This is a genomic window from Pediococcus inopinatus (genome assembly GCF_002982135.1).
In the GTDB taxonomy this organism is placed as follows: domain Bacteria; phylum Bacillota; class Bacilli; order Lactobacillales; family Lactobacillaceae; genus Pediococcus; species Pediococcus inopinatus.
Map to the genome: position 1 here is coordinate 632374 of NZ_CP019981.1, position 230686 is coordinate 863059.

219 protein-coding genes, 1 tRNA gene, 1 other RNA gene, 1 pseudogene and 3 other annotated features (1 of these 225 cut by a window edge) are annotated in these 230686 nt (G+C 38.0%); of the genes and pseudogenes, 151 read left to right on the forward strand and 71 right to left on the reverse strand.

What is annotated here, in order from left to right; all coding sequences use genetic code 11:
* Nucleotides 1–240 precede the first annotated feature (240 nt).
* The 9 genes from PI20285_RS03275 (at nucleotide 241) to PI20285_RS03315 (ending at nucleotide 11468) form a co-directional block, all read left to right on the forward strand.
* Nucleotides 241–903: an EAL domain-containing protein gene (locus PI20285_RS03275; protein ID WP_236698815.1), complete on the forward strand. Its 663-nt coding sequence runs from the start codon at nucleotides 241–243 to the stop codon at nucleotides 901–903.
* Between the two features lie 363 nt (nucleotides 904–1266).
* The gene (locus tag PI20285_RS03280) at nucleotides 1267–2388 is read left to right on the forward strand and encodes an aminotransferase (RefSeq protein WP_057772428.1); all 1122 of its coding nucleotides are present in this window, start codon (nucleotides 1267–1269) and stop codon (nucleotides 2386–2388) included.
* Nucleotides 2389–2501: 113 nt separating this feature from the next.
* Nucleotides 2502–3200 carry a Crp/Fnr family transcriptional regulator gene (locus tag PI20285_RS03285; RefSeq protein ID WP_082623226.1) on the forward strand — a complete coding sequence of 233 codons (699 nt, stop codon included), beginning with the start codon at nucleotides 2502–2504 and terminating at the stop codon, nucleotides 3198–3200.
* Between the two features lie 66 nt (nucleotides 3201–3266).
* The gene (locus tag PI20285_RS03290; RefSeq protein ID WP_057772432.1) at nucleotides 3267–3731 is read left to right on the forward strand and encodes an arginine repressor; all 465 of its coding nucleotides are present in this window, start codon (nucleotides 3267–3269) and stop codon (nucleotides 3729–3731) included.
* A 158-nt stretch (nucleotides 3732–3889) separates the two neighbouring features.
* Entirely contained in the window at nucleotides 3890–6043 is a 2154-nt protein-coding gene (locus PI20285_RS03295; RefSeq protein ID WP_057772434.1) for a PBP1A family penicillin-binding protein, read from the forward strand.
* Nucleotides 6044–6123: 80 nt separating this feature from the next.
* Nucleotides 6124–6468: a YlbF/YmcA family competence regulator gene (locus PI20285_RS03300; RefSeq protein ID WP_057772436.1), complete on the forward strand. Its 345-nt coding sequence runs from the start codon at nucleotides 6124–6126 to the stop codon at nucleotides 6466–6468.
* 101 nt (nucleotides 6469–6569) lie between these two features.
* Nucleotides 6570–7799 carry a metallophosphoesterase family protein gene (locus tag PI20285_RS03305; RefSeq protein ID WP_057772438.1) on the forward strand — a complete coding sequence of 410 codons (1230 nt, stop codon included), beginning with the start codon at nucleotides 6570–6572 and terminating at the stop codon, nucleotides 7797–7799.
* Complete coding sequence (locus tag PI20285_RS03310) at nucleotides 7777–10443, forward strand: ATP-binding protein (RefSeq protein WP_158694969.1); 2667 nt, start codon at nucleotides 7777–7779, stop codon at nucleotides 10441–10443. Before PI20285_RS03305 ends, PI20285_RS03310 begins: the two co-directional genes overlap by 23 nt.
* 401 nt (nucleotides 10444–10844) lie before the next feature.
* Complete coding sequence (locus PI20285_RS03315; protein ID WP_406827448.1) at nucleotides 10845–11468, forward strand: HD domain-containing protein; 624 nt, start codon at nucleotides 10845–10847, stop codon at nucleotides 11466–11468.
* Between the two features lie 68 nt (nucleotides 11469–11536).
* Here PI20285_RS03315 and PI20285_RS03320 read toward each other — a convergent pair whose 3' ends face one another.
* The 3 genes from PI20285_RS03320 to PI20285_RS03330 all read right to left on the reverse strand — a co-directional run bounded on the left by PI20285_RS03320 (nucleotide 11537) and on the right by PI20285_RS03330 (nucleotide 13342).
* A complete protein-coding gene (locus PI20285_RS03320; RefSeq protein WP_057772444.1) occupies nucleotides 11537–12421 on the reverse strand; it encodes a peptidylprolyl isomerase PrsA in 885 nt (294 codons plus the stop codon).
* A gap of 121 nt (nucleotides 12422–12542) precedes the next feature.
* On the reverse strand, nucleotides 12543–12896 hold the full coding sequence (locus PI20285_RS03325; RefSeq protein ID WP_057772446.1) for a hypothetical protein: 354 nt from the start codon (nucleotides 12894–12896) through the stop codon (nucleotides 12543–12545).
* A 2-nt stretch (nucleotides 12897–12898) separates the two neighbouring features.
* Nucleotides 12899–13342: an HIT family protein gene (locus tag PI20285_RS03330; RefSeq protein ID WP_057772448.1), complete on the reverse strand. Its 444-nt coding sequence runs from the start codon at nucleotides 13340–13342 to the stop codon at nucleotides 12899–12901.
* Between the two features lie 143 nt (nucleotides 13343–13485).
* On the opposite strand from PI20285_RS03330, the gene PI20285_RS03335 reads away from it, so the two are divergent.
* From PI20285_RS03335 to trmB, 3 genes are all read left to right on the forward strand, one after another.
* Nucleotides 13486–14226 (forward strand): ABC transporter ATP-binding protein, encoded by a 741-nt coding sequence (locus PI20285_RS03335; RefSeq protein ID WP_057772450.1) that lies wholly within the window; start codon nucleotides 13486–13488, stop codon nucleotides 14224–14226.
* Nucleotides 14219–15436: an ABC transporter permease gene (locus PI20285_RS03340; protein WP_057772451.1), complete on the forward strand. Its 1218-nt coding sequence runs from the start codon at nucleotides 14219–14221 to the stop codon at nucleotides 15434–15436. The genes PI20285_RS03335 and PI20285_RS03340 overlap by 8 nt, the downstream gene beginning before the upstream one ends.
* Nucleotides 15437–15504: 68 nt before the next feature.
* A complete protein-coding gene (gene trmB, locus PI20285_RS03345) occupies nucleotides 15505–16143 on the forward strand; it encodes a tRNA (guanosine(46)-N7)-methyltransferase TrmB (RefSeq protein ID WP_057772454.1) in 639 nt (212 codons plus the stop codon).
* Here trmB and PI20285_RS03350 read toward each other — a convergent pair.
* Complete coding sequence (locus PI20285_RS03350) at nucleotides 16140–16463, reverse strand: PepSY domain-containing protein (RefSeq protein WP_057772456.1); 324 nt, start codon at nucleotides 16461–16463, stop codon at nucleotides 16140–16142. The two genes, trmB and PI20285_RS03350, sit on opposite strands and share 4 nt — an antisense overlap.
* Before the next feature lie 97 nt (nucleotides 16464–16560).
* Here PI20285_RS03350 and ytpR point away from each other — a divergent pair, with 97 nt between their 5' ends.
* The 14 genes from ytpR to rplT all read left to right on the forward strand — a co-directional run bounded on the left by ytpR (nucleotide 16561) and on the right by rplT (nucleotide 32234).
* Complete coding sequence (gene ytpR / locus PI20285_RS03355) at nucleotides 16561–17217, forward strand: YtpR family tRNA-binding protein (protein ID WP_057772458.1); 657 nt, start codon at nucleotides 16561–16563, stop codon at nucleotides 17215–17217.
* A gap of 18 nt (nucleotides 17218–17235) precedes the next feature.
* Nucleotides 17236–19221 carry a DNA translocase FtsK gene (locus PI20285_RS03360; RefSeq protein ID WP_057772459.1) on the forward strand — a complete coding sequence of 662 codons (1986 nt, stop codon included), beginning with the start codon at nucleotides 17236–17238 and terminating at the stop codon, nucleotides 19219–19221.
* A gap of 67 nt (nucleotides 19222–19288) precedes the next feature.
* On the forward strand, nucleotides 19289–20620 hold the full coding sequence (murC, locus tag PI20285_RS03365; protein WP_057772462.1) for a UDP-N-acetylmuramate--L-alanine ligase: 1332 nt from the start codon (nucleotides 19289–19291) through the stop codon (nucleotides 20618–20620).
* A gap of 138 nt (nucleotides 20621–20758) precedes the next feature.
* Entirely contained in the window at nucleotides 20759–21463 is a 705-nt protein-coding gene (locus PI20285_RS03370; RefSeq protein WP_057772464.1) for a Bax inhibitor-1/YccA family protein, read from the forward strand.
* 159 nt (nucleotides 21464–21622) lie between these two features.
* On the forward strand, nucleotides 21623–24286 hold the full coding sequence (gene polA, locus PI20285_RS03375; RefSeq protein WP_057772466.1) for a DNA polymerase I: 2664 nt from the start codon (nucleotides 21623–21625) through the stop codon (nucleotides 24284–24286).
* 23 nt (nucleotides 24287–24309) lie between these two features.
* Nucleotides 24310–25149, forward strand: coding sequence for a bifunctional DNA-formamidopyrimidine glycosylase/DNA-(apurinic or apyrimidinic site) lyase (mutM, locus tag PI20285_RS03380; protein ID WP_057772467.1), 840 nt, complete (start codon nucleotides 24310–24312; stop codon nucleotides 25147–25149).
* A complete protein-coding gene (coaE, locus tag PI20285_RS03385) occupies nucleotides 25149–25745 on the forward strand; it encodes a dephospho-CoA kinase (protein ID WP_057772469.1) in 597 nt (198 codons plus the stop codon). Before mutM ends, coaE begins: the two co-directional genes overlap by 1 nt.
* Before the next feature lie 20 nt (nucleotides 25746–25765).
* Nucleotides 25766–26269 carry a transcriptional regulator NrdR gene (gene nrdR / locus PI20285_RS03390; protein WP_057772471.1) on the forward strand — a complete coding sequence of 168 codons (504 nt, stop codon included), beginning with the start codon at nucleotides 25766–25768 and terminating at the stop codon, nucleotides 26267–26269.
* On the forward strand, nucleotides 26269–27672 hold the full coding sequence (locus PI20285_RS03395) for a replication initiation and membrane attachment family protein (protein WP_057772472.1): 1404 nt from the start codon (nucleotides 26269–26271) through the stop codon (nucleotides 27670–27672). Before nrdR ends, PI20285_RS03395 begins: the two co-directional genes overlap by 1 nt.
* A gap of 2 nt (nucleotides 27673–27674) precedes the next feature.
* Nucleotides 27675–28601 (forward strand): primosomal protein DnaI, encoded by a 927-nt coding sequence (gene dnaI / locus PI20285_RS03400; RefSeq protein WP_057772474.1) that lies wholly within the window; start codon nucleotides 27675–27677, stop codon nucleotides 28599–28601.
* 312 nt (nucleotides 28602–28913) lie between these two features.
* The gene (thrS, locus tag PI20285_RS03405; protein ID WP_057772477.1) at nucleotides 28914–30887 is read left to right on the forward strand and encodes a threonine--tRNA ligase; all 1974 of its coding nucleotides are present in this window, start codon (nucleotides 28914–28916) and stop codon (nucleotides 30885–30887) included.
* A gap of 45 nt (nucleotides 30888–30932) precedes the next feature.
* Nucleotides 30933–31054, forward strand: a sequence feature (ribosomal protein L20 leader region).
* Between the two features lie 44 nt (nucleotides 31055–31098).
* Nucleotides 31099–31599 carry a translation initiation factor IF-3 gene (gene infC / locus PI20285_RS03410; protein WP_057772478.1) on the forward strand — a complete coding sequence of 167 codons (501 nt, stop codon included), beginning with the start codon at nucleotides 31099–31101 and terminating at the stop codon, nucleotides 31597–31599.
* Between the two features lie 19 nt (nucleotides 31600–31618).
* Nucleotides 31619–31822 carry a 50S ribosomal protein L35 gene (rpmI, locus tag PI20285_RS03415; protein WP_057772480.1) on the forward strand — a complete coding sequence of 68 codons (204 nt, stop codon included), beginning with the start codon at nucleotides 31619–31621 and terminating at the stop codon, nucleotides 31820–31822.
* A 55-nt stretch (nucleotides 31823–31877) separates the two neighbouring features.
* Nucleotides 31878–32234 carry a 50S ribosomal protein L20 gene (gene rplT, locus PI20285_RS03420; RefSeq protein WP_057772482.1) on the forward strand — a complete coding sequence of 119 codons (357 nt, stop codon included), beginning with the start codon at nucleotides 31878–31880 and terminating at the stop codon, nucleotides 32232–32234.
* 111 nt (nucleotides 32235–32345) lie between these two features.
* On the opposite strand, the gene PI20285_RS03425 is transcribed toward rplT, so the two are convergent.
* Nucleotides 32346–33293: an NADP-dependent oxidoreductase gene (locus PI20285_RS03425; RefSeq protein ID WP_057772484.1), complete on the reverse strand. Its 948-nt coding sequence runs from the start codon at nucleotides 33291–33293 to the stop codon at nucleotides 32346–32348.
* A gap of 215 nt (nucleotides 33294–33508) precedes the next feature.
* On the opposite strand from PI20285_RS03425, the gene PI20285_RS03430 reads away from it, so the two are divergent.
* The 13 genes from PI20285_RS03430 to PI20285_RS03490 all read left to right on the forward strand — a co-directional run bounded on the left by PI20285_RS03430 (nucleotide 33509) and on the right by PI20285_RS03490 (nucleotide 43807).
* Nucleotides 33509–34036, forward strand: a complete 528-nt coding sequence (locus PI20285_RS03430; RefSeq protein WP_057772485.1) for a YqeG family HAD IIIA-type phosphatase — start codon at nucleotides 33509–33511, stop codon at nucleotides 34034–34036.
* Nucleotides 34037–35149, forward strand: a complete 1113-nt coding sequence (yqeH, locus tag PI20285_RS03435) for a ribosome biogenesis GTPase YqeH (protein WP_057772487.1) — start codon at nucleotides 34037–34039, stop codon at nucleotides 35147–35149.
* A gap of 17 nt (nucleotides 35150–35166) precedes the next feature.
* Nucleotides 35167–35478, forward strand: coding sequence for a YhbY family RNA-binding protein (locus tag PI20285_RS03440; RefSeq protein ID WP_057772488.1), 312 nt, complete (start codon nucleotides 35167–35169; stop codon nucleotides 35476–35478).
* 26 nt (nucleotides 35479–35504) lie between these two features.
* Entirely contained in the window at nucleotides 35505–36140 is a 636-nt protein-coding gene (locus PI20285_RS03445) for a nicotinate-nucleotide adenylyltransferase (protein WP_057772490.1), read from the forward strand.
* Nucleotides 36127–36732 (forward strand): bis(5'-nucleosyl)-tetraphosphatase (symmetrical) YqeK, encoded by a 606-nt coding sequence (gene yqeK / locus PI20285_RS03450; RefSeq protein WP_057772492.1) that lies wholly within the window; start codon nucleotides 36127–36129, stop codon nucleotides 36730–36732. The genes PI20285_RS03445 and yqeK overlap by 14 nt, the downstream gene beginning before the upstream one ends.
* Nucleotides 36733–36743: 11 nt before the next feature.
* Nucleotides 36744–37103 (forward strand): ribosome silencing factor, encoded by a 360-nt coding sequence (rsfS, locus tag PI20285_RS03455; protein ID WP_057772494.1) that lies wholly within the window; start codon nucleotides 36744–36746, stop codon nucleotides 37101–37103.
* Nucleotides 37100–37834 carry a class I SAM-dependent DNA methyltransferase gene (locus PI20285_RS03460; protein ID WP_057772496.1) on the forward strand — a complete coding sequence of 245 codons (735 nt, stop codon included), beginning with the start codon at nucleotides 37100–37102 and terminating at the stop codon, nucleotides 37832–37834. Before rsfS ends, PI20285_RS03460 begins: the two co-directional genes overlap by 4 nt.
* 8 nt (nucleotides 37835–37842) lie before the next feature.
* Entirely contained in the window at nucleotides 37843–38964 is a 1122-nt protein-coding gene (locus tag PI20285_RS03465) for a nucleotidyltransferase (RefSeq protein WP_057772498.1), read from the forward strand.
* A gap of 74 nt (nucleotides 38965–39038) precedes the next feature.
* Nucleotides 39039–39584, forward strand: coding sequence for a YceD family protein (locus tag PI20285_RS03470; protein ID WP_057772500.1), 546 nt, complete (start codon nucleotides 39039–39041; stop codon nucleotides 39582–39584).
* 61 nt (nucleotides 39585–39645) lie between these two features.
* Nucleotides 39646–39828: a 50S ribosomal protein L32 gene (gene rpmF, locus PI20285_RS03475; protein WP_057772501.1), complete on the forward strand. Its 183-nt coding sequence runs from the start codon at nucleotides 39646–39648 to the stop codon at nucleotides 39826–39828.
* 145 nt (nucleotides 39829–39973) lie between these two features.
* Nucleotides 39974–41392 (forward strand): NADP-dependent phosphogluconate dehydrogenase, encoded by a 1419-nt coding sequence (gene gndA, locus PI20285_RS03480; protein ID WP_057772502.1) that lies wholly within the window; start codon nucleotides 39974–39976, stop codon nucleotides 41390–41392.
* A gap of 202 nt (nucleotides 41393–41594) precedes the next feature.
* Nucleotides 41595–42281 carry a response regulator transcription factor gene (locus tag PI20285_RS03485; protein ID WP_046871247.1) on the forward strand — a complete coding sequence of 229 codons (687 nt, stop codon included), beginning with the start codon at nucleotides 41595–41597 and terminating at the stop codon, nucleotides 42279–42281.
* Between the two features lie 152 nt (nucleotides 42282–42433).
* Complete coding sequence (locus tag PI20285_RS03490; RefSeq protein WP_245080626.1) at nucleotides 42434–43807, forward strand: HAMP domain-containing sensor histidine kinase; 1374 nt, start codon at nucleotides 42434–42436, stop codon at nucleotides 43805–43807.
* Nucleotides 43808–43859: 52 nt separating this feature from the next.
* On the opposite strand, the gene yidC is transcribed toward PI20285_RS03490, so the two are convergent.
* Both yidC and PI20285_RS03500 read right to left on the reverse strand, forming a co-directional pair.
* Nucleotides 43860–44798, reverse strand: coding sequence for a membrane protein insertase YidC (yidC, locus tag PI20285_RS03495; protein ID WP_057772504.1), 939 nt, complete (start codon nucleotides 44796–44798; stop codon nucleotides 43860–43862).
* 73 nt (nucleotides 44799–44871) lie between these two features.
* A complete protein-coding gene (locus tag PI20285_RS03500; protein ID WP_057772506.1) occupies nucleotides 44872–45144 on the reverse strand; it encodes an acylphosphatase in 273 nt (90 codons plus the stop codon).
* Nucleotides 45145–45313: 169 nt separating this feature from the next.
* Between PI20285_RS03500 and PI20285_RS03505 the strand changes: the two genes are divergently transcribed.
* From PI20285_RS03505 to greA, 8 genes are all read left to right on the forward strand, one after another.
* Nucleotides 45314–46090 carry a TrmH family RNA methyltransferase gene (locus PI20285_RS03505; RefSeq protein ID WP_057772507.1) on the forward strand — a complete coding sequence of 259 codons (777 nt, stop codon included), beginning with the start codon at nucleotides 45314–45316 and terminating at the stop codon, nucleotides 46088–46090.
* A 123-nt stretch (nucleotides 46091–46213) separates the two neighbouring features.
* Nucleotides 46214–46714 carry an HD domain-containing protein gene (locus tag PI20285_RS03510; protein WP_057772509.1) on the forward strand — a complete coding sequence of 167 codons (501 nt, stop codon included), beginning with the start codon at nucleotides 46214–46216 and terminating at the stop codon, nucleotides 46712–46714.
* Between the two features lie 30 nt (nucleotides 46715–46744).
* Nucleotides 46745–47095 carry a winged helix-turn-helix transcriptional regulator gene (locus PI20285_RS03515; protein ID WP_057772511.1) on the forward strand — a complete coding sequence of 117 codons (351 nt, stop codon included), beginning with the start codon at nucleotides 46745–46747 and terminating at the stop codon, nucleotides 47093–47095.
* 45 nt (nucleotides 47096–47140) lie between these two features.
* Nucleotides 47141–47350 (forward strand) — a binding site (T-box leader).
* A 51-nt stretch (nucleotides 47351–47401) separates the two neighbouring features.
* Entirely contained in the window at nucleotides 47402–48448 is a 1047-nt protein-coding gene (gene pheS / locus PI20285_RS03520) for a phenylalanine--tRNA ligase subunit alpha (protein ID WP_057772513.1), read from the forward strand.
* A gap of 8 nt (nucleotides 48449–48456) precedes the next feature.
* Complete coding sequence (gene pheT, locus PI20285_RS03525; RefSeq protein WP_057772515.1) at nucleotides 48457–50880, forward strand: phenylalanine--tRNA ligase subunit beta; 2424 nt, start codon at nucleotides 48457–48459, stop codon at nucleotides 50878–50880.
* A 97-nt stretch (nucleotides 50881–50977) separates the two neighbouring features.
* Nucleotides 50978–52099 carry an endolytic transglycosylase MltG gene (gene mltG, locus PI20285_RS03530; RefSeq protein WP_057772517.1) on the forward strand — a complete coding sequence of 374 codons (1122 nt, stop codon included), beginning with the start codon at nucleotides 50978–50980 and terminating at the stop codon, nucleotides 52097–52099.
* A gap of 17 nt (nucleotides 52100–52116) precedes the next feature.
* Nucleotides 52117–52776: a uridine kinase gene (gene udk, locus PI20285_RS03535; protein ID WP_057772519.1), complete on the forward strand. Its 660-nt coding sequence runs from the start codon at nucleotides 52117–52119 to the stop codon at nucleotides 52774–52776.
* A 77-nt stretch (nucleotides 52777–52853) separates the two neighbouring features.
* On the forward strand, nucleotides 52854–53339 hold the full coding sequence (greA, locus tag PI20285_RS03540) for a transcription elongation factor GreA (RefSeq protein ID WP_057772521.1): 486 nt from the start codon (nucleotides 52854–52856) through the stop codon (nucleotides 53337–53339).
* 52 nt (nucleotides 53340–53391) lie between these two features.
* Here the strand turns inward: greA and PI20285_RS03545 are convergent, their stop codons facing one another.
* Nucleotides 53392–56049 (reverse strand): YfhO family protein, encoded by a 2658-nt coding sequence (locus PI20285_RS03545; protein ID WP_269084001.1) that lies wholly within the window; start codon nucleotides 56047–56049, stop codon nucleotides 53392–53394.
* Nucleotides 56050–56181: 132 nt separating this feature from the next.
* Between PI20285_RS03545 and PI20285_RS03550 the strand changes: the two genes are divergently transcribed.
* From PI20285_RS03550 to PI20285_RS03580, 7 genes are all read left to right on the forward strand, one after another.
* Complete coding sequence (locus tag PI20285_RS03550) at nucleotides 56182–58236, forward strand: penicillin-binding transpeptidase domain-containing protein (protein WP_236698817.1); 2055 nt, start codon at nucleotides 56182–56184, stop codon at nucleotides 58234–58236.
* A 110-nt stretch (nucleotides 58237–58346) separates the two neighbouring features.
* On the forward strand, nucleotides 58347–58496 hold the full coding sequence (rpmG, locus tag PI20285_RS03555) for a 50S ribosomal protein L33 (protein ID WP_082623231.1): 150 nt from the start codon (nucleotides 58347–58349) through the stop codon (nucleotides 58494–58496).
* Nucleotides 58497–58579: 83 nt separating this feature from the next.
* Nucleotides 58580–59134: a 5-formyltetrahydrofolate cyclo-ligase gene (locus PI20285_RS03560; protein ID WP_236698818.1), complete on the forward strand. Its 555-nt coding sequence runs from the start codon at nucleotides 58580–58582 to the stop codon at nucleotides 59132–59134.
* 2 nt (nucleotides 59135–59136) lie between these two features.
* Nucleotides 59137–59817 (forward strand): rhomboid family intramembrane serine protease, encoded by a 681-nt coding sequence (locus PI20285_RS03565; RefSeq protein WP_057772527.1) that lies wholly within the window; start codon nucleotides 59137–59139, stop codon nucleotides 59815–59817.
* Between the two features lie 60 nt (nucleotides 59818–59877).
* Nucleotides 59878–60099: a YqgQ family protein gene (locus PI20285_RS03570; protein ID WP_057772529.1), complete on the forward strand. Its 222-nt coding sequence runs from the start codon at nucleotides 59878–59880 to the stop codon at nucleotides 60097–60099.
* A gap of 18 nt (nucleotides 60100–60117) precedes the next feature.
* Nucleotides 60118–61080 carry an ROK family glucokinase gene (locus tag PI20285_RS03575; RefSeq protein ID WP_057772531.1) on the forward strand — a complete coding sequence of 321 codons (963 nt, stop codon included), beginning with the start codon at nucleotides 60118–60120 and terminating at the stop codon, nucleotides 61078–61080.
* 120 nt (nucleotides 61081–61200) lie between these two features.
* Nucleotides 61201–61614: a rhodanese-like domain-containing protein gene (locus PI20285_RS03580; RefSeq protein WP_057772533.1), complete on the forward strand. Its 414-nt coding sequence runs from the start codon at nucleotides 61201–61203 to the stop codon at nucleotides 61612–61614.
* A gap of 138 nt (nucleotides 61615–61752) precedes the next feature.
* Here PI20285_RS03580 and PI20285_RS03585 read toward each other — a convergent pair whose 3' ends face one another.
* Nucleotides 61753–61929, reverse strand: a complete 177-nt coding sequence (locus tag PI20285_RS03585; protein ID WP_082623232.1) for a DUF3042 family protein — start codon at nucleotides 61927–61929, stop codon at nucleotides 61753–61755.
* A 91-nt stretch (nucleotides 61930–62020) separates the two neighbouring features.
* Here PI20285_RS03585 and PI20285_RS03590 point away from each other — a divergent pair, with 91 nt between their 5' ends.
* The 8 genes from PI20285_RS03590 to PI20285_RS03625 all read left to right on the forward strand — a co-directional run bounded on the left by PI20285_RS03590 (nucleotide 62021) and on the right by PI20285_RS03625 (nucleotide 69403).
* Entirely contained in the window at nucleotides 62021–62755 is a 735-nt protein-coding gene (locus tag PI20285_RS03590; protein WP_057772535.1) for a glycerophosphodiester phosphodiesterase, read from the forward strand.
* Nucleotide 62756: 1 nt separating this feature from the next.
* Entirely contained in the window at nucleotides 62757–63680 is a 924-nt protein-coding gene (gene miaA, locus PI20285_RS03595; protein ID WP_057772538.1) for a tRNA (adenosine(37)-N6)-dimethylallyltransferase MiaA, read from the forward strand.
* A 5-nt stretch (nucleotides 63681–63685) separates the two neighbouring features.
* Nucleotides 63686–64939, forward strand: a complete 1254-nt coding sequence (locus PI20285_RS03600; protein WP_057772539.1) for a methionine gamma-lyase family protein — start codon at nucleotides 63686–63688, stop codon at nucleotides 64937–64939.
* A gap of 96 nt (nucleotides 64940–65035) precedes the next feature.
* Nucleotides 65036–65410, forward strand: a complete 375-nt coding sequence (locus PI20285_RS03605) for a MerR family transcriptional regulator (protein WP_057772542.1) — start codon at nucleotides 65036–65038, stop codon at nucleotides 65408–65410.
* 35 nt (nucleotides 65411–65445) lie between these two features.
* Complete coding sequence (gene glnA / locus PI20285_RS03610; protein ID WP_057772544.1) at nucleotides 65446–66789, forward strand: type I glutamate--ammonia ligase; 1344 nt, start codon at nucleotides 65446–65448, stop codon at nucleotides 66787–66789.
* 244 nt (nucleotides 66790–67033) lie between these two features.
* Nucleotides 67034–67912: a hypothetical protein gene (locus tag PI20285_RS03615; RefSeq protein ID WP_057772546.1), complete on the forward strand. Its 879-nt coding sequence runs from the start codon at nucleotides 67034–67036 to the stop codon at nucleotides 67910–67912.
* On the forward strand, nucleotides 67905–68846 hold the full coding sequence (locus tag PI20285_RS03620; protein ID WP_057772548.1) for an alpha/beta hydrolase family protein: 942 nt from the start codon (nucleotides 67905–67907) through the stop codon (nucleotides 68844–68846). The genes PI20285_RS03615 and PI20285_RS03620 overlap by 8 nt, the downstream gene beginning before the upstream one ends.
* Nucleotides 68847–68860: 14 nt before the next feature.
* Entirely contained in the window at nucleotides 68861–69403 is a 543-nt protein-coding gene (locus PI20285_RS03625; protein ID WP_057772550.1) for a dUTP diphosphatase, read from the forward strand.
* 384 nt (nucleotides 69404–69787) lie between these two features.
* On the opposite strand, the gene PI20285_RS03630 is transcribed toward PI20285_RS03625, so the two are convergent.
* The gene (locus PI20285_RS03630) at nucleotides 69788–70300 is read right to left on the reverse strand and encodes a hypothetical protein (RefSeq protein ID WP_057772552.1); all 513 of its coding nucleotides are present in this window, start codon (nucleotides 70298–70300) and stop codon (nucleotides 69788–69790) included.
* A 190-nt stretch (nucleotides 70301–70490) separates the two neighbouring features.
* On the opposite strand from PI20285_RS03630, the gene PI20285_RS03635 reads away from it, so the two are divergent.
* The 32 genes from PI20285_RS03635 (at nucleotide 70491) to PI20285_RS03790 (ending at nucleotide 98169) form a co-directional block, all read left to right on the forward strand.
* A tRNA-Arg gene (locus PI20285_RS03635) sits at nucleotides 70491–70564 on the forward strand.
* A gap of 279 nt (nucleotides 70565–70843) precedes the next feature.
* Entirely contained in the window at nucleotides 70844–72397 is a 1554-nt protein-coding gene (locus tag PI20285_RS03640) for a ClC family H(+)/Cl(-) exchange transporter (RefSeq protein WP_057772554.1), read from the forward strand.
* Nucleotides 72398–72414: 17 nt separating this feature from the next.
* The gene (locus PI20285_RS03645; RefSeq protein WP_063697360.1) at nucleotides 72415–72876 is read left to right on the forward strand and encodes a GNAT family N-acetyltransferase; all 462 of its coding nucleotides are present in this window, start codon (nucleotides 72415–72417) and stop codon (nucleotides 72874–72876) included.
* Nucleotides 72877–72977: 101 nt separating this feature from the next.
* Nucleotides 72978–73604 (forward strand): TetR/AcrR family transcriptional regulator, encoded by a 627-nt coding sequence (locus PI20285_RS03650; RefSeq protein WP_057772558.1) that lies wholly within the window; start codon nucleotides 72978–72980, stop codon nucleotides 73602–73604.
* Nucleotides 73605–73663: 59 nt separating this feature from the next.
* Nucleotides 73664–73739: a sequence feature (ribosomal protein L21 leader region), on the forward strand.
* A 13-nt stretch (nucleotides 73740–73752) separates the two neighbouring features.
* The gene (gene rplU, locus PI20285_RS03655) at nucleotides 73753–74061 is read left to right on the forward strand and encodes a 50S ribosomal protein L21 (RefSeq protein ID WP_057772560.1); all 309 of its coding nucleotides are present in this window, start codon (nucleotides 73753–73755) and stop codon (nucleotides 74059–74061) included.
* Nucleotides 74062–74076: 15 nt separating this feature from the next.
* Complete coding sequence (locus tag PI20285_RS03660) at nucleotides 74077–74415, forward strand: ribosomal-processing cysteine protease Prp (protein WP_057772562.1); 339 nt, start codon at nucleotides 74077–74079, stop codon at nucleotides 74413–74415.
* 20 nt (nucleotides 74416–74435) lie between these two features.
* A complete protein-coding gene (gene rpmA / locus PI20285_RS03665; RefSeq protein ID WP_057772564.1) occupies nucleotides 74436–74723 on the forward strand; it encodes a 50S ribosomal protein L27 in 288 nt (95 codons plus the stop codon).
* 155 nt (nucleotides 74724–74878) lie between these two features.
* Nucleotides 74879–75436 (forward strand): elongation factor P, encoded by a 558-nt coding sequence (gene efp / locus PI20285_RS03670; protein WP_057772566.1) that lies wholly within the window; start codon nucleotides 74879–74881, stop codon nucleotides 75434–75436.
* A gap of 19 nt (nucleotides 75437–75455) precedes the next feature.
* Complete coding sequence (locus PI20285_RS03675; protein WP_057772568.1) at nucleotides 75456–75887, forward strand: Asp23/Gls24 family envelope stress response protein; 432 nt, start codon at nucleotides 75456–75458, stop codon at nucleotides 75885–75887.
* Nucleotides 75884–76288, forward strand: a complete 405-nt coding sequence (nusB, locus tag PI20285_RS03680; RefSeq protein ID WP_057772570.1) for a transcription antitermination factor NusB — start codon at nucleotides 75884–75886, stop codon at nucleotides 76286–76288. The genes PI20285_RS03675 and nusB overlap by 4 nt, the downstream gene beginning before the upstream one ends.
* Nucleotides 76289–76384: 96 nt before the next feature.
* The gene (gene folD, locus PI20285_RS03685; protein WP_057772572.1) at nucleotides 76385–77248 is read left to right on the forward strand and encodes a bifunctional methylenetetrahydrofolate dehydrogenase/methenyltetrahydrofolate cyclohydrolase FolD; all 864 of its coding nucleotides are present in this window, start codon (nucleotides 76385–76387) and stop codon (nucleotides 77246–77248) included.
* Complete coding sequence (gene xseA / locus PI20285_RS03690) at nucleotides 77241–78593, forward strand: exodeoxyribonuclease VII large subunit (RefSeq protein WP_057772574.1); 1353 nt, start codon at nucleotides 77241–77243, stop codon at nucleotides 78591–78593. The genes folD and xseA overlap by 8 nt, the downstream gene beginning before the upstream one ends.
* Entirely contained in the window at nucleotides 78586–78837 is a 252-nt protein-coding gene (locus tag PI20285_RS03695) for an exodeoxyribonuclease VII small subunit (protein ID WP_057772576.1), read from the forward strand. The genes xseA and PI20285_RS03695 overlap by 8 nt, the downstream gene beginning before the upstream one ends.
* Nucleotides 78830–79732: a polyprenyl synthetase family protein gene (locus PI20285_RS03700; RefSeq protein WP_057772579.1), complete on the forward strand. Its 903-nt coding sequence runs from the start codon at nucleotides 78830–78832 to the stop codon at nucleotides 79730–79732. Before PI20285_RS03695 ends, PI20285_RS03700 begins: the two co-directional genes overlap by 8 nt.
* A complete protein-coding gene (locus tag PI20285_RS03705) occupies nucleotides 79729–80556 on the forward strand; it encodes a TlyA family RNA methyltransferase (protein ID WP_057772581.1) in 828 nt (275 codons plus the stop codon). Before PI20285_RS03700 ends, PI20285_RS03705 begins: the two co-directional genes overlap by 4 nt.
* A 16-nt stretch (nucleotides 80557–80572) precedes the next feature.
* Nucleotides 80573–81028, forward strand: a complete 456-nt coding sequence (locus PI20285_RS03710) for an arginine repressor (RefSeq protein WP_057772583.1) — start codon at nucleotides 80573–80575, stop codon at nucleotides 81026–81028.
* Nucleotides 81029–81063: 35 nt separating this feature from the next.
* Nucleotides 81064–82749: a DNA repair protein RecN gene (gene recN, locus PI20285_RS03715; RefSeq protein WP_057772584.1), complete on the forward strand. Its 1686-nt coding sequence runs from the start codon at nucleotides 81064–81066 to the stop codon at nucleotides 82747–82749.
* A 149-nt stretch (nucleotides 82750–82898) separates the two neighbouring features.
* Complete coding sequence (locus PI20285_RS03720; protein WP_057772619.1) at nucleotides 82899–84074, forward strand: betaine/proline/choline family ABC transporter ATP-binding protein; 1176 nt, start codon at nucleotides 82899–82901, stop codon at nucleotides 84072–84074.
* On the forward strand, nucleotides 84071–84706 hold the full coding sequence (locus PI20285_RS03725; RefSeq protein ID WP_057772586.1) for an ABC transporter permease: 636 nt from the start codon (nucleotides 84071–84073) through the stop codon (nucleotides 84704–84706). The genes PI20285_RS03720 and PI20285_RS03725 overlap by 4 nt, the downstream gene beginning before the upstream one ends.
* A 13-nt stretch (nucleotides 84707–84719) precedes the next feature.
* Entirely contained in the window at nucleotides 84720–85655 is a 936-nt protein-coding gene (locus PI20285_RS03730; RefSeq protein WP_057772588.1) for an osmoprotectant ABC transporter substrate-binding protein, read from the forward strand.
* 2 nt (nucleotides 85656–85657) lie between these two features.
* Nucleotides 85658–86329 (forward strand): ABC transporter permease, encoded by a 672-nt coding sequence (locus tag PI20285_RS03735; protein WP_057772591.1) that lies wholly within the window; start codon nucleotides 85658–85660, stop codon nucleotides 86327–86329.
* A gap of 508 nt (nucleotides 86330–86837) precedes the next feature.
* On the forward strand, nucleotides 86838–87452 hold the full coding sequence (gene gmk / locus PI20285_RS03740; protein ID WP_057772592.1) for a guanylate kinase: 615 nt from the start codon (nucleotides 86838–86840) through the stop codon (nucleotides 87450–87452).
* Between the two features lies 1 nt (nucleotide 87453).
* The gene (gene rpoZ / locus PI20285_RS03745) at nucleotides 87454–87663 is read left to right on the forward strand and encodes a DNA-directed RNA polymerase subunit omega (protein WP_057772594.1); all 210 of its coding nucleotides are present in this window, start codon (nucleotides 87454–87456) and stop codon (nucleotides 87661–87663) included.
* Between the two features lie 68 nt (nucleotides 87664–87731).
* The gene (coaBC, locus tag PI20285_RS03750; protein ID WP_082623233.1) at nucleotides 87732–88952 is read left to right on the forward strand and encodes a bifunctional phosphopantothenoylcysteine decarboxylase/phosphopantothenate--cysteine ligase CoaBC; all 1221 of its coding nucleotides are present in this window, start codon (nucleotides 87732–87734) and stop codon (nucleotides 88950–88952) included.
* Between the two features lie 13 nt (nucleotides 88953–88965).
* Nucleotides 88966–91380, forward strand: a complete 2415-nt coding sequence (gene priA / locus PI20285_RS03755; protein ID WP_057772599.1) for a primosomal protein N' — start codon at nucleotides 88966–88968, stop codon at nucleotides 91378–91380.
* A gap of 15 nt (nucleotides 91381–91395) precedes the next feature.
* On the forward strand, nucleotides 91396–92346 hold the full coding sequence (gene fmt, locus PI20285_RS03760; protein ID WP_057772601.1) for a methionyl-tRNA formyltransferase: 951 nt from the start codon (nucleotides 91396–91398) through the stop codon (nucleotides 92344–92346).
* Nucleotides 92343–93680 (forward strand): 16S rRNA (cytosine(967)-C(5))-methyltransferase RsmB, encoded by a 1338-nt coding sequence (gene rsmB / locus PI20285_RS03765; protein WP_057772602.1) that lies wholly within the window; start codon nucleotides 92343–92345, stop codon nucleotides 93678–93680. Before fmt ends, rsmB begins: the two co-directional genes overlap by 4 nt.
* Before the next feature lie 6 nt (nucleotides 93681–93686).
* Nucleotides 93687–94430 carry a Stp1/IreP family PP2C-type Ser/Thr phosphatase gene (locus tag PI20285_RS03770; RefSeq protein WP_057772604.1) on the forward strand — a complete coding sequence of 248 codons (744 nt, stop codon included), beginning with the start codon at nucleotides 93687–93689 and terminating at the stop codon, nucleotides 94428–94430.
* Nucleotides 94431–95918, forward strand: coding sequence for a Stk1 family PASTA domain-containing Ser/Thr kinase (pknB, locus tag PI20285_RS03775; protein ID WP_057772606.1), 1488 nt, complete (start codon nucleotides 94431–94433; stop codon nucleotides 95916–95918).
* A gap of 21 nt (nucleotides 95919–95939) precedes the next feature.
* Nucleotides 95940–96857, forward strand: a complete 918-nt coding sequence (rsgA, locus tag PI20285_RS03780; protein WP_057772608.1) for a ribosome small subunit-dependent GTPase A — start codon at nucleotides 95940–95942, stop codon at nucleotides 96855–96857.
* A gap of 2 nt (nucleotides 96858–96859) precedes the next feature.
* Nucleotides 96860–97516, forward strand: coding sequence for a ribulose-phosphate 3-epimerase (gene rpe / locus PI20285_RS03785; RefSeq protein ID WP_057772610.1), 657 nt, complete (start codon nucleotides 96860–96862; stop codon nucleotides 97514–97516).
* Entirely contained in the window at nucleotides 97516–98169 is a 654-nt protein-coding gene (locus PI20285_RS03790; RefSeq protein WP_105782185.1) for a thiamine diphosphokinase, read from the forward strand. Before rpe ends, PI20285_RS03790 begins: the two co-directional genes overlap by 1 nt.
* A 45-nt stretch (nucleotides 98170–98214) precedes the next feature.
* Here PI20285_RS03790 and rpmB read toward each other — a convergent pair whose 3' ends face one another.
* Complete coding sequence (rpmB, locus tag PI20285_RS03795; protein WP_046870836.1) at nucleotides 98215–98400, reverse strand: 50S ribosomal protein L28; 186 nt, start codon at nucleotides 98398–98400, stop codon at nucleotides 98215–98217.
* A gap of 345 nt (nucleotides 98401–98745) precedes the next feature.
* On the opposite strand from rpmB, the gene PI20285_RS03800 reads away from it, so the two are divergent.
* The 15 genes from PI20285_RS03800 (at nucleotide 98746) to PI20285_RS03870 (ending at nucleotide 117676) form a co-directional block, all read left to right on the forward strand.
* On the forward strand, nucleotides 98746–100173 hold the full coding sequence (locus PI20285_RS03800) for an ISNCY family transposase (RefSeq protein WP_158694970.1): 1428 nt from the start codon (nucleotides 98746–98748) through the stop codon (nucleotides 100171–100173).
* Between the two features lie 245 nt (nucleotides 100174–100418).
* Nucleotides 100419–100781 (forward strand): Asp23/Gls24 family envelope stress response protein, encoded by a 363-nt coding sequence (locus tag PI20285_RS03805; RefSeq protein WP_057772889.1) that lies wholly within the window; start codon nucleotides 100419–100421, stop codon nucleotides 100779–100781.
* Nucleotides 100782–100814: 33 nt separating this feature from the next.
* Nucleotides 100815–102494, forward strand: a complete 1680-nt coding sequence (locus PI20285_RS03810) for a DAK2 domain-containing protein (protein ID WP_420892106.1) — start codon at nucleotides 100815–100817, stop codon at nucleotides 102492–102494.
* Nucleotides 102495–102553: 59 nt separating this feature from the next.
* On the forward strand, nucleotides 102554–104611 hold the full coding sequence (recG, locus tag PI20285_RS03815) for an ATP-dependent DNA helicase RecG (protein ID WP_057772891.1): 2058 nt from the start codon (nucleotides 102554–102556) through the stop codon (nucleotides 104609–104611).
* A 25-nt stretch (nucleotides 104612–104636) separates the two neighbouring features.
* Nucleotides 104637–105653 (forward strand): phosphate acyltransferase PlsX, encoded by a 1017-nt coding sequence (plsX, locus tag PI20285_RS03820; protein ID WP_057772893.1) that lies wholly within the window; start codon nucleotides 104637–104639, stop codon nucleotides 105651–105653.
* A 71-nt stretch (nucleotides 105654–105724) separates the two neighbouring features.
* Entirely contained in the window at nucleotides 105725–105973 is a 249-nt protein-coding gene (gene acpP / locus PI20285_RS03825) for an acyl carrier protein (protein ID WP_057772895.1), read from the forward strand.
* Between the two features lie 125 nt (nucleotides 105974–106098).
* Nucleotides 106099–106800 carry a ribonuclease III gene (gene rnc / locus PI20285_RS03830; protein ID WP_057772897.1) on the forward strand — a complete coding sequence of 234 codons (702 nt, stop codon included), beginning with the start codon at nucleotides 106099–106101 and terminating at the stop codon, nucleotides 106798–106800.
* A 17-nt stretch (nucleotides 106801–106817) separates the two neighbouring features.
* The gene (smc, locus tag PI20285_RS03835) at nucleotides 106818–110387 is read left to right on the forward strand and encodes a chromosome segregation protein SMC (RefSeq protein ID WP_057772899.1); all 3570 of its coding nucleotides are present in this window, start codon (nucleotides 106818–106820) and stop codon (nucleotides 110385–110387) included.
* Complete coding sequence (gene ftsY, locus PI20285_RS03840) at nucleotides 110384–111529, forward strand: signal recognition particle-docking protein FtsY (RefSeq protein ID WP_082623247.1); 1146 nt, start codon at nucleotides 110384–110386, stop codon at nucleotides 111527–111529. Before smc ends, ftsY begins: the two co-directional genes overlap by 4 nt.
* A gap of 15 nt (nucleotides 111530–111544) precedes the next feature.
* On the forward strand, nucleotides 111545–111886 hold the full coding sequence (locus tag PI20285_RS03845; RefSeq protein ID WP_057772901.1) for a putative DNA-binding protein: 342 nt from the start codon (nucleotides 111545–111547) through the stop codon (nucleotides 111884–111886).
* Between the two features lie 17 nt (nucleotides 111887–111903).
* On the forward strand, nucleotides 111904–113337 hold the full coding sequence (gene ffh / locus PI20285_RS03850; RefSeq protein WP_057772903.1) for a signal recognition particle protein: 1434 nt from the start codon (nucleotides 111904–111906) through the stop codon (nucleotides 113335–113337).
* Nucleotides 113338–113633: 296 nt separating this feature from the next.
* Nucleotides 113634–114308 (forward strand): DUF969 domain-containing protein, encoded by a 675-nt coding sequence (locus PI20285_RS03855; RefSeq protein ID WP_057772905.1) that lies wholly within the window; start codon nucleotides 113634–113636, stop codon nucleotides 114306–114308.
* On the forward strand, nucleotides 114301–115224 hold the full coding sequence (locus tag PI20285_RS03860) for a DUF979 domain-containing protein (protein ID WP_057772907.1): 924 nt from the start codon (nucleotides 114301–114303) through the stop codon (nucleotides 115222–115224). The genes PI20285_RS03855 and PI20285_RS03860 overlap by 8 nt, the downstream gene beginning before the upstream one ends.
* Before the next feature lie 17 nt (nucleotides 115225–115241).
* Entirely contained in the window at nucleotides 115242–115889 is a 648-nt protein-coding gene (pcp, locus tag PI20285_RS03865) for a pyroglutamyl-peptidase I (protein WP_057772909.1), read from the forward strand.
* Nucleotides 115890–116089: 200 nt separating this feature from the next.
* Nucleotides 116090–117676: an alpha-L-rhamnosidase-related protein gene (locus PI20285_RS03870; RefSeq protein WP_057772911.1), complete on the forward strand. Its 1587-nt coding sequence runs from the start codon at nucleotides 116090–116092 to the stop codon at nucleotides 117674–117676.
* A gap of 74 nt (nucleotides 117677–117750) precedes the next feature.
* Here the strand turns inward: PI20285_RS03870 and PI20285_RS03875 are convergent, their stop codons facing one another.
* Together PI20285_RS03875 and PI20285_RS03880 are read right to left on the reverse strand one after the other, a co-directional pair.
* Complete coding sequence (locus tag PI20285_RS03875) at nucleotides 117751–118848, reverse strand: acyltransferase (RefSeq protein WP_057772913.1); 1098 nt, start codon at nucleotides 118846–118848, stop codon at nucleotides 117751–117753.
* A gap of 97 nt (nucleotides 118849–118945) precedes the next feature.
* Entirely contained in the window at nucleotides 118946–119815 is an 870-nt protein-coding gene (locus tag PI20285_RS03880; RefSeq protein WP_057772915.1) for a LysR family transcriptional regulator, read from the reverse strand.
* 130 nt (nucleotides 119816–119945) lie between these two features.
* Here PI20285_RS03880 and PI20285_RS03885 point away from each other — a divergent pair, with 130 nt between their 5' ends.
* From PI20285_RS03885 to PI20285_RS03935, 11 genes are all read left to right on the forward strand, one after another.
* Nucleotides 119946–120857 (forward strand): ACP S-malonyltransferase, encoded by a 912-nt coding sequence (locus tag PI20285_RS03885; protein ID WP_057772917.1) that lies wholly within the window; start codon nucleotides 119946–119948, stop codon nucleotides 120855–120857.
* 82 nt (nucleotides 120858–120939) lie between these two features.
* Nucleotides 120940–122583 carry a malonate decarboxylase subunit alpha gene (gene mdcA / locus PI20285_RS03890; protein ID WP_057772919.1) on the forward strand — a complete coding sequence of 548 codons (1644 nt, stop codon included), beginning with the start codon at nucleotides 120940–120942 and terminating at the stop codon, nucleotides 122581–122583.
* A 20-nt stretch (nucleotides 122584–122603) separates the two neighbouring features.
* The gene (locus PI20285_RS03895; RefSeq protein WP_057772921.1) at nucleotides 122604–123410 is read left to right on the forward strand and encodes a triphosphoribosyl-dephospho-CoA synthase; all 807 of its coding nucleotides are present in this window, start codon (nucleotides 122604–122606) and stop codon (nucleotides 123408–123410) included.
* Nucleotides 123411–123421: 11 nt separating this feature from the next.
* Nucleotides 123422–123721, forward strand: a complete 300-nt coding sequence (locus PI20285_RS03900) for a malonate decarboxylase subunit delta (RefSeq protein WP_057772923.1) — start codon at nucleotides 123422–123424, stop codon at nucleotides 123719–123721.
* Nucleotides 123711–125378, forward strand: coding sequence for a biotin-independent malonate decarboxylase subunit beta (gene mdcD, locus PI20285_RS03905; RefSeq protein WP_057772925.1), 1668 nt, complete (start codon nucleotides 123711–123713; stop codon nucleotides 125376–125378). Before PI20285_RS03900 ends, mdcD begins: the two co-directional genes overlap by 11 nt.
* A 2-nt stretch (nucleotides 125379–125380) precedes the next feature.
* Complete coding sequence (locus tag PI20285_RS03910; protein WP_057772927.1) at nucleotides 125381–126016, forward strand: malonate decarboxylase holo-ACP synthase; 636 nt, start codon at nucleotides 125381–125383, stop codon at nucleotides 126014–126016.
* A 61-nt stretch (nucleotides 126017–126077) separates the two neighbouring features.
* Nucleotides 126078–126908: an alpha/beta fold hydrolase gene (locus PI20285_RS03915; protein WP_057772930.1), complete on the forward strand. Its 831-nt coding sequence runs from the start codon at nucleotides 126078–126080 to the stop codon at nucleotides 126906–126908.
* Between the two features lie 213 nt (nucleotides 126909–127121).
* Nucleotides 127122–128114 (forward strand): exonuclease domain-containing protein, encoded by a 993-nt coding sequence (locus tag PI20285_RS03920; RefSeq protein ID WP_057772932.1) that lies wholly within the window; start codon nucleotides 127122–127124, stop codon nucleotides 128112–128114.
* Between the two features lie 31 nt (nucleotides 128115–128145).
* Nucleotides 128146–129144: a WYL domain-containing protein gene (locus tag PI20285_RS03925; protein WP_057772934.1), complete on the forward strand. Its 999-nt coding sequence runs from the start codon at nucleotides 128146–128148 to the stop codon at nucleotides 129142–129144.
* Nucleotides 129145–129201: 57 nt separating this feature from the next.
* Nucleotides 129202–129828, forward strand: coding sequence for a hypothetical protein (locus tag PI20285_RS03930; RefSeq protein WP_057772936.1), 627 nt, complete (start codon nucleotides 129202–129204; stop codon nucleotides 129826–129828).
* Between the two features lie 290 nt (nucleotides 129829–130118).
* Nucleotides 130119–131963, forward strand: a complete 1845-nt coding sequence (locus tag PI20285_RS03935; protein ID WP_057772938.1) for a GGDEF domain-containing protein — start codon at nucleotides 130119–130121, stop codon at nucleotides 131961–131963.
* A 62-nt stretch (nucleotides 131964–132025) separates the two neighbouring features.
* Here PI20285_RS03935 and PI20285_RS03940 read toward each other — a convergent pair whose 3' ends face one another.
* Nucleotides 132026–132706: an EAL domain-containing protein gene (locus PI20285_RS03940; RefSeq protein ID WP_057772939.1), complete on the reverse strand. Its 681-nt coding sequence runs from the start codon at nucleotides 132704–132706 to the stop codon at nucleotides 132026–132028.
* A gap of 267 nt (nucleotides 132707–132973) precedes the next feature.
* On the opposite strand from PI20285_RS03940, the gene PI20285_RS03945 reads away from it, so the two are divergent.
* The 6 genes from PI20285_RS03945 (at nucleotide 132974) to rplS (ending at nucleotide 136301) form a co-directional block, all read left to right on the forward strand.
* Nucleotides 132974–133840 carry a zinc ribbon domain-containing protein gene (locus PI20285_RS03945; RefSeq protein ID WP_057772940.1) on the forward strand — a complete coding sequence of 289 codons (867 nt, stop codon included), beginning with the start codon at nucleotides 132974–132976 and terminating at the stop codon, nucleotides 133838–133840.
* 118 nt (nucleotides 133841–133958) lie between these two features.
* Complete coding sequence (gene rpsP, locus PI20285_RS03950) at nucleotides 133959–134231, forward strand: 30S ribosomal protein S16 (RefSeq protein ID WP_057772943.1); 273 nt, start codon at nucleotides 133959–133961, stop codon at nucleotides 134229–134231.
* A gap of 15 nt (nucleotides 134232–134246) precedes the next feature.
* Nucleotides 134247–134504: a KH domain-containing protein gene (locus tag PI20285_RS03955; RefSeq protein WP_057772944.1), complete on the forward strand. Its 258-nt coding sequence runs from the start codon at nucleotides 134247–134249 to the stop codon at nucleotides 134502–134504.
* 50 nt (nucleotides 134505–134554) lie between these two features.
* On the forward strand, nucleotides 134555–135076 hold the full coding sequence (gene rimM / locus PI20285_RS03960) for a ribosome maturation factor RimM (RefSeq protein WP_057772946.1): 522 nt from the start codon (nucleotides 134555–134557) through the stop codon (nucleotides 135074–135076).
* A complete protein-coding gene (gene trmD, locus PI20285_RS03965) occupies nucleotides 135073–135828 on the forward strand; it encodes a tRNA (guanosine(37)-N1)-methyltransferase TrmD (RefSeq protein ID WP_057772948.1) in 756 nt (251 codons plus the stop codon). Before rimM ends, trmD begins: the two co-directional genes overlap by 4 nt.
* A 125-nt stretch (nucleotides 135829–135953) precedes the next feature.
* Nucleotides 135954–136301 carry a 50S ribosomal protein L19 gene (rplS, locus tag PI20285_RS03970; protein WP_057772950.1) on the forward strand — a complete coding sequence of 116 codons (348 nt, stop codon included), beginning with the start codon at nucleotides 135954–135956 and terminating at the stop codon, nucleotides 136299–136301.
* Between the two features lie 117 nt (nucleotides 136302–136418).
* Here the strand turns inward: rplS and yjeM are convergent, their stop codons facing one another.
* On the reverse strand, nucleotides 136419–137912 hold the full coding sequence (yjeM, locus tag PI20285_RS03975) for a glutamate/gamma-aminobutyrate family transporter YjeM (RefSeq protein WP_057772951.1): 1494 nt from the start codon (nucleotides 137910–137912) through the stop codon (nucleotides 136419–136421).
* Nucleotides 137913–137935: 23 nt separating this feature from the next.
* Complete coding sequence (locus PI20285_RS03980; protein ID WP_057772953.1) at nucleotides 137936–139366, reverse strand: C69 family dipeptidase; 1431 nt, start codon at nucleotides 139364–139366, stop codon at nucleotides 137936–137938.
* 99 nt (nucleotides 139367–139465) lie between these two features.
* Here PI20285_RS03980 and PI20285_RS03985 point away from each other — a divergent pair, with 99 nt between their 5' ends.
* Nucleotides 139466–139672, forward strand: coding sequence for a 2-hydroxymuconate tautomerase (locus PI20285_RS03985; protein WP_269084002.1), 207 nt, complete (start codon nucleotides 139466–139468; stop codon nucleotides 139670–139672).
* Nucleotides 139673–139729: 57 nt separating this feature from the next.
* Here the strand turns inward: PI20285_RS03985 and PI20285_RS03990 are convergent, their stop codons facing one another.
* Nucleotides 139730–140542, reverse strand: coding sequence for a Cof-type HAD-IIB family hydrolase (locus PI20285_RS03990; RefSeq protein ID WP_057772957.1), 813 nt, complete (start codon nucleotides 140540–140542; stop codon nucleotides 139730–139732).
* 102 nt (nucleotides 140543–140644) lie between these two features.
* Here PI20285_RS03990 and PI20285_RS03995 point away from each other — a divergent pair, with 102 nt between their 5' ends.
* Nucleotides 140645–142000: an RsmF rRNA methyltransferase first C-terminal domain-containing protein gene (locus PI20285_RS03995; protein WP_057773007.1), complete on the forward strand. Its 1356-nt coding sequence runs from the start codon at nucleotides 140645–140647 to the stop codon at nucleotides 141998–142000.
* Between the two features lie 51 nt (nucleotides 142001–142051).
* Here the strand turns inward: PI20285_RS03995 and fni are convergent, their stop codons facing one another.
* The 4 genes from fni to mvk are packed head-to-tail and all read right to left on the reverse strand — an operon-like array spanning nucleotide 142052 to nucleotide 146137.
* A complete protein-coding gene (gene fni / locus PI20285_RS04000; protein WP_057772958.1) occupies nucleotides 142052–143092 on the reverse strand; it encodes a type 2 isopentenyl-diphosphate Delta-isomerase in 1041 nt (346 codons plus the stop codon).
* 12 nt (nucleotides 143093–143104) lie between these two features.
* Nucleotides 143105–144181 carry a phosphomevalonate kinase gene (locus PI20285_RS04005; RefSeq protein WP_057773009.1) on the reverse strand — a complete coding sequence of 359 codons (1077 nt, stop codon included), beginning with the start codon at nucleotides 144179–144181 and terminating at the stop codon, nucleotides 143105–143107.
* A gap of 40 nt (nucleotides 144182–144221) precedes the next feature.
* Nucleotides 144222–145187 carry a diphosphomevalonate decarboxylase gene (gene mvaD, locus PI20285_RS04010; RefSeq protein ID WP_057772960.1) on the reverse strand — a complete coding sequence of 322 codons (966 nt, stop codon included), beginning with the start codon at nucleotides 145185–145187 and terminating at the stop codon, nucleotides 144222–144224.
* On the reverse strand, nucleotides 145187–146137 hold the full coding sequence (mvk, locus tag PI20285_RS04015) for a mevalonate kinase (protein WP_057772961.1): 951 nt from the start codon (nucleotides 146135–146137) through the stop codon (nucleotides 145187–145189). The genes mvaD and mvk overlap by 1 nt, the downstream gene beginning before the upstream one ends.
* Before the next feature lie 320 nt (nucleotides 146138–146457).
* Between mvk and PI20285_RS04020 the strand changes: the two genes are divergently transcribed.
* The 4 genes from PI20285_RS04020 to PI20285_RS04035 all read left to right on the forward strand — a co-directional run bounded on the left by PI20285_RS04020 (nucleotide 146458) and on the right by PI20285_RS04035 (nucleotide 151967).
* Nucleotides 146458–149331: a helicase C-terminal domain-containing protein gene (locus tag PI20285_RS04020; RefSeq protein WP_057772963.1), complete on the forward strand. Its 2874-nt coding sequence runs from the start codon at nucleotides 146458–146460 to the stop codon at nucleotides 149329–149331.
* Between the two features lie 64 nt (nucleotides 149332–149395).
* A complete protein-coding gene (locus tag PI20285_RS04025) occupies nucleotides 149396–149890 on the forward strand; it encodes a cell wall elongation regulator TseB-like domain-containing protein (RefSeq protein ID WP_057772966.1) in 495 nt (164 codons plus the stop codon).
* A gap of 28 nt (nucleotides 149891–149918) precedes the next feature.
* Nucleotides 149919–151220 carry an asparagine--tRNA ligase gene (gene asnS, locus PI20285_RS04030; protein WP_057772968.1) on the forward strand — a complete coding sequence of 434 codons (1302 nt, stop codon included), beginning with the start codon at nucleotides 149919–149921 and terminating at the stop codon, nucleotides 151218–151220.
* A gap of 21 nt (nucleotides 151221–151241) precedes the next feature.
* A complete protein-coding gene (locus tag PI20285_RS04035; RefSeq protein WP_057772970.1) occupies nucleotides 151242–151967 on the forward strand; it encodes a DnaD domain protein in 726 nt (241 codons plus the stop codon).
* 71 nt (nucleotides 151968–152038) lie between these two features.
* On the opposite strand, the gene PI20285_RS04040 is transcribed toward PI20285_RS04035, so the two are convergent.
* Together PI20285_RS04040 and recU are read right to left on the reverse strand one after the other, a co-directional pair.
* On the reverse strand, nucleotides 152039–154315 hold the full coding sequence (locus PI20285_RS04040) for a PBP1A family penicillin-binding protein (protein WP_057772972.1): 2277 nt from the start codon (nucleotides 154313–154315) through the stop codon (nucleotides 152039–152041).
* Nucleotides 154305–154940: a Holliday junction resolvase RecU gene (gene recU, locus PI20285_RS04045; RefSeq protein ID WP_057772974.1), complete on the reverse strand. Its 636-nt coding sequence runs from the start codon at nucleotides 154938–154940 to the stop codon at nucleotides 154305–154307. The genes PI20285_RS04040 and recU overlap by 11 nt, the downstream gene beginning before the upstream one ends.
* Nucleotides 154941–155027: 87 nt before the next feature.
* On the opposite strand from recU, the gene PI20285_RS04050 reads away from it, so the two are divergent.
* The 12 genes from PI20285_RS04050 to PI20285_RS04105 all read left to right on the forward strand — a co-directional run bounded on the left by PI20285_RS04050 (nucleotide 155028) and on the right by PI20285_RS04105 (nucleotide 166414).
* Complete coding sequence (locus PI20285_RS04050; protein WP_057772976.1) at nucleotides 155028–155597, forward strand: SLOG family protein; 570 nt, start codon at nucleotides 155028–155030, stop codon at nucleotides 155595–155597.
* A gap of 59 nt (nucleotides 155598–155656) precedes the next feature.
* On the forward strand, nucleotides 155657–155998 hold the full coding sequence (gpsB, locus tag PI20285_RS04055; protein WP_057772978.1) for a cell division regulator GpsB: 342 nt from the start codon (nucleotides 155657–155659) through the stop codon (nucleotides 155996–155998).
* A 12-nt stretch (nucleotides 155999–156010) separates the two neighbouring features.
* Nucleotides 156011–156385, forward strand: an RNA gene (gene rnpB, locus PI20285_RS04060) — RNase P RNA component class B.
* Nucleotides 156386–156465: 80 nt separating this feature from the next.
* Nucleotides 156466–157623 (forward strand): THUMP domain-containing class I SAM-dependent RNA methyltransferase, encoded by a 1158-nt coding sequence (locus tag PI20285_RS04065; protein WP_057772980.1) that lies wholly within the window; start codon nucleotides 156466–156468, stop codon nucleotides 157621–157623.
* Nucleotides 157610–158728 (forward strand): NAD(P)/FAD-dependent oxidoreductase, encoded by a 1119-nt coding sequence (locus PI20285_RS04070; RefSeq protein WP_158694971.1) that lies wholly within the window; start codon nucleotides 157610–157612, stop codon nucleotides 158726–158728. Before PI20285_RS04065 ends, PI20285_RS04070 begins: the two co-directional genes overlap by 14 nt.
* 8 nt (nucleotides 158729–158736) lie before the next feature.
* Entirely contained in the window at nucleotides 158737–159141 is a 405-nt protein-coding gene (locus PI20285_RS04075; RefSeq protein ID WP_063697565.1) for an EbsA family protein, read from the forward strand.
* Nucleotides 159142–159145: 4 nt separating this feature from the next.
* Nucleotides 159146–160804, forward strand: a complete 1659-nt coding sequence (locus tag PI20285_RS04080; RefSeq protein WP_057772986.1) for a formate--tetrahydrofolate ligase — start codon at nucleotides 159146–159148, stop codon at nucleotides 160802–160804.
* The gene (lspA, locus tag PI20285_RS04085) at nucleotides 160804–161280 is read left to right on the forward strand and encodes a signal peptidase II (RefSeq protein ID WP_057772988.1); all 477 of its coding nucleotides are present in this window, start codon (nucleotides 160804–160806) and stop codon (nucleotides 161278–161280) included. Before PI20285_RS04080 ends, lspA begins: the two co-directional genes overlap by 1 nt.
* Nucleotide 161281: 1 nt before the next feature.
* Complete coding sequence (locus PI20285_RS04090) at nucleotides 161282–162193, forward strand: RluA family pseudouridine synthase (RefSeq protein ID WP_057772990.1); 912 nt, start codon at nucleotides 161282–161284, stop codon at nucleotides 162191–162193.
* Nucleotides 162194–162317: 124 nt separating this feature from the next.
* Nucleotides 162318–162854, forward strand: coding sequence for a bifunctional pyr operon transcriptional regulator/uracil phosphoribosyltransferase PyrR (gene pyrR / locus PI20285_RS04095; RefSeq protein WP_057772992.1), 537 nt, complete (start codon nucleotides 162318–162320; stop codon nucleotides 162852–162854).
* A gap of 19 nt (nucleotides 162855–162873) precedes the next feature.
* Nucleotides 162874–163956, forward strand: a complete 1083-nt coding sequence (locus PI20285_RS04100) for a carbamoyl phosphate synthase small subunit (protein ID WP_057772994.1) — start codon at nucleotides 162874–162876, stop codon at nucleotides 163954–163956.
* A 1-nt stretch (nucleotide 163957) separates the two neighbouring features.
* On the forward strand, nucleotides 163958–166414 hold the full coding sequence (locus PI20285_RS04105; RefSeq protein ID WP_057772996.1) for an ATP-binding protein: 2457 nt from the start codon (nucleotides 163958–163960) through the stop codon (nucleotides 166412–166414).
* Nucleotides 166415–166454: 40 nt separating this feature from the next.
* On the opposite strand, the gene PI20285_RS04110 is transcribed toward PI20285_RS04105, so the two are convergent.
* The gene (locus PI20285_RS04110; RefSeq protein ID WP_057772997.1) at nucleotides 166455–168149 is read right to left on the reverse strand and encodes an NFACT RNA binding domain-containing protein; all 1695 of its coding nucleotides are present in this window, start codon (nucleotides 168147–168149) and stop codon (nucleotides 166455–166457) included.
* 193 nt (nucleotides 168150–168342) lie between these two features.
* On the opposite strand from PI20285_RS04110, the gene PI20285_RS04115 reads away from it, so the two are divergent.
* Together PI20285_RS04115 and rnjA are read left to right on the forward strand one after the other, a co-directional pair.
* A complete protein-coding gene (locus PI20285_RS04115) occupies nucleotides 168343–169206 on the forward strand; it encodes a DegV family protein (RefSeq protein ID WP_057772999.1) in 864 nt (287 codons plus the stop codon).
* A gap of 235 nt (nucleotides 169207–169441) precedes the next feature.
* Nucleotides 169442–171127 (forward strand): ribonuclease J1, encoded by a 1686-nt coding sequence (gene rnjA / locus PI20285_RS04120; RefSeq protein ID WP_057773001.1) that lies wholly within the window; start codon nucleotides 169442–169444, stop codon nucleotides 171125–171127.
* Between the two features lie 138 nt (nucleotides 171128–171265).
* On the opposite strand, the gene PI20285_RS04125 is transcribed toward rnjA, so the two are convergent.
* Nucleotides 171266–172339, reverse strand: a complete 1074-nt coding sequence (locus PI20285_RS04125) for an IS30 family transposase (RefSeq protein WP_105782158.1) — start codon at nucleotides 172337–172339, stop codon at nucleotides 171266–171268.
* A gap of 263 nt (nucleotides 172340–172602) precedes the next feature.
* On the opposite strand from PI20285_RS04125, the gene PI20285_RS04130 reads away from it, so the two are divergent.
* Both PI20285_RS04130 and PI20285_RS04135 read left to right on the forward strand, forming a co-directional pair.
* Complete coding sequence (locus tag PI20285_RS04130; RefSeq protein ID WP_057775595.1) at nucleotides 172603–173718, forward strand: hypothetical protein; 1116 nt, start codon at nucleotides 172603–172605, stop codon at nucleotides 173716–173718.
* 692 nt (nucleotides 173719–174410) lie between these two features.
* Complete coding sequence (locus PI20285_RS04135; protein ID WP_245080578.1) at nucleotides 174411–175700, forward strand: ISL3 family transposase; 1290 nt, start codon at nucleotides 174411–174413, stop codon at nucleotides 175698–175700.
* 164 nt (nucleotides 175701–175864) lie between these two features.
* On the opposite strand, the gene PI20285_RS04140 is transcribed toward PI20285_RS04135, so the two are convergent.
* From PI20285_RS04140 to parE, 4 genes are all read right to left on the reverse strand, one after another.
* The gene (locus PI20285_RS04140) at nucleotides 175865–176791 is read right to left on the reverse strand and encodes a manganese-dependent inorganic pyrophosphatase (protein ID WP_057772203.1); all 927 of its coding nucleotides are present in this window, start codon (nucleotides 176789–176791) and stop codon (nucleotides 175865–175867) included.
* 41 nt (nucleotides 176792–176832) lie between these two features.
* Nucleotides 176833–177798, reverse strand: a complete 966-nt coding sequence (locus PI20285_RS04145) for a LysR family transcriptional regulator (RefSeq protein WP_057772200.1) — start codon at nucleotides 177796–177798, stop codon at nucleotides 176833–176835.
* A 131-nt stretch (nucleotides 177799–177929) separates the two neighbouring features.
* The gene (parC, locus tag PI20285_RS04150) at nucleotides 177930–180398 is read right to left on the reverse strand and encodes a DNA topoisomerase IV subunit A (RefSeq protein WP_057772199.1); all 2469 of its coding nucleotides are present in this window, start codon (nucleotides 180396–180398) and stop codon (nucleotides 177930–177932) included.
* 16 nt (nucleotides 180399–180414) lie between these two features.
* A complete protein-coding gene (gene parE, locus PI20285_RS04155; protein WP_057772197.1) occupies nucleotides 180415–182418 on the reverse strand; it encodes a DNA topoisomerase IV subunit B in 2004 nt (667 codons plus the stop codon).
* 178 nt (nucleotides 182419–182596) lie between these two features.
* Here parE and plsY point away from each other — a divergent pair, with 178 nt between their 5' ends.
* On the forward strand, nucleotides 182597–183193 hold the full coding sequence (gene plsY, locus PI20285_RS04160; RefSeq protein WP_082623219.1) for a glycerol-3-phosphate 1-O-acyltransferase PlsY: 597 nt from the start codon (nucleotides 182597–182599) through the stop codon (nucleotides 183191–183193).
* A gap of 67 nt (nucleotides 183194–183260) precedes the next feature.
* Here plsY and PI20285_RS04165 read toward each other — a convergent pair whose 3' ends face one another.
* From PI20285_RS04165 to PI20285_RS04240, 16 genes and pseudogenes are all read right to left on the reverse strand, one after another.
* Complete coding sequence (locus tag PI20285_RS04165) at nucleotides 183261–184139, reverse strand: aldose 1-epimerase family protein (RefSeq protein ID WP_057772193.1); 879 nt, start codon at nucleotides 184137–184139, stop codon at nucleotides 183261–183263.
* 19 nt (nucleotides 184140–184158) lie between these two features.
* Entirely contained in the window at nucleotides 184159–185580 is a 1422-nt protein-coding gene (gene hslU / locus PI20285_RS04170) for an ATP-dependent protease ATPase subunit HslU (RefSeq protein ID WP_057772191.1), read from the reverse strand.
* Between the two features lie 75 nt (nucleotides 185581–185655).
* The gene (gene xerC / locus PI20285_RS04175; protein ID WP_057772189.1) at nucleotides 185656–186564 is read right to left on the reverse strand and encodes a tyrosine recombinase XerC; all 909 of its coding nucleotides are present in this window, start codon (nucleotides 186562–186564) and stop codon (nucleotides 185656–185658) included.
* An 89-nt stretch (nucleotides 186565–186653) separates the two neighbouring features.
* Nucleotides 186654–188744: a type I DNA topoisomerase gene (topA, locus tag PI20285_RS04180; protein WP_057772187.1), complete on the reverse strand. Its 2091-nt coding sequence runs from the start codon at nucleotides 188742–188744 to the stop codon at nucleotides 186654–186656.
* Nucleotides 188745–188830: 86 nt separating this feature from the next.
* Nucleotides 188831–189700 carry a DNA-processing protein DprA gene (gene dprA / locus PI20285_RS04185; RefSeq protein WP_057772186.1) on the reverse strand — a complete coding sequence of 290 codons (870 nt, stop codon included), beginning with the start codon at nucleotides 189698–189700 and terminating at the stop codon, nucleotides 188831–188833.
* Nucleotides 189701–189733: 33 nt separating this feature from the next.
* Nucleotides 189734–190510 (reverse strand): ribonuclease HII, encoded by a 777-nt coding sequence (locus tag PI20285_RS04190; protein ID WP_057772184.1) that lies wholly within the window; start codon nucleotides 190508–190510, stop codon nucleotides 189734–189736.
* Complete coding sequence (gene ylqF / locus PI20285_RS04195; protein WP_057772182.1) at nucleotides 190488–191357, reverse strand: ribosome biogenesis GTPase YlqF; 870 nt, start codon at nucleotides 191355–191357, stop codon at nucleotides 190488–190490. The genes PI20285_RS04190 and ylqF overlap by 23 nt, the downstream gene beginning before the upstream one ends.
* A 23-nt stretch (nucleotides 191358–191380) precedes the next feature.
* The gene (locus tag PI20285_RS04200; RefSeq protein ID WP_057772181.1) at nucleotides 191381–192805 is read right to left on the reverse strand and encodes a S41 family peptidase; all 1425 of its coding nucleotides are present in this window, start codon (nucleotides 192803–192805) and stop codon (nucleotides 191381–191383) included.
* A 10-nt stretch (nucleotides 192806–192815) separates the two neighbouring features.
* Complete coding sequence (locus PI20285_RS04205) at nucleotides 192816–193046, reverse strand: YozE family protein (RefSeq protein ID WP_057772179.1); 231 nt, start codon at nucleotides 193044–193046, stop codon at nucleotides 192816–192818.
* Between the two features lie 10 nt (nucleotides 193047–193056).
* Entirely contained in the window at nucleotides 193057–193662 is a 606-nt protein-coding gene (locus PI20285_RS04210) for a YpmS family protein (protein WP_057772177.1), read from the reverse strand.
* Between the two features lie 9 nt (nucleotides 193663–193671).
* Complete coding sequence (locus PI20285_RS04215; RefSeq protein WP_057772175.1) at nucleotides 193672–194610, reverse strand: SGNH/GDSL hydrolase family protein; 939 nt, start codon at nucleotides 194608–194610, stop codon at nucleotides 193672–193674.
* Between the two features lie 106 nt (nucleotides 194611–194716).
* Nucleotides 194717–195562, reverse strand: coding sequence for a DegV family protein (locus PI20285_RS04220; RefSeq protein WP_057772174.1), 846 nt, complete (start codon nucleotides 195560–195562; stop codon nucleotides 194717–194719).
* 69 nt (nucleotides 195563–195631) lie between these two features.
* The gene (locus PI20285_RS04225; protein ID WP_057772172.1) at nucleotides 195632–196147 is read right to left on the reverse strand and encodes a dihydrofolate reductase; all 516 of its coding nucleotides are present in this window, start codon (nucleotides 196145–196147) and stop codon (nucleotides 195632–195634) included.
* A 17-nt stretch (nucleotides 196148–196164) separates the two neighbouring features.
* Nucleotides 196165–197115: a thymidylate synthase gene (locus tag PI20285_RS04230; RefSeq protein ID WP_057772170.1), complete on the reverse strand. Its 951-nt coding sequence runs from the start codon at nucleotides 197113–197115 to the stop codon at nucleotides 196165–196167.
* Nucleotides 197116–197133: 18 nt separating this feature from the next.
* Nucleotides 197134–199035, reverse strand: a pseudogene (locus tag PI20285_RS04235) (ABC-F family ATP-binding cassette domain-containing protein).
* A 6-nt stretch (nucleotides 199036–199041) separates the two neighbouring features.
* Nucleotides 199042–200265, reverse strand: coding sequence for a CCA tRNA nucleotidyltransferase (locus tag PI20285_RS04240; protein WP_057772169.1), 1224 nt, complete (start codon nucleotides 200263–200265; stop codon nucleotides 199042–199044).
* Nucleotides 200266–200409: 144 nt separating this feature from the next.
* Here PI20285_RS04240 and PI20285_RS04245 point away from each other — a divergent pair, with 144 nt between their 5' ends.
* Nucleotides 200410–201285, forward strand: a complete 876-nt coding sequence (locus tag PI20285_RS04245; RefSeq protein ID WP_057772167.1) for a YitT family protein — start codon at nucleotides 200410–200412, stop codon at nucleotides 201283–201285.
* A gap of 63 nt (nucleotides 201286–201348) precedes the next feature.
* On the opposite strand, the gene PI20285_RS04250 is transcribed toward PI20285_RS04245, so the two are convergent.
* The 20 genes from PI20285_RS04250 to dnaE form a co-directional block, all read right to left on the reverse strand.
* Nucleotides 201349–201825 (reverse strand): nucleoside 2-deoxyribosyltransferase, encoded by a 477-nt coding sequence (locus PI20285_RS04250; RefSeq protein WP_057772165.1) that lies wholly within the window; start codon nucleotides 201823–201825, stop codon nucleotides 201349–201351.
* Between the two features lie 20 nt (nucleotides 201826–201845).
* Nucleotides 201846–202265: a GNAT family N-acetyltransferase gene (locus PI20285_RS04255; protein WP_057772164.1), complete on the reverse strand. Its 420-nt coding sequence runs from the start codon at nucleotides 202263–202265 to the stop codon at nucleotides 201846–201848.
* Nucleotides 202266–202335: 70 nt separating this feature from the next.
* Nucleotides 202336–203604 (reverse strand): tetratricopeptide repeat protein, encoded by a 1269-nt coding sequence (locus PI20285_RS04260; protein WP_057772162.1) that lies wholly within the window; start codon nucleotides 203602–203604, stop codon nucleotides 202336–202338.
* A gap of 110 nt (nucleotides 203605–203714) precedes the next feature.
* A complete protein-coding gene (locus PI20285_RS04265; RefSeq protein ID WP_046871107.1) occupies nucleotides 203715–203990 on the reverse strand; it encodes an HU family DNA-binding protein in 276 nt (91 codons plus the stop codon).
* Nucleotides 203991–204198: 208 nt separating this feature from the next.
* The gene (der, locus tag PI20285_RS04270; RefSeq protein ID WP_057772160.1) at nucleotides 204199–205509 is read right to left on the reverse strand and encodes a ribosome biogenesis GTPase Der; all 1311 of its coding nucleotides are present in this window, start codon (nucleotides 205507–205509) and stop codon (nucleotides 204199–204201) included.
* A 72-nt stretch (nucleotides 205510–205581) separates the two neighbouring features.
* Nucleotides 205582–206841, reverse strand: a complete 1260-nt coding sequence (gene rpsA, locus PI20285_RS04275) for a 30S ribosomal protein S1 (RefSeq protein ID WP_057772158.1) — start codon at nucleotides 206839–206841, stop codon at nucleotides 205582–205584.
* An 83-nt stretch (nucleotides 206842–206924) separates the two neighbouring features.
* Nucleotides 206925–207602 carry a (d)CMP kinase gene (cmk, locus tag PI20285_RS04280; protein ID WP_057772156.1) on the reverse strand — a complete coding sequence of 226 codons (678 nt, stop codon included), beginning with the start codon at nucleotides 207600–207602 and terminating at the stop codon, nucleotides 206925–206927.
* Between the two features lie 24 nt (nucleotides 207603–207626).
* On the reverse strand, nucleotides 207627–208253 hold the full coding sequence (locus tag PI20285_RS04285) for a LysM peptidoglycan-binding domain-containing protein (protein ID WP_057772154.1): 627 nt from the start codon (nucleotides 208251–208253) through the stop codon (nucleotides 207627–207629).
* 60 nt (nucleotides 208254–208313) lie between these two features.
* Complete coding sequence (locus tag PI20285_RS04290) at nucleotides 208314–209780, reverse strand: RecQ family ATP-dependent DNA helicase (protein WP_057772151.1); 1467 nt, start codon at nucleotides 209778–209780, stop codon at nucleotides 208314–208316.
* On the reverse strand, nucleotides 209770–210834 hold the full coding sequence (locus PI20285_RS04295; RefSeq protein WP_057772149.1) for a helix-turn-helix domain-containing protein: 1065 nt from the start codon (nucleotides 210832–210834) through the stop codon (nucleotides 209770–209772). The genes PI20285_RS04290 and PI20285_RS04295 overlap by 11 nt, the downstream gene beginning before the upstream one ends.
* Before the next feature lie 5 nt (nucleotides 210835–210839).
* Complete coding sequence (locus PI20285_RS04300) at nucleotides 210840–211556, reverse strand: pseudouridine synthase (RefSeq protein ID WP_057772147.1); 717 nt, start codon at nucleotides 211554–211556, stop codon at nucleotides 210840–210842.
* A 1-nt stretch (nucleotide 211557) separates the two neighbouring features.
* On the reverse strand, nucleotides 211558–212148 hold the full coding sequence (gene scpB, locus PI20285_RS04305) for an SMC-Scp complex subunit ScpB (RefSeq protein ID WP_057772145.1): 591 nt from the start codon (nucleotides 212146–212148) through the stop codon (nucleotides 211558–211560).
* On the reverse strand, nucleotides 212138–212902 hold the full coding sequence (locus PI20285_RS04310; RefSeq protein ID WP_057772143.1) for a segregation and condensation protein A: 765 nt from the start codon (nucleotides 212900–212902) through the stop codon (nucleotides 212138–212140). Before PI20285_RS04310 ends, scpB begins: the two co-directional genes overlap by 11 nt.
* Nucleotides 212892–213263, reverse strand: coding sequence for a hypothetical protein (locus tag PI20285_RS04315; RefSeq protein ID WP_057772141.1), 372 nt, complete (start codon nucleotides 213261–213263; stop codon nucleotides 212892–212894). The genes PI20285_RS04310 and PI20285_RS04315 overlap by 11 nt, the downstream gene beginning before the upstream one ends.
* Nucleotides 213264–213357: 94 nt before the next feature.
* On the reverse strand, nucleotides 213358–214245 hold the full coding sequence (gene xerD, locus PI20285_RS04320) for a site-specific tyrosine recombinase XerD (RefSeq protein ID WP_057772139.1): 888 nt from the start codon (nucleotides 214243–214245) through the stop codon (nucleotides 213358–213360).
* Nucleotides 214246–214257: 12 nt separating this feature from the next.
* Nucleotides 214258–215130, reverse strand: coding sequence for a CvfB family protein (locus PI20285_RS04325; RefSeq protein WP_057772137.1), 873 nt, complete (start codon nucleotides 215128–215130; stop codon nucleotides 214258–214260).
* Nucleotides 215131–215156: 26 nt separating this feature from the next.
* Complete coding sequence (locus PI20285_RS04330) at nucleotides 215157–215612, reverse strand: DUF441 domain-containing protein (RefSeq protein ID WP_057772135.1); 456 nt, start codon at nucleotides 215610–215612, stop codon at nucleotides 215157–215159.
* 95 nt (nucleotides 215613–215707) lie between these two features.
* Nucleotides 215708–217471, reverse strand: a complete 1764-nt coding sequence (pyk, locus tag PI20285_RS04335) for a pyruvate kinase (protein WP_057772133.1) — start codon at nucleotides 217469–217471, stop codon at nucleotides 215708–215710.
* A gap of 81 nt (nucleotides 217472–217552) precedes the next feature.
* Nucleotides 217553–218524, reverse strand: a complete 972-nt coding sequence (gene pfkA / locus PI20285_RS04340) for a 6-phosphofructokinase (RefSeq protein ID WP_057772131.1) — start codon at nucleotides 218522–218524, stop codon at nucleotides 217553–217555.
* A 110-nt stretch (nucleotides 218525–218634) separates the two neighbouring features.
* Nucleotides 218635–221994, reverse strand: coding sequence for a DNA polymerase III subunit alpha (gene dnaE, locus PI20285_RS04345; RefSeq protein ID WP_057772129.1), 3360 nt, complete (start codon nucleotides 221992–221994; stop codon nucleotides 218635–218637).
* Between the two features lie 137 nt (nucleotides 221995–222131).
* Between dnaE and PI20285_RS04350 the strand changes: the two genes are divergently transcribed.
* Nucleotides 222132–222314, forward strand: coding sequence for a YjzD family protein (locus tag PI20285_RS04350; protein ID WP_057772127.1), 183 nt, complete (start codon nucleotides 222132–222134; stop codon nucleotides 222312–222314).
* Between the two features lie 53 nt (nucleotides 222315–222367).
* Here PI20285_RS04350 and clpB read toward each other — a convergent pair whose 3' ends face one another.
* The 6 genes from clpB to glyS form a co-directional block, all read right to left on the reverse strand.
* Nucleotides 222368–224983, reverse strand: coding sequence for an ATP-dependent chaperone ClpB (clpB, locus tag PI20285_RS04355; protein WP_057772125.1), 2616 nt, complete (start codon nucleotides 224981–224983; stop codon nucleotides 222368–222370).
* 35 nt (nucleotides 224984–225018) lie between these two features.
* Complete coding sequence (locus PI20285_RS04360) at nucleotides 225019–225825, reverse strand: Nif3-like dinuclear metal center hexameric protein (protein ID WP_105782189.1); 807 nt, start codon at nucleotides 225823–225825, stop codon at nucleotides 225019–225021.
* Complete coding sequence (locus PI20285_RS04365; RefSeq protein WP_057772121.1) at nucleotides 225815–226519, reverse strand: tRNA (adenine(22)-N(1))-methyltransferase; 705 nt, start codon at nucleotides 226517–226519, stop codon at nucleotides 225815–225817. The genes PI20285_RS04360 and PI20285_RS04365 overlap by 11 nt, the downstream gene beginning before the upstream one ends.
* Before the next feature lie 138 nt (nucleotides 226520–226657).
* Nucleotides 226658–227899, reverse strand: coding sequence for an RNA polymerase sigma factor RpoD (rpoD, locus tag PI20285_RS04370; protein WP_105782190.1), 1242 nt, complete (start codon nucleotides 227897–227899; stop codon nucleotides 226658–226660).
* Nucleotides 227900–227922: 23 nt separating this feature from the next.
* The gene (gene dnaG, locus PI20285_RS04375; RefSeq protein ID WP_057772119.1) at nucleotides 227923–229749 is read right to left on the reverse strand and encodes a DNA primase; all 1827 of its coding nucleotides are present in this window, start codon (nucleotides 229747–229749) and stop codon (nucleotides 227923–227925) included.
* A gap of 203 nt (nucleotides 229750–229952) precedes the next feature.
* Nucleotides 229953–230686 carry the 3' portion of a glycine--tRNA ligase subunit beta gene (gene glyS / locus PI20285_RS04380; RefSeq protein ID WP_057772118.1) on the reverse strand. It continues 1345 nt past the right edge of the window, so the window shows 734 of its 2079 coding nt (coding positions 1346–2079); the start codon falls outside the window, past its right edge — the gene reads right to left on this strand; it ends in the stop codon at nucleotides 229953–229955.

Consider the following 230686-nt stretch of genomic DNA (forward strand, 5'->3'; position numbering starts at 1 on the left):
TAGGAATTACTGTGTGGGATACAAATAAGCAGCTTATTACGCTATAATAGTAATTGCACGTCTTTAAAGTTAAGGGGCGTAATTTAACTGTCAGGAAGAAAAACAACTGTGACTAAGTTGTTCGGACTATTTGAAGCGAGTTACCAAGATGAAAACTCGTAATTTGATTTTTACTGTAAATTTAATTTTAATTTTAAGTTGATGGATTAGGTTAGAAGACAAATACGAAGGTGGTAAAAAATGGAAAATAAAAAATATCGTTTATTACGTCAAGCTTGCTATGATCTTGAATATGGCATGGTGGATGGCTATGAATTATTACTCCGCGAATTGGTGAATGATGAATGGCAAGTGCCAACCAATTTTAGTTTATTAAGTCCAGATTTTTTCGCAGAACTTGTAAGTGAAGCAATGGAACACTTGCCTTCCAAATCTCGAATTATGGTTAATTTAGATCATGAACAATTTGTGGATCGAAAGATGCTGGATGCACTAATTAAAGTTCATAACCAGATGCCAGATTACACACTAACGATAGAATTAACTGAACGGGCTAACACAAAAATGATTATGGATGTGGAGTTACTCAGATCTGCAATGTATGCAACAAGCAATGGTTTGAAGCTTAGCCTTGATGATGTTGGGACAGGTGTTAATCAGTTTGAAATGTTAAAGCCTATCTTGCCTTTTGTGAGTGAGCTAAAATTTGCTTTGCAAAATTTTAAAGCAGAATTAAAGCAAGCCTACAACAAACTCTACTTCTGGCAGCAACTAGCAAACTTTCAAGGAAAAAAGTTTGTGCTAGAAGGTATTGAAACAGAAGAGGATTTAGTAGTTGCACAACAACTAGCTGTGGGATATGGTCAAGGCTTCTATTACGATCGACCACAACAATTTTATTAAAGGTAATTTAGGGGGATTCGTTTTAAAACGAGTCTTTTTTATTTGTTAAAAATCTGGTCTTAAAAGTAGATTTCTAATTGAGAATTTTTGATGATATACTAATTAAGACTAGAAAAATTATAGTATTTTTTTGAATGGACTAGATATAAATGCGGCAAAAAATATAGGAAAGATATTCAAGATAATAGTATAAAAGAATATAAAAATTGAGAGAATGCTTTTTTAACGTTGAAATTACCCATGCAAAATGGGAAAGGTTACACATTTTGCATGGGTAAAAAGGACATCATGTAAATTGTAAGCTTGGTATAATATTTCTGTTGAGAATGTATTGAGCCGAAGTTCATCCGGGAGGGATAAATTATGGAAATTAAAGGTTTTGGGGTTGAAGAATGGCTAAACGAAAATGAAAAAGCGGCTCGGCTCGATATCTCACAAAGTACAATTAAGTCACTAACATTGGGGGAGTTACTAAAGTTTGATAGCCAGGACCCAACCGAACAAATCACAAAATATCTAGATACAAAATTAAATTACGGGTGGATTGAAGGATCCCCTGAATTTAAACAATTAGTTGCTGAACTTTATGCTAACGTTGATAGTCAAAATATTCTACAAACAAATGGTGCCACAGGTGGAAACTTCCTAGTACTATTTAGTTTGTTAAATCCAGGTGATCAGATTATTTCCTTATATCCAAGTTACCAGCAGCTTTACGATATTCCGAAGTCATTAGGTGTAAAGGTTGATAACTGGGATATTCAAGAAGATCTTGATTGGCAACCAGATATTGAACAATTGAAGCAACTTATTTCTCCGAAAACAAAAATGATTTGTTTGAATAATGCACAAAATCCCACGGGCAGCCTCCTCAAAGAGTCATTACTAAAGCAAGTTGTGACGTTGGCAAGAGAAGTGGGTGCATATGTATTGGCAGATGAGGTTTATCAGCCGGTAGATAAAGTTGATCAGTTTATGTCGGTGGCAGATCTTTATGAACGAGGAATTTCTGTGAATAGTCTGTCTAAGACTTATTCAGTACCTGGATTACGAATTGGTTGGGTAGCAACACAATCGTCGAAATTAGCCGATATCTTCCGAAAATATCGAGATTATACCATGATTTCTGGGGGAGTTGTTAATGACACATTAGCTTGTGTTGCTTTAAGAAACCGCCGAGAAATTCTTTTACGAAATGAGAAGATTGTGAAGCGTAATCATGAAATTCTACGTAAATGGGTTGATTCTCAGGAAAAAGTTGACATTATTATGCCTGAACAGGTTTCAACAGCCTGCATTAAGCTTAATATCGAGATGGATGATGAGACTTTTTGTCGGAATTTATTAGATGAAACCGGTGTTTTATTAGTTCCGGGGAATCGATTTGATATGCCGGGCCATGCTCGAGTTGGATATTGCACGGATACGGACACTCTGAAAAAAGGATTAGAAGAATTAGCTGGCTTTTTGAAAGCATGTCAATAATTTACGGATTTTGATAGTAAAACTACAGAGTAAAGTATCAATTCTACTACTTTGCTTTCATAATAATTTCTGGGATAATGGAAAACATTATAATTTGATAGTGAAAGAGGTTAATGATGACTGATCCCAGAAATAAAGGTAATTATGAAAGGTATCTATCACAGACTCATGAGTGTAAAGTGCTTAGTAAACCAGAGCTTGCCGAAGTGTTAAAAAATATGCAATTTAAACAAGTGCAGAAAGGTCAACACCTGATTGATCAGTATGATGTGCGTAATTATACTTTCTTTTTAAAGAAGGGATTCTTCAAAACGGAGTCAGTTAATAGCTACTGCGGTTCCTCTTTTATGTCGTTTCTTTGTCCTGAAATGGTGTTTCCATTAAGAGGAATGGATACGGACCGTTCTTATTATTACACGGCTACTGCGCTAACGGATGCGGAAGTAGTATACATTCCAAGAAGTCTATTTGATAAACTTAGATATTCAAATCACCAATTTTCATTAAAAATAACGAAGCAAATGGATGATGTAATAGCAGAAACCGAGACCTTTCTTCAACGAACTTCTAATTCCTCTGCAAAAGGAAAAATTGAGCAAGCTTTGCGGTCGATAAATGAGCAATTTGGTTCAGATGATAATTTAAAGGATGGTCGCCAAATTCCATTTCCAATTACAATTAAAGAACTTTCGCACTTTTGTGGAGTTAATCGCAAAACAACCAGTTTAGTTATCAGAGAGCTGGTAAGGGCTGAAAAAATTAGTTATACCGACAAGTATTTATTTTTTCTGGATTTTACGTTTGAAACTTAACGACTTGTTTTGCTATTTTGATGTTTGGTATACTTAGGATAGTTAACACGGAAGTGAAGTGTAAGAATGAAGAAAAGTGAACGGCAAAAGATTATAGCAGATCTTATTTCTAATCAATTAGTAGCCAAACAAGATGATCTTATGGACTTGCTGAAGACCCGTGGCGTTGTTGCTACCCAAGCTACGATTTCACGTGATATGCGTGAAATGCATATTGTTAAGTCAGCGGATAGTCAAGGTGTTCAACGTTATATGATTTTTCAGTCTTCTACTGAAGATCCAACTAGCTTACTTTTTCGTACCTTTAAACAAACGGCATTGCAAATTGATCAAATTCAATTTGTAAATATTATAAAAACTGCGTCAAATGATGGTAATCGTTTGGCGGCCGTCTTTGATGATACAAAAATGCCGGAAGTGGTTGGTACCTTAGCGGGATTTGATACAATTGTAGTTTTTAGCCCTAATCAAGAATTAGCTGCTCAGTTGAATCAACGATTATCAAAATATTTACCTGATGAAGGAAAATAAATTTAATGGAGCAAGGACTGATAACTCAGTTTTTGCTCTATTTTAATTGATTTTCTGAGGTAAGTTTTTAAAGGTGTTTTAAGGCTTGTGCCGGATGTAAAGTCTGTGATGGTAAGTGTGATACAATACAGCTATCATTAATAAAAACGGAGATTCTTATGCAAACAAATAAATTTTTCTCTTCGCTAAAGTCGGGATTAAAACAAATTGGACATTTTTTAGCTCCTTATTGGCGTCGATTACACGCATTTTTAAAACGATATTGGAAAAGGTTTCAATTGACGCGCTGGTTAATTGTTGCGTTTTTGACTTTTTTTCTTATTATGAGTGGCTATTTAACTTATCAGGCTAAGACGGCTGATGTAGGTAATCTTAAAAATGCGTTGGAAAAAACAACTGTTGTTTATGATTCAAAAAATAACAAAGCAGGGTCCTTATATTCTCAAAAAGGAACGTGGGTTGGCCTGAGCAAGATATCAGTGAATGTTCAAAATGCCGTAATTTCTACGGAGGATCGTAATTTTTACAAAGAATATGGATTTTCTGTAAAGGGAATTGGACGAGCCGCGTTACTATATGCTGTAAACAAAGTGATGCATCGCAATTATATTAGTGGTGGAGGAAGTACGCTGACCCAACAACTTGTTAAAAATGCGCTCTTGTCACAACAACAGACTTTTACACGAAAGGCCAAGGAACTTTTCCTCTCAATTGAGGTAGAAAATTTATATACTAAATCAGAAATTCTGGAAATGTATTTAAATAATGCGTACTTTGGTAATGGCGTTTGGGGGATTCAGGATGCTGCAAAGCGTTACTTTGGTGTTTCTGCAAGTGAGTTAACAGTTCCTCAAGGAGCAGTTTTGGCAGGAATTTTAAAATCCCCAAGTGCGTACAATCCGGATGATCATCCAGCAGCCTCTAAGCAACGTCGGAACGTTGTCCTAGAATTAATGGGTGAAAATAATAAATTGTCCGATTCTCAGGTAAAAGCCTACCAAAACACAAAACTTACGACCTATAACGGTTATACGAATACGAGTGATTACAAATATCCTTATTATTTTGATGCAGTTATCAGCGAGGCAATCAGTCGTTATGGATTAACGGAATCTGACATCATGAATCATGGATATAAAATTTATACTTACTTGAATCAATCTGATCAAACGAGTATGCAAACCCAGTTTAAGAATTCAAGTTATTTTCCGAATAACGCCTCTGATGGAACCAAGGTTCAAGCTGCTTCAATTGCTATTAATCCGAAAACGGGTGGGGTTGCAGCTGTTGTTGGTGGACGTGGTAAGCATGTTTTCCGAGGCTTTAATCGGGCCACACAGATTAAACGGCAACCTGGATCAACTTTAAAACCAATTGTTGCTTATGCGCCGGCTTTGAGTAGCGGTTATTCTTATGATTCTACTTTGCAGGATAAATTAAAATCGTATGGAACAAATAAATATCGTCCTGCAAATTATAATGAGCAATATGATGGCACCATTCCTATGTACAAAGCACTAGCTGAAAGTCGTAACGCACCAGCTGTTTGGTTGTTAAACAAAATTGGCGTTTCAAAAGGCTATGATTCTGCTAAGAATTTTGGCTTGAATTTGAACAAAAGCGATAAAAATTTAGCACTTGCATTAGGCGGATTGACGACGGGAATTTCACCTTATCAATTGGCTAGCGCGTATACGGCTTTTGCTAACAATGGTGAATTAGCCCAAACTGGATTCATCCGAAAGATTGTGGACTCCTCAGGTAAAACAATTGTGAACAATAAAACTCAGAAAAAACGGGTTATCTCTAAGAAAGTAGCTAAAGAAATGACCAGTATGATGATTGGAGTGTATAGTGACTCTTACGGGACTGGGGTAAGTGCCAAGCCCGCAAATTACACAATTGCTGGAAAGACTGGAAGTACAGAGGTTGACGGAGCTTCAAGTAGTGATGCAACTGGCGATGAATGGATGGTTGGTTATACGCCTGACATGGTAGTTGCTACTTGGGAAGGTTTCGATGATACGACCAAAACTAATCATTTGGAAAATCTAAGTGGTGTAGGGTTGGGCTCACTATTTAAGTCTGAAATGGAAAGTATTTTGCCGAATACTGCTGGTACTGAATTTGGCACTAGCAATGCTTCTAGTTTGGCAGCTGCCGAAAATTCTGGATCAGGTTCATCCAATTTATGGGATTCTATCAAAAATGGCACTTCTAGTGCAGAAAAGAACTTTTCTAAGGGTACAGATTCAGTTAAGGAAAAAGCCAACGAGTGGTTAGACAAGGCAAAAAGCTTTATTGGGCAATAAACTTGGCTAAATGCAAGGATCAAACGAGGCTGGGTATGATACAATAGCAATATAAAAGTAAAACATCTAGGAGGAAGACAATGGCTGTTAATATTTATGATACCGCGAACCAGATGGAAGAAGAGCTCCGGGAAACAACTGAATATAAGAGTTTAGTTGCAGCATATGCAGAGATGAAAAAAGATCAGAAAGCATATGACCTTTTCAAGGATTTTCAAGAGGTGCAAGTAAATTTACAGCAGAAGCAAATGAATGGTGAAGAGCTAAGTGACGACGAGATGGCTCATGCACGTGAAATTGCTTCTCAAGTTGGCGACGTTGATGTGATTAAGAATTTGATGGATAAGGAACGTGGATTAAATCAACTTTTGAATGATATTAATCAAATTATTACCAAACCAGTTCAAAATTTATACCACGATTAAAAATTGAAAATTTAAAAAAAGCGTATTTTAAATACGAACAGGGTTAGTGCAAATTAATGATTTGTTCTTACCCTTTTTTTATGAAGTGAGGAAGTATTTTTATGAAATTTATTCATGCAGCGGATATCCATTTAGACAGTCCGTTTCGAGGATTACGTAAAGCACCAGATCAAATTTGGGAGAAAATCCATAATTCTACCTATGCAGCGTTTATAAATATGGTTAACACAGCAATTGAAGAAAACGTAGATTTTGTTTTAATTGTGGGTGACCTTTATGACCGGGTTCAACATAGTATTCAGGCTGATTTGTTTATGAATGAGCAGTTGGAGCGCTTGAATCAAAAACAGATTCCGGTTTATTTAAGTTATGGAAATCACGATTATTTAAATGAAAACACAGAAATTATTCATTATCCAGATAACGTTTATGTATTTTCTGCTCAACCTGAAGTACAACAGTTGACCTTACATGACGGTACAACGGTTACGATTGTAGGCTTCAGTTATGATAAACAGGCTGTTCAGGAAGATATGGTGGCTAAATTTCCGGACAGAAATCAATCTGATTTTGAAATTGGAACGGTTCATGGAAGTATGGATAGTTTGAATGCACCAGAGGCAAATTATGCCCCATTTTCTAAGAGTGAATTATTAGGCCTACATTATGATTATTGGGCACTAGGGCATATTCACAAACGGCAAATTCTAAATGAAGAGCCGGCAATAATTTATTCAGGAAATTTACAAGGTAGACATAAAAATGAGGCAGGTAAAAAAGGTTTTTATTTGGTCACAAGTGAAGGGCATGAATTAAAGCCTAAATTTGTGCAGGCTTCGGTCGTTAATTGGCAGCCGATGAAGGTTCAAGCGGATTCGGAAGAGACTTTTGACCAGTTAGTCGCAAAAATCCTGGATCAAATTGTGGACTTAAAGGACGAAAAACCAAATTTTATCAATGTTAAAATTGAAAACATTCAAGAATTGACGAGCTCGGTGTTGTCGCGAATTGAAGACGATAGTTTATTAGAAGTTGTTCAACAAGCCCTATTGAGTAAAAGCATGCATTGGGTTTATGAAATCACACCGGTGCCGACACAAAAAACATTTAAACTGAATGCAATTGACGATGAATTTTGGAAAGAAAGTCAGAAAAAAGTTTTTACTGGTGAAAACATTAACCAGCTTGCTGGAAGTTTATTGAATCAACCATTCATTGCAGAAGCGCTACAACATGATATGCCAATCGATCAACTCCAAGATTGGGCAGAGACTTTGTTGCTTAAAAATGGTGGGCGTGAGGAGCAAAATGATGAAAATACTGAAGATTAATGTATACGGATTTGGTAAATGGCAGGATCAGAAGTTTGATCTTGCTCAAAATCTCACTTTTTTTTCTGGCCCGAATGAGGCTGGAAAATCAACCTTACGTCAATTTATCTTAAGTGTTTTATTCGGGTTTCGAACAAAACGTGGTGCAGATCGTTATTTACGATATGAACCTAAAGATGGATCTAAGTACGGTGGAGAGCTGTTAGTTGAACACAACGGCGCACACTATTTGCTTACGCGAGTCAAGGGGAAAAGTGGTGGCAAACTTACCATTACAAATGTTGAAACTCAAGAAATCCTTTCAAATGATATTTTAGCTACGTTATTGGGCTCAGTGGATGAAACCTTGTTTAACGAAATGTTTAGTTTTAGCCAAACAGAGCTTGCTGAAATTCGACAGTTGGAACGCGACGAATTTCGTAAACGTGTTTTAAAAATTGGTGCAGTGGGCAGTGATCAGTGGATTAGCTTGCAAAGTAATTTCGAGAAAAATGCTGATAAGATATATGCCCCCAAAGGACGCGTTCGTCCACTGAATAAGCTGATCAAAGAACATCAAAAACTAAGTCAGACCGTGCAGGAAGCAGGACAAGAGCTTGGTGTGTATAAGCAAGAAACAAATACAGCTAATCAAACCCAAGAAAAGCTTACCCAATTAAAAAGCCGGATTAAGCATAGTCAAGACAAGTTAGAACGAATTAAACGGGATTTAAATGGCTGGGCAATTTATCAACAATTACGAGATTTAACTCAATTAAGTGCCACTGAGTCTTCGATTTTACCTAAAGATAAGATTCAAGAGCTAGAAAAGTTGAATCAAAGCTTAAAAGAAACCAAGCAAACAATTGAAGAGCAGAACGAAAAAATTAGTCAGTTTACAGAGAAATTACAGTCAAATCCGCGAGTGGCCTTTTTTGACGAGCATGAAGAAAATTTAAAATCCATAAACGAAGAGTTACCTAACATTCAAAATTTGTTAAATAAAGTTAAACAAACAAAACAACAAATTGTTGAAATGGAGCAAGAACAAGCCCAAATTAGGGCGCAATTAAATACTGTTGAGTCAATACCAGATCCTTTTACAGAAGAGGAAATGGATCAAGTTCGGACTAATTTAGCCCAAAAATCAAGTTTTGAAAAGCAAAAACAATCTATCCAAGATCAAATTGTAGATATACAAAGTCAATTATTAAAAGAGACTAATTCAAGACAACCAGTTAGGCAAGCGACTCAAAATCAGGGTACCAAGAGTGGTCTTGTTATCCTTGGAGTTGTGCTAATCCTGGTTCCCTGGCTGTTTAATCTGGGGATGGGGCTTAAAATTGGGTTATTAGTATTGGGCTTAGTCAGCATTGGCGCGCGTTTTATTGGCCGAAGAAAACCGATTAACCAAACTGATACTAATTCTGAATCTGAAGATTTACAGACTCGATTAACTGATTTAAATGGACAGTTGGAAGAAATTTCACAGCAACAACAAATGGTAACGCAAAGGCTTATCGAAATTGGAAGTAAGAAAGGTCTTGCTAATTCAGATCCACAAACGTGGCCGACTTTACAAAATTCCTTAAGTCGGTTCGAATTACTGACACAAAAGCAAAAAGTAAGTGAGCAACAAGTAGGACAGACACAAAAAGAAATTGATGATTTCTTGAAAAAGGGCAAAGTTCTATCTGATTGGGTCGTGTTAACCGGTGAAGCAAGTGAGCAAATTGAAAATTTAGTTAATTATTTTCAAAAAATGAATCAAGCTCAACAGGATATGCTTAAAACGCGTCAAGATTTAATTTATTATCAAAATCGACTTGAAAAAGTAGTCAAACAAAGAGAAAAAATTGAAAATGAAATAAATCTGAATTTACAAAGCCTTGGATTAAGTAATTGGGAAAATTTCCAGATTGCTAAAGAAAAGCAAAACGAGCAGGAAATTAACCACGAAAAAATTACGAAGCTAAAACAGCAAGTAAACGCCACAACATTAGCAGAATTAGCTAAATTTAAAAATCAAGCAGAAATTCAAGCTGAATTAGATGCACAGGCAGAGAACTTACAGCAACTTCGTAAAGAGCAAGAAAATTTAATCGAACAAAAAACGGTTCTGAACACGAAACTGCAACAGCTTGCTGATGATGACACGTATTCTGATTTACAACAGCAATTGGCTAATCAAGAAGCAGAGATAACGGCAGAAACGCGAAATTGGTTAACGAATAAGTTGGCAGCTCAATGGATTGATGAGACATTATCAGTTGCTAGTCAAGGACGGTTACCAAAGATTATCACCTTTGCTGAACAATATTTTTCCTTGTTGACAAATAAACGTTACAATAAGATTAGGTTTAACGAAGAAACCATCGTTGTTTTTGATGCACAGAATCAAAGCTTTGATGTAGGCGAGCTATCACAAGGAACGGCCGAACAGCTTTATGTAGCCATCCGGTTGGCATTTGTTGAAGTCATGACAGATTTAGTGGACCTACCAATTATTATTGATGATGGCTTTGTTAATTTTGATGCAACACGAAAGCAGAATGTTTTTGAGTTACTAGATAAAATTAGTCAAAAACATCAAGTTATATATTTCACAACAGAAACAAAAATGACTGCTACAACGCAAAATAGTAAAATGATTCGGCTTGAATAAGGAAATGCGTTTACAGGTTTGCATTTAGTTGGGATCCACATTGAGATTGAGAAGGGATATTGAAAATGGATAATAAGAAGCTTTTTGATTATGAAGTTGATGAAACTTTAAATATATTTGTTTTGATTAAAAGTGCTGAGGTTCGAGTTGCAAAAAATGGAAAAGATTTTCTATCAATGGTATTTGAAGATCGTTCTGGTGATATTGGTGGAAAGTTTTGGGATGCAAGTCCGCAAGATATTAAAAATTTTGTGGCTGGAAAAGTTATTTTTTTGAACGGAAAACGCGAAAATTATAAGGGTACACCACAGATTAAGATTTTGGGCATTCGGTTGGCAACGGAAACGGAGCCTAATAATCCCAATTTGTATACCAAAAAAGCGCCAATGAATGAAGCGGATATGAAAGAGGAAGTAAGTAAGCTGCTCTTTGATATTACTAATCCCAACTGGAATAGGGTTGTCAGATTTTTGCTCCAAAAATATGATCAACAGTTTTATACTTATCCAGCCGCAAAAACTAATCATCATGCTTTCCAAGGTGGATTGGCTTATCACACGATCTCAATTCTAAGGTTAGCTAAACAAGTTAGTAATCAATATCCTCAGATCAATCGATCGTTGTTGTATGCGGGAGCTATTTTGCATGATTTGGGTAAAACGATTGAGTTATCTGGGCCAGTTTCCACAACTTATACGGTGGAAGGAAATTTGTTAGGACATATTGTGATCATGGATGGCGAAATCGTGAAAGCATGCCAAGAACTCAAGATTAGTGACAGTAGTGAGGATATTTTATTGTTACGTCACATGATTGTTTCCCATCATGGCTTAAAGGAATATGGGTCACCAATCGAGCCACTGCTCCTTGAGGCAGTTGTTTTACATGCGTTAGACGATTTGGATGCTTCTATCCAGATGGTGACTGGAGCATTAGGTCATACAAAGGGTGGAACATTTTCTGAACGGTTATTTGCCATGGATGGCCGTAATTTCTATAAACCTCTAGATCATAAAACTGAATAAATTTGGCAAAATAAAAAGTGCCGCCTAACTTCAAGAACTTGAAGTAGGTGGCACTTTTTGTTACTTATTTATTTTGATGATGATGATGAACTTGAAAGGTAGTCAGATAAAACATCTTTTAAGTCACTATCTTTAATTGAAACATTACCATCCTTAAGGACTTTCGTAACAACGGCTTTTAACTTGCTGCTGCTACTCATATCAGCTGTCCAAACACGTTGTTTAAGGGCTGCAGTATGATCACTCATCTTACCCTTAGAAGGCTTGTTGATCATCTTAATTACTTGATAACCATAAGTCGTCTTAACAGGGGTTGTTGTGTATTTACCTTCGTCAAGTTTAAATGCTGCCTTTGTGAAGTTTGAGTCTAAGGTTGTGTTTGTATCGTCAAATGCTGCAAGTTTCCCACCTTTGTTCTTAGTTGAACTATCAGTAGAGTACTTTTTAGCAAGAGATGTGAAACTTTCGCCATCTTTCAACTTCTTGATAACAGTTTCAGCAGTTGATTTCTTAGTAACTAAGATTTGCGCAACTGTAACCTTAGGTTGGTAAGTCTTCCACTGTTTCTTTAAGTCTGCATTTGTCACAGTTGCTTTATCTTTAACAGCTTGTTCCAAGAGAAGGTTAGAACGGATCTCTTCTTTGAAACTTGAAGTTGTCATACCGTTTTGGGTCAAAACACTCTTAAATTGACTACCATATTGGGTCTTATAAGCATTGTACTGCTTCGTAACTTTCTTCGTAGAAACCTTTTTCCCGTAATCTTTCTCGAGAACTTTGTTTAAGATCATTTGTTGAAGTACTTGTTTACCACTAGAAGTCGATTTCAGACTGCTGTAGTATGTACTTTCGGTGATCTTACCACCCTTTGTTGTTGCGACGGTCTTGTTACCACAGGCAGCTAAACTTACTGCCATAAAAACGCTGGCTAATGCAATTAACCATTTCTTCATCTATAAACACATCCTATTCTTAATTGTTTGAAAAACTTCAATACCCATCATACCATACAAAACGGTTGATTTATAAGTCAGCATGAATCTTTAACAAAAATTCAAACTATATTCACGAATGCTATTTTTTTGTGTTAACAGTGGAAATTTTATTGATTTGGTTATCGATATCTTGTGTGAGCTCGTTAATTTTTGTCAGTCGCGGTTGTAACTTGTATTGAAAATGCTCGACATCTTTTTGGATAGCCTCAAAAGTTGGCTGACTTGCTTTAACAGCGTCTTGCAACTTAGTTGTACTAGATTGCAAATTTGTGACCGCTTTGCTGAACTCTTGAAGGCTGTTCATAGTGTCTTTAAATGTCTGTTTGAGATCATTTAGAATGTGGGGGTGAGCAAATACGTACCTTCCGCTATGGTAGCTTAAAACGGATAATAATGTAAATTTTAGAAAACGATGCTTATTTTTTTTTGCCATTTTTATTTCTCCAATTGAGATTTAATTTTATCTTGAATTTGGATTAATTGGTTCTCCGTATAAGCTTTGGTGTTATCCCCAAAAATAATTTTAAAGTCATCTTGTTCAGAATAACGGGGAATCAAATGAAAGTGAGAATGAAAAACAGATTGAGAAGCGATTGTTCCGTTATTATTTACAATATTCATTCCAATAATTTTAGGATCCATCGCCTTAATTGCCTGAGCAATCAATGGAATTTTAGCAAAGGTTTTTGACGCTAGTTCAGGATCATAGGCGAAAATATCTTTGACATGTGTTTTAGGCACAACCAGTGTATGACCTGGAGTGGCTTGAGAAATATCCAAAAACGCCTTAATATTTTCATCTTCATAAATTGTGTAGCTAGGAATATCACCGTCAATAATTTTACAAAAAATACAAGATGCTTCACGTTGATTTGTCATGTACATTACCTCTTTTTTATTAATTGCTTTCATTATACCAATATTTTGAAGCAAGCCAAAGAACTTCACTGCTTCTATCTGTGAAAACGGTCAGATCATGATATAATCAATTCAAATCAAGTAGTGAAAGAGGCAGGGTTAACATGGCATTAAAAATTGAACACCTAGTTGGTGGTTATTCACAAATTCCAGTCTTAAAAGACATTAGCTTTGAGGTTAATGAAGGTGAGCTGGTCGGATTGATCGGTTTAAATGGTGCAGGGAAATCGACGACGATAAATCACGTAATCGGCCTAATGACCCCACAAAAGGGAAAGATTACGATTAATGGCAAAACAGTTTATGAAGATAGCGATGCTTATAAAAAGCAAATGGCTTATATTCCGGAAATGCCAGTTTTATATCCAGAATTAACTTTAAAAGAACATATTGATTTGACGATTATGGCGTACCGATTAGATAAAGAGCAGGCTTGGAAACGGGCAAATGAGTTGCTTGAAACATTCCGACTTGCTAATAAATTGGATTGGTTTCCAAATAATTTTTCTAAAGGTATGAAACAAAAAGTGATGATTGTTTGTGCATTTTTAACAGATGCAAAATTATATATTATTGACGAACCTTTTTTAGGATTAGATCCGTTAGCAACCGACGATCTTTTGAAATTAATTGACGAACGTAAATCCCATGGTGCGGCGGTTTTGATGTCAACTCATGTGCTAGATACAGCTGAAAAATATTGTGATCGTTTTGTTCTGTTACATGATGGCAAAATTCAAAATCAGGGTAATTTGGCAGAGTTACGTGCACAAAATCCAACTTTAGGGAAATCATTAACCGAAATTTATTTAGGTTTAGCAAGAGCAGGTGAACCGCATGCTTAATTTATGGACACAACGTAAACGTGCCCATTTTCTAGAAATGCTGAAGTATTTGAGGTACGTTTTAAATGATCATTTCGTAATTGCTCTTATGTTCTTAGTAGGTGGATTAGGATTTGGGTATTCTAACTTTTTAAAAACATTTCATGCGGGTACCTGGTGGGCTGGCCCAGTTGCAATTTTTTATTTAACAATTATTTTGCAGTTTTGCAGTTTGGCTACCTTGCTTAAACGAGCTGATCCGGTCTTTTTATTACCACGTGAACATGATATGCATGGATACTTGAAAAAGTCTCGTATCCATAGTTGGACTTTTAGCAGTGTAGTTGAAGTTGTTGGGGTCGTCATTCTTTCTCCATTCATGGCGATTGCTTTTCAACTATCGGTGATTCAAATTGGTAGTTTTATAATCACGTTAATTATTTTGAAGTTTGGTTCACTTTCATTAGAACTGAATCAGTTGTATCAAAATCGAGTTTTTGGATGGCAGCAAAGTTTACTTACCAACTGGATATTTCCGCTAATTTGGTTTACAGGTGGCATTTATCTTAGTTTTTGGTTTGCTCTGGTTGGAGCCATAATCCAAAGCTTTCTAGAAATTAGGCGAGAGCAGCAACAATGGCAAACTCGTTCTTTAGCCTGGAAACTTGCAGTAAATCTGGAAGATCAACGAATGCTGAAGATTTATCGATTCTTTAATTTATTTACAGATGTTCCCAATGTGCACGGAACTGTTCATCGACGTAAATACTTAGATCGAATTCTTGGCATGATTGATCGGCGTTCGCAAAACCCGTATGTTTACCTTTTTTCACGAGCTCTAATGCGAAGTACCGTCTATAGTGGATTATATTTCCGTTTGACGATTCTAGGTGTCGTGTTATTAATGTTTATTTCAAACATTTATTTAGCGATTTTTTTACAACTATTATTTGTTTATTTAATTGGTTTTCAATTGTTACCGTTATTTGCAAACTACAATGAAAATGTGTTTACACATCTTTACCCAATTAGTGCTGTCACTAAGGCCGCGGGATTCAACCAATTAGTTATGATATTGCTTGAGTTTACAGTTAGTCTTTTGGCAATTGTTGGGGGACTGAGCAACATGTCCATTTTGCAAGCTGTCATAACGTGGTTTATAGGAAGCATCGAGGTTTGGGGATTGTTAAAGTTCTACTTTCCAATCCGAATCAAAAAAATGAATTCTTGACGGTTGTTGGGACAATCTATAAAATTAATAGGTGACGGAATTTTGAAAGAAAAACTTGAGGAAAAATAATGAGAGTTAGAAATAAAGCATGGGCTGAGCCGCTAATTGAGGCCCATCCCGAATTAATGATCACTGATCCCTTACAAAATAAAGGTGATTGGCAGAAACGTTTTAAAAAGAAACAACCAATCCGAATTGAAGTTGGCATGGGAAAAGGCCAATTTATTATTCAGATGGCCTTAAAGTACCCACAAATTAATTTTATTGGCATTGAAATCCAACGGTCTGTGGCTGCCATTGCGCTAAGGGATGCATTAGAAGAAAGTTTACCAAACTTGCAGTTGGTGTTAGCTGATGGAGCTGATCTTAATGAATATTTTGATAACGGCGAAATTGATCGTGTATATTTGAATTTCTCAGATCCATGGCCCAAAAAAAGACATGTAAAAAGACGGTTAACGTACAAGTCTTTTTTGCATGTCTATCAAGAAATTTTGGTGGATCACGGAGCTCTAGAATTTAAAACTGATAATCAAGGGCTATTTGAGTATTCTTTGGTAAGTCTGAATAATTATGGCTTTGTATTTGATGCTGTTTTTTTGGACCTGCATCATACCGAGGAAGCCGTAGAAAACGTTGAGACGGAATACGAGCATAAATTTAGTGCGAAGGGCCAAAGAATTTATAAACTTAGCGGTCATTTCTAGAGACGATAAATATCAATGATTGTCCCGGTTTTAGCGTCTGCTAAAAATTCGTATTGAATGAGTTTATTATCTTCATACCGTGTAATCCCCCCATAATAGACCTGAGTCTTTATGGCAAATTTTTGTAAGGGCGCTTTTTTCATTTCAATCCAGGATCCTTCAATAGGGCCCTCTTTTAAGAATGCCTGACGAACGGTATCTAGGATGTTGTTAGCAGAAATAGTGGATTTGTGATTTAGTAGCCAGCTTGTCAATAAGCCGGTTGTTAAGCTTGCAGTCCCAGCCATAGCAAGGGTTGTCAAAGTTTCTTTTTTTGTCATCGGTAAACACTCCTTTAAAGATCTTATTTATAACCATAGTATACCAAGACCAGAAAAAATAATATATTAGAACGAGTTCAATAGAAAGGAATTGCGTATGTTAATTAGTAGTTATAACCCAAATGAATTAGGAGATACCTTAATCTGTATCTTGAATCCGGATTCGGATACACAAGTAACTGAGACTAAAAAAGATGTGACACGTATTTTTGATGCTGAGACTAATAAAACTTTAGGATTTAATTTTGCAAATGTTTCTCAACAATTAGGCGAAATCTCAGTAAATGGTCAGATGTTTTTGTCAAAGGACCAAGTTAAAACACTTAATGCTTATCTGCAGGAGGCTGGTTTTGAAGCCGAATTAGAAGCTGATTTAGAACCCAAGTTTATTGTTGGGTATGTCAGTTCGACAGAACCACATCCAGATTCAGACCATCTGTTAGTTACACAGACCTTAGTGGACCATGATCAGAAAGTTCAGCTTGTGAGTGGCTCGCCAAATATGAAAGCAAAAATTAAAGTTGTCGTTGCTAAAGTAGGCGCCATGATGCCAAACGGGTTAATTATTTGGCCTGGTAGTTTACGAGGCGTTAAAAGTGACGGCATGATTTGTTCGGCTCGTGAACTGGGACTGCCAAATGCACCACAAAAGAAAGGTGCTTTAATCTTGCCTGAATCAGATGATGTTTTTAAAGTTGGAGAGGCCTTTGATTTTACTCAAGGAGCAAAATTATTTCAGCCATCAGGCAAATAAAGTTAGGTGATTTGAATTATGAAACATTATGATGGTCCGGCCTTTTATCGTAAAGACGAAGAACCTTTAAAACAAACGAAACAGTCCGTCCGTAAATCACATCGAAAACCGTTAATTACAAAACGTCATTCAGAAAATGTGCCGTTTTTAAAACCGAAATCAGAACAATCTGTGACTAATTCGTCAAATTTTACCACGACAGCTTCTGAACAATTTTCACAGCGTTCGTCAAGACCGCTAACCTCATCCGAGACTGAAAGTAAAAATAGCGACCTGCTTAAAAATGCAACCGCACCAGCATCAATATCCGTTTCGGAAAGCAACCAGCCACCTGTAATTTTAGAAGAAAAAAATAATCAGCTATTGGCCGATAAAAATCCTTTACCAGCAGAACCAGTAAAACAAGCAAACAGCGAAGAAGTTGTTAGACCACTTGTGACAAGTAATCCACAACCTAAAATTGAAGTTGCGTCTGATCCTGGTTTTTCTACTGAAGCCCATTTTGCAGCTCGCCAGATCGAGCAAAAGCCTGTAACGGCGGATGGTGGTTCAAGTCTGGAAGAAAAAAGTCCAGATCCGGTGGGATATCAATTTCCACCAGTGGGTCTGTTAAAGCCTCCTGTCAAACTAGATGCCGATTCCCAGTCTGAATGGCTACAAACTCAAGTGAAAAGTCTAGACGAAGCTTTAAGTGCCTTCGGGGTTAATGCTAAGGTTGCTAACTGGACAGTTGGACCGACTGTTACCCAATTTCAAGTTGAGTTGGGTCGGGGCGTCAAAGTAAATAAAATCACCAACCTAGCAGATGATTTAAAGTTGCAGTTGGCGGCAAAAGATATTCGCATTGAAGCACCAATTCCGGGAAAAAGCTCCGTCGGAATTGAAGTGCCTAATTTCAAATCCCGCCCAGTTATGTTGTCTGAAGTTTTAAATGCGCCGGTTTTTGCACAAAGTGAGTCACCTTTGACAATTGCATTAGGAGTGGATTTATTTGGGAAACCACGAGTTTACGATTTGAGAAAAATGCCCCATGGCTTGATTGCAGGGGCGACTGGTTCTGGTAAAAGTGTTTTTATTAACAGTTTACTGATTTCAATCCTTTATAAAGCCACGCCGCGACAAGTTCGATTACTTTTGATTGATCCAAAAACAGTTGAGTTGGCGCCGTATAACGATCTTCCTCATTTATTAGCACCAGTCATTTCAGATCCAAAATCAGCTTCTGCTGCCTTAAAATGGGTCACTAATGAAATGGATGAGCGTTATGAGAAATTGGCCGCCGCAGGAGTTCGAAATATTGAACAATACAATACAAAAGCTGAAACAACGGGTCATGCCGCAGATTATTTGCCATACATAGTCGTGATCATTGATGAATTAGCTGATTTAATGATGGTAGCTTCTTCAGAAGTTCAAGACTATATCGTGCGGATTACACAAAAAGCACGTGCGGCTGGCATTCATTTGATTATTGCAACGCAACGGCCGAGTGTGGATGTGGTTACAGGATTAATTAAGAATAATATTCCTACCCGGGTAGCATTTATGGTTTCTAGCCAAATTGATTCTCGAACAATTCTGGACCATAGTGGGGCAGAACGGTTGCTTGGACGAGGAGATATGTTATTTCTTGGTAATGGCGATAGCACTCCAATTCGTTTGCAGGGATCTTATGTCGATGGCGAAATTGACCAGATTACGGACTTTATTCGTGCAGAATCGACACCGCATTATGAATTTGATCCAGAGTCTTTAAAAAAACAGGTTCAAGAAACAGATGAGCAAGATGACCTGCTGCCAGATGTTTTGGAGTATCTAGCTGAGGAAGACACAATTTCAACTTCGAAACTTCAGCGGGTCTTTTCGATTGGGTATAACCATGCTGCAACGATTATTGATCAATTGGAGGCTCAAGGAGATATTTCCGAAGCAAAAGGTTCCAAACCGCGTGAGGTGTATTTTACTCAAGCAGATTTGAAAAAGATTCATGATAGTCAAGCCTGACTTACAACATACTTAGATTTTGAGTGTGGTAAACTATTAACAAAACTGATAAAGAGGAAGAGGAAAATTGGATAACGCGACGACTTATTATTTTATAGGGATTAAAGGTTCTGGAATGAGTTCTTTAGCATTGATTTTACATGATGAGGGTTACCATGTGAAAGGTTCCGATATTGCAAAATATACGTTTACCCAACGAGGATTAGAGCAAGCAGGAATTGAAGTGCTCCCATTTGACGAGGCTAACATTACGGAGGGGTTAACAGTAATTGCTGGAAATGCATTTACAGATGACCATCCTGAGATAAAAAAGGCACGAGCAATGGGCTTGCCTGTGACTCGTTATCATGAATTCTTAGGAAAAATGTTGCCTGGTTACACCAGTATTGGGGTGGCCGGTGCACATGGGAAAACCAGTACGACAGGACTTCTTTCCCATGTTCTAAGTGGTGTAGCACCCACGAGTTATTTGGTTGGTGATGGAAGTGGGAAAGGGACACCTAACGCCCGCTTCTTCGTGTTTGAAGCTGACGAATATCGGCGTCATTTTATGGCTTATCATCCAGATTACATGATTATGACAAATATTGATTTTGATCATCCTGATTATTACACAGGAATCGAAGACGTTTACCAAGCTTTTCAGGACGTTTCTCAGCAGGTAAAAAAAGGAATTTTTGCCTGGGGTGATGATGAAAACTTACGTCGTTTGCATGCAGATGTTCCTGTTTACTACTATGGAACGAGCAAGAATGATGATTTTCAAGCTCGCGATATTAAACGAACAACTGAAGGATCAGAATTTGATGTTTATCACGAAGATGAATTTTTAGGCCATTTTCAAATTCATCTCTTCGGGGAACACAATGTCCTCAATAGTTTAGCGGTAATCGCCGTTGCTTATTTTGAAAAAGTTAACTTGGAAGAAATTAAAGATGAGTTATTGGATTTCCAAGGAGTTAAGCGCCGTTTTTCAGAGAAGAAAGTTGCTGATATGACAATCATCGACGATTATGCTCACCATCCTTCCGAAATTAAAGCTACTTTAGATGCTGCCCGTCAGAAATATCCAGAAAAAGAAATTATTGCAGTTTTCCAACCACATACATTTAGTCGGACAATCGCACTTTTAGATGATTTCGCTAAAAGTCTCAATTTAGCAGACAAGGTCTACTTGACAGAAATCTTTAGTTCGGTACGTGAAAAGAGTGGTAAAATTTCATCTGCAGATTTAGCAGCTAAGATTAATAAAGGCGGCGAAATCCTCCAGGCTGATAATATGTCACCACTTTTGGATTATCATAATGCGGTTGTGGTCTTTATGGGTGCTGGTGATGTCCAGCGTTATGAAAAAGCTTATGAGGAATTACTTAGCAATTTAAGCTTAAAGAATAATTAAGAATAAGAGTGTAATGGTGCGCTTACAAGGTAAACCCACCATGAAAAATAAATAACTGACTAATTTTGACCTTTTCACTTGATTCATTTTCTTAATCTGATAGAATGTATTCAAATTAAAAGAAAGAGGGAATTAGGTATGCAAGAACCACGAAACCTGGTTAATACTGAAGTAGGTCTCAGTAGTTTTATGACGAGAATGTACGGATTTATGGGATATGCAGTGGCTTTGTCTGCCGTTGTTGCTTATCTTAGCGGTGTGACATTTAGCGCTCAGATTATGCCAATTCTTAATGATCATCCTTTCATATTTTTATTCGTCTTAATTGGATTGATGATTTTTAGTTCCGCTGCAACTGGGAAAGCAATGCAAAGTGCGGGGATGAGTTTCACGATTTTAACACTCTTTTCCCTATTCTTCGGATTAGAGTTTTCGTTTATTTTCTTAACGTTTAGCTTACCTACGATTACTTCCGCATTTGTTTCGGCGTCGATCACATTTATATCGATGTCCTTAATTGGGGCTACAACCCATAAAGATATGAGCAAAGTTGGCAATCAGCTTTTTGCTGCATTGATTGCCCTACTGGTAGTTATGTTCATTAATATCTTTCTAAGAAGTGCTGTAATTAGCTACTTATTCTCATTTGTCGGGGTTGTTATCTTTGCAGGATTATCAATGACTGATACGAATAAAATGAAACAGTTGTATTTACAATATGGCGATCAAGTTTCGATGACAGGATTGGCCATTCAGGGATCCTTGACCTTATATTTGGATTTCTTGAATTTGTTCCAGTTTTTATTACAAATTTTCGGCGGCTTTGGTGGCAGTCGAGACTAATCGAATTTATAAAAAAACGACTAATTAACTCGAAAGAGGAAATTAGCCGTTTTTATTTTGAATGAATTTCCAAAAGCTTTCAAAAAAATTGAGGAACCATTAGTATAATAAGACAAGCTAGTTTGTTAGAATAGAGGTATGACTACTAAGGAGAAAAATATGACCCGAAAAAAATTACTTTTAATCGATGGAAATAGTGTGGCGTTCAGAGCCTTTTTTGCGCTCCATAACGCGCTAAGTAAATTTACAAATCAAGATGGGTTACATACAAATGCAATATATGGATTTAACAAAATGCTTGATCACATTTTGGAGATTGTTAAGCCCACAGATGCGTTGGTGGCATTTGATGCTGGGAAAACAACTTTTCGAACCGAAATGTTTGATAACTATAAAGGTGGACGTTCCAAAACTCCACCCGAACTTTCCGAACAAATGCCTTATTTGCGTGAGTTGCTAAAGGCTTATGGCATTAAATCTTATGAACTAGCTAATTATGAAGCGGATGACATTATCGGAACCCTCTCAAAAGAAGCGGAAACGGCTGGGTATGAAGTTACGATTGTAACCGGAGATCGGGACTTAACCCAATTATCTAGTGAAAAAACAACTGTTTCTGTAACTGTGAAGGGAGTTAGTGAAGTTGAGCACTATACGCCGGAGCATGTGCAAGAAAAGCTTGGGTTAACACCAGCGCAAATTATTGATATGAAAGGATTGGCTGGTGATACATCAGACAATTATCCCGGAGTTACCAAAGTTGGCGAAAAAACGGCCATTAAATTATTACAACAGTACGATTCTGTTGAAGGTGTTTACGAACACATCGATGAATTAAAAGCTTCCAAAATGAAGGAACATTTAATCGAAGACCGTGATAATGCCTTTTTAAGCAAGAAACTGGCTACAATTAATCGTGAAGCACCAATTGCGATTTCGTTGGCGGATTTGGCATATTCAGGTAAAAACCCCGCAACTTTAGTGGATTTTTACGAACGGATGAATTTTCAATCTTTTTTGAAACAAATTCGTTCAACTGAAGGTTTTGAAGCCCCACAGACTATGAAAAAAATCGCTTTTACAGAACTAACTACAGATAACTTGAATGAGGTGGCTAAATTAAAGGGTGAGATGGCTTTTTATTTGGAGATGCCCGAAAAAAATTATCATGTGTCAGATTTAGTGGGATTCGGAATTGGTCGTGAAGATAAGTGGTTTGTTTCTAGAAATGTTGATTTATTAACTACGGCCATATTTAAAAAACTTTTCACGGATTCAAACAACCAAATAAGTGTCTTCGATCTTAAAAGGACCTATGTGGGATTGAACCGCCTGGGGGTATCCTTCACAAACGGGAAAAATGATATTCTTTTGGAATCGTACTTGTTAGATACCAATGATAATTCTAACGATCTTGGTGCTTTAGCTCATCGCCATGGGTATCAAGATATTAAGACAGACGAAGAGGTTTATGGAACTGGTGTGAAACGTCATATTCCAGATGACGATGCAGAATTTTTAACACATTTAGCAGCCAAGCTTCGGGCTATTCAGCAGTTGGTACCGCAGCTAAAAAGTGAGCTTGAACAAAACGAACAAATCAAATTGTATACCGATATCGAGTTACCAATTGCTTTAGTCCTTTCCAAAATGGAAATTGCGGGCGTTCGCGTAGATACCAATCGTTTGGAACAGATGGAAAGTGAATTCACAGAACGACTGACTGAAATTGAACAAACCATCTACAATGAAGCCGGCGAAGAATTCAATATTAAATCTACTAAACAACTTGGCTCAATTTTATTTGAAAAATTAGGACTGCCAAGTTCTAAAAAAACGAAAACAGGCTATTCAACCGCAGTTAGCGTTTTGGAAGGTTTAAGAGGACAAGCCCCAATTATTGATAATATTTTAATTTACCGACAAATCTCAAAAATTCAATCAACTTACGTAAAGGGATTATTGAAAGTTGTTCATTCTTCAGATCAAAAAGTGCACACAACCTATCTCCAAACCTTGACGCAAACAGGTCGTTTATCTTCAATTGATCCTAATTTGCAAAACATTCCGATCCGCTTAGAGGAAGGTCGTAAAATTCGACAGGCATTTGTTCCGAGTGCAGATAATGCGCAAATCTTTTCGTCCGATTATTCCCAAATTGAATTACGGGTTTTAGCACACATTACTGGTGACAAAAATATGCAGGCGGCATTTAAAAATGGGGAAGATATTCATGCTAGTACTGCGGTCCGAATTTTTGGTTTAAAGGATGCATCCGAAGTGACACCGAATATTCGGCGCCAAGCAAAAGCTGTTAATTTTGGGATCGTGTATGGAATTAGCGATTATGGTTTATCGCAAAATATTGGTATTTCACGAAAGCAAGCTAAAACCTTTATTGATACTTACTTCCAGGAATATCCAGGGGTTAAAGCATTTATGGATCAAATCGTTGAAACAGCTAGAAAGCAAGGCTATGTAGAAACGATTGCGCACCGACGTCGTTATTTACCAGACATTAACTCTAGCAATCATAATCAACGTTCGTTTGCTGAGAGAACGGCTATGAACACGCCGATTCAAGGTAGTGCTGCTGATATTATTAAAATTGCAATGATTCAAATGCAAGATGAGTTAGAGAAGCGACAGTTAAAAACCGAAATGTTGCTACAGGTTCATGATGAACTGATCTTTGAAGTGCCTGATGATGAATTGGCGTTAGTTAAGGATCTAGTGCCAAGTATCATGGATTCTGCAGTGAAATTAGACGTCCCTCTGAAAGTAGAGAGCGCGTTTGGCAAAAGCTGGTATAACGCTAAATAACAAATGAATAAGAAGGAATTATTATGCCTGAATTACCAGAAGTTGAAACGGTAAAACGTGGATTAGATGCCCTAGTTGTCGGTAAAAAAATTAAAAAAATTGATATTTACTATCCAAAAATGGTTTTACCAAATGTAACCGAATTTACCAAAGCCTTAACTGGCCAAATAATTCAAGGAATTGATCGCCGTGGAAAATATCTTCTTTTCCACTTTAGTGATCAACAATCTATGGTGTCGCATTTACGGATGGAAGGAAAGTATTCTGTTCATTCACATGAAATGCCGTTAAACAAACATGATCATGTGGTTTTTGAGTTTACAGATGGTTCAGAGTTACGCTATAACGATACAAGAAAATTTGGGCGTATGGTTCTAGTACCAACGGGCGAAGAATTTACTGTTGCTGGTCTGAAAACAATTGGGCCGGAACCAACCCCGGAAACGCTAAGTGTTGAATACATGGCGGAAACGATGAAAAAACATCATAAATCCATTAAATCGTTTTTGTTGGATCAAAATATGATTGCTGGACTAGGCAATATTTATTGTGACGAGGTCCTTTGGTTAGCAAAAATTCACCCGTTACAGCCTACGAATACCGTTCCACTTAGCAAGATTATTACACTAAGAGAGAAAATTTTTGAAGAACTTAACTTAGCGATTCAAGCAAAGGGGACCACCGTTTTTTCATATCTGGATGCTAGTGGACATGCAGGAAGTTTTCAAAATCAATTACATGTTTATCAAAGAACTGGAAAACCTTGTGAACGATGTGGTACAGCGATTGAGCGGATTAAAGTGGCTCAACGGGGGACTCATTTTTGTCCGTTTTGTCAGAAATTAATTGAGGTTAAAGGTTAATGACAGTTATCTTAGGATTAACTGGTGGCATTGCTACAGGGAAGTCAACGGTTAGCAGTTATTTAAAAAAACTAGGGTATCCAGTCGTTGACGCAGACCAGATTGCTCGTGAGATTGTGCAGCCAGGGACTATAGTTGCTGACCAATTGCGGATAATTTTCGGGGATGCAATTTTTGATGGTGCTAAGCTAAATCGAAACCGGTTAGGAAAAATTGTTTTTGGAAGCTCTGTGCAATTACAAAAACTTAATGCGGTGATGCAACCGGCAATTAGAACGAAAATTCTACAAACATTAAAAGCAGAAAAAAAAGAGTCGACAAAATTAATTGTTTTGGACGCGCCACTGCTCTTAGAACAAGGATATCAGAAGTTTGTGGATCAAATTATGGTTGTTGTGAGTGATGCCAACGTTCAACGGGAGCGTTTAATCCGCCGTGATGGCTTTTCTAAAAAAGAAGCTGAACAGCGAATAACGGCGCAGTGGTCCTTAGAAAAGAAAATTAGTTTCGCTGATATTGTGATTGATAACAGTGGGTCTATTGAAGAAACACGTCAGCAAGTGGTAAAATGGCTTGACAATAGTAAGTTACGTTAGTAAGTGGAGGTAGAGTGCCCATGAGATGTCCACATTGTCATCACAATGGTTCTCGAGTGGTGGATAGTCGTCCAACAGATGATGGGCGTGTGATCCGCCGCAGAAGAGAATGTGAAGCATGCGGTTTTAGATTTACAACGTTTGAAAGAATTGAAGCATCACCTTTGTTGGTGATTAAGAAAAACGGGACACGAGAAGAGTTTAATCGAGAAAAACTACTCCGCGGGCTTATTCGTTCTGCTGAAAAACGGCCAGTTGGTATGGACGAAATGTCCAAAATTGTGGATGAAGTTGAAAACAAAATTCGGGCCCTAGGCGAAAATGAAGTTTCTAGCCAAATCATTGGTGAGTATGTCATGAACTTACTGGCCAAAGTCGATGAAATTGCTTATATTCGTTTTGCCAGTGTCTACCGTCAATTTAAGGATATGAATGTATTTATGTCAGAATTGAAAGATATGATGGCAAAAGACAAAGCGACTAAAAAGAAAACTTCCAAAAAAGATGATGGTGGCGAGTCATAATGAATGAGGGATGGGCTAATTTAAGCCCCAAAGATGGTTTTTTAGTTACTCAAAGGGACTATTTGAGCGATTTTGATCAAAAAGTCCTTACTTTTTTATACCAACCGATTATTGGAGCTAAGGCGTTTAGCTTATTTTTGACGCTTTGGACCGAAATGAGTCCGACAACCATTCGTTCAGAGAGAAAGTCGCATTTAGAATTATTTGATATTCTGAATTGTGATTTACCCAATTTCTACTTGAGTCGACAAAAGTTGGAGGGAATCGGATTACTTAAATCTTTTGAAGGACAAGATAACCTTGGCCGTTATTTTGTGTATCAATTGATCAGACCTATATCACCAGACGCGTTTTTTAAGGATGATTTGCTGAGCAGCTTGCTTCTTGAAGCCATTGGTGAAAATCGGTTTAAAGAACTTGCTGCACAGTTTAAACTAACGCAAGTTGATAAAAAAAATCTAAAAGATGTTTCAACTGATTTTTTGACTGCTTTTCACATTTCAGATAACACGATTAAAGAACCTAATTTCTTAATTCGTGAGACTCAAGCAGAATTTAAGCAGGCCAAATCACAAACGGAGGATCAACTAATCAAGGTTGAAAACAATGATTTTGATTTTAAATTATTAAAAGACCTTCTGAGTCATGGTTTTACCAAGTGGGAGTCTGTTAATCAAGCCCAACGACTAATCTTGAGTGAACACCTTTTGTATGGAATTGACGAAGTTGAAATGAGCCGTCAAATTGGTCAAGCAACGGATTTAGTGACCAATCAGTTAAACACCAAGAAATTACAACAACAGATTTCTAAAAGCTTTACTAGCCAAACGGCCCATAAACAAGCTTATGCGGCGAGTCCTTCAAGTACAGAAACTAAACCAGTAGAAAGCTCGAAGACAGACGAAAACAAGTTGACGTCAGAAGACAAGCAGCTGATTAAAGCGGCTAAGTCCTATGCACCGGCAACTTATTTGGAAAATCTGAAGGTGGCTATCCATGGTGGCTATGTCACGTACGGTGAAAAACAAATACTTAAAGATTTAATTGATCGGAATTTATTTCCAGTGAGTGTTATAAATATTTTGCTCTCATACATTGTTATTGACCGGGGCGTCACAACGCTCCCTGGAAAATTAGTGGATACGGTGGTGAACAGCTGGAGTCGGGCACACGTTTCAACGCCTGAAGATGCTATTCTACAAATTAAAAGTTTTGCTACTGAAAAAAATAGTGCTCGTAAGCCAAGAGTAAGTTCACGAAAAGTTATTGAAAAAGAAACATTACCAGATTGGGCAAAAAATGATACACCAACTGTTAAAACGACCCCAATTAAAAAGAGTGATCAAGAACTTTTGCAGCGGCGTTTGAAAGAAATGCGTAAACAGAATAAGGAGGAAAATTAGCCATGGAAAATATACGTGAAGTTTTAAAAGAACTCATGAGTAAACGTCAATTAGACACGAAATTTCAGGACCTAATGACTCCGGTTTACGAAGATGCAGATGTTCTCAAATTTTGTGAAGAACATAAAAATGAGTTATCTACTGATGGTGTAGCTCGTTCTGCGTCAAAACTTTATGAATATGTTCAAGAACGTGATAAATATAATCGTAATGAGCCAACCTTAATGCCCGGATATCAGCCAATTTTGATTGTAAATAATCATATGATTGAGGTGTCTTATCAACCCAGCAAAAAGTTATTAGCAAACGAAAAACAACGTGCTTTTAATATGCGTGTTAAGGCTGTTAATATGCCAAAAATGATCAGACGGGCTCGTTTTGACGATTTTTTTCCGGATCAGGATCGTCAGACTGCGTTAACGGCTGCCTTGAATTTTATTCAAGCTTATGAAAAAGACCCCCATCAATTTCACAAAGGTCTTTATTTAACAGGTAGTTTTGGAGTGGGAAAGACCTATCTTTTAGGCGCAATTGCTAACGAATTAGCTACGCAAGGATATGAATCTACCTTGGTTCATTTTCCAAGTTTTGCAGTTGAAATGAAAAATGCCATTGGCGAAAATAATTTGGCCGAAAAATTAAATCTTGTAAAAAAAGCACCTATTTTGATGTTAGATGACGTGGGGGCGGATGCGATGTCTAGTTGGGTTCGAGATGAAGTGCTGGGTGTTATTTTAGAATATCGTATGCAAAATGAATTACCCACATTTTTTAGTTCTAATTTTTCGATGCCCCAATTAGAAACAGAACATTTACAGATTAACCAGCGCGGTGAGTCGGAACCGTTAAAAGCAAAGCGCCTAATGGAACGAATTAAGTTTTTGGCTACAGAAGTTACCATGGTGGGTGTAAATCGTCGCCAAAAATAAAAGATTGATGAGAAGTTATTGACTTTTTCTCAGAGTGTGGTTTAATTAGTTTTGAAATCAAAGAGAAGACACGATTGTTAGTTGCATCATTTCAGGGAATGGTAGCTATAGCTGGAAGCTACCTAATGAACACTAACGATTACCACTTTTCTGAGCCTGATGGAAATGTCAGGACGGATTGTTCCCGTTATCGAACCCATGAGATGCAGAGTAATCTGTAATTTTGGGTGGAACCGCGTTAATAACGTCCCGAATACATTAGATTGTATTCGGGATTTTTTTATACAAAAAATTAGAAAGAAGAGAAAAAACATGGCAGATATGGAAATTACATTAGCAGATGGTGCAAAACGATCTGTAGAAAACGGATCAAGTGTTTTAGAGGTTGCAAAGGCGATTAGTACTAGCTTGGCAAAAAAAGCAGTTGCTGGAAAAGTAAATGATCAAATTGTTTCTTTAGATCAAATTTTAAGTGAGAACGACAAGCTTGAAATTGTGACAAAAGATTCTGAAACTGGATTACAAGTTATGTGGAATACTGCCGCAGTTGTTTTAGAAGCAGCTGTTCAATCAATCTATCCAGACATTCATTTTGGGACAAAAGGAAATAGCGAACATGGTTTTTACTGTGATACTGATAATGGTGCTGAACAAATCAGTGTGGATAGTTTACCAGCCATTGAAGATAAAATGGCAGAATTGATCAAAAAACAATTACCGCTTAAACAAGAGTGGATTTCTGAAAGTGATGCCCTTAAAATTGTGGATGGCGATCCTTACCAGGCAAAATTAGCCCATGCCAATGCTAAAAATGGCAAAGTCAGTGTCTACAAGATTGCTGACATGACAGTATTGAGTGACGAAGTAGTCTTAGAAAATACAAAAGATGTTAAGGTCTTCAAATTGTTATCAGTTGCCGGTGCTTATTGGGAAGGTAAGTCAAGTAACCCAATGTTACAAAGGGTTTATGGAACGGCCTTTTTCAAGCAAAAGGAGTTGGATGCTGAATTAGTACGCCAACAAGAGGCACATGATCGTGATCACCGTGTTATTGGAAACAACTTGGATCTGTTCTTCGTTGATCCTAAAGTGGGTGCTGGTCTTCCTTACTGGATGCCAAACGGTGCTACAATTCGGCGGACAATTGAACGGTACATCATCGACAAGGAAGTTGCTAACGGGTATCAACATGTCTACACACCAGTTTTAATGAACTTGGATGCTTATAAAACTTCCGGTCATTGGGAACATTATCGTGAAGACATGTTTCCACCAATGGATATGGGCGATGGCGAAATGTTGGAATTACGTCCAATGAATTGTCCTTCACATATTCAAGTTTATAAGCACCATATTCGTTCTTATCGTGAATTACCAATCCGGATTGCGGAATTAGGGATGATGCACCGTTATGAAAAATCGGGTGCTCTATCTGGCTTACAACGGGTTCGTGAAATGACTTTAAATGACGGACATACATTTGTAACGCCTGACCAAATTCAAGATGAGTTTAAGAGTATTCTTAAATTAATGGTTGAAGTTTACGATGATTTTGATATTACTGACTACACGTTCCGTTTGAGTTATCGTGATCCTAAAAATACAAAGAAGTATTTCGATGATGATGAAATGTGGAACAAGTCTCAAGCAATGTTGAAGGCAGCTATGGATGATCTTGGTCTTAACTATGTTGAAGCTGAAGGGGAAGCAGCATTTTACGGTCCTAAATTAGATGTTCAAACAAAGACTGCACTTGGAAATGAAGAAACACTTTCGACTATTCAACTAGACTTTATGTTGCCTGAAAGATTTGATTTACATTATGTTGGTGCCGATGGTGAAGATCATCGTCCAGTCATGATTCACCGTGGTCTTGTATCTACAATGGAACGTTTTACAGCTTATTTAACAGAAATTTACAAAGGTGCTTTCCCAACATGGTTGGCTCCAAAGCAAGTTACAATTATTCCTGTTAATCAGAAGTTCCATGGTGCATATGCAGAAAAACTTCGTCAAAAGATGGCTGCTAAAAATATTCGGGTTAATGTGGATGATCGTAATGAAAAAATGGGTTACAAAATCCGTGAAGCTCAAACACAAAAAGTTCCTTATGTATTAGTAGTAGGAGATCAAGAATTAGAGAACGGCTCCGTTAGTGTTCGTAAGTACGGCGAAAAGGATTCTGAAAGTGAAAACAACAATATGTTTATTGATAGTTTGATCGCTGAAATTCAGAATTATAGTCGCACTGGAGACTCTTCTAAAAATGATGAGTTAATCAAGTAAACAGTTTGACAGGGTAGGCTGTTTCTGGTAAACTTAAAAAGTTGAGAAATTAAGCAGAGGCACCCGCTTCTCGCCTTAGTGATTGAATCGCTGGGCTAAAACGATGAAAAGACTATTTAATAGTCTGACTGGCGGGGTGTGTATGCACCTCGTCTTTTTCTGCATTTTTCTTAAAATAATTTGGAGGTGAATTGCCATAGCTATTGATATGATGGTTAACAACGGTATTCGTGCCCGTGAAGTACGATTAATTGGTGATGATGGCACTCAATTGGGTGTAAAGTCGAAACAGGAAGCTTTAGATTTAGCGGATCAAGCAGAACTTGATTTGGTATTAGTTTCCCCGAAAGCTAAACCGCCTGTTGCCAAGATCATGGATTATGGAAAATATCGTTTTGAACTTCAAAAGAAACAACGTGAAGCTCGTAAACGACAAAAGACAATCAGTATCAAAGAAGTTCGTCTTAGCCCTACAATTGATACAAATGATTTTAATACTAAGCTTAAGAACGCTAAAAAGTTCCTAGCAAAAGGTGATAAAGTCCGAGTTTCAATTCGTTTTAAGGGCCGTGCAATTACGCATAAGGAAATTGGTCGTGAAGTGTTAAATCGGATGGCTAAAGCAGCATCTGATGTGGCTACGATCGAACAATATCCTAAGATGGATGGACGAAGCATGTTCTTGATGCTGGCGCCAATTTCAGAAAAGTAAAAAGTAGGAGGAACATATTATGCCAAAAATGAAGACAAATCGTGCAGCAGCAAAGCGTTTTAAACGGACCGGTACTGGTGGTTTTAAGAGTGCCAACGCTTACACGAGTCACCGATTCCATGGAAAGACAAAGAAACAACGTCGTCAATTACGTGGATTAAGCATGATGGATCATACGAGCGTTAAACGTTATCGTAAGATGCTAGCTCCAATCAACAAGTAATTTAATTAATTTAAAAGAATATCATGCTGGGTGACCAGTTCTAGGAGGAATTATTATGCCACGAGTAAAGGGTGGAACAGTAACACATCGTCGTCGTAAACGTATTTTAAAGCTTGCTAAAGGCTATCGCGGACCAAAACATACTAACTTTAAGGTTGCTAAAGACCAAGTTATGAAGTCAGGTTTGTATGCATTCCGTGACCGTCGTAACCGTAAGGGAGACTTCCGTAAGATTTGGATCGCCCGTATTAATGCGGCAGCTCGTTTGAATGATATGAGTTACAGCCAATTAATGCACGGTTTGAAGGTTGCTGAAATCGATATTAACCGTAAGATGTTAGCTGATCTTGCAGTTAACGATGCTGCAGCATTTACAGCATTAGTAGAAACAGCAAAAAAAGCGATCGCATAATAAAAATCCTCGGATTGTAAAGTTATTTCAATTTGAAATACTTTGCAATGCGGGGATTTTTTATGGAGCAGATTTGATGCCAACTATTAAGGTATTAAGCCTGCTTTTATTTTAAATTTCTTTAGTAACAATAATTTTGCCTGGTTTATGGTGAGTATCTAGCAATGTTTGAGCTTTAATGACCCCCTCAAGTGAGAAGGAAAAAGCTTGCGCCACAGGGACTTCGAGCTGATTGTGAGTAATTAACTCAGTTAAATAAGTTAATGCCTTTTTATTTTGGTGGTATTTTGCATCATTAAAATCAATTATGGTTTGTTCGGCGTGCTGTGATTGAAAGCCACTAGATAGTCCACTTAACGTTGCTAACTGTCCATTTGATTTTAACCATCGGTAAGTGTCTTTACCATCGAAAGGAGTGGGAGTTGCGTTAATTAAAACATCAACCGGAGCATCATCCAAAAAATTTCTTTTTGCTAATTGATTGGTCGGTATAAAAAGATCCACACCCAGTCCTTTTACGAAGCCGGCATTTTTGGAAGCTGCAGTGGCCGCCACAAATAACCCCATCGCTTTCGCAATTTGAATCACAAATGAGCCCACAGCGCCTGAGCCACCCAACACTAGGATGGATGTAACGTTTTCTAGCTGAAGGGCACTTTTTAGCAGATCATAGGCGGTTACACCAGCATTCGGAATTCCGGCAGCTTTGGTAAATGAAATTCCGTCAGGCTTATGGACTAGTTTTAAGTGAGGCACTGATACAATTTCAGCATATGCACCATTAACGGTTCGGCCAATCACTGAATCGCCTATCTGAAACTCTGTGACATCAGGGGCCAGGTCGATGATTGTACCTGCAACATCATTTCCGGGAATTAATGGGAATTCCGTTGGCTTTTTAAAAGAGACTAACCCCTGACGTAATTTACTGTCGAAAGGATTTATGCCGAATGCTGAGGTTTGAACAAGGACGCGGCCTTTCTTTAAGGCAGGTTTTGCAATTGTAAGTTCCTCGAAGACATTAGGATCACCAAATTTTTTAAAACCAAATGCTTGCATAAGAGACCTCCTTTTTAATATGTTTTAGCTAGTATATGAATTCGATATACAGTTATGGTAACCTATTACGGGCCATTTTTTTAATTAAACGGCTTGTGGTGAGTCAGTTTTAAATCTAAAGTAAAAAAATTCAATATCTGTTTTGAATAAGTTTAAATGCAAAAAAAGTGAAAATCAACTATAATGGTGTGATAGTGTGTTTTAAGGAGAGAAGCATGATTGAAAAGTTTAAGCCAACTTGGCAGGTAAAAAGAATTTATAGTCTAACTCCAGAAGAGCTAAAGAGAGCTGGAATTAAGGCGGTTCTTACGGATTTAGACAATACATTAATTGCCTGGGATAATCCAGAAGGAACCGTTGAACTGAAACGGTGGATTGCTGAAATGGAGGCTGCTGAAATTCCAGTTGTCGTTGTCTCTAATAATAGTCACGCTCGCGTTAAACGGGCACTGAGCCACATTGAGCTACCATTCGTTTCACGTTCACTGAAGCCTTTTGGATATGGTATTCGCCGGGCTTTAAAAAAACTAAATCTTAATACCGATCAGGTTGTGATGGTAGGAGATCAACTTATAACTGATATTTTAGCTGCAAACATAACAGGAACAAGAAGCATTCTAGTGAAGCCGTTGCTAGATTCAGATGCTTGGAACACAAAGATAAATCGCTTTTTTGAATTTTTTATAAAAAAAAGACTCGTTCAAAAATACCCAGGCACGGACTGGCAGGAGGAAATTAAATAAATGGATGAAGCTGAAGAAGTTTATTGTATTGGTTGTGGCGCAAAAATCCAAACAACAGAAAAAGACGGAACGGGGTACACACCTCAAGGCGCATTAGATAAAGGGCTGGAAAAGGGTGAAGTTTATTGTCAACGTTGTTTTCGACTACGACATTATAACGAAATTGCACCAGTTTCTTTAACCGATGATGATTTTTTAAGATTACTAAGTCAAATTCGTGATGATGATGCTTTAATCGTGTACGTTGTGGATATGTTTGATTTTAATGGAAGTATGATTCCCGGAATTCATCGTTTTGTGGGTGATAATCCAATTTTATTAGTTGGTAACAAAGATGATGTATTTCCAAAGTCCATGAAACGTTCTAGGATGAAAGAATGGCTTAAACAACAAGCCAATGCTCAAGGAATTCGGCCGATTGACGTCCTTTTAACGAGTGCAAAAAAACCTGATGAAATTGAGACGTTGCTTAATACTATCGAAAAGTATCGGAAGAAACGAAATGCCTACGTTGTTGGGGTTACCAATGTCGGGAAATCTACTCTAATCAACCAAATTATTCGTTTGAATAACGGTACACAAGATTTAATTACAACTTCTCGGTTTCCAGGAACAACGCTTGATAAAATTGAAATTCCGTTTGCAGATGGTAAAATGTTGATCGACACACCCGGAATTGTCCATGAAGATCAAATGGCCCATGTATTGACTGGTAAAGATTTGAAGTACGTTTCACCTCAAAAAACGATCAAGCCTAAAACATTTCAATTAAGCGATCAACAAACGCTATTCTTTGGTGGAATTGCACGTTTTGATTATTTACGAGGCCACGGAGCAGTCAGCACGTATTTCGAAAATAATTTAATGGTTCATCGAACCAAATTGGCCAATGCAGATGAATTTTATGATAATCACGTGGGAACTTATTTAACCCCACCAGACGAAGATGGTCTGGAAAAATTACCTGATCTGCAAAGACATGAGTTACATTTAGAGAATAGAAGCGACGTTGTTATTGAAGGTCTGGGATGGATAACTGTTCCAGAACATTCAACGGTTGCAGTCTGGGCACCTAAAGGAATTTCGGTAGTGATTCGCAAACCCCTAGTTTAAAAGTGAAAGAGGAAATTATGAATTTAAGAGGCAAACAAAAAAGATTTTTACGAAGTAAGGCACAACGTTTTCGATCTAAGTTTTCGGTCGGCAAAAATGGTTTAACAGAAGCTTGGGTATCTCAACTGGATGCTGCGTTGAATAACTACGAGTTAATTAAAATTAATTTGCAGCAAAACACTGACGTGACTACGGAAGAAGTTAAAGCCTATATTGAAGACCATACAAACATTCAGGTCGTTCAAATGATTGGCCATGTTTTGGTTTTATTTAAAGAGTCAGATGATGAAGATAAACGACGAATCTCTGCGCAAGTTAAAGAAATTTAAGTTTAATTGACGGAGCGTGAAAAATTTTGACGGCAACAAAAGTAAATCAGCAAACTGAAATTGAAACTGAAGTGATCAGTGACATTCCGCGTAAACGGATTGGATTGCTTGGAGGCACGTTTAACCCACCACATTTAGGCCATTTGATTATGGCGGAGCAAGTCTGTACCCAACTGGGATTGGATCGGGTAGATTTTATGCCGGATTTTCAACCTCCTCATATTGATCCTAAGCAGGCCATCGATGCGAAACACCGAGTTGCTATGGTTCAACGAGCAGTTATGGGGAATCCTAATTTTGGCGTTGAACTTACAGAAATTAAACGCGGCGGGAAAAGCTATAGCTATGATACGATGGTGGAACTGCATAAACGTCATCCAGAAAATCAGTATTATTTTATAATTGGTGCTGATATGGTTGCCTATTTACCGAAATGGTATCGAATTACAGAGCTCACAAAACTAGTTCAATTTGTGGGTGTCAAACGGCCGGGTGTAAAAGTTCATAGTTCGTATCCAATTTTGTGGGTAGATACGCCGGAGATTGATGTGAGTTCGACACTGATTCGTGATAAGATAGCGAAGCACCATTCGATTCGGTATTTGGTTCCAGATCCTGTTTGTGAGTATATTGAGGAGAATAAACTGTATGGAAAACGATGAAACAATTAAATATGAAGAAAATTTGATTCCGTATACTAGAGAACAATTAGTTGGTAAAGTTCAGGAAAAGTTGGATGATAAACGCTTTCAACATTGTTTACGAGTTGAACAACAAGCAATTGAACTGGCTAAAGAAAATGATTACGATGTGGAAAAAGCGGCAATTGCTGGTCTCTTGCATGATTATGCTAAACAACGTTCCGACCATGATTTTATTAAAGTGATTAATGACAAGCAGATGAATCCAGTGTTGTTAGATTATGGCAACGCAATTTGGCATGGGGTTGTTGGTGCGGAATTTATCAAAGATGAGTTACAGATCTTTGATGAAGAGATTTTGAACGCTGTACGGCGTCATACGGTTGGGGCACCTTATATGACTCAATTGGATCAAATTGTCTATATGGCGGATTATATTGAGCCTGGACGGGATTTCCCTGGTGTTGACGAAGCTCGCCAGATTACACATGAGAATTTAAAGAAGGGTGTTTTCTTTCAAACACAGCAAACGTTAAAGCATTTGGTAGAAACCGCAAAACCGATTTATCCTGGAACTATTACAACATATAATGCATGGCAAAGTGCCATTTAGGAGGAAATTCAGTGACAGAAAGCAAAGAAATTTTAGAAACAACGGTAAAAGCAGCAGATAGCAAACGGGCTGAAAATATTGTGGCTTTAGATATGGAAAATGTCAGTCTTTTGGCAGATTATTTTGTCATCATGAATGCAGATTCAAATCGACAGGTTGATGCAATTGCTGATGAAATTATTGACCAAAACGAAAAAGCCGGCGTAACAATTCGCCATACTGAAGGTCAACGCGCAGCTGAATGGATTTTGATTGACTTAGGCGACGTAATCGTCAATGTTTTTCAAACAGATCAGCGTAAATACTATAATTTGGAAAAGCTTTGGTCTGAAGCTACCTCAGTTGACGTTAAGCCATGGCTTGAAGCATGATTTACCAAACTTTTGCAAAACTATATGACGATTTAATGGATCCAGCTATGTATGATCAATGGCTGGATTTTGTTTCCAAACGGCAAAAAAACAAGCGTGCAAATTGGCTAGACTTGGCGTGTGGTAGCGGCCGTTTAGCTGTAAAATTAATTCAGGAAGGTTATCAAGTATCTGGATTTGATTTATCAGAAGAAATGTTAGCTTTAGCTGATGAGCACGCGCATGAAGCAGAGGTTGAACTCCCGCTAGTACAGGGAAACATGCTGGATTTAAGTGAACTTGACCAATATGATGTTGTTTCTTGTTTTGCAGATTCTCTTTGTTATTTACCTGATGAAACTGCCTTGAAACAATGTTTAGCCGAAGTCTTTAAACATCTTAATTCTAATGGAAAATTTTTGTTTGATGTGATTTCTCCTTACCAAACGGATGAGGTTTACCCAGGATATATGTACAATTATGTAGATGATCAACAGGCTTTTCTGTGGACCACCTATCAAACAGAAAAACCCCATAGTGTCGAACATGATCTGACTTTTTTCGTGAAAAATAGCGATAAAGAGCAATATAGTAAAATTAATGAATTACATCATGAGCGTACTTATGAACTTGAAACTTATGTAGACCTGTTAAAAAAAGTTGGTTTTAGCAAAATTAGCTATTCAAGTGATTTTGGAAAAGCAGAAATTAGCGATGAAAGTACCCGATGGTTTTTTGAGTGTATAAAGTAGGTGGTCAGATGAAGATTTGTAGCGTAATTGCAGAGTTTGATCCGTTTCACAATGGGCATCAATATCTTTTAGATCAAGCAAAAAGACTGACACATGCAGACGTTTTAGTGGTTTTTATGAGCGGAAATTTTTTACAGCGTGGCGAACCAGCAATTGTCGATAAGTGGAAAAGAACCCGAGAGGCCCTTTCAGGAAGAGCTGATTTGGTGATTGAATTGCCAATTAATGTTTCGATGCAGGCCGCGCATCTTTTTGCATTTGGAGCCGTTCAAATGGCAGCGCTCATTGAGAGTGATTATTTGGTATTTGGTAGTGAGCATCCTCAAGTGGATTATCAAATGTTGGCAAAAGAGGCTCAACAATTAAAACCGACGACTAAATCTTTTACGCAAAGTTTTGCCAGTCAGTTATTTACGGCATTACGTGAAAAGACTGGTGTGGATTTAAAAAGTGCCAACGACATTTTAGCCTTTAACTATTTTCGTGCTGCTCAACAGATTGGAACCACAATGCAGTTATTACCGGTTATGCGAAAAGAAGCTGGGCATGACGAACTTTCTTTAGATTTTGAACATATTACTAGTGCCTCCGCTATTCGGCACGCCCGTTTAGAAGATTTATCTAATTATCAAAAGTTTATTCCAGAACAAACTAAAACAGATTTGTCAGGAACTGTGATAGATTGGTCAAAACTATGGCCGTTCTTAAAATATCGTATTCTGACTGAATCTGAAATGACATTGAAAAATATTTATGGAATGTCAGAAGGACTTGAATTTCGTTTTAAGAAAGTGATTCATAATAGTTCTGACATGGCATCATTTTTGTCACAAATGAAGACTAAACGCTATACTTATACACATTTACAAAGACTTTGTTTGGCGATTGTGTTAAATTTAAAGGATTCGCAAATGCTGAACCAGCCGGCCGTTTTAAGGGTGTTGGGGTTTAATGAAAATGGGCAACAACTGCTGCATCGACTGGCTCAATTAGAGTTGCCGTTACTAAGCAAGATTGGTCAAAATCAAATGACTATCAACTATCAAACAACTCTGCGAGCAGACAATATTTATGGTCTAATTAGTCATACAGAGCAAAATATTGGCCGGAAACCAATTATTTTTCCCTGACTGTCAAGGAATTTCCATTGACAAAGATTTTTTGCACAGGTATAATTACATTCGTTGCATTAGGAGGTTTTTAGATGAATTGGTCACTTTCTGATCTTATGAAACACAGAGAACCCCTCCATTTTAATGAGAATCTTGACTTAAAAGAAGATTTGATTAATCGATCATTTGGTATTTCAGATGCGTCGTTAATCAAAGTTGATGGGTATGCAATTAAAGATCGGGATGCAGTATTAGTTTCAGCTAAAGTTACTGGGAAAATTGTGATACCATCTTCGCGTTCGTTAAAACCAGTTGATTTGAATTTGGATTTTTCAATCAGTGAGTACTATGCGGTTGAGGGAACAAATCTGGATCGTTTTGGTCCAGAAGAAACGGTTTTGCCTATTGAAGATGATCAGATTGACTTTTCTAGAGCAGTAGCTGATAATATTATCTTGCAGATTCCGATGCAAGTTTTCGCACCTGAGGAAGAAACAGGCGACGAACCAATGCCAAGCGGCAATGATTGGGAAGTTGTTTCCGAACAGGATGCTGAAAAGGCGCAAACTAATCATGTTGATCCACGTCTTGCTAAACTAAAAGACTTATTTAACTCAGAGAGTTCTGAATCTAAGTAGTTTTAACGTAAGACATAAAAATTAACGGGAAACCGTAATTCTCTTAAAGGAGGTGCTATTGATGGCCGTACCAAAAAGAAAAACATCAAAATCACGCAAACGTAATCGTCGTGGACATATCAAATTACAACTTCCAGGTTTGGCACCATGTCCAAATTGTGGTGAATTACGAGTTTCACATCGTGTTTGCCCAAGCTGTGGATTTTATGATGGCAAGCAAGTTATGGATGTTAAAAGTAAATAATTAGATTATTTATCAAAAGGTAGGAAAAAGCCATGGTTTTTCCTGCTTTTTATTTTGTCAAAAAATTAATTTTGAATTGAATGGCTTTAACTTTGTTAGCGTTTTTGTTACGATTAGTACGAACTAAACATTAGGAGGCAGCAACATGGATAAACCACAAATTGGGGTAGTCGGCATGGCAGTTATGGGTAAGAATTTAGCCCTTAACATTGAAAGCCGCGGCTACACGGTTGCAATATATAATCGAACAGGTTCTAAGACAGAAAAAGTTGTTTCTGATCATCCAGAAAAACATTTGGTTCCAAGCTATACAATTGAAGATTTTGTAAATTCACTTGAAAAACCTCGTCGGATTATGATGATGGTGAAGGCTGGCAAACCAACGGATGCAGTGATTGCAGAATTATTACCACATTTGGACAAGGGTGATGTTTTAATTGATGGTGGAAATACCTTCTTTGAAGACACAATGCGTCGAAATGCCGAATTAGATAATTCTGGGATTAACTTTATCGGTACAGGTGTTTCTGGTGGTGAGTTAGGTGCTTTAGAGGGTCCTTCAATGATGCCTGGTGGTCAAAAAGAGGCTTATGACTTAGTTGCCCCTATCTTTGAAAAGATGGCTGCTAAGGCTGAGGATGGCGCTCCTTGTGTCACATACATCGGACCCAACGGTGCTGGCCATTATGTTAAGATGATTCATAACGGTATTGAATACGGTGATGAAGAGTTAATTGACGAAAGCTACAACTTGTTAAGAAATATGGTTGGGCTATCGGTTGATGAGATTGCTGACATTTTCTCCGAATGGAACAAGGGTGAATTAGACAGTTATCTAATTGATATTACAGCTGATATTTTAACTCGTAAAGATGATTTAGGTTCTGACAAACCAATCGTTGATTTAATTATGGATAAGGGTGGCAATAAGGGAACTGGTAAGTGGAGTTCTCAAAATGCACTTGAACTTGGTGTGCCACAATCACTTATAACTGAGTCGGTTTATGCACGTTATATTTCAGTTTTGAAGGACGAACGGGTAGCAGCTAGCAAAGTGCTTCCTAAGCCTGAAGGTAAAGTTAGCTTTGACAAAGACGAAGTAATTGAGAAAATTCGTCAGGCACTATACTTTAGTAAGATTATGAGTTATGCGCAAGGCTTTGAACAAATGAAAGTTGCTGCTAAACATTATGATTGGGACTTACAATTTGGTGAAATTGCTAAGATTTGGCGTGCTGGTTGTATCATTCGTGCACGTTTCCTACAAAATATTACAGATGCCTTCGACAAGGATCCTGAATTGGATAACTTGCTGTTAGATGATTACTTTAAAGATATTGCTAAGAAGTACCAAGAATCAGTTCGAGACATTGTTGGGCTAGCGGTTAAAGCTGGTGTTCCAATTCCTGGATTTGCTTCTGCAATTTCTTATTATGATTCTTATCGTTCAGCAGTCTTACCTGCAAACTTATTACAAGCCCAAAGAGATTACTTTGGTGCTCATACGTATGAACGAGTTGACCGTGAGGGAACTTATCATTTCCCATGGTATGAAGAACAATAAAGTTAATTAGATTATTAAACCTAAATTTGTTTTTAAAGATTGCAAACATCTTTTTTAGCAAGTTTAGGTTTTTTGTTTTCCTGAATTTCTTATAGGAAAGTGAGTAAATTCTAGGCAAAATCTCATTTTAATGGTAAACTTTGAGTTGTATGTATTAAGCTCGATTAAAATAACTTAAGTATGATCAATTAGGAGTGGGAAAATGAGTCGGATATTAATTATTGAAGATGAGAAAAGTTTATCACGGTTTGTTGAATTGGAACTTCAGCATGAAGGCTATGAAACAGAAGTTCAATTTAACGGCCGTTCAGGTTTAGATGCTGCATTAAATAAAAATTTTGATGCCATTCTGTTAGATTTAATGTTACCAGAATTGAACGGAATTGAAGTTTGTCGCCGAGTAAGAGAAGCAAAGACGACCCCAATCATTATGATGACAGCCAGAGATTCAGTAATGGATCGGGTTTCTGGCTTGGATCATGGGGCAGATGACTACATTGTTAAACCATTTGCCATTGAAGAATTATTGGCGCGCTTACGTGCTTTGTTGCGTCGGATCGACATTGAAAGCGAACAAAAGGCCTTTCAACAAACAACGGTAACTTACCGAGACATTACAATCGAAAAAGAAAATCAAGTTGCTCGTCGTGATGGCAAGATTATTAATTTAACTAAACGTGAGTATCAACTTTTATTGTTATTGATGGAAAATATCAATGTTGTACAATCTCGAGATGCTCTTTTAGATGAAGTTTGGGGCATTGATAATGAAGTTGAGACAAACGTAGTTGATGTTTATGTGCGTTATTTACGGAATAAGATTGATCGTCCTGGTGAACAATCTTATATTCAAACAGTCAGAGGAACAGGGTACGTGATGCGATCGTGAGTGAGAAACAAACTGATTTCCAATCAACTCAAACAGGAATAACTAAAAGGCGAATATCATTAAAATGGAAATGGGCAATCGGAACGGGTGTCGGTGTTCTGTTGATATTTACCTTTTTTTCATTTTTTGTATTTAATAGCATTTCGCAGGTTATGATTAGTCAGGAACGTACGCAAGTGAACACGACGATTGATTCGGTTGATTCCCGTTTGCAGAGGGTGTCTGAAATTGATGGGATTACGGTTGGTAAATACTTACGTCCAGATAGTTCAATTGGCAACACAGATCAGAATGAACGGCCATACAATAATACTTTGTTGACTAATTTGGCGCGTCGAGATGTTGTAGTTTCAGTTTACAATCTTAAGGGCGAGCAAGTATTTGCGACCAGACGGGATTCAAAAAAGTTTCAGTTTCCTGAGAAACGAAATATCGCGCATGAAAAATCTAGGCAATTTAATGGTTTAGTTGGGCGAGCGCCGATTAGAAATAATAAAAACGAGTTAATTGGATATATCCAAGTGGTAGATACCTTAACAAGTGTTAAACGGACCCAACAAAAGATTATTTGGATTGTGATTCTTTTGACTATTGTGGCATTTGCGTTAATTTCAATTTTTGGTTATTTACTTGCCACGTATTTATTGCGACCCATTAATGTGATGAATAACACAATGAAACAGGTGACGGACGATCCCCAAACGGAACTTAGAATTCCTGATTTAGAAAGAAACGACGAGTTATCGGATTTGGCGATTGTTTTTAACGACATGCTGGATCGAATGCAACGCTATATCGACCAGCAACATCAATTCGTTGAAGACGTTTCTCACGAGTTACGGACACCCGTAGCAGTGATTCAAGGACATATGGAAATGCTGAATCGTTGGGGTAAAGATGATCCCAAGATTTTGGATGAATCGTTGCAGGCATCCCTTGACGAAACGAAACGTATGAAGAGCTTGGTGCAAGAAATGCTTGACTTAACTCGAGCAGATCAGTTAGAAATTCATTTTTCAAAAGAAGAGACACCGGTTATGCGGGTTGTTAACCAAGTTTTTAATGATTTTAAGATGATTCATCCTGAATTTACTTTTACTTTGGATAGTGATGTTCATTCAAACCCAATTGTGCAAATTTATCGTAATCATCTTGAACAGGTGCTCATTATCTTGCTTGATAACGCTGTGAAGTATTCAACTAAACGGAAAGAAATTCATATTTCGGCAGCAGAGGACATGCACAACGTTCAGATTGCCATTCAAGACTTCGGTGAGGGTATTTCAGAAGAAGACGTTAAGAAGGTCTTTAATCGCTTCTATCGGGTGGATAAGGCACGTAGTCGAGACAAAGGTGGAAATGGATTAGGTTTGTCAATTGCGCAACGCTTAGTTGAAGGATATCATGGACAGATTTCGCTTGAAAGTTCTGTGGGATATGGTTCAATTTTTAGAATTACGTTACCGATTGATCAACATGAAACAGATAAATATTCCGAAGATGAAGAAACAAATGTAATTGAATAGAGAAAAAAAGGAACTGCAAATTTTTTGCAGTTCCTTTTTTATGTTTACAAAATTAATCTGAATGATGATGTTGCTGTTTGCCAGCATTTCTTTGGCGATTATTGTGGTGAGTTTGAGTTGGAGTAACTGTCGTTTTCGGTGCAACAGGTACTACAGGTACTACAGGTTCAATCACAACCTTTGGTGGATTTTTTTTCATTTCTTCCGCCACTGATGCGCGAATTTTTGGTCGATAGAAATAGATAATTAGTGTTTGGACACAAGCAAAAATTCCACCAACGAAGAAATACAGACCCAAACCAGCAGGGGCTCTAAATGAAACAAAGAATATCATCAAAGGACTCACAATCATCATGGACATCATAGATTTCTTCTGTTCGGCAGGAATTCCTAAGGTTCCAAGCCAGCCTTGCAACAAGTAAATAATGAACGAGAACGCTGTAAGAACTAGATTGGGTTTGCCAAGACTGATTCCCATGAACATACTACCCGAAGCGCCACTTGCCAATGCTGGAGAATATTGAATTGCCGCATAGAGAGCAGCAAAGATTGGAAACTGGATTAGGATTGGTAAACATCCCATACCGCCAGTCATGCTAATACCGTTATCCTTGTATAAACTCATCATTTGTTGACTTGCAGCGGCTTTTTCGTCATTCGTGGTTGCATTTTTTTGACGTTCTTGAATTGCTGCCATCTGAGGTTTAACAAAAGACATCTTTTCTTGTTGAACTGTTGCTTTACGTGATTGGTTAATCATCATAGGCAAAAGTACCATTCGAACGATAAAGGTTACGGCAATGATTGCCCAACCGTAACTACCACCAAGCATTTCCGCTAGCCAACTCATGACGTGTTGAGTAGGAACAGCAAGGTAATCATAAATAGCGCCATATGGCTTACCAGACTTAGTTCGTTGTACGCATCCGGTTAAAAGCAGCGCCAATCCAGCAATAGCTGTTAACGTGCCCAGGTGTTTCATTTTTTTCATTAAAGACATTCCCTTTCAAATTAAACTAACAACGGCTACTATACGTGATTGACGCCGCTTTTTCAATGGTTGATTAGTTTGTAACACGAAAATCAGTAAAGTTTTGCAGGGCCACGTCGTTAATTACCGTTTTTTCAACATGGCCACTTGGGGAAGGAGACAGTTTAACGGCGTTAATAAATTCGTTTAAATTATCTTCTGAACCTTCTGCTTCAACATAGACTGAGCCATCGTTTAAATTTGCAACGGTTCCTTTAATATTAAGTTTGTCAGCAACCATTTTTGTTAAGTAACGGAAACCAACTCCTTGAACACGGCCGAAAACTTGAATTGTAACTGATTTCATATAAATCTCTTCCTTTCAAATGTCATAATATTATTTTATCATTTCTAAGGGAAAAGAAATAATTTGATCGCTTTTTTAGGGTAATTTTAAAGATGGAAACATTGATATTTAGTAATTTGTATGGTTTGATTAAGTTATCGACCTACTAACATTAAATAAGGGGATAACTATGGAAACAATTTTATCAACGCAAAATAATCGTGTTAAAGAATGGGAAAAACTAAAGACAAAAAAAGGGCGTAAAAAGACTGGCATGTACTTAATTGAGGGACGTCATTTAGTGAGTGAAGTTCTTCAAAATGATGCCGATGTAGTTTATGTGGTTGCTACGCAGGATGAATTAGATGAAATAAAGTTTGAGGTGCCAAATGATTTACTCGTAGTGGTTTCAGATAAAATTGCTGATCATTTGAGTGATACAGTGACTACTCAAGGTATTTTTGCAATTGTACGGATTCCAAATAAAGAACGGCAAATTCAAGAACCAGCCTCATATATAGAAGGTGCGTGGTTATTGCTGGATAATATTCAGGATCCTGGTAATATTGGAACAATGGTTCGAACAGCTGATGCAGCAGGATTTGAGGGCGTTGTTTTTGGAAAAGGAACGGCAGATATTTTCAATCCGAAAATTCAACGTGCGATGCAAGGAAGTCAATTTCATATTCGCCTTGTCTTGGGCGATCTAAACGAGTGGGTTAAGAGCTTTAGAAAAGCTAATCTTCCTGTTTTTGGAACTGAACTTAATCCTCAGGCAAAAAGCTATCAAGAAATTGAAGCAACTAATGATTTTGCCTTGATTATGGGGAACGAGGGAAATGGCATGTCCAAAGAGTTGCTTTCTCAGACAACAGCCAACTTATACATTCCAATTAAAGGGCAAGCAGAGTCATTAAACGTTGCGGTAGCGGCCGGAATTTTGATGTTTTCTTTAAAAGATATTTAGATTTGATTACATTTCAAATTAGGGTAGTGTTTTCTTTGCTTTTTAGTCCATTAATGAGTATTATGTTGTTAACTAAATGTAAGTTAATAGCTAGATTTATTAATAATGAAAAGGAAGTATTTAATGAAAACAAATGCATGGAAACAAGATCAAGAGTACTTAAACTTGGTTTCGGATTTATTGAATACAAAAGAAGTTCAAAAATTAGACGAATATACGCAGCATCATAATTACACCCGTTTACAACACTCAATTTCAGTATCGTATCAAAGTTATTTGATTGCCAAAAAAAGACACCTTAACTTTCGTGCGGTTGCCAGAGCAGGTTTGTTACATGACTTGTTTTATTATGATTGGCGCACAACCAAGTTTGATCTAGGTACCCATGCATATATTCATCCGCGAATCGCTTTGCGAAATGCAGAGAAGTTGACACCTTTGTCACCGATGGAAAAGGATATTATTTTAAAGCATATGTGGGGCGCTACAATCGCGTTTCCGAAGTATAAAGAAAGCATGATTGTCTCAGTTGTTGATGATTACGCAGCAACCCAGGAATATTTAGGTCATGTCCAAAAGAAATTACATTTATTTTTAAACAAAATGCAACGTCGCGCTCTATAGGCGGAGTTGGATTTGAATGGAGGAAGAGCAGTGTCAGAAGCATTAGAAACTACAAGTACCGCTGATCATTTTTCACTTTGTCCCAAGTTTAGTCGGACATTCTCTGTCTTGGGTCAAAAATGGAACGGTTTAATTATTGAAGTTTTGTTAAACGAAGATTCACTACGTTTCAAAGACCTTGCTCGTAGCGTGCCAAAGTGCAGTGATCGTGTATTGGTTGAACGTTTAAAGAGTTTGGAAGCTGAGGGAATCGTTGATCGAGTTACCTATAAAGACTCTTCTTTAATTGAATATCAACTTACCGAAAAAGGTGAGGCTTTACGCCCAGTTATGAGCGCAGTTCACCAATTTGCTGATTGTTGGTACGATAGCGAAAATTAAAAAGAAGTGTTGACTATTGGCTGTTTTTAATCTAATATTTAAGTCGGAAAAGCAATGATGAAGAGCAGTAACTAGTGGTTTTTTAAAGGGAGTATCTGGCTTTGACTGAAATCAGATATAAAAAGCAACATTAGTGAATTCACTTCTGAGTTATTTATTGAAAAAATAAGTCGGTAAATCGCCGTTATTGATGCCAAGTGTGTGAACAATTTTTGTTTACAAACCAGGGTGGTAACGCGATAACTCGTCCCTTTTTTGAGGGGCGAGTTTTTTTGTGTCGTTTTTTAAATTTTAGGAGGTTTGATGATGGGATTACATGAACAGTTAGAAGAATTAAAAGCCAAATCTTTAAAAGAAATTTCGCGAACGGATGGATTGAAAGGACTAGAAGATATTCGTGTGAATATCTTGGGTAAAAAAGGACCTTTAACGGGAATATTACGAGGAATGCGTGATATTCCAAAGGAAGAACGTCCGAAAGTTGGGGAACTTTCTAATCATGTGCGCGACAACATTGTGGCAGCACTTGAAGAAAAAAAGGCTGAATTAGAAGCAGCTCAGACTGCTAAAAAATTAGAGAGCGAGACAATTGACGTAACTTTACCTGGAAAACCAGTTACTCAAGGTCAGCCGCATGTGATTCAACAAATCATTGATAATATTGAGGATCTTTTTTTAGGAATGGGATATCAAGTTATTCAAGGCCCCGAAGTGGAAACTGACAAATATAACTTTGAAATGTTGAACCTACCTAAGGACCACCCGGCACGTGATATGCAAGATACATTTTATATTACTGATGAAATTTTGATGCGTAGTCAGACCTCTCCAGTTCAAGCAAGAACAATGGAGAAACATGATTTCAGTAAAGGACCCTTAAAAATGATTTCACCAGGTGTTGTTTATCGTCGTGATACTGATGATGCAACCCATTCACATCAGTTTCATCAAGTTGAAGGTTTGGTCATTGATAAAAATATTACAATGGCTGATTTAAAAGGGACTTTAGAGACACTTGCCAAAGAGCTCTTTGGCGATCGTTTTGAAGTGCGGCTTCGTCCGAGCTATTTCCCATTTACTGAGCCTTCAGTCGAGGCAGATGTTACGTGCTTTAATTGTATGGGAAAAGGTTGTTCAGTATGTAAACACACTGGCTGGATCGAAGTTTTAGGAGCCGGAATGGTACATCCAAACGTGCTAAGAATGGCTGGTGTAGATACAGAAGTTTATGGTGGATTTGCATTTGGTCTTGGACCAGATCGTTTTGCGATGTTACGTTATGGGGTTGATGACATTCGTAACTTCTATCAAAATGATGTCCGCTTCTTGACTCAGTTTTCAAAGAAAGGATAACAACTAACATGAAAGTTTCTTATAAATGGTTAAAAGAGTACTTTGATCTTGATGTTGAGCCCAAAGTCCTCGCTGAAAAAATTGAAAGAACTGCCGTTGAAGTCGATCAGGTTACACGAGCTGAAGATGGTCTTAAAAAAATTATTGTGGGTTACACCTTGGATGTAAAGCCTCATCCAGATTCTGATCACTTGAATATTTGCCAAGTTGATGTGGGTGAAGATGAACCGATTCAGATTGTTTGTGGTGCCCCCAATGTAGCCAAGGGACAATATGTCATTGTGGCATTACATGGTGCTCGGATTAAAGACAACGTTAAAATTAAACGTAGCAAAATGCGTGGTGAACAATCAAACGGGATGATCTGTGCTTTACAAGAAATTGGGTTTGACGAAAAAGTCGTGCCTAAGGCTTATGTTAATGGTATTTATGTATTTCCAGAAGACAGTGGGGTAAAACCTGGTGAACCAGTTTATAGTTATCTTGGTATGGATGACGATGTGATTGATACATCTGTCACCCCCAACCGTGGGGATCTGTTTAGTATGGATGGGAATGCCTATGAAATTGGTGCGATTTATAATAAAAAACTCACTTTAAATCATCGTCAGCTAGAAACTGTGGATGAAACGGATACTATTGATGATTTATTGAAAATTAAAATTGATGCACCAGATGATGTTTTAGCGTATCAAATGGGAATTGTTAAAAATATCACAATTGCACCGAGTCCGTTTTGGTTGCAGGTTCGTTTGATGACCGCTGGTGTTCGGCCAATTAACAATGTAGTTGATATTACGAATTACATTATGTTGAAATATGGGCAACCATTACACGCTTTTGACTATGATAAATTAACGACCAAAGAAATTCATGTTGGCTACTCACCAGACCAAACCAAATTTGTCACCCTTGATGGCGAAGAAAGAAAGCTCAGAGCGGCCGATCTCATGATTAAAGATGGCGAAAAAAATATTGCCATGGCTGGCGTGATGGGTGGTTTAGATACTGAAATTGATGATAATACTAAAACTGTAGTGATCGAATCAGCAATTTTTGATTCGATTAAAGTTAGAAAAACGGCGCGTTATCACGTGTTACATAGTGAAGCTTCCATGCGCTTTGAACGGGGAATTAATCCTGCTACTGTGACGGATGCTCTTCATGAGGCGCTAGAATTAAGCGCTGAATTTGGAAACGGTAAAGCTGTTAAACAACAAATATCAGCTGTTGATCCTAAGCCACAAGATGTTGAAGTAACCCTTGATTTAACAAGAGTTAATCATGTTTTGGGCACGCAATTATCCGTGGACGACGTTACTGAAATCTTGAAGCGTCTTCAATTTACCGTCCAAGTTACAGATGAAACCTTTGTGGTTACGGTTCCTGCCAGACGCTGGGATATTCATATTCCTGCTGATATTCTTGAAGAAATTGCGAGAATTTACGGTTACGATAATTTACCATCGACGTTGCCAACTGGTTCAACTACAATTGGGCGCTTGACAACAAGTCAACAGGTTATTCGTGGTGTGCGGTCTGTTTTACAAGGCAGTGGCCTTAACCAAGCCATGAGTTATGGATTAACTACTGCTGAAAAAGCAAAACAGTTTATGATGCAAGAAAGCGAAGAAACAAAACTTGATTTTCCAATGAGTCTCGATCATGCCGTTTTGCGGATGAACTTAATTAGTGGTTTATTAGATGATGTGGCTTACAATGTGGCTCGTAAAGAGGCCAATGTCGCTTTATACGAACAAGGCCGAGTATTTTATCGAACGGCTGATGTTGATCGACCAACTGAGGTTGAACATTTGGCAGGGGCCATTACGGGCTCTCTTGAGACTAAAAACTGGTATGGCAAAGAAGCTCCGGTTGATTTCTATCAGTTAAAAGGGATTGTGACCTTACTTTTGCATGACTTGAATTTCGAGAAATCTGTAAGTTATGTGGCAAGTAAAGAACATCCAGAAATGCATCCAGGTCGGACCGCAGATATTTATTTAGGCGATCAAGTGATCGGGTTTATTGGTCGAGTTCATCCCCAAATTGCTAAACAATTTAAGATTCCTGAAACTTATGTTTTTGAATTGAATTTACAAATGTTATTGGATGCACCAAAGAAAATTCAACATTATGACCCAATTTCTAAATATCCGGCCATTACCCGTGACGTTGCTCTTTTGATTAACCAAAAGATTTCCAATACTGAAATTGTTGCGGCCTTACAATCGGCTTCAAATCGTCATTTAGAAAAGATTCAACTATTTGATGTGTATGCTGGAAAACACATTCCTTTGGGTAAGAAATCTGTTGCTTATACGCTAACGTATCGTGATAAACATAATACGCTAACTGAAGATGAAGTGAATAAAGAATTTGAACAAGCAATTGAAGCTCTAAAAACAAGCTTTGAAGTTGAAATTCGCTAGAAATTTGTAAGAACTTTTAAATCATGTGAGCCCAACGATGCATGATGAGCGAGTTTTTAGTATAATAACAGATAATGATTTTAGAACGGAGGAATGAATCTTGAATAATCAAGACGGGAATGCTGAAAAACGTACACAAGCGCAAGGGCATTCCATCATCAGGTGGGTCGTAACGGTTTTGGCAGTGGTAATTGTGGCAACTGGTTTTGTTGTTTTTCATTATTTTTCAGATGCTTTAGAACCTTTGAATCCAGATAGTAAGCAACAAATTCAAATTAATGTACCAGAAGGTTCTTCAACACGTCAAATTGGCTCTATTTTACAGGAGAAGAAAGTTGTTAAAAGCGGTGCGGTGTTTAATTATTACGTAAAATCGCATAACTTAACAAACTTCAAAGCCGGCTATTATGTTATGAAGCCTTCAATGAGTCTTCACAAAATCGCTACAAAGCTTCAAAAAGGTGGGAGCGCCACACCTGTTCTTTTAGGCAAATATGTGCTGATTAAAGAAGGTGAGACAATTGATGAAGTTGGGCAATCAATAAGTAAATCGTCTGACTTTACCCAGGCTCAATTTATTGCGTTGATGAAGGACAAGGCGTTTATAAATACCCTCTATAAAAAATATCCAGAGCTGTTAGGTTCTGCCATGAAGGCCTCCGATGTGCGTTATCGCCTTGAAGGGTATCTTTATCCAGCAACTTATTCACTCGGGAAAAAGACAAGCTTAAAAACAGTTGTTGAACAGATGGTTGCCAAAGAAAATACGATATTAAAACCTTATTATTCTAAGATTAAAGAAGAAAAAATGACCGTACAAGAAATTCTTTCTTTAGCTGCTTTAGTTGAACGGGAAGGAAACACAACAAGTGATCGGGAAAAAATTGCTGGTGTTTTCCTGAACCGAATTGATGTTAAAATGCCATTGCAGTCTGATGTTTCCGTTTATTATGCCGTTAACAAAGCCTTTGGATCTGATTTGACTAAAACAGATCTTAAGAGTAAATCTCCTTACAACTTGAGAATCAAAAATGGGTATGGACCAGGTCCGGTTAATAATCCAAGTGAGGACTCTGTTTTAGCGGTGTTGCATCCTAAAGCACGAAATAAAGAGTATCTCTATTTTGTTGCCAATTTGAAAACAGGGAAGATTTATTTTTCAGCAACGTACGATGAACATTTGGAAAATGCGGCAAGTCAAGACCCAAGTAATAAATAATAAATGAGGTTAGTTTTATGAAAACACAGGAAAAACGTCCTATTCTAATTGGGGTGACTGGTGGTTCGGGAAGTGGCAAAACAACCGTTAGCCGTAAGATATATAACAACCTTTCAGGACATTCCATCATGACAATTCAGCAAGATTCTTATTATAAAGATCAGGCTGATATGACCATGGACGAACGAGCTGCGGTTAATTATGATCATCCGTTAGCTTTTGACACGGATTTGCTGATTGATCAGCTAAAAATGTTGTTGAATTATGAAGCTATCGAAAAACCAGTTTATGATTACACAAAACTAACTCGAAGTAATGAAACAGTTCATCAAGAACCACGAGATGTGATTATTTTAGAAGGAATTCTAATTTTAGACGATAAACGGTTGCGAGATTTAATGGATATTAAAGTCTATGTTGATACAGACGATGATATTCGCATCATTCGGCGGATTGAGCGTGACATTAATGAACGCGCACGGACACTTGACTGGGTCATTTCACAGTATTTAGCAACGGTGAAGCCTATGTTTCATCAATTTGTTGAGCCAACTAAACGTTACGCGGATATAATTGTTCCAGAAGGTGGGGCGAATACCGTGGCTATTGATTTATTAACCACAAAAATTAAGGATATTCTTTCTCAAGAAGGTCGCGATAATATTTTTCGTGAGTAATAGTATTTACAAGCGGATTACTTCATGGTACTCTTGAAATCGTTATATTTTCATCATAGATTAGAGGTGTCTATAAATTGGCAAATGAAAAAACATTCCCGATGACAGAAGCGGGTCGAAAAAAATTACAAGATGAATTAGAAGAGCTAAAAACAAAAACACGTCCAGAAGTAATTGAACGCATCAAGATTGCAAGAAGTTTTGGTGATTTATCTGAAAATTCAGAGTATGAATCTGCAAAAAATGAGCAAAGTATGGTTGAAAGTCGAATCAGCACCGTTGAGCATATGTTGCAAAACGCTGAAATTATTGACAATAATGCTGTTGCTAATGACGTTGTTTCTTTAGGAAAGATTGTTGAGTTCAAGGAACTTCCTGATGAAGAACCTGAGTCCTACACGATTGTTGGAGCTGCTGAAGCTGACCCAATGTCAGGTAAGATCTCAAATGATTCACCGATTGCAAAAGCTTTGTTAGATCATAAAGTTGGCGATGAGGTTGTAATTTCCACTCCTGGTGGGGATATGCACGTTCAAATTTTGAAGGTTAGTGTATCAGCTTAATGATTAAAAAAATAGCTTCAAACTAGAATTCCTAGTTTGAAGCTATTTTTGTTTATTCCCGTTTTTTCCTTGCCCACCAGAAGTAGCCGACGACAAGGATTAAAGCAATGATACTGATGGTTAAGCCAATAAATAAATATGGTGGCCAGTAAGTGAGGACGACATGGTGGGTTCCAGCAGTTAGTTGGACTCCACAAAAGGTGCTAGCAATTTTACTTACCTTAACAGATTTGCCATCAACCTTAGCGTGCCAGCCCTTACCGTAAGGGATGGTGGTCATTAAAAAGCTATTCTTTTTAGAAACCGTGATATTTCCAGCAATTCGATGACTGTTGTGACTAGTTACTTTTAAAGAAGCTTGTTTGAGTTTTTGTTGGAGTGTCGTGAATTTAGTTTGATTCAAACGATATAAAGTAAAGTTTTCCAACCACAAACTCATTTTCTTGAGCTGAATCTTAAGCGTAACGGTTTTTCCTTTACTATGATTGGCAAAGTTAACAACGACTGTGTTACGGTATGGCGAGTATTGTGTAAGTGATTTGCCATCAACAGTAAAGGTTGCGTTGTCAGGGTTCAGATCTTGGCCAAAGGTTAAGTAATAGGGATCATTGGTGGTTGGCGTAAATTTGAAGGTCACTACACCGGGCTTAGACAGATTGTTCTTTTTAAGTACACTTCCCGTTAGTTTTGTAGTTTGATTGATATTTTGGAAAACAACTTCATTGAAATTTTGAGAAGTGAACAGTTTAGAATTTGTCTGGCCTGCCAGGCTGCCATACAATTTTTCTTGATATTGCATAGGATCTAATTTACTACCGTTGAAATTTTTAACTGAACCAGAAGCCCCAAAGCCAATTGAAAGCGCATATGGGTTCTTGTACGTCTGTGTTAAACTATCCTGACCAATTAGATTGTAACTACTTAAATCCGGCTTATACGTTAATGCAGGCAGTGTAGGTGTGGCGGTTGATGTTGCAGACGTGCCTAATTGATTTGAATCAATATTTTTTGACCAGTATTTCATACCCAACAAACTATCAGTAATGAGGGTCCCGTTAGAGTAAGTTACAAAACCATCGCCATCAGGTTGCCCAATTTTTTGCATAAAATTAGGAATCTGCGTTTCAAAAGTGGAACTGAAATGTGATCCACCATTGAAAGCAGCCTGCATAGCATCATCTTTTGTGCGCATGTAAGTCTTACCAATTCGATAGAAGCCTTGATCTTGTTTTTGAATTTTGCCAATTGTTTTGTCTAACTCGGTCGTATAGTTTCCGAATTCCGATTGCGAGACAAAAGAAATATTGTTTAAAGATAAGCAGGCGTTGAAAAAGACATCTAAAACAATAATTATCGTAATCAGCCAACTAAAAGCAGGCTTTTGACGAAGCAGGACGTATGAAAGCAACCCTAAAGCCGCGAATAAGCACCCAATAATTAGTTGATTTTGGTCAACGTAATTTTTGAATTTAGAGAGATTCAACCATAAATAGATCAACCCGATGATTAGAATGAATCCAGTAGTTAGAAGCGCACGGGGGTTAAACGTTGGTTTTGAGAATAAATAGCGCGCCGTTAAAAAGATCATCCAGAAACTGACTATGAAACTAAAGCGGTATGGATACCACCATGGAAATTGCATAGCGTGCCAGAAAAGATTTAATGGTTCAAAGCAAAGTGAAAGAAGCAGAAATAATGAAATAATTGCAGCAGTAATTCGCTCTCGTCGTTTTATGTTTGCACTCGTAAAATACAAAATAAAACCAATTATGCAAAATGCGCCAATAAAGATATTGGGAAGTCCACTAGGCATTTGTTGGAAGTTAAAAGTCCCGGGTAAAAGTTTGCTGATCATTTTAAATGGAAAATAATCAAATTTAAATTTAACACTTGTTTCTGTATATTGGACCTTACTTTGTGTCAAAATGTAAAAAGTAGGCATTAGGATCCAAGAAGCAAAGCCCCCAGATAACAAGGCGCCACCAGCAAAACGTTTGCTGGCTGTGAGACTATCATGAAATGAGGTATAATAACGGGCGCTGGCAAAGATGAAATACAGGATACTAAAAATACATATCATGTACGCCATGTAGTAGTTAATAATAAGCATTAGACTCAGCCATAAAACAAACCAACGAATTTTACCCGCTGTAAAGATTCGGTCAATGCCGAGAATGATTAATGGTAAAAGAATGGGCGCATCTAACCAAATTAAATTTAACTGGTTGGCAATCGAAAATCCCATCAAAGCATATGCGGTTGCCAATCCCGGAACAAGCCAAGTTGCTCGGGGATAAAGCTTTTGTAAAAGAATTGCAAAAGTTAGTCCAGCAAAAGCATATTTAAGAACGGTAATGATAAAAATCCCAGTTGTAATTGATTTGCCTGGGAAAAAGAGCAAAATAAGATTGAATGGACTCATTAAATAATAGGCCCAGGTGCCGGTCATGTCGCCGCCAATTGCCTTTGAAAAAGAATAGAAGAAGGCCGTTGGATCGTGTAAGATTGTATGGCGAAAATAGGCAAAAAGATCAACGTATTGTTGACCTAAATCAACAGTTAATAAACTACTTGATCCAAAAGGAGCCATTTTCCGATAAATGAAGTAACTTGACATCAAAATTAAAGGAATTAAAAAGCTAACTATAAGTTGCTGTTTCCGTGAGCCAATAAGGTGTTTGGTGTTGTTTAAACTAGTTCTTTGCATCATGTTCCTCTTTTCCCAAATTGCTTTCTTTAGCATACCACATTGACTAAGATAATCTAAAAATGTGAACAAGTTATAGAAGGAGTTTGAATTTTTTGTTAGAATAGTCTCAGCAGCGTGAAGGAGCTTGAAATTTTGAAATCAAAAAAAGGGACCACCAAAAATCGCGAAAAGAAATCTGAATTACCATTCCGACTTAATTTAATTTTCGGAATCGTTGTTGTTTTGTTAATTATGCTAATTGCTAGATTAGCGTATTTACAGATATTTAATGGCTCTAAATATGTGGCTGATGTCGAAAGAACAGATACCACTACTGAAACTAGCAATGTTCAGCGAGGGATGATTTACGATTCAACAGGAAAAGTATTAGTTGGAAATGAATCGCATCAAGCCATTCAATACACAAAGGGTGTTAACGTATTATCTAGCACTTTGCGAAAAACCGCGGACCATTTGGGCAAGTACTTAACGGTATCCACGTCAACGCTTTCTACGCAGGATCAGGCGGATTATTATTTAGCAAATACGAAGAATCTAACTAAGGTTGAAAACAGTATTAAAAACCATAGTGAATATGGATCTAAAGCTTTGTATAGTTTGGCAGTAAAAAAAGTAACAAAAACAGTTGATCTTAGTAAAAGCGAGCGGAACGCGGCGCAAATTTTCAGTTTGATGAGTGGCGCATACGAGTTATCAACTGTTTATCTAAAAGAATCAGATGTTTCAAACAAAGAAATTGCCGAAATTGGCGAACACTTGTCTGAGTTTCCAGGAGTAAAAGTCGGGACAAGTTGGTCACGAGACTATCCAGAAGGTAATTCAATTAAAAGTATCGCTGGGACAGTATCAAGTGCCAAATCAGGTTTACCAAGTGATGAAGTGAATATCTTGTTGGCACAAGGTTATTCACGCAACGATAGTGTAGGTCAAAGTTACCTGGAAAAAGCATATGATCCAATTTTAAAAGGAACTAAATCTCAAACACGAGTTGAAGTTACGGGCGATGACACAATTAAAAAAGAAGTTAAGCAGTACGCAGGTAAAAAGGGAGACAACCTGATACTTTCCATAAATGCTGCTTTCCAAAAACAAGTTCAAGCTGATACGAGAAGCGCGGTTACTTCGGCCGGTGGTGAATCAACTGGTGGTTATGTAGTTGTAATGAACCCCAATACTGGAGCTGTATTAGCGTTAGCTGGGGTCAATCGTAATACAAGCACCGGAAAAGTCACTGATAATGCACTCGGAACGATTAACGAACCAATTGTTATGGGTTCGGTTGTTAAGGGCGCAATGGTGACTGGTGCGTTAATGGATGGTGTTATTACACCATCAAATAGTACATTAACTGATAAACCAATTAAACTAGCTGGTACGAGTGCTAAAGCTTCTTGGTTTAATAAGGCTGGTGGTCAAGATATTAGTTTAGATGCATCTACCGCTTTGGAAGTATCTTCTAACTCGTATATGATGCAACTTGCTATGAAGGAAGGCGGATTTAAGTATTCGTCTGGATCAGCTTTGACGATGGGTACGGGTGTCTTTGCTAAGATGCGGGGTTATTTCCAGCAATTTGGTCTTGGAACTGATACTGGAATTGATATACCTGGTGAATCTTCTGGATATACGGGTCCAAGTACACAATCAGATATTGGTAAAGCACTTGATTTAGCCTTTGGTCAATACGATGCATATACAACGATTCAAGTTGCTCAATATATTTCTACAATTGCTAACGGTGGTTATCGAATTGCTCCCCATGTGGTTTCTCAAATCAGAGGGACGAGTAACAATGGTGGTTTAGGCAAGCTTCAGGAAACGATCGAGCCCAAGATATTAAATTATGTGGATGACACAGCTGCCCAAAAGAAAGTTGTGACAAAGGGATTGTATGATGTAGTCCACGGAACAAACACATACAAGACCGGTGGTTCACTGGCCAGCATTAGTCCTGAAATTTCTGCTAAAACAGGGACGGCCGAAACAGTCACCAATGGTAAGTCGACTGTCACATTAAGTTTGGCATCCTATGCCCCATCTAAAAATCCTAAAGTGGTGGTGGCTGTCGCGATGCCCGGACTTGGTGAAAGCGCTGAAACTAATAATATTGCTTTGGCAAAGAAAGTTTATGCAGCATATTGGAAAACTGTTAAGAGCACGTCTACATTGAAGAGCACCTCTAAATAGATTTAAGGAAAAGTATGAATGGTGCTTGCGTCAGAATACGGAACTGTGGTATCATGTTTTAAGTTGAGGGCGCAACGCCCATCAGAATTTATAGTTGGGAGGTTGGAGCTATGCGCGTACACATTACATTAGAATGTACAGAATGTCATAATCGACAGTATCTATCAAGCAAGAACAAGCGTAACAATCCGGATCGTATGGAGTTAAATAAGTATTGCCCACGTGATAGAAAGGTTACATTACACCGCGAAACCAAATAAGGTTGGAACAAAATGGTCGAATTTTGCTCCGATCTTTTTTATTTGAAAAACTTTTTATATCCCCAGTATTTGAGGTGATTTTTGTGCAACCAGAAAAAAAGCGACAACGACAAAAACAGTTAGTTCGTTTGCAAGCAATGGACAAAAAGCAAAAAGAGCAGGAAGAATTAGTTTTGTATGAACAATTTTTTGCTAGTGAGGAATGGAAACAAGCAACTACAATTGGCATCACGTTAAGTGGCGCGGTTGAAGTTAATACACAGCCGATTATTGAACGAGCAAAAACAGAAAATAAAATAATTCTTGTTCCAAAAACATTGCCCAAATGGCAAATGGCTTTTCGAAAACTTGATTCAGAAACGCAATTAATAAAAAGTAAGTTTGGAATTTTAGAACCAGATAATGGGAGTGACGTTCCCAAATCACAAATTGATTTAATTGTAGTCCCGGGCCTAGGCTTTGCAGATGAAGGTAATTTTCGCCTAGGTTTTGGTGGTGGCTACTACGATCGCTTTTTGAGTGACTACCTGGGAGAAACTGTGAGTTTAGTACTTAGCGTGCAACATTTTAACAAAGCAGTTTGGCCTGTAGAAAGGCACGATATTAAAATAAAAAAGTTATTTAATAGTGAGGCATAATTATGCAACGAACATTGAAACGTTGGAATCAGTATCCTTATATGACCATTGGATTAATTGTGATTAATTTTATTGTCTTTGGCCTGATGACTATCAGTGGTGGTTCCGAGAATACTCAGACGCTTTTGAAGTTTGGGGCGATATTTAAACCTTTTATTCTTCAAAATGGAGAGTGGTGGCGACTAGTTTCCGGAATGTTTATTCATATCGGCATCACACATATTGTGCTGAATATGGTCACTTTATACTTTGTTGGAGTTCAAATTGAAAATCTGTTTGGCCATTTTAAATTTCTTATTATTTATTTTTTGGCTGGAATTTTCGGAAATTTAGTTAGTTTGGTGTTTGGTAATCCACTAGCCTTGTCAGCAGGAGCCAGTGGTGCCATTTTTGGGCTGTTTGGCGTTTGGCTGATGCTAGGAGAATCTTTCCATCAGAATCCATATATTCACGCGATGGCTCGACAGCTTGGTCTATTTGTAGTTTTAGCACTAGTTTCAAGTTTGATGGAGTCTGGAATTGACGTTTATGCACACATTGGTGGCATGCTCGGGGGCTTCTTAATCGGATACCTTGTTGGGGTGCCACGGCTCGGAAAAATCGAAATATCGAAACGAGTTATTGCTAGTGTGACCCTTGTTGTTTTGTTCGGAGTTGCAGTTTGGGCCTTAATAGGCAGATAACGTTTGTAAAATAACGTTTACAAATCTATTTTTATCTGTATAATTAATTGGGATGATGTTATGAAAACACTTTATGATGTGCAACAGTTACTTAAAAAATTTGGGATCTTTATTTACGTTGGGAAACGGCTATGGGATATTGAATTAATGAGTATTGAATTAAAACATTTACACGATGCGGGTGTGGTGGAAGATCAGACCTATTTAAAAGCGGTTATGGTTTTGCGGCATGAACATCATTTAGAAGAGGCTCGCGATAAGCAGCCCAACAAATTATTTTAATATTGGAGGAAACAAGCAATGGATCGGAAATTGATCGGGGTTGACCTTGGTGGTACAACGATTAAGTTTGCCATCTTAACAGATAAGGGCGATGTTCAACAAAAATGGAGTGTGGAGACTAATATTTTAGATGAAGGCAGCCACATTGTGCCAGATATTATCGAGTCAATTAATCACCATTTATCACTTTACAACATGGATAAGGATCAGTTTATTGGAATCGGTATGGGCACACCGGGAACGGTTGATCGTGACAAAGGTACCGTTATCGGCGCTTATAATTTGAATTGGAAAACAACTCAACACGTTAAGGCTGAAGTTGAGGCTGGTACGGGCATTAAGTTCATCATGGATAATGATGCAAATGTTGCTGGATTGGGCGAACGTTGGAAGGGTGCTGGTGAAAATGGCCAGGATGTTTCCTTCGTTACATTAGGAACTGGAATTGGCGGCGGGTTAATCGCAGATGGCCAATTATTACACGGGACAGCTGGAGCTGCTGGTGAAATCGGTCATGTGACTGTAGAACCTAATGGCTATTTATGTACTTGTGGAAAACGTGGCTGTTTGGAACAATATGCTTCTGCAACTGGAGTTGTTCATGTCGCTCGTGATATGGCTGAAGAGTTTTCTGGTGAATCTGAATTAAAACGTCAGACAGATGATGGTCAAGATATTACGTCTAAGCTTGTTTTTGATCTTGCTAAAAGTGGCGATACTTTGGCAGTCCGGGTAGTGGACAAAGTTTCTTATTACTTAGGCCTAGCTCTGGGTAATCTTGCCAACACATTAAATCCTGAAAGTATTGTCATTGGTGGTGGGGTTTCCGCTGCTGGGGATTATCTTTTAAAACAAGTTGATCATTATTTCCAAGAGTTTGCGTTTAGCACAGTTCGTAATTCAACAAGTTTGAAGTTAGCCCGTTTGGGGAATGATGCTGGTGTTATCGGTGCAGCATCTTTAGCATTAAGCTTTGGCTAAGAATTTGCGTTAAGTCGACTTGGAGTTTTCCAGGATCGGCTTTTTTTATTTTTTCTAGGCTAGGCAAAGAGTTCATTTATGTGTAGAATAAATGTATGAATGACATAGGAGGAGAATAACATGGTATTAGGTGCAAGTTCAACTGCAAGTTTTATTATAAATACAATTTTGATTATCTTAATTGTTGCTTATTTTATTTATCAGGGATATATTGTTTGGAAGCGAAATCGTGTAGCTAAAACGCTTGACGAAGATGATTTTCGTGAGGGTATGCACAAAGGACAGGTCATCGATTTAAGAGAAAAAAAGGATTTTGATGCAGGTCATATTTTGGGTGCCCGAAGTATCCCTTACGCGACGTTAAAGACCCGCTTTCAAGAAGTACGTCCAGATTTACCAGTGTATATTTATGATCAAGGTCGGAGCTTAAGCTCACGTGCGGCTTTATTTCTTGCCAAAAAAGGTTATAAAGAACTTTTTATTCTTCGTTATGGTTTTCAACGTTGGAATGGAAAAACTAAAAAAAGAAATTAATTAAATTCGGGATAAAGAAGTATTAAGGTGAAATCCTTGAACTCTCTTTATCTTTTTTTTATCAATATTTTCTGTTAATCTAAAACCATAATAAAAAGGGCCGCAAGGTGCCAGCCCTTAGTACAGAAATTTTGAGAATTAACCATTGTGTGCTGAATGTTGCTTGCGCATTGCGCGTTTACGATTTTCTGTTGCACGATTTTCTTGATCTTCAATGGGTTGAACGATTACTTTGTGGAAGGTGTAGAGGACAGCTGCAGCAGCCCCCACAACTGAGAAGCCACCAATAATAAAACCTTTAGCAAAATTTTTCATTTTTTTGAAACCCCTTTCTATCTTTAATTATCTTTATTATGGCTTTTTTTGACAAAAATATCCAGTAAATTAATTGAATGGGACTGATTTTATGCTAACAAAAATTATTGCACATCGAGGGAGTAAGGGAATTAGACCAGAAAATACGCTCCCGGCGTTTGAAAAGGCAATTGATGAAGGTGCTGATGGCATTGAGACTGATGTGCATATGTCAAAAGACGGGCACCTAATTATTATGCATGATGAAACGGTAGATCGGACAACAGATGGAACAGGGCGTATCTTTGATAAGACCCTTGCAGAATTAAAACAACTAGATGCAGGTGGTTACTTTGGTTATGAATTTTTAGGCACCCGGATTCCAACCTTGGATGAAGTTGTTAAATTTCTAATCGAGAAAAATTATAAAGGCCTGTTTAATCTGGAACTCAAAACGGATAAAATTCAGTATCCTGGGATTGAAGAGAAAGTTTCGACCTATATGGCCCAACAAAAAGTGCCCTTCCAATTGGTTTATTCGAGTTTTCACCCCCAGTCTTTAGTTAAAATGCATACTTTAGATCCGGATATAGAATTTGCCAGTTTATTCAAAGTACAAACAAAATTTGCCCGTAAGTTTTATCGGAGCCGATTGGTGAAAGATTGGCACCCGGATATTCGGTGGGTGAGGGCACATCGTTTTTTTCTACCACATGTGCAATTACGACCATGGACAGTAAATAGTACAGATGACATGAGATACTGCTTCAAACGGCATTTTGATGGTATTATAACGGACTATCCAGGGAGAGCCAGTATTATTCGTAGATCAATTCAAGGTGGTTAAAATGGAAAAAGTATTAGCAATTATTGGACCCACGGCGGTAGGAAAGACAAGTTTATCGCTTGAATTAGCTAACCGATTTGACGGTGAAATTATTTCTGGCGATTCGATGCAAGTCTATCGTCATTTGGATATTGGAACCGCCAAAATCTTACCTACTGAACAAATGGGGATTAAACATCATTTAATTGATATTCGTGATAGTGATCAACGGTTCTCTGTATCAGATTTTAAACAGGCTGCAGCCGAGCAAATTACACAAATTACGGCAAAAGGCCATTTACCAATCATCGTAGGAGGAACCGGTTTTTATTTACAGGCCCTCCTACAAGATTTGTCCCTCGGAAGTGATACGTACGAACCGGATGAACGGATTCGTAACAAATGGCATGCATTTGCACAGGCTCATTCACAGGCTGATTTGTGGCGACAATTGAATCAGATTGATCCCAAAGCCGCTGAAAAGATTCCACCCAATAATGAAGTAAGAGTCGTAAGGGCACTAGAAGTTTTTGAAAAAACAGGGCGGCTGTTTTCAGATCAACAAGTTGTGACAAATGATTCGTATGATGCTTTATTAATTGGCTTAAATACAGATCGAGGCTTGTTATATAACCGGATCAATCAAAGAGTTGAGAGCATGGTGGCGGCAGGCTTGGAGACTGAAGCAAAACAATTATTTAAGCAAGGTGGTACCAATTTATCAGCCGGAAAAGGAATTGGTTATCGGGAATGGTATCCATATTTTGAAAACCGCGTTTCCAAAGACGAAGTGATCGAAAAAATTAAACAGAATTCCAGGCATTATGCGAAGCGGCAATTAACTTGGTTTCGAAATAAAATGCAGGTAAACTGGTTTGACTTAGTTCAACATCCAGAAGAAAAAGATCAGATAGTTGCAAAAATCAAAAAATGGAATGGGGAATAATCAGTATGAAGTGGACAGATGGTTTAGACAACAAACTTATCACGTGGGTTAAAGAAGTCGATCAACAAATTGCGCCTAAGTTACGAGAAATTGATGAACAAGTGCTTTTTAACCAAAAAAAGGTTTTGAATGCTTTCCGTAACGAAAAAATTTCTGAAGAGGAATTAAATGGTTCAACGGGCTATGGTTACGATGATATTGGTCGTGATGCATTAGATGCTGTTTATGCGGATGTTTTTAAAACAGAGGATGCAATGGTACGTCCACAAATAATATCTGGTACTCACGCGATCAGTACGGCATTGTGGGGGATGCTTCGCCCAGGAGATAAACTATTGTATGCAACAGGGATGCCCTATGATACGGTTCAGGAAGTGATTGGCATAACTGGTGAGCCCGACGCTGGATCTTTAAAGGATTTTCAAATAAAATTTGATTATGCTGAATTAGATTCAAAAGGACAATTTTCTGAAGAAAATGTGCGGCAGAAACTTTCTGATGATGTAAAGGTGGTTGCTATTCAACGGTCACGTGGTTACGCAACTCGAGAAAGTTTTACGGTAGCTCAAATTGCAAAAATGATTCGCTTTATTAAGGGACTTAAGCCAGACGTTAAAATCTTTATTGATAATTGCTATGGCGAATTTTCCGAAACTAGCGAACCAACCGAGTATGGGGCTGACGTGATGGCAGGCTCATTGATCAAAAATGCTGGTGGTGGTCTAGCCAAAACAGGTGGATACATTGTGGGGAAAAAAGCCTTGATTGAAAAAATTGGTAACCGGCTTACGACTCCTGGTTCTGGTAAGGACGAGGGGGCAACCTTAAATACACTTGCAGATATGTTTCAAGGCTTTTTCCAAGCCCCCAATGTGACAGGTGAGGCAATCAAAGGGGCTATTTATGAAAGTGCGCTTCTAGAAAAATGCGGTTTGGACGTGAGCCCCAAATGGGATGCCCCTCGAACCGACCTTATTCAAACGGTTAACTTTGGTAATCCAGAGTCTATGATTAAATTTGCTGAAGTTGTTCAACATTATTCGCCCATTAATTCGTATGTAGATCCGGTTCCAAGCGAAATGGGTGGTTACGATGATAAAATCATTATGGCTGCTGGGACCTTTGTTCAAGGGGCCAGTGTTGAATTTTCGGCAGATGGGCCACTTCGAGAACCTTATACCCTTTATATGCAAGGCGGATTGACCTATGCACATGTCAAGATTGCCACTACAGAGGCCGTTTCTCAATTGTTCTTTTAAAACAATCTAGTTCATGTCATAAAATGTAACATGATCCGTTGACTTTGGTTATTTTCATTGATAGACTGAACTTGTTTTTGAATGAGGAGGCTTGTCATGAAAGAAAAAGAACTCCAACGATCACGGGCAGTTTTGCCAATAGGCACAATTATGAAACTAACCGAATTGACCGCACGCCAAATTCGTTATTATGAATCGCAAAATTTAATTTTGCCAGTTCGTAGTGAGAGTAATCGGCGGTTGTATTCGTTAAACGATATTGACCGCTTACTTGAGATTAAAGACTATTTGGCTGAAGGATTTAATATGGCTGAAATAAAGCGGGTTTATGAAAAGCAAGCTGCTCGTCGTCAACATGAACAGCAAAAATTGACGAAACCAGTTACAGATGCTGATTTGCGTGATGCATTGCATAATGAGTTTTTAACGGTTGGTGGATTCAGACATGATAGTGGAACTTTTTCCAATTGATAGCAGTCTTAAAAATAAGAATAGGAGCGATACAGATGGCAAAGCGACAATATACCAAAGATGAGATCCACAAGATGGCGAAGGAAGAAAACGTTCGTTTCTTAAGATTAATGTTCACAGATTTATTTGGAATGATCAAGAACGTGGAAGTTCCTGTTAGTCAATTAGACAAATTACTTGATAATAAGCTGATGTTTGATGGATCTTCAATTGACGGATTTGTACGCATTGAAGAAAGTGATATGTATCTTTATCCTGATCTTTCAACTTGGATGGTTTTTCCTTGGGGAAATGACCATGGAAAAATTGCTCGGGTGATTTGTGAAGTTTATACACCGGATGGTAAACCATTTGAAGGTGACCCTCGAAATAACTTAATCAGAGTTCTTAAAGAAATGCGCGAAGCTGGATATACGGACTTTAACATTGGACCTGAGCCCGAGTTTTTCTTATTTAAATTAGATCCTGAAACAGGCAAACCAACAACTGATTTAAATGATAAAGGGAGCTACTTTGACTTAGCACCAATGGATCTTGGTGAAAATTGTCGTCGCGACATTGTCCTTGAGCTTGAAAATATGGGCTTTGATGTGGAAGCTTCTCATCATGAAGTAGCCCCAGGCCAGCATGAGATTGATTTTAAGTACGCTGATGCCCTTGCAGCGGCTGATAACATTCAAACCTTTAAACTGGTCGTTAAAACGGTCGCTCGCAAGTATAATTTGCACGCGACATTTATGCCCAAGCCATTGGACGGAATTAATGGTTCTGGTATGCATCTTAATATGTCCTTATTCCATAACAAAGGGAACGCCTTTTACGATGAAAAAAATGATTTACAGTTATCTCAAGAAGCATACTGGTTCCTTGGCGGATTGTTAAAACATGCACGTAGCTTTACGGCTGTGTGTGACCCACTTGTCAATTCGTATAAACGATTAGTTCCTGGATTTGAAGCACCAGTTTATGTAGCTTGGTCTGGAAGTAATCGTTCTCCTTTAATTCGGGTTCCAAGTAGCCGAGGTCTTTCAACCCGTTTGGAGGTCCGAAGCGTGGATCCTTCAGCCAATCCATATATGGCAATTGCAACCGTGTTGGAAGCTGGACTTGATGGGATTCGTAATAAGATTGAGCCACCTAAGTCAATCGATCGTAATATTTATCGAATGAATGAACAAGAACGGAAGGATAGCCACATTGAAGACTTACCTTCGACCTTGCATAATGCATTAAAGGCTTTTGAAGCCGATGATGTCATGAAAAAGGCCCTTGGACCTCATATTTACCAAAGCTTCTTAGAAGCAAAACGGTTAGAGTGGGCTTCTTATCGTCAAGAAGTGACCCAATGGGAACGTGATCAATACCTTGATCAATATTAAATTGTTAAATTAACTTAAAATGATCAACTAATCGACGTTGTTATGTAAAACGCTGGGTTAGTTGGTTTTTTTTGTGAATTTTTTAAAATAATTAAAAGAATTTTGAAAGTAGGCATGTATTTTAAACAAATTCTGTTAAACTTTAATTATGATGAGGAAAATCCTTTGTTGATTACATAATTGTTTGGTACATTAGAGATAATCAATAATGTAAGGGTAACTTACGAAACTAGGAGCGATACACATGAGTGATGAAAATCAGACCACAGAAACACAAGAACAGCCAAACGCAAGATTGAAACAAAGCCTTTCAGGAAAAGTGGCTTTCTTAAATTCGTTGCAGACTGCCGTTGATCAACAAGATGATCGGTTGATCTATGAATTATTAGATCCAGAACGTTATCATACAGAGATTTCGAGTACAAATGACTCAGTAAAATCTGGTTATTTCAACTTGGTTGAAGATGTCCGAAGCCAAATTGGTCATTATTTAAGTTACCAACTAATTGATTATTTAGCTGAAATCTATCCATTCTTCTATTATCGAGAGGTCTCTGAAGGAGAATTTAAGATCTTATTTGGTAACTGGTGGGATCGTCGTGAATTCGGGTTCTTAGACGTTTTAAATCTTGAATTTCAGTTTGATAAGGATGAGTATCAAAAACTTTCTGGTACTTTTGAATTAGATGCTAATAATAAACATCTAAACACAGAAAAGATTGCTCAAATTTCAGAAGAAAACAAACAATTACAAGACTTGCTGGCTAATCAGGATCAGCGAGAACAGAGAAAAGCACAATTGCGTGATCAGCTCCAAGATACGAGCTCAAATAGTTCCTTTTGGGAGAGTGGCAAGGTTAAAGAAGAACGCCAAGCAGTTAAAGACGAGCTCAGCAAATTAACTGATGAAGACCAAAAGGCTGCAGATGCACGGAATACGATGAAGAGTAATGAAGATCGAATTTTAGCATTGTCAAAAGAAGATACTATTTTAAGCTATGAAAAACAAGCCATAAAGCAAGCATTTGGAAGTTTTGAGTCATTTACAAACCATTCCAAAAAATTGTATGCAGACTATTTGACGAGTTTGATTGGAAAGGAAAAGGTACGTGCTGATGAGTAATGAATCTTTGAATCCTTCAAGCTTAACAACTAGTGGTCGTTTGGTGGCATACAGTGATTCGTTAAAGGCTGGCATTCAGCATGGTATCGAATTTACAAAATTATTTGATCAGTTAACGAATACAAAAGATGCGAATGAACTTTTGGAAGCGTCTACTGCACTTTTTAATTTTCAAATGGACACAGATTATGTTGTCTATCCACATAAATATGATGCTAACGACTATTACTTAATTTTTATGAGTCGCTTACTTGAACTGCACAATGACAAAGATGCCGTTTTGCATTCACGCGAGGACAATTTAAAAGCAGATACATTGTTTCAAACTTTTCCAAGTGTTGATGACACAGAGGAGTTTCACTTTGAGCAACGTGCTAATCAAGATGGAGCATTTTATGTTGAACAAAATAGCCATCAAGTTATTTTTTCCTTAAATCTCGAAGCCAAAACGATGTATTTTAACTCTGACACGATTACGAAGCTTTTTATTACGGAGTGGAGTGATAAATCAGATACAGATGCCATTACGGACGCTGTCGATTTGTTTATTCAGTTTGGCCAATATTTAGTTAGTGATTTTGACTTTAACGTAGACTTTAATATGCTTGATGCTTCAAATAATAAGAAGTATATCTTGGCTAATAAAGATTTATCAGAACAGATTATGGACAAATTGTTTGTTGCAACTGCTGATAATAATTTAATGCTGCAGAACATGGATGAGGTTCAGGGGGCATTTTTGGACCTTGGGAACCACATTATCTTTAGCTTGTACAAAGAAATGCATGCTGATGGCAGTAGCAACTGGGTAATTACGGTGCAAGATCCTGAAGAACAGTATTCACTTTTTGAAATTTTTAATCAATTTAGTTTCTTAAAGAAATGGTTTCTCGATAATCTTGATGAGCTTCAAATTGGTTCCAAAATGGTTTAGAGTGGGTGAAATAAGTGATAGATATTCCAAAAATGTTACAGACTTCTGTTCAACTAGATCGGAGTATTGCAACTGAAAAGCAGCTAGCTTTGAATGGCAGTGCACGTATAAAAAACACGTTATTATCTCTGGATGTGGAACTATCTGAGGTAGCTAATACTTCGGAGTGGTTTAAAGTTTGGAAAGAGCATAAAGGGAAACATGATGACGGTAAAACAGTTCGTGAGACACTTTTGTTTGAATATGTGGATGCGATTGATTTTTTCTTAGTGTTTGCAAGCCAAAAACAATGGGTAGAAAATGTTGATTTAACAAACGAACAGTTTGAAAAGTTAGCAGACAAAACAAACAAACTAGATTTGACAAGTACGTACTTGTCCATTAAGTCCATGTTGTTTAGCAGCCAAGTCAGCAATCGACCAGATAATTTTCGACATGCTTGGCATTTATATTTAAAATTAGGCATGGTTGGATTTGGCTTTTCAGCAGCAGAAATTGAAAAAGCTTACTATGATAAGAATAAAATTAATTATAAACGGCAACAATCTGGATATTAAGTTTAGTTAAAAATATAAAATAGGATCGAAACAAAATTAGTTACGCAATAATTTTGTTTCGATCCTATTTTATTATATTTATATTACTTACGAATTGTTTTCAAATCTTTGTTCTTTGAGCGCGTTTTCGATTGCGGAGACAAAGAATCCCAATCGTTTATTACCTGAATAATAACAGCAAAAATAAAAATAAAAAGAATGATCATCAATGGTCCCATATGAACGCCTCCAATCGAATTTTACATTCTCATTATGGCTGTGTTACAGAAATGTTTCAACTGATATGCTCATTCATCGTGTATAGCAACATTTTTGAATAAACGCTTAGATTTTTGTATACAAAAAAACTTGAGATAAATTATCTCAAGCCTTTATTCTGGTGTCTTATTGATTTGTACCGACATTATTTAGTTTTTTCTGAGCGTTAGTATCTTTAATTAATTGATCGTATATTTTTTGCCGGTTTGAAGCTTGCTTTGTAATTGGTTTGACCATCAATTTCACAGATTTATGGAATTCAGTACTAATGGTTCCCGATAGATCGTCATCAAAACCGTAGTGATTTTCATAGGCGTTTTTAACGATATGCTTAATACTCTTCTTGTTACTGATTAAAACGGCCTTCAACTGGCTTTTGTCTTGTTTTGACATGTTTTTGCTGGCATTTTTATTTAATTCATCAATAGCCGAATAAATCTTATTTGCCGTTTTAGGTTTTTCAGAATCAAATTTTTCTAGTGCCTGTAACAAGTGGTTTAAATATTTTTTATCAGTTTGAACTTGAGTATATTTTGCAGAACTAACTACAACTGTGCCGTACACTTTGTTTCGATTACATCCCGTCAACAGCAGTCCTATGATGAGAAAGGGAAGTAACCAATAGATCTTCTTTTTCATGTCATCAACTTCCTTCATACTTACTACTCACATGATACCGAAAAATGGGCAAAAATGAAAGCATTTACGTAGCTCTTATTCAGAATAACTAAAATATTCGAAAGATTTCCTTGGTGCAAACTAGAAAAGCAGTTACAGATATCTAAACAGTGTTGACGAACATTTTTTTTTACTTTATAATCAATAACGCGGACCGGTAGCTCAGCTGGATAGAGCATCCGCCTTCTAAGCGGAGGGTCGTGAGTTCGAACCTCACCCGGTTCATTAAAGAATAGAATGGAATTTTTACATAATTCAAGAATGCTAATCTAAGGCATTCTTTTTTTGTATATTGAGAAAACACCCAAACTACGTTAGAAGCACTCCACATTTTAAATGAGCAGTCACTAAATAGTTAATAGGCAACAAGGGGTTAAGAGCCTGCCTCGTGATTTGTTGAGTTTTAAGCGATTATGGTATAGTTATTTTCTGAGTTTTTTAAATGGAATCACAATTTACATAGCAATAATTTACGATCATTATATTAAAAGGAGCAAAAGAACAATGCATTTTATTAATAGTCATACTAGCAATATTCGATTGAATTTTATTCTTAAAGCTTTATGTGTAGGCTTAATCACCGGGGTAGTGGTCAGTTCATTTCGGTGGCTGGCTGAATTGGCGGGAAATTTTAGTTTAAGTATTTACAAACAAGTTGGCCAAAACCATTGGCTACTCTTAGTTTTAATTGCATTAGCATTTGTAGTTACGTACATAGTTAGTTTGCTGATGCGGGGTGATCCAAATATTAAAGGTGCCGGTATTCCTCAGGTGGAGGCCCAATTATCTGGATTTATGGAGATGGATTGGCACTCGGTGATTTGGCGCAAATATTTTGCTAGTGTGTTAACAATGAGTACAAGTATTTTTGTTGGTCGTGAAGGCCCATCTGTTCAACTAGGAGCGGCCGTTGGACAAGGACTAGCAGAAACCAGACATTATTCAGCTTCACAGAGACGGATTCTGATTGCAAATGGGGCAGCGGCTGGTCTGGCTGCTGCTTTTAATGCGCCATTAGCTGGGACCTTTTTTGTAATGGAAGAAATTTATCATAATTTTTCACCTTTAGTTTGGATCACATCACTTACCAGCGCATTAAGTGCTAATTTTATTTCACTCTATGTTTTTGGACTGGGACCAGTATTGCCAATTAATTATCAAAATATCTTTCCACTTAGCCATTATTGGCAATTATTATTGTTAGGAATTATTTTGGGATTGGCCAGCCGTCTATATCAGATTGGCCTATTGAAAGTCCCAGGGATGTTCGATCGCATTAAAAAAATTCCCTGGTATTACAAAAGTTTGATTCCGATGTTATTGGTTATCCCAATTGGGGTATTTTTACCAATCACATTAGGAAGTGGTAGTCACGTCGTTTTAAATATTTCTCATGTAATGCCTAGTCTGACCGTTTTACTAATTTTACTTGTTGTTCGATTTGTCTTCGCCATGATTTCGTATGGTGCGGGTGTTGCGGGCGGATTTTTCATGCCTATTTTAGCTGTTGGTGCTTTGATCGGCGCTATTGTTGGCAATCTATTATATAGTGCAAATTTACTTGATTTAGGGTTTGTGAACAACCTGATTATTTTTAGTATGGCGGCATATTTTGCGGGAATTAGTAAGGCCCCGTTTACAGCAATTATGTTGATTACTGAATTAGTAGGAAGTATGCGAAACTTTATGCCACTTGCTTTTGTTGTTTTAATTGCCTATTTGGTTGTTGATTTAACAAATGGGGCTCCAATCTATGAATCACTTGCTGAACGATTAGCCACGTTTAAACAGTTGCCAATTTTTAAAGGTCGTAATGAACAAGTACAAATTCCAGTTTACGCGCAAAGTCTGGCAGAGGACCAACAAGTCAGACGTGTGGAGTGGCCACAAAATAGCATTCTAACGACCATTCGCCGGGGTAGCCATGAAATAGTCCCTAGTGGAGATACATTGATCGTCGCGGGCGATTTATTGATTTTTACAATTCCGAGTGATGCTAGTGGGGAAATCAGGCCCAAATTAATTGCCTTAACCCAGTTTTTGACTGAAAATAGCTAAATATAAGAGGACGAACTTTGGAAATAAAATGCATAACAAAATATAGTGCTGAACATTATAAATTATTATTGACTGCCGATCCAGATCTTCAAATGGTGGAAGGTTATTTACCGAAAAGTATTGGATTTCAGTTGGTTGATGGAGACCAAGTAGTTGGAATTGTGCTTTTAGTGCCAATGAATTCCAAAAAAATTGAGCTGAAAAATATTGCAGTCAGACCCGATTATCAACATAAAGGTCTTGCGCAAAAGCTAATCAAAAATGTTCTTCGGTATGCTAAACAGCACGAATTTAGTGAAATGATTGTGGGTACTGGGAGTACGAGTTTTGAGCAACTTTATCTTTATCAGAAAATGGGTTTTCGTTGCTTTGCAATTCGGGTAGATTTTTTTAGTGATAATTATAAGAAGCCAATTGTAGAAAATGGTTTAAGGCTTCACGATATGATTTTGCTTCGCCAAAAGATTACTAATGATTAATTTATTGACCGAATTATTCTAATAATCTTTTTTCTTTGTTTTTTGAGGAAAGGTGCCGTAAAATAAAAGGCTGTAAGGACTAGGGTTAGTGGAGGCTTGCCATGGAAAACAAATCGGATCCGAGGGTTATTAAAACAAAACGGCAACTTAAAGCGGCACTCATATCTTTGTTAGCCAAGCAAAGTGTGCAGAGCTTGAATATTCAACGAATTACGCAGACCGCTAAAGTGACACGAGGGACCTTTTATCTGCATTACACAGATAAGAAAGATTTCGTTCAAAGAGTCGTTCATGACTTTGTGGAAGACTTTTTTCGGAATTCTTTGGTAGATGCCAAGCCTTTTTTAGAAAGTAAAATTGAAATTTCAGAACACCAAGTTCAAGTGTTTTCTTTGGAGGCAGGATTTAAATACATTGCAACTGAATACCAAACGTTTATGGTTTTGTTTGGTCTGACAGGCGAAAATGAATTTAGTGAAGAAATAAAATCTGAATTTTTACAGTGGTTGAGAAATTTTTCGGAAAAGCTTGATTTAGATTCAAGTTCACAGGAAATACCCAATACTTTAAAAAGAGAATTCGTCATTTCTGGTTTTATAGGATTAATTCAAGATTGGCTGGCCCAAGGAATGATCTATACCCCGCATTTTATCAGTGTCAAAGTTTATGAACTGTTGCATCAGAACAGTTCAGAAAAAATTGATGCGACTGATTTCTTTGTTATTTAAGGTACTGGTTGATTTTCTCGGTTCTTTTTGGTATCATTGTAATGTTGTATTTGTGGCTTCCACAGCTACAACCGCTCGGCTTGAGTTTTAAGTTCTAGAAATAGACACTTAAAGCTGGCGAGTATTAGAAAATGAGGAGGTGCACACTGTGTACGCAATTATTGAAACTGGTGGTAAACAACTTAAGGTTGAACAGGGCCAATCTATTTTTGTTGAAAAGCTCAATGTCAACGAAGGCGATAAGGTTACATTTGACCAAGTCTTATTCGTTGGTGGCGAAGCAACAAAGATTGGTTCACCAATCGTTGATGGCGCAACTGTTAATGGAACTGTTGAAAAACAAGGCAAAGAAAAGAAAGTAACTACTTTCAAGTACAAAGCCAAGAAGAATCAGCATTCTAAGAAGGGTCATCGTCAACCATATACAAAAGTTATGATTGATGCAATTAATGCTTAATTTTGGTGATTACCGATGATCAAAGTAACGATTAAATTGAACAGTAAAACGGGCGTTGAACAATTTAAAATGATTGGACACGCTGATTCTGGTCCGTATGGACAGGATATCGTTTGTGCGGCTGCCTCAGTATTAGCAATTAATACAATTAATAGTATTGAGCAGATTGTTGGTGTAAAACCGGAGACGAGTGAGGATTCTGAAAATGGTGGTTTATTAACCGCTAAATTTTCAGCAGACCATACTCGCGATCAGCTTTTACAAATGCAAGCAATTTTGAGAAGCTTTGTGATTGGTATGAATGATGTTGCAAATAATTATTCACAATTTATAAAAGTGAATATTCAAGAATAAATATTCGGAGGTGTAAAGCTATGTTAATGAATTTACAATTCTTTAGTCATCATAAGGGTGGTGGTTCCACCTCTAATGGTCGTGATTCAGCAGGTCGTCGTTTAGGTACAAAACGTGCTGATGGACAACCCGTTAAGGGCGGTATGATTATCTACCGTCAACGTGGAACACATATTTACCCTGGAACAAACGTTGGTCGTGGAAATGATGACACATTATTTGCATTAACTGACGGTGTTGTGCGTTTCGAACGTAAGGGACGAGACAAGCGTCAAGTTTCTGTTTATCCTGCAGCAGATGCAGAATAGTTTTTAATGTGAAGAATCAGAACAACTGAGTTTTGTTCTGGTTCTTTTTTTGTCAAAAATAGTTTAATTTTGAGATAATCTAAACCTAACTTCGCTTGCTTTTGACCCACTGATATTGCTATAGTTAGGTGTAATGAATTTTGGAGGTAAAAAATATGATTTCGACTTCAGATTTTAAAAATGGTCTAACCATTCAATTCGACGGCGGAATTTGGCGAATTGTTGAATTTCAGCATGTCAAGCCTGGAAAAGGTAGTGCTTTTGTCCGAACAAAGTTAAAGAATTTACGGACGGATGGTGTACAAGAAAAAACATTCCGTGCTGGTGAAAAGATGGAACAGGCTATTATTGAGACAAAGAAAATGCAGTATTTGTACAATGATGGTGAAAATTATGTGTTTATGGATAACAAGACTTACGAGCAATTAGAGATTCCTGGTGATAAGTTAACTGACGAAAAAAATTATCTCATTGAGAATATGGAAGTCAGTGTCATCATGTTTGGAGAAGAAACTTTAGGTGTTGATTTACCAAATACAGTTAATTTAAAGGTTGCTGACACGGAGCCTGGTATTCGAGGCGACACAGCAACTGGTGGAACAAAATCAGCAACTTTGGAGACTGGTTTAACAGTCCAAGTACCGTTTTTTGTTAACCAGGATGACGTGTTAATCATTAATACAACTGATGGGACTTATGTTTCACGAGCATAATTGGTAGGAGGTTTGTAAAATGGCAGAAGATAAATATTTAGCACTGGCAGAGCATAAACCAACTCTGGGTGAGATCAAAATTGCCCCAGAGGTTGTTTCGATTATTGCTGGAATTGCTGTAGGTGAAGTTGCTGGTGTTCATTTGAGTAGCAGTGGCTTGAGCGAAAGTGTCACTTCCTTTTTAACAAGAAATACAAAGGGACAAGGCGTTAAGCTGGGTTTAAGTGAAGGCAAACTTCGAGTAGATGTTTACGTATACTTAGACTACGGTACTTCCGTGCCAGATATAGCTAAGAAAATTCAAAGCAAAGTTAATCAGCAGTTATTGTTTATGACAGAACTTGAGGTTACAGAAGTAAATATTCATGTTGAAGGGATTATCCCGGCTAAAACAACCTCGACAGTGGATCCTGATGATATTTTTGCGGAAAATGATGGTGACGAAAAGTGAGTTTAAATCGACATCAAATTCGAGAAGCTGCTTTTCAAGTTTTATTTGCGTTAGGCAGTAACTCAGACGCTTCGCACGAAGAACTTTATAGACAAGTTTTGGATGGCTATCATGATCAAGAAGAGCCTCCTGCTTACTTAGCACAGTTAGTTGATGGTGTTTTAGAACATCAGGCTGACTTGGATGAAGAAATCAGTAAATATTTAAAGAAAACGTGGTCAATCAAACGGTTGGCACGTACTGATCATCTCATTTTACAAATTGCTTTTTTCGAAATTAATTATGTAGAAGAGGTTCCTGGCAAAGTAGCTGTTAATGAAGCTTTAGAGTTAGCAAAAAAATATGCTGATGATACTGAGAAGAATTTTATTAATGGTGTGCTTTCAAATAAACTAGATTAACAGAAACCAGAAAAAACAAATTGTTTTTTCTGGTTTTTTCGTATTTTCTATTATGCTAAACTAGGAAGTAAGAATAAACGAAAATGAGGGTACGCGATGACAACTATATTAGATGGAAAAGCACTTGCAGCTAAAACTGATGAAAATACTAAAATTGAAATTCAAGACTTAGCTGATCGTGGAATTATTCCTGGATTAGTTGTCATTTTAGTCGGCCACGATGAAGCTAGTCAGCTTTACGTGCGTAATAAGGATAAACGGGCAAGAAAAATGGGTATCCATTCAGTTGTCAGAAATCTACCAGAGACCATTACTGAAGAAGAGTTAATTCAAATTATTCATTCATACAATGCGGATCCAACGATTAATGCAATTTTAGTGCAGTTACCTTTGCCAGCACACATAAATGAGTTCCATGTTACGACGGCAATTGCTCCACAAAAAGATGCAGACGGTTTTCACCCGGTAAATCTTGGTAAACTAATTGTGAATCGGACTGAACAGACCCCTATTGCGTGCACACCAGCGGGTATTATGAAGTTTTTTAAAGCATATCATATTTCTTTAGACGGGAAAAAAGCGGTCGTTGTTGGAAGAAGCACCATCGTTGGGAAACCGATGGCAGCCCTGTTAGTTAATGCTAATGCGACGGTAACCATTGCTCACAGTCATACCAAAAAACTTTCCGAACTAACACAAGAGGCTGATATTTTAGTGGTAGCGGTTGGAGTTGCTCACTTTATTAAAGCAGTCGATGTTAAGAATGGTGCTGTAGTCATTGATGTTGGGATGGATCGTGATGCCCAACATAAACTAGTTGGCGATGTTGATTTTGACGAGGTTAAAAATAAAGCTGCTTATATCACCCCAGTTCCGCGCGGTGTGGGTCCAATGACAATTAGTATGTTAATGGCCCAAACAGTTTCCTTAACTAAGTGGAGTAGTGAACAAAATGGATAAAGAAAATTATTTGACGGTAACAGCACTCACAAAGTATATTAAACGTAAATTTGAAGTGGATCCTTATCTAGGTCGGATTTATTTAGTTGGAGAAATATCTAATTTACGCATTCGACCCCATGCACATCAGTATTTTAGCTTAAAAGACGATCAAGCTAAAATAAGTGCCATTATGTTTAAATCTGCGTTTGAAAAAGTAAAATTTACCCCTGAAACAGGAATGAAAGTTTTAGTCACAGGACGAATTTCTGTTTATGAGGCAACTGGTAGTTATCAAATTTATATTGATAGTATGCAGCCAGATGGGGTTGGAGCTTTATATCAGGCCTATGAGCAACTAAAGAAAAAGCTTAGTACTGAAGGATTATTTACAGCACCAAAGCAATCACTAGTGAGGTATCCCAAACGAATTGCAGTTGTGACTAGTCCGTCTGGGGCAGTCATTCGAGATATTATTACGACAACTCGGCGCCGTTTTCCAATTGCCCAGCTTGTTTTATTTCCTGCCCAAGTTCAGGGGACAGAGGCGGCTAAAGAGATTGCCGCGCGAATTCAACAAGTGAATAAAATTGGAAATTTTGATACGCTTATTATTGGACGTGGGGGCGGTTCAATTGAAGATTTATGGCCGTTTAATGAAGAAGTGGTTGCTCGGGCAATTTTTGAAAGTCAAATTCCAATTATATCTTCGGTGGGTCACGAAACAGATACAACCATTGCGGATCTTGTGGCAGACGTTCGAGCTGCAACACCAACTGCAGCTGCTGAATTAGCAACACCGGTGTTAAGTGAAGAAATATTGTATCTCACGCAGCGGCGTACAAGAATTTTTAACGCGTTTATGAATCAGCTAAAAAAAGAGCGCCAAAGCCTAAATCGGTTGAATCAGTCCTACGTATTTCAAGATCCTCGGCGATTGTATGAAGGCTATATTCAAAATGTGGATTACTTAAATGATAAGTTGAAGCAAGATATGTTAACCACTTTGAATCGTTATGAGAATCAATGGACAAAAATTAATCAACGCCTTTATTTAAATACACCGCTGAACCGAATTAAACAAAATGAACAATTGGTCAATAATCTCCAAGTAAGATTAACCAGGGCAATTCAGGCTGTTTTTACTGCCAAAGAAACCCAGTTGCAGCATTCAATTACTTCATTAGATTATCTGAGCCCTCTAAAAATTATGGGGCGTGGTTACAGTTATGTAACCAAAAAGGATCGAGTTGTGAAACAGGTTTCAGAGTTACAAATTAATACGGAAATTGAACTGCACCTGAGTGACGGGACAGCTCAAGCAAAAATAACTGCTATAAAAGATGGAGGATTAAATAATGACTGAAAAACCAACTTTTGAAGAAAATTTAAAATCACTAGATGAAATTGTCACTAATTTAGAAAAAGGTGATGTTCCGTTGGAAAAGGCTTTAAATGAATTTAAGCATGGTGTGACCTTGAGCAAGGATTTGCAGGATACATTACAAAATGCGGAAAAAACCTTAACTAAAATGATGAGCGAAGATGGACAAGAGGTACCGTTCGAAACACCCGCGCCAACTACAGAGGCCAATAAAACCAATGAGTAATCCAATAACCCAAAACTTTGTCCAAGAAAACACGATATTACTAAATAAGTATTTAAAGGAAAACTTAGCTACTGACATTTCGAATGAACAATTACGGGCAGCTATGCAATATTCCGTTTTGGCAGGGGGAAAAAGGTTGCGGCCCATTCTCTTATTAGCGATGGTTAAAACTTTTGGTGGGTCATTGAACAATGACATATTGAGAGTTGCCGCTTCTTTGGAGTTGCTCCATACTTATTCTTTAATTCACGACGATTTACCCGCTATGGATAACGATGATTTACGTCGCGGCATGCCCACTAATCACAAAAAATATGGTGAAGCATTGGCTATTTTGGCTGGTGATGGTTTATTAACTTTGGCGTTTGAATGGGTAGCGACAACCGGCCTAGATGCTGCGGTGACTACGCGTTTAACAAAGAGTCTAGCGCAAGCTGCAGGACCGTCTGGAATGGTGGCCGGTCAGGCTAGTGATGTTTTGGGTGAAAATAAGCGGTTAACCTTTGAGCAATTAAAACAGTTGCATCGGCAAAAAACAGGTGCACTGCTTACATATACCGCACAAGCTGCAAATGCTATTATGAATCCAAGTCTTGAAAATAAGCGATTTTTGCTTCAATTTGCCGAGAATTTTGGGTTGGCATTTCAGATCTATGATGATCTAGAGGATGTACTGGGCTCTACACAGGCATTAGGAAAAGCGGTTCATAAAGATGCTGGTGAACATAAAAATACCTATCCAGGACTAAGAGGAACACCGCAAGCAATTCTTGATTTGAAGCAGTGTGTCCAGGCGTGTCAGCAGGCGCTTGTAAATCTTCAAAAAAATCAGGTTTCAACAGAATTATTACAAGGATTTTTTACTTACTTTCAAGTAGATGAGGAAGAAAAATGAAAAAAGAACGGGTAGATGTATTATTGGTTTCGCAGGGATTATTTGAGACACGAGAAAAAGCAAAGCGGGCAGTGATGGCTGGCGAAATTTTAGGAGAAAATGAAGAACGTTTAGATAAGCCCGGAAGCAAAATTCCAGTAGAAACAGAACTTCATTTTAAAGGGAAACCAATGCCTTACGTTAGTCGTGGTGGTTTGAAGTTAGAAAAGGCTTTAAAAGTTTTTAAAATTAGTGTCCAAGATAAAATTGTTTTAGATATTGGCTCTTCTACGGGTGGATTTACGGATGTCATGCTACAAAATGGTGCCCAATTGAGCTATGCTCTTGACGTTGGCACAAATCAGTTAGTTTGGAAGCTTCGCGAAGATCCTCGGGTTGTGGTGATGGAAAATACTAATTTCAGATATGCTAAATTAACTGATTTTACGCATGGCCAGCCTGAGTTTGCTTCGATTGATGTTTCTTTTATTTCACTAAAATTAATATTGCCCGCTTTAAAAGATATAATCAAATCTAACGGTGGGGTAGTTGCTTTAATAAAACCCCAGTTTGAAGCGGGAAAAGACAAGGTCGGAAAACATGGTATTATTCATGATCCTAAAGTTCATGAAGAAGTTTTGACGAATACACTCAATATGGCAGTTGAAAATGGGTATAATGTGGTAGGCTTAGATTTCTCGCCGATCAAAGGTGGAGAGGGCAATATCGAATTTCTCATGCACATTGTTGCCACTGATGGGGAAGCAAAAATTGATGAGTCTGTTTCAATTAAGAAAACTTTGGAATCTGCTTATGCACAATTAAATCAGACCAAAGAGGATTAGCAAGGGGTCAACCAGTATGAAAAAAAGTGAACGGCAGCAGCATGTTCGGGACATATTAACGCAAAATGATGTGCAAACACAAGAAGAATTAGTTACGTATTTGAATAAAAGTGGTATTCAGGTAACTCAGGCAACCGTTTCTCGTGATATTCGAGACATGCAGTTGATTAAGTTACCATCTCAAAATGGGGGTTACCATTATGCGTTACCACCAAAAAAAGATGAGAATATTAAATTACGGTTGGCACGAACGCTTAAAGAGTCTGTAAAAAAAATGACGAGCAACGCAACGTTCATATTTCTTGAAGTACAACCCGGAAGTGGACCTGTAATTGCCAGTTTATTAAATCAATTGAATAGTGATGATATTTTAGGTGCCATTAGCGATGATGGGTCTGTTTTAATTGTCACCAACAGTGTTGAAGGCGTGGAAAACATCAAACAATTGATTACAACGATGCGTTTAGAGTGATTATGTGAAGTTAGAAACTTACATGAGGTGAAAAAATGCTGCAAGAATTGGTGATTCGAAATTTCGCAATTATTGAAAAACTAAATATCGAATTTAATTCAGGAATGACTGTTTTGACTGGTGAAACTGGGGCCGGAAAGTCAATCATTATTGATGCTGTGGGTTTATTAGCGGGTGGGAGAGGTTCTACTGACTTCATTCGTAAAGGAACCAAAAAAGCTGTTTTGCAGGGCATGTTTAGTCTGGATAAAAATAGAGAAACATTAGAATTGTTGGACCAGTATGGAATTGAACATGCTGATCCTACGCTTATTTTACAGCGAGAAATTCAAGCAAGTGGGCGCAATGTCTGTCGCGTCAATGGGTCGTTAGTTAACACCACAATCCTAAAACAAGTTGGAGAGACTTTAATTGATATCCATGGACAAAATGAGCATCAAGAATTAATGCAAGCTGATAAGCATTTAGGCATGCTGGATGAGTATGCTCGCGTGGAAGTCCAGCCACTGTTAAAAAGTTATCAAACTTATTTTGAACGTTACCAAGTTTTGAGAAAAAAATTTGATCAAAAAAAAGCACATGAAAAAGAATGGGTCCAACGCGTAGATATGCTTAAATTTCAAGTTAAAGAAATCGAGGACGCTAATCTTCAAAGTGGAGAAGAAGAGCAACTTAATTCTGAAAAAGAGCATTTGGAAAACTTCCAGAAGATCAACAGTGCTCTTCAAGCCGCTCAGCTTGCTTTAGAAAGCGGTGAGGAGACTCCTGGGGCAATTGATCGGACCGGTGAGGCAATGAACGGGCTGCGTGAAATTGAAGAGCTAGATGATCATTATAAAGCGATTTCTGAAGTAGTTGCTTCAGCCTATTACCAACTGCAGGATGCGGCTAGTGAAATTAGTGGTGAGTTAGATGGCATGGAATGGGATGAAGGGCGTTTAGACCAAATTGAAAAACGTTTGGAAGAAATTTATCAATTGAAAAGAAAATATGGCGATACAGTTGATCAAATCTTAAAATATGATCAGAAAGTCTCTGAAGAGTTACATAATATGATTGACTTAGAATCAGACGAGGGACAAATAGAAGTTCAGTTGGATGAACTGAAAACTAAGTTGGAAAAGCTAGCCCATCAATTGACCGCCGCACGCAAAAAAGCGGCTCAACAATTGAAGCGTGATGTTCATGAGCAGTTAAAACAGTTGTATATGGACAAGGCGGAATTTGAGGTTCATTTTGACACGACTCAGCCTACAAAGTTTAAAACAAGTGGTGTTGATAGTGTGGAATTTTATTTGCGGACAAATCCTGGTGAAAAAATGGGGCCTTTAACACGAATTGCATCTGGTGGTGAACTTTCGCGAATTATGTTGGCTTTGAAAACAATTTTTGCTAAGTCACAGGGGGTCACTAGTATCATATTTGATGAAGTTGATACAGGTGTTAGCGGGCGTGTTGCCCAGGCAATCGCCGAAAAAATAAAACTAATTGCAAGTTATTCTCAAGTTCTATGTATTACCCACTTACCCCAGGTTGCAGCTGAGGCCGACCATCAATTCTTTGTCTCTAAAACGGTCAAAGATGGCCGCACAGAAACTGATTTAAGTTATCTAAATGATGAGGGGCGGGTACAAGAGTTAGCTAGAATGTTGGCAGGGAGTACCGTAACTAAATTAAGTATTCAACACGCAAAAGAACTTCTTAAGATGGCCCATTCTTAAAAAGTTCTTTTTTGTATCTAAAAGGTAACTTTTTAGCATAAATTATCAATAGTGGTTAATCGTAACATTTGCAGAAAGTGGTCAATGTACGATAACATAATCCTAGTTGTACTTAAAATTGAATGGAGTTGACGTATGTGTTTTTAGAAATGAAACATCTTTCTAAAGTGTACGGTGGAAAAAAAGCCGTAGATGATTTTAATCTTGACGTAAAAAAGGGTGAGTTTATTTGTTTTATTGGAACTTCTGGTTCAGGTAAGACAACCACAATGAGAATGATTAACCGGATGTTAAATCCGACATCTGGTTCGATAAAATTAGAAGGTGAAGACATTTTAAAAGCTGATCCTGTGAAACTACGTCGCAGAATTGGGTATGTGATTCAAAATGTTGGGCTAATGCCTCATATGACAATTCGGGATAACATTACACTTGTGCCTAAATTACTTAAATGGTCTGATGAAAAAAGAGCTGAACGGGCAAAAGAAATGATAAAGATGGTTGAATTACCTGAAGAATATTTAGATCGCTATCCTTCAGAATTATCAGGTGGTCAGCAGCAAAGAATTGGTGTTGTAAGAGCTTTGGCAGCTGATCAGGATCTGGTTTTGATGGATGAACCTTTTGGGGCCTTGGATCCAATTACGCGTGAATCACTGCAAGATTTTGTTCAAGATTTGCAGAAACGCTTAGGTAAAACGCTAGTCTTTGTAACGCATGATATGGATGAAGCTTTGAAATTGGCTACTCGGATTGTGGTTATGAGTCATGGAAAGATGGTCCAAGTAGCCACACCAGACGAAATTTTACGTCACCCAGCAAATGAATTTGTCGAAAACTTGATTGGAAAAGATCGTTTAATCCAAGCACGACCAAGTATTACGACTGTTGGTCAGGTTATGTATAACAACGCCGTTTCAATTACGCCAGGTCGGTCTTTGAAAGAGGCATTGAAGTTGATGCATGAAAAACGAGTCGATACGTTATTGGTTACAGATGAGTCGGGAATTCTGAAGGGTTATGTAGATATTGAACAAATTGATTACAACTACAATACGGCAACCAGTGTTGATGATGTCATGACTCGGAAAGTTTTCTATGTTCATGAAAATTCAATTATTCGTGACACTGTCGAAAGAATTTTAAAACGGGGATACAAAAACGTTCCCGTTGTAGATGAAAACAAGAAATTAGTTGGAATTGTGACGCGAGCCTCTCTGGTTGATATTGTGTACGATGCTTTATGGGGTGAAGCAGATCCTTCAACTCACGAAGATTCGAAAGATGCGGCTGCTTCAACAAAGGTGGGTGACGGCCAAGTATGATTACTTTCATTCAACAATATGGTGGCCAGTTATTGTATAAAATCTGGCAGCATATTTACATTTCAGGAATTTCACTCGGACTAGGGATCTTAGTTGCCGTTCCGCTAGGTGTTTTATTGACGCGGATGAAAAAAGGATCTGGGATTATCATTGAGATCGCTAGTGTGCTTCAAACAATTCCGGCCCTTGCGCTCTTAGCGATGATGATTCCCTTATTTGGGATTGGTGCCATTCCGGCGATTGTTGCGTTATTTATTTATTCTTTGTTGCCAATTTTAAGAAACACCTATTTAGGAATTAAAGGTGTGGATCCTAGTTTAAAAGATGCTGCAAAAGGAATGGGTATGACTAGTCTCCAATCAGTTATCAAATTAGAATTGCCAATGGCTGTGCCGGTTATTATGAGTGGAATTCGTTTGTCAGCAACGTATGTGATTGCTTGGACCGCTTTGGCTTCATACATTGGTGCTGGTGGTCTTGGTGACTTTATTTTTAATGGTCTCAATTTATATCGTACAGATTTAATTTTGGGCGGTTCCATTCCGGTTATTTTGTTGGCTTTATTGGTTGATTGGTTATTGGGAAAACTAGAAGTTTGGTTGACACCAACAACAACGACTGCAAAATCATAGGAGGGGGATCACAATGAAAAAAATATCACGATTTTTTAGAGTTGGCATTTTAATGTTGATTTCGACCCTTTTGTTGAGCGGTTGTGGATTTCCAGGACTGAATTCTTCCTCTAAAGATACTGTTCGAATTGCGGCTCAGAATACAACGGAGCAGCAAATTATGGCTTATATGATTGCAGACTTGATTGAACACGATACTAATTTAAAAACAACACTCATCAATAACTTGGGTTCAGGAACGGTGAGCTTTCAGGCAGTTAAAAATGGGAATGCTGACATTTCGGCAATTCGTTATAACGGAACTGATTTAACTACGATTTTTAATCGGGATCCAATTACAAATTCAAAAAAATCTAGCGAAGTAGTCCGTAAAATTTACAAAAATAAATATCATATGACTTATTTTCCAACCTATGGTTTTGCTGATACCTATGCGTTTATGGTGACGGGAAAATTGGCTCGAAAAGAGCATTTAGAAAGTGTTAGTGATTTAAAAAAACTGGCGCCTAATATGACAGTCGGTGCTGACCAAATCTGGACTAACCGAAAGGGCGATGGGTATGCTGGTTTTTCCCAAGCTTATGGTTTCCAGTTCAAAAAGGTTTACCCAATGCAAATTGGATTAGTATATAGTGCTGTTCAATCAGGAAAAATGAATGCTGTTTTAGGTTATTCAACTGATGGGCGGATCAAAAGTTACGACTTAAAAGTTTTGAAAGATAATAAGAAGTTTTTCCCAGCTTATAATGCTAGTCCCTTAGCAACAGATAAAATTTTAAAAGAACATCCAGAGCTAAAAAAAGTTCTATTAAAATTAAAAGGAAAAATTTCACTCACCACAATGCAAAACTTGAATGCTAAGGTCGATAATCAATTAGTTGAACCACAAGTTGTTGCGAAGCAATATTTAGAGCAACACAACTACTTTGATGGGAAGGGTGGTAAATAAAAATGGCAAATTTAAATATTTTTCAACAACTGATTTACTATTTTTCTCATAATGGTATGTATGTGTTGGAGCAATTCAGTCGTCACTTTTTGATTTCAATTTATGGCGTAATATTTGCTGCAATTGTGGGGATTCCTTTAGGGATTCTAATCGCTCGCCATACTAAATTAAGCTCAACAGTAATTGGGATTGCTAACGTGATCCAAACTGTACCGTCGTTAGCTATGCTCTCAATTATTATGTTGGGCTTAGGATTAGGAGTTAATACAGTTATTGCGACCGTATTCTTATACGCATTGTTGCCGATCATCAAAAATACTTACAGTGGGATGCAAAGTGTTGAACCTAGCATCTTAGATTCTGGTAAGGGAATGGGGATGACTCGTTTTCAACTTTTGTATATGGTTGAGTTGCCACTTTCTATGTCAGTCATCATGGCTGGAATTCGAAATGCATTGGTGTTAGCCATTGGAATTACAGCCATTGGAACCTTCGTTGGTGCCGGTGGACTTGGGGATATTATTATACGAGGAACAAACGCCACTAACGGGGGTGCAATTATTTTGGCTGGTGCTTTACCAACGGCTTTAATGGCGATTATCTCTGATTTGGTGTTAGGTTGGTTACAAAACCGTCTGGATCCTGCATACAAGCGATCTAAACAGGATAAATAATTGACCCAGTTAATGCTCAGACGCTTTACAAAGCGAATGTTATGCAATTGAAGCAAATATGTGACGTTTTGATGGCTACGCGATAAAATAAACCGATTTTCTGATGCTTCTGTTAAAAAACCAGTAGTTTCATAGACAGCATCAGTCCCATTTATTTGGATAGTAACCAGATAATGATTTTGAACAGCTTGTTTTAAAAAATTGGTTAATTGAAACCGAGGCATTTGAGGTTCGATGCCTTTGAAATTTGGCTCTGAAAAGAGCTTTTAATATGAGTTATATACGAACTTGGATACACCCTTGTTATTGTGTTGTAAATTTTTCATTAATTTCCACCTCGAACGTTTGTTTGCCTCTTCATTATACGAACAAACGTTCACAAATGCAATATTAAATATAAAATATTTTTTAAATCCATAAAAATCGCGTCATAACGTTGATTGGAGCTTGAAAAGACCGATTAAAAAAGCGATAATAGGAGTTACATTATATTTAGGAGATTTTAATTATGGCAAAAAGAGGGATGCTTATCGTTTTATCCGGACCATCTGGGGTTGGTAAGGGAACGGTACGTAAGGCAATCTTTGATCAGGGTGGTAATGATTTTCAGTATTCAATCTCAATGACAACAAGAAAACCTCGCGAAGGCGAAGTAAATGGGGTCGATTATTACTTCGTTTCTAAAGAAGAGTTTGAGCATAATATTGAAACTGGTCAGATGTTAGAGTATGCAAAGTACGTTGATAATTATTACGGAACCCCTTTGAAGTACGTCAATGAAACGTTAGATCGTGGCAAAGATGTTTTCTTAGAAATTGAAGTAAATGGTGCTCTACAAGTAAGAAAACGATCACCAGAAGGAGTTTTCGTATTTTTGACACCACCCGATTTAATGGAGTTAAAACAGCGCATTATAAATCGCGGCACAGAAGATATGGAAACAATCAACAAGCGGATGGAAAAGGCCGTAGAAGAGATTCGAATGATGCAAGACTATGATTTTGCCGTAGTTAATGATAAAGTTGAGAATGCTGTTGAAAGCATTAAAACAATCATAAAAAGTGAACGATTCCGAGTTGCTAGAGTTTTTCCAGAATATGAAGAAATGTTAGGAGATAAATAAAATGATTTTATATCCCTCAGTTGATGATTTATTAGAACGAGTTGATTCACGTTATTCTTTAATTATGTTGGCCAGCAAACGTGCGCATGAACTTGATGCTGGCGCACAGCCTCTTTTGGATAAATATGAATCAACCAAGAGTGTTGGACAGGCGCTTGAAGAAATTGTTGCGGGTGACGTTGTGATCGATCCTGATAAAACCGAATTTTAATGAGTATTTGATGTAAGGCCTGAGAGAAATTTCTTTCAGACCTTTTTTTCAATTTTTTAATAAGGAGAATGGCTATGTGGAAAAATAAACACATTACATTTTTTATAACAGGCGGAATTGCAGTTTATAAGGTTGTCGAATTAATTCGAACATTTCAAAAAGCAGGTGCAGAAATTCGAGTTGCGATGACAAAAACGGCTATGCAATTTGTGGGTAAAAGTACTTTCCAAACAATTAGTAAACACCCCGTGCAAACTGATTTATTCGACCAAACAACTTCAGCCGCCGTTGCCCATGTTGAATTGGCAGACTGGACTGATTTGGCAATCGTGGCTCCTGCAACAGCCAATATCATGAGTAAAATGGCAAATGGCATGGCTGATGATTTTGTGAGTACAACACTTTTGGCACTTTCGGTACCAGTCATAGTCGTTCCCGCAATGAATGTGCATATGTGGAATAACGCAGCCACACAGCGGAATATTCAAACGTTGCGAAATGACAATATTCAAGTTATGGATCCGGATAATGGACCGCTCGCGGAGGGCTATTCGGGAAAGGGTCGTTTTCCAAGTAATGATGAAATATTTAATTATATCGTTGAGCAAACAGAAGATGTTGATAATTCAAAATTAGCTAAGCTACGGGGGAAAAAGGTGCTTATTACAGCGGGTGGGACTCGTGAGTATATTGATCCTGTTCGCTATATTTCTAATAAATCCTCTGGTAAAATGGGGTATGCACTTGCTAAAGTTGCACAAGAAAACGGGGCAGTAGTTACCTTAATCTCCGCAAATGTAAAATTACCAATTCCGGCTGGGATTGACGTTATTCAAGTTGAAACAGTTGAAGAACTTGCACAGGCTGTTCAGACGCAGTTTGTGTCTACAGATGTATTCATAATGGCCGCAGCTGTTTCAGATTATCGTCCCGTACATTTTGTTGATCATAAAATAAAAAAATCAGCAGATTCTGCCAATTTGACGTTAGAATTGGAAGAGACAACTGATATTTTAAAAAGTTTAAAATCGCGCCGAACCAAACAAATTGTTGTGGGGTTTGCTGCCGAAACTAATGACTTACTCAATAATGCCAAGAAAAAATTGGATTCTAAAGGTGCAGATATAATTGTCGCCAATGATGTTTCCCAATCGGATATTGGGTTTGGTTCAGAAGATAATGCGGTCACCATTTTGCAACACAATGCGACCAATATTAAAGTTGCAAAGGCAAACAAGCAAATTATTGCCAAAAAGGTTTTAGAAGTTATTGTAAAACGATTGTCATAAAGCAGGTGAAAGTATGGTCCAGATTGCCAAAGTAATTGTTGATGTTCCTACAATGCAAACAAATAATCCGTATTCATATTTTGTCCCAACCCAAATTGAAACTGACATTCAGGTTGGGATGCGGGTTGTTGTGCCATTTGGCAATGGTAATCGAAAAATCCAAGGATTTGTCGTTGCACTTGAAACAAAAGCAGAAGAGAAAAACCCGCTAAAGAATATCGAAAGCTTAATGGATTTGGAGCCCGTTTTAAATCCTGAATTGATTCAGTTATCTAGTTGGTTGGCAGATACAACATTTGCTTTTCAGATTACCTGTCTTTTAACCATGTTACCTAATGTTATGCGGGCAAAGTATACAAAACAATTGAAGATCCTTGATCCTGAAGTTTCGAGTGAGAGTTTGGCAAAAATTCTCCCCGAAGATGAGTGGAAAGATTTTCAGCCTGATCAATTAACACCGAAACAACAAAGTGAGTTATTAAAACTACGAAAAAAAAATCAAATTGAAATTATTTATAAGGTTAAGAATCAAGCTCATTCTAAGCAAGTTTTTCAAATCAAGTCGCAATTAAGTGAAGAAGAAGAACCAAAAATTATGGCATCATTACGCAAAAATGCAGTCAAGATGCGTAATCTTGTTCATTATTTGGCGTTTCATCAGACTGCAATTAAGCAGGTTGAGATTGAAAAAGAATTGAAAATTACAGCTGCTACAATTAAGAATGCAGAGGAACGGGGCTGGCTTACTCGTAAAAAAGTGGAACAGTATCGAGACCCGTATGCTATGAACAAGAAGTTAACTTTACCATTGCAGTTGAATTCAGAACAAAAGGTTGCTTTAGATCAGGTAACTAAAAGCATAAAAGACCAGCAATCACGGACTTTTCTATTAGAAGGTGTTACTGGAAGTGGAAAAACAGAAGTCTATTTGCAAACAATCGCTTATGCGTTGGCGCAAAATAAAACGGCTATTATGTTGGTTCCAGAAATTACTTTGACACCGCAGATGGTTAGTCGGGTCAAGGGACGATTTGGCAAACAAGTTGCTGTTTTGCACAGTGGGTTATCAGATGGTGAAAAGTATGATGAATGGCGCAGAATCAAGCGGCATGAAGCCCAAGTAGTTGTTGGCGCGCGGTCGGCAATTTTTGCACCAATTGAAAATGTCGGAGTCATCATTATCGATGAAGAACATGAAACCAGTTATAAACAAGATGATACACCGCGTTATCACGCAAGAAATGTGGCTCAATGGCGGAGTGAATATCATAATTGTCCGTTAGTGCTTGGAAGTGCAACTCCCTCGTTGGAATCCAGAGCGCGTAGTGAGCGCAATGTTTACCAATTACTTCGTTTACCAGATCGTATCAACGGGCATCCATTACCAAAAGTAAAAATTGTGGATATGCGTGAAGAGCTACAGAGCGGCGCAAATCAAAATTTTTCTGATCCGTTGTTGGCAGCAATTAAAAATCGGTTGAATTTGAAACAACAAAGTATTCTGATGCTAAATCGGCGTGGGTATTCATCCTTCATTATGTGTCGAGACTGTGGGTTCGTTTTGAAATGTCCTAATTGTGATATTTCCTTAACCTTGCACATGGATAATCACCGGATGAAATGTCACTATTGTGGACATGAAGAGCCAATTCCAAAACAGTGCCCTAATTGTCATAGTGAAAAAATTCGTTACTATGGAACGGGGACTGAAAAAGTTGAAAAAGAGCTTCAGGCTCAATTTCCGGAAGCACGAATTTTGAGAATGGATGTTGATACTACAAGGCGGAAAGGTTCCCATGAACGAATTTTACAGAAATTTGGGCAACAACAAGCCGATATTTTGTTAGGAACACAAATGATCGCTAAGGGACTAGATTTTCCTAACGTAACCTTAGTTGGTGTTTTAAACGCAGATACGGCTTTAGAATTGCCAGATTTCAGATCTAGTGAGCGGACTTTTCAGCTTTTAACGCAAGTTAGTGGCCGGGCCGGCAGGGCTGATAAATTAGGCGAAGTTTTTATTCAAACATTTAATCCTGACCATTATGCAATTCAGCTTGCCAAATCTCAAAATTATGAAAACTTTTTCCGAAAAGAAATGTATATTCGTCATCAGGAAAAATATCCGCCGTACTATTACACGCTTCAGATCACTGCTGCTCATAAAGAAGAAAAAGTTGCGGCTCAAAAGATGTATACTGTTTTAAATGAGTTAAAACCATCTTTAAGTCCGGATGCCATTGTGCTTGGACCAACGCCGAAGCCAATTGCGAGAGTTAAAAATAAATATTATTATCAAATTGTGATTAAATATAAAAATGAACCTCAATTACATGAGGCTGTCACTAAAATTTTACAGGAATCTCAAGCTGATTATCGACTAGGAATTCAACTTTCTATCGATTCAGAACCACAATCATTTATGTAGGAGGAATTCAATAAAATGAAGTCAATCATATTTATGGGCACACCACAGTTTGCGGCGCCCATTTTAACAAGTTTAGTTCAGGATGCAAACTATGATGTCGTGGCAGTTGTGACACAACCCGATCGGCGAACAGGACGAAAACACAAGATGACCATGTCACCTGTGAAGCAAGTGGCAGTAGAAAACAACATTCCCGTTTTTCAACCCGAAAAAATTAGCGGTTCAGACGAAATGGAAATCTTAATTAATATGCATGCCGATTTAATTGTGACCGCAGCTTTTGGACAATTTTTACCAATGAAATTAATCAATTCTGTAAAAATTGCAGCCGTTAATGTCCACGGCTCGTTGTTGCCTAAATATCGCGGCGGTGCACCGGTACAATATGCTATTATGAATGGGGATCACGAAACTGGTGTGACGCTAATTTATATGGTTAAAAAAATGGATGCTGGCGAAATGCTAGCCCAAAGAAAATTAGCTATCGAACCGACAGATGATGTTGGGACGATGTTTGAAAAACTGAGTATTTTGGGACGTAATCTTTTACTGGAAACGTTGCCTAAATTAATTGCAGGGGAAATTAAAAGTGTGCCTCAAAATGAAGAGGATGTTACGTTTTCACCTAATATCAAGCCAGAAGAAGAAAAAGTTGATTTTTCCAAAAGTGCAAAGCTGGTTGATGCAAAAGTGCGGGGGCTTCGTCCTTTCCCAGTAAGTTATGTAATTTTAAACGGGGTACGAACAAAACTGTGGCAGGTGACACCGCTGACCCAAACAACAGATTTGTTACCAGGCCAGGTTGTTCAAAAAACAAAGCACGAACTCCTTATCGCTACTGGCGAAAATGGTGTGGTTAGTTTGGACCGTGTACAACCAGCAGGTAAACCACAAATGGATATTACTGATTACTTAAATGGTAGTCAAGAAGCATTTTATGAAGGCGAGCAGGTTATTAAACTATGACAGATAAAGCAAAGAATCCACGGGCACTTGCAGTTGACGTTTTATTGAAAGTAAGCAAAGGTGCTTATTCAAATATTGAATTAAAAAATACGATTGGCGATAGTAGACTTTCGCAGCTTGACATTAATTTGTTGACAGAAATTGTGTACGGAGTTATTCAACACAAATTAACGTTAGAGTATGACTTAGAACCCTTTATAGGACATAAAAGAGTAGAAGATTGGGTTAAACAACTTTTACTTTCAGCCGTTTTTCAAATGGTCTATTTAGACCGAGTTCCTACGCGAGCAATTTTTAATGAAACAATTGAAATTGCAAAAGTCCGTGGCCATAGTGGAATTCGGGCGTTTGTGACCGGAGTTTTGCATTCAATTCAAAGAGAAGGACTTCCAGAACTAAGTGCAATTACGGATCCAACCGAGTTTCGAAGTATCAAATACAGCGTTGCGCCATGGTTAATTGAACAGCTTGATAAAGAATTAGGAGAAGAGAAGACTGATCAAATTTTGGAATCAATCAATCATCCTTCTCGACAAGCTGCTCGTGTTAATACGAATGAAACTACACAAACAGAAGTGATTAATCAACTGGATGAAGACGGCTATCAAGCAGAACCAAGTGATATAGCAGAAGATGGTGTCATTGTTACTGAAGGCAGTATTGGCCGATCACCACTTTTTGGGAACGGGGCTTTAACAATTCAAGACGAAAGTGCCATGTTAGTTGCAGAAGCAATGCAGTTAGCACCTGGTATGGAAGTGCTTGATGCCTGTGCTGCACCAGGCGGGAAAACAACCCACATTGCCCAAAAAATTGGCGACGAAGGACATGTACTTGCACTGGATCTCCATCCAAAAAAAGTGGGTTTGATCAAACAAAATGCCAAACGAATGGGACTTGACGAACGAGTTACAGCTAAAGCATTAGACGCCCGTAAAATTGATTCAATTATTGAAGATGATTACTTTGATCGTATTTTGGTTGATGCGCCATGTTCCGGAATTGGATTAATGCGCCGCAAACCAGAAATTCGTTATGAAAAGACTCCAGAAGATAGTCAAAATTTGCATGAAATTCAATTAGGAATTTTGAATGCAATGGCTCCAAAAGTTAAAGATAACGGTATAATAACTTACAGTACTTGTACCATATTAGAACAGGAAAATGAAAAAACAATTTCAGCGTTTATAGAACTTCATCCTGAGTTTACGTTGGTTCCTACACAAACGACTAAAAAATTGAAGGAAGATCGTTTTGTTCCGTATCTGAATATTTATCCGGATGATTTTGGTTCCGATGGCTTTTTCATTGCTTGTTTACAAAAGAGAGCGTGATGATTCGTGAAGTATGCATTTCAATCTGATATCGGTAACCATCGTGACGAAAACCAAGATTATGTAGGCGTTTTTAAGAATAAACAAAGCGTCTTATTTAGCATCGTTGCGGACGGAATTGGTGGTCGTCAGGGCGGGGATGTCGCTTCTGAAATGGCGGTTTCTCATTTAGGTTATTTATTCCAAAATACCGATTTTGATGATGTGACTAACGCGGTCAATTGGCTCCAAACAGAAGTTACTCAAGAAAATGATGAGATTTTAGAAACGGCACAGAAGTATTCAGATTTAAATGGGATGGGCACAACCATAGTAGTTACGATAATTTTGAAAAATCAGTTTATCGTAGCTCACTTAGGTGATAGTCGGTGCTATTTATTTAAAGGAAATGAATTAAAGCAACTGACTTCTGATCATTCATTAGTCAATGAACTGATTAAAAAAGGAAAGTTATCTCCTGAGGAAGCACGAAATCATCCTCAAAAAAATATTATTACCAAAACACTGGGCATCTCAAATAATTCGGATATCGATGTGCATTCCTATGTATGGAAAGTTAATGACCAGCTCCTTTTGTGTACGGATGGATTGACCAATATGGTGACCGATCAAACGATTGCTAATGTTTTGGCTGGTCCTTTAAGTTTAGAAAAAAAATGTTTAAAACTAATTGAATTAGCAAATCAGGCTGGTGGTCGCGATAATGTGACCGTCCTTATCATTCAAGCGGAAGATGAGGTGAATAAGTAAATGACACCGAATCAAACGCTTAACGGACGTTATCGTGTGATTAGCTCGCTTGGTGAAGGCGGTATGGCTGATGTTTACTTATCACATGATCTTATTCTTAACCGTGACGTTGCTGTTAAACTAATCCGATTTGATCTTCAAAACGATGGAAAAACAATTCAACGTTTTCAGCGAGAAGCTTTAGCGACCACGGAAATTGTGCATCCAAATATTGTGAGCGTGTATGACGTTGGCGAAGACAACGGCATGCATTATTTGGTCATGGAGTATGTTGACGGGACAGATTTAAAACAATATATTAAAGATCATTTTCCAATTCCTTATCAAAAAGTAATTGATATTATGGAACAGATTTTAAGTGGGGTTGCTGCAGCACATGCTCATGACATTATTCATCGTGATTTAAAGCCACAAAATGTCTTAATGGATAAAAAAGGAAATGCCAAAATTTCTGATTTTGGAGTTGCGTTAGCTCAAGAAGAACAAACGCTAACGCAAACCAATGCGGTAGTGGGGTCTGTTCACTATCTGTCTCCAGAACAAGCACGCGGTCATTTAGCAACCAAACGTTCAGATATTTATTCGTTGGGGATTATTTTATATGAAATGTTAACCGGTCGCGTACCATTTGAAGGTGAAAACGCGGTTTCAATTGCCATCAAACATTATCAGAATCAAATTCCCCTTGTGCGTGATTTTGATCCGCGAATCCCGCAGGCTCTCGAAAATGTTATTTTAAAAGCCACGGCCAAGAATCCATTTGATCGCTATCCATCGGTGACGGAAATGGCAAACGACCTCAGTACATCACTTTCCCCCAGGAGAGCTGGTGAACCCCGTTTTACAGCACAATCCGCTAATGATGAAACAATTATTGCCAATGTTTCTGACTTCACATCATCGGCAGTTAAAGACGTGGCTGAAGTGAAGGCTGTTTCGCAAAATGATGGTTCGAAAACAACAACTTCGGGAACCAAAAAGAGAAGAAATCGGCATCCTTTAAGAAAAAAAATCGGCATCTTTTTAGGCTTGCTAGCTTTATTTATTGGAGGAATTGCTATTGCTTTTTATTTAAGTTTTCCGAAAGTTGTTTCGATTCCTAATGTAACTGGAATGACTCAACAGCAGGCAGCAGTGGCTTTAAAAAAGAAAGATCTTAAAATTGGGCACATCACCCGGACTAGCAATCAAAAGGTTAATTATAAGCGTGTTATTGAAACTTTGCCCACAAAGAAAAAGCAGGTCCAAGCGGGCGTAACGGTCAACATTGTAATTAGCCAAGGGCCTAATAGTTATGTGGTTGAAAATTATATTGGTGATTCGTACAGTGTTGTGGCCAAAAAGTTACAAGCAAAGGGATTTAAAGTAGAAAAGACAAAAGTACAAACCATGGAGTTTGATCGTGGCAAAATTATTTATCAAAGTGTTGTTCCGGACCAAGTCGTCGTGCCCAGGGCAACAACAATTCGTTTTTCTGTCACAGAATAAGAATAGATCGGGAGGGGTTTAATGCACAGAGGACAGATTATTCAATCGTTAAGTGGTTTTTATGATGTGAAAACTGACGATAAAATTTTTCGAACAAGAGCTCGCGGTAATTTTAGAAAACAAAAAATTTCACCATTAGTCGGTGATTGGGTTGAATTTGAAAGCCAAGCCGAAAATGAAGGGTACATTTTAAAGATTGAAGCGCGGCGCAATCAATTAGTGCGGCCACCACTAGCAAATATTGATCAAGCAGTTGTTGTGACAGCCTGTGTTCAACCTGACTTTTCAACCAATCTCTTGGATCGGCAATTAGTTGCCTTAGAAGAAAAACAAATTAAACCGATTATTTACTTTACAAAAGGCGATTTGGTTGAAGAAAAGCAGCAACCAATTTTTGAAGAAAAAGTTGCTGGCTACCGCAAAATTGGGTATGAGGTTTATTTAGATTGGCAGGCATTTAATGGGGATGCAATTAACAATTTAACCGGTGATTTTGCTGATCAATTAACGATTTTTATGGGTCAAACTGGCGCCGGAAAATCAACCTTGCTTAACCATATTGATCCGGATTTAGCACTTCAAACGGGGGAAGTATCGGCGGCTTTGAACCGAGGAAAACATACAACTCGAAAAGTAGCCTTGTTCCCAGTTGGGGATGGTTTGGTCGCAGACACACCTGGATTCTCAAGTTACACTGTTTTTGAGATGCGTTTGGAAGATTTGAAAAGTTTGTTTCCAGAAATTGCCAATGTTGGATTGAACTGTCGTTTTCGTGAGTGTTTGCACATTAATGAACCAGATTGTGCGGTAAAAGAAGCTGTCCAAAATGAAGAAATAATGCAAAGCCGTTATGATAATTATGTCCAGTTTTTTAATATTATTAAGGCCCAGAAGCCTGATTATCAGCGAAAAGGCTATTCCAAGAAAAAGGGGAAATAACTATGATTAAAGTGGCTCCATCAATTTTAAGTGCAAATTTTGTCGATTTAAAACCAGATATTGAAATTGCTCAATCGGGTGGTGCAGATCTTTTACATATTGATGTGATGGATGGGCAGTTTGTTCCCAATTTAAGTTTTGGTCCAGGAATGGTAGAAGCCATTCGCCCAATTACAAGCATGCCATTAGATTGCCATTTGATGATTGAAAATCCAGAACGATTTGTGACACAGTTTTGTCAGGCTGGCGCAGATATTGTGGGCGTCCATGTCGAAAGTACACCACATATTTATCGGGCACTAGAAATGATTAAACAACATGGGGTGAAGGCTGAGGTTGTGCTGAATCCTGGTACGCCAATCAGTATGGTCAAAGAAGTGCTCCCAATCGTTGATCAAGTATTGGTAATGACAGTAAATCCTGGATTCGGTGGTCAGAAATTCATTTCACAAATGATTCCAAAAATTCAGCAGTTGAATCAGCTACGACAAACTGGCGAAAATGATTTTGCCATTGAGGTTGACGGTGGAATTACTGATGAAACAGTTGAGTCAGTTTATAAAGCTGGTGCAGACATTGCAGTTGCAGGTTCCTATGTTTTTAATAGTGAAGATCCGGTTGCACAAATTCAAAAATTAAAAACAAGGACGACAGCATAATGCAAATTAATGTTTTAGCTGGCGGACCTGCACAACAATATCCGCGAAAAATGTTTGAGCAAAAAGGAAGCTGGATTGGTGTAGACCGAGGAGCTTTAGTTTTGATTCAACATCATATTACGCCCCAAATAGCAGTCGGTGATTTTGATTCAATGTCAGTTGAAGAATTTTCGGAAGTGAAAAATAATATTTCAAAAATTATTCAGGTAAATGCAATTAAAGATGACACGGATACAGAATTAGCGCTCAAAGCGGCTTTTGAGCGATTACAGACAGATACAGATGAGGTTCACTTGTATGGCATGACAGGTGGACGATTAGACCATTTACTTAGTAATATTTTTATGTTTCTAAAACCTCGGTTTAATCCGTACATCGAGCGGGTTCGGTTAATCGATCGACAAAACTATATGCGCTTTTTTAAAGCTGGACAATATACTTTAGAGGAGCTATCAGCGTATAAATATTTGTCGTTTGTTTTGTTAGGGAATGTTAGTAATCTAACGCTTCCGGACGAGAAGTATCAGTTACATGATCAATCTGATCGTTTTCCAATTGCTTATGTAAGTAACGAATTCCTGAAATCAACAGCCAGTTTTAGTTTTTCATCGGGAATTGTAGCGGTTATTTATAGCCACGATGTAGCTGACTAGTAAAAAGCAATAAAAAAAGATTGAAGCATTTGCTTCAATCTTTTTTTATGCACGTTTGATTTTGCCTGATTTTAATGCTCGAGCAGAAACCCAAACGCGTTTTGGTTTTCCATCCACAAGAATGCGGACCTTATGCAAATTTGGTTTCCAGCTTCGGCGACTATGATTCAAAGCATGTGAACGTGTGTTGCCAAAGTGGGTACGACGACCGGTGACAAAGTCTTTTGCCATTTTTAAAATCCTCCTTTGTCGCTTCTATATTTATCATAGAATTCTTTTTAACTCACCTAAATAACTTATCATAGATACCAGGTGAATGCAATGTTTTTCTTTCAAGTATATTTACTTGACAGTTAGTTTGAAATCATCTTTTCAAGAATTATATTTAGAAGATAGAGCTATATTTACTGAACTCTGAGTTATTCTAAATAGTTTTAGGCAATTAGTCAAGCGTGACGAGTATGAATTAAATGTAACCTGTTGTTCGCCAGTGATAATGTCTTAACTAATTGGTCAGCAAAAATGTCTCGCAAATATGTTTCACCTCCGGCAAAATAGTTAATGGAGGTGGACAACATGAGAAAGGTTGTTTTAACAGTGAAAGAAGACCACAAATATCAAGTAATTCAGCAAGTAGTTAATGAACGAAAGAATCGTTGTCGAGCTAGTATTGAATTAAATCTATCATTACGACAAATTGATCGATTAATAATCAAATATCGAACTAAGGGTAAATCTAGCTTTGTGCATGGCAATACTGGCAAAAAGCCACAGAATAAGATCTCAACCAAACAAATCAATCGAATTATTAAGCTGTATGAAACTGATTACCAAGGCTTCAATATTTCCCATTTCTATGAGTTTTTATTAAGTAGAGAAGGTATTCAAGTTTCTGAATCAACTTTACGACGAATACTTAGAACCCATCGGGTTCTGTCACCCAAAGCTCATCACAATACCAAAAGACAAATACGCAAAGAATTAAAGCTCAAGGAACAACGGCAGGCTTTGTCTAAACGTGACGAAAAGACCTTACAAGTTGTTGAACCAGTGGAAGCAATAAAGGCTCATCCGTCACGCGCTAGGAAAAAATTTGCCGGTGAACTTATTCAGATGGATGCCTCGGTTGAGCTCTGGTTTGGCAATACAAAGACTTATCTACATGCCGCGATTGATGATTATAGTGGTGCGATTGTTGGCGCCTACTTTGATACCGAAGAAACGTTAAACGCTTATTATCAAGTTATGGCTCAAATATTGACTTCTTTTGGAATCCCGTATGAGATTTTAACAGACCGAAGAACGGTTTTTAACTCAAACAAAAAAGCAGATTCTCCAACGAAGGAAAACCCACTCACTCAATTCGGTTATGCGTGTAAGTCACTGGGAACCAAACTCTCAGTGACTAGCATACCGCAAACCAAAGGCAGAATTGAACGCCTTTTTGAAACACTACAAAGCCGACTTTTAAATGAACTTAAACTAGCAAATACAACGACAATTGAGCAAGCTAACGACTTCCTCAACCCATTTGTAAAAGAATTCAATCAAAAGTTTGCTTTACCTATTAAAATTAACACGAGTGGCTTTGACAAACAACTTACATCTTCAGAAATTGATCAGATTTTAATCACAACTCGAGAGCGCTCAATTTCATCTGGTCACACTGTCAAATTAAATAATCAGGAATATCAATTATTTGAATCAGATAAGCTAGTTTGTTTAAAACCACGAACTAAGATCTTAATCGTTAAAACTTTAACTGGTAAGCTTTACGCTACTACAGATGCAGATCAAATATTTGATTTACATCCGCTTGCAGATCATGACTTAGTTTCGCCAGCTTTCGAGGTTATTATTGAAAAACCATCTAATATGGCCCCAAAGAACAAGAAGCCCAAGGCTTCTATGAACCACCCATGGAGGAGAGCCAATTATCGCGACTATTTGCGTACAATTGGGTATTCCGAAAAAGGAGCAAATCATATGGCATATGAGATTTAAATTTGACAAGGATGTTCAATGATTATTGAGACATTTTTCCTTACCGATTGACAGCGTGACGAGTATGAATTAAATGTAACCATTTAGAAATGTTGAAATTTTTGGTAGAATAGCTTTAAGGCAACCATTCTAGAAGTTAACTCACCGTAATTGCACGAAAGAGTGTTGCGTTTATTGCTTTGTTGAAGTATGGTAAAATATCGTTGATATCAAAACGATGATTTGATTTAAGGAGGCTATTACTAATGGCTGTAAAAATTCAGACAAAAAATGGAACAGTTGATGTTTCAAACGATGTGATTGCAACAGTAGTAGGTGGCGGGGCAACAGATAACTATGGAGTTGTCGGCATGGCAAGTAAAAGCCAACTTCGCGACAATTTAAATGAAATTTTGCGTAAAGAAAATTATGCTAAAGGCGTTGTTGTGCGCCAACAGGATAATGGCGTTGCTATCGATGTTTACATTATTGTGAGCTATGGTACAAAAATTTCAGAAGTTTCAAAAAATGTACAATCAAAAGTAAAATATAATTTGGAATCAATGTTAGGTGTTTCAGCAAACTCTGTGAACGTTTTTGTCCAGGGTGTAAAGGTCTTAGAGGCTTAATTACGAAGGACTGAAACAAGGAGGAATTTATAATTGAAAGTGGCAACGACTGAAATCACTAACCAAGAATTTGATAAAATGATTCAAGCAAGTGCACGAAAATTAAAAAAACACGCGGATTTCATTAACTCATTAAATGTTTTTCCAGTTCCCGATGGAGATACAGGAACTAATATGAGTCTATCAATGGAGAGCGGTGCAAAATATGAGATGGACGAACCGAGTGAACATGTTGGTAAATTGGCAAGCGCACTTGCTAAGGGACTATTAATGGGAGCTCGTGGAAATTCTGGTGTGATTCTTTCTCAAATTTTCCGTGGATTTTCTAAGAGTGTTGAAGATAAAGAAAGCTTAAGTGCACAAGATTTAGCAGATGCGTTCGCAGATGGGGCTCAGACGGCTTATAAGGCGGTTATGAAGCCTACCGAAGGAACTATCCTCACAGTGATTCGTGAGGCTGCTAAGGCCGGTAATGACGCTGCTGAGGAAGAAGACAGTGTTGTTTACGTCATGGATGCAGTGACTAAGGCCGGTAAAGAGGCGTTGAAAAAAACAACGGATCTTTTACCCGTCTTAAAAGAAGTTGGGGTTGTGGATTCTGGTGGTCAAGGGTTAGTATTCGTATTTGATGCATTTGATGATGTTTTGAATGGACGTGCGGAGGCTGATGATGAACCAGATGAAGAGCAGATGGACGAGATGGTAGAAGCAAAGCATCATCAAAGTGTCCAAGGAAAAATTGATCCCGCCGACATTAAGTTTGGTTACTGTACCCAAATTATGGTTCGGATTGGTAAAGGACTACAAGTAAAACAGGATTTTGATTATGATACTTTCTACAATTATTTAGCAAAACTAGGTGATTCATTGTTAGTTGTTAATGATGAAGACGTTGTTAAAGTTCATGTGCATACTGAACATCCTGGCAAGGTCTTGGCTTGGGGACAGCAGTTTGGTGATCTGGCCACTGTGAAGGTCGACAACATGCGCCAACAACAAGAAGAAATCATCGAAAAAGATGAACCAACCGAAGTTCCGGAACCCGTTTTAGATACTAAAGGGACAGCAATTATTGCGATTGCTTCTGGAACTGGAGTAGCTAAATTATTCCGCAGTTTGGGTGTCACTCACATTATTAACGGTGGGCAAACGATGAATCCAAGTACTGCTGATATTGTTGCTGCAATTAATGATTCCCATGCAGAACGGGCAATCGTTTTACCAAACAATAAAAATATTTTTCTTGCAGCTGAACAAGCCATTCAAGTTGCAGAAATTCCAGCACAAATTGTGCATAGTCGCAACATTTCGCAAGGGATGACTGCACTAATGGGCTTTAATCCAGATAGTAATCTGGATAGCAACATAGATGCAATGGAAGATAACTTGAGTTCTGTTAAGAGTGGTGAGGTAACAACAGCCATTCGTGACACGACAGTTCAAGGAAAAAGAATTAAAAAAGGTAACTTTATTGGGATCGTTGATGGGACAATCGAAACTTCAAAAGCTAATCTTCTTGATGCAGCCGGTGAAATGGCCAAATTAATGTTGGATGAAGACAGTGAAATTGTTACGATCATTTACGGTGCTGACACGAAAAAGTCTGAAGCTGAAAAACTTGCAGACACGATTCAAGGGTTAGATGATGAACTTGAGATTGAGATGCATGAAGGAGATCAACCTGTTTATCCGTTCATCGTATCAGTTGAATAATTGGAAAAATAAAGAGGCTGGGATTCTTCCACCTCTTTTTGTAGTTAGGAAGTCGACAGATGACTGAAGAAAATTCGCTTACTTCGCCTGTTACTGAGATTCCAGGAGTTGGGCTGCAACGAGCTAAAGCACTAAATGAACTAGGAATTTTTACAATTGAAGATTTATTATTGTATTTTCCTTTCCGATATGAAGATTTACGGCCACAAAATATGGCGGACTTGGTCGATCAACAAAAAGTGACTCTAGAGGGAACGATTGCCTCAGAGCCAGTTTTAGCTCGTTATGGCCGCAAAAAAAATCGGCTTAACTTTCGCCTATTGACTAACCAGGAATCGGTGATGGTCACTTTTTTTAATCAGCCTTGGTTAAAGAAACAGTTAACTATGGATGAAAAATTTGCGGTTTATGGTAAGTGGGATGCCCGTCGTCGAAGTTTAACCGGGATGAAATTATTGCCTTTTTCGACGGCAGGCTCAACGGCAGATATTGAAGCTATTTATCCTGCCAACCAGCATATACGGCAGAATACAATCAAAAAACTTGTTACACAGATCTTTGACCTCTATCAAGATCAAATTGAGACGCTTATTCCCGATTCTTTGGTCAAAAAGTATCGTTTGATAGATCGACGGAAAATGATTCATGATTTACATTTTCCAGAAGATGTCAAGGCAGCAAAAATTGCACGACGGACTGCAACTTTTGAAGAGTTTTTTATTTTTCAAATGGAGCTACAACTTCTTAAACGACGCGATCAAGTCGCTAATGGAACAGCAATCTCATATGACATTGAAGAGATTAAAAATTTTATCGCTAAATTACCGTACGAATTAACAGATGCTCAGAAACGTGTAGTTAATGAGATCTGTTATGATCTTAAACGCCCCATTAGAATGAATCGGTTGTTACAAGGTGATGTTGGGAGCGGAAAAACGATTGTGGCAGCCATCGTGATGTATGCGGCAATCACTGCCGGCTATCAAACAGCTCTAATGGCGCCTACAGAGATTTTGGCAGAACAACACGCTAATAACTTAACAAAGATTTTTGAAGGCACAGACGTCAATATTGGCTTGCTGACAGGAGCATCTGGTTCGAAGTCGAAACAACGGCGCGCTTTATTAAATGGCATTGAACACGGCGACATTAATTTGGTGATTGGGACCCATGCATTGATTCAAGATGATGTCGTTTTTAAAAATCTCGGATTAGTTGTGATTGATGAACAGCATCGATTTGGCGTCAAACAGCGCGAAACGCTACGAAAAAAAGGCATGAACGCCGATGTATTGGCAATGACGGCAACTCCTATCCCACGAACTTTAGCAATTACTGCTTATGGTGAGATGGATGTGTCAATCATTGACCAGATGCCAAAGGGCCGGAAACCAGTTTTAACAAGTTGGGTTAAAAGCAGCAATGTGAATGGTATGCTAGATTTTGTTAAAAAGCAGTTTGACTCAGGTCATCAGGCGTTTGTGGTTACACCGTTAATTGAAGAATCAGAAACCTTAGATTTGAAAAACGCCATGGCTTTGTATGAACAATTACAAACTGAATTCAGCCCAGATTATAAAGTGGGACTGCTTCATGGCCGGATGAAATCTGATGAAAAAGACGAAATCATGCGTCAATTTAAAGATAACGAGTTTCAATTATTAGTTTCTACAACTGTAATTGAAGTTGGCGTGGATGTTCCTAATGTAACCGTGATGATTATATATGACGCTGATCGGTTTGGATTGGCACAGCTTCATCAGTTGCGGGGCCGAGTTGGCCGAGGAAAAGACCAGGCGTACTGTATCTTGGTGGCGGATCCTAAAAATGAAACTGGTATCAAACGGATGAAAATTATGACCCAGTCCAATGATGGGTTTAAGATATCAGAGGCTGATCTTCAGTTGCGAGGTTCAGGGGATGTGTTTGGAAATAAACAATCCGGGATTCCTGAGTTTCGGATTGGCGACCCAGTGGTGGATATTGGCGCCTTACAAACAGCTCAACTTGAAGCTAGCAAAATTGTCCATACGGAAAATTGGCAAGCAGAACCTGCGTTTAAAGCTTTAAATGAGTATTTAGAAATTGTGATGCAGAAAAATGCAAACTTTGATTAAAAAAATTAAAAATGAGGGATAGCAGATGAAATTAGCAGTTGACGCAATGGGTGGCGATTACGCTCCTGAAAAAGTTGTTCAAGGGGTCGAATTGGCAAGAGATGAATTTGCAGATACCAAGTTTCTTTTATTTGGTAAAGAAGATCAAATAAAGAAGTACTTGAAAAACGGAGAACGAATTACAATTGTGCATACAGATTCAGAGATTGAAATGGGTGATGAGCCCGTTCGAGCTGTTCGTCAGAAAAAAACTTCTTCACTTGTTTTAGCTGCTCAGGCAGTTAAAGATGGTAAAGCAGATGCGCTTTTCTCAGCTGGAAATACTGGAGCACTCTTGGCAGCAAGCCTATTTATTATTGGGAGAATTAAAGGAATCGATCGTCCAGGGATGACCACAACTTTACCTTCCTTGGAGGGACCTCAAGATTCATTTACCATGTTAGATGTGGGTGCAAATGCTGAAAGTAAAGTAAAAAACTTACAGCAATTTGCCGTTTTGGGGAATTTTTACAGTGCCAATGTGATGGGCGTAACTAGTCCAAGAATTGCCCTCTTAAACAATGGTGCGGAGGAAGATAAGGGTGATACTCTTCATAAGGAAACTTACCAGGTTCTTTCTGATGATCCCAATTTAAATTTCGTTGGTAACATTGAATCAAGAGAACTACTAAACGGGACTGCCGATGTTGTGGTAACGGATGGTTTTACCGGAAATGCTGTTTTGAAAAATACTGAAGGGACTGCTTTGTCGCTTTTGAAATTGATTAAGCACAGTATTTTAGATTCGGGTGTCCAAGGAAAGTTAGGCGGTTTGATGTTAAAACCAGTCTTTAAAGTTGTTCAAGATAAAATGGACTACTCAAAACATGGAGGCGCCGTTTTATTGGGCGTCAAAGCGCCAGTCGTTAAAGCACACGGTTCAAGTAACGAAACGCAAGTTTATCAAGCTTTAAGTCAACTTCGACAAATGGTTGATACAAATTTAACTACTAATTTGGCAGATTATTTTGCAACCCGAAGTGAACAAAACAAGGAAATTTAATGTTTTTTGTAGACAAATTGGTAAAAAAACATTAAACTTGTTTGAGTATTTAAATGACTAAGGAGTAGCACATGACTAAAGAAGAAGTATTTAACAAGATTTCAGATATCATTGTCGATCATTTTGACGTTGATAAGGCAAAAGTTACAAACGACTTAAATTTCAAAACAGATTTGAATGCGGATTCCATTGATATTGTGGAATTTGTGCTAGAATTGGAAGATGCATTTGGTGCTGAAATTTCCGATGAGAATGCTGAAAATCTCACAACTGTCGGACAGGCCGTTGATTTTATTACTGCCAATCAAAAAACTAAATAGGTTTTTATAAATTGAGGCTGGAACAAATTGTTCTGGTCTCAACTTGTATCTAGATCCAGTAGTAGGCAGTTTCCTCGAAAAACGATATACTGTTAGAGTAGGAATTATAGAAAGGATGTTAAAAGATGAAAAAATCGATTGATGCGGAACTGAAGAAAAACTTTCAAATTGAATTTAACGATGAAAGCCTTTTGGATGAAGCATTAACGCAAGCTTCGTATGTAAATGAACATCCTAATCAAGGATTGAAATTTTATGAAAGAATCGAATTTTTGGGTGATGCTGTCTTACAATTAATTGTATCGGAATATATTTTTAAACGGTATCCAGAAATGCCACAAGGAAAATTAACTCGTCTTAGAGCGGCGATGGTTTGTGAGGCTAGTTTCAGTCAGTTCGCTCGGGAATGCCATTTTGACCAATACATTCGCCTTGGTAAAGGTGAAGAAAAAGGTGGCGCCTGGAATCGTTCTTCACTTCTTTGTGATATTTTTGAATCTTTTGTTGGGGCCTTATATCTTGATCAGGGACGTCCAGCCGTTGAGAAGTTTGTGCACACGGTTATTTTCCCCAAACTGGATACGGGCGCATTTGACCATGTCATTGATTACAAGACCAACCTGCAAGAAGTGCTTCAGCGTGATGGGGATGCCTTGATTCACTATGAGCTTTTAAACGAAGTGGGTCCTGAAGATGACCTTGATTTTGAGGTGGCTGTTTTTGATGATAAGCAAAAACTGGGCGTCGGCACTGGAAAATCAAAGAAAGTTGCGGAACAATCAGCAGCAAAGGATGCTTTACAGGCATTACGCGTTAAAAATGTTTAGTTGGGAGTTAGATGTTCATGAAACTTAAGGCCTTACAGATCAGCGGCTTTAAATCCTTTGCTGATAAAACGACAATTAATTTTGAAGATGGTATTACCGGAATCGTGGGTCCGAACGGGAGTGGAAAGAGTAACATTATTGAAGCTGTCCGCTGGGTCATGGGAGAACAGTCTGCCAAAAGCCTCCGTGGTGGTAAAATGCCAGATGTTATTTTTGCTGGGTCACAAGATCGCAAGCCTTTAAATCGGGCTGCCGTGACCATTACTTTTGATAATTCGGATCATTTTTTGAAGACTGATTATACAGAAGTTAGTGTGACTCGCAAACTTTTTCGAAATGGTGATAGTCAGTATTTAATTAATCAAAATGATTGTCGTTTAAAAGATGTTTTAAATTTATTTATTGATACCGGTCTTGGGCGTGACTCTTTTTCAGTAATTTCTCAAGGGCGCGTTGAGGCGATTTTTAATAGCAAACCGGAAGACCGACGTACGATTATTGAAGAAGTCGCCGGTGTTTTGGCGTACAAACAAGATAAACAAAAAGCTGAACAAGAATTAACGAAAACAAAAGATTATTTGGATCGGGTAAGTGATTTAATTGCAGAACTTCATTCACAAATCGGACCTTTAGAAGAACAAAGTAGTTTAGCACAGGATTATTTGGATCAAAAAAAGCAATTTGATCAATTAGATAAAACTCGATTAGTGAATCTGATTGACGATTTGCAAGGCCAAAGTAATACCAAGCAAGCAGACATTGATAAAGCTGAACAGTTGGTTATCCAATATGCTGATCAAAAAGAAAAATTAGATGTTGATGTCACAGAGTTGAAAAACCAAAGAAAAGCTTCTGAGACACAAAAAGATCAGTTGCAATCTGATTTGCTTGAAGCCACCAGAAAGTATGAAAATTTATCTGGTCAGCAAAATGTGGATTCAGAAAAGATTAAGTATCAGCAACAGCAGGTTCAAGAATTAAACCAAGCACTTGAAAAAAATGAGCAGCAGTTATCTGAAAACCAAGAGAAAAAACATCGGCTGGAAACAGCAATTAGTGGCTATCAGAAGACGGTTGCGGATTTGAAGGAGCAGTTGACAGGTCTTTCAGAAAAAGAAATGCAACAGCGCCAACAAATGGCACAGAAAATGATTGATCAGTTACAGGCTGACTATATTGAGAAAATGCAACAGTTGGCACAGGTGCATAACGAGCAAACAAATCTAAAGAAGAGCTACGAACAAGATAGTCAACAGCAATTACACGTGAATGCAGATCTTGTTAAATTACAGACCCAGTTACAAAACTTGAAGCAGACCTATGCAGAGCAACAAACACAAGTTACAGAGTTAAAGGACAAAACTTCGGAAGCAGAGCACCAGTTGAAGGCTGCATTAGCTGATTATCAAAAATTTTCCGATCAGCAAAAACAAGGCCAAGACAGCTGGCTTCAAGCAATTCAAGTTTATCAGCAGGCTAAGACTCGTTTGGAAACGCTTAGTAGTTCGGAAACTGAATTGCGGGGGTTCTATCAGGGTGTCCAGAGTGTGTTAAAGAACCGGAACCAATTTCGTGGGCTGGTTGGAGTTGTTTCGGACTTGCTTAAAGTGCCTGCAAAGTACACCAAGGCGATCGAAACGGTTTTAGGTAGTCAGCTGCAACAATTGGTGACTCAAAAGGATGAAGACGCACGGCAAATTATTCAGTATTTAACGCAACACCGCGCGGGACGAGTTACCTTACTACCTTTAACCACGATTCGAGCGAAACAAGTTTCTCCAAAGATTCGTACGGAACTTAAAACTGTTGAGGGATTTGAAGGAATTGCTTCAGATCTAGTTGAAACGGATCCCAAGTTGGAGCTTGTTAAACAATATTTATTGGGGAACATTTTAATTGCCAGCGACTTAGATCATGCTTCTAAAATTTCAAAAAAATTACCAATGCGGTTGAAGTTTGTGACCTTAAATGGTGAAATTATTAATCCGTCTGGTTCGATGACAGGTGGAATTAATCGACATCAAACGGCGGGGTTATTGACGCAAAAGCAACAACGTGATGATTTAAGCAAGCAAGTTGCGCAAATGAAATCTGAACTCGAGAGCCGAGAAGAACTTGTACAAAATTTGAAACAAAAAATGGCAACAACAGAAACAAAAGGAAATGATCTCAGACAGAACTTTAATACCGTCAATGATCAATATAAGGATTCCCAAAGACAACTTGATACTATTGATGACCAGGTTAAGGATCTGAATCACCGAATTGCCGCGGTTGGTTATGAGTTTAATCAAAAAGGTGATTTCAAAAATAGTTTTGAAAATCAATCGACCAGTTTAGCAGATCAAGAAAAAGCACTAAATACAGATTTGACGACCATTACGACGAAAACAGAGACCAAAAAGGCTGAATTAGCTCAATTGCGACAAACGCAAAGTGCCGGTCAGCAGTCAATTACACAGATTCGAGAACAATTGGCTACAGTTCAAGTGAAATTATCACAAGCGAAAACAACGTTGAACGAACGTGAACAAAACATAGCGAATCTGCAACAACAAATTTTAAATACTAAAGGTCGTCAGGCAACTTTGTTGGAGCAACAACAGGCACAAGGCTCTAAAAGTCAGGCTACTCAGCAGGAATTGGTAGCAGGACAACAACAAATTGACGACCTTCAATCGAAGCTAAGTACGCAAAAAGCCAGCTTTGAAGTACTTGAACAAACATTGACGCAAAAAGAAACTGATTTTCAGCGGATTCAAGAATTAAGTTCTGTTGCAACGGATGATTTACAAACGATCAAGGTTAAGCAAACCCGGGTCAGCGAACAAGTCGATCATGCGCTGAATGATTTAAGTGAAAACTACCAATTAAGTTTTGAATTAGCCAAAAAGGATTGTTTGACCATTGACCAAGAAGATCTTGAACGACAGTTAAAGCTTGTTAAAAAAGGTTTGGCTGAGATTGGCGATGTAAATGTGGGTGCAATTGATGAATATCAACGTGTATCTACGCGCTATCAATTCTTAACAGATCAAAAAGATGATTTGATGACTTCCCAAAAACAATTATTGGAAACGATCAACGAGATTGATACAGAAGCGGCAACCCGGTTTAAAACAACTTTTGATCAAGTTTCGGCGTCATTTTCAAAAGTGTTTGTTAAAATATTTGGCGGTGGTAAAGCAAAACTTGAGCTTACAGATCCGGAACATTTATTGACAACCGGACTTGAGATTAAGGCTCAGCCCCCTGGCAAGAAATTCCAACGCTTAAGTTTGCTTTCAGGTGGTGAACGGGCATTGACAGCAATTACCCTACTCTTCTCAATTTTAGAGGTTAATCCAGTGCCATTTTGTATCCTAGACGAAGTTGAAGCGGCGTTTGATGATGCTAATGTTAGTCGTTTTGCTGATTACCTTCGTAACTTCCAAGAAAAGACGCAATTTGTTGTGATTACCCATCGAAAGGGTACAATGGTAGAATGCGACGTCTTGTATGGGGTAACTATGCAGGAATCAGGAGTTTCAAAAATGGCTTCGGTATCCTTAGAAGATCTTTCACGAAAGGAAACTAAAACACAATGAGTATATTTGGTCGGAGAAAGAAAAAGAAATTAGAACAACAAGCTCTAGAAGAACAAAAAGCTTTGGAAGAGCAACAAAAAAAAGAACAAGTAATTACCGAAAAACCAACTGAAGAAAAAAAAGAAGAAGTTCCTAAACCCGTTGAAGAGAAAGCTCCAGAAATACCAGTTAATCCACAAAACGCGACCACAGAACAAACTGAAGAGGTTGATCGCTATAATCGCGGTCTTGAAAAATCTCGGCGGACTTTTGGTCAAAAATTGGCAGCACTATTTACAAATTTTAATGGGGTCGATGATGATTTTTATGATGACCTGGAAGAGACCTTGATTGGCGCGGATGTGGGTTTTGAAACGGCAGTTCAAATTAGTGATGAAGTTCGTGAAGAAATTGAATCACAGCACGTAACTGATCAAAAACTAATTTCAAATTTAATTGTTTCTAAATTAGTTTCACTCTATACTCGAAACGGCACAACTGAAGATAACCATTTAATTTTTGCGGCAGAGGGTCCCAGTGTCTTTTTGTTTGTTGGTGTTAACGGTGTTGGTAAAACAACCAGCATTGGTAAATTGGCTAATCGGTTTAAAAAGCGAGGCAAAAAAGTTTTGTTAGCTGCCTGCGATACTTTCCGAGCCGGCGCGATTGAACAGCTGCAAGAATGGGGTCGACGTGATGGCGTCCCTGTTGTGGCCGGTCCGGAAAAAAGTGATCCCGCAGCGGTTGTTTTTGACGCGGTTCAAAAAGCTAAAAAAGAGAATTACGATTTGGTTTTAGTGGACACGGCTGGTCGTTTACAAAATAAAGTTAATCTTATGAATGAGCTGGATAAGATGCGACGGGTAATTACGCGGGAAATTCCCCATGCGCCGCAAGAGATTCTCTTAGTTTTGGACGCCACAACGGGCCAAAATGCGATGAATCAAGCCAAGGTATTTAAAGAAACGACGGCGGTAACTGGAATTATTTTGACTAAGTTGGATGGAACGGCCAAAGGTGGAATCGTTTTGGCGATTCGTAATCAGTTGCATCTTTCGGTTAAGTACGTTGGCTTAGGTGAACAAGTGGATGATCTGAGTCCATTTTCACCAAAGGACTTCGTAGACGGATTGTTTAGCGGTTTCTTAGAAAACGAAAAATAGGATTGGTGTGATTGGATGGAGATTGAAAAAAATAATCGCATAAACTTCCTTTTTGAGTTTTATGGGTCATTATTAACAAAAAAACAACGCAACTATATGGAACTTTATTATGCCGATGATTATTCTCTTGGAGAAATTGCAGAAAATTACGCTGTGAGTCGGCAGGCAGTGTATGATAATATTAAGAGGACCGTTCAGATTCTTGAAGATTATGAGGAAAAACTGCATATTTATGGCGATTTTTTGGCGCGTAATCATCAGACGGATCGTTTGATGGCCTATGTTAAAAAAAATTATGCACATGATGAAACGCTTCTCAAATTGATTGATAGTTTAGAATCAATTGAAGCAGAATGAAAGGTAGGGATTAACCTATGGCTTTTGAAAGCTTAACAGAACGACTTCAAAATGCTTTCAGTAAATTAAGAAAAAAAGGTAAAGTTTCTGAAACAGATTTAAAGAGTGCAATGCGGGAAATCCGTCTTGCCTTATTAGATGCGGATGTCAATTTTACCGTTGTTAAAAACTTTGTTAAAACAGTCCGTGACCAGGCAATTGGAGCTGATGTTTTAGAAGGCCTGAACCCAACGCAACAAATCGTTAAAATTGTTAATGATGAGTTGGTTAAAGTCATGGGTGACAGTGCGGTTGATTTGAATAAGTCACCAAAAATTCCAACAATTATTATGATGGTTGGTTTACAAGGGGCTGGTAAAACAACTACTGCGGGTAAATTAGCTTTAAAGTTAAAGAATGAACAAAAGGCACGGCCTTTAATGATTGCAGGGGATGTTTATCGTCCGGCTGCTATTGACCAGTTAGTTCAAGTTGGTCAACAAATTGATGTCCCCGTTTTCCAATTAGGAACTGATGTAGATCCTGTAGAAATTGTGCGTCAAGGATTACAAAAGGCTCAAGAAGAAAATAACGATTACGTTATTATTGATACGGCTGGTCGTCTCCAAATTGACGAAAAATTGATGGATGAGCTGGCTCGGATCAAAGAACTAGCACATCCAAATGAAATTCTGTTAGTTGTTGATGCCATGACTGGACAAAATGCGGTAAACACGGCTGAAGGGTTTAATAATCAGTTAGACGTAACCGGGATTGTTTTGACTAAGTTGGATGGCGATACCCGTGGTGGTGCTGCACTTTCAATTCGGGCAGTGACTGGTAAGCCAATTAAGTTTATCGGCCAAGGCGAAAAGATGACGGATTTGGATGTTTTCCATCCTGATCGAATGGCTTCTCGGATTTTAGGGATGGGCGATATGCTTACCCTAATCGAGAAAACACAAAAAGAATATGACGAAAAACAAGCGCAAGACATGACCCTGAAAATTCGGGAAAATAGTTTTGACTTTAATGATTTCGTTGATCAAATGGATCAGATGCAGAATATGGGTTCCATGGAAGATATCATGAAAATGATTCCAGGGATGGCCAATAATCCGGCGATGAAGAATGCTAATATTGATCCTAAAGATATGGCGCATATGAAGGCGATTGTCATGTCAATGACTCCCGCTGAACGTGAAGATCCTGATTTGTTAAATCCAAGTCGCCGGCGTCGAATTGCGGGTGGTTCCGGTCGCCCAGTTGTTGAAGTGAATAGGATGATCAAGCAATTCGGACAAATGAAGAGAATGATGAATCAAATGTCAAAGGGCAATTTCAATGGCATGGAAGGCATGCTTGGTAAAGGTGTGACTGGTCGTTTATCTAAGCTAGCTATGAACTCAATGGTTCGTAAGGGTAAAAAGCGTAAGAAGAAACGCATGAAGAAAAATAAACGAAATAAATAAATTAAGAAAAATTGTTTTAGTGGTTTTTAAAAGCATTCAGAATTTGATTCTGAATGCTTTTTTGGTTCACAAATTTCGTTATTGGTGAAGAACCAATGTTAGCAAGCCTCCATATAATTTTTAAATAGTTTTTTATCAATTATTTTTGATAGGACCTGCTAATTTTAAATCAATCGTTTGGTAAATGGAATCAAACCGAAACTTGAAAATTAAGTTATGGTTGAAAAGGTTAAAAAATAATGATAAGTTTTTAATATACATACTAATGATCAATACTTGATTAGAGGAGGTTTCACATGGAATACATAAAACTGATTGGAGTTTTAGTAATTATTCTAGGATTTGCATTTAAGCTGGATACGGTTGCTGTGGTTATTATTTCGGCCTTAGTGACGGCATTAGCTTCTGGGATTGATTTTACAAAATTCCTAGAAATCTTAGGACAAGGATTTATGGATAATCGAATGGTGTCATTGTTCTTTCTAACCTTGCCGATGATCGGTGTCATTGAACGACACGGTTTAAAAGAATCAGCGGTTAACTTGATTCAGAAATTGAAGAATCTGACACCAGGGCGAATCTTTGACATTTATTTATTGATTCGTGAAGCAGCATCTTTGTTTGGGATTTCTTTACAAGGCCAGGTTCAGTTTATTCGACCACTGATCAATCCAATGGCGCAGGCAGCCGCTAGTGTTGAAACAAAATTGACAGAAAAACAAATCGATCGAATTAAAGCTCGCTCTGCAGCAACAGAAAATTTTGGAAACTTCTTTTCACAGAACCTTTTCGTTGCGTCATCAGGAGTTTTATTAATGGCAAGCACAATGAAATCTTTAGGCTACAAGGTAGCTCCAAATGGAATTGCCTTGTATTCAATTCCTGTGGCTATTCTCACAATTGTATTGGTATTCTGGTATAACCACATGTTTGATCGTAAACTTTTGAAAGAGGGAAAGAATAATGACTAGTTTAATTAATAATATTCTGACTTTCTTTTACATGTTGATTGGAGCAACGTTTTTAATTGCTTCAATCGAATCGGTTCGTGATAAAACTAATACTGCTCGCTTTGGTACCGCAGCATTTTGGTTAATATTTGCAATTATCTTTGGAATTGGTCAGTGGTTACCTAATGCAGTTGTCGGAGCTTTATTACTTGTGATTGGTGCACTTTCTTTATTGAAACAGGTAAAAGTTGGTCACATAAAACCTCTCAATAAAGAGGTATCTGAGGCGTCCGCAAAACGATTGGGTGGTTGGATTTTCCTGCCAAGTATTATTCTAGCTGTAACTGCGATTTTAGTTGCACAATTTACGCCATTTGGTGGACAAGTTGGAATTGGTGTAGCGGCGATAGTTTCCTTAATTGTTGCTATGTGGCTCACAAAGGCCGGTGGCAAAACGGTTTATGAAGATAGTCAACGAATGGTGCGTTCGATGGGATCTGCCGGAATTTTACCACAATTATTAGCAACTCTTGGCGTGGTTTTCACCGCTTCCGGTGTTGGGACTGTAACTGCTAAAGCAATTTCAAGCGTCTTTCCTGTAGGAAATCATCTCTTGGGAGTAGTCTTATACTGTGTTGCAATGGCGGTATTTACAGTTATCATGGGTAATGCTTTTGCCGCTTTTGCGGTTATCACTGCTGGGATTGGAATTCCGTTTGTGGTTGCTCAAGGTGGTGCGGCTGTCGTTGTAGCAGCATTAGGAATGACTTCAGGATATTGCGGTACGTTGCTAACACCGATGGCTGCAAACTTTAATACATTACCAGTCGCATTGATGGAAATGAAGGATACATTGGGAGTCATTAAACAACAGGCACCAATTGCAATTTGTATGTTGCTGATTCAAATTATTTTAATGTATGTACTAGCATTTTAGAAACGAGGAGATAAAATATGAAAATTCTTGTGACAGGTTTTGACCCATTTGGTGATGATAAGATCAACCCAGCGATAGAGGCTGTTAAAAAGTTACCAGATAAGATTGCTGGAGCAGATATTGTGAAAGTAGAGATTCCCACAATCTTTGGAAAATGTGCCGAAGTTACACATGAGGCAATTGTAAAAGAAAAACCAGATTACGTTTTAAGCATTGGTCAAGCGGGTGGCCGTTTTGGTTTAACGCCTGAACGAGTGGCAATTAATTTTGATGATGGTCGAATTAAAGACAACGCAGGATATCAGCCTTTAAATACACCAATTCATGAAGATGGTCAGAATGCTTACTTTACTGAATTGCCAGTCAAAGCCATGGCGAAAGCAATCCGTAAGGTTGGTTTGCCAAGCAGTGTTTCGACAACTGCCGGAACTTATGTATGTAATCATATTATGTATCAGGTCCAGTATATGATTGATAAAGAATTTCATGATTTGAAAGCTGGATTTATGCACATTCCATTTTTGCCAGAGCAGGTTACAACACGCCCAAACACGGCTGCGTTGAGTTTGAATGATGATGTCCGTGGGATAACAGCTGCTATTGAAGCAATTGTTGAGATGGACGGTAAGAAAGATATTGAAAGCGTTGAAGGTAGTATTGCTTAAAAATGATAGAATGACTTTATCAGTCATATCTAAAAGCAGGTTTAAACCAAGTATAAGATATTTGGAATTAAACCTGTTTTTATTTTAGTCGCAAAACGCGATTTCTCCGATCAAATGGGTATAATAAATTAGGATCCACAGATTTAATCTTTAATAGTGCCAAGCGGATTTAAATCCATATTGTAAAGGAAGTAAAAATTATGGCTTTTACATTTCAAATTAATCATGATGTCAATTTTGATCATAATGAAAAATTATTAAAGAAAACTGAAGATAATCGCACAAAACTTCACCATACAACGGTAGAACCAGTTGATTTAGTCGATATTATTGCAGATCACTCGGCAATGAACGGTTTTAAAGCGGTGTCAAATAAAAATAAAATTGAGAGTTTAGCAGATTATAGCTTAGGTAAAAATGGTAAATTAGTTCTAGATTTTGGTGATCATCAAGTGGGACGCTTCAGTATCAACATTGATTCAGTGGGATCACCAATGGATTCACCACTATTTTTACATCTAACCTTTGCTGAAACGCCGGCTGAAATTGGTATTGATGCAAACTCTTATGAGGGTTGGTTAAGCAGTGCTTGGATTTCAGAAGAATTTATCCATTTAGATGTCTTACCGACACGGCTGGAATTACCAAGAAGATATGCGTTTCGATATGTTGAAATTGAAGTGAAAGATTCTTCACCTAAATGGCTGGCTAGTTTTAGCAAGCCAATTGTCACAACAGAAAGTGCCGTTTCGTTGCAAGATGTTCCAAAAGTGGAAATTAAAGATCCTGAGTTAAAAAAAATCGATGAGATAAGTATTAAGACCTTGCATGATTGTATGCAGGAGGTCTTTGAGGACGGACCTAAGCGAGATCGTAGGCTTTGGTTAGGGGATTTAAGGTTACAGGCTTTAACGAACTACAAGACGTTTAATAATCAAAAATTAGTTAAACGCTGCTTGTATTTATTTGGCTCAATGCCCACAACGGACGGAAAAATTTCTGCAAATATTTTTACTAACTCAAATCCAATACCGGATGATACATTTATGTATGATTATAGTTTGTTTTTTATTTCAGTATTGAAGGATTACTTTGATAATTTTCGTGACACTGAAGTTCTTAACGACTTATATCCCGTTGCAAAAAAAGAAATGGATTTGGCTTTAGAAGAAGTAGACAGTCAAGGAAAACTCCAGCCAAATGAAAAATGGCCAGTATTTGTTGATTGGTCAAACAATTTTGATAAGCAAACTGCTGGGCAAGCAATTCTCATCTATGTGCTGAAGCAATTTGTTGAGTTAGCTAAAGTGCAAGCAAACGAAGATGCCGCTAAATATCAACGGTTAATCGAAAAGTATTCTAACTTTGCGCAAAAACAGTTATTTGATAAGACAAAGGGATTCTTTGTTAGTGGCTCTAAACAAGAAATTAATATTGCTAGTCAAGTATGGATGGTTCTGGCACATGTATTGACTGATGAGCAAAACAAACAGTTAATGACCAATGGCATAAAACGATTTTTCCCGGTGACTGGCATTGCAACACCGTACATGTACCATCACATTGCGGAAGCATTGTTTGAATCGGACCATCAAAAAGAAGGAATTCAATTGATCAAAAATTATTGGGGTAAAATGATTCAATTGGGTGCTGATACTTTTTGGGAAGCCTTTAAACCTGAGGATCTTCACTTCTCACCATATGGTTCTCCGATTATTAATAGTTATTGCCATGCGTTGAGCTGCACGCCGACGTATTTAATTAGAAAATACTTAATTAATGAATAAGATATATTGGTTAATCAAACTTTTAAAAATAGAAAAAGCCTCTGAAAATATTTTTCAGAGACTTTTTTTTGGAATTAACCATGAATTTTATTTTTAATCGAAAACCAACCAACATGAAAGAGGTACGCAGAAACAAAAGATAATATCCAAGTAATGATATAGCAACTGATAATTGCCCATACAGGATGAACATTCCCTAAACTATGACCAAATACATGCCAGATAAGTTGTAACCAAAATACGTTTGATAAATATGCACGGTAAGCATAAGTAGCTAAAAAGTGCATTGGATTTAAAATTGTTGAGCGTTGACGAATATTCATAAATGCTAAAGCAGCAACCAGTCCGATTACCGCTAAGGCATAGATCGTCATTGATGGTTTGTAGTAAATTGCATTGGCCAAACTTACGGGATGTCCAAAACCACTTAATTCGGCATTGGTCCAAACGAAGGAGAGGACAAGGACAATCGCAATAAGCCACCAAAATTTACGAAGCAGGTTTTCTAGCTGAGCGTGTTTCTTCCAAGCTAAAGCACCTAAAATACCGTAAATAATAAAACTAATAAAAATTCGATCCAATAAATACCAATTTTGCATTTGTGATCCGTAGAAAACAAAGTGATCATAAAACAATAGCCAGCAGAAATAACCAATTATAGTGATTGCTAAAACGACATACAAGCGTTTAGTAGATTTCACTGTCCACCGTGACAACCACCAAAAAAATGGCATCAAAATGATAAATTGAAGCATCATCGTGTTGTACCAAAGATGAGGAGCCGCATTACCATTGATAAATTGCCATAAAAAGCTGGTGATATTATGAAATTTGGTAATTTGTTGAACATTCGGTAAACAAATTAGGTAAATTAGCGTCCACCAAAAAGTTGGTACGAACAAAGCTGAAAACTGTTTAGACATATAACTTCCGTAATTACGAAGGTCAGAAGTCTCATTTGTTCGAATGGTTGTGAATAAGATTCCAAAAATAAATGCCGGCGCTGTATATTTCACAAGATTATATACAACACCGATTCCTGTTTGCACATTCAGACTGGGTCCAGTTGTTAAGACAAGTGAAAGGACAGTTTGCATCATAACTGCAGTACAGGCAAAAACTTTCATATAATCACCAACATCAGCTGCTGGTGTGTTTGTTTTTGTTGTCATTGATAGAGTTGCCACCTTTATTGAAGTTGTGAGATCAATTAAAAATGACAAAGTAGATTGCAAAGTAAATATAGCAGGTTATTTAAAAATTGGCAAACTAAATTTTTAATTCATGTTTTTGAGCATCCACAAAAATTTCAACCAATTCGTTGCTGATTTCTCGCTGAATATTGTTTAGTTGATGGGTCGATGAACAAAGATATATCGTTCGACGCATTACATCAGGAGTTAATCGGGCAAGATGCAAATGGTTACCGACATTTTGCCAGGTAACTGCGGGGATAAACGTCATCCCAACGCCTTCATCGATCAGGCCGCGGACAGTTGCTGGATCATCAGTTTCGTATTTAAATTTTATTGTTAATTGATGTTGTTCAAAATAAGTATCAATAGTTTTTCGTAGTTGATTATGACTGCCGAGGCCGACAAACTGCGTGTTAATCAGAGTGGATGGATTTATGGTGTTGTTTGGGTAGTCGGATTTCCAGCCAACAAAAATCTCTTCACTAATTATAGGGGCAGTAAAATATTTCGGAATCTTCCGGGTCGTAACGATAAAGTCGTACTGCTGCAAATCCGTATCCATTTGAACATGTTGAGCAATATTCAAACGAACATTGGGTAAATTTTTTTGGATGCGGTTCACTATTTGAGGAATCAAAGTAGAACCGACTTCAAATAGAATTGAGATTGGTTGTTCAGAAGTTTTGATTCCACCGGACACAGAGGAAATACCCCGATCAAGCAAGTTCAGACTGTCATTCACATAACTGTAAAATAGTTTACCAGCACGGTTGAGTTTGATAGTTCTTCCTACCCGATCAAAGAGCTGTACGTTAAGCTCGGATTCGAGCTGTTTGATGGTCTTACTTACAGCAGATTGTGATACAAAAAGAAGTTCAGATGCTTTTGTAATGCTTTCTTGGCTGGCGACAACCGAAAAATAACGTAGGTGAGTGAGATTCATTTTAATGACGCTCCTTTTATAGTTAACCATTTGGTTATGTATCATTCCATCTTTCTATTATACATATTACCGAAATGATATTAAAGTAACCCTTGTGAGATTAATTAAAATGAAAGCTGGCATGTGAAATATGAATACTTTATGGATGTTTCCAGGTCAAGGATCACAACGCCAAGGAATGTTATCAACCACGGCACTATCCTTACGAAAGCAGGTTACTGAATTAACTGGTATTAAATTGGAAGATACCGATCAAGGTTATATGGATTCTGTTCAGATTCAGTTAAGTATTCTAATTTTACAGTTAAGTCAAGTAGATGAAATGAAGGCTACGGGTTGGCAGCCCAATCTGGTCGCAGGGCATTCTCTGGGTGTTTTTGCGGCAGCGTATGCAGCAGGAGTAATTAAGACGACAGATGCAATTAAAATTGTTGCACTTCGAGCAAAAGAAATGCAGAATGCATACCCTAAAGGATACGGAATGGGCGTCATTGTTGGGCTTTTGCGTAACGAAGTGGCCGCAATTGTGGATAGTGAATTTGATGAAAAAGCGCCTGTTTATGTTTCCAATCAAAATTCACAATTACAGGTTACGATATCTGGAAATATTGCAGGAATCAAGCAAATTTTGGAAAAAGCAAAGCAAAAGGGTGCTCAAAAAGCAAAATTACTTAGAGTCCCAGTTCCATCGCACTCGCCTTTGATGAGAGGTGTTGCAAAAGAGTTAACGGATGCGTTGGGAAAGATTCAATTACAAAAACCAACTTGTATTTATTTAGCAGATTATAACGGCCATGCAACCAGAAGCGTTGAAGAAGTAGCTTATGATTTAGGAAATAATTTGGCCTACCCGGTGTATTGGGATGTCATGATGGATGTGGCTAAGGAGTATTTGATGGATTCAGCAGTTGAATTTTCACCAGGCCATGTTATGACCGGGTTACTTAAAACTAAGTTACCAGATATGCGGACCATTTCAATGGCGGATATGGGTTTGGATGATGCTAAGTTTTTATTAACAAAATGGCAGAAATTAAGTTAAAGAATTGATGGTAATGTGAATAAGATTTTGCGAAAGCAATGCGAAAGCAAAATAGACATTAATTACGAAGAGGAGAAATAACATGAGTGAAATTAAAAGTTGGACAACTCATCGGGATGCAAAACAGCAAAAAATAGAAAATGCTGCTAGTTTACTTGATGGCAAGTTTGCTAAAACTCAAAATGCAAAAGAATTATTAGAATTGTTAATCGATTCAGACGATAAGGTAGTTTTAGAAGGCGATAATCAGAAACAAGCAAGCTTTTTATCTAAAGTGTTAGCCAGTGTTGATCCTGAAAAGGTTCATGGTTTGCATATGATTATGTCGAGTATTTCACGTCCAGAACATTTGGACCTGTTCGATTTAGGGATTGCAAATAAGATGGACTTTTCTTTTGCTGGTCTGCAAAGTACGCGAGTTTCTCAAATGATCGCTGATGGTACGATGCAGGTTGGGGATATTCATACGTATCTTGAATTATATGCGCGTCTTTTTGTTGATTTAATTCCAAATGTTGTTTTGGTTGCAGCAGATAAGGTTGATCGTGACGGAAACTTGTATACAGGTAACAACACTGAGGAAACGCCAGTCATTGTTGAGTCGGCAGCGTTCAAGGATGGAATTGTTATTGTCCAGGCTAATGAAATTGTTGATAAAGTTCCGCGCGTTGATATTCCTAGTGATTGGGTAGATGTGGTGATTCCAGCTGATGAGCCTTATCAATTGGAACCATTGTTTACAAGAGACCCACAAAACATTACTGAATTGCAAGTTTTAATGGGCATGATGGCTATTCGCGGAATTTACGAAAAGCACAATGTTCAGTCTGTAAACCATGGAGTTGGTTTTAATACAGCAGCTATTGAATTACTTTTACCAACATATGGCGAACAACTTGGATTAAAAGGGAAAATTATTCCTAACTGGGAAGTTAATCCAACGCCGACGTTAATTCCCGCCATTGAAAGTGGATGGATTAAATCTATTCATAGTTTTGGTGGCGAAGTTGGGATGGAAAAGTATATTGCGGCCCGACCTGACATTTTTTTCGTTGGAAAAGATGGCAGTATGCGTTCCAACCGTGCTTACGGCCAAATGGCTGGCCAATATGCTTTAGATATGTTTGTAGGTTCAACTTTACAAATCGATAAATTTGGTAATTCTTCAACGGTTACAAATGGCCGTCTATCAGGATTTGGTGGTGCCCCAAACATGGGAAGTAACCCTACTGGACGTCGTCATTCAACACCTGCCTGGCAGAGTTTGCGACCTGATAACGATCCGCTTGGTAAAGGTCAAAAATTAGTTGTTCAAATGGTAGAAACCTTTGGAGCTAACAAGAAACCAGTTTTTGTCGATCATTTGGATGCCGAAGAGGTTCGTAAGGAAGCTAAATTAAAGAATGTACCAATCATGATTTATAGTGAGGATACGACCCATATCGTGACTGAAGAAGGAATTGCATATCTTTACAAGACAGACAGTATGGCGGAACGCCAAGCTGCAATTGAAGCGATTGCCGGAGTAACACCTGTTGGTTTGCGAAGTAATGCTAAAACATTAGCAGATTTACGTGCTCGTGGCATTGTTGCATTACCAGAGGATATTGGTGTAGCTCGTGGGCAAGCAAAACGTTCTTTATTGGCGGCCCAGACAATGGATGATTTAGTTGAGTGGTCGAATGGACTTTATACGCCACCAGCAAAATTCCGTAGTTGGTCATAAAATAATTTGGAGTGAGGATTGTGATAAGAGTAAGTTCAGCAGAAAAATTAGCCACTCAGGCCGTAAATGCATTGAAATGGGAAGCCAGGTTTTCACCCAAACCGGGACTGGTTACTAAAATCTCTAACGGATCTCATACTGACATGAACATCGACTTATTTTTGCGTTCTGCTGATAGTCTGTATGAAACATTTTTACAAATTGCAGTTGTTTCCGAGCATGCACCAATCTCACGAGATCTGCGAGAACAAATTGGGGCAATTGGGCGTAAAGGAGAACAAAAAATGTTCGAAACAACCCATGGGATTAATACTCATAAAGGAGCTATTTGGGCGCTAGGCGTATTGGTTTCCGTGACGAGTAGTGCTAACACCACTAATACAACTGATATTTTTGAAAAAGCAGGACAGTTAGCGCAAATCCCTGATCGGTTTGTAAATGCGCATGCCAAACCTACGTACGTGTCTAAAGCTAAGCAACAGTATCATGTAAACGGCGCTCGTGAGGAAGCCGCAGATGGTTTTCCAAATGTAGAAAAGGCCCTAAATATTATCAGGACTAGTAAACAAATTGATCAAGACCAATGGCTCAAAGTATTGTGCACACTATACGCAAACGTCGATGATACAAATGTTATTCATCGGAGTAATCTCAAAGTTTTGAGGCAGTTTCAAAACGAAGCTCGGTCCGCTTATGAAGAATCGGACACTTTAAACAGCCTTGCTTTTCGAGATTTACAAAAAACGGTGGATCATTATCAAATATCTCCTGGTGGATGTGCGGATCTTTTTGCTGCAACCTATTTCTTACACAATTTTGATTTATAAGGAGGATAAAAATGGAAAAATTAACTTTTTCTTTTAAAAATACAAAACCTGTTCAGCATCCCGTTCATGTGGGTGTTGTAGCATCAGGGGACTTGGAAGTTATTTTCAAACCAGCTACTTCAAAAGAAACTACTTTAAATATTGTAACTGGAAGTGACGGTTTTAAAGAGGTTTGGCAAAATGTGTTGGCCCGGTTCTTTGAACGTTATCCATTATTAGCAGATATTGAAATTAATGATTTCGGAGCTACTCCCGGTGTTGTGAACTTACGTTTAACTCAAGCAATGGAGGCGCTGGACAATGAAGAATAGTTTTGTTGAATTAAGTGGTCGTGACAGAGCGACCGCCTTATTGGATGAAGGAACGAGACGAGAACTTGTCGGACCATTTGATAACATGATTTCGCCACACCTGGAACCGCAAGGAATCGTGCCTGAGAGTGATGATGGTGTGATCTTAATGAAAGGTCAACTGGAAAAGAAAAACGTTTTAGTTATTTCAATTGAATCTGCTTTTCAAGGCGGCGGAATCGGTGAAGTCAGTGGTGCCAAAATTGTTGCTGCTTTGGAACAAGTTTTAAAAGACAATCAAAACGGCACAACAATTTATCCAATTATTATTTTGGATACTGGTGGAGTTCGTTTACAGGAAGCTAATTACGGGTTGCTTTCAATTTCAGAAATTCAAAATGCCGTTGTTGCTATTAAAAAATATGTGCCAGTCATTGGGCTTGTGCCTGGAAGGGTTGGCTCTTTTGGTGGAATGTCAATTACCTCAGCAATTTTGTCGTACTTGATTGCGACCAAGAAAGCACGGATTGGTTTAAATGGTCCTGAAGTTATTGAACAAGAAGCTGGTGTTCGTGAATTTGATTCAAGCGACAAAGATCTTATCTGGGATACATTGGGGACAAAACAGCGTTCAGTAACTGGGATTGTTGATGAAGTTGTAGAAGATTCCGTTGAAGTGATGAGAGATGCTGTTAGTAAAGCTATTTCTGAAAAGAAAGATGCAAAACGAACTGAAAAAGCAGATTTTTATCTTTCGTTGTTAGACAAACTAGATATGAGTAAATCATTGAATACAACTGAGTATCGTAACTTATACAAAGATGTAAAAACTATTTCGCACCCAATTAGTGAGGCAGTTTCTACACCAGATGAGAAGGCCAAAAGCCGCGGACGTCTTTGGTTTGAAAAATTAACCGGTATTAAAAATGCCGAAACAAACGTTTCAACCGTTCTACAAGCAACCGTCAGTGGCAAAACTTATATTGCAATTGTGCCCGATCCAAAAAATCATTTTCCACGTGTTCGTAATGGTGAAGCTGGTTTACAAGAAGGATTCGCGATTGCCAACGTGGTCAATCAGGTGATCAAAGAAGATGCAGACAAAGAAAATAAACGACCAATTATTATTATCGTGGATGTTCCTAGTCAGGCGTACGGATATAAGGAAGAACTAATTGGTATTCATGTGTCTTTGGCTTCTAGTGCTGCAGCATATGCTAAAGCACGTCAAGCTGGACATCCTGTTATCTCCTTTATTCCAGGTGATGCAGTATCTGGTGGCTTTTTGGCCCATGGATTACAATCTAACCGTCTAATTGCCTTAGATGATGATTCAATTACAATTCAGGCAATGTCCAAAGCTAGTGCAGCTCGGATTACACAAAGGACGATTGCAGAACTTGAAGAAGCAACCAAACATGTACCAGCCATGGCCTATGACATTGACAATTATGAAAAACTTGGCGCTTTATATCAATTAGTTAAGGGTGTTTCTTCATGGGATGCTGATGACCAATCAGTGGATAAAGTGAAGAAAATTATTAATGAAGCGATTGATAGTGCTAAAGGCGATGCCAACAACCTTCATTTCCGTTATGAAACAAAGATCGCTAAAGAAAGCGGCCGAGTAGCAACGATCAAGATGCGGCAAGCAGTTGCTGACCAGTGGCGTGAGTAATTATGAATTTTTACCCGCATGATTTAGTTAAACTAAACATTGTTAAGATTTTAAAACAGAATCCGACTTTTCCAGAATGGGTAAGTCAGTCTTTATTATCCGCACCTTGGGTAGTTGTTCGTCGAGGAGAGCAAAAAGTTGGAATGATTCCAGTGGGTGTGCGAGGGAAGACTCGAAGTCAAAGACAAGCTTTGACGGTGTCGGAACAGGCGGTCATAACTAAAGTTTCACCATATGAACTTGTTCATAAAAAGGCTTGGGTTTCCGTAGATACTTCCCGAAAGGCACTGCCGGTTTTTCAGGCTCTAGAAGCAATTGTTCCAATTATGCGTGAGTTTGAGTGGGGAATTGGTGGAAGTGCTGGATACGAGCTGGCCAGTGGTAGATCCATGGCTAACGTGCATAGTGATTTAGATATCATTGTTCAGAAATTTCCTAAAATTAGTGATAAAGAGGCTTTAAAATTGCTTGCAGAATTAAATCAGTATGGCGTGCATATTGATTTGCAAGTTGTTGAGGAGCAAAATGGTTTCTCTCTTGAAGAGTATGCGAATAACCGAAGTCAAACAATTTTAATGAAGACAGATCAGGGCCCGCGTTTAGTAACGGATCCTTGGAAAGTAGTAACTGAAAAATAAATTCTAGAAAGTGTTGTAACACTAATTGTTGCGACGCTTTTTAGCTTAGAATGGTGAGTTTATGAAATTTCAAACAACAGATGGTGTCTGGATTGATTATCTAGATCAAGGTAAAGGAAATCCAGTGATTCTGGTGACTGGTTTTGGTGGCTATAAAGAGATCTGGGTGTTGCAGGTTCAATATTTGTTAAAGATGGGGTATCGTGTGATCACGTATGACCATCGAAATCAGGGTGGTTCACAACGAAATGTTTTTCCACAATCAATGAATAGTCTTATTTTAGATTTACGGGAACTTGTTCAAAAGTTAAACATCCACGCGCCCCTTTTAATTGGGCATTCGATGGGGGCTAGTGTATGTTATGGCTACATTGATCAGTTTTCGGATGTAGCAGGTGTAATCGGTGTGGATCAAACACCAAAAATGTTGAATACAAAGGACTGGTCGTTTGGTTTTTTAAACGCAAATGAAAATAATTATCAAGAAGTTTCAAAAATTTCTCCAGAAGTTCACGAAACTTTAAATGGATTGGATCAACGGGTGATAGGTGAATTGTTTAATGCCAAAAATAAAAATCCGTTTAGACGTGAAGCTAATTATCAACTTCTGTTGGATCATTTTCGGAAAGATTGGCGAGAAACACTAGCCAATACAACTGTTCCAGTAATGTTAATGTCAGCAGTTCAAAGTCCATACTATAAAGCCGCCTTTGTGGATGAAGTATCGGGCACCAATTCCTGTGTCAGCGGCGTTAAACTTAATAATTGTGGCCATGTAATCATGGCGGAAGTTCCGGATGAATTCAATCAATTATTGAGACACTTCTTGTTGAAAAACCATCGGCGCCAGGTTATTTCAAAAGATTTATGTCAAAATAATATAAGAGATTAAAAGAAATATTCTTTGGTAAGGTTGGGTCTATAAAAGACAATCACCTATCAAAGAATATTTTTGTTTTCATGACTATTTTTGCGGTTGTTCAAAAAAAATACAATTTAAAATTTACCTGAGAATATAAACTTTACGAATGACACATGGTGTCGTCAACATGAGTATTATTACAAATAACGAAGCATTTGAATAATCAAAATAGGTGGTATCGAGATGATAAGTTACGAAGAGGTGTACGCCAAACTAGTTAAAGATTCCCAAATTAATTCTTATTTGGATGAAGCGGATATGACAACTAAAGCCAAAAAAGAATTTTTGATGTATATAATTATCCAGACGTTAAAATACGGTAAAAATGCTCAAGGATCAGTTGCAAACCTCCCTCATGATTATGTGGTCATTGATATCGAGTCAACTGGGTTGGCTAGAGACAAAGACGAAGTGATTCAACTTAGCGCGATTAAATATTATAACGATAAACAGGTTGAACAATTTGATACGTTTGTGAAACCAGTACAACCACTCACAGGCTTCATCAGTAATCTTACTGGAATAACAGCGCAGATGCTTGAAGATGCACCGACATTTCATGAAATAGCTTCTAGCTATCGGTCTTTTATTGGTAATTATCCAATTGTTGGACATAATATTGTTCGTTTTGATATCCCATTTTTGAAGGCCAATGGCATGACTTTTGGTGATAATCGACTCATTGATACCTTTTTGCTCGCCAAGACCAAAAGAGTACCGGCCTCTAAATATAGTTTACCTACGCTCAAAAATTATTTTGACATTCACAATCGTTCTCATAACTCTTTAAATGATTGTAAAACCACAGCGATTGTTTATCAGCATCTGGCCGCTGATGAGCTAGCTTCTGTACTGGTAAAAAACCATCACCAGAGTATTTTCGATCATCAAAAGGTGGTAGTTTACGGCACATTTGAAGGGATCTCTAATTCTCAGATGAAACAATTAGTAGTCAAGTATGGTGGTCGGGTGACACAAGAAATCAGTAAGGATGTTGATATTTTTATTGATGGAGAGAAATTAGAGAATGGTCCGAGTTTAGAAGAAAAAACAGCACATGATTTTTTTGAAAAATGCGGACACTTACAAATTATGAATGGTGGAGAGATAACACAACGCTTAAAAAAAATAGAATCGGCAAAATGGCAATGTTCCGGAAATGATATTGTTGAGTAATTGATTCTTACAAGGTCGAGGGGTGTTTGAGATGAAGTATACAAGTAGACAACGAGTCCTTGATGTTATGTTTCGCTTGCTTGAAGGAGAGCAGTTTACTTTTAACAGTTGGGAAGATTTTTACGGAATAGAAGGTGAGAAGGAGAAAGCTAGAAGACGAAAGTTTCAACGCGATTTAGCCGAAATTAGAACAGTACTAGATGTTCCGGGGTCCAAAACGCAACTTGTAAGTCAGATGCAAAATAGTTCGTTTTCTAAACGGCATGCCGTGTATCATGTTAAAAATAAAACATCTGCAGAAGATAAATTTACTTATGCCGTGACCATTGCTCAAATTATACTAGGTAGTCGTGCTTTGATTAAGAAGGAACGAGACCAATTGCTTGATTATCTATCTGAAAATATGGATAGGGCGCAAAAAGAAAAATTTACAGAGTACTTAAAAATACCAAAATATGGATATATTGAACTATACGAAAAAACGGCCTTATTTAAAAAAATATCTGCCTGTACACAGGCGATCATCAGTAGAAATATTTTGAAGTTTGCTTATAAAAATGCGAATTCTGAAATAACAATTCATGAGGCACAACCAGAGATCTTATATTTTGATACGCACTTCTTTTATATCGTGATGCAACACGCAGGTCAAAAAAATGTAAGGGTGTACCGTTTAGATCGGATAGATAAAATCATCAAAGAAGAAGCGGGAAACACTAAAAGGAATGCGAATCACTATAATTTACAGGATCAGCGTAAGGAAGCTTATTTAATTCCTCTGGGGAATCCGATAACTTTTAAATTCAAATGTCGGATATCAGTACTCACGGCCTTAAACAATTTCCCGATTTCTGAAGTTATTCATACAGAGAAAAATGCCGATCCAATTATTAAAGTCACAGCAAGAGAAGACGGAGCGCTGCTTTGGTTATTAAGTCAGGGTAATAACGTCCAAGTAATTGAACCAATTTCTTTAGTTAGAAAAATTAGAGAGATTCTCAAAAAATCTTTGGAACAGTATGAAGATTAGGAGATAATGGCGTAACTAAAAAAGTAAAAACGATAACATCTAAAGGAGAGACTCATTATGTTAACTGATAAAAATTATGAAGAATTAGAAAAAAAGTATGGCAAGTATAGTAGTTGGGCGCTTTGGAATTTAGATCCAGCAGAGGGAAAACAGCATTATAAACAAGTTGGATTTCAAACATTTGAATCAAAAATAAATGATCCTAATTTTCGTAAAACGCATATAAAAACGTCAGCAATTATTTTAAATACTAATTGGTCATCCGGAGGCAAGACACATCAAAAGAATTGGCAGGATTTCCATAATACCGAGTTAAGCCATGGTCACGACTACACACTTGCTAAATTATTTTTAAACACACCGTTTGAAGGCTGTTACATCACAGATATTATTAAAAGTTTTCCAGAAACCAATAGCAACAAGGTTTTGCAATATGTGAAGAATCCAAAAAATATCGGAAAACTAAAGGAAAGTGCTGAAATGTTTAACGATGAATTAGCAATCATCCAGCCCCAACGTTTAATTGTTTTAGGGAAGAACACATTGGATATTTTGAAATATATGCAAAATAAGCAAAATTTAATTGATATCAGTAATTTGCAGGTGAGTGAATTTGATCACTTTTCAAAGGTCCAGTCCAAGGAGAAATTTCAAAATGAGCACGAAGCAATTGTAAAGTTATAAACAATTTGACGATAATACAAACAAATCTAGATTAGTTCTAAGAAAAGGCTATTTTTTCCTAGGACTCTTTTTGCATTGGTATGTAAAATTTTCTAAATAAAAAACAAAATTCCTTAAGTTTTGCGAACCCAGACATGAGTTTGTTTGATATACTAGACCGGTATGACTAATAAACTACAGCCAACATATGGCCGTGGTGCCTAATTGTGTTCGGCTTTTCATTTAACACGAAAAATTTTAAAAAAAATATCTAACTATTTGAAATGAGTTTTGGAAGAAGGACAAAGGCTTTGAAAATTCAAAATATTTTGCTGCTTAGTGCAAACTGGATAACTCAGTTACTTGTGGCCCAATTAATCATTTCGGGATTTGTGAATTTTTATACACAAGTTTGGAATCGGGGGTTTGGGGATGTCCATCAATCACATAAAAAACGAGTTATTTATCGTGGTTTATTGATTGTGGTGAGCACCGGTTTGAGCATGCTTTTATTTTTGGCGGGGTATGTAAACGCTAGTAATACTACAACGATGATGTATCATAATATTGCTTTATTTATCTTAATTCTCGCCATTCTCGATGAAGGCATTAATGGTGGTGAATTTTTAATTCGCTGTGCCAGTCTGACCACATTATGGCTTCTCCATCACAGCAGCGACTACACAACTCCCCGTTTTGGAATTTCATTATTGGCAATGTGGTTTGTACTGGTAATTATCTGGCAATATCGAGCAAAAATAGAGGCCAGTTTTCCATTGCGCTTGCTAGTTTGTATGCTGGTGGCGATTGATTTTTGGGTCACTTTGCCACTCCATTCTGTTGGCATGCTTGTGACGCCCTCCATTGCTATCCAAGCAATTTTGATGTTTTTCTTAATGAAAATTTCTACGGGAAATCAACAGACTTTATGGAATCATAACGCGCAACTTGCATACTCTGCTAATTATGACAAGATGACAAATACAAAAAATTATGGCGCATATCGAAAAGATATTTTTAATGATTTTGGGATTGCACATACGAAGCATCAGCCATTGTCGATGGCTGTCCTTGATATCGATCATTTTAAGCTGATCAATGATAAGTACGGTCATTTGGCAGGTAATAAGGTCCTTACTGAAATTGCGAGCGTATTAAAAGATACAATTGCCCAATACAGCAGTGCTTACAGATTATATCGAACTGGTGGTGAGGAGTTTGTACTGGTATTTCCAGATTGTTCGGTAAACGAGGCCTTGCCAGTTCTTAATCATTGCTGGACGGCAGTTAGAAATATGAATCTTAACTATGAAAAACATCAGATTAAAGTCACAATTTCAATTGGAGCAACCGAGGCAATTGACAGCGACAAATCGGCTGTAAACGTTTATGAACGGGCGGATAATTCTTTATACACGAGTAAAAAGCATGGTCGCGATGCAGTTACTGTTAACGGAAAGACTTCAAACGGGGATGACAATTTAGAACGGGAAACTTATGCGTTCTTTGTGAAAGGCGTTTATGACAGAAGTTCAAATCAAGAACGGCGACGGGTTGCCAATGAGTTGCTCTTACGCAGTTACGATTATGACAAGCAAAAATGGACAGTTCCGACTGAGGATTATTTAGACATTGATACTCGTCTTACGTTGATGCAAGATGCGTTAGTCAATAGCCGATGTCGCTCAATTATTATTTCTTTGTCAATTGCGGATTTTCTGGATCCAATGACGGCTAATAAAATAATTGCTTTTTTCAATAGTCCTGATGGTCCAGAAAACATGTTTATTGAACTTAAAGATATTCCAACGACTAATTTATTAAAGTCGATGATGGAACAACTTCACCAAAATGGAATTATTGTTCTGATTAGTAAGATTAATGATAATCGACACTTTGAAAAGATTGTTGCAAGTCTGAAGTATGTTGATGGGATTAAGTTGGATATTCATGTTAAAGATAAAACAAAGTTTCCAATTTATTTACGGAAAGATATCCAATTTTGGCGAGATATTGCCAAGAAATGGCACGTTATGCTTGTAATTGATGGCGTGGCCAACCAATCGATGGAAAGTTGGCTAATGGAACAAGAGGGGCTTGATTATTTAGAGGGGGATTACTTTGGTGACGCAAAGCTACCGTTACTAAAAAAATAAATAAATTAAAAGGGGTAAGCTTATTGTGGTTAAAATAAGCTTACCTTTTAGGATGGAAAAATTTAAATGCTAATTGCCTTATTTAAATGGAGCGGATGGGGCTTTTCATAGAAGTAGCCCTGGCGAATATCAATGTTAAATCGATCAATAAACTCATCGATTTTTTCGTTTTCAATCCCTTCTAAGATGAACCGTACTTTATGAAGTTTGGCGAAATTACGCCAGTAAAGCATTCTTTGCTGAATTTCAGGTAAAAAGACCGATTGTCCAAAGTTCTGTAAAGCAAATTTAATTTCGTGTGTAAACGGAATAAGTTTTTTTACGAATGCTTCCGTGTTACAACCGCAATCAACATCATCAATGGAAATGCTCATCTCTTCATTGATAAATTGCTGAAGGACTGCGATGATGTCATTATCTGAAAAATCAATGTCTACGACGTCTTCAGTTAGTTCGATCTGGATTTGAACAGGACGAAGCCGTTTTTGAGCTTGAATAAGGGACTCAATAATATCCGGATTTAAAAGTTGGGCTCGGTTTAGGTTAACTGAGATAAAGGGGACCTTTTGAGCTAACTGCTTAGCGACCTCAATTAGTTCATCAACAATGACATGGGCTGGGACGGTAGAGAAGTTGTCTACAGGACCCCAGAATGTTTTGGCTTGTTGGCGAAGTAATAGTTCGTAGCTAATAACGGACTGATTATATTTATTTATGATTGGTTGAATAAAATATTGATACAAAGTAAATCCCTCTTTAAAAACAGTTATTTTAATTAAAAAGACCCGTAGCTTGGCTTTCTCAAGTACGGGTCGTATCCTCGCTGGCGTGCAATAAAAAGCCATCACGAAGTTGAGCAGAATAAATTTCTTAAATTTAAAATACCATTTATGGGGTGAATTTACAATAGTTATCTGATTTTTATTATGATTGGTCTAACGGCTGAACTTTATCCATTACGCAAAACATGATATTCTATAAAAAATAATGATGAAGTTTAGGTGAAAACAATGGAAAATAAAAAAGTGAATTTTTGTCCAAACTGTGGTTTCGAATTAGCAGCTGGTGCTAAATTTTGTCCCAATTGTGGATATGCGCTACAGCCCATGAAAGAAACGCCTTCTGAACCAATAACAAGAAGTCAACAACATGCACAACGTTCAGGATACGCGGAAACAAATGAGCAAGGACCGAGAAATCCTAAAAATAAATCAAACGGAACTTGGAAAATTATTGGAGCTGTTTTGATTGGGATGCTAATTGCCCTCGGGATTGGAACATGGTTTATTATGTCTGCTGGCAATAAGGTCAGTGGTGGGGATGCTGATAACTATAGTCGTGTACAAACAAAAACTAGTTCTAAGAAAGCCAGCTCTGCTAAAGAGGTTACCTCAAGTGTGGAATCAAGTAGTTCTAGTTCCAGTTCTGAAGAAGTCACGGATAAATTGGATATCAATCAGTTAGATCCAGAGGAATCCGGGGCCGCGATCATTCACTACGGTAGCGATGAAATTACTGATTCGGCAGTTTGGGCTGACATTTGGTCAGAGGCGGACGCTACCGGAATGACTATTTATGTGAATAATTTTGATGAAGTTAGTGATGATACCCTTAGTAATCCTGGTGAGGACAATGTTTTGTATACGGTCAAAATAGCATCTACCGATAGTTCTTCAACTCGTTTGTTTTATACGCTGAGGGATGGTTATGTGAATTACTATACTGGAAGTTATGAAGACCACAAATATACATTTGATAATTTTGGTGAAGCAGTTGCAACAGTTAGCTTAAAACATATTGTTTCGCAGGCTAATCAGGATTCAGATACAGTAGAATCGATTAGAAATGCGGCGGTTACAGTTGATGATGACCGGTAAATAATTAAATTCAAGGCTGATTTGTCGGTCTTTATGTAACCTGTAAAGAAAAAACACTTTACATCTAAATGAATAACTGGTATATTATTTAACGTGAAATAAAACAGGAGGTGTTGACATGTCTGTAAAAATTCGTTTGAAACGAATGGGTTCAAAAAAGCGTCCTTTCTATCGTGTTGTTGTTGCTGATTCTCGCTCACCACGTGATGGTCGTTTTATCGCCCAAGTTGGTACTTACAATCCATTAGTTAATCCAGCTGAAGTAAAATTAAATGAGGAAGACATCTTAGGTTGGTTAAGCAATGGTGCTCAACCATCAGATACCGTTAAGAATATTCTTTCAAAAGCTGGAATTATGAAGAAGTATCACGAATCAAAGCTTGCTAAGTAATCGGGATAACTGATTATGAAAGATATAGAAGCTTTAATCTTAGCAATTGTTAAACCGCTCGTTTCTCATCCAGAGCGAATCTCAATTGAACAATCAGAATCAGAACGTTTTTATGAATTTCATTTAAGTATGGATCCAGCTGATGTTGGCCGAGTTATTGGACGACGTGGGCGAGTTGCTCAGGCGATTCGAAACGTTGTTTATAGCTTTCGCCTTCAAGGTAATAAGCGGGTTCGGTTGGTGATTGAAGACGGCAAATCGAAAAACTCTTAAACGAAACCTGGTTTTGTTTAAGAGTTTTTATTATATTATGAGGTAGATTAATGCAATATTTTAATGTGGGTAGAATTGTTAATACACATGGCATTCAAGGTGAAGTAAAAATCATGCCCATCACAGATTTCCCAAAAGATAGGTTTCAGGTGGGTAAGCAATTGTACTTGTTCTCACCTAAAAGTGAAGATAAACCAGTAAAAACGTTAGAAGTTTCCAAAGTTCGACAACAAAAAGGCCTCTATTTTTTACGCTTTGTGGGTTTAGATTCCATCAATGATGTTGAGAAATATAAAGAGTTTGATTTAAAAATTCCGGAAGAGGATCGAGGACAACTTGCTTCTAACGAATTTTATTATAACGATATTATTGGCTTAGACGTTTATGATTTAGATAATCAACTATTGGGTCAGATATCTGAAATCATGTCACTTGGTGCCAATGATGTTTGGGTAGTTAAACGGCCAGGCCAAAAAGATTTACTATTACCATATATTCATCAGGTTATTAAACAGGTGGATTTAAAGACCCATCGCGTAATAGTGGAATTATTAGAGGGGCTTGATGAATGAAAATTGACATCTTAAGCCTTTTTCCAGATATGTTTAGTGGCCCGATGCACGAATCAATTGTGGGTAAAGCTATCGAAGATCATCTGCTTGATATTGATGTGACTAATTTTCGTGATTATTCTAGCAATAAACACAATAATGTCGATGACTATCCGTATGGCGGTGGGGCTGGGATGCTTCTTCAACCACAGCCGATTTTTGATGCAATGGCCGCCATTGATGAAAAAAATCAACAGTTGCCAAAAGGACGCGTGATTATCCTAGATCCAGGCGGTAAACCGTTTAACCAAAAGATGGCTGAAAATTTTGCTAGTGAGTCACACTTAACATTCATTTGTGGGCATTACGAGGGATACGATGAACGTATTAAAACGCTCGCCACTGATGAAGTTTCTCTAGGAGATTATGTCCTGACTGGTGGTGAACTTGCGGCAATGGTTATGATTGACGCAACTGTTCGCCTCTTACCAGGAGTGCTAGGAAATGAAGAATCTGCTCCGGGGGATTCTTTTTCTACCGGATTATTGGAATATCCACAATATTCGCGTCCGGCCGATTTTAGGGGGATGCAAGTTCCAGAGGTGTTACTGAACGGAAATCATCAATTGATCGCTCAATGGCGTCGTAAACAAGCTTTAAAGCGAACCCTGCAAAAGCGTCCAGACTTATTAGATAAAATTAAGCTTGATCGTAAAGATTTTGAATTATTAGAAGAGATTAAGCTTGAATTTAGTGACGACACTGATGATTAGTTGGGTTTAAAACAGCTTTACAGTGTTTTGATTTTATGCTAACATATTAAATAGTCTGTTAAGACAAACACACAATATTCCGCTGTTCAAAAAGGATAAGAATGTTGATGAAAGGAAGGTTCTCAATGAATCTATTAATTAATAAAATTACCGAGTCACAATTGCGTGATGACATCCCTGATTTCCGTGCTGGAGACAGTGTTCGTGTGCATGCACGAATCGTTGAAGGAACACGTGAACGTATTCAGCTTTTTGAAGGCGTTGTTATCAAACGTCATGGTGTTGGAATCAGTGCAACATATACGGTTCGTAAAGTCAGCAATGGTGTTGGGGTTGAACGTACATTCCCATTACATTCACCACGTGTTGCTAAGCTAGAAGTTACTCGTCATGGACGTGTTCGTCGTTCTAAACTTTATTACTTACGTGCTTTGAACGGTAAAGCTGCTCGTATTAAAGAAGACCGTCGTTAAGATGATTAAAGTACAAGTCAATTATGGCTTGTATTTTTTTATAGAAATTTATGGATTGAATTATCGAGAAAAAAACTATCAAGTCAATTAAATCATGACTTGATAGTTTTTTAGTACTTAAATTTTTTTATTTGTTTTATGTTCACTTGCGACATAAAATCCCCAAGCAATGGCACCGAATAAGATTGGACCGATGACTGTCCAAAAGGCAGTATTTAAATCGTGTTGTAGCAGTGGTTCCACAACTGTAAACACAATTCCGAACATGAGGACAATCAAGACAATAATCGTTGTGGCATAAACGCTGAATTTTGTTTTATAGATGACAAACGGACGATTTAAATCTTGACGACGTTTGAAAAATGGGAAAGCGCCGATTAAGAAAAGGTATGGGAAAGTTGTTGAAATGTTAGCCATATCGGTCAGAATCGTGTAGAATCCCTGAGCGTCTGAACCACCAAATGAAATAAAAAGAACAAAAACAGCAACCACAGCAGCTTGACACCACATTGCAAAGGCAGGCACACCAGCTTTATTTAATGTGGTTACTTTTGCAGGCCAAAATTTCTTTGGTGATCCCAGAATAAAAGATTTCAAAGGGGAATAGATTAAGACAAAAAATGATCCTAGATAGGCCATAAACATGCCTAAACCAGCAAATCTGGCGAACCATTGTCCCAACGTAATAGCCGTTGCTTGTTGTAATCCTAAGGCCTTTCCGAATACAAAACCAAGATTGTTCATCATGACATAGGTAATATTGCCTAAATCGACGTTATGTCCTGAGAGCGTTTGGTGCCAATTAGTTGAAATTCCCCATAAGAAAATAGATAAAGCATACATAATGCCGATAAAAACAGTTGAAATGATGATTCCTCGAGGAAAAGTCTTCTCAGGCTTTTTAAGACTGTCTGTCACCCCACCCATGGATTCCATTCCGCCATAGGCAAAAACGGCATATACGATAAATGAGAGCATAGCAATGGGTGATGTAAAGGACGGATTAGGAGAATGAACAACGCTGCTTAAACCATTGAAGGGTTCGGCTAGTTGTCCATGATTTAAAAAGAGAATACTTAAACTCACGATAAATAAAACCACATTGAGTAAAGCCACAAAAATACCACCCACTGAAGAAACCTTGGCAATCGAGGTCATCCCGCGGGTCGTACAGAAAGTTACAAAGACAATCCAAAAGATTCCCATCAAACCAATTGTTTGGGTTGAACTTAGCCCAAACAAATGCCAACTTTGGGTGGCATCATGACCGGCAAAAATGGTTGAGAAGGGAATCCAAACTTTAGAAGCTGTGGAAACCATCCAAATAATCCAAGATGATAGCCAGATAAAAGTCCCAATAAAAGCCAGTTTTTCGCCAATCGATTGTTCCAACCAGGAATAAATACCGCCTTTGGCATCTTTAAAGGTGGATCCATACTCCGCGAACATTAAACCACTGGGTAAGAAGAAAAGAAATGCTGCCAAGACGTACCAAATAATGCTTGCATATCCCATTTGGTCAAAAGCCACTGTGGTGTTTGCAAACCCAAAAATCGATGTGAAGATCATCAGTATTAACCCCGTAACTGAGATCTTTTTTGTGTTTTCCATTATATTTACTTCCTCTTATTTAATTATAGGTTCATATCCTGCTTAAAGTTTAGTGGTGATAAATCAGTCATTTTGGTGATTAATTGAGCAGTAAGCTTTTGCATTGATTGCAGTCCCAAATCTGCATTCTGTTTGCTCTGACTGGTTAAATGATTCTCTAGTTGTTTTCCTTCAAGGGTGCGAGCCATTTTATCACTGATATGCAGGTTTAAAATGAGTTGCTGATTAACTTTTGCCTGCACATCTTCAAGTAATGAGCCGAACTCTAAGTAGTTAGTATCCACCAAAACACCAGCTTGTTTGTAAATCCAATAAGCGGAATCAGGTTGGAAGGTCTCACTGCCGCGTTTGTAATTAGCTGGTGTATCCTTTATTCCTGCATAAAATGGAATATAAATACTTTGAGCAGCAACCCCCATCGCTAACCAGTGAATACCCGCAATTTCAGTGGGCAAATTTGGTCGAATTTGTAAAACGTGCGATTCTTGTGTTTTTGCCAAACTGATTGGCCGATACTGGGTTCGTTCCCGAGCATCACCAACTCCGATTGGATCAAAAGCCGTTCCTTGAAAATGAGAACTTAAGACTTGTTTGACGTCATCTACTTGAATCAGTTTTTCTGCACGTCGAATAAAAGGTAAGTCATGACTTTGTGGCTGTTGTTCAGTATGGGGGTTCAATAGTTTTTGTCCGTACCAAACCCGGGGATTATTGTAAAATTCATCGGATAGATCATTGGTCCCAAAAATATTGCGGAAATTAAATCCAGTGGTCTGAGGATTTAAATGATTTTGGGTCACAAAATCAGCTAAGCCGGCAACGGTCATAAAGTTCTCATTATCATCGAAATCAATTTCTTGAATTGAAAGTTGATTGGCAACAACGGCATAGGCATCATCAGGAATCCGTTGGGCGACCCATTGATGACCGGCTGCCGTTTCCATATACCAAACCTCTTTCTGATCGGAAAATAGAATTCCGTTTGTTTCAGAGGTTCCATACTTTTCAATAATGTTGCCTAAATAATTTACGCCTTCACGAGCAGTTTTGATGTAGGGGAGAGTAACAGTGACCATCGCTTCTTCGCCAATTCCATTTTCAACAAGTGGATCGGCACCGAGAGCCTGGTTGTTCGTATAGGCACTTTCAGTGGCACTCATAGCGACCCCGAATTCGTTGATTCCATCTTCTTCAAACAATCCAAATTTATCAGTCCACTCGGGAGTTGCCGTGTATTTTCCAGCAACCTTAGGAAGATTGAGGGTGAAACCATTATCCATTGATTTAAAAATTTGAGTTTCAGAGTATTCATGATGGGGATGAACCACAAAATGTTTAGGCCATGCGGCCCGTGAGTCTTCATTACGGCCAATTAAAGTTGAGCCGTCAGTAGTTGCCAGACGACCGGCCAAAAAACTGGTACAGGCTGAATACGAATTAGATTGATTTACCATTAAATTTCCTCCTTGAAAATGAATATATATACAGTTTTTATTTTATCATAAATCTTTGATTGAAATTTATGGAAAATATTGCGACAATAGATCAAATGAATGAGGAGGAAAATAAACATGCCATTGGTTCATATTGATTTGATTGAAGGTCGGTCTACCGATCAGCTACGAAACTTAGTAAAAGAGGTTACCGCAGCTGTTTCTAAGAATACAGGGGCTCCGGCTGAACATATTCACATTGTGTTAAACGAGATGCGTCCTGATCGTTATAGTGATGGCGGCGTATTGCGTAGTGACGAAAAATAACAAGTGGTCACAAGAAAAGGAGCAACCTTTATGGGTTACTCCTTTTCGAATTCTAATTTAATTGGCTAAATTTAAATAATTTTCGAGATATCTTGCAAGACCGTCATGATCGTTATCAAATTCAGTTACGTCATTGGCGATACTTTTGATGACCGGAGTTGCGTTTTTCATGGCGACCCCGCGGCCAACGTAATCCAACATTTCAGCATCGTTATGTTCATCCCCAAATGCGATGATGTTTTGGCGATCAATATTGTATTGTCGAGCAATGTAGGCAACGGCCTTGGCTTTCTGAATGCCTTTTGAAACGACTTCCAAGACGCTGTTAGGGCCGCCCCAAACACCGATATCCACCTGTTGACCATAGTTATGCATGACAATATTACGCACAGTTTGTTCTTGATTAGGAGCCACCAAAAGGACCATGGAAGTTGGATTTCGTTTAAGTGAATTCCTAGAGAGCAATTGGTCCTGATTTAAGGTGGTGGGGAAAAAGCCTAGAGAGGACGGAGGCAAATGATCCGCTAAGTACGTATGTTTACCTTCAGCTGCAATCATTTCTAATTGTAGTTTTTTACGATTAGCCATCATATCCAAAACAATTGCCTTACTGATGGTGCGTTTGTACTCACCGGACCAGTGTTGATGGGGAATATGGGTAAGAGCCCCATTAAAGTTAGTCATGGGTGTTTTCAGCTGTAATTGATCGTAAATGGCTTCAGAAATTCGGTAAGGCCGCCCGGTAACAATACTAACAAGATGGCCGGCAGCAGTGGCTTTTTGAATTACTTCAACAGTTTTGGGTGACACTTGATTTTGACTATTGAGCGTCGTTCCGTCGAGATCAATGGTGATTAATTTTTGTGGCATGTTATTCAACTCCAATAAGCTTTATAATAAAAGTAATGTATCCTAATTTAAATTAACATAGATTAAGGATGGATGCTATCAAATTTAGAAATGAGTGGAATTATGCAATTACCAAAAGGCTTTATTGAAAAGTATACACAGCTTTTAAAAGATGTGGCGCCAGCTTTTTTTCAAGCTTTAAATGAAGAACCAACGCGGGGCTTTCGGGTGAATCCTTTAAAAAGTTCGAGTCAACCAACGGAGCACGCTACCAATGATCCAGTTTCATACTGTCAGTTTGGCTACTATGGAACTGTAAGTGGGAAAACAATTGATCACCAAAGTGGGCTAATTTATAGCCAAGAGCCTAGTGCAATGTACGTGGGTGAAGTTGCACATCCTAAACCTGGAGATCGTGTGTTGGATCTTTGTGCAGCTCCTGGTGGGAAAACAACCCATTTGGCAAGCTATATGAATCAAGAAGGACTTTTAGTTTCCAATGAAATTAATCGGAAACGCGCCGGAATTTTAGCTGAAAATGTGGAACGATTTGGGCTGCAGAATACGATTGTGACCAACGAATCTCCTGATAGTTTAGAAAAGCATTTTCCTGCATTTTTCGATGTTGTGGTCGTTGATGCACCGTGTTCTGGTGAAGGGATGTTTCGTAAGGATCATGAGGCTGTGCAGTATTGGACGCCTGAATATCCATTATCTTGTGCCAACCGACAAAAAAAGATTCTAAAAAGTGCTTTAGCAATGTTGAAGCCAGGCGGCCGACTAATTTATTCAACGTGTACGTTTGCCCCTGAAGAAGACGAACAGAATATGGCCTGGTTATTACAGGAATATGCTGACTTACAATTGCTGCCGATAAAAAAATATCCAGGGATGGCTGACGGTCGTCCGGAGTGGGCAGATGGCAATTCAGAACTAACTAAGGCCCTCAGAATTTTTCCACATCAAATGCGTGGTGAAGGCCATTTTATTGCCCAGCTGCAAAAACAGATTACTGATGTAAAGACTAAGGAACTTAAGCCACAAAAGAGTAATGTAAACAAATTGCAGCGACAAGATTGGCACAAAGTTGCTGATCAATTGCTATCAATCACGATTGAGGATTCTCGTCTCCTAGCGTTTGGAGAGCATTTGTATGCAATGCCAACAGATTTACCAGAGCTCAGCAAACTACAAGTGATTCGTCCCGGAGTTAATCTAGGCGTGTTTAAGAAAAATCGATTTGAGCCTGCTTTGCCATTAGCATTGGCATTTCAAGCAAAAGATTTTCAAGAGCCAGTTCCAATTACTGAGGAACAATGGGTAGATTATGTTCATGGTGATACATTTAGTATTTCAGACGTAACTAATGGCTGGCACGCGTTAACATGCCATGAACTAACCGTTGGATTTGGGAAGGTAGTTAACGGGGTAGTCAAAAATTTTTATCCTAAAAAACTTCGCTTTAGCATTAACAAATAAATAGAAATGTAACAAAAAGCGTCAGACAAAAAATGTCTGACGCCCTTTGTTTTATAAGAGTTTGATTTGACGCTGTCTGCAATAATGACTTAATGATTCATCAAAAATAAGATTCTTTGCGTTTAATTGCTGAATGGTTTGGGCACCTTGGATAGTTAAAAGATCCTTGAGCTGAGTTTGCCAATTAGTAATGAGTGTAATTGTGTCATTTTCACCATTTCTCAAAAGCGAATGGAGAACCGTACCAGCAATTCCAATCATGTTAGTACCTAGTGCAAAACCTTTTACCATGTCTAAAGGCGTTCGAATGCCGCCACAAGCATAGATAGTTAAGCTGTCCTGTAAGGCCTGTGATTCTAGCAAGGATTCCACGGTGGTTAATCCCAGATCTTGTAAATAATCATAGGCTTTGTCATGGCGGCGAGCATTTTCAATTTTAGCAAAATTAGTGCCCCCGTGACCAGCAACATTGATAAATTGAACCCCCACAGCCTGTAGGCTTTGCATGGCATCTTTCGTCATTCCAAAGCCAACTTCTTTAACAATCACTGGAACGGAAACATGTTGAACAATTTCACCAATATTTTGAAGCCAATTAAATTCACGATCACCCTCGGGCATAATCATTTCTTGAATAGCGTTCACATGGACCTCAAGTAAATTAGCCTGAATCATATCAACTGCTTCTTGAGCCGCAACTGGGGAATGATTAGCTCCAATGTTAGCAATAATCAGCCCATCCGAATTGATTTCACGAACAATTTGAAAAGTTTCTCGTAATGAGGGTTCTCGAAGGGCAATACTTTGTGAGCCCACAGCCATGGGTAAGTGGGTTGCTTTTGCAATCCGGGCTAAGCTAGCATTGAGTTTACCTGTATATGCACTACCACCGGTCATGGCTTCAATGTAAAAAGGGAAATCTGTAAAGATCCCCCCCATTTGACTATTTAGACTAACTTGTTTTTGATTGATTTCCGGAAGGGCATTCGGCAGTAACCGAATGTGCTGAAACCCGGCTTCAGACTGTGGTTGATAAAAATGTTCCGCTAAAGAAACGTGTTCATCTTTTCGGTGAGACTGAATGTCTTTCATAGTTAATTCTCCTTAAAGCTCGGTTACATTATGGACATTAAATTTCAATTGCTCGATACCTTTATCATGCCATGTGGCTAAGAGGGAATCAGTGGGACGATTACGATCAATTAAGACAATCCCACAATCACCACCACCAGCTCCTGAACTTTTGGCAGCCCCACCAGCTGTTTCGGCGTCATTTATCATTTCTTTTAGGGTAGGGGTTTCGATCAAAACTTTACTAAAATCACTGAGTTTTTTGAGGATTTTACGATTAATGCGCAATTGGTTTTGAATAACCGCAATCGATTGATCATGAAACCCTTTGACCATTTCTTTAAGACAATTTTTACTTTCTTCTAGAAAAACTTGATATTCGCGTTGGTCTTTGACCTTACCCATCGCTACTTTATCCACCAAGTGGGAAGTAGATGCCGGGGAGCCTGTCCAGCCAATCATTAACTTAAGATCAGCAGGGGGTGTCAACAATTCAATATTGAGTCCTGACCAGGTTTTGTTTAGCAAGTCCATTAACGTTGTTTGTCGACGTTGTGCAGAGAGCCAATCACGATTAAAAGAATGATAGGCAATCCAGCCACCATAAACACTAGCAGCAATGTCACCTAATGAACCATTGCCTTGCACATCAAAATGGGCAATTGCAGCTAACTTAAAGAGGATATCTTTAGTTAATGGCAGGTGGTAGAACTTTGCCAAAGCTTTAATCGTGGCGACGGTAACGGCAGCAGAACTGCCTAACCCGTATTTTTTCCCATCTGAGCTATCAAGGTCACTATTAATATAAAGATTGTATAGACCGAGATCTTTGTGGAGATTGCTTGCATATTCTTCCGTAATGGTGATTGCAGAAAGAATGTAGTGGAATGGATTATCACGATTATCAAAAATCATTTTGGAACCTTCACGTCGCCAAAGAATAGAATTTTCATGGTATTGTTCAGAAACGATTCGGCCAATATTTTCAGTTTTTTCAATTGACGCTGTTACAAACTGATTTAGCGCCACAATAATCGCTGGATATCCTGATTCAACAACTGCGTACTCTCCTGCGATGTAAAGTTTTCCAGGTGCTTTCACCGTAATCAATGAATCAAGTCCCTTCAACATTTAAATTGTTTTTTATTTTTTATAGGTATGTGATGCCTGGGCCCGGTTTGCAAACGACTAGTTGTTTTGCACTCACAATTTGGTTAAGCTCGTGCATGATAAATTCGTTATCAGAAGAAGCACAGATAATCTTAACGTTTGGCCCCGCGTCCACAGTACTATAACATTCTACACCTTGTTTTCGCATGTTGCGAACAGCACTAAGAATTGCGAGCGTTTGCGGTTGGAAATAAGTGAAACTGGGAACGGCACCAAACGTTGTCGCGTGCATCCGCATTGCACTCTGCTCGGCAAGCTCACCCAAAGTTGCTAAATTTTGATTAAGAATGGCCGTTTTCATCGGTTTTACGTCAGCCTGGGCATTTTTTACCCAAGCTGGATAGAAAGGGGAGGTTTCCACAACAGACTGCATGCCATTGGTGCTGCTAACTTTCTTTTGAGCAGTGTTTATAAGCACCGTGATGAGATTAATATCCCAATCGACATTTTCTTGAATGGGTTCTGCATAAGAACTTTGGTCATCATGGCCAGCATGCCACTGGACAAAACCACCAAAAATGGAGCGTGATGCGGATCCAGAACCATGGCGAGCTATGATCGATAATTGACGATTAGATAAGTTTAGCCCAGCCGCTTTTGTGGACGCAGCTGCTAAGGCTGCAAATGCAGAAGCAGAAGAAGCTAAACCGGCAGTGGAAGGTACGTGATTGGTAGACTGTACTTTTGCAAAATTTGAAATCCCACTTAGATGACGAACTAAATCTAAAACATTTTTGACGCGCTTAACACCTGAACCAGTCAAAGGCTTCTCATCAACGAAGATTTCATCGTGATCTAAGGATTGATCAAAATCGACAGAAGTATCTGTATAAAAACGGTCTAGGGTAAGCGAGATACTGTCATTGTACGGAAGAATAAGCTTAACGTTTTTTTTCCCCCAGTATTTTAGAAAAGCAATATTAGTATGTGCACGAGCGGTTATCATTATTGAGCTCCTTTATGATCTGGGCTTTTGAGTGGTTCAATCCAAGTATTTACTGCACCATTCTTAATTAAAATGTCAGCGACTTGCTGAGCGGTCTTTTTGTCCTGGGTTAAAGCAATTAAACAGCCACCCATGCCACCACCAGTTAGCTTGGCTCCTAAGGCCCCATTGGTGATGGCTAACTGGGCAAAAAGATCTAAAGTCGGATGACTAACACCTAGTTTAGCCAACAGATTTTGCGAATTATTCATTAAGGTGCCCAGTTTTTTGAAATTACCGGTGGTTAAGCACTCACGGGCTGATTTGGCATTTTCTCCCAATCTTTCAATGGCGGTTTCGGCACTAGTTGAAGAAGCAAGCTGAGATTTGACGTGTTGGACGGCTAAACCAGTCTGACCTAAGATGCCCGTGTCGGCAATCACAAGGAACGCATTTTTAGTAATTGGCACCGTCTGGAGCCGACGACCACGAATAAACCAAATGGGGGCCTTAGCGCTAACAGTTGCAGCATCCAAGCCACTGGGGTTTCCGTGAATATATTGTTCAGAAACATCTGCTAAACGGAGTAATTCCGAATGAGAAAGGGGCTGTTCAAAAAAATGAAATAGGGCGCGAATAAGGGCAACAGCCGTAGCCGCAGAAGATCCCATCCCCCGTTCTGACGGGATTTCACTTTGAATTTTAATATTAAAGGAAACGTTTTCTTGGTGTAGCTCAGTTAAAATGGTTTTAATGAGAAGTTGAATGCCAGTTTCATTGTTAGGCATATCAATCAACTTCCCATCAAAATAGCGGCTTTGAATCGTTTGAGGGGCATTGGTTTTGGTGATGGTTACTTTCGTTTGTATTTTGGAGATGGGTAAGCAGATGGCAGGCTGGCCATAGACCACACTATGTTCACCAAAAAAAATTATTTTGGCATGACTTTTTCCAATTGCAGTTTTTAACAACACGATCGCTCACTTTCAAATTTGTAAAGTTATTATCAGAAACGCCGTTAAACTAACAACTCTTAACTAAATTGTTTTGGATCGGTTGGGATCAGAAATGTTTTTCAGCTTAATATTAAACTTTTAGACTTTTTTACGCTATAAACAAGTTTATATCTTAACATATTTTTAGTAATACCAGCATAACTTGAAGAAAGCAGAGGATGTGGCGGTGTGACTACACAAAATCTAAATAAAAATAGTGGTCGACTACTTTAAATTTTGTTAACTGAAATTTACAGGCATTTATGACAAGACGTTAATGTAGTATTATAAAAGATATGGAACAAACATCTTATGAGTTAACTGGTGAGGATATGGATTCAAATACAACATATGCAGTCGTAGATATTGAGACTACAGGCACCAATTTGAACGCAAATGAGCGGGTCATTCAGATTGGCTGCGTATTTATTAAGCATCATAAAATTATAAATACTTTTGCAACTGATATTAATCCTGAAATGGCAATTCCAAATGCCATTCAACAGTTGACGGGGATCACCAATCGGCGAGTGCGAAAAGCACCTTTGTTTGATGATATTGCGCCAACTTTATTTGGGCTCCTTTCAGATACTGTTTTTGTGGCGCACAACGTGAACTTTGATTTTCCTTTTTTAAATTATGAATTCGAAAGAGTGGGCTATCCAGCCTTGACTATTGAAGCAGTGGATACTGTGACACTAAGTCAAATCTTGTTACCTAGTGTAAATGGATACCGGCTGCGTGATTTATCTAGATATTTTGGCATTAAACATGAGCATCCGCATTCTGCAGACAGCGATGCTTTAGCAACTGCGAAGTTATTTATTATGTTACAAAAACGTTTATCTGGTTTACCACTTATAACGTTGGCACAATTAAACAAATTGTCTGGCAGTCTGCCCAGACAAACTGCAACGCTGATTGAAGGGGCTTACGCGCAAAAGCAAAAATCACCGGGGAAACTCCCCGCCTTTTTAATGATCAAAGAAAATTTAGTGTTGCGGGTGCAGCGGACTAGAATTATTGATGACACCAGTGAACAACTAATGCATTACCCGCATTCAAAAAAATCCAAATTAGACCTTTTTAAAAATGACTTAGGATGGCGTAGCGCCCAGTCGAGAATTATGAACGCTATTTACGCAAATTATCAAAATGATGCTCCCAAAGCGTTGGTGATTGAAGCGCCAACTGGGATTGGGAAAACGCTAGGGTACTTGTTGCCGTTTGTCTTTTTGGCCTTTCAAAACCATTTACCAGTTGTGGTTAGTTCAACGACGACGCTATTGCAATCGCAGCTAATGGAAAAAACAATTCCAGTTTTAAGTAAAATTTTATCTGTACAACTTGACGCTACTTTGGTAAAAGGGAGTAATCATTATATTGATTTAGCCAAATTTTCTCAACAATTGAATGAAAGTGATCCGGCTAACCAGAGTCGCTTGATTAAGATGAAATTGTTGGTTTGGCTAACGTATACAAAAACTGGGGATCTTGACGAACTACATATTAACAACCACAAGATCCCGCTCCTAAACGAGGTACGTCATCAAGGAATTGCCAGTTTGGATGCAACCAATCCGTTTTATGAAATTGATTTCTATCAAAGAGTTATTCGTAAAGCGCATCTTTCTCAAATTGTGGTGACTAACCATGCTTTTCTCACGCGGCATGCAGATTTGTTAGGAAGCAAGAACCGGCCGCCTTATCTGGTTATTGATGAAGCACAACGATTTGTGAATACAATTTTACAAGAGAATCGGGTGACCCTCGACTTTAATCACTTAATGAGTATGGCGCATAGTGCAGTTAGCCATTTAAAAATGAGCAGGGGAATAGACCGGTCGCCGGTTGTGAAGGCTAATCCAATGGGGAGTTTCCATGTTTTTCAAATGGCAGATGAACTTGAAGCGATTAATCAGGAGATTAGTGAGATTCAGTCACAGCTCTATAAGCGTTTTTTAGCCCATCAAATTCCGATGGAGTCCAACAGTTTACCTTATCAACGGTTGATTAACTACTCAGAATTGACTAAATTTTTTGAGACTAATCAAGAAATGATTCAACGTTTACAGGAAAGTTTTGTTTCAGAAATATTAGCTTTTGAAGCACTGAATAAGATTCTTGAAAAACAGCAACAAAATTTAGTGGAAACAGAGGTTCGTACTTGGGTTAAATTGAATACACAACAATTAGAAATTGAAATTCAATCGCAAATCTTTAGACAAATTTTCGATTCGTTACTGAGCGGTGCCAAGCACTTGAATAATGAAACTAAATTTTATTGGGTGCAAGTTGGACCACAACATGATGCCGGTAGTGTTAGTTTGTCACAAGGCATTATCGAAAGTGCCGATTTTATTAATCAAAATGTTTATCCATGGTTTCAAAAACCGACTTTGATTGGTGCAACTCTGTTTTCAAACAGTCGCTCGAAGTATTTTCTTAATCAAGTGGGGTTAGCCAGCGATTCGACAACTGTGAAAAAATACAGTAGTCCTTATAATTTTACGGATAACGCGTTGCTAGAAATTGTTAATGATGGTCCATTCATTAATGAAATAAGTTCAGACGAATACGCTCTATATCTGACTGATGCCATCTATCAATTGGCAAAATCAACCCCTGGCAAAATATTAGTTTTATTTAATTCGCTAGCTACAATTAAAGATGTGTTTAATCGCATTCAAAAAACGGATTTGGGTCGTCGTCGGCAGATACTTGCGCAAGGTGTCAATGGCACCAAATCGAAACTAACAAGAGAGTTTATGTCAAGTTCTACCGGTATCTTGTTTGGTGCGGCAAGCTTTTGGGAAGGGATGGATTTATCCAACGGCCAACTGGATCTCTTGATCATAACGAGATTACCATTTGATTCGCCTGATGACATCTTTACAAAAGCCGAAACAAAAATTCACCAGCAAGCTCATCGAAATCCATTTATATCAACATTGCTTCCCAGGAGTATTCTCCGGCTTAAGCAAGGCATTGGGCGATTAATTCGATCAGAAAAAGATTACGGTGCCGCCGTGATTTTAGATCGAAGGATTATCGACAAGAGTTATGGGAAAACGATGTTACACAGTTTGCCGAAGGGGATGCCGATTGAAAAGCAGCCTTTAAATCAAATAAACGGGTCGCTTAGTGAATTCTTTAGAAAACATCGCTAATATAGGGTGATTTATTTGCTATAATTACTGTAGTTCTGAATTCAATAGAAAGTGAGCTGTAAATGTGAAACGTTCAAGAAAGCATACTAGCCATTGGTTTTTAATATTTATTGCGGCTGTAATTATTTTGGTCGGTGGTACGTCGATTATTTATCATGAAATCCGTAAGCCAGTTGATTCTGCGAAAAGTCAGTCGGTGGCCATTGCAAAAAAATACGCCCATTTAAAAACGGAAACAGATTTCTCTTGGGCTAGTTACGATGACACTTATTACACTGTTACAGGAACTAGCAAGCAGAACACACCGATATATGTCATTATTTCCAATAACGGGAAAAAAGTGAGGATCTTCAAACAGTCGGCAGGTATCAATCGTAATGATGTTTTAAAAAAAGTTTGGAATAATTATAATCCCAAAAAAGTGACAACCATTTCGATGGGGATGTATAAGAAAAAACCAGTTTGGGAGGTTGGATACATGAATGCCTCTGGACAATTATGCTTGAAAACTTTAAACTTTAAAAATGGTGAAGTTGTTCGACACGTGAATAACATCTAAAGAAAATAAACTTGAGGAGGATATTGATTTGGAACAGATTAGTATTGTTGATTCCAAAGATCATGTAGACGAACGTGTTAAAATTGGCGTTTGGTTGACAGATAAACGGTCTAGTGGAAAAATCAGCTTTTTACAATTAAGAGATGGAACGGCCTTTTTTCAAGGGGTTGTGATAAAAAATGCGGTTGGTGAAGAAACTTTTGAATTAGCCAAAAAGCTGCGCCAAGAAACAAGCATGTGGATTACGGGGACGATTCATCAAGACGATCGATCTCATTTTGGATACGAAATTCAAGTTGATGGAATTGAAGTCATTGGTGAAAGTGAAGATTATCCGATTACACCCAAGGAACATGGGATTGATTTTCTATTGGATCATCGACATCTTTGGCTGCGTTCATCACGGCCACATGCCATTATGAAGATTCGTAATGAAGTGATCCGAGCAACATATGAATTCTTTAACAACGAAGGTTTCATTAAGATGGATGCTCCAATTTTAACAGGGAGTGCGCCTGAAGGAACAACAGAATTATTCAAAACAAAATACTTTGATCGGGAAGCATATCTCTCACAGAGTGGACAACTCTATGAAGAAGCAGGGGCAATGGCTTTTGGAAAAGTCTTTTCATTTGGCCCTACCTTCCGTGCAGAAAAATCCAAAACACGACGTCATCTGATTGAGTTTTGGATGATTGAACCCGAAATGGCATTCATGCATCAAGAGCAAAGTTTGGAAGTTCAAGAGCGTTATGTGGCCTTTTTAATTCAAAATGTTATTGACCATTGTGAATACGAGCTAAATACATTAGGGCGTGACATCGAAGTTCTGAAGAAGTACACAAAATTGCCTTATGCACGAATTACGTATGATAAAGCCATCGAAATGCTCCAAGAATCTGGTAAATTTCCAGACTTACAATGGGGCGTTGACTTTGGATCACCTGAAGAGACATTTTTGGCTGATCAATTCGAGCAACCTGTTTTTGTTTTGAACTATCCAAAAGCTATCAAGGCCTTTTACATGAAGCCTCATCCAACTCGGGATGATTTAGTTATTTGTGCTGATTTACTTGCTCCTGAAGGTTATGGAGAAATTATTGGTGGTTCCGAACGAGCAGTTGATTACGATTATTTAGTTGAACAAATTAAAAAGTCTGGACAGGATCCTAAAAATTACGAGTGGTATTTAGATCTACGTAAATATGGTTCCGTTCCTCATTCAGGTTTTGGGTTAGGTTTAGAACGTACTTTGACCTGGATTACAGGGGAAGATCATGTGCGAGAGACCATTCCATTTCCAAGAATGTTACATCGGCTTTATCCTTAAAAAGGATGGGGAGGGTCAATTTTGAATGATTTAACACGAAAATTTCTCAAAGCTGGCAATACAGTTATCTCTAATTATTTATTGAGCAATTTTCATCAAATTGGGCTGACTAACGATGAACTGGTTATTTACTTAATTATTGAAAAACAAAGCTCAAAAGGTGATTTGTTTCCAAGTTCCAGGCTGATTGCTCAAGAATCCGGTTTGAGCGAAGCTAAGGTTTATGAATTGCTTCATGAATTGATTCAAAATAAGCTCATGGAGATTCAAACTATCAAACATGCAGATGGTCAGAACTATGATCAATATAATTTTGATCTGCTTTTTGAAAAATTATTGCAGTCTGCCGATAATGACGTCACTGAGAAGAATGAACAAACCAATAAAGTCGATCGAGAGAATGTTTTTGCCAAAATTGAATCAGAATTTGGGCGACCGCTCTCACCAATCGAATTTGAAACCATTAACCAATGGTTAGAAGACGACCATTATGCTCCTGACCTGATTTCACTGGCCTTAAAAGAAGCAGTCTTGAGTCAGGCTTACAGTTTGAGGTATATGGATCGAATCTTATTAAATTGGGAAAAGAAACATTTAACGACAGTTGCACAGGTGCAAAAAGAATCTGAACGTCAAAGAGGAACAACACCTCGTGATAATCATGATGCTTCGAATAACACCGCAGGAAAAGCAGATTTAACGGGTCCTAAGATTCCAATTTATAAAATTTCAGATCAAAACAAATAAAAAATTCACCTCTTCGTTTTATCCAATCATTTCTGATTAGATAGGCGAAGAGGTGAATTTTTTTGTACTAGTTATTCTTTACTACTGCTACTAGAAGAAGTAGATTCCGTACTTGAGCTAGAACTTACACTAGATGAACTTGAACTACTTGAGCCAGATGAACTTGAACTAGTAATAGAACTGCTATTAGAACTACTATTGCTACTGTTACTGTTGCTACTACTACTTGCTGAAGTATCTCTGCTAGTCGTAAAAGGCGTACTTGAACTGCTGGATGAATTATTTTGTGAGTAATCATCGCTAGTTCCTGATGAACTATAACTGGAATTGGTCTTGAAAAGTTCTTTAACCCCATTGACTGTTTTCTCCGTAACGCTTGAAGGTTTTACCCAGTCTTCGTTTGTGACATATGTTGATAAGTAGCTCATCATACTTCTGTAAATTTGTTGAGAGAGGACCGTTTCTTGTTCACTTAAGAATCCTGAAGCTGTATTTTGATGATCATATCCAGTCCATACAGCCATACTGTAATGACGCGTATAACCAGTAAACCAAGCATCCATTGAAGCTGAACTAGGGTAATTATCCGCAATATCAGATGGATAGGCAGTGGTTCCTGATTTTCCTGCTTGATACAGTCCGGAAATATTAGCGGTAGTCCCAGTTCCTGTTGAACTTGATATGACACCTTTTAACATGTCAGTAATCATGTAAGCAGTGGCCTTACTCATGGCCCGCTTACCCTTGCTAGAGTAATGATAAGTTTTACCACTTTGAGTGACAATTTTGTTTACGTAGTATGGCTTATAATAAGTTCCACCGTTAGCAAATGCTGCATAAGCCGCAGATTCTTGAAGAGGAGATATATATAGGCCAATTCCGTTTTGTAATGAATAAGTTGATTTCTGAGAAATTCCCAATCTACTCAGGAAGGTAGTAGCCTTACTAATTCCAACATCTTGTAAAGTACGAATTGCAGGAATGTTTCGTGATTGGACAAGAGCTGAACGCATCGTTATCTTACCTTGATATTGTTTATCAAAATCATATAATTTAATGTTTGTGCCTGGATAGGTGAAAGATTCATCTTTTACTTTTCGGCTTGTTGGCCAATTCAAGTATTGAATAGCCGGACCGTAATCCATCAGCGGTTTAGAGGTTGAACCACTACTTCGATCTGTTTGAACTGCCCGGTTTAATCCGTAGGTTACATTGCCAGTTTGACGTCCACCGAGCATAGCAACTACTTTACCATTATTAGGATTGGTAACGGATACGCCAAGCTGGAATTTAGAATCCGGATACTGAACATAATTACTGGTATTACCGATTTCGTAAAGATGTTTTTGTGCCGCAAGGTCTAAATTAGTATAGATTTTCATGCCATCAGTATATGGGTTAAATCCCTTAGCTTCAACAGAACTAATAACTTGTTTTAGATAAGCGTCAACCACTTTACTGTTGACTGTTGAGGAACCAGAAACGCTTGGGTTCTTTGCCAAACCAGTTTTAATATTCGTATTGCTAGCTGTGGTAGCTTGTGATTTTGTAATGACATTGTTGTTAACCATGGCTTGCAATACAGTATTTCTTCTCGAAAGGGCATATTTTGGATATTTGATTGGGTCATAAGAAGTTGGGGCTTGTGGCATACCTGCAAGTAATGCCATCTGAGCAAGTGTCAATTTAGAAAGAGATTTTCCATAATAATACTTGGCTGCAGTTCCCATTCCATAGATACCATTACCCATATAAACTTTGTTAATGTAAAACTCTAGAATTTTATCTTTTGAATATTTTTTGTCAACTTGAATTGCTAACCACGCTTCTTGTGCCTTAACCCGGAGTGTTCGGTCTTTGGCAGAAGTTGAGAAAACTGAAAGTTTGACCAGTTGCTGAGTAAGTGTGCTGGCTCCTTGTAAGCCTAATGATGATCCAGAGATGTTAGCGAAAGTAGCTCCTAAAATTCGCACTGGGTCAACACCATTATTCTTATAGAAACGTTTATCCTCTATAGAAACAACTGCACTTTTTAGTGTTTTGGGAATTTCGTCAGCTTTTACATAATCTCGATCTTGAGCACCAAGCCGACTAATTACCCTCCCACTTTTATCGTAAATAACGGTAGCCTCATCACTAGATAGTTGTTTCTCGGAAATGCTGGGAGCATCTTTTGCGTAATACATAAACAGACCAGCTCCAGCGATTAAGGCTATAATAAACAGACTAAAAAGCCACAGTATGATCCGAATAAAAATGGATCTCCGTCGATGAGGTGGGGAGGTTAGCTGCGAATGTTGTGTGCGGTGTTCCTGATTATTATCAGAGTTATGATTATTACTTTGCATTGTGTTCTCCTTCGTGTTTCTTAATCAACAGGGCATCCACAGCATCCAAATAGGGAATAAGTGGATTCAAATGGTAATTGATTAAGTAGCCATGTTTTCTTACATAATTGAGTGGAATGGACTTTCTACCACCCGTTTTTTGTTGATCCCAATAGAAAAAAAGATTTGTGGCCGAAAGTAGGAAAATTTGATCAAGTTCCACGAACTTAATAACTGTGAAACAAATGCCACCAGCATTGAGACAAGCTTTCATGTGATTAATTTGATGTTCATGAAAGTTATCAAGTGGAAATGCAGTTTTATTTTTTGTTTCTTTAGCATCGAAGTCTAGATAATATCCTTTATAAACACCGTTATAATCTGTTGTGGATGCTTGCCTGAAATAAGCCTCTTTAATAACAGCAGCGCTTCGCTTCGGATAATCCACTTTGACAATTTGGATGGGGGTTGGCTTTTTATGAATAACTGCTTTTCCGTGTGAAAGATAGAACTGATTACTTTCGTTGAGTTCATCTTCTAGCGACATACCACGTTTTCCAAATTGAGTGGGGATCTTTTTTATATGTTGTTGTGGGTTTGAACCGCTAGAAACATAATTTTTTCTAGATGGATAATGAAAGTTCAACTGCATCACTTCCTATTTTCTATATTATACTATAGATGTAAAGACAAAACCGTTTGAAATATATTCTTAAAATTTGGAGGATTCAATATGAGTCGCATATGGATTACCGGATATCGTAACTATGAATTAGAAATTTTTAAGGATGATGATCCAAAATTAAAAATAATCACACTTGTTTTAAAACAGTTATTAAAAAATCAAATCGAATCTGGTGCTACTTGGTTAATTACCGGAGCTCAATTAGGCGTTGAACAGTGGGCTATTGAAGCAGGGGCCCAGCTAAAACCAACTTATCCTGAATTTAAAATAGCAGTGATGTTGCCATTTACCGAGTTTGGGAATCAATGGAATGAAAACAATCAAGCAAAACTTTCTGGAATCTTAACAAAAGCTGACTTTACAGACAGTGTGAGCCATTCTCCATACCAGTCACCACGGCAGTTACGGACGTATCAGCATTTTATGTTAACCCATACTGATCAGGCGATCCTCCTTTATGACCCTGAGCATCCAGGAAAAAGTAAATATGATTACGAAGTTATTCAGAAATGGCAAGAGAATCATCCTTATCCATTAGAGCTGATTGATTTCGATGATCTCCAGAATGCCGCAAATGAATATGAAGAAAGTCAGAACAATAGTTTTAATTTAGATTAAAGTCTGATACAATGGAATACGTGTTACGCGGAGATTACAATAATTATGAGGTGTTAAATATGGATAACTTAAATCTTACTCCAAAAGATATTTTGCAAAAAGAATTTAAACCTAAGATGCGTGGCTACGATCCAGCAGATGTTGATACTTATTTAGATAACGTCATCAAGGATTATGAGAGCTTTCAGAAAAACATCCAACAGTTAAAGGATGAGAATGAAAGATTACGCGATAAGATTGATGAATTAACAAAACAAGTTTCAGTTGGTAAAACAACTTCTAGCGTACAACCAGTTAGCAATGCGACTAACATGGATATTCTAAAACGTCTTTCGAATTTAGAACGTCGTGTGTTTGGTTCCCAGCTTGATAATGGGGAAAACGAATCACATCGAATTTAATTACAATTTGTAAATCTCGGGTAATTGCGGTCTGCTTATGCAGGCTGAGGAAAGTCCATGCCCGCACAAGCTGAGATGCTTGTAGTGTTCGCGCTCGGTGAAAAAATAAGCTGAGGTATCTCGTATGAGATAACGGCGGAATACAGAGCTAAGGTTTCGGCTATGCTCTCATGTTCCCTAAGGTGCCACAGAAACGTTGCAATGTGAGAAATCATATTGATGGAACGCGGTAAACCCCACGAGCGGGCAACCCAAACATTGGTAGGGGCGCTTCACATCTGGAATTGAACTAAATGTGGGGGCAAGCGTTAACGCTTGGAGATAGATGATTACCCAAATTTGAATTGCACCTGAAAATTCATTTTGGACAAAACATGGCTTATAGAGATTTACATTTCAGGGAGACTAGGGTAGAAGTTCGCTTTTATCCTAGTTTTTTTTAGATTAAAAATATAAAAGGTGAAAATATGCAAAAATTTGAATTAATGGCAACATGTGCAAGTGGGATTGAAGCGTTGGTCGGTAGAGAACTACGCGATTTAGGATATGACGTTCAAGTTGAGAACGGACGAGTTCGTTTTGAAGGGACAATTGAGGATATTTTGCGCACAAATCTGTGGTTAAGAACAGCGGATCGTGTAAAGATTATTGTGAGTGAATTTGAAGCGAAGACGTTTGATGATCTATTTGAACTCACAAAAAAAGTTAGCTGGGATAAATTATTGCCCATTGATGCGAGTTTTCCAGTTGAAGGTCGTTCTAGAAATTCACAATTGCACAGTGTGCCAGATGCACAGGCAATTGTAAAAAAGGCGATCGTTAATCAACTTTCAGAGACTTATCATCGAAGAACCCGTTTGCCTGAGACAGGGGCAGTGTATCCTCTTGAAGTTGCGATTAACAAGGACCAGGTACAGCTAACCCTCGATACCACTGGTGACAGCCTATTTAAAAGGGGTTACCGGATTGGTAAGGGTGGCGCACCAATGAAAGAAAACATGGCAGCAGCTTTAGTTATGCTGACCAGTTGGAAATCAGACATGCCATTTGTTGATCCTGTCTGCGGTTCAGGAACAATTGCCATTGAGGCCGCACTTATTGGTCAAAATATAGCACCAGGATTTAATCGTAATTTCATTTTCGAAAAATGGGATTGGGTTCCTGCAAGTGTCAGTGAACAATTACGTGATGAAGCAGATGAAAAAGCTGATTATGATGCTAAACTCGATATTACAGGCTATGATATCGATCAAAATATGGTAGATATTGCTAAGAAAAATGCCATTGAGGCTGGTTTGGGAGATGTTGTTTCCTTTAAACAGTTAGCTGTAAAAGATTTTAAGACTGACAAGTTGAATGGCGTTATAGTGGCCAACCCTCCTTATGGACAACGTTTGAGTGATCAACAAAGTGTTCGTAAATTGTATCGGGAGATGGGTCAAACATATAAACCACTTTCAACTTGGAGTAAATACATCTTAACTAGTGATTTAGAATTCGAACAATTCTATGGATCTCGTTCAACGAAGCGGCGAAAACTGTATAATGGTGCCTTAAGAACGGATTTATTCCAGTATTGGGGAAAACCAATTTGGCACCATGACGGAAAGCGTGAAAAAAAGTAAAATGAAAAAAGTTGCGATTATAGGTGGCGGAATTGTTGGCGCCACTGCGGCTTATTTATTAAGTAAAGAATCTAAATATGCGGTAACCTTGTATGATTCTGGTGAGTACCAGGCAACCAAAGCTGCGGCCGGAATTATATCTCCTTGGTTATCCAAACGCCGTAATCGTCAGTGGTACGCTTTAGCAAAAGATGGTGCTGCCTACATTTCTGAATTAGCTGAGGAAACACAAATGGAACCTGATACGTATTTAAAGTCAGGTACCATCGTAACTCGAAAACAACCAGCTGATGTAGACGAGCTAGAACAGCTTGCGCTAAAAAGGCGAGAGTCAGCTCCTGAGATGGGAGAAATCAAGCGGGTGAACGCTGAAAATATTCGTCATCTTTTGCCCCTTGTAACAGCTGACCTTGAAGACATCTTTATAAGTGGTGGTGCGCGCATTGATGGTGATCGGTTTGTTAGCCATTTACTAAAGCTCGGTGAAAAACATGGTTTAAAAGTTATAAATAACCAAGTGAAACTTGTTAATGAACAAACGGTTTTAATGGATGAAAAGGAAAAAACCTTCGATTATATTTTTGTTTGTGCCGGACCTGGAATTAATGAGTTACTTGATTCATTAAATTATGAAGTTCTTGTACACCCTCAAAAAGGACAACTGATTGAATTGGCTGTTCCAAAATATCCAACTGACATATCTGCACCAGTCCTCATGCCAGAAGGAGAAAAAGATTTCATGCCACTTGGACATGGTAAATTAATTATTGGTGCTACACATGAAAATAATCCAGAGAATAAAACGGATTTTACTGAGGCTGCATTACATGAATTATTAACAAGTGCCATGCGAATCGATAATAATTTAAAGGAGAAGGACCTGGTTGGCACTAGAGTTGGTATGCGGGCTTTTACAGACGATTTTGCGCCATTTTTTGGGTGGCTGGCAAATAGTCAGCACATCCTCGTTGCATCTGGATTAGGATCGTCAGGTTTAACCACTGGTCCTCTAATTGCTAAACTGATGGTTTCTTTATTAGAATCACCTCATTTGTTCTCGAATTATGAAAAAGAAATTTCAAATTACGTTCATGAGAAAGGATAGTGAGCAATATGGAATCATCTAAATCTCGCTTTTATTATCAACCAGCTTTTTTGGCAAGTATTTCATCATGGTCGTGGACACTCTTGATTCTAATCATGGGAGTGATTTTTTGGCTTGAAGTGACACATTTTAATTGGATCACGGCCCTATTCTTTGTCTTGTTCATTGTGGTAATTTTAGTTCAAACTTTAACTCGAACCATTTTTATACAAAATAAGCAACTCATCATTAATCGAACACTGCAAAAAAATTGGTTGGTTATTAATATTGATGCTTTAAGTTCCATACGAGAAACCAAAATTGGAATCGAATTTATATACAACTCAGGAACTCGTCGCTTTTATCTGACGAAAAAACAAAGAAAAGCAATCCTTCAAATAATTAATAAAAGTCAACAAGAACTTATGAGGTAGATAAATGACAGATATTGAAATTGCACAAAACACCAAAATGGATAAAATCGGGCGTGTCGCTGCTCAAGTTGGGTTAAGTGAAGATGACATTGAGATGTATGGATCATATAAAGCCAAAATTACATTGCCTTTAAAAGCAACCAAATCGACAAAAGAAAAATTGATTCTAGTTACATCGATTAATCCAACTCCGGCCGGAGAAGGAAAATCTACGGTTACAGTTGGTTTAGGTGACGCTTTGCGAAAATTAAATAAGAATGCCATGATCGCATTACGCGAACCTTCTTTAGGCCCAGTGATGGGTATGAAAGGCGGGGCAACTGGGGGCGGATATGCACAAGTTGTTCCTATGGAAGATATTAACCTACACTTTACAGGCGATATGCATGCCTTAACAACTGCCAATAATACTCTAGCAGCCTTGATTGATAATCATATGCAACAGGGTAATGCTTTGGGAATTGATCAACGGCGAATTGTTTGGAAACGGGTTTTAGATATTAATGATCGGGCCTTAAGAAATATCGTAATTGGTCTTGGTGGACCCGTTCAAGGGGTTCCTCGTGAAGACGGTTTCGACATTACAGTGGCTAGTGAGTTAATGGCAATTTTGTGTTTGTCTAAAAGTTTGCACGATTTAAAAGCTCGCATTAACCGGATTGTCATTGGTTATACGACAGACCGGAACCCCATTACTGTTCAAGATCTACAAGTTGGTGGAGCGATTGCAACATTATTGAAAGATGCAATCAAACCTAATTTGGTGCAAACTCTTGCCCACACACCTGCAATTGTGCATGGGGGGCCGTTTGCAAATATTGCCCATGGATGTAACAGTGTGCTGGCAACAAGAACCGCCATGAGTTTGGCCGACTATACAGTTACTGAGGCTGGTTTTGGGGCCGATCTTGGTGCAGAAAAGTTTCTTGATATCAAAGTACCAGTTTTGGGAAAGCATCCCGATACCATCGTCATAGTAGCAACTGTTAAGGCATTAAAGCTAAATGGCGGTCAAGCTTTGCAGGAACTTGATACAGAAAATTTAAGTGCCCTTAAAAAGGGTGTGGTTAATTTAACGCATCATATTAAAAGTATGGCTCAATATGGTGTTCCGGTTGTGGTAGCAATTAATCGTTACACCCAAGATACTGATCGTGAAATTAATTATGTAAAAGAAGTTTGTGATGACTTTGGCGTTCAAGCGTTAGACACGGATGTATGGGCAAAAGGCGGAGATGGCGCGTTAGACTTAGCTCAAACTGTGGTGGAAACAGTTGAAAAACCGGCTACTTTCAAGCCACTTTATTCGGCAGATACCGACTTAACCGAAAAAATTCAAACAATAGTGACTAAAATTTACGGTGGCAAGCATGTTGAATATTCTAAAAAAGCACTAAATCAAATGAAACGATTCAAACAAAATGGCTGGGATAAGTTACCTGTATGTATGGCTAAAACGCAATATTCTTTATCAGACGATCCTAAGAAGTTAGGTGAACCACATGATTTTACAATTCATGTTAAGGAATTCATTCCTAAATTAGGCGCTGGATTTATTGTAGCAATGACGGGAAATGTGCTAACTATGCCAGGATTACCAAAACGTCCGGCTGCCTTGAATATTGACATTAGTGATGACGGAAAGATTAGCGGGTTATTTTAATGGTGAAGCAAAGACGTAGAATACTGTTTATTGTCGATATTTTAATCATCGTAGGCATGATTGTTATAGACCAATTTGTGAAACTTTGGACAACTTTGCACGTTGGGTTGAATGAGGTTCATCAATTTATTCCGGGAATTCTGTCTCTAACAAACCTTAGAAATGATGGAGCAGCCTGGAGTATTTTACAAGGAAAAACAACTTTCTTCTATTTAATAACGATTGTAGCTTTGGGTGTTTTAATTTATTTTTTGTATCAAACTCGAGGACATTGGCTTTATCAAATTAGCTTGAGTTTTATGATTGCTGGGGCGTTTGGCAATTTTGTCGACAGAGTTAGATTGAAATACGTAGTGGACATGTTTCAGATTGATTTTATTAATTTCCCAATCTTTAATGTGGCTGACTTATCATTAACAATCGGTGTTATTTTACTTTTTGTAGCAATAATTAAAGAGGACCAATTGGAGGGCTAATATGTTAACTCATGAACTTACGATTCAAGATCAGCAAGGAAGAATTGATAAGGTGCTTGCAGAGGCTTTTCCAGATTTAACCAGATCTCATATACAATCCTTAATCAAGGAAGAGCGTATTTTGGTTAATGGAGAATCGGTCAAAAATAAGTATCAGGTAAAATCAGGTGATCGAATCGAAGTTCAAGATTTGGAAACACAACCAATTGCATTAGAGCCAGAGGACATTCCGTTAGATATTGTTTACGAAGATGAAGATGTTATTGTGGTCAACAAGCCTCAAGGAATGGTTGTCCATCCCGCGGCAGGCCATCCTAACCATACACTGGTAAATGCACTTTTGTTTCACAGCCCATTAGCCACAATTAACGGAGAATTTCGGCCGGGAATTGTTCATCGAATTGATAAAGATACTTCGGGATTGTTGATGGTGGCCAAAAATGATCACGCACAGCAAAGTTTGTCGGCTCAATTAAAGGCTAAAACGAATACCAGGCTTTATATTGCGCTGGTTCATGGAAACATCAAAGAAGATGAGGGAAAAATTGATGCACCAATCGGGCGCTCACCAAAGGATCGGAAAAAGCAGGCCATTGTTGCTGATGGACGCCCAGCGGTAACCCATTTTAAAGTTTTGAAACGATATGGTGAGTACACCTTAATTCAATGCCAGTTAGAGACTGGTAGAACTCATCAAATTCGTGTTCACTTAAAGTATATTGGTCATCCAGTGGCAGGAGATCCACTTTATGGACCTCGAAAAACATTAAAGGGCAAAGGACAATTTTTACATGCCAGTGTTTTGGGATTCAGGCAACCAACAACAAATAAATATTTAGAGTTTGAGGCTCCACTACCAGCCATTTTTAAGAAGACACTGGAACGGCTTGACACGCAAACTGAACATGGTTAAAGTTAATGCGTAATTAGTGAACTGAGAACTGTGATGAGATTAATAGAAGAGGATCTCTTCATGTGGATATGCGAAGCAAATGTAAATTTGGTTCGCCTTTATTTTAGAAAGGAAGGGTGTTATTTTGGAAAAAGAAATTATGGACGCGATGGCAATGAAGCGGGCTTTAACCCGTATTACATATGAAATTATCGAACGAAATCGCGGTGTGGAAGATATCGTTATTATTGGCATCAAAACACGGGGAGTTTTTTTGGCTCAACGAATTGCTGAAAGACTAAAGCAACTTGAAAATGTTGAAGTACCAGTTGGAGAACTAAATGTTACTGCATATCGAGATGATATTCATCAATTGGATAATGATCCCAAGCTTCCTGGAAAACCACATTTTGAATTTAGTTTAGAAGGAAAAAAAGTTATTTTGGTAGATGACGTATTATATACTGGACGGACAATTCGAGCAGCAATGGACGCAATTATGGATATTGGCCGACCAAAACGGATTAATCTGGCTATCCTAGTAGATCGCGGCCATCGAGAATTACCAATTCGAGCAGATTTTGTTGGAAAAAATATTCCAACAGCCCAAAATGAAAAAATTGAAGTTTTTGTTTCAGAAATTGATGAAGAAGATTCTGTAAGAATTGTTAACGGCAAATAGTTAATTGAGGTGAAAGCTTGTGGGGGATAGATATTTAATCTTAGACGATGGTAGTGTGTATCGCGGGAAAGCTTTTGGATCACCAGCGACTACATTTGGTGAAGTCGTATTTAATACCAGTGCTACCGGCTATCAACAGATTATTACAAATCAAATTTACCATAACCAAATTATTGTGTTTTCACAACCGTCAATTGGTGGTTATGGTGTTGATCGCGCGAGTTACGAATCAATTGAGCCCACCTGTAAAGGGGTGATTGTTCGTGATGTTGCGGATGTTTCAACCAATCGTCAACGACGACTATCTTTGGATGAATTTTTAAAAATTCAAAACATTCCTGGAATTAGTGGAATAGATACCCGGGCTTTAGTTCACAAATTACGTGCAAAGGGGACAATTAAAGGTAGTATTGTTGATCCTGTTAAAGATTTAGCACATGCCTTTGATCAGTTAAATGCCATTGTGCTGACAAACCAACAAGTAAATCAAGTATCAACGCCTAAGGCCTATCCTAATCCGGGGACGGGGCTAAATGTGGTGGTGGTTGATTTGGGGCTCAAGCATGGTATTTTGCGACAGCTTAGTCAACGAAATTGTAATGTGACAGTATTGCCATATACCTGTACAGCAGAGCAAATCTTTGATTTAGATCCAGATGGGGTAATTTTGTCAACGGGTCCTGGGAGCCCAACTGATCTTCCTGAAACATTAACGATGATGATTGCAGAGGTTGAACAACGAGTGCCATTGTTTGCGATTGGATTGGGACATGAGTTGTTTGCTATAGCGAATGGCGCACACGTTAAACCTCTTCAATTTGAGCACCACGGTGATAATCATCCCATCCTGTCAATTATTACAGATGAAATTTTTTATGCATCGCAAGGCCAAGGGTATACTGTGGAACGCGATTCAATTGATCGAGACAAAATGTTAATTACGCATGTCGATTTAGTTGATCAATCTGTTCAAGGATTGCGACACCGAGATTTTCCAGCGTTTAGTGTCCAGTTTTTCCCAGATGGTGCTCCAGGCCCTTTAGAGGCCACAGAACTATTTGACGAATTTGTCGATGTAATGACTACTCGAATGGAGCGGTAAAATGGCACGAACAAAATTACAAAAAATTTTAATTATTGGTTCAGGACCGAATGTTATTGGTGTTGATACAGAGCTTGAAGCAGCAACATTACAAACGATTGAAGAGCTTCATCAAGTAGGAAAAGACGTTACTTTTGTCACTAATAATGCTAATTCAATTATTGGGGACTATTTAGATATTGCGCACTTTTTAGTGAGTGATTTGGATGCTAACGCGTTAATTGCAATTCTCAGAAAATATGAGTTTGATGCAATTATTCCAACCCTTGGTGGTGCTCCAGTTTTTCAAGTGCTACATCAACTTGATGAAGCTGGTATTTTTGACCAATTAAATGTCCGATTGTTAGGCGTTAGTTTACGGACGATCGCAAACACACAAAATCCTGAATCACTTAATCGAGTTTTAAAAAATATTCATGAACCTTACATTCCAACTAATATTTTGAACGATACTGATAAAGTTTTAAAATTCGTTCATCGAATTGGATATCCAGTGATTGTGAAGCCAATTGCTGCAATTAGCAGTTCTAATCGAATGCGTTGCGAAAATGAACATCAACTTCGACAAATGTTGGCCTCCGCGTTCCGAATTTCAACGACCCATCAAGTGGCTGTTGAAAAAAGTATTGTGGGCTTTAAAGAAATAGAAATGACGCTTATAAGAGATAACGAAAACACACGAATGCTGGTATGTGCAGCAGAAGACTTTAATCCAGTCGGTGTTCATGCGGGTGATTCAGTAGTATTCACACCTACACAGACACTTACAGACCAAGAGTTTCAAGCCATTCGAACTTCGGCTTTGCGTATTGTTCAAGAGTTTAAAATTCGCGGTATCTGCCACATTCAATTTGCATTAAATACATCTACGGGGAACTACTTTGTGACCCGTGTGAATCCATATTTTGATCGAACGACGGCTTTTGCTGCTCGCTCTACGGGGTATCCAGTCGCTTTAGTTTGCACCCAAATTAGTTTTGGGAGAAACCTTAGAAATATTAAAATTCCTGGTTTAAAGCAACACGATTCATTGGCGCTAATTGAACCGACTCTTGACCATGTTGCAGTGAGATTTCCAACGTTTTCTTTTGCTAGTTTTGCTAATGCAAATCAAGAACTAAACACGAGAATGAAATCTACAGGTGCGGTCATCGCATTTGGACGAAGTACTGAAGAAACGCTTCTAAAATCCATCAGATCAGTTGATTCAGCAACCACTTCAGAACAAGCTGCATTGGATGAGTCGCGACTGAATGAAGGCCAATTGATTAACGTGCTGGTTCATCCGACTGCTGGTGAGGTATTTTATTTACTTGAGGCAATTCGAAGGGGCTATCAGGTGGAGGAACTAGCCGAACTAACTAAAATAGATGCTTTTTATTTTTACAAACTCATTCATATTGTTCAAATTGAAAAGGATCTTCGCAAAAATCCTTTTGACATTGCAATTTTACAAAATGCAAAATATTATGGATATGGTGATTCACAAATTGCGCGATTATGGAAATGTTCTAACAAGAAAGTTCGTGAATTCCGACATGCCAATCAGATTGAACCAACGTTTAAGGGAATTGAACCCACAGCCGGGGAATTTCCATACAATAATCGGAGTTATTATACGACGTTTGAAACTGAAAATGAGGCGCAAATAAGCGAACGACCAAAAGTATTTATTTTAGGCACCGCAAATAATCAGGTTGGAACTAACGCTGCCGCAGATTACGTCACCGTTCATACAATTCAAACTTGTCAAAAGTTGGGATACGAAACTATTTTAATTAATAATAATCCAGGAGCTATTTCGATTTTACCGCGGTTAGCTGATAAACTTTACTTAGAGCCTCTGACTGTTGAAAACTGTCTGAATATTATTAATAGTGAGCAACCAGATTTTGTGATTGCTCAAGGAAAATGGCAGATTGTGACTGATCTGAGTAAGGCCGGTGTAAACATCACTCAGTTGCCTCTTTCAAGAACTTCAAGAGCTGAAAATGTTGATTCACATTACTTAGTAGTAGGCGAAAAGTCAGGTGATAATGAACGTAATTTAGGTTGTTTTCAAACGGCCAGTGATGCCAGCTTACGTTTTCCTTCTCAAGCTGATCCTGAAATCTCGAATAAAATTAAGCGTATTTCTCAAAGCGAATTACGAAAGCAAACGGATGGTATTTACCAGATTATGTTTAAGCAAGAGGGAAGCCATTTGATTGTTACAGGGACGATTCCCCTCGCAATTCAAGATATTCCCTTCATGACGGTTGCTTTAAATTATGATTTAGTGGAAGATGTTGTGAAAATGATGCTTGGCCAAACCGAAAATTCGAAAAAAGTTGAACCTCCAGTAGGTGAGGGACAACTTAAGTTAGATCATATTTTTCCTTATGAACAATTGCAGATTGAAAAACCGCAGAATCCGCCGTTTTCATTGGCAATTGGGGCAAAAATTACTAAAATTTAAGAAAAACACCACTTCCGAAAAATGGAGTGGTGTTTTTAATTTATTTACGTAATTTATTCACGATATTTTCGTCAGGATCTACCAAAATGGTATTTTGACCTTCGTATATTACTAATCCTGGTTTGGCGCCATTTGGTTTATGAACGCGTTTAACCGGTACATAATCAACCGGAACATGTGAAGACAATTGGGCTTTTGAAAAGTAAGCAGCCAGATTAGCCGCCTCTGAGAGTGTTTGTTCTGAAGGATCCGAGCTGTGTATGATTACATGAGAGCCGGGAATTTTTTGGGTATGCAACCAAATATCAGTTTTTTTAGCAGTTTTTAATGTAAGCCGATCATTTTGGGTGTCGTTTTTTCCAACAGATATTTGAGTACCATCTGTAGCCTGAAATGTTTCTGGTTTAGAAGTTTGGAGCCGTTTTTGCTTCTTCTTTTTTTGATTTGGTTTTAAATAACCTTCTTTTTCAAGTTCTTCACGGATTTCATCCAAATCTTGGGGATTAGCCAGTTCGATTTGGGTCATGATATTATCCAGATAGTCAATTTCTTGATGTGTCTTCTCAAGTTGTTCAGAAACATAATGCACCGCATTTTTAGCTTTTTGATACTTTTTGAAATATTTTTGGGCGTTTTGAGATGGCGAGATCTGATTAGATAGGGAGATTTTAATGTCCCGATTTTCTTCGTAAAAATTAGGTAGGGTAATTTCAGTCATACCCCGATCTACCTGATTAAGATAAGTAGTTAAAATCTCTCCTTTAACTTTGTAGGTATCAGCTTGTTCGGAGTTCACAAGGGTTTGGTTTAATTTCTTTAATTTGGTTTTATTTTTTTTCAAATCATTTTTAACTACTCGAACAAGGTTGCCTGCTTTTTGAATAACCCGGTCTCGCTGAGCTTTGGCCACATAAAAGGCGTCCAGTAGAGAACTAAGCGATTCGAACTGTTTGACTTGTCCTTCCAAAGTGGCATACGGAAAGGCCGTAAATATTGCTTTTTGTTTTTGTGTAGTCATTGTTGGTTCAGGATGTTCAAACTTAGCAAAAAAATCGGTGAACGCATTTTCTGAGGAATGTTGATGTAAATAATTTGCGAGTTCTAAACTAGTTTCCTTATTCAATCCCTGATAATTTTTACGCAGTTCATCAGCAAGGACTTCTTGGTTAGGGAACTTTTGTAAATCAGTCTTGTAGTCCTCACTAGAGTCGCTAAAAGGATTCTTTTTATCTTGACTGGGTGGGGTAAGGTAGGTCGCTCCAGGCAAAAGCAAGCGATAACGATTTTGATCGGCATTAATATGTTTAATGGTATCGATGATTACCTTTGTGGAATTGTTGAGCAAGATAATATTGCTACGACGTCCCATAATTTCAACGGCAAGCAACAATTCGTCAATATCCCCAAGTTCATTTCTTTTTGAAAACGAAAAGTTAATTATTCGGTCATTTTCCACCTGCTTGATGGAGTTTAAAATGGCACCGTCTAAATATTTTCTCAGCATCATTGTAAAATTTGTTGGGACAGCAGGATTCGCATAAGGAATTTGAGTAACCTGTACGCGGGCGTAATTAGGGTGTGCGGAAAGTAAAACAGGAAAGTTTTTTCGATTTGCTCTAAAAGTAATAATAATTTCATTGTCGTAAGGTTGATGGATTTTAGTAATTCGTCCACTTTGTAACAAAGAATTTAATTCGTGAACCATGGCGTGTGTAAAGGAACCGTCAAATGACATAATTAGACCTACTTTCTTCTTGAATAAACTGTTAATATCTAGTATACCAGTCTAAAAAGGGAAAGTAATAAATGAAAGCTTGAGAATCAGTCTGAAAGCGCATTTGTTTACGAAAGTTTGAAGAGTTTTTGAATTTTTTTGAATTTGTGATACTATTGAAATATTAATTTTAAAATCAGAAGTTGGTGTATAAATGAAAACGGCCATTGTAACGGATAGTACCTGTTACTTAACAGACAAAGAAATTGCAGATAACCACATTACTGTAGTACCGATCCCGGTAGTGATTGACGGTAAAAGCTATGATGAGGGAGTAGATATTACAACTGAAGAGTTCTACCAAAAATTACGGACATCTGGATCTTTTCCAAGCACTACACAACCCCCATTGGGAAAAATGATTGAGTTATATAAAACCCTCCGTGACAAGGGGTATGAAAATGTTATTAGTATTCATTTAGCAAGTACAATTTCAGGATTTGTTAATAGTCTTGATTCCATTAAAGACGAAATTGAAGGCCTGAATGTGTATGTTTATGATTCTGAGATAACAGTTCGATTAATGGGGACACTTGCGTTAGAAGCTGCTAGAATGGCTCGTGAAGAGCAATCTCCGGAAGATATTTTAACGCATCTAAATGAACTTCGCGCCACATTTGGGGAATATTTTATTGTAGATGATTTACAGAATCTTGTCCGTGGGGGACGCTTATCGAACGCCTCAGCTTTTATTGGGGGACTACTTAAAATTAAACCTATTTTGACCTTCAATGATGCTCATGAAATTGTGGCTTTTGAAAAGGTTCGCTCAGCAAAAAAAGCTTTTGCACGAGTTGAGGAATTATTTGCTCAAAATAAGGCGGAGATTAATTATCCAATCCGAGCAATTATTATCCATGCAAACGATGAACCGGGGGCATTGAAGTGGCAAGAGCGTTTACAAGCAAAATATCCAGATCTACCAATTGATATCAGCTATTTTGGCCCGGTGATTGGAACTCATTTAGGGGAAAAAGCATTGGCGCTGGCATGGTTACGGGACTATACAAAACATTAGGCAAGAAGATGGTTAGGTCACACAAGGTGGCAGATCCATCTTTTTTAATATTAAAAAAAGTTAGTGGAAAAGGATTAGTACTTTTGTTGTGAACTGAGGGCTAATGTGATATGGTTAATTTAATACAATCGGAATGGTGAGTATTGATCGCCATGAAAAAAATTATTAGGAACACAAAATACTAAGACTCTCTGCAATGGAGCGTTTTGGTGTTTATTAGAAGAAGGAGTTTTTTATGCGTAAATTAAAGGTTAAGAATAATGAAGTGGCAGTTTATGCCATTGGTGGTTTGGGAGAAATCGGTAAAAATATGTACTGTGTCCAGTATCAAGATGAAATTGTGATCATTGATTGTGGGATCAAATTTCCGGAGGATGAGTTATTAGGTGTCGATTATATTATTCCTGACTATCAATTTCTGATTGAAAATCAAAAGAAAATCAAAGCAATGGTGATTACCCACGGACATGAAGATCATATCGGAGGAATTCCATTCTTTTTACAAAAGTTGAATGTTCCAATTTGGGCTGGCCCATTTGCGTCAGAATTAATTAAAGGAAAATTAAAAGAACATAATTTATTACGGACGACTGAATTACATGAACTGCAAGAAGATACGGTTTTAAAATTCCGTAAACTGTCTGTCTCGTTTTTTAGAACAACTCATTCAATTCCAGATACTTTGGGAATTGCAGTTCACACACCACAAGGAACAGTTGTACAAACGGGTGACTTTAAGTTTGATTTAACTCCGGTTGGTGATTTACCATCTCCAAATTTCCAAAAAATGGCTGCAATTGGTGGAAAAGATTCCTTACTTTTGATGTCTGATAGTACAAATGCAGAACGTCCAACATTTACAAAGTCTGAACGATTTGTTGAGAAAAGTATCAAACGAATTTTTACAGAAATTCAAGGGCGGATTATTTTTGCAACTTTCGCTTCTAACGTGTATCGAGTACGAGAAGCCTGTGAAGCCGCATTAGAACAAGGCAGAAAGATTGCCATTTTTGGAAGAAGTATGGAGAACGCTATTGAGGCTGGACAGAAATTAGGCTATTTAAATATTCCAGAAGAAGCGTTAGTAGATGCTCAGGAATTGCATAATCTGCCAGCCAATAAGCTGATGATTTTGTGCACGGGTTCACAAGGTGAACCAATGGCAGCGTTGAGCCGAATTGCTAATGGAACGCATCGACAAATTAGTTTACAACCTGACGATACGGTTGTCTTCTCAAGTAATCCAATTCCAGGAAATACCGTCAGTGTAAATAACCTTATCAATAAATTAGACGAAGCTGGCGTTACAGTTATCCATGGTAAAGTAAATAATATCCATACTTCAGGTCATGGTGGTCAAGAAGATCAAAAATTGATGTTACGCTTAATCAAGCCAAAGTTTTTCATGCCTTGTCATGGTGAATTTAGAATGCAGATGATTCATACTAAGCTTGCTGAGCAAACTGGGATTCCTGAAGACAATTGCTTCATCATGAAAAATGGTGACGTTTTGGCTTTAACCAGAGATAGTGCACGAATTGCTGATCACTTCAGTGCCGGTGATGTTTATCTAAACGATGCTGATATTAATGATAATGTTAGCTCACAAATTTTAAGCGATCGCACAATTTTAGCTAGCGAAGGGGTTGTGACTGCTGTTGCAACCATCAATATTAAAAAACATCGCATTACAGCTGGTCCTGATACAATCTCTAGAGGATTTATCTATATGCGAGAATCAAATGAATTAATTCATGATACGAATAAAGCAGCGTTTAGTTCACTGTTAAACACAATGAAAGAAAAGTCGCATCCAACTGAGAAAGACTTTAACGAGAATATCATTGGTGATTTGCAGGAGTTCTTATATCAAAAAACAGAACGAAGCCCAATGATTGTACCTATGCTTATTTTTGAATAAATCAATGATTTTGAATTTACTCACTTATTTATGAGATAATGTAAGAGTCTTCAAACGGAAATTGCAAGAACAAGTTAGCCACCCCGCAGGCGAAGTTGCGGGGCAAGTCAGAATATCTATTGAAGGTCAAGATAATAGCTACGCACTACATGATTTACGAATACGTGCTGCTTCAATTTGAAAAGCTTCTTTTGGGGTTTGATACTTCAAGATACGTCGCGGTAATTGGTTAAGACGACTTTCAACCATTGAAACCGTCTTGGGACCAATCGTATCTAATGAGTGTCCCTTAGGTAAATATCGTCTAATCATGCGGTTATGAGTTTCATTGGTTGCTCTTTCAAAGGAACTATACGGATGGGCATAATAGATGTCAGCTACGCCGTCTAAGACTGCATTCAAGGCTGTGAACTCCGTTCCGTTGTCAGCAGTAACAGATTTAATAAGATCACCAAATTCAGCACAAATTCCCTTAAGTGCATACGATACCGAATCAGCATCTTTGCCTTCAATCAAGCGAACAATATCATAACGAGTTTTACGTTCCGTGAAGGTCAATAATACACTTTCATGTCCACTTCGTTTACCAACTACAGTATCAATCTCAAAGTGGCCAAATTCCTTGCGTTTGTCGACCCTTTTAGGACGTTCCTCAATACTTTTACCAGCTAAACGTCGATGCTTGTTTGACCAGTGATGTTTAGTACGACGGTTAGCCTTCTCCACCAAATCAAGATTACGGATCTCTAACAATTGCGCATCGATATAGTTGTAGAGAGTTTTCGTACAAACCATCTCCGTGCGCTTAAACAGATGTTGTTGGTGGGCGAAGCCGACTGCTGCATCAGGTGACCAATCATCTTGGTGGAAATGATCATCAAAGTAAGCCAGAAAGTTAGTAACAAATTTAAATTTTAGAGGTCGATGACAGCGTTGTCGATTCGTTTGATACCGAACTTGGGCCGTATCAGGCGCATAAACGCTAAAGTACTGTTCTTTACCATTGAGTTTCTTTACCTGTTGAATGCGGCCACGCTTAAGCTCATTATTAATAGTTTGATGACAGACACCAATTTCAGCGGCAATTTGACGAGCAGATTTGCCTGCAGAAAGTAAGCCAGCAATTCTGCCTCGCTCAATTGGAGTTAAATGATGACCCTTTACGTGAGATGTGATAAGCTGTTCTTGCACCAAGACGAAAACCTCTTTCATTGTTTAGTGTGGGAACTTCAATGATACCTGATTTTTTCGTCTTGGTGTCTTTTATTTGGCCACTTTTAAAAGGTGGCTAACTTGATTATAAAATTCGCGAAGAGTCTTCAAATGTGAGAATAAAATTTCGCATTTAAAGGTTCTTTTTTTGATTTTAATATTAATTTATGGAATTAAATTAGTTTCAAACTAGTTGTTCGAACAGAAAAATGTTAAATTAGAATTATAGAGATAGATTTGGATAAACCTATAGAGATGGGAAGATGATTGCGATTAACAATGATAATGATTGGTCTGTGCCAGAATCACGAATGGGCCGTTTAAGAGCAAAAGAACAGCAAAAGCAGCAAAATAAAGTTAATAAACGAAAAAAAGTTACCAAGGATCCAAATGGGTCAAAAGCACCTAAGTCTGTAAAACCACAAAACAAGAAGAAAAACGAAAATCAAAAAAAATGGTTTTGGATTGTTGGAATCATTGTCGTAATTTTTATTGCAATCTTTTTTATTGTTCGTCGCACAAACAATGCTTCAGCAAAAGAGAATGCAGAACGCATCGTTCAAAAGAGCTTCAATGATGATAGAGATAATATTACAGATAATGCTACACGGGCGCAAATGGTTCAACTTGCCGCTGATGCCAAGAAAATCAGAGATAATACAGAAGCCAATCAATACAGTCAGTTAGCAAGTTTAGGTAAGAGTGCCATTTCGTTTAGTGAAGAAGTTGCTAACCTACAAAGTGGCAATAATTATCGGGTGACAACGACTGGTTCCAAGGTTACAAGTCTCTTGGAGGATTTGAAAGCAACAACGTTTAAATCAGATTTTACTGGATTTTATAATGAATATCATAAATCATTAACTAATTTAAAACCTAAAGCAATTGAAGTCAGCAAATTGCATAAGCAGACCAATAACTTGTTTAAAAATGGGAAAAGTGGTACTTTAAGTGCTTCTGTTACGACTGTTAAGTTGAACAATCTGCTAGACAAACTTAATAAGTATCCTAATTTTGAACGAGCTAGTCAAGATCTTACCCGAGTGGAAAAAGCAGTTAAGACGTATCGTAAGAAGCAAGCAAGCGAATCTTCATCGATAGCAAGTTCACAAGCAAGTGAATCAGCTGCAATAGCAAGTTCACAGAGTGCGTCGGCAGTTATTGCTTCTTCACAGAGCGCGGCAGCTTCTGAAAGTGCTAGATCAGCATCAGCAAAAGCAGCAAGTGAATCTGCAGCAAGTTCATCAACTAGAGCTTCAAGTAGCACCAGTGCAAGTAGAGCAAGCAGTGAGTCAAGTTCAACTAGTAGCAGTAGCTCATCAAAAAATAGCAGTTCACAAAGTTCTTCGAGTAAGGCATCAAGTTCACAAAGAAATTAAGATTTAAAATAAAAAGGTTTTTCAGTCAATAAACTGAAAAACCTTTTTTGTTTGCATAGTAAAACTGATAAGAGAGGAGACATGAATAGATGGTGGATGAAACTAGATTTTTATTCTAGTTTACATAATATATATTATTCAAAGTAGTTTAAAACTGTTTTAGACCAGGTGAATTTAAATGTTTGGTTAATCCTTGATTGGACATCCTCTTTTGGATAAGTTATTAAAGCCACCAAGTTAATACAGAATTGTAAAACGCCTTTGTGTGCCTGTGTCAGGATGCTGATCATCTACTATCATCCATTACAACTCACAAGCCATCACCGAAGCTCATGCGTTGTATTGTTGGTCGATCGGTTTTACTAAGCCACAAGTTGGCATTATATTTTAAAATAACGACTTACCACTGACGACACTTATCTAAATACCTGTTTGATAAAAAACTATATTTATCCAATAAACGGTGCTTCTATGGCGGTGTGTTGTGTAACTTCAAAAACTTTCGTGGATAACTGTCTTTAAAATCATTTTTAGAGTACTTGTATTTAGATATTACCAATTCCTCCAGGTAACTAAAGGTTAAACCAAATACGTGATAAACGATACGTATATTAATGGGTCTACACTTTCTGGTATTGGTGAATAACTGATACCAGTTTTTATTTTGAAAATTAAAAGGACATCTGTCCTCTTTGTGCTACGATTTAATCGCCAAACAAAATCGAAAAGAGGAAAAACAGATGTCCCTAACTAATTCTATTTTAAGCTTGTTTGAAATGACAGACCCAAATATAACCGTAACTGGTGTTACCAAGAAACGTTGCCCGAATGGACAACGAATTCATGTCGTTCACGCCAACCTTTCTTATCAGCTTGTGAAATGTCCCCATTGTGGCCATAAAAGTCTAATTAAAAACGGTACCCACGTTAGTCATCTAAGGTTGGGAACCTTATCAGGCGGACGTTATGAAATGCAGCTAAGACGACAAAGATATCAATGCCAACATTGTTTAAAAACCTGTGGAGCTAAAACTAACCTCGTTAGACGTAATGAAACTTTTACCCACAATGTTAAACATCAGGTCATTGTGCTAGCTCGTGACATGCTGACCAGTAAAGAAATCGCTAAAATTTGTGGCATTTCACCAAGTAGTGTTCAACGTATTTTAAATGCAAATATTCACTTGGCTTACCGTGTTAAGCAACTTCCGCCAAATCTTTGTTTCGATGAATTTCGTTCCTGTAATCATCTAATGTCCTTTAACTGTTGCGATGCCGTTAGTCATCGCCGCATTGTGACCCTCAAAGATCGTCTCAGTAAGGATATCATTGATTACTTTGAAGCTCGTTATTCAGTTCAAGAACGTGCGAAAGTTCAAACAATTACTATTGATATGAACGCCGAATATGCTAGCTTTATTCATCGTTTATTCCCGAATGCTGTCACGATTATTGACCGTTTCCACATTATTCAGCTTGCTGGTCGTGCACTAGACAATGAACGTACATGTATTATCCGTACTTTTCAAGATAAGCATTCACGCATTTACCGCATCCTTAAATCTCAATGGCGTTTATTTCATTTGGCAGAAGAGAAAATCAATGACACTAAGCTTATCTATTTACGAGGCATTAACGAGTATATGACCCAACAGAACGCCATCGACCTTGCCTTAGATGAATTTCCAGAATTCAAAACTGTGTATCAAACTTATCAAGGCATTCTAACTGCTATCCACCAAAAGAATGCCACGGGATTTAAAAATTTGATTACCAACTACCAAGTAGCTGGTAATCAAATGGACGTCACCATTTCAACCTTCGTTAAGAACGGCTCAGCAGTGCTCAACAGTTGTCGTTATCCGTATTCTAACGGTCCTATTGAAGGACTTAATCGCAAAATCAAGGTATTAAAGCGTAGCTGTTTTGGTTTTCGAAATATTCATAACTTCTTCATTCGTATCAGTTTAATTCATGAGTAAACAAAAAGCACATTCACCGAAGTGAACATGCCTTCAAAAATCTCTACCAATACAGTTTGACAGAGACCCATATTAATTCATGGCATACATTGTTTTCCGAACAAAAACCCAATCTCTTATTTTTCAAATAGAAATTGGGTTTGTTTAAATATAATTTTGAGTAACTATTTTAAAACCTTAGTTAATGGTGGAACCACTTGTTTTTTACGTGAAACAACGCCTGGAAGATTCATTCGGTTATTACTTAACTTGTGATTGAAGGCAGTTTCGACGGCCTCTGTCCCCTCACCTAAGACCAATAACTCTGAATCACTGGTCAAAACGTTTGTTGCTAATAGAAGGAATAAATCATAAGAATTATTTGTAATAAGCGATTTAATGGTATCTTCTAATTCATCTTGGCGTTTGAAAACATCGTTTAAATCAACAGTGTTAACCTGACCAATTCGAACAGTTTTGCCACCCATGTCAAACGATTTAGCGTCGCCTTCAAGAATATCTTCAGCACTACGACTGTTAACGTCGCTACCAGCCTTCAGCATTTCAATTCCGTAAGCTTCGTAATCAGCAACGCCAGCAATTTTTGCTAAAGCAGGAACCGCATTGCGTTCATCATCAGTAGTTGTAGGTGATTTCAAAAGTAATGTATCTGAAATAATTGAAGATAACATCAAACCAGCAATATTGCTAGGAATTTCAACGTCATTTTCTAAATACATTTTATAGATAATTGTGCTACAACAGCCAATGGGTTCTGCACGATAAAAAAGAGGTTGTGCGGAAGTAAAGTCAATCTTATGATGATCAATAACGCTTGTTACAGTGACATCTGCCAAATCGGATACACTTTGGATAGCTTCGTTATGGTCAACTAAAACAACTGAATCAACTTCAGGTTTGGCTTTAGTAATCACACGAGGTGCTTTTACGTTAAAGTGATTCAAAACAAAGTTTGTTTCGTTATTAGTCTCACCTAAAGCAACAGCTTCAACCTCGTCACCTAACTTGTTTGCTAAATAAGCATATTCAATTGCACAACTGATGGCATCTGTATCTGGATTCTTATGACCAAAAACTAATTCTTTACTCATGATTAATAAAAACTCCTTATATATATTTAATTTTTATATATTTAATTTTGGTTACCGATCATTTTACGTAAACGTTCTGTGTAGCTTTCTTTGCTTAGATAGTCATCAAATTCTTCTAAGAAAGTATTGATTCTGGGGATTTCATCCTTATCTTTTCGGAAAACAAAACTTAAGTCAAAGTTAATGGCTGGGTCAAAACGTGCCATCCATGTCTCACTTGATCCCGGATGTGAAATTACATACGAAGCAGGTAAGGCTGTATTTACTTTTGCAGTTTCTGCAAAGCGGCGAATTTGATCTGGTGTCGTAAAACGCGCAACGCTATTTGGCACATCAACTAATTGATTTTTATATGCCTCACGTAAAACGCCCTCTAAGTAATAACCTTCCGGATAAGTAACCCAATTAGCGTTTAATGTTTGCTTTAATTTAATCTTCTTTTGTTTAGAAAGCTTTTCTTCATGGTGAATGAAAAGTAAATCTTCGTTAATAATTTTTCGTGATTCGTAGGGTTTCCAATTTTTGATACTGTCGTCTGGCAAGTACATAATTGCCAAATCAATACGATTATTCTCTAACCGTTCCCAAATTTCTTTACGTGTTAAGGTATGGAACGAAATCAGAATGTCAGGCTGTTTTTCATAATATTTTGTGATGAAGTCTTCAAACACACGGGATTCAATCGGAGCCAACATGCCAATGTTGATTTCACCGTGAGTTGCAGAAGTTGTTTGTTGAATTTCATCAGTAGCCTGATTTAAAACCTCATTGATATTATGAGTTGCCTTCAGCATCGTGTATCCAGCATCTGATAAACGTAATTTTTTACCAACGGAATAGAATAATGGTGCACCTACCGTATGTTCCAGCTTCTTGATTTGTTGAGTTAAAGCAGGCTGTGTAATCCCTAAAATTTGGGCAGCTTGCGTATAATTCATTGTATCTGCCAATTGCAGGAAGTAAGTTAAAGTTTTAGATGAAAAGATCGTTTCTTGTTTTGATTTCATTCTGTTTACTCCTTAAGTTTTTTATCATCATAATGTCACTTAAATAATAACTATAATTATTCTAATGGTTAATGACAAAAAACACAACAAATTGTAACTGGAAAATCCGGAGGTTAATTCTAATTTAAGATTTAATGTTCAGGTGTGGACTCTACAACGGGAACCGGTTTTAGTTTCATAGAAACTGGAATACCTTCTGAATCAATATCAACAACGAATGAGCCGTTAGAGTACCGTGCGCTCAGTGGATGTTCAGCTACAATGATATCATGTAAGGTGCCCCGACTAGTTCGAACCTCTAAAATAGAATTTTTATCTGTTTTAATAAAATCAATCACACGATGCGGATCTTTCTTTAATTCTCTAAGGACCAAGATTCCTCTTCTTGCACGACTTGTAACAGGAATATCGGTAACGGCCATTCGTTTAAAAGCACCTCGCTGCGTAATTAGACCAACTTGATTTGAGTCATCTACAAGTTGCACGTTAGTGACCTGGTCTTCACGCAGATCCATTGATTTCACTCCAGCAGTACGAGCTCCAATAATTGGAATTTCCGCAAGATCATAGCGCAAGCCATATCCTCGTTCTGAAATTAGCATGACAGCTTGTTTTAATTGGTGGGCAATAAAGAAAATATTTACCACAACTGAATCAGCACTTTTTAATTTGATAAATGCAGCCGCGTGTTTTTTGTAATTACGACCAGGGGTTAAATTAGAGAAATCCGTCCGCTTAATGAAACCATCGCTAGTTGCAATTAGAAATTCGCCGGTTTCCTTTAATGAATGAAAAGCAAATGCTTTTATAATTCGCTCATTATCGCCTAAACCGATGGTCTGAGAAATATGTTCACCAGTGTCTTTCCAACGAGAATCGGCCAGCTCATGTACGGGACGTGAAATTAGATTTCCTTTGTTGGTGAACATCATTAGGTGATCTAGGGTGCTAACTTGTTTCAAGAAAATCGGATAATCCTCATCCTTTAAGCCATCATCATTTTCACCGGATGCACTATATGACCGCAGTGAGCTTCGTTTTAGATAGCCATCGTGACTAACTGAAACCATCACCTGTTCTTCTGGCACGACTACTTTTCGATCAATTTTAATTTCTTCAATTTCATCTTGTATTTCTGTTAATCGTGGAGTGCCATATTGTTTTTTGATGCTCGTAAGTTCCGTACGAAGTACTTTTGCCAATGCTGTTGGACTATTTAGAATTTCATTATATTCCTGGACGTGGTTATTTAAATCATCGGATTCCGCTTCTAAGGCAGTGACATCCGTGTTAGATAGTCGATAAAGTTGTAAGGAAACAATTGCTTCAGCTTGCTCTTCTGTAAAACTAAATTTTTGAACTAAATTATTTTTTGAATCTTTTTTGTCTTTACTACCCCTGATGGTGGCAATCACTTGATCGAGGATAGAGAGGGCTTTAATTAATCCTTGGACAATTCGAAGACGTTTCTCAGCCTTGGTTAAACTAAATTGAGTCCGTTTGGTAATGACTTCTTTTTGGAAAGCTAAGTAGGCCTGCAAAAATGCTTTTAGTCCCAAAGTTTCAGGGCGCTTATGGCTAATTGCAACCATATTGAAATTGTAAGAAACTTGTAGATCGGTATTTTTGAATAAATAATTCAAAATTCCCTTTGCATCAGTATCTCGTTTGAGCTCAATTGCAATTGAGAGGCCGTTACGATCAGATTCATCACGAACTTCAACAATGCCATCCACTTTTTTTAGAATGCGAATTTCATCAATCTTTTTTACTAATTGAGATTTGTTCACTTCGTAGGGAATTTCGGAAACTTCAATTTGTGATTTGTTACCACGTAAAGCAATAATTTTAGTTCTCGATCGGACGATAATTCGCCCTTTTCCAGTTTGATAAGCCTTTTTTATGCCGTCAATTCCCTGAATAATTCCTGAGGTAGGAAAATCTGGTCCTTGCACAAAGGTCATTAATTTTTCTAATGAGGCATCGGGATGTTGTAATAAATATAACAAGGCATCGATGACTTCATTTAAATTGTGAGGAGGAATATCTGTCGCATAACCAGCTGAAATACCGGTAGCTCCATTAACAAGTAAGTTAGGAAAACGACTTGGTAAAACAGTTGGTTCGTATTCTGTATCATCAAAATTCAAAACAAAATCAACAGTTTCCTTATCAATATCTTTCAACATTTCGCTTGAAATTTTGCTTAAACGTGCTTCGGTATACCGCATTGCGGCCGGCGGATCATTATCAATTGAACCGTTGTTACCATGCATTTCAATTAAGGGAGCGCGTAGTTTCCAATCCTGGCTCATTCGTACCAAGGCCTCATAGATAGAACTATCCCCATGTGGATGGAAATTACCCATTACATTTCCGACAGATTTTGCAGATTTTCGAAATCCCTTATCATAGGTATTTCCATCTTGATTCATAGCATACAAGATTCGCCGTTGAACGGGTTTTAACCCATCACGGACATCAGGAAGTGCTCGCTCTTGAATAATATATTTAGAATAGCGTCCAAAACGATCTCCCATCACATCTTCTAATGTGAGTTCCTGGATTTTATCATTTTTTTGATTTTTTTCATCAGCCATTTTTTATATCCCCCTTTCATTGATTTTCGTCATCTTCAAGAATACCATCTTCATGTGCAATATTAACGGCTTCGTTATCTAAAATGCTACCCTCTTCTTCTAAAGAGAATTCAACATTTTCTTCAATCCATTTCCGGCGAGGTTCAACTTTATCGCCCATCAAAGTGGTTACGCGACGTTCAGCCAAAGCAGCGTCGTCAATACGAACACGCACTAAAGTTCTGGTTTCAGGATTCATTGTTGTCTCCCAAAGCTGATCCGCGTTCATCTCTCCAAGTCCTTTGTATCGTTGTAGTGCAAATCCGCGCCCGATTTCTTTTGAAGCTTGTTCTAATTCTTCATCCGTCCAAGCATAAACAGTTTTCATTTTTTTACCATTTTTCTTTTGCAAACGGTAAAGCGGTGGAAGCGCGATGTAAATATGACCATCGTCAAGCATTGGACGCATGTATTTATAGAAAAATGTCAGCAATAGGATCTGAATATGGGATCCATCATCATCCGCATCAGTCATAATAATAATCTTATCGTAATTTCTGTCTTCAATTTTAAACTCAGGACCTACACCAGCGCCAATGGTATAAATCATTGTGCTTATTTCCTCATTTTTCATAACATCAGGTAATTTAGCTTTTTCAGTATTTAAAACTTTTCCTCGCAATGGCAAGATAGCCTGAAACTTGCGATCTCTGCCCTGTTTAGCGCTACCGCCGGCAGAGTCACCTTCGACCAAGAAAAGCTCATTACGGGCCGAATTTTTGGACTGTGCGGGGGTTAATTTACCTGATAAAAGACGATCTTGTTTTTTGCGTTTTTTGCCACTGCGACTTGCATCTCGTGCTTTGCGGGCAGCCTCGCGAGCTTCTCGTGCCTTTAAAGATTTACGCACAAGCATTTGGGCAAATTCACCGTTTTCCATGAGGTAAAAGAGTAATTGCTCATTTACGATACTGTCGACAATGGGACGTGCTTCAGGTGTACCAAGCTTCTCTTTGGTCTGACCTTCAAACTCAAGAATTTTTTCTGGAATTCTTAAAGAAATAACAGCTGACAGTCCTTCACGAACATCGCTACCTTCAAGGTTTTTATCTTTTTCTTTTAGTAATCCGACTTTATGGGCGTATTCATTAAAGGCCTTTGTCCACCCTGAACGCATACCGACTTCATGAGTACCACCATCTTTTGTCCGCACGTTATTAACGAAGGATAAGACGTTTTCAGAATAGCCGTCATTATATTGAGCTGCAACCTCAACTTCGACGCCTTCTTTAGTGCCATCAAAATAAAGGATATCACCGAGGGTATCTTTATCTTCATTTAAGTAGCTCACAAATTCTTTAATTCCTTCTTCATAAAGAAAAGTTTGCGTTTGAGCCTGATTTTCACGTTCATCAGTTAACGTGATTGTGACACCCTTAAGAAGAAAAGCAGATTCTCGCAAGCGCTCGGCCAATGTATTAAAGTTAAAAACAGTGGTTGTGAAAATTTCACGGTCTGGTTTAAAAGTCACAACCGTCCCATTTGGTTCTTTTGTTTTGCCGATTTTTTTCAAACTACCAACTGCATGCCCACCATTTTTGAATTCTTCGCGATATTTTTTCCCTTCACGGACAATTTCAACATTAAGATATTCAGATAGCGCATTAACAACACTGGCTCCAACACCGTGTAATCCACCAGAGGTCTTATAACCGCCTTGACCGAATTTTCCACCGGCATGAAGAACTGTAAAAATAACTTCGACCGTAGGAATTCCTGAAGAATGCATTCCTACCGGCATTCCTCGTCCCTGATCTGAGATTGTAATGCTATTATCTTTATGGATGGTAACGTTAATTTCTTTACCAAAACCAGCTAGAGCTTCATCAACGGCATTGTCGACTATCTCATAAACCAGATGGTGCAGCCCACGGCTATCGGTTGAACCAATATACATACCGGGGCGTTTACGCACAGCCTCTAAACCGTGCAGAACTTGAATGGAAGAGTCATTGTATTCTGCTGAACTACGTTTACTCATTTCAAAATACCCTTTCTACTTATAATCCTTATTATTATATCATTTATAAATTTCTGAATACTACCTTCCTTAATATAACATACGCAAAAACAAACATTGGAATCAATTTTTAAACATGCTAAAATTGAAAATGATTCTCAATTGAAAAGGGGCCAACCATTTGTTAAAAATTATTATTATGCTGATCATTGCCTATCTACTGGGGTCAATCCCTTCTGGGGTCATGATTGGAAAAAAATTCTTTAATGTTGATATTCGTAAAGCTGGCAGTGGTAATATCGGAACAACCAATACCTTTCGAGTTCTTGGCCCGAAAGCAGGAACAGTAGTTTTGCTAATGGATGTTTTAAAAGGTACGTTAGCTGCTAGCCAGCCTTACTTGTTTCAGACGCCAAACGTTAACCCCCTATTAATTGGGTTAGCTGCAATTTTAGGACATACTTTCTCAATCTTTGATCACTTCAATGGTGGCAAAGCAGTAGCTACTAGTGCCGGAATTTTGTTAGCTTATAATCCGCCATTTTTTATTGTTGCTTGTATCATTTTTGCAAGCTTGGTGTATTTGACCAGTATGGTGAGTGTGGCAAGCATGACTGCATTAGTTCTTATCAGTCTGTTGTCTTTGTTTTATCACGACTGGATTTTAACAACCGTCGCCGTTGTGCTAACGGTTTTTATCTTTTATCGTCATCGGGAGAATATAAAACGGTTAAAAAACGGTACGGAAAGTCTGATCCCGTTTGGGTATTGGTATAATCATAAAAAGAAATCGTAAGTATAAAAAAATATATGTAACGGAAAAGAGGCCATCACATTTGTGACAACCTCCTTTTTTTGTATCATTAAAAGAAAGAAATTTCAAAGCTTTGTGAAGATTCGCTTTGTGGCTGTAGATCTGTGATTCCCATCTTTTCTTCGAGCTTGCCAGTCGCATTTACATTGTCTGCAATTCCCCACCAGGGTTCGATACAGACAAAGTCACCAGTAGTTGGATATGGAGACCAGATACCGACATAAGGTGCGTCTGTCACAGTTAATGCAACCCCATGATCATTTTTCTGATTATCTAACATAATGGTTGTTTCTTGCTGATTTAATTCAAGGATGATGGCATCATCTTTAAACAAGTCATGAGTTAAGTGAGTTGCTTTACTACAATCGTTTGGAAATGAATTATCCTTATCATTGTAAGGGGCCTTCAATGGAATTTGTGTGTATGTCTGCTTGGGCGCAACGTTTAAATTACTGTCCTCAAATACCTGGTCCTTTTCAAAGTTGGTATCGAATCCAGGATGCCCACCTATAGAGAATAATAAATGATTGTCTGCATCTGGGTTGTAAACTCGGTATGTTTCATGCAATTCGTGATTCTTTAAATCAAAACTAATTACTAGTTCGAATTCAAAAGGATATAATTTGTGCGTTTTGTTACTGTCAGTAAGTTTTAAGGTCGCGTGTGTGTCACTGCTATCAACGACTTCAAACTTGCTATCACGGGCAAAACCATGTTGATGCATTTCGTAAGTTGTTTTTTGGTACTCATATTGGTCATCCTTTAAACGGCCAACAATTGGGAAAAGTACGGGTGCATGTCGGCCCCATACACTTTTATCGGCCTGCCATATATATTCTAGATTATTATCTAAAGAAACAACACTAGAAAGTTCAGCCCCTAATTCATTGATTTTAACGCGCAAATATTCATTTTCTAAAGTAACCATTAATTAAAACCCCATTCATTTATAAAATATATTGGCTAAGATTCTTATCGCTAGCAATTTCACCAATTTTTTCTTCTACATAATGTTCTGTAATTGTGATGTCGCCCATTTCCATGTCCGCTCCTTCGTAGAGAATATCCTCTAAGAGTTTTTCTAAAATGGTGTGCAAACGACGAGCACCAATATTTTCAGTAGAACGATTAAGCTGAGTTGCAATTTCGGCAATTTTATTAATGGCTTCAATTGTAAAAGTTAGTTTAATATTTTCTGTGCCAACTAAGGCAATATATTGTTTGACTAACGCATTTTTTGGTTCAGTAAGAATCTTAACAAAATCTTCTTTGGTTAAATCATTTAGCTCGACTCGAATTGGAAAACGACCTTGTAATTCAGCAATTAAATCACTTGGCTTAGAGTCCTGAAAAGCCCCTGAAGCAATAAAGAGGATGTGATCGGTATTGATTGGCCCATATTTTGTATTAACTTGAGAGCCTTCAACGATTGGTAAAATATCACGTTGAACACCTTCACGAGAAATGTCTTCGCCACCCTGGTTTGTTTTGGCGATGATTTTATCGATTTCATCGATAAAAACAATCCCGGTATTTTCAGCCCGTTTGATGGCTGCATGGTATAAATCACCATGACTAATTAACTTTTCGGATTCTTCACGGATAAATATTTCACGAGCTTCAGAAACGTCAACGGTTCGCTGAATTCGCTTTTTTGGTAACATTTGTCCGAGTGATGTGCCAAAATCAATGCCCATTTGCCCCATCATATTATTCATACCTAAATCTTGTTGGGGGTCGTCCATCGTGATGGTAATTTCTCTACCGTCTAATAGACCGCGTCTCAATTGATCCGCAGTGGCCGAACGCTTATCACGAACTTCACTAGTGATTTCTTCGGATTGAGCATTTGGGACCTCAGGAGTTTCACCACGCTGCATTTTCTCAACCATACTTACTAAGTTTTGAAAATCGACTCCGGATTGTTTTTGAGTGCCATCCGCCGTTGTTGCGGGCACCAAAATGTTGACAATTCGGTTATCGGCACGACGTTCGGCATCTGAGCGAATACCCTTGAACTGGCTCTTTTGTTCCATCTGAACTGAGCTGTCCACTAGATCACGGATCATTGATTCTACGTCGCGACCAGCATGTCCGACTTCAGTAAATTTAGAAGCTTCAACTTTTACAAACGGGGCGTCGACGATTTTCGCTAAGCGACGGGCAATTTCAGTTTTCCCCACACCAGTTGGTCCAATCATTAACATATTTTTGGGTGTGATTTCTGTTTGCATTGAAGCTGAAAGCTGTAAACGCCGGTAACGATTACGTAGAGCAATCGCAATTGCCTTTTTTGCGGCAGTTTGCCCGATCACATATTCATCTAATTCACTCACAATTTGTTTAGGTGTTTTATCAATTTCGGCCATTTAAATTCCTCCTAGATCTTTTAGAAATAATGTGGTGTTATCAATTTTTTTTAGTTCGTTAAGCGCGTGTTTTCATTATTCATGTGTTGCTCGAGGAAAAAACTTACGATAATTACTTTGTAAATTTTCCTGAGTGACATGTGTGTATATTTGGGTGGTTGATAAGCTGCTATGTCCGAGTAATTCTTGGACAGTTCGAAGATCAGCACCGTTGTTTAGTAGCTGGGTTGCAAACGTGTGCCGCAACATATGGGGATGAATCTTACTGGTGAGACTACTTTGTTTGATGATTTGATTTAAAACATATTCGATCCCGGTTGAAGTGATTTGATCACCATAATGATTAATAAAAATGAAATCATGTTGTTTATGATATTTTGCCATGATTTCATTACGACACTGATCATGATAATTAATTAAAGCATCATAACAGTATTGGCCAAATGGTACATAACGTTCCTTGTCACCTTTGCCGCGAATCAACATCATTTTTAATGAAAGATCAACATTTTGCCAACGCAGATTTGCACACTCACTTACTCGAATTCCAGTTCCATATAAAACCTCTAATAAAGCAACGTTGCGCAATGCTAATGGTGAATCTGATTGAGCTGCTTCAAAAAGGGCTGTCATTTCTTTTTGATAGAAAAATCGAGGTAAATGATTTTGATGTTTTTTTAATTTAATTTCTGCAAACGGGTTACGGGTAACGAGGTCATTTTTTGCCAAGAAACTATAAAAAGACCGCATGGTCGATAACTTGCGAGAAATCGTCGTTCGGCTATATTTTCGATCAAACAAGTCTGTCATAAAAACATTAACATCCAAATGATCAATATCTTTAAATGGTTTGAACCCCCCATTTTCTTTTAAAAAAGTACAGAATTCCTCTAAATCGCTTTGGTAAGCTTTGATTGTATCTACAGAATACTGGCGCTCAACCTTTAGGTACTCAAGGAATAATTTAATATAATCTTGTTCCATAACAAAACCTCCGTACATTGCCACTTTAGCAAAGTACGGAGGAAAACTCAATAACAAACCCCATTAAACATCTAAGTTTGTATTTATCTTTATTTTTGAACAGCTTCTTCATAATCGCCATTAGGACATAAGATCTGTTTGCCACCCTTAACCTTCTTTTCAACTAGGAAGTGGCCATCTTTTGGACAATCACGACCCACTGGTTTATCCCATGAAACGAAGTCACAGTCAGGATAGCGAGAACATCCATAAAAGAGACGCCCACGTTTAGACTTACGTTCAATAATTTGTCCCTTATGACATTTTGGACAAACCACGCCGATTTCTTTGACGATAGCTTTTGTGTTGCGACAATCAGGAAAACGGGAGCAGGCAAAGAATTTACCATAGCGGCCCATCTTTACTACCATTGGAGATCCACAGATATCACAATCAAAGCCGGCTGGTTCATCTTTAATCTGGACGGATTCCATATTCTCTTCAGCATGAGCGACTTCCTTGGAAAAAGGTTTATAAAACTCATCCACGACTTCTACCCAGTTTTCTTTGCCTTCTTCAATCCCATCTAATTCACTTTCTAGATCGGCAGTAAAGGAAATATTAACAATGTCTGGGAAAAATTCAAGAATGATCTTATTTACAATTTCACCAAGTTCGGTCGGCTCGAATCTCCGAGAAACTAATTTTACATAGTAACGTCGTTGAATAGTATCCAGCGTCGGTGCATATGTGGATGGACGTCCAACCCCATTTTCTTCAAGAGCTTTGATTAAATTAGCTTCACTGTAACGTGCTGGTGGTTGCGTGAAATGTTGTGCTGGATCTGTTTTGGCTAATTTAACAGCATCGCCTTCAACGAGGTCAGGTAAGATATTATCTTTATCTGTCCCATTTTTATAAATGATTGTAAAACCATCAAATTTAGTTTTTGATCCATTAGCTCTGAAGTTCACATGATTTTGTTCTAAAGCGACTGACATGGTATCCATAACCTCAGGAGTCATCTGACTAGCAACGAAGCGGGACCAGATTAAGCTGTATAAGCGAAATTGATCCTTATTCAAGTACTTCTTCAAGTCTTCCGGGGTACGACTAACTGAAGAAGGTCTAATGGCCTCATGCGCGTCCTGTGCGCCTTCTGGCATTTTTCCCTTACGCGGTTTGGTGGCAGCGTAATCGGCACCATACTTTTCATGAATTAATACAGAAGCTTCATGTTTTGCAATTGAAGAAATTCGGGTAGAATCAGTCCGCATATAAGTAATTAGACCAACGGTACCTTCTTTTCCGATATGAATCCCCTCGTATAGCTGTTGAGCAGCCATCATTGTTTTACGGGTTCTAAAGTTTAAACGACGGTTTGCCTCTTGTTGCATGGAAGAAGTTGTAAATGGTGGTGCTGGAAATCGTTTACGTTCTTTCTTTGTAACTTTTGTAATCTCAAAGGGTTGTTTTTTATCAATTTTCTTCAAAACATTTTGGACGGCATCATTATTTGGTAAAGCAAGTTTTTTACCACTTTCACCATAAAACGTTGCTTGAAACTTTTGACGGCCCTTTTGAAATTCGCTATCAATGGTCCAATATTCCTCGGGTTTGAAACTCTTAATTTCTTCTTCCCGTTTAATGATTAAACTTAAAGCGATGGATTGAACTCGGCCGGCACTCAGACCTTTCTTTACTTTTTTCCAAAGCAAAGGACTAATTGAATAGCCAACTAACCGATCCAAAATTCGTCGGGCTTGTTGGGCATCAACCAGGTTCATATCAATTGTGCGAGGTTCTTTAAAAGCGTTCTTAACAGCATCTTTAGTAATTTCATTAAAGACAACGCGATTTTTATCAGTAGTATCTAGTCCTAATAAGTATGCAAGGTGCCAAGCAATGGCCTCTCCCTCACGATCAGGATCAGATGCCAGATAGACTTTTTTTGCTTTCTTAGCTTCAGAACGCAAATTTTTAATGACATCACCCTTACCTCGGATTGAGATGTAGTGGGGTTCGAAGTCATTATCGACATCGACACCCATCTTACTCTTGGGCAAATCTCGGATATGACCAAGACTTGCGACAACCTTGTAAGTTCGACCTAAATATTTTTCAATCGTCTTTGCTTTGGAAGGTGATTCCACAATGACGAGCTTTTTTTTGGACTTTGTTGTTTTGGATTTTGTTGCCATGACCAAACTCCTTTAATCTTGAACTTGTTTTAAAATCCTTAAGGGTTCCTAATTCCTAGTAATCGTATTTCATATTCTGGATTCTGTCAAATCAAAAATTCTTCTACTATATGTTGGGAGTTCAGAACTGGTTTTGCTCCAGCGGCAATTAATTCGTTACAACCGACCGAAAGAACATCATCAATTCGTCCCGGAATGGCGATAACATTACGATTATTTTGTAGCGCTAAATTGGCTGTAATCAAGCTTCCACTATGCTGTTTAGCCTGGACTACACATAAAGTCTCACAAAGCCCGGCAATGATTCGATTGCGTTCGACAAAGTGATGGCGCTTTGGTCCCGCATCCAAAGGATATTCACTTAAAATTAATTGATGTGAGGCCATATATTTCTGTAAAGCTTCATTTTGTTTTGGGTAATATCGATTTAACCCAGTTCCAATTACACCAATTGTGTAGCCGCCACGGCGTAAGGTTTCTTTATGAGCCATGGCATCGATGCCAGCTGCCAATCCGCTAATGACAGCAATATTTTGGGCAACCACTGTTGGTATGAGTGTTGCGAGACATTTTTCGCCGTATTGATTTGCTAAGCGAGCCCCTACCATGCCTAATAATGGTAAACGCAAAAGCGCCAATTCCCCTTCATAGAAGAGAATAATTGGCGCCATAAAAGCTTCTGTCAGTTGCTGCGGATATTCCGGATCACAAATAGCCAATATTTTTGTTTGTGTCAAATGTCGAGTAACTTTATTCTGTAGGTTTTCTGAGCTAAAATCCGCCAGAAATCGTTTTTGATTTTGACTACTTACAAAATTTAATATTTGATCTGGCGTCAACGAACAGGCCTGTTCCTGGGAATGATGCGTTTGCCACCATTGCCAAAATTTAGCCTCTCCATGACAACCTATCCCTTTACATAAGTGTAATTTTAATAAAAATTCTTTGATTTGCATATTCTTCACCTCAAAGGAAGATACGCAAACCAATTAGTTTTTAACGTAATGCGTTACAGGCGAAAAAGTCAATCGGTGAATAGGCGTTGTACCCAGATTTTTTAAACCTTGTAAATGTTTAGCAGTTCCATACCCGACATTTTGACTGAAATCGTAACCTGGATAGAGCTGATCATAGATAGTCATTAAATGATCTCGGTAAACTTTAGCCACAATACTAGCTGCAGCAATGCTAGCACTTTTGGAATCGCCCTTAAACATCCGTTGTTTAGGAATATTTACAGGAATATCAACGGCATCGACTAACAATTGTTGAGGCCGTACCGCTAAATGAAGGACAGCATTTTTCATAGCCTGACGCGTTGCCTGTAAAATATTGAGCTGATCAATCGTTGCTGGACTAGCTGTACCAATTGAAACGGAGACTGCTTTTTCAATAATTTGAGGATACAGTCGTTCCCGTGTTTGTTTTGACAATTGTTTTGAGTCGTTAACCTCAATCAAATTAAAATCGTGAGGCAAGATAACCGCAGCTGTCACGACAGGACCAGCCAAACAGCCCCGACCGACTTCGTCAATACCGGCGACTAAATTAAGTCCCTTTTCCCAAGCTGATTTTTCCAACGTAAGCCGTTTTTGAAACTGGGTCACTAAAACCTGATGTTTTAATACCCTTTTTTTACATTGATTGAGCAGTCGCTGAACCCCTGCCCGCGGATCTGCTTGATATTGTTTGAAAATAGGATCCGTTTCTTCTGTGATGTTTGCTAATTGCAATTGAATTTCTTTAATCGTTATCCTTTTTTTCATGATTAAATTCCTCAACTTGATCCAACGTAAAACGCCCAAGTTTTCCTTTTCGGGCATCTAGCATAATGCGATTACTTGCTCGATCATAATCTTCTCCCATTCCTAAAGATTGAGTAATTTTTAGGAGTAAATCAGGAGTGGACAGAGAAAGATCATCTTCATTAAGCTTGTAACGTGCCTTTAACATTGGCCAATATGATTTCTTGAAAATTTCAAGTCCCATTAATGCAACATCATCACTCGCAAAAAGATTTTCCTTGATTGCACCTGTAAATGCCAATCGTTGTCCAACCGTTTGATCCTCAAACTTAGGCCACAAGATACCAGGAGTATCCAAAAGGGCTAACCCATTATTGGATTTTAACCATTGTTGATTTTTTGTGACCCCCGGTCGATCAGCAGTTTTAGCGATTTTTTTGTTAACTAAATGATTGAGGAGCGTTGATTTTCCGACGTTTGGGATACCAACACAAACAGCTCGAATAGTTTGATGTTGCAGACCACGATCTGTTTGATTTTGTAGCCGTTTAGCAAGCATTTCTGAAGCTTGCTTTTGAATGCTTCGTTCGATTGTTCTTGCACGGGAATCCACCGCAATAGCGGGTTGACCTTGGCTTTGATAGAAATCTAGCCACTGCTTAGTGATTACTGGGTCAGCAAGATCACTTTTAGTCAAAACTAATAGATGTGGCTTTTGTTGAATGACCTCTTTAACCATCGGATTTCTAGACGATTCAGGAATTCGTGCGTCAACCAATTCAAAGACGATATCTACTAAGTGTAATTTTTCTTCAATTTGACGGATTGCCTTGGCCATATGCCCTGGATACCATTGAATATTTGCCATTATTTTTCTCCAATTTTTACTAGTTATTTTAAAATTGATTCAGCTTTTTTTAGTGCTTCATCGTTTTTAGCAATCTGTGCCTGCAGCTTAGTTTCAACACTTATGATTGTTTTAGCGTTCGTTGTGCCCGTTGCTTCCAGCTTGTTTTTTTGTTGATAAGATTTAACGGCTGTCTGAGTTGTTTTACCAAAGTAACCATTAGCTTTGTCTTCGAAATAACCTAAAGCTTTTAGCTCCTTTTGTAATGTTTTGATTTGACTAGAAACGTCACCAAGTTTATATGTCTTTTTGGTGTTCATTAACTGTAGGTAGGCGTACTTTGGATAGTCCGCTTTGTATGTGGGTGTAAGCCCCTTTTTGTTAATCCAACTTCCATTTGGGGTCAGCCATTTAGCAATCGTAATCTTCATTTCACTCTTATCTTTGAAATCACTGACAGTTTGGACAGTCCCCTTGCCATAAGATTGGGTACCAATTAATGGTGCATCTGCAGATTGATGCAAGGCCCCTGCAAAGATTTCAGCGGCACTTGCACTCCCACCGTTCATTAAAACGGCAACCGGTTTAGTTACTTTATAACCACCATCATATTTTTTTCCGGCTTTGTAAACCTGTTGTTGGCCAGTTTTAGCTTGAACCCTCATAATGGTTTTGCCGTTCTTCAAGAACATTGAAGACATTTTTAATGCTTGATCCATTAGACCACCTGGATTATCACGAACATCTAAAACGTAAGATTTAACTCCCTTTTTGTCCAAACGTTTTAAGGCAGTTTTTAGCTCTGAAGCCGTGTGTTCTGAAACAGAAGTAATCTGGATATAACCAATTTTTTTGTTGATTACTCGTGAATTCACGGTATTAACGGGAATTTTTGCCCGGGTTAAGGTTTGTGTAAAGGATTTTTCATTCCGTTTAACAGTGAGGGTTACTTTAGTCCCAATTTTTCCACGCATTAATTTAACGGCTTCAGTCACTGATTTACCAGCAATGGATTTTCCGTTAACGGCAGTAATTATGTCTTCTGGTTGTAATCCGGCCTTTTTGGCAGGTGTTCCCTTAATTGGTGAAATGATTTTAATATATTGTCCTGATTTTTGAACCTCAGCACCAATTCCAGAAAAACTGGATGAAATCTGATTATTCAGGCTGGTAGCTTCGGTTTCGTTCATATATTCAGAAAATGGATCATCAAGGGAAGAAATCATACCCTTAATTGCTCCATTAGTTACTTTTTTTGAACTAACTGGCTTGTAGTAATTATTCTCAATTGTTTCGTAAACCGCTTGAATTTTTTGCATTGAAGCCGTGGTTGTTTCTGCTTGAGAAATGACCGCACGAGTTTGGACGTTTGCGACACCGTAGGCAATCCCCCCGCCCACTAATAAGGCAATGATAATGGACCAAATCAAAGTTGTGCGTTTAACTGTTTTCGGTTGTTTTTTATCCATTTAAATCTCCTTAGTGAACATTGGATTCTAAGTATTTTTGCCAGGTTTCATCAAAGATAGTCATTGAAGGCAAATAGTTACCGTTAAGTTCTAAATATTTAGAAAGTTCATCAAAATCTGTCGATTGTTTTGGGAAAGCCTGGTCATAAAAAGCGTTGTTAGCAAATTCCGAGATTGGTTCGTAACTTTCTGGATCACGTTGGGTCATTAAAAATTGATAAAATGTTTTACTTACACTCATAGTTAACCCTCTAGTCTGATTGTTTTGGGATATTAATAGAGAAAATAAATTGGTTATTTTTGATGTCTAATTTTTTGGCTTTAAAATAAACGCCATTAGTAGTTTTTATTTTCTGTAAATTTAATGTAATAGTTTTATTTTTTATACGAATCCATTTAGGTAAATTATAATTAGACCCAATATAAGATAGAACTAGCTTGGGGGAGATGCTCAATGCCCCAACCGCTAGATGCTTGGCCGTCAAAACAATATTTCCAGATGATTGAACTGTTGGCGTTAGTGAAAGTGCATAATTCACGTTGCTGCCTAAAACCTTAACTTTACCAATTAAGAAAACTTGTTTGTTTACTTTTAGTTGATAAGAAAAATTTTTGTTTGTTTGATATGGCTTTAAATAAGCAGCCATTAAGGCATTTAGCTGGTTTTTATTGAGATTTACGTTAATTGAACTAGCACTTGTTGTGGTGGTTTGGTTCTGTGAATCTGGGACTGGAGTATTTGCAATTCTCATCTTAAAAAAAATACCAAAAGCAATAATGATTGCTAATAAGATGATAAAAGCCCATTTCCATATATTTAGCTTTGTTTTCTTAGTTTCGACCGTTTTATTTTTCATATACTATTCTCATTTCTTATAAAGCCATTGTTCATGCGTGCGTAAACTACGTAATAAGAGGCGTGTCATTTGATCGTATCCAGCTGGATTGGGATGAAAATGATCACTACTAGAAAGGTAGATATTTTTCTCTTTAGTATTTTCCAGATTCTTTTCCACCTTACTAATTTGCATATCATTTACCGAGGTTGCAGTCGAGCTTTGTTTGAGCTCTGTAAGTGACTTGGCACTTTGATATTGACCTCTTGAAAGTAACTTATTAACTGAGATAAAATAGGCTGATTTGGTCTGTGATACTGCCGCCTTAGTGGTTTCGTCAAAGTTGGTAACCGCCCGATTAATTTGCGTAATATTTGGGAAGTACACAAAGAAGGGATTGTAAATTCCCACAACGTATATTGGCGCAGATTTATTGTAATGACGAACTTGTTTTAAAAGATCTTGAACTTGTGTCGCGTACTTAATATTTAATTTTTCTAATGCAAGTGTAAACTCACCAGATGAAGAGGTGGAATATTTTTGAAGAGCCTGGAAAAGGTCATTTCCCCCTACAGTTATTGTAATTGCGTCAGAAGTCTTGAGTGAATTTTGGAGTTTAGAACTTTGTTTAACCCGTTTTAAAATTTGATCACTACGTTCACCGGAAATACCGTAATTCACGACTTTAGCTTTAATCTGATAATTGTTTTTGAGCTGTTTTTGAAGGCGTTTTGTATAGCCACCTTCATTTTTACTGTCCCCAACCCCTTGAGTAAGGGAATCTCCGAGTGCAGTAATATGAATCTGTTTTTTCTTTGCTTTTGTGATTTTATGAATAACGTGTGTTGTTTTTGATGATTGGTCTTGTGTTGAATGTGTCGGAAAGTAATAATTTAATCCCAGTACAACTAAGGCCACAATAACAACAAACACAATTAACATGATCACTAAATCAGTAATTTTTTTCATTAACCTCTTTTTCAGACTCCTCGCTTAAGGTTCTTATGATATAAACACGGGGCAAAAGGCAGTTTTATAACTACTACCAATTGTCCCGCTAAGTTTGGTAACTTTTTTAATCACCAGTATAGTACATTAAGGCAAATGCTCCGGGGCCACCATGAGTCGCGATAATTGGAACCGTTTCACGAACCAAGATGTTAATATCTGGAAACATTTCTTGAATTTTTTCTTTAATTGGCGCAATGGTTTGAAGAGCCCCCACATGGGAAATCCCAATGGCTTTGATATTTGGTGATTTAGCCATTTTTTCGTAGACTCCATCAAAAAACTTACTAATGGTCTTCATGCCGCGACCCTTAGCAACTACTTTCAATTCGCCCTCAGTTACTTGCAAGACGATTTTTATGTTTAACAAACCACTAATCATTCCGGTCATATGACTAATTCGGCCGCCCTTAACTAAATTATCAAGGGTCATAACGCCCATATATAATTTTGTGTGGTCGCGAATATTAGCTGCCGCTGCCACAATCTCTTCACGTGATTTACCCGCCTCGGCTAATTTAGCAGCCTCGATAACTTGAAAAGCTAACGCACGGTCAGTTGTTTGACTGTCCACTACCATAACATCTGTTTTTGAAAGTTGTGCAGCCTGTTCGGCAGCGTGCACAGTACCACTAATAGCCTCAAGCATGTTAAAACAAACAACTTGGCTACCGTCTTCACCAAGTTTATCAAACACCTCAACAAACTTGCCAATTGGAGGCTGACTAGTTTTTGGGAGTGCTTTTGAATGTTGCATTTTATTTAAGAATTCTTCGTTTGTAATCGTTTCACGTTCTACATAAATTGTATCGTCGATCATGACCGTTAAAGGCACGATGGTAACGTTATAATCTTGAGCTTCCTGATCGGTTATTCCACAAGAAGAATCGGTCACAATTTTGACTTTTGACATTGAAATCCACACTTTCTACACAGATATATATTTATGAATTGATTATAACAGAGAATTCTGACATTTTCATTATTCGTTAGTCTCATTTTTAGTGTTATTTCGTGTATAAACTTCAAAAAAATGCGGAATTGGATTTTTTTTAGGTCCCACCCCCGTCAATGATTCTTCGAGAGTCCACTCGGAATAATCAATGTTAATCATTTTCGTGTCGCCTGTGTATTCTTTGTCAATTCTTGTCCGATATAACATTTCTGCGTAAGGGTAAAGTTGCCGGTAAATTTCTTTTCCGCCGATAATAAATATTAAACGTTGATCGGATTTAAACTCAGTTAAAAATTCCGAAACTGAATGATACACTTTAAGATTATTCGTCTCTTTTAAATCAGTTTGACGTGTTAACACAATGTTTAAACGGTTGGGTAAAGCCTTTGCACCAAAAGATTCAAAAGTTTTCCGTCCCATCACAACTGGATGATTAGTTGTGAGTTGTTTAAAATAGCGTGTGTCATCTGGAATCCGCCAAGGTAACTTATTCTGTGATCCGATGATGCCATTTTTAGATTCTGCCCAAATAAATGCTAACATACGATCAACTCCATTGTTTAAACGGCTACAGGGGCCTTAATTGCTGGATATGGATTGTACCCTTCCAGGTGAATATCTTTAACATCGTAATCAAAGATACTTTTAGCCTGACTATCAATAATTAATTTTGGTGCCGGACGTGGTGTTCGTGAAAGCTGCGTCTTAACTTGTTCAATATGATTAGCATAGATATGAGCGTCTCCAAGCGTGTGAATAAACTCACCAGGCTCCAGCCCAGTTTCTTTAGCAATCAAACAAGTTAATAAAGCATAACTGGCGATGTTAAATGGAATTCCAAGGAAAATATCCCCGCTTCGTTGATAAAGCTGACAACTCAACTTTCCATCGACTACGTAAAATTGAAACATTGTATGACAAGGGGGCAAAGCTGATGTGGGAACGTCTTCTGGATTCCATGCAGAGACGATCATTCGCCGTGAATCAGGATTGGTTTTGATGGTTTGAATGACATTGCTAATCTGATCAATTGTATCGCCGGTGGAAGTTTTCCAGGCCCGCCACTGACTGCCATACACATTTCCTAAATTTCCAAATTCATCAGCAAAAGCATCGTCGTTCAATATTTTGTCATCAAAAATCTTTTTTTGTTCCTGATAGGCCACCGCAAAATTGTCATCTTTTAGAGAACGACGACCAAAATCGGTCATATCTGGACCAGTGTACACGTCACTTTCGATCCATTTTTTAAATGCCCACTCGTCCCATATATGGTTATGATGTTGCAATAAATAACGGATGTTTGTATCGCCATGTAAGAACCACATTAGTTCACTTTTAATTAAACCAAAAGGAACTTTTTTGGTTGAAAGGATTGGAAAGCCTTCTGCCAAGTTAAACCGCATTTGATAACCAAAAGTGCTATAAGTACCAGTTTCCGTTCGATCATCTTTATAGTTTCCATTTTTCAAAACATATTCTTCTAAGTCCAGGTAAGCTTGCTCTAACATTAGTGATTCCTCCTCAGATTAATCCGCTGTATATTGGCTCAGATACTCCCAACGCGCCATCTTTGTATCAATTTGGTGGTCCAGGTCTTCAATTTCTTTTTGAAGATCTGCTAATTTTCCATAATCATCTGCAGTGTCATTCATTTTTGATTGGCAAGCCGCCTTTTTTGTTTCTAATTTATCGATATCTGCTTCAATGGTTTGCCATTCTAATTGTTCCGCGTATGTCAATTTAGTCTTTTCTTTTACGGCCGGCTTTTTTGATAAAGCGGGCTCATCAACAGTAACTGGTACAACTTTCTCTGTTTCTGATTGAACTTCACTGATATGACTAAGGTAATCGGTAAACTGCCCAGAATAATGGATTATTTTTCCATTACCTTCAAAAATTAATAAATGATCCGCCACTTTATCTAAGAAGTATCGATCATGAGAAACAGTGATAACTGTTCCGTGAAAACCACTCAAGTAGTCTTCTAAGACGGTTAAGGTTCCAATATCCAGATCGTTTGTAGGTTCATCCAGTAACAAAACATTTGGTTGTTGCATTAGAATTTTTAGTAAGTATAGCCGGCGTTTTTCACCACCCGATAGTTTCCGAATGAGGGTACCATGCATTGCGCGTGGAAAAAGAAACTGTTCCAATAAATTTGTGACACTAATTCGTTCACCATTTGCATTTAATACGCCGGCGCCGACTTCACTGAGATAGTTAATTATGCGTTTGTCCTCTGGAATTGGTTCGATTTTTTGAGTATAGTATCCCAGTTTAACGGTTTTTCCGATGTCGATCACACCTGAATCTAGTGGAATAAGACCAGCAATGACATTAAGCAACGTGGATTTTCCGGTCCCGTTATTTCCCGTAATTCCCACTCGTTCATCGGCTTGAATGAGATCAGAAAACTTGTCCAAGATTAAATGCGAACTTAGGCGCAGTGAAGCCTCTTTTAAAGAAATCACTTTTTTCCCTAGTCGTTGCTGTCCGAGTTGAACAGCAATATTGTCCGTATTTTGGGCTGGAGCATTTACCGAATCACTTAATGTATCAAAGCGATTAATTCGTGCCTGTTGTTTTGTTCCCCTTCCCTGAGGGCCACGACGCATCCAAGCAAGTTCTTGTTTGTACAATTGATGTTGTTTTTGTGACTGAGAAGCTGCTTGTTCTTCTTGGACAGCCTTTTTAGCTACATAAGCCTGATAATTACCAGGATATTGGTTTAGTTTGCCAAAGGATAGCTCTCAGATCTGGTTAGCAACTTGATCTAGAAAATAACGATCATGGGTAACGATTAATAACGCTCCCTTGTAAGCTGTCAGATATTTTTCTAACCAAGCAATTGAATCAAAGTCAAGATGATTGGTTGGTTCGTCTAACATTAATAAATCCGGTGCTTGAATCAAAGTTTGGGCAAGATCAACCCTTTTTTGTTGGCCACCGGATAAGGTTCCAATTTTCTGGTTAAGATCAGTAATATGTAGCTGAGTTAAAATTGTTTTAACATCACTTTCAGCGGTCCACGCGTCTTCTTGGTTCATGCGTTGTTCAGCCAGATCAAATTGTCGTTGAGTTTCAGAATTTTCAGGTTCTTTAGAATATTTTTCTAACGCTTCTTCATAAAAACGGATGGTTTTGAAAACGGCCTGGGAACCGGCAAATACAGCATCAAGAATGGTCATATTTTCATCTAAAGATGGTGTCTGCCGTAAATAACCAACGGTGTAGTTTTTGGGAGTCTCAATTTCACCACTATCTTGTGGATCAATGTTTGCAAGGACGTTTAAAAGACTCGTCTTCCCTGTACCGTTTGTCCCAATCAAACCAATCCGATCGTGGGCGTTGATCAAAAAATCAATGCCATCAAACAGAGTTTTAGTACCATATGTTTCTGTTAAGTTTTCAGCTTTTAAAGTTTGCATTCATAATCAGCTTTCTGGATTTTTGGAAGTATATTTTCGAGCTTCCAAAAGTAATTCCGATTGATTGTTTTTAAACTGACCCACAAGAACGCCTTCAAGCAAATAGTTAAGGATTATACCCATTTGAGGGCCGGGCGTTATGATTCCGGCCGTTAAAAGGTCGTGGCCATTCACGTCAAGTTCATGAGTTGACTTGATAGGAAGATGTTCGTACCGACTCAAAAGCATTTGCGTGTCTATTTTACTGTTAATTGCGAATAGGACGTTGATAGTGTCTTTGAGAACGTTTCGACCAGTTCGAAAAAGTAGTTTTTCAGAGACAGTATTTTTGGCAATGGCGTCGAATAAACGAATTCCACTTTCTACTTCGTTGATTAATTCATTTGACGTTTTCCAAGCACGTAAAAATGAACGGCTTTGCTCAGGAGATAACTCAAGAGTATGACAAATTAATAACCAAACTTGCGATTCTGAAGTCAGACGAATATTTGGATTCAATTCTAATAATTTGCTAAGCGGCGCTTGTTTGCCTTCAAACTGGGGACAATAGTTATATAACCCAGTATCCAAGAAGTACTTCACTCCTTGAATGACTGCTTGTCCCATCATCATCTTTTCAAATTCAACTAGAATTCTTTCAACTGCAATTTTTTTTAATAATGGTGCGTTATGTTTAATGGCCGCTTCTGTTTTATCTTCAATCACAAAATCAAGTTTACTGGCAAATCGGACAGCACGCATCATGCGCAGTGCGTCTTCATGAAAGCGCTCATCAGGGATGCCCACTGCTCTTAAAATATGTTTTTCAAGATCCTGTAAGCCCGAAAAAAGATCGACGATTGTGCCATCTTCCTTGAGGGCAAGTGCGTTAACTGTAAAATCACGTCGCTTAAGGTCCTCTTCCAAAGAACGAACAAAGGTCACTTTATCTGGTCTACGAAAATCTTGATAGCCACTTTCTGTTCTAAACGTTGTGACTTCATATTTTTGCTGGTGATCAAGAATCATGACGGTACCATGTTTAATTCCCGTGTCGATAGTCTTTTTAAAAAGATCTTTGACCTCCGAGGGATAAGCACTAGTGGCAATATCAACATCGTGAATATGATCATTCAAAATTGTGTCGCGTACACTCCCGCCAACAAAATAAGCCTCATAGCCGGCCTTTTCAATTGTTTGAAGAATGGGACGTGCGGTAATAAACTCTTTTGGTAACTCTTTCATTTGCATACACAATTCGCCAACCTAAACTTTTAAGAATTTTAAATTTAAACCTACGTTCAATATTAACAGAATATGGTATTTTTTAAAAATAGTTGCAATCAGTTAGATCAATGAATATGTTATGATATTGGGGTAAAGCGGGTGAAAAATATGGCAAAAAAAGAATCGGTTCAACTTAAAGATTTATTTATGATTTTTCTTGGTTGCTGTCTATATGGACTTGGTCTGGCGGCTATTAATATTCCCAACCATTTAGCCGAGGGTGGCGCAACTGGAATTACGCTTATTTTTAGAGCGTTATTTCGTATTGATCCAGCCTATTCGACCATTTTAATTAATATTCCTTTGTTGGCAATTGGCTATCGCTTTTTAGGAAAGCGAGCCCTGTACTACACAATCTTTGGCACTTTGATGTTATCTATGTGGCTTTGGATCTGGCAAAGAGTGCCAATTAATATCGATATTGGTCATGATATGTTTATTGCGGGTATTTTAGCTGGTCTTGCTGGCGGTTTTGGAAGTGGTCTTGTCTACCGATTTGGTGGGACTACTGGCGGAACGGACGTAATTGCTAGAATCATTGAGCAAAAACGTGGTGTACCAATGGGACAAACCCTTTTTGCACTGGATGCGGTGGTGTTGACGATTTCTCTCTGCTATATTGATATCCGTCAGATGATGTATACCCTTTTGGCTGCGTTTGTATTTTCTAGAATTGTTACATTTACTCAGGTTGGTTCTTATGCTGCTCGCGGAATCTTAGTCATTAGTGATAACTATCAGTTAATTGCGGATGAGTTAATGGAGCAATTGCAAAGAGGCGCTAGTTTTGTGCATGTCCAAGGAGCTTATTCAAAAGATGAAAAGAAAATGGTTTTTTGTGTCTTAGCACCAAATGAATTAAGTGAAGCAAAAAGAATTGTAGATGATCTTGACCCACATGCTTTTATCTCGGTCGTAGACGTTCATGAGGTAATTGGTGAAGGCTTTACTTATGATTCACCCACTGGAAAGAAAATTAGTTAAATAATACCTAAAAAAATATACGAAACTCTTCAGAAAAAATTTGAAGGTTTCGTATATTTTTTATTAAAAGACTTTAACGTCGCTAAAAATGGTTGGTAGATCATTAAAATTATAAGTTGCTAATTTTTTTATCTCGTCGTTCCCATTAAAAAATGCCGTATAACTTCTGGAAAGCATTAAGTTTAATTCTTGATCATGTTCAAATTGAACCATGATTACGGGGATGTTTGCTTCAAAAGCTGCCCCAATTTCAAAAATAGTCCCACTGTCAGGTTGATTAATGCCATCAGTGTCTTTTTTATAATCCAAAATGGCAACTACTGCATCAGCTCGATGAACCTGGCGCATATCGCTTCCAAAAACACCTGTTTGCCAACGGAATGACCCGAATTCTTCGCTTTCCATTTGATGTTCCATGGGAATGAATATTTTTTCAGCGTTTAAGGTTGGATTCTTTCCCAAAAGTTTTTGGACAGTTTGAATATGTTCTTTTTGAACAGGACTAAAAAAAGGTGCTGCTAGGTAAATTTGATTGCTCATCGGGATCTCCTTTTATGAAACTAATTTTCTTGCCAAACAAATTGGTTATGGGTCGTAGGTTTAAATCCATTCTTCTGTAAAAAGTCTGCTAATTGCCGACTTTTTGTTGTACAGCTAAGTGTCCCGTTGCTTTGGTTTTTTACAATATCGATAAGCTCAGTAGATATGCCGAGGCCTTTTTTCATAGGATCCACAAGCAGATCAATTAGCTCAGTTTTGCTAAAAATAGCTACTCCGTAAATGATCCGTTCATTAAAGCTTGTCACAATGCGCATTTCATATTTTTTAGCCAAGACATTTTTAAAATGGCTAACCTGGTCGTCAAAATTATCAGTCCCAAGGCTTCCAAAAGTACGTTGTGAAACTTTGCGCATAACGGTAACTGTTTTTTTCGCGAATTTTGGTGAATAGGTTTTTATTTTATATTGCTCAGTAGACATGTTTTTTACCTCAATACAGTTTATGAATTTAATTAACGGCTTCTATCTTAGCACAAAACACTTGCAATACTCAAAAGCCATTTTCCTCATAATCTTCTAACATCAAGCTGAGCTCCTGATCATCAGGGACAAGTTTTAGGTAGGCTCTTAAAGATTTAACAGTCCAATCTTCTAAACCAATTTGGCGGAAAAAATAAATTGCGGCATGCAAAAAGTCAGAATTGTTTGTGAAAAATGGAAATGCATTTTGATAGGCATTTTGGGCCTCTTTAAAGTTTTCTAGATGTTCTTCAGAAACAGCGATATTCCAATAAATCTGAGGGTCCAAGTCATTTTCTTGAATATAAGGTTGTAACAAATCATCATTATCTTGATAGCGTTGTTGTTGAATAAATAAGTTGCTAAGTTGAACAACCGCACGCATCTGTTCAGGGTTGATTTTAATGGCTTCTTTTAGATAGTGTTCTGCGTCATCATATTTTTGTAATTGTGTGGCCAAACGTGCTGCCTGAGAAAAAAGATCTTCGTTATACTCGTCAAAACTAATACCTTCTTGAATCGTTTTATAGGCAGCTTCATTGTCCCCATTGTTTTCTTGAGCTTCTGCCAAGACCGGATACAATGAAACATAATCTTGATTGGTATCACGAAGCTGGGTTAGCATATCAATAGCTTCCGGGTAATTTTTTAATTGCAAATAAACAAATCCTTGTTGGAATAAGATATCAGGAGTCTTATCGATATCTTTAATTTGCTCAAAATAGGCCATACTTGTTTCAAATTTTCCCATTCCAGCATAGGCAGCTGCTAAGCGGGCAACTAAATTTACTGAGGACAGACGTAAGACCCCTTGTTTAACTAAAGTTAAGTAATAAGCAGTCGCTTTTTTGTAATTTTGCACCATGTTGTAGAATTCTGCGAGCGCAAATAAAACAATCTGCTCGTCAGGAGCCAATTTTTCGGCTTCTAAGAGCTTTTGTTCACTTACCTCGTAAAGCTCCTCAGTTTGATATAGATCTGCGGAAACAAGCAAGGATTGCAGATAAGCATCCGAATCTGGCTTAACCTGCGCAAGTTGTTGCAATGCAGCATCCGTATTCCCCTGTCCAATTTCAATATCAGCCAAATTAACGCGCAGAGTGTCTTCTTGGGGATATTTTTTTAATAGATTCTCATATATACGCTTAGCTTTTCCATCAAAACCGAGACCATATAATTCTTCAGCTAGACTATTTAGGGTGTCGTCATCATCTTTTCTCAATGCCCAGCCGTATAGACGATTACCTTCTTCAATATTGCCGGCCTCAAATTTCTCTAAAACTTGTTCTGAATAGCTCATGGTATCCACCTTTCAACAAAAAATAAGTATCTTCATACTATGCGTTTTTATCAAAAAAATCCAACATAACTTACGCTATGTTGGATTTCTAAATAAAAATGTTTGAAAGATTATTTAACAGCATCCTTCAATGCTTTTCCTGGCTTAAATGCAGGAACTTTGCTAGCAGGAATTTGAATCTCCTTACCAGTTTGTGGGTTACGGCCCTTACGAGCAGCACGCTGACGTACCTCGAAGTTACCAAAACCGATCAATTGTACCTTTTCACCTTTAGCTAAAGTGGATTGTACTGAACCGAAGACAGCGTCAACAGCTGCAGCAGCGTCCTTTTTAGTTAAACCAGTTTTTGATGCAACATCATCTACTAATTGAGCTTTGTTTGCCATTATGAATTCACCTCCTAGGTAAAATTGAATTGATGAACTAGTCATCAATTTGTCATTTTTGAGTGGTCCAAAAATGACGAAACAATAACCCTGAACGGTATTATTTCAATTTCAAAGATATCACAGGAAGACTGATATGACAAGGCTTTTAGTGTGATTCGTCAAAATAAGTAACCATTTTCTTAAAAAATAACGAGATTTTTAAGAATTACTTACGTCGTCGCTCAATTAAGTGCACAGGCGTTCCAGAAAAATCAAAAGCCTCACGAATTCGATTTTCTAAGAAACGTTCGTATGAAAAATGCATCATTTCTGGATCATTTACAAAAATGACAAATGTAGGAGGCTCAGTACTTACCTGTGTACCATAGTATACTCGGAGACGCTTGCCGTTGTCACTAGGGGTTGGATTAATGGCGATTGCGTCCATTAACACGTCGTTAAGTGTAGAAGATTGCACACGGCGACGATGGTTTTGATCAACCTTTTCAATGAGTTCAGGAAGTTGCGAAAGTCGCTGGTTAGTAATCGCCGAAACAAAGATTATTGGCGCATAGCTAAGATAAGCAAATTGTTCACGAATCCCCATTTCAAATTCATGAAGCGTATGATTATCTTTTTTTAGAGTATCCCATTTATTGACAACAATGATAATTCCTCGGCCAGCTTCATGTGCGTATCCGGCAATTCGCTTATCTTGTTCACGAATCCCCTCCTCAGCATTTAAAACGACTAGAACCACATTGCTATTATCAATGGCCTTCATCGCACGCATAACACTATATCTTTCAGTGTTTTCGTAAACTTTTCCTTTTTTACGCATTCCGGCCGTATCTACCATGGTAAATTCATGACCTTCAGGCGTTGTAAATTTAGTATCGATGGCATCACGGGTTGTCCCAGCAATATCAGATACAATAACACGGTCTTCACCCAAAATTGCATTTACAAGTGAAGACTTCCCTACGTTAGGGCGACCGATCAAACTGAATCGAATTGAATCGTCGTCTTCCTCTTTTGGTGCATCTGGGAATTCTTTAACAACCGCGTCTAATAAATCACCCAAACCAAGGCCGTGACTACCAGAAATTGGGTAAGGATCCCCAAAGCCAAGGCTATAAAAATCATAAATTTGTTGTCTTAATTCTGCATTATCGGCCTTATTAACGGCCAGAATAACAGGTTTATCAGCCTTATATAGAATTCGCGCTACTTTTTCATCGGCGTCAGTTATTCCTTCTTTAACACTTACCAAAAAGACAATAACATCAGCTTCATCAATTGCAATTTCGGCCTGGTCTTGAATCTGGTTAACAAATGGTTCATCACTGATATCAATACCACCAGTATCAATCACACTAAATTCGTGTCCAATCCATTCACTATGTGCATAAATTCGGTCACGCGTAACACCGGGAGTATCTTCAACAATCGAAATTCGATCGCCAACAACCCGATTAAAAATTGTTGATTTTCCCACATTGGGACGGCCAACAATGGCAACAACAGGGTTTGCCATAGTAAAACCTCACTTTCTTGTTTATAAAAAAGGCTGTGAAATAATCACAGCCTCAGTAATTGTTATTCTAAATTACTTTTCGTCATTATCGTCTTGGCTATCTTGGAGTGCTTTACCAATTAAGTCGCCTAATGTAAATCCAGTACTTTCCTCTGGAGCATCATTCCGGTAGTTATTTGCTGCTGGACGTTTGCTACGAGGTTTACTGTTATTATTAGAGCTACGTTTTGGTTCAGCAGACTTAGGAGCTTCTTCCAAAGCCTTAATCGAAAGTGCCAAACGATGAGCATCTGGATGAACTTCCAAAACCTTAACTTTAATTTTGTCGCCAGTTTTTAACACATCACTTGGATTCTCGATATGTTCATGAGAAATCTGAGAAATGTGAACTAAACCTTCAACACCTGGGAATACTTCAACAAAAGCACCAAAGTCAGTTAAGCGACGTACTGTACCTTCAAGAACGGAACCAGCAGCAGCTTTTTCTTCAATGTCATCCCAAGGACCAGCCAAAGTTTGTTTTAATGATAATGAAATTCGTCCACGATCTTCATCGATTGAAAGAACTTTAACATTAATCTTTTCGCCAACTTTTAACTTATCTGAAGGCTTGTTTACATGCTCGTAAGCAATTTCAGATACATGAACTAATCCATCAACACCGCCAAGGTCCACAAAAGCACCAAAGTTAGTTAAACGAGCCACAGTACCCTCAACGATATCTCCAGCCTGTAAATGTTCCATTAATTCTTGTCGTTTAGCTGCATTCTCTGCTTGGACAATAGCTTTATGGGATAAGATCAATCGGTTTTCTGCTGGATCGACTTCAACAATTTTTAGTTTTAAAGTCTGACCTTTATAAACGTTAAGATCTTCAACGTAACGATCTTCAATCATTGAAGCAGGAATAAATCCACGAACGCCAGCGTCAACCACTAAACCACCCTTTACAACTTGTGTAACAGGTGCTTCAATTTCTTCACCATCGTCAGCTTTTTTCTGAATATCGTCCCAAACTTTGCGGGCTTCGATACGTTTGTGAGAAAGTAAGTAACTGCCGCCCTCTTTGTCGTTTCCAATTTTTGAAACAACAACAAGATCCAACTTGTCACCAATTTTAACAGCATCGTTAATATCATCGATATGAGCAGTTGAAAGCTCACGCAATGGAACAACACCTTCAACACCGGTACCTTCAATACCTACAATAGCTTGTTTGTCATCGTCAATGTCTAAAACCTCTCCAGTTACGACATCACCAATTTTTACTTCTTCCACACTATTAAGTGCGTTTAATAAATCATTATTTTGACCTGATTCGTTTTCGCTCATTACGAATTTCCTCCTTAAGAACACTATACTAATCTATCATAGCTGAAATTGACAATAAAAGCTAGTTAAATAAATTAGAATCCTTATTTTATTTTTTTATTAATAATTTTAGTAATCTCTTTTACAACCTGTTCAATGTTCATTGAGGTTGTATCAACTTCAATGGCATCAGCGGCTTTAGTCAGCGGAGAGGTTTTTCTAGTTGAATCTTTTCGATCCCGCGTTTCAATCTCATCTTTTAATTTTGACAAAGATGTATTAATTCCTTTGGCGATATTTTCTTTATATCGACGCTCCGCACGTTCATCAACGCTGGCAATCAAAAAAATCTTCACTTGGGCGTTAGGCAAAACTGCGGTCCCAATATCACGTCCGTCCATCACAATGTTACTTTGAGATGCAATTTCTCGTTGACGAGCAACCAATTCAGTTCTAATGCTGGGTAAGCTGGCAACTGTTGAAACTGCATTTGTAATTTCAGGTTGTCGGATGGCTTCCGTAACTTCTGAATCATTTACAAAAACGTGCTGGACTGGATCACCAGGTTTAAAAACTATTTCTATCTGTTTTAGCATTGCTAAGATTGCGGACTCATTGGTGAGTTCAATTTTGTCATGCATAGCTTGTAATGTTACTGCTCGATACATGGCACCAGTATCACAGTAGATATAGCCAAACGCGGTTGCTACTAGTTTGGCAACCGTACTTTTTCCAGCAGATGCTGGTCCATCAATTGCAACCTGGATATTTTGCATTTCCATGTTATAAAACGACCCCTTATTTAATTATTTTACGCGCAAACGTTGACCAGGTGTTAATTCGGAACTACTTGTTAAGCCATTTAATTCCATTAATTTTTGTTGCGTAATCCCATTGTTGACAGCGATTCTGTATAATCCTTCTCCGGCCGGAACTGTGACATATTTTTTATTTGTGTCGCTCGAACTGCTTGAGCTTGAACTACTTGAACTCGAACTAGATTCTGATGCTTTAGAACTAGCTTTGGCTTTAGAACTAGATTCAGCTAAAGAACTACTTTTGGCCTTTTCACTTGAAGTACTTTGCGCCTTCGATTTACTTTCACTAACAGAACTTGCTGCCTTTTTGGATGCTTTTTCGGCAGATGCATCTGCAATTTTTTGGCTAGAAGCACTAGCCTTTTTTTTGGAGGAAGCAATTTGAGCATCAGTTTGTGGTCGATTAAAATTATTCTGATTGTATTTATAAACCACAATTGGTGAAATAAATAGTAAAACAATTACGATACCTACTAAAGTAATTATTAGTTTTGTGTATCGATGTGATTTTCGACTTGCACTCCTTGAAGGCTTATCGGTTGTAAAGTGCTCTGTATCAGGTTGTTTACTGTCTTTGTGCTCGTTTTCAGAATCATTACCATTATTTTGATTCATTTTCATTCCTCCTAGAAAAAACTACCAGAACAATTGTAACATATTGATAAAAAAACGTGTTCATTTTTTTGACGGGAATAAGTTTTCAAGCCTTATTTTCCACGGTATTAATCCAGTTTTTGAGTTTTTCGAATCCTTTTTGACAGGTTCCCAGTCCAATTTAAGCTGACTAACCTTTTCCGAAGCATTATCAATGCCACAACAACTTGAAGAATGGTCGCCAAACTGTTCATCAAAATAGGCAAGTAGTTTTGTGCGTAGACAACCTGTTTCATTAACGAAATCTAACATACTGGTTAAACTAACCTGTTTTGCTAGTTGTCGTGTCTGGAAAATTTGTGTAACTTCTTCCGAAGTGTTGTTTTGATCACGATAATAATCAAGCAACTGTCGTTGATCCTCATCAAAAGAAGCACGACTTTCTGGTCTGGCAAAAAAAGTTTGAATATTTGCTGCACTTGGAGTTCCTGCCAGGTTTAAAGTGCTTGGGATATATTCATCTCCAGGAGCATAAAGTAAGATTGCGATACTAGCTTTTTGATCACGGCCAGCACGACCAATTTCTTGTAGATAGTTTTCCAAGTTTCCGGGCATGTGGTAATGAATAACGAACCGCACATTGTTTTTATCAATTCCCATTCCAAAAGCACTAGTGGCACATATTAAATCAATATTTCCATGCATAAATTGTTGTTGAATTCGGTAGCGATCCTGGAGATCAATGTCCGCATGATACGCAGCAACTTCCCGATCAGTTTTTTGTGCAATTAACTCAGAGATCTGATTAGCGACTTTTTTGCTAGAAAAATAAATAATTCCGGGTCCCTTGAGCAAAGAAACTAAATCTAATAATTTTTCATTTTTTTCTGAAGAAGATGTACAATGTTCAATTTCTAAAAAAATGTTTGGTCGATCAACTGAATGAACAACTTGACTAACCTCTGTCGAAGCAAAACCCATTTTTTTAATAATATCTTCTCTAACTGTGGCTTTAGCAGTGGCAGTTAACATTAAAGTGATTGGAGATCCGACTTGGCGAACGAGATCCTTTAATTTTAAGTAGGCTGGCCGAAAATCAGGTCCCCATTGAGACAGACAATGGGCTTCGTCCACAACAAACAAACCACAATTAATTTTGCTCAGTTGTAGTTGTACATCCGGTTGATCTGCCATTTCAGGGGAAACATAGATGAATCGATAATTTCGAAGATGGTTCAAAGCAAATTGCCGTTGATTATGGTCGAGCTTTGAAGTTAGCCCTATAACTCGTTTTTCACCTAGCAGATTTAAACGAGCAACTTGATCATCAATTAAAGAAATTAATGGTGAGATCACAATAACAGGTCGTTCAATTAAATAACCAAATAATTGATAAATTAAAGATTTACCAGTACCTGTAGGCAAAACGGCAAGCACATTTTCCTGTTCACAAAGCCGTTGAATAATTTCTAATTGTCCGGATTTAAATTCTGTGAATCCAAATTTTTGTTGAAGTTTATGGTAAATGTGCTCGTTATTAATCATCATTTTTGGATTTAACCTCTCGAATTTGTAATAAACGAAATTCAAAAAAAGAAATTTCTGGTGCTAATTCTGTAACATCTGTAAATTGCCATTTTCCACTCGCGTTATCCTGTAAATATTTATGTAACTTATCTGGAAGTGGCTTTGATAAAAACGATTGAAAAGGAAAATTGTTCTTTAAAATGGCAGCTTCCAGCAAGTGTTCTCTTATAGTATTAACCTTAACCTTACGCTTTTGAGCAATCATCTCAATAGTATAATTATTCAAAAACTGCTGATAGGTTGTTGCACTACTCATAGAAAGTGGTGAGTCGTTAAGCCAGGGTGTAATTAACTGAGTACAGAGAGGATGATTTATCTGGTGTCCATCAGAGGACCACCGGATAAATTGGGTAATAAGGTCCAAGGTTTTTAACTGCCATTCAAACGAGGTTAGGTTTAAATTAGTTTCAATCTGTTGATCTGTAAGTCCAAAAGTATTATGACCAACAAAGCCGGCTACAAAGACGTCAGCATCTTTTGAATTAAGAGTTTCCAAGAATTCCGTGAGTTCCGCGTGAAATTCATCAGGAAATTTTTGAGTACTATTTATATGAAACCAGCGTTTACAAAAATTCATCACACGTCCCGAATACTGCAACGGGTAATAACGATTGTTTTGATACGCAAATTCAGAAGTGATTTGCACACTTAGATTTAGACAGTCTTGAATAACTGTTAAATTTGTATACAGACCAATTCCGCTGAATTTATATCGAAGAAAAGCTTTTTGCTTAGCCTCTTTACGTTGTTGCCCCGCTTGAGTAAGCTGAGCTTCTGTATCATGGATCTGAATTAAATTAGTTTGCGCAAGATATTTTTGATAATGATCAAAGGTATCTTGCTTTAGTTTAGGAAACAAATTAAAAAAAGGCAGAAGACCGTATTGCATTCCCCAAAAAAGATTGGAAACGGTTCTTCTCCCGATTAAATTGTTTAAAATAACTTTTGAGCGTCGCCATTCAGAACGTGAATAAAACTGCAATAAAAAGTCTGCGAAATCAAAATCTTTTTCCATATTATCTACCGCTTTATTAAACGTGTGATTTCATTTAGCTTCAGAGAACGCCATTCGCCTGATTGCAAACCGTCCAAAGTAAGAAAACCATATTTCTCTCGTTTTAGCTTAATGACTGGGTGATCAATTTTTTCGAACATTTTTTTAACCTGATGGTTACGGCCCTCATGAATAGTAAGCTCAATAACAGCCGTCTTCTTTGCTGGATCCGTACTAATAACATTGGTTTTTGCGGGAGCAGTCGCCTTTTTGTCAATTCGCACACCGTGACGCAACTTTTCCATCTGGTCATTCGTAGGAATCCCCTCAACTTTTGCAACATAGGTTTTTTCAAACTTATATTTAGGATGAGTCAGTTTGTTAGCCAGTTGTCCATCATTAGTCATCAATAAAATGCCAGAGGTGTCGTAATCAAGGCGTCCAACAGGATAAATTCTTTGTTGAACATCTGGAAAGTAACTCATAACAGTTTTACGATTTTTTTCATCCTTAACACTTGAGATAACGCCTCGAGGTTTATAGAACAAAAGATAAACTAATTTTTCTCTTTGTAGAGGGATTCCATTCACTTCAATGCGATCGTCCTCATCTACTTTTGTGCCTAACGTTTTGACCTGCTTACCATTAACGGTCACATTACCGGCAGTAATTAAAGTTTCTGATTTTCTTCGTGATGCAACACCAGCTTCTGCCATAACTTTTTGTAAGCGTTCACTTGCCATGCTATTCATCCTCGTTTTCATGTAGTTTTTCATTAAATTGTTTTAAATAAAGATCTTTTGAACTAGATGAATTATCAGGCTGAATGTTTGGTAAAGCCGGTAATTGATCAATTGTTTTTAGACCAAAATAATCTAGAAAGTAATTTGTTGTTTTGTAAAGAATTGGTCTTCCAGGTTCTTCTAACCGCCCGGCTTCACCAATCAAATCACGAATTGTTAATTTTTGAAGCATTGTGCCACTCTGAACGCCTCTAATCTCGTCAATTTCCAGTCTTGTAATCGGTTGTTTGTACGCAATAATTGCAAGAACCTCTAGAGAAGCTGGGGACAGTTTCGTTAATTGTGGTGCGTCAAAATAATTTTTTATAACATCAGCTACTTCTGATTTGGTGGCCAATCGAAAAGTTTCCCCAAAATGTAAAACTGATAGTGATGAGTCGGAATCCATTTGATACTTTCTTGATAATTTGTCCAACATCGCCGTAATTGCCGGTTTCATAAATCCAGTCATTTCGGAAAGATCGTTTAAACTCAGGCCATCTTCCCCGCTCACAAATAAAAGAGCTTCAATTTTTTGAATATTACTGGTCATTTGCTTCATCACCTGAATTAAATAATTTGATGGCTCCTAGTCGTGTGGACTGCTGAAAATCAATTTGTTGTTTTTTTACTAACTCCAGCATGGCCATAAAAGTAACCACAATTTTTGTGGAACTAATCGTGTCTGTAAATAAGGAATTGAATGTCATTCCTTGTGGATGCTGAATTAAACTATTTTTAATCATTTGGATTTGTTCTGTAACTGAAACAGGATCATCGGTGATTGTCCGATAAATAGGCTGTGACTGGTCTTGTTTAATTAAGACCTGTTCAAAAGCTTGTTTGAGAGTCTCTATTGTTAACCCAGGTGCCAGATGCGCTAGCTGCATTCCATCTGGGACAGCAGCTTCTTCTCTAGTATAGGCCTGCTGGCGATTAGTTTCCTGAATTTGCAAATTTTGAGCTGCTTCTTGGTACTTTTGGTATTCTACCAATTGCGTGACCAGGTCCAATCGTGGGTCATCCTCTTCTGTTGTTTCCTCATCAATACTAGGTTCGCTTGGTAAGAGTAATTTACTTTTAATCCGCATTAAAGTGGCAGCCATAATTAAATATTTACCTGCAATATCTAATTTGAGCTGTTGATTTATGTGTAAATAAGCTAAATATTGCGCTGTGATTTTTGAAATTTGGATATCGTAAATATCCATTTTGGCCTGTTTGATAAGGTGCAATAATAAGTCTAAAGGGCCCTCAAAATCATTGATTTTTACGTTCGGTAATTTTCCCGAAGTGTCATTCTCCATGTTGATCAGGCTTTCCTTTTTCCCATCGGGCTAATGCGGGGGTGGTTTCTAGTGTCCCCATCATTTGTAAATCGGGGAAGTTTTTAGCTAGTGAGTCAAAAATTTCTTGTTCATTAGCCTGTGTTTGTTGTTGAGGAATAAAAGCCAGGTGATGCACCATCAAATATTGATCTTGCTTTTCTACACCTACCAAGCCAATAAAATCGCCGGCCTCATTTTTTTGAAGATACAAATTACGATCGTCACTTGCTGCATACCAATCCAATTCTTGATTAATTCGATCGATATCTTTTAGACCTGGGATAAAAGACAACAAGCCCATGACAATTTTTTGGAAAGAATCTCTATATTTTACTAACAAGTTGAACTCAGCCTCCTAAGGGTCTGTTTCAATTCAAAATTCATAAACGTTACTAACAACTTTACCATATTTTAAAGAATGGGACAATTTTGTCCTAGGCTCTTGGATGATATTTATTGTAAACTTCCGTTAAATGTTTTTTTGTTACGTGTGTATAAATCTGCGTTGTTGAAATATCTGCGTGACCTAATAGTTCCTGTACAGTTCGCAAATCTGCTCCATTTTCCAACAACGTGGTTGCAAACGAGTGACGCAGGGTATGCGGAGTGACGTCTTTTGTAATGCCTGCTTTTTTCACAATCACTTTTAAATTTTTCCAAATTCCTTGTCGGGTTAATTGTTCTCCGTGGTTATTCAAAAAAACAAAAGGATTATTCTTCCCTCGTAATAATTGTTCCCGAGCGCCTTCCAAATAGATGGACAGCCAATGAATGGCTACGTCACCAATTGGGATAATCCGTTGTTTGTCACCTTTACCAATTGTTGAAATAAGTCCCATTTCCAACCGCAAATCATCTAGCTTTAGATTTACTGCCTCGCTTACCCGTAAACCAGTTGCGTACATGACCTCCAATAAGGTTCGGTCGCGCACTCCTAGTGGCTTATTAGTGTCTGGCACCTGTAAAAGATCTTCCACTTCCTTACTGCTAAGGACCTGTGGCAAATGATGAGCTGCTTTTGGGGTGTCAATTTTTAACATTGGGTCTGTTGATATTTTGTTTTGCATGAGTAAATAATGGAAAAATTGGCGCAAACTTGTAACCGTGTGAATGACAGAATTTCGTGATTTATTTTGTTCATCACAATATTTCAAGTAATTTAAAATAGTATAACGATCAATTTGATTAAATTCTTCAATTTTTTGCGTCTTTAAAAAACTGAAAAATTCAGTTAACTCCTGTCGATAAGAAAGAACTGTGTTTTTTGCGAGTCCTTGTTCTACAACCAGCGTATGCAAATAATCTTGAAGGTCATTGTTCATTATTGTTCAACTCTAGTCTTCGTCTTCAGTTTTTAATTGTAATTCGGTTTTTGTCTCTGTAACAACTCCAGCCTTTAGTAAGTGGCCCACCGCACGTTTGAATTGCCCCTTACTTATGCCAAACTCGGTTTTTATTGCAACCGGATCACTTTTATCAGTAAATGGTAATGTGTGCGTATCATTGTGCTGTAACATAGCTAATAACATGGCCGCATCGTCACCGATAGCTTCATAACTACGAGGTTTCAACGAAAGATTTAATGTGCCGTCAGGGTGAACGCCAATTACACGAGCAGAGACTTCTTCCCCTAAACGTGGTTCTTGTTCACGTTCGTTTGGATGAATGAAGCCTAGATAGTAATCACTTGTGATAACCAGAGTTCCCACTAATTTCAGTCGATAAACAGTGGCTTTTAAATTTTGATTTTTTAATGTTTTTGGTGCTGCTTGAGAAATTTCTTGAAAGGTGGTCTCGTCAGCCAGATTAGCCCAAAGTCTATTTTTATTATCTAAACTGAGGCTTACCATTAACCGGTCACCTTTTTGAGGCCATAGACTTTTAATTGTTGGTAACTCATCTAGTGAAACAACAATATCTTTGTTTGGCAAGCCGATATTTACAAAAACACCCAAATCTCGTCGACTTTGTACGACAGTTCCGAATCCCATACGGCCAATTTGAATCTTGGGAATTTTTGAAGTGATTTGCAACTTGTGGTCCTCGTTTTCATAAGCAAATCCCTTAAAATGGCCTCCAATATGTAAAGGTTCTACTTGTTCTTCCTTATCCAATTGAAAAACAGCACCGGAATTTTGCAAAAAGTAATAATTTTCATTTTCATCGGTCATTTTAGTATCAATAACGCGTCCTAATAAATTGTTCATGTTTAGCTCCTTAAATATTTAATATTTTAAATTTTTATGTTTAGTAATTGAATAATACAAAAGGCAATTCCAGAGGCAATAATTGGCCCAGCAGCAATTCCTTTTAGGAAAACAACACCTAGAATAGTTCCAAAAACCAACGCAACTGTGACTTCAGGTGACACTGCCAGAAACCCTACCCCTCGTGCTGAAAGAATTGACACTAATATACCACAAAGAACCGCAATCCAGCCAACTGGTGATTTAAAAGCATTTAAAAGATCTTGAAAACTAATTCTGCCAGTTGCAATAGGAATTAAAATAGCAATCGAAATAATTGTAACTCCCCAGTTAATTCCTTGCTTTTCAACGACTTGCAAAATCTTTTCTGAATTAGGAATGCCCTTAAGAACGAGTACCGCGACAGTTGCGAAGATTAGGGATTGGTTTTTCCCCCAGATTGCAATTAGCAAAATACCAATTAAAAATAGCCAGCTTTCCATTTTGACTGTTCCTTTCGTTGTGTACTATGTATTAAAAAGACCGCTGTCTATAAACAGCGGTCTTTCCAGTAAAGAAACTACTTTATAAATAAGCTTTAGATAGCGTTTGAAGCACCATGATAGATAACTCCACGACGTGAATCAACAGTAATTAATTCATCATCTGAAAGAATTGATGTTGCATTTTGTACCCCAACAATAACGGGAATTCCCATTGAGATACCAACTACAGCAGCATGAGAAGTTAAACCACCATTTTCAACTACAAGAGCACTAGATTTTTCAATTGCAGGTAAGTAATCTTTGTCAGTTGTCTTTGTAACAAGGATGCCACCTTCAACAGCTTTATCATTAGCTTCTTTTGCAGAAGTTGCGATGACTGCTTTACCAATAACTGTTTCATCGCCAACACCTTGTCCAGCTGCTAACTTAGAACCAATTAATTGTAATTTCATCATGTTAGTTGTTCCACGTTCACCAACTGGAACACCAGCAGTGATAAGGATCAAGTCGCCTTCTTTAGCAAAGCCTAAGTCAACGGCTTTGTTAGCAGCTAAGTCAAACATGTCATCTGTAGTTGCTGGTTTGTCAGCAACGATTGGATGAACACCCCATTCAACTGTCAATCCACGACGAGTACGTTCGTCAAATGTAATAGCTAAGATATCAGCATTTGGACGATACTTAGAAATCATTTTAGCAGTGTAACCAGATTCTGTAGCAGCAACAATTGTTTTAACACCTAAGTTCTTTGCAGCACGTGCAACAGCAGCGCCAATTGTTTCTGTAACATCACTTTGGTCAAACTTGTTGATTTGTAAGTTTCCATCTTCAGCCATAGCATTTTCAGCTTTTTCGTTGATCTTAGCCATTGTTGAAACAGCTTCAACAGGGTAAGCACCATTAGCACTTTCACCTGAAAGCATTGTTGCATCAGTACCATCCCAAACAGCATTAGCAACATCTGATGCTTCAGCACGTGTAGGACGTGGGTTTTCAATCATTGAATCTAACATTTGAGTAGCTGTAATTACAGGCATACCAAGTGAGTTACATTTCTTGATTAATGATTTTTGAACCAAAGGTACATTTTCTGCTGGAATTTCGACACCCATGTCACCACGAGCAACCATAATTCCATCAGCAACTTTCAAAATTTCATCAGCATTATCAATACCTTCTTGTGATTCGATCTTAGGGAAGATTTGAACATCTGTCATGTTCTCTTCTTCTAAAAGTTGACGAATATCAAGAACGTCTTGAGGTTTACGAACAAAACTTGCAGCAATAAAGTTGATATTCATGTTTTCACAACCGAAACGAATATCACTTGAGTCTTTTTCAGTAATCCCGGGAAGGTTAATTGAAACGCCAGGTGCGTTAGTTCCCTTACGTGAACCAAGAACACCGTTGTTCATTGCGTGAACAACTAATTCTTTGTTTGCTTCGTCTTTTTCGTCGACTTTAAAATCAAGTAAACCGTCATCAAACAACACATGGCCACCAACATGGACATCATCGTATAAGCCAGCGTAAGTAACAGCAATCTTATCTTTGGTTGTATCTAATGAATCATCCATTGAAATGCGTGCTTTATCGCCAGTATGATATTCTTGATTGCCATCTTTTTGAACTGTTGTACGGATTTCAGCACCCTTTGTATCTAATAAGATACCAACAGTTTTACCAGTGACCTTTTCTGCTTCCATAACTTTGTTGTAGCGGTCTAAATGCTCTGCGTGATCACCATGTGAAAAGTTGAAACGGAAAATATTTGCACCAGCCTCAATTAATTTAACAATCGTATCTACTGATGTACTTGCAGGACCAAGTGTTGAAACAATCTTGGTTTTCTTCATAACTATATCTCTCCCTTGATTAGTTTATAAAAAGACTTTAACGTCGTTTTTACCTAAATTTATAAAACATGTGACTTGAAATTATTTGAACGATAAATCGTTGTTTAAATCAAATAAAGTTGTATCTGGTTGATGCTTTGAGTTAAACAAGTCGGTAATATCATGAGCCTGAACTTTGTTGTCAAGAATTCCAACGGCCAAACCGCCTTTACCCTCAAGTAACAAGTCAACTGCATAAGCACCCATCTTGCTAGCAAGAACTCGATCACGAGCAGTTGGTCGGCCACCACGTTGAATATGACCTAAAACAACTGCACGGGCATCAAAGTCACCATATTTCTTGAGCTCTTCAAGAAATGTTGGTGCAGCATCAGAATTTGCATCGCCTTCAGCAATAACTACAATACCATAGTCTTTACCATCTACACGATTCTTCTTCAACTTCTCAGCAATTTCCTTGACGTCTGTATCGTACCCTGGAGCCACAATTGCATCTGCGCCTGTAGCAACACCAGCCCAAAGTGCAATGTCAGCTGCTGCACGGCCCATTACTTGGACTGCAAAGACACGCTGGTGACTTTTAGCTGTATCACGAATTTTATCAATGGCATCAACAGCTGTGTTTAAAGCAGTATCAAACCCAATTGTAAAGTCTGTGTAAGGAATATCATTATCAATAGTTCCTGGCAAACCAATCGTGTTATAGCCGTGTTCAGTTAAACGAAGAGCTCCGTGATAAGAGCCATCGCCACCAATAACAACTAAAGCATCAATACCAAACTTCTTTAGTTGTTCAATTCCTTTTAATTGACCTTCTACTTGGGCAAATTCGGGATAACGAGCTGAGTACAACATTGTACCACCCTCATCGATCGAATCGTCCAAATCAGTAGCAGAAAACTTATGAATATCGCCAGCAACTAATCCAGCGAAACCATAGTTAATACCATATGCTTCCAAACCATTACTAATTGCTTTCCGTGCAACAGCACGAATAGCAGCGTTCATAGCTGGAGCATCACCACCACTGGTTAAAATACCAATGCGTTTCATTTCTTCACCTCAAGCAAAAAATTATTTAAATATCTAAACTTCACTTATAATTTTAACACTTTTGAATTTGAATGTCTTCAATCTTAACAAAAAACATCTGGAACAAATCCCTAGATATCGGTACTTTTGACCGATTGCAAGACCACATTTTCCTTACCTAACAGGTTTGTAAGCGCTGAATTGATTTCTTCTGAATTTGTCGTCCAAAATCGTTTTTCCAAAAGAACTTTTTTATCGGTTGCTGGGTAGAAAAGTAAAACCGGAATCGAACCGGGATGGGACTGCAGAATTGACCGTAATCGATTTTCAACAGTAGTTATGTTATCAGTTTCGGTAAATCGTAAAACCCACCGCTGGTTTGGATGATTTAGCAGTAGTTGGCTTGCGAGCTGAATGTGATTAGCAATAACTTGTAGCCCATTGCGTTCATCAACCTTTCCTTGAATTAGGAGGACTTTTCCCTTTTGAAGAATTTCAGTTGTTTGTTGATATTGCTCGGGAAAAACCGTGATATCAATTTCACCGGTTAAATCACTACCAGTAATAAAAGCCATTTGTGACCCGCGTTTGGTACGAATAACCCGAATCTTAGTCATGTAGATTAGGCAAGTTACAGATTGATTAACTGTCAAATCAATAATATCTGTAATGCAATATTTAGTGCGTAATTGGTCGTATTGTTCAACTGGGTGCCCAGAAAGGTAAGCACCTAATATCTCGTTTTCCTTTTGGAGCTTTTCTTCGAGAGACAAATCAGGTTTCTTTATTATTTTTGGGGTCAATTTTTCAAATAAGCTCATACTACTGCCACTTAATGCAACACCATTTAATAAATCTGGCAATACTTGCAGAAGTTCTGCGCGGTTATATCCAAATGAGTCAAATGCTCCAGCATAAATCAAAGATTCCATCAAATCTTGTTTCAACCATTTCGCCGGAATTCGTTGCAAAAATGCTTGTAAATCTTTAAACGGCCCATTTTGTTTGCGCTCATCCAAAACATCAGCAATAAAATCGCGACGCGCACCTTTTATACTGGCTAATCCAAAAATGATTTGTCCATTTTTTAAAATGAAATAACCTTGGCTCAAATTTACATTGGGGGCAGAAACCTGTACACCATGTTGTTTGGCCTCCATCAAGTATCGCTTTATCTGATTTGGATTATTTAAAACAGAGTTCAATAAAGCAGCAAAGAATGCGGCCGGATAATGAGCTTTTAGATAAGCTAGTTCAAATGCCATTTTTGAATAGGCAACCGCATGAGACTTATTGAAACCATAATTAGCAAATCTTTCAATATAATCGTATACCTGAATGGCCGTATCTTTTGAATATCCTTTACGAGCAGCTCCTGAGATGAATTTTGTTTGCATATCATCAATAACAGCCCGTTTCTTTTTGCTCATAGCCCGACGTAATAAATCAGCTTCTCCAAGTGAAAAGCCCCCCATTACAGATGCCACTTGCATAACTTGTTCTTGGTAAACAAGAATGCCATAGGTACTCTTCAAAATTGGTTCTAGACTGGGGTCTGGATATTGAACTGACTCAATCCCTTTTTTTCGTTTAATAAAAGTATCGATGTTTTCCATTGGACCCGGCCGGTACAGCGCATCAACTGCAGCAACCAGTTCAAATGTTTCTGGGTGTAATTGGCGCAAAACATTGCGGATACCGCTCGATTCAAACTGAAAAACACCCGTTGTATCTGCATTTTGAAAAAGGGCCAGCGTTTGTGGATCATCCAGTTTAACGTCTGAAATTTTAAAATCTGGATGGCCATTTCTTGTGATAATCCGGATGGCATTTGCCATAATACTCAAATTACGTAACCCAAGAAAATCCATTTTAAGAAGACCAAGTGCTTCCACCGTGTCTTTTGGATATTGAGTGAGCAACAATGCATCACTTCCAGACTGAAGTGGAACAACATCACTTAAATTTTGGGCGCTCAACACAACACCAGCCGCATGTGTTGAATAGTGTCTTGGAAGTCCTTCAATTTGTTGGGCAATTTCGAACAATAATTTATTTTTAGAACTGTCGGCGATCCAGTTTTGGAGCTTTTGTGATTGTTTTAAAGCCTCTTTTAAGGTGATTTTGAGGACATTTGGTACTAATTTACTGAGATCGTTAATTTCGTAAGGCGCCATTCCAAAAACACGTCCGACATCACGCAATGCTTGTTTGGCAGCAAGTGTTCCAAAGGTAATAATTTGTGAAACATGACTGTGGCCGTACTTATCGTGAACATAGTTTAAAATTTCATCACGTTTGTTGTCTGGAATATCCAAATCAATATCTGGCATTTGTGAACGTTCTGAATTTAAAAAACGTTCAAATAACAAATCATACTGGAGCGGGTCAACATCTGTAATTTGTAATGCGTATGCGACAAGTGATCCAGCTGCTGATCCTCTCCCCGGACCAGTTGTGATGTCGTTATGATGAGCGAAATTCATAACGTCCCAAACAATTAAGAAATAATCGTTAAAACCCATTTGGTCAATTACTGATAATTCATGATCCAAACGTTTTTGATAAGTTGCTTTATCAACCGATTGATTTTTCAATCGCTTTTCTAAACCGACTTGAGTTAGTTTTGTTAAATAAGTTTTGGAATCTAAACCATCAGGGACAGTAAACTCTGGTAATTCCGGTTTCTTAAAATTCAAAGTAACGTTGCATTGTTTTGCAACAGTTGCAGTCATCTCCATTGCGTCCGTTAAATCATTTTCTTTATAAATAGCCTCGTAATCTTTTTCCGGTCGAAGCCAATTATTGCCTTGATAATTTTCAAACTGTTCCGGATTGCGAATGGATTCGCCTTTGTCGATATCTCTAAGAACTTGAGTAGCAAAATGATCAGTAGCATTTAAATAATTGACTTCGGGGACAACAATGGTCCGTGCTTTACTAGTTTTGCCCAATTGCTGAAGCGTATTTTGTAAAACAGTTGATTGTTGCGCATTAAGACCAATTAAAACACTGTTGTCATCAGCTTGGGCCTGGATCTGTTTAATTAACTGTTGAGCAGAATCGGTATCTCCACGGCCAACAAGCGTTACTAGTTCTGAATCTTTGCCTGGGAAAATAACAATTAAATGGGTCAAAAATTCATTAATTTGTTTGTAATATAAATCTGCACCTGACGCTTGGGTATTTTTAATGGTGCTAATTTTCATAAGGTGTTGATAACCGATCTGATCCTTAGCCAATAATAAAATCGGAAAATGATTATCGGAATCTATGCGGCCAAATAAACTCAGTTTCAAACCCAAAATTGGTTTGATACCTTCTTTTCGACAGGCATTATAGAAATCAATAAGGCCATACATGATATTATTATCTGTAAGGGCCAGAGCTTCAAAACCCCGTTTTTTTGCCTCTTTGGCAAGTTCAGTAATTCTGGTGGTACTTTGCAGTAAACTAAAGCTACTGGTTACTTGTAGTGGTACAAAAGCCATATTGTCACCTCCTGTTCAAATTAACTTGTTAGTTTCATTATACAAAAGAATCGCTTATAATGAACTAGTTAACTTCTATCCTAGTTGATTTTTATAGAAATTGTGCTAAACTATTTTTGATTGTGAGGTGTCCAAGTATGATGAAACAAGTAGTAATTATTTTTTGGGCTTTTATTTTTGGAGAAGTAATTGGAGCTATCGGTGGTGCCTTGGAAGTTATGACGTACAAGCCATTAACAATCGGGATCGTCGCAGCACTTGTAGCCCTGATTACCGCTAATGGAATTAGCTTATTATCTAAAAGTGATTCAGTAAAATAAACTTAAACCTTAATAAAAAACGAAGACAATTTAATGTCTTCGTTTTTTATTTTTTAATTTTTTTCATTTGTTATTGTTGGTTTAGTTTGAAAAACTAATTTTTCGTCTTCAAGGTTAATTTTTACGATCGTATGTGGCTTAACATGATCAGCAATAATTTCTCTAGCTAAAGGCGTTTCCACCTCATTTGAAATAAAACGCCGTAATGGCCGTGCCCCGTACGCTGGGTCGTATCCTTGCCGAGCTATCCATTTTTCAGCAGGTTCAGAAATTTCGAGTTGAATTTCTTGGGCCGCTAAGCGATCGGAAAGCTGGGTAATCATTTTTCCAACGATTTGTTCAATATCGTGTAAATTAAGTGGTGCAAATAAGATAATATCGTCAATTCGGTTTAAAAATTCTGGCTTAAATTTTGTTTGAGTAAGTTGCTGAACCGCCTGTTTTGTCTGTTCAGATATTCTTCCCTGGTCATCAACGCCGTGTAACAATATATCAGAACCTAAGTTAGATGTCATAATTAGAATTGTGTTTTTAAAATCAATTGTTCGCCCCTGACCGTCTGTTAAACGACCATCATCTAGTACCTGTAATAAGATGTTAAAAACATCAGGGTGAGCTTTTTCAATTTCGTCAAAAAGGACAATGGTATATGGGTTGCGCCGGACAGCTTCTGTCAATTGGCCGCCTTCTTCATAACCGATATATCCCGGGGCTGCCCCCACCAAACGAGAAACTGATTCTTTTTCCATATATTCTGACATGTCGATTCTGACCATATGTTGTTCAGAGTCAAATAGATTTTCGGCCAAAGCTTTTGCCAATTCAGTTTTTCCGACCCCTGTGGGACCAAGAAACATAAATGATCCAAGTGGTCGTTTAGGGTCTTGTAAACCCGCTCGCGAGCGAAGAACAGCGTCTGAAACGGCATCAACAGCTTCATTTTGGCCAATAACTCTTTTATGCAAGCTTTCAGCCAAATGTAAAAGCTTTTCTCGTTCACCTTTAACTAACTTATTAACGGGGATGCCGGTCATTTTGCTGACCACTGTGGCAATTTCTGACTCGGTAACGGATTGCTCCACTAACCAACCGCCGGATTCCTGTTCTTCTTTTTGTTGGAGATCCTTTAACTCAGCTTCCAATTTGGGAATTGTGCCATGCTGTAGCTTTGCGGCTTGCTCTAAATTATAATTATTTTCAGCTTCTTCTAACTTATGTTTGGCTTGTTCCAGTTCAGTTCTTTTATTATTAACGACTTGAATCGACTGTTTTTCAGACTCCCATCGTTTTTGAAGCGCATTTTTCTTTTCACGCGTATTTGCAAGTTCGGATTTTAATTCAACTAATCTTTTTTTAGATGCGCTATCAGTTTCGTTTTTTAGAGCAGTTTCTTCAACTTCCATCCGCATCAACTGGCGATTGGTCTGATCCAGTTCGGTTGGACTGGAATTCATTTCCACCCGAATTGTAGCAGAAGCTTCATCAATGAGATCGATTGCTTTGTCTGGCAAATAGCGATCCGTAATGTAACGGTTCGATAAATTAGCGGCAGCCACAATTGCATTATCATGAATTTTTACGCCATGATGAATTTCAAAACTTTCTTTTAAACCTCGTAAAATGCTAATTGTATCCTGAATAGAAGGTTCTTTGACCAAAACTCTTTGGAAGCGGCGTTCAAGGGCTTTATCTTTTTCCATATATTCTCGATATTCATCAAGTGTGGTTGCCCCAATTAAATGTAATTCGCCACGAGCAAGCATTGGCTTTAACAAATTACCAGCATCCATACTTCCCTCGGTTTTTCCGGCACCGACAATATTATGAATTTCGTCGATAAACAGAATAATTTTACCATCAGCCTTTTTTACAGCCTTTAAAACACCTTTTAAACGTTCTTCAAATTCTCCTCGATACTTCGCACCAGCAATTAGTGAGCCCATATCCAAGGAAAAAATGGTTTTGTCTTTTAGATTATCCGGGACGTCTTTTCGCGCAATTCGTTGTGCTAAACCCTCAACGATGGCAGTTTTACCTACCCCAGGTTCCCCAATTAAAACAGGATTATTTTTAGTTTTTCTTGACAGGATACGCATCACGTCCAGGATTTCTTCATCACGGCCAATAATTGGATCTTGGTGCCCATCATGAACTTGTTTTACCATATCAACACCGTATTTTTCTAATGCTTTATATTGGGTCTCTTGATCTTTGGAAGTCACTCTTTCTCCTCCTCTCATTTTTTCGATTTCTTTTGTTAGTTTTGAAGTAGTAACCCCATTTGCTTTCAAAAAACTAGTTAACGGATCGTCAATAGCCAACAAGGCGAGGACAACGACTTCCGTTGAAATGTAATCGTCACCCATTTTCTTTTTTAATTCATCCGCTTTTTGGAACAAATTAAATAAAGCGCTACTCATGCTTTGTCCATATTGAATATTTTCGCCTTCAACAATAGACACTGCATCCAATTCATCGTCAATCTCTTGTTGCAGTTGTTGATTTTTCACCCCGAGTTCCGTAAACAAACCACCAGCTATTTGATCCGGTTGACTTAAAAATTTAAATAGCTCTGGCACGCCAATTGCTTGGTGTTTTCGGTTGACAGCAACTTTTTGCGCTTCTGCAATAGCTTCTTGCACAGCAGTTGTAAGATTATCTGGATTCATATTAATTTATCCCCCATTCTAAAAAATAATAATCCTTAAATAAAGGTAAACGGATTTGTATCCACTTGTGATTCGAAAACTTGAATTTGATTGTCAGTTGTTAGTTGCCACGAACGGAACAGTGTTGCCAATTTAGGAATGCAAATTTTTTCAACATTATGCCCTGGGTCAATGGCTGTGAGGCCAGCTGCCAACATGTCGTGTCCCGTATGATAATAAACATCACCAGTCACATAAACATCAGCACCTTTTTTTAGGGCCTGCTTGAAATATTTACCGCCATCGCCACCCAGTACAGCTACGCGTGAAATCTCTTTTTGGGGATCTTGGGTAATGATTCGAAGTCCTTGCAGTTCAAATCTTTGTTTAATTAACCTTGCAAAAGTCAATACGCTCATTGGTTGATCAAGAAACCCAATCCGGCCCATACCAAATTGGTGGTGATTTTGATCCACGTAACCGTCTAATAGTCGTTCTGTGTGTTGAAGCCCAATTTTCTCTGCTAGCCAATCGTTCATTCCATTGTCAGCTGCATCTAAATTGGAATGTGCCGCATAAACAGTAATATTATGTTTAAGGATTTCGGCATACATTTTATTTTGTGGAACGGATAGATCTAAGTTATGCGCTGAGCGGAACATTGCAGGATGATGCGCAAAAATCAAATCACAGTGTTGTTCAATAGCCTCGGTAACGACTTCAGGGCGAACATCTAAAGTAACCAAGACTTTGGAAAACTCCGCATTCAAATCACCAATTTGTAATCCAATTGGATCGCCAGGTTCAGCCAATTCTTTAGGAGAAAATTTTTCAAATTCATTAATAAAAGTTCTAATCTTCAAGATTTAAAACCTCCTTAATCAAGGTTGCTTTGTGGTTTAATTTAATGATTCTCTCTTCCGGTACTACTTGAGCTCGTTTCATTTGGCTCATTGCGTTTTTAACCCGCTGCAATTCAGCTTGCCACTTTTCTTCAAAAATGTAATTGGGTAAAGTTTGCAAGATTTGCGGGCCGAAAAGGAGTTCTTTTTCAGAGTACGTTGATGTTTTTCCTTGTTCTGCCACAATGATTTCATAAATGTGATGATCTTCTTTGAGGATCCGCTCGGCTTTTATTTGATAATCATGGTGCATTAACCAATTACGAACATTTTGTTCTCCTACGTTAGGTTGCAAAATTAAATCCGTTACACCTTTTAACTTGTTTTTTTGGCGTTCAAGGATTTGAGTAATCAGTGTCCCGCCCATTCCAGCAATGACAACTGTGTCAATTTGATCTTCAGGTGAAATGACATCCAGTCCGTCACCTAAACGAGAAGATACTATTTTTTGAACACCCTCAGCAATAATTTCATGAGTGGCATTTTGGTGAGGTCCCTTCGCTACTTCTCCAGCAATGGCAAAACTAATTTGATTATTTTTGGCTAAAGACACGGGAAGGTAAGCATGATCGGAGCCAATATCAGCAATTCTGGCATTTAATTTTACAAAACTAGCAACAGTTTGAAGTCGCTCTGAAAGTTTATTTGCATTCATTAAAACAGTCCTTTTTTGATTTTTCTTTATTATATCATGCAAGATAATTTTGCTTAAAAAAACTGAATTTTAAAAATAAAAAAGGATTCGAAGTAAAATACGTACTTTTACTTCGAATCCTTAAATAGAAAATCATACTTATTCCAAGAAATCTTTAAGTTGTTTTGAACGAGATGGATGGCGCAATTTTCTTAAAGCTTTTGCTTCAATCTGGCGAATTCTTTCTCGTGTAACACCAAATACTTTTCCAACTTCTTCTAGAGTCCGTGTACGTCCGTCATCAAGCCCAAATCTAAGACGTAGAACATTCTCCTCACGATCAGTTAACGTGTCTAAAACGCCCTCTAATTGTTCTTTTAAGAGCTCATAAGCAGCATGGTCTGCAGGACTAGTTGCATCCTGATCTTCAATGAAGTCACCTAGATGAGAATCGTCCTCTTCACCAATTGGAGTTTCCAATGAAACAGGTTCTTGAGCAATTTTTAGAATTTCACGAACTTTCTCAGTAGGCATGTCCATTTCGGCTCCAATTTCTTCGGGAGTTGGTTCACGGCCAAGGTCTTGAAGTAATTGACGTTGAATTCTGATTAACTTGTTGATTGTTTCAACCATGTGAACAGGAATCCGAATGGTCCGAGCTTGATCAGCGATTGCACGCGTAATTGCTTGACGAATCCACCAAGTTGCATAGGTTGAGAACTTGAACCCCTTACGGTAATCAAATTTTTCAACTGCCTTCATTAATCCCATGTTACCCTCTTGAATTAAATCCAAGAATTGCATACCACGCCCAACATAACGTTTAGCAATGGAAACAACTAACCGTAGATTGGCCTCCGCAAGTTCTTGTTTAGCTGATTCTTCACCTTTTTCGATACGAAGTGCTAGTTCAACTTCTTGTTTGGCTGTTAATAAAGATACACGCCCAATTTCTTTCAAGTACATACGAACTGGATCATTAATTTTGACACCAGCTGGAGCCTTTGTATCGTCTAATTCTTTTTTACTGATTTTTTGTGCTTTTAAAGCATGGGCACTTGGGTTGCCTTTTTCATCAACCACACTAATTCCGGCATCTTCAACTTTTTGAATAAGATCATCGATTTGACGTTCATCCAATTTAAAGGGAATTGAAATCTTGTCTGCTAATTCGTCATATTTAATTTGTTTGCTGGGTTTATTAGTTTTAATAAGTGCATTAACTTTTTTCTTATAATCAGCTGTATTAAATACACTTGTTGCGCTATTTTTAGGAGCAATTTTTTTCTTAGCGGGAGCCCTTTTTTTCGTCGTTGTTTTTTTTACGGCTTTTTTAGCTGTTACCTTTTTTGTAGTCGTTGTTTTTTTTGTTGCTTTCGTTGTAGTCTCTTTGTCTGCCATAGTTAAATCCTCCCATGAACGTATTAAGCGTCTTGACGCTGTCGATATAAATCAATTAATTCAATAGCCAATTTTTGTTGCAATTCAGTATTACCCATTCTTTTAGCTTCATTTAGTGATTTTTTCTTTGTTGTAATTTGTAGACTAAGTGGTGCCTCTGAAGTAATCACCTTAATGTAGTCGTCAACAGCTTGGTCAACATTTTCTTCATCAAGATCCTGTAAATCAAGCTCGGCGATCACATTTTGGAGTTCACTATCATGAACAAAATCCATAAATGCAGCTGAATCATAACCGTCATGGTTTTCGAAGAAACCTGTTGCTAGCATATAAATTGTCTGATATTTTTCATGAACAAAATGAAAATTTGGCAATCCAGCAAGTTTAAGCCAGACATTATGATCATAAAGCAAATAGTTTAACAAGCGAGCTTCTGCAGTTTCTACTTTATCTAGTTTTACTTGTTGCCTATGATATTCTTGTCTGACTGTGGACACGGTTTTGACTGGTTGTTGTTGATGATTTGCAACACTGGTTTGTGAGCGCACCTGACGCAGCTGTTGGCTCAAATCTTGTGGCTGAACACCGAACTCTTTTGCCAATTGATTTAGATATAGATCTTGTTCTACACTTGAATCTATGTTTGCAACTTCTTTTAAAGCTTGTTCAATATAAGCTAGCTGATCTGCTTCGTTATTTAAGTTATAGTTTCGTTTCAAATAGGTTAACTTAAAAGCAGTAGGTGTTAATCGTGCGGAGTGGACGATTTCATTAAACTGTTTTGCTCCATGCTGACGTACATATTCATCAGGATCCAGCTTATCGGGGATTTCGATAACACTCAATTTGAGTTGACTGTTCGCCCCAAAAGCATCCAAAGCACGATTAATTGCCGCCTGTCCAGGATCATCACCATCATAACAAATGTCTAACTGGGAAGTAGTTCGTTGCAACAAATAAATTTGTTCATTTGTAAAACTGGTTCCCATGGATGCGATCCCGTTGGTTACACCAGATTGATAAGCCGCAATAACATCCATAAAGCCTTCAAATAGGATTGCACGTTTTTCATGTCTAATTGCTGATCTTGCAACATCAAAATTATAGAGGACGTTGCTCTTACTGAAAATTCGTGTTTCTGGGCTGTTAATGTATTTAGCCTGAGAATCTGCTTTATTTAAAATTCTTCCTGAAAATGCAATCACATGGCCTTGCGGATTTTTAATGGCATACATCACGCGACCACGAAAACGATCGCGAAGTTGCCCTTCTTGATCCTCTATAAAAAGGCCTGATTGCCTTAAAAGCTGATAATCTATCTTTTTTTCAGCAAAGAACTCTTTTAAAAGTTGGTCTCCAGGAGCAAAACCCAATTGAAATTTCGTAATAATATCATCTGTTAATCCGCGCCCATGTAAATAAGTGAGCGCTTCTTGTCCCATTTCAGTATTTAACAGTACATGCGTGTATAGCTCTGCAGCCTGATCATACAATCCGATCAGCTGGCTTTGTTCACTACTTTCTTTAGACACACGTCCTGTTTCAGAATATTCAGCCGGGATTTCAACATTCGCCAAATCAGCAACCTGATGAATGGCAGCAGGAAATTCAATGTTATTAATTTCCATTAGAAACTTAAAAACGTTCCCGCCACGTCCGCAACTGAAACAATGAAAAATCTGTTTTGATTCTGAAACTGAAAAAGAAGCAGTTTTCTCTTCATGAAAAGGACATAATCCAAAAAAGTTCTTCCCTTGTTTTTTTAATTGTACGTATTGTCCAACCACGTCAACAATGTTCACCGAGGTACGAATTTGATCAATAAGATCTTCTGGAATCGCTTTTGCCAAATTCAATTACCTCCTCTCAAGTGCACACTAACCCACGATATCGACACATAACAAATAATACCGCCCTATTCTATAAAAAGCAATTGAAATGCTCAGTTTGGAAAGGCAAATAACCTAAACTAAAAATAATCTTCATTCGAATGCCTTGCTGCAATCGAGAATGAAGATTATTTAATTCGGCAAACTATACCTAAGTGGTTTGTCTATTTCACAATCAATTCTTTTAGGTTTCCGATTGAGAAAATCATTTTAGCTAATACAGATAATTGAGTCAAACGATTATTGCGCACGTTTTGATCGTCAACCATGATCATAGTTTGATCAAAATAATTATCAATCAAAGGTCGAAGTGCTTGTAGAGCCTGGAAATTTTCGTTAATTGTGTGATCTGCGGCTGTTTTTCGAACATCTTCCACTGCATCATACAGTTTCTGTTCAGATTCGTTGTCGAATAATTTAGGATCAACATTTGATTCACCAGCCTTTAGATCAGCTTTTTCTGAAATCCGAAGAACCCGCGTTAAAGCTTCAATATTTTCTTTAAAGTTATCATCATTTTTATGTTCTTCAAGAACTTTAGCAGCATCCAGCATATCTAAAATATCCGAATCAGTCCCCTTAGTAACAGCTTCAACGATATCATAACGGGCATTTTTTTGGCTAAACCATTGCCGGACACGATCTTTTATGAAATCACGAACAGCATTTTCGTGTTGTTTGAAATCTAAATTAAAAGTAGCCTCGTGATCATGAAGATCCTTCAGGAATTTTGTTTGTAGTTCTTGAATCGGGAAGTGCCAGTTCTGATCTCGTGTAATACGCACAATTCCAAGGGCTTGTCGTCTGAGTGCATACGGGTCGTTTGAACCCGTTGGAATCAGATCAACAGCAAAGAAACTGCCAATGTCGTCAAACTTGTCTGCAAGTGCTAAAACAG

What these genes read in the sequence shown, in the direction of transcription:
- PI20285_RS04110 (WP_057772997.1), bottom strand. Translation starts at nt 168,149, where the DNA reads ATGTCATTTGACGGTTCCTTTACACACGCCATGGTTCACGAATTAAAT.
- PI20285_RS03800 (WP_158694970.1), top strand. Translation starts at nt 98,746, where the DNA reads ATGAGAAAGGTTGTTTTAACAGTGAAAGAAGACCACAAATATCAAGTA.
- parE (WP_057772197.1), bottom strand. Translation starts at nt 182,418, where the DNA reads ATGAGTAAACGTAGTTCAGCAGAATACAATGACTCTTCCATTCAAGTT.
- PI20285_RS03900 (WP_057772923.1), top strand. Translation starts at nt 123,422, where the DNA reads ATGGAAAAATTAACTTTTTCTTTTAAAAATACAAAACCTGTTCAGCAT.
- PI20285_RS03370 (WP_057772464.1), top strand. Translation starts at nt 20,759, where the DNA reads ATGCAAGAACCACGAAACCTGGTTAATACTGAAGTAGGTCTCAGTAGT.
- rsmB (WP_057772602.1), top strand. Translation starts at nt 92,343, where the DNA reads ATGACAGATAAAGCAAAGAATCCACGGGCACTTGCAGTTGACGTTTTA.
- recN (WP_057772584.1), top strand. Translation starts at nt 81,064, where the DNA reads ATGCTGCAAGAATTGGTGATTCGAAATTTCGCAATTATTGAAAAACTA.
- PI20285_RS03490 (WP_245080626.1), top strand. Translation starts at nt 42,434, where the DNA reads ATGATTAGTCAGGAACGTACGCAAGTGAACACGACGATTGATTCGGTT.
- PI20285_RS03845 (WP_057772901.1), top strand. Translation starts at nt 111,545, where the DNA reads ATGGAGATTGAAAAAAATAATCGCATAAACTTCCTTTTTGAGTTTTAT.
- PI20285_RS03325 (WP_057772446.1), bottom strand. Translation starts at nt 12,896, where the DNA reads ATGGCAAAAAAAAATAAGCATCGTTTTCTAAAATTTACATTATTATCC.
- mdcA (WP_057772919.1), top strand. Translation starts at nt 120,940, where the DNA reads ATGAGTGAAATTAAAAGTTGGACAACTCATCGGGATGCAAAACAGCAA.
- PI20285_RS03585 (WP_082623232.1), bottom strand. Translation starts at nt 61,929, where the DNA reads ATGAAAAATTTTGCTAAAGGTTTTATTATTGGTGGCTTCTCAGTTGTG.
- dprA (WP_057772186.1), bottom strand. Translation starts at nt 189,700, where the DNA reads ATGCAAATCAAAGAATTTTTATTAAAATTACACTTATGTAAAGGGATA.
- PI20285_RS03705 (WP_057772581.1), top strand. Translation starts at nt 79,729, where the DNA reads ATGAAAAAAGAACGGGTAGATGTATTATTGGTTTCGCAGGGATTATTT.
- PI20285_RS03545 (WP_269084001.1), bottom strand. Translation starts at nt 56,049, where the DNA reads ATGATGCAAAGAACTAGTTTAAACAACACCAAACACCTTATTGGCTCA.
- PI20285_RS04125 (WP_105782158.1), bottom strand. Translation starts at nt 172,339, where the DNA reads ATGAAAGAGGTTTTCGTCTTGGTGCAAGAACAGCTTATCACATCTCAC.
- rpe (WP_057772610.1), top strand. Translation starts at nt 96,860, where the DNA reads ATGATTAAAGTGGCTCCATCAATTTTAAGTGCAAATTTTGTCGATTTA.
- PI20285_RS04285 (WP_057772154.1), bottom strand. Translation starts at nt 208,253, where the DNA reads ATGAATCAAAATAATGGTAATGATTCTGAAAACGAGCACAAAGACAGT.
- der (WP_057772160.1), bottom strand. Translation starts at nt 205,509, where the DNA reads ATGGCAAACCCTGTTGTTGCCATTGTTGGCCGTCCCAATGTGGGAAAA.
- pyk (WP_057772133.1), bottom strand. Translation starts at nt 217,471, where the DNA reads ATGAAGAAAACCAAGATTGTTTCAACACTTGGTCCTGCAAGTACATCA.
- PI20285_RS03340 (WP_057772451.1), top strand. Translation starts at nt 14,219, where the DNA reads ATGCTTAATTTATGGACACAACGTAAACGTGCCCATTTTCTAGAAATG.
- PI20285_RS03875 (WP_057772913.1), bottom strand. Translation starts at nt 118,848, where the DNA reads ATGACAACAAAAACAAACACACCAGCAGCTGATGTTGGTGATTATATG.
- PI20285_RS03600 (WP_057772539.1), top strand. Translation starts at nt 63,686, where the DNA reads ATGAAGTGGACAGATGGTTTAGACAACAAACTTATCACGTGGGTTAAA.
- PI20285_RS04065 (WP_057772980.1), top strand. Translation starts at nt 156,466, where the DNA reads ATGCAAAAATTTGAATTAATGGCAACATGTGCAAGTGGGATTGAAGCG.
- PI20285_RS03500 (WP_057772506.1), bottom strand. Translation starts at nt 45,144, where the DNA reads ATGAAATCAGTTACAATTCAAGTTTTCGGCCGTGTTCAAGGAGTTGGT.
- efp (WP_057772566.1), top strand. Translation starts at nt 74,879, where the DNA reads ATGATTTCGACTTCAGATTTTAAAAATGGTCTAACCATTCAATTCGAC.
- mdcD (WP_057772925.1), top strand. Translation starts at nt 123,711, where the DNA reads ATGAAGAATAGTTTTGTTGAATTAAGTGGTCGTGACAGAGCGACCGCC.
- PI20285_RS04250 (WP_057772165.1), bottom strand. Translation starts at nt 201,825, where the DNA reads ATGAGCAATCAAATTTACCTAGCAGCACCTTTTTTTAGTCCTGTTCAA.
- PI20285_RS03675 (WP_057772568.1), top strand. Translation starts at nt 75,456, where the DNA reads ATGGCAGAAGATAAATATTTAGCACTGGCAGAGCATAAACCAACTCTG.
- nrdR (WP_057772471.1), top strand. Translation starts at nt 25,766, where the DNA reads ATGAGATGTCCACATTGTCATCACAATGGTTCTCGAGTGGTGGATAGT.
- PI20285_RS03720 (WP_057772619.1), top strand. Translation starts at nt 82,899, where the DNA reads ATGAAACATCTTTCTAAAGTGTACGGTGGAAAAAAAGCCGTAGATGAT.
- PI20285_RS03930 (WP_057772936.1), top strand. Translation starts at nt 129,202, where the DNA reads ATGTTAACTGATAAAAATTATGAAGAATTAGAAAAAAAGTATGGCAAG.
- PI20285_RS03460 (WP_057772496.1), top strand. Translation starts at nt 37,100, where the DNA reads ATGATTTACCAAACTTTTGCAAAACTATATGACGATTTAATGGATCCA.
- PI20285_RS04300 (WP_057772147.1), bottom strand. Translation starts at nt 211,556, where the DNA reads ATGGCAAGTGAACGCTTACAAAAAGTTATGGCAGAAGCTGGTGTTGCA.
- PI20285_RS03735 (WP_057772591.1), top strand. Translation starts at nt 85,658, where the DNA reads ATGGCAAATTTAAATATTTTTCAACAACTGATTTACTATTTTTCTCAT.
- PI20285_RS03320 (WP_057772444.1), bottom strand. Translation starts at nt 12,421, where the DNA reads ATGAAGAAATGGTTAATTGCATTAGCCAGCGTTTTTATGGCAGTAAGT.
- rsgA (WP_057772608.1), top strand. Translation starts at nt 95,940, where the DNA reads ATGCACAGAGGACAGATTATTCAATCGTTAAGTGGTTTTTATGATGTG.
- infC (WP_057772478.1), top strand. Translation starts at nt 31,099, where the DNA reads ATGGTTAACAACGGTATTCGTGCCCGTGAAGTACGATTAATTGGTGAT.
- ylqF (WP_057772182.1), bottom strand. Translation starts at nt 191,357, where the DNA reads ATGGCAAATATTCAATGGTATCCAGGGCATATGGCCAAGGCAATCCGT.
- recG (WP_057772891.1), top strand. Translation starts at nt 102,554, where the DNA reads ATGACTGAAGAAAATTCGCTTACTTCGCCTGTTACTGAGATTCCAGGA.
- PI20285_RS04050 (WP_057772976.1), top strand. Translation starts at nt 155,028, where the DNA reads ATGAGTCGCATATGGATTACCGGATATCGTAACTATGAATTAGAAATT.
- gndA (WP_057772502.1), top strand. Translation starts at nt 39,974, where the DNA reads ATGGATAAACCACAAATTGGGGTAGTCGGCATGGCAGTTATGGGTAAG.
- PI20285_RS04130 (WP_057775595.1), top strand. Translation starts at nt 172,603, where the DNA reads ATGATTGCGATTAACAATGATAATGATTGGTCTGTGCCAGAATCACGA.
- PI20285_RS03465 (WP_057772498.1), top strand. Translation starts at nt 37,843, where the DNA reads ATGAAGATTTGTAGCGTAATTGCAGAGTTTGATCCGTTTCACAATGGG.
- PI20285_RS03945 (WP_057772940.1), top strand. Translation starts at nt 132,974, where the DNA reads ATGGAAAATAAAAAAGTGAATTTTTGTCCAAACTGTGGTTTCGAATTA.
- PI20285_RS04115 (WP_057772999.1), top strand. Translation starts at nt 168,343, where the DNA reads ATGAAAACGGCCATTGTAACGGATAGTACCTGTTACTTAACAGACAAA.
- plsY (WP_082623219.1), top strand. Translation starts at nt 182,597, where the DNA reads ATGCTGATCATTGCCTATCTACTGGGGTCAATCCCTTCTGGGGTCATG.
- PI20285_RS04310 (WP_057772143.1), bottom strand. Translation starts at nt 212,902, where the DNA reads ATGGAGAATGACACTTCGGGAAAATTACCGAACGTAAAAATCAATGAT.
- udk (WP_057772519.1), top strand. Translation starts at nt 52,117, where the DNA reads ATGAAAACACAGGAAAAACGTCCTATTCTAATTGGGGTGACTGGTGGT.
- gmk (WP_057772592.1), top strand. Translation starts at nt 86,838, where the DNA reads ATGGCAAAAAGAGGGATGCTTATCGTTTTATCCGGACCATCTGGGGTT.
- PI20285_RS03880 (WP_057772915.1), bottom strand. Translation starts at nt 119,815, where the DNA reads ATGAATCTCACTCACCTACGTTATTTTTCGGTTGTCGCCAGCCAAGAA.
- rpmI (WP_057772480.1), top strand. Translation starts at nt 31,619, where the DNA reads ATGCCAAAAATGAAGACAAATCGTGCAGCAGCAAAGCGTTTTAAACGG.
- pknB (WP_057772606.1), top strand. Translation starts at nt 94,431, where the DNA reads ATGACACCGAATCAAACGCTTAACGGACGTTATCGTGTGATTAGCTCG.
- PI20285_RS03955 (WP_057772944.1), top strand. Translation starts at nt 134,247, where the DNA reads ATGAAAGATATAGAAGCTTTAATCTTAGCAATTGTTAAACCGCTCGTT.
- coaE (WP_057772469.1), top strand. Translation starts at nt 25,149, where the DNA reads ATGACAGTTATCTTAGGATTAACTGGTGGCATTGCTACAGGGAAGTCA.
- yqeK (WP_057772492.1), top strand. Translation starts at nt 36,127, where the DNA reads ATGGAAAACGATGAAACAATTAAATATGAAGAAAATTTGATTCCGTAT.
- PI20285_RS03470 (WP_057772500.1), top strand. Translation starts at nt 39,039, where the DNA reads ATGAATTGGTCACTTTCTGATCTTATGAAACACAGAGAACCCCTCCAT.
- fmt (WP_057772601.1), top strand. Translation starts at nt 91,396, where the DNA reads ATGAAGTCAATCATATTTATGGGCACACCACAGTTTGCGGCGCCCATT.
- PI20285_RS03485 (WP_046871247.1), top strand. Translation starts at nt 41,595, where the DNA reads ATGAGTCGGATATTAATTATTGAAGATGAGAAAAGTTTATCACGGTTT.
- PI20285_RS03565 (WP_057772527.1), top strand. Translation starts at nt 59,137, where the DNA reads ATGCAACGAACATTGAAACGTTGGAATCAGTATCCTTATATGACCATT.
- PI20285_RS04205 (WP_057772179.1), bottom strand. Translation starts at nt 193,046, where the DNA reads ATGAGTGTAAGTAAAACATTTTATCAATTTTTAATGACCCAACGTGAT.
- PI20285_RS03360 (WP_057772459.1), top strand. Translation starts at nt 17,236, where the DNA reads ATGAAACATTATGATGGTCCGGCCTTTTATCGTAAAGACGAAGAACCT.
- rplT (WP_057772482.1), top strand. Translation starts at nt 31,878, where the DNA reads ATGCCACGAGTAAAGGGTGGAACAGTAACACATCGTCGTCGTAAACGT.
- fni (WP_057772958.1), bottom strand. Translation starts at nt 143,092, where the DNA reads ATGAAAGACATTCAGTCTCACCGAAAAGATGAACACGTTTCTTTAGCG.
- thrS (WP_057772477.1), top strand. Translation starts at nt 28,914, where the DNA reads ATGGCAGATATGGAAATTACATTAGCAGATGGTGCAAAACGATCTGTA.
- PI20285_RS04080 (WP_057772986.1), top strand. Translation starts at nt 159,146, where the DNA reads ATGACAGATATTGAAATTGCACAAAACACCAAAATGGATAAAATCGGG.
- PI20285_RS03615 (WP_057772546.1), top strand. Translation starts at nt 67,034, where the DNA reads ATGAGTGATGAAAATCAGACCACAGAAACACAAGAACAGCCAAACGCA.
- PI20285_RS03805 (WP_057772889.1), top strand. Translation starts at nt 100,419, where the DNA reads ATGGCTGTAAAAATTCAGACAAAAAATGGAACAGTTGATGTTTCAAAC.
- PI20285_RS03310 (WP_158694969.1), top strand. Translation starts at nt 7,777, where the DNA reads ATGATGAAAATACTGAAGATTAATGTATACGGATTTGGTAAATGGCAG.
- pheT (WP_057772515.1), top strand. Translation starts at nt 48,457, where the DNA reads ATGAAAGTTTCTTATAAATGGTTAAAAGAGTACTTTGATCTTGATGTT.
- PI20285_RS03290 (WP_057772432.1), top strand. Translation starts at nt 3,267, where the DNA reads ATGAAGAAAAGTGAACGGCAAAAGATTATAGCAGATCTTATTTCTAAT.
- PI20285_RS03910 (WP_057772927.1), top strand. Translation starts at nt 125,381, where the DNA reads ATGAATTTTTACCCGCATGATTTAGTTAAACTAAACATTGTTAAGATT.
- trmB (WP_057772454.1), top strand. Translation starts at nt 15,505, where the DNA reads ATGAGAGTTAGAAATAAAGCATGGGCTGAGCCGCTAATTGAGGCCCAT.
- PI20285_RS04255 (WP_057772164.1), bottom strand. Translation starts at nt 202,265, where the DNA reads ATGTCTACTGAGCAATATAAAATAAAAACCTATTCACCAAAATTCGCG.
- PI20285_RS03315 (WP_406827448.1), top strand. Translation starts at nt 10,845, where the DNA reads ATGAAAGAGGAAGTAAGTAAGCTGCTCTTTGATATTACTAATCCCAAC.
- yqeH (WP_057772487.1), top strand. Translation starts at nt 34,037, where the DNA reads ATGGATGAAGCTGAAGAAGTTTATTGTATTGGTTGTGGCGCAAAAATC.
- PI20285_RS03710 (WP_057772583.1), top strand. Translation starts at nt 80,573, where the DNA reads ATGAAAAAAAGTGAACGGCAGCAGCATGTTCGGGACATATTAACGCAA.
- PI20285_RS03650 (WP_057772558.1), top strand. Translation starts at nt 72,978, where the DNA reads ATGGAAAACAAATCGGATCCGAGGGTTATTAAAACAAAACGGCAACTT.
- PI20285_RS03440 (WP_057772488.1), top strand. Translation starts at nt 35,167, where the DNA reads ATGAATTTAAGAGGCAAACAAAAAAGATTTTTACGAAGTAAGGCACAA.
- PI20285_RS03605 (WP_057772542.1), top strand. Translation starts at nt 65,036, where the DNA reads ATGAAAGAAAAAGAACTCCAACGATCACGGGCAGTTTTGCCAATAGGC.
- PI20285_RS03295 (WP_057772434.1), top strand. Translation starts at nt 3,890, where the DNA reads ATGCAAACAAATAAATTTTTCTCTTCGCTAAAGTCGGGATTAAAACAA.
- PI20285_RS03620 (WP_057772548.1), top strand. Translation starts at nt 67,905, where the DNA reads ATGAGTAATGAATCTTTGAATCCTTCAAGCTTAACAACTAGTGGTCGT.
- gpsB (WP_057772978.1), top strand. Translation starts at nt 155,657, where the DNA reads ATGGATAACTTAAATCTTACTCCAAAAGATATTTTGCAAAAAGAATTT.
- PI20285_RS03725 (WP_057772586.1), top strand. Translation starts at nt 84,071, where the DNA reads ATGATTACTTTCATTCAACAATATGGTGGCCAGTTATTGTATAAAATC.
- PI20285_RS03855 (WP_057772905.1), top strand. Translation starts at nt 113,634, where the DNA reads ATGGAATACATAAAACTGATTGGAGTTTTAGTAATTATTCTAGGATTT.
- PI20285_RS03570 (WP_057772529.1), top strand. Translation starts at nt 59,878, where the DNA reads ATGAAAACACTTTATGATGTGCAACAGTTACTTAAAAAATTTGGGATC.
- lspA (WP_057772988.1), top strand. Translation starts at nt 160,804, where the DNA reads ATGGTGAAGCAAAGACGTAGAATACTGTTTATTGTCGATATTTTAATC.
- PI20285_RS03395 (WP_057772472.1), top strand. Translation starts at nt 26,269, where the DNA reads ATGAATGAGGGATGGGCTAATTTAAGCCCCAAAGATGGTTTTTTAGTT.
- PI20285_RS03580 (WP_057772533.1), top strand. Translation starts at nt 61,201, where the DNA reads ATGGTATTAGGTGCAAGTTCAACTGCAAGTTTTATTATAAATACAATT.
- mutM (WP_057772467.1), top strand. Translation starts at nt 24,310, where the DNA reads ATGCCTGAATTACCAGAAGTTGAAACGGTAAAACGTGGATTAGATGCC.
- rpmG (WP_082623231.1), top strand. Translation starts at nt 58,347, where the DNA reads ATGCGCGTACACATTACATTAGAATGTACAGAATGTCATAATCGACAG.
- PI20285_RS04350 (WP_057772127.1), top strand. Translation starts at nt 222,132, where the DNA reads ATGATGAAACAAGTAGTAATTATTTTTTGGGCTTTTATTTTTGGAGAA.
- ffh (WP_057772903.1), top strand. Translation starts at nt 111,904, where the DNA reads ATGGCTTTTGAAAGCTTAACAGAACGACTTCAAAATGCTTTCAGTAAA.
- PI20285_RS03980 (WP_057772953.1), bottom strand. Translation starts at nt 139,366, where the DNA reads ATGGTAAATCAATCTAATTCGTATTCAGCCTGTACCAGTTTTTTGGCC.
- PI20285_RS03700 (WP_057772579.1), top strand. Translation starts at nt 78,830, where the DNA reads ATGAGTAATCCAATAACCCAAAACTTTGTCCAAGAAAACACGATATTA.
- PI20285_RS04145 (WP_057772200.1), bottom strand. Translation starts at nt 177,798, where the DNA reads ATGAAATCAAAACAAGAAACGATCTTTTCATCTAAAACTTTAACTTAC.
- PI20285_RS03575 (WP_057772531.1), top strand. Translation starts at nt 60,118, where the DNA reads ATGGATCGGAAATTGATCGGGGTTGACCTTGGTGGTACAACGATTAAG.
- xerC (WP_057772189.1), bottom strand. Translation starts at nt 186,564, where the DNA reads ATGGAACAAGATTATATTAAATTATTCCTTGAGTACCTAAAGGTTGAG.
- PI20285_RS03505 (WP_057772507.1), top strand. Translation starts at nt 45,314, where the DNA reads ATGGAAACAATTTTATCAACGCAAAATAATCGTGTTAAAGAATGGGAA.
- parC (WP_057772199.1), bottom strand. Translation starts at nt 180,398, where the DNA reads ATGGCTGATGAAAAAAATCAAAAAAATGATAAAATCCAGGAACTCACA.
- clpB (WP_057772125.1), bottom strand. Translation starts at nt 224,983, where the DNA reads ATGAATCCAGATAATCTTACAACTGCTGTGCAAGAAGCTATTGCAGAA.
- plsX (WP_057772893.1), top strand. Translation starts at nt 104,637, where the DNA reads ATGAAATTAGCAGTTGACGCAATGGGTGGCGATTACGCTCCTGAAAAA.
- PI20285_RS04230 (WP_057772170.1), bottom strand. Translation starts at nt 197,115, where the DNA reads ATGTTAGAGCAAGCTTACCTGGACTTAGAAGAATATGTTTTGAAAAAT.
- PI20285_RS04190 (WP_057772184.1), bottom strand. Translation starts at nt 190,510, where the DNA reads ATGAAAAAAAGGATAACGATTAAAGAAATTCAATTGCAATTAGCAAAC.
- PI20285_RS04225 (WP_057772172.1), bottom strand. Translation starts at nt 196,147, where the DNA reads ATGTTAGCATTTATTTGGGCAGAATCTAAAAATGGCATCATCGGATCA.
- xseA (WP_057772574.1), top strand. Translation starts at nt 77,241, where the DNA reads ATGGATAAAGAAAATTATTTGACGGTAACAGCACTCACAAAGTATATT.
- PI20285_RS03300 (WP_057772436.1), top strand. Translation starts at nt 6,124, where the DNA reads ATGGCTGTTAATATTTATGATACCGCGAACCAGATGGAAGAAGAGCTC.
- PI20285_RS03990 (WP_057772957.1), bottom strand. Translation starts at nt 140,542, where the DNA reads ATGCCACAAAAATTAATCACCATTGATCTCGACGGAACGACGCTCAAT.
- smc (WP_057772899.1), top strand. Translation starts at nt 106,818, where the DNA reads ATGAAACTTAAGGCCTTACAGATCAGCGGCTTTAAATCCTTTGCTGAT.
- glnA (WP_057772544.1), top strand. Translation starts at nt 65,446, where the DNA reads ATGGCAAAGCGACAATATACCAAAGATGAGATCCACAAGATGGCGAAG.
- PI20285_RS03285 (WP_082623226.1), top strand. Translation starts at nt 2,502, where the DNA reads ATGATGACTGATCCCAGAAATAAAGGTAATTATGAAAGGTATCTATCA.
- miaA (WP_057772538.1), top strand. Translation starts at nt 62,757, where the DNA reads ATGGAAAAAGTATTAGCAATTATTGGACCCACGGCGGTAGGAAAGACA.
- rpsP (WP_057772943.1), top strand. Translation starts at nt 133,959, where the DNA reads ATGTCTGTAAAAATTCGTTTGAAACGAATGGGTTCAAAAAAGCGTCCT.
- ftsY (WP_082623247.1), top strand. Translation starts at nt 110,384, where the DNA reads ATGAGTATATTTGGTCGGAGAAAGAAAAAGAAATTAGAACAACAAGCT.
- PI20285_RS04240 (WP_057772169.1), bottom strand. Translation starts at nt 200,265, where the DNA reads ATGCAAATGAAAGAGTTACCAAAAGAGTTTATTACCGCACGTCCCATT.
- PI20285_RS04295 (WP_057772149.1), bottom strand. Translation starts at nt 210,834, where the DNA reads ATGGAAAAAGATTTTGATTTCGCAGACTTTTTATTGCAGTTTTATTCA.
- PI20285_RS04200 (WP_057772181.1), bottom strand. Translation starts at nt 192,805, where the DNA reads ATGGATAAAAAACAACCGAAAACAGTTAAACGCACAACTTTGATTTGG.
- PI20285_RS04140 (WP_057772203.1), bottom strand. Translation starts at nt 176,791, where the DNA reads ATGAGTAAAGAATTAGTTTTTGGTCATAAGAATCCAGATACAGATGCC.
- mvaD (WP_057772960.1), bottom strand. Translation starts at nt 145,187, where the DNA reads ATGATAACCGCTCGTGCACATACTAATATTGCTTTTCTAAAATACTGG.
- scpB (WP_057772145.1), bottom strand. Translation starts at nt 212,148, where the DNA reads ATGACCAGTAATATTCAAAAAATTGAAGCTCTTTTATTTGTGAGCGGG.
- PI20285_RS03640 (WP_057772554.1), top strand. Translation starts at nt 70,844, where the DNA reads ATGCATTTTATTAATAGTCATACTAGCAATATTCGATTGAATTTTATT.
- yjeM (WP_057772951.1), bottom strand. Translation starts at nt 137,912, where the DNA reads ATGGAAAACACAAAAAAGATCTCAGTTACGGGGTTAATACTGATGATC.
- rpmF (WP_057772501.1), top strand. Translation starts at nt 39,646, where the DNA reads ATGGCCGTACCAAAAAGAAAAACATCAAAATCACGCAAACGTAATCGT.
- PI20285_RS04365 (WP_057772121.1), bottom strand. Translation starts at nt 226,519, where the DNA reads ATGAATGCAAATAAACTTTCAGAGCGACTTCAAACTGTTGCTAGTTTT.
- PI20285_RS03790 (WP_105782185.1), top strand. Translation starts at nt 97,516, where the DNA reads ATGCAAATTAATGTTTTAGCTGGCGGACCTGCACAACAATATCCGCGA.
- trmD (WP_057772948.1), top strand. Translation starts at nt 135,073, where the DNA reads ATGAAAATTGACATCTTAAGCCTTTTTCCAGATATGTTTAGTGGCCCG.
- pcp (WP_057772909.1), top strand. Translation starts at nt 115,242, where the DNA reads ATGAAAATTCTTGTGACAGGTTTTGACCCATTTGGTGATGATAAGATC.
- PI20285_RS04325 (WP_057772137.1), bottom strand. Translation starts at nt 215,130, where the DNA reads ATGAACAATTTATTAGGACGCGTTATTGATACTAAAATGACCGATGAA.
- PI20285_RS04075 (WP_063697565.1), top strand. Translation starts at nt 158,737, where the DNA reads ATGGAATCATCTAAATCTCGCTTTTATTATCAACCAGCTTTTTTGGCA.
- PI20285_RS03590 (WP_057772535.1), top strand. Translation starts at nt 62,021, where the DNA reads ATGCTAACAAAAATTATTGCACATCGAGGGAGTAAGGGAATTAGACCA.
- rplS (WP_057772950.1), top strand. Translation starts at nt 135,954, where the DNA reads ATGAATCTATTAATTAATAAAATTACCGAGTCACAATTGCGTGATGAC.
- rpmA (WP_057772564.1), top strand. Translation starts at nt 74,436, where the DNA reads ATGTTAATGAATTTACAATTCTTTAGTCATCATAAGGGTGGTGGTTCC.
- PI20285_RS04215 (WP_057772175.1), bottom strand. Translation starts at nt 194,610, where the DNA reads ATGAAAAAAATTACTGATTTAGTGATCATGTTAATTGTGTTTGTTGTT.
- yidC (WP_057772504.1), bottom strand. Translation starts at nt 44,798, where the DNA reads ATGAAAAAAATGAAACACCTGGGCACGTTAACAGCTATTGCTGGATTG.
- rpoD (WP_105782190.1), bottom strand. Translation starts at nt 227,899, where the DNA reads ATGGCAGACAAAGAGACTACAACGAAAGCAACAAAAAAAACAACGACT.
- PI20285_RS03335 (WP_057772450.1), top strand. Translation starts at nt 13,486, where the DNA reads ATGGCATTAAAAATTGAACACCTAGTTGGTGGTTATTCACAAATTCCA.
- cmk (WP_057772156.1), bottom strand. Translation starts at nt 207,602, where the DNA reads ATGGAAATGCAAAATATCCAGGTTGCAATTGATGGACCAGCATCTGCT.
- PI20285_RS04245 (WP_057772167.1), top strand. Translation starts at nt 200,410, where the DNA reads ATGGCAAAAAAAGAATCGGTTCAACTTAAAGATTTATTTATGATTTTT.
- PI20285_RS03985 (WP_269084002.1), top strand. Translation starts at nt 139,466, where the DNA reads ATGAGGAGGAAAATAAACATGCCATTGGTTCATATTGATTTGATTGAA.
- PI20285_RS03630 (WP_057772552.1), bottom strand. Translation starts at nt 70,300, where the DNA reads ATGAAAAAGAAGATCTATTGGTTACTTCCCTTTCTCATCATAGGACTG.
- hslU (WP_057772191.1), bottom strand. Translation starts at nt 185,580, where the DNA reads ATGGCCGAAATTGATAAAACACCTAAACAAATTGTGAGTGAATTAGAT.
- rimM (WP_057772946.1), top strand. Translation starts at nt 134,555, where the DNA reads ATGCAATATTTTAATGTGGGTAGAATTGTTAATACACATGGCATTCAA.
- rpoZ (WP_057772594.1), top strand. Translation starts at nt 87,454, where the DNA reads ATGATTTTATATCCCTCAGTTGATGATTTATTAGAACGAGTTGATTCA.
- pfkA (WP_057772131.1), bottom strand. Translation starts at nt 218,524, where the DNA reads ATGAAACGCATTGGTATTTTAACCAGTGGTGGTGATGCTCCAGCTATG.
- PI20285_RS03275 (WP_236698815.1), top strand. Translation starts at nt 241, where the DNA reads ATGGAAAATAAAAAATATCGTTTATTACGTCAAGCTTGCTATGATCTT.
- rnjA (WP_057773001.1), top strand. Translation starts at nt 169,442, where the DNA reads ATGCGTAAATTAAAGGTTAAGAATAATGAAGTGGCAGTTTATGCCATT.
- PI20285_RS04265 (WP_046871107.1), bottom strand. Translation starts at nt 203,990, where the DNA reads ATGGCAAACAAAGCTCAATTAGTAGATGATGTTGCATCAAAAACTGGT.
- priA (WP_057772599.1), top strand. Translation starts at nt 88,966, where the DNA reads ATGGTCCAGATTGCCAAAGTAATTGTTGATGTTCCTACAATGCAAACA.
- PI20285_RS03660 (WP_057772562.1), top strand. Translation starts at nt 74,077, where the DNA reads ATGATCAAAGTAACGATTAAATTGAACAGTAAAACGGGCGTTGAACAA.
- folD (WP_057772572.1), top strand. Translation starts at nt 76,385, where the DNA reads ATGACAACTATATTAGATGGAAAAGCACTTGCAGCTAAAACTGATGAA.
- PI20285_RS03430 (WP_057772485.1), top strand. Translation starts at nt 33,509, where the DNA reads ATGATTGAAAAGTTTAAGCCAACTTGGCAGGTAAAAAGAATTTATAGT.
- PI20285_RS03920 (WP_057772932.1), top strand. Translation starts at nt 127,122, where the DNA reads ATGATAAGTTACGAAGAGGTGTACGCCAAACTAGTTAAAGATTCCCAA.
- PI20285_RS04260 (WP_057772162.1), bottom strand. Translation starts at nt 203,604, where the DNA reads ATGAGCTATTCAGAACAAGTTTTAGAGAAATTTGAGGCCGGCAATATT.
- PI20285_RS03510 (WP_057772509.1), top strand. Translation starts at nt 46,214, where the DNA reads ATGAAAACAAATGCATGGAAACAAGATCAAGAGTACTTAAACTTGGTT.
- PI20285_RS03330 (WP_057772448.1), bottom strand. Translation starts at nt 13,342, where the DNA reads ATGACAAATCAACGTGAAGCATCTTGTATTTTTTGTAAAATTATTGAC.
- PI20285_RS04040 (WP_057772972.1), bottom strand. Translation starts at nt 154,315, where the DNA reads ATGCAAAGTAATAATCATAACTCTGATAATAATCAGGAACACCGCACA.
- polA (WP_057772466.1), top strand. Translation starts at nt 21,623, where the DNA reads ATGACCCGAAAAAAATTACTTTTAATCGATGGAAATAGTGTGGCGTTC.
- dnaE (WP_057772129.1), bottom strand. Translation starts at nt 221,994, where the DNA reads ATGGCTTTTGTACCACTACAAGTAACCAGTAGCTTTAGTTTACTGCAA.
- dnaI (WP_057772474.1), top strand. Translation starts at nt 27,675, where the DNA reads ATGGAAAATATACGTGAAGTTTTAAAAGAACTCATGAGTAAACGTCAA.
- rpsA (WP_057772158.1), bottom strand. Translation starts at nt 206,841, where the DNA reads ATGAGCGAAAACGAATCAGGTCAAAATAATGATTTATTAAACGCACTT.
- ytpR (WP_057772458.1), top strand. Translation starts at nt 16,561, where the DNA reads ATGTTAATTAGTAGTTATAACCCAAATGAATTAGGAGATACCTTAATC.
- PI20285_RS03915 (WP_057772930.1), top strand. Translation starts at nt 126,078, where the DNA reads ATGAAATTTCAAACAACAGATGGTGTCTGGATTGATTATCTAGATCAA.
- pheS (WP_057772513.1), top strand. Translation starts at nt 47,402, where the DNA reads ATGGGATTACATGAACAGTTAGAAGAATTAAAAGCCAAATCTTTAAAA.
- PI20285_RS04020 (WP_057772963.1), top strand. Translation starts at nt 146,458, where the DNA reads ATGGAACAAACATCTTATGAGTTAACTGGTGAGGATATGGATTCAAAT.
- topA (WP_057772187.1), bottom strand. Translation starts at nt 188,744, where the DNA reads ATGGCAACAAAATCCAAAACAACAAAGTCCAAAAAAAAGCTCGTCATT.
- PI20285_RS04290 (WP_057772151.1), bottom strand. Translation starts at nt 209,780, where the DNA reads ATGATGATTAATAACGAGCACATTTACCATAAACTTCAACAAAAATTT.
- acpP (WP_057772895.1), top strand. Translation starts at nt 105,725, where the DNA reads ATGACTAAAGAAGAAGTATTTAACAAGATTTCAGATATCATTGTCGAT.
- rpmB (WP_046870836.1), bottom strand. Translation starts at nt 98,400, where the DNA reads ATGGCAAAAGACTTTGTCACCGGTCGTCGTACCCACTTTGGCAACACA.
- PI20285_RS04090 (WP_057772990.1), top strand. Translation starts at nt 161,282, where the DNA reads ATGTTAACTCATGAACTTACGATTCAAGATCAGCAAGGAAGAATTGAT.
- rnc (WP_057772897.1), top strand. Translation starts at nt 106,099, where the DNA reads ATGAAAAAATCGATTGATGCGGAACTGAAGAAAAACTTTCAAATTGAA.
- PI20285_RS03925 (WP_057772934.1), top strand. Translation starts at nt 128,146, where the DNA reads ATGAAGTATACAAGTAGACAACGAGTCCTTGATGTTATGTTTCGCTTG.
- PI20285_RS03870 (WP_057772911.1), top strand. Translation starts at nt 116,090, where the DNA reads ATGGCTTTTACATTTCAAATTAATCATGATGTCAATTTTGATCATAAT.
- PI20285_RS03730 (WP_057772588.1), top strand. Translation starts at nt 84,720, where the DNA reads ATGAAAAAAATATCACGATTTTTTAGAGTTGGCATTTTAATGTTGATT.
- PI20285_RS03995 (WP_057773007.1), top strand. Translation starts at nt 140,645, where the DNA reads ATGCAATTACCAAAAGGCTTTATTGAAAAGTATACACAGCTTTTAAAA.
- PI20285_RS04330 (WP_057772135.1), bottom strand. Translation starts at nt 215,612, where the DNA reads ATGGAAAGCTGGCTATTTTTAATTGGTATTTTGCTAATTGCAATCTGG.
- PI20285_RS04165 (WP_057772193.1), bottom strand. Translation starts at nt 184,139, where the DNA reads ATGGTTACTTTAGAAAATGAATATTTGCGCGTTAAAATCAATGAATTA.
- PI20285_RS03885 (WP_057772917.1), top strand. Translation starts at nt 119,946, where the DNA reads ATGAATACTTTATGGATGTTTCCAGGTCAAGGATCACAACGCCAAGGA.
- PI20285_RS04210 (WP_057772177.1), bottom strand. Translation starts at nt 193,662, where the DNA reads ATGAAAAATAAAACGGTCGAAACTAAGAAAACAAAGCTAAATATATGG.
- PI20285_RS03350 (WP_057772456.1), bottom strand. Translation starts at nt 16,463, where the DNA reads ATGACAAAAAAAGAAACTTTGACAACCCTTGCTATGGCTGGGACTGCA.
- xerD (WP_057772139.1), bottom strand. Translation starts at nt 214,245, where the DNA reads ATGAACAATGACCTTCAAGATTATTTGCATACGCTGGTTGTAGAACAA.
- PI20285_RS03695 (WP_057772576.1), top strand. Translation starts at nt 78,586, where the DNA reads ATGACTGAAAAACCAACTTTTGAAGAAAATTTAAAATCACTAGATGAA.
- PI20285_RS04220 (WP_057772174.1), bottom strand. Translation starts at nt 195,562, where the DNA reads ATGTCAAAAGTCAAAATTGTGACCGATTCTTCTTGTGGAATAACCGAT.
- PI20285_RS04105 (WP_057772996.1), top strand. Translation starts at nt 163,958, where the DNA reads ATGGCACGAACAAAATTACAAAAAATTTTAATTATTGGTTCAGGACCG.
- PI20285_RS03305 (WP_057772438.1), top strand. Translation starts at nt 6,570, where the DNA reads ATGAAATTTATTCATGCAGCGGATATCCATTTAGACAGTCCGTTTCGA.
- coaBC (WP_082623233.1), top strand. Translation starts at nt 87,732, where the DNA reads ATGGCTATGTGGAAAAATAAACACATTACATTTTTTATAACAGGCGGA.
- PI20285_RS03860 (WP_057772907.1), top strand. Translation starts at nt 114,301, where the DNA reads ATGACTAGTTTAATTAATAATATTCTGACTTTCTTTTACATGTTGATT.
- PI20285_RS03425 (WP_057772484.1), bottom strand. Translation starts at nt 33,293, where the DNA reads ATGCAAGCATTTGGTTTTAAAAAATTTGGTGATCCTAATGTCTTCGAG.
- PI20285_RS03280 (WP_057772428.1), top strand. Translation starts at nt 1,267, where the DNA reads ATGGAAATTAAAGGTTTTGGGGTTGAAGAATGGCTAAACGAAAATGAA.